We start from the raw sequence: 228,050 nt of genomic DNA on the forward strand, positions 1-228,050 counted from the left end.
CATGAAATCGGATTTGTCATATCCCTTACCGGGCAGGACCTCGCCCATCAGGGCGCTGTTGTAATAGGCGGCGGCGGCCGGGCCGTGCAGCACGCGGATCTGATCCAGTTCGACATCCAGTTCTTCGGCGATCAGCGCGGCCCAGGTGGTCTTGACCCCTTGGCCCATCTCGGCACGCGGGGCAAACAGGGTGACGCCTTGCTGATCAATCAGCACAAAGGGATTGAGCGCGGCTTCGCCCTCGGCGGGTTTCAATGGGTTGGGGGCGGGACGCGACACATAGTAGGCACCAAAGGCCACGCCACCGACGATGGCGGCAGAGCCGATCAGAAATGTGCGGCGGGCGATTTTACCGATGCTTGCCATGATTCACGCCTCCTTCATCTTGCCGGCGGCGTCGTGAATCGCGGCGCGGATACGGGGGTAGGTGCCACATCTGCACAGGTTGCCCTGCATCGCGTCGTCGATATCGGTATCGGTGGGGGCCGTGTTTTCGGCGAGCAATGCGGCGGCCTGCATGATCTGGCCGGACTGGCAATATCCGCATTGTGCCACCTGATGTTCGACCCAGGCCTGCTGGATCGCGGCCATCGCGTCGGGCGTGCCGACACCTTCGATGGTCGTGACATCGCCCCAGACATCAGAGAGCGGCACCTGACAACTGCGCACCGCTTCGCCGTCGATATGGACCGTGCAGGCGCCGCAGGCGGCGACGCCACAGCCAAACTTGGTCCCTGTAAGGCCGATTTCATCGCGCAGAACCCAAAGCAGCGGCACTTCGTCGGGGAGTTCCACCTGATGCGATTTGCCGTTAATGGTGAGTTGTGTCGACATGGCTGGCCCTCGATTACGGTGGTTGCTCTGACGTTTTGACATATAGATTAAAATATGTCAGAACGTCAATAGTAGGACGACAGGAAGATCAAGACTTTTGCCATGACAAGCGACTCAAACGATTCCAGGCAGACATCCATATTGCGGGCAGCATCCTCTGCCTTTGCGGCCTATGGGTTTCGCAAGACCTCGATGAACGACATTGCGGACGGCGCGGGTATGTCGCGTCCGGCGGTCTATCTGCACTACAAGAATAAGAACGACATCTATCGCAGCCTCATTCAGTTGTATTACAATCAGGCGGCTGACGGTCTGAAAACAGTCTTTGATGCGGGGAAGCCGGTGGCAGAAACCCTGCGCAATGCGTTTGACGCACAGTTTGGCGATATGCTCGAAGATGTACTGGCGTCAGCTCACGGAATGGAGTTGCTCGACACCGCAGAAAAGACAGCCGCCGACGTCAAAGAGGCGGGCGAGGCGCGGCTGCATGATCTTTACTCAGACTGGCTGCGCCACGAGGCCGAGCAGGGCCGCATATTGCTGCCCGAAACTGCCGAACAGATCGCAGAAGTCATTTTGGTTGGCCTGAAGGCACTCAAGACAACGGTCAGCAGCGTCCCGGAACTGCGGACAAAGCTCGCGGCCTACGCATCCCTGATCGGGCGCGGGCTGGAGGCTGCCTAAGCCGCGAACGCCTCAGAGATCGGTCCGCAAGTGCCAGAGCTCGGGGAACAGTTCGACCTCAAGCATCCGTTTGAGATAGCTGATGCCGCCTGTTCCACCAGTGCCGCGTTTGAACCCTATGACGCGTTCCACCGTGGTCACGTGATTAAACCGCCATCGACGAAAGTAATCCTCAAGATCGACCAGTTTCTCTGCGAGTTCATAGAGTTCCCAGTGCGTTTGCGGCTCACGATAGACATTGCTCCACGCGGCGGCCACGGCCTCGCTCTCGGCGTGTGGTTCTTCAAGCGCCCGGTTGAAAACCTCGTCTGGCAAGGGAAAGCTTTGGCTTAAGGCACGCAAAGCCACGTCATACAGCGAGGGCTGCGCCAGCTCCTTTGTCAGCAGCGCCGTGATGCCGGGGCGGTGGACATGTGGTTTCAGCAGGGCGGTGTTGCGGTTGCCCAACATGAACTCGATCTGGCGGTACTGATGCGACTGGAACCCGGAAGATTGCCCAAGTGCCTCGCGAAACGTGGTGTAATCGCTCGGTGTCATGGTCCGCAGCACGTCCCAGGCATTGTTCAATTGCTCAAAGATCCGGGACACGCGGGCCAGCATCTTGAACGCTGGGCGACGATCGGAACTCTGCAGGGTTGCGCGCGCAGCGGTCAATTCGTGGATAGCCAGCCGCATCCAAAGTTCTGACGTCTGGTGCTGAATGATGAACAGCATCTCGTCATGGGCATCCGACAGTGGATGCTGCGCGTCTAGAACCTTGGGCAGATTCAGATAGTCACCATAGGACATGCGCCCGTCAAAGGACATCTGCGCACCCTCGCGCGCCGGATCATAGGGGTCGGTCATTCTGTCGGCTCCAGTTTCAAGTCCATGCGAAACCGTTCCAGCGGCACGCCATCGCGCATCACTGTTTCCGCTTCGATCTCGCGCCAGCCCTGACGCGCGAAAAACTTGCGCGCCAAGTGGCTGGCTTCGGTTGTCATTTGGTAAAGGTGCATCTTGCGTGCGGATTGCAGCACGTTGTCATGCAGCGCAGCAGCCACCCCGCGCTGCATATAGGCGGGCGCGACAAAGGCCATATCCAGATGGCCATCGGCTTCCATCGACATAAAACCGACAATGGTAGAACCGACATGCGCGACAAACGTGGTTGCATCACTCAGGCGGGCGCAATTCGCAGGGGTCGGTTCGGGCACGTGGGCGCACCACGCATCCCGTTGCGTCTGATCATAATGATCCGTTGTCCCGCCCCGAACCGCATCAAAGAAAACTTGCCAACAGCCGGCACAATCCTGCGCCGCATAGGGGCGTACCGTCCATGTCATGTTACCGCCGAACGAGCCTTGTACTCTGCCCGATCCCACAACCGGTTCTTCATCACATCCTGAATGATCGCAACGGCGGCCCGGACGTCGTCGGCATCAATGTAGAGCGGTGTAAAGCCGAACCGCATGATGTCGGGCGCGCGGAAATCGCCGATCACGCCACGGGCAATAAGCGCCTGCATGGCGGCATAGCCGTCTTCAAAGCGGAAAGAAACCTGGCTGCCGCGCCGGGCCGCATCGCGCGGGCTGGCGAGGGTCAGCATGGGACATGCGGCCTCGATCTCGGCGATGAAAAGCTCGCACAGGTCAATGGAGGTTGCCCGGACATCGGCCATATCGGCCATATCCCAGATATCGAGCGCGGTTTCCAATGCGGTCATCTGGATGATCGGTGGTGTGCCGACCCGCATCCGTTCGACCCCGCTGCCCGGACGATAGCTTTTCTCGAAGGCAAAAGGCGCGTCATGACCCAACCAGCCCGACAGGGCAGGGACCGCGCGATTGGCGTGGCGCGGTGCGACATAGATGAACGCAGGCGCGCCGGGGCCGCCATTGAGGTATTTATAGGTGCAGCCGACGGCAAAATCTGCACCGGCCCCCGCGACGTCCACGGGCACCGCGCCCGCCGTATGCGCCAGATCCCAAACCGTCACCACACCTGCGTCATGCGCGCGTTTGGTCAGCGCTGCCATGTCATGCAGCCGACCGGTGCCATAGTCGACTTCGGTCAGCATCAGCACCGCGACCTCATCAGTGATCGCATCTGCCACCTCGTCCGGTGCGACGATACGCAGTTCGTGACCCCTGTTCAGGCTGCTCAGCAACCCTTCGGCCATGTAAAGATCGGATGGAAAATTGCCGCTGTCGGTCAGGACCACGCGGCGGTCCGGGTTCATATCGAGCGCGGCGGCAAGCGCCTGATAGACCTTAATGGACAGGGTATCGCCCAGAACCACATGCCCCGGTTCTGCCCCGATCAATTTGCCGACCCGATCGCCCAAGGCCATCGGCATCGCCATCCAACCGGCCTTGTTCCAGCCAGTGATCAGCATCTCACCCCATTCCTGGGTCAGCATTTCCGCGACCCGTGCGGGCGCGGCCTTGGGCAACGGGCCAAGTGAATTGCCGTCCAGATAGAGCACACCCTCGGGGATCTCGAACATTGCCTTTGTGGCTGCAAAATCGGTCATCGTACTTCCTTGTTGTCAATTGATCGCGGCATCATGGCCTGACCGTCGTGCTTTAGGGTCCGTCCGATCACATCTGGCCTCCGGCGATCTCGATAACCTGACCGTTCACGCTCTCGGATCCAGGGCGCACCAGCCACATTGCTGCTGCGGCGATCTCTTCGGGGGCGATCAGGCGCTTGTGGCGGTTGGCGTTCACCATCACCGCACGCGCGTCGTCTTCGCTGATTCCGGCGCGTTTTGCGATGTTATCGGTGTTTCGTTCAACAATGGGGGTGTCGACATAGGCAGGACAGATTGCGTTGAACGTCATCGGTTTGCCCATGTAATCCTCGCTCAGGGCGCGGGTCAGGCCGATCAACCCGTGCTTGGACGCGGTGTAACAGGCCGCGCCGGGCAGGCCTTTGACACCGGCGATCGAGGCCATGGTGATGACGCGGCCCCAATCGGTCTGGCGCATGCTGTGCAGGCATTCGCGGATGGTCAGGAATGCGCCATCCAGATTGGTCGCCATCATGTTGCGCCAGAATTCCATGCTGGTCTTGTGCACGGCGCGTCCTTCGGCAATGCCGGCATTGGCCACACAGATTTGGATTGGGCCGCGTGCCTCGACCGCGGCGGCGATTTTGGCGACGACATCATCCTCGTCACGGACATCCATGGCCATGCCAAAGATCCCGTCGCCAGCGACCTCGTCCAGCACCTCTTGGCGCCGCCCGGTAATCGTGACCTGTGCGCCTTCTGCCGCCAGTGCGCGCGCAATCGCCAGACCGATACCGGTGCCGCCACCGGTGACGAGCGCGTGCTTACCCTGAAGTGTCATCATGTTCCTCCGTTGCTTGCTGCGCACCCTATCCGGTCGCACGTCAGAGGCAAGCCGCCCTGTGGCAAGGGTGCGTCGATGCGTACACATGCGCAGGGTGGAAACAATCCGCGAATCCGGTGCACAATTCCAAAACGCATATGGGGCTGAGAAATTATAATGTGGGCAGCGGTGATCCGATGAAATGGCTTGATGTCCCCCCGGTCTGGTTGTCGCTGTTCGTTGTGCTGGCTTGGCTCCAGTCCAGATATTTCTCTTACGGACTGGACTTTGGCGCTGGCTGGGCGGACCTGCTGGGTGGCATGTTGATCGGTGGTGGCCTCTTGCTGATGGTATTGGCCGTGTCCGAATTCCGCCGTCACGCCACAACGATCAACCCACATGGCACGCCCCAACGGTTGATCCAGTCAGGAATTTTCAGCCGTTCGCGCAACCCGATCTATGTCGGCGACACACTGGTTTTGGCCGGGCTTATCCTGCGCTTTGATGCGGTGCTCGCATTGCCCTTGGTGCCGGTTTTCGTCTGGGTGATCGAAAGACGTTTTATCCTGCCGGAAGAAGACCGGTTGCGAAGAACGTTCCGCACAGATTTCGCAAGGTACGAAAGAAAAGTGCGCAGATGGGTGTAAAGAAGTAAGATATTTGTCGCGCGTCCCTCTGCCGCGCTTGCGCACGAATGTTGCGCAAGGTAGTGAGGCGTGCAGAAATTAAGCCATTTTGCGCCCGCAATGGGCAAAATCAGGGGGACTTGGATTGAAGATAGGAACGCCGAAGGAAATTCACGACGGGGAACGTCGTGTCGCGATGACACCTGAAAGCGCACTCCAGCTTCAGAAGCTGGGCCATGAATGCCTGATCGAGACCGGAGCCGGCCTCGAAGCCGGATTCTCGGATGCTGTCTATGAGGCGGCGGGCGTCGAGGTTGTCAAAACCGCAGCTGCGCTGTTCAAAGCGGCGGATGTCGTTGCCAAGGTGCGCCCGCCCACGGATACCGAGGTCAAACGGCTGCGCAAGGATCAGACGCTGATTTCATTCTTCTACCCCGGTTCCAACGAGGAACTAATGGGGAAGGCGGCCGAAAAGGGTGCGACGGTCGTAGCCATGGACATGGTGCCGCGCATCAGCCGTGCGCAAAAGATGGACGCGCTATCTTCAATGGCCAATATCGCGGGCTATCGCGCGGTGATTGAGGCCGGCAACAACTTTGGCCGCTTCTTTACCGGTCAGGTGACTGCGGCGGGCAAGGTGCCTCCGGCCAAGGTGCTGGTGGTTGGTGCCGGTGTGGCCGGGCTGGCCTCGATCGGCACGGCGACCTCGCTGGGTGCGATCACCTATGCCTTTGACGTGCGCCCCGAAGTGGCGGAACAGATCGAATCCATGGGTGCGGAGTTCGTCTTTCTTGAATTCGAGGAATCAGAGCTTCCCGATGGTGCGGCGACCGGTGGTTATGCACCTCCGTCGAGCCCGGAGTTTCAGGCCAAGCAGCTTGAGAAATTCCGCGAAATCGCGCCGGACATGGACATTGTCATCACCACGGCCCTGATCCCGAACCGGCCGGCACCCGTGTTGTGGACCAAGGACATGGTCGAGGCGATGAAGCCGGGCAGCGTGATCGTCGACCTTGCGGCCGAGCGTGGCGGCAACTGCGAGCTGACTGTGATGGACGAGAAAATCGTGACCGACAATGGGGTTACGATTATCGGTTATACCGATTTCCCGTCGCGCATGGCGGCTCAGAGTTCGACGCTCTATGCCAACAACATCCGTCACATGATGACTGACCTCACGCCTGAAAAGGACGGGGTGATCAATCATGACATGGAAGACGATGTCATCCGTGGCTCGACCATCACCCATGCAAAAGAGGTTACATTCCCGCCTCCGCCGCCAAAGGTGCAGGCCATTGCGGCGAAGCCCAAGGAAAAGCCCAAGGAACTGACGCCCGAAGAGAAACGCGCCGCAGAAGTGGCCGAGTTCAAGGCGCAGACCAAGCAGCAAGTAACCTTGCTCGCAGTGGGCGCTGTGGTTCTGCTGGCGGTTGGTCTGGTTGCTCCGGCCAGCTTCATGCAGCATTTCATTGTCTTTGTTCTGGCGGTCTTTGTCGGCTTCCAGGTGATCTGGAACGTCAGCCACTCGCTGCACACTCCGTTGATGGCGGTAACCAACGCGATCAGCTCGATCATCATTCTGGGCGCATTGATGCAAATCGGCTCTGGTAGCTTCCTGGTGATCCTACTGGCAGCGCTGTCGATTTTCATGGCCGGGATCAACATTTTCGGCGGTTTCCTCGTCACGCGGCGCATGCTTGCCATGTTCCAGAAATCCTAAGGAGGCCGGGTAATGGAATTCGGATTCACAACGGCGGCCTATGTGGTCGCGGCTGTTCTCTTCATCCTGTCGCTTGGCGGTCTGTCCGGTCAGGAAAGCGCCAAGCGCGCTGTCTGGTATGGCATCGTGGGTATGGCACTGGCCGTCGTGGCCACGCTGATCGGGCCCGGTTCGGGTCTGTGGCTGTTGTCACTCCTGTTGATCGCGGGCGGTGGTACAATCGGCTATGTGGTCGCGCAGCGGGTCCAGATGACCGAGATGCCACAGCTTGTGGCGGCGATGCACTCGCTGGTCGGTCTGGCGGCGGTCTTTGTCGGCCTGAACGCGCATATCGAACTGGGCAACGTCATGGCGATGGGCCACGACGAACGCGAGGCGCTTGAAGGGTTTGCGGCGCTGCTCGCCCACAAATCCGGGGTGGAAATCTCTATCCTGCGGGTCGAACTGTTCCTCGGCATCTTTATTGGTGCGATTACCTTTACCGGGTCGGTCATTGCCTATGGCAAGCTGGCGGGCAAGGTGAACACGACGGCGACAAAACTGCCGGGTGGCCACGCGCTCAATGCCGGTGCTGCGGCGCTGTCGCTGATCTGCCTGATCTGGTATTTCAACACCGGTGGTTTCCTGCCGCTGGCATTGATGACCTTGGCGGCATTATTCATCGGATATCACCTGATCATGGGCATCGGCGGTGCCGACATGCCGGTGGTTGTCTCGATGCTGAACAGCTATTCGGGCTGGGCGGCGGCTGCGATTGGTTTCTCGCTGGGCAACGATCTTCTGATCGTGGTTGGCGCGTTGGTCGGCTCGTCCGGTGCGATTCTGTCCTACATCATGTGCAAGGCGATGAACCGTCACTTTGTCAGCGTGATTCTGGGCGGATTTGGCGGCACGTCGGGCCCGCAGATGGAAGTCGAAGGCGAACAGGTTGCCATCGAGGCAGACGGTGTTGCCGCTGCTCTGAACGATGCGGATAGTGTCATCATCATTCCGGGATACGGGATGGCGGTGGCTCAGGCGCAGCAATCGGTCAGCGAGTTGGTGCGCAAACTGCGTGCCAAGGGCAAGAACGTACGTTTCGCGATCCATCCGGTTGCCGGTCGTCTGCCCGGACACATGAACGTGCTGCTGGCTGAGGCCAAAGTGCCTTATGACATCGTGCTGGAAATGGACGAGATCAACGATGACTTCCCCGATACGGACGTCGCCATCGTGATCGGGTCCAACGACATCGTTAACCCCGCCGCACAGGAAGATCCCAACAGCCCCATCGCCGGGATGCCGGTTCTGGAATGCTGGAAGGCCAAGCAGGTCTTTGTCTCCAAGCGCGGGCAGGGCACAGGCTATTCCGGTATAGAGAACCCGCTGTTCTTCAAAGAGAACACGCGCATGTTCTATGGCGATGCCAAGGCGAGTTTGGACAAGCTTTTGCCGATGATCGAGTAATCGGACTAACCGCGACGTTGACAAAGCCCCTGCCGGTTTACCGGTGGGGGCTTTTTCATTTCAGACGCGCTGTGTGGTCAGACGAATTCGAAATCGGTGATCGCCAGATCTGCGATATTGTCGAGCGAGGTCATGTGATGGACGGTCGCCGTTCCTGCATCAAAGTCTTCCACGCTCGCATAGTGAACATAGAACAGCTCTGATCCGGTATAGGCAAAACCCGATGCATTTGCGGTGTTCAGGCCCAGATCGGCAATATCGTCGGTGTTGACGACCGAGCCGGAGAAGGCCGCAACTTTGAACTGCAGCACATCCGTCCCTGACACAAAATCAGTAATCGTGTCGGCATCACTTCCTGAATAGGCGACAAGCGGGTCAGCGGCGTCTTGTGTTTGCCCGACATGATCCTCCAGTTTTACAAAGCTAAAGGTATCGTCGCCTTCGCCGCCACTCAGGGTGTCTGCTCCGGCCCCACCCACGAGCTTGTCGGATCCGGCGCGTCCCATCAACAAGTCATCACCATCAAGACCGCGCAAGCGGTTCGACAGCAGATTGCCCTCGATCACGTCGTCGAACTGCGACCCATCGATATTGTGGATCCAGCTGAGGGTATCGCCCTCAGCATCGCCGCCTCGGTAGGTCATGTTTTCCAAGGAAATTTGTACCGCGGCGGGAGAGCTGCGATAAATCGCGGTGTCAATGCCCGGACCACCGTGGATAAAGTCACGACCAGCACCACCGATCAGTTTGTCATTGCCATTGCCGCCATCGAGAAAGTCGTTGCCGCCCCTTCCGACAATGCGGCTCGGCCCGTCGCCCAAAATCAGGCTGTCACCCAGATCGGTCCCAACAAGCCCCTCGATGGAAATAAGCGTGTCGCCGCGCGCGGCACTCAACATCTGTCCATTGCGCGTATTGACCGAGACATTGTCAGTCTCACCGGCGTAGGAAACGGTATCAAATCCGGCACCTCCATCCATAATATCGCCACCCGGTCCGCCGATCAGTCGGTCGTCGCCATCACCACCCTGCAAGGTATCATCGCCACGTCCTCCGCGAAGAATGTTGTCTTGCGATGTGCCGGTCAGAACATCTGCATGATCCGAACCGAAAAGATTCTCAAATCCGGAAATGATATCGCCCTGCGCATGACCGTTTGCGGCGAGACCGGCGCCCAAATCCACGGTGACGCCTGAGTCTGATTGCCGGTACAAAAGCCAATCGTCGCCGTCTCCTCCGGACAGCGTGTCCGCGCCGCGGCCACCAGAGATTTGGTCGTCGCCGTCATTGCCGAAAATCTCGTCATCGCCTTCGCGACCCAAAAGCCGGTTGTCCAGATTATCGCCGATCAGACGATCGCCAAAGATCGAGCCGATCAAGCCTTCAATTGAATCATAGGTGTCTCCCTCGGCGTCTTCGCCCGTACCGATGCCTGCCAAGAGATCGGCGATGATCATGGTTTGCGCGTTGATGCCGAGGTACTTCGCAAAGTCGCGTCCGGTGCCGCCCAACAGACTGTCGGCCCCCAGTCCACCGATCAGCCGGTCATTCCCGGCGCGACCGATCAGAATGTCATCCGTGTCGGCACCGACCAGAATATTACCTTGTCCGGTCCCCTCAAAAATTGCCATTTCTATCCCCAAACACACGATTTAAAATAGCGGGAGGTTAGCAGAGTATCCGAAGAATCCATAGTTTTTGCGAGGCAGGCGGAAACGCTCAATATTCACGCACCCGCCCGTGAACCATCGAAGTATACAAATGTATTCCTTTAACCGTTTGAATTTGTATGGTTTAGGCGAGTCGCGCGTCGTTTTCGGTATCGCGCTGACAGGACGTTCCAATGCCGCCCATTGAAGATCATCCGCTGCGCTATCGACTGGCCAATGAACTGCACGCGCGCCCGTTTCCCGAAATCGGGCCCAGCAGCAGTGTCGTGTTCATGGCGATCAAGCAGCCAACCGAAGCCGTCAGCCGCGACCGGGGGGCGGATCTTGCTCACCTGACAGCGTTGCTGGATCGCTATGGTGCGCCCCATCCGCAGCCCGGTGCCACGCATTACACCAACCGGATTGGGCAGCATGTGCTGAAATGGGAGCAGCACACGGAATTTGTGAGCTATACGGCCTATCGCTATGGTGTGTCACACCGCCCATTTGATCCCGCTGATTTTGAGGTATTCCCCGAAGACTGGCTGGAGACTGCACCAGGGCAGAGGATCACCTCGGCAATGATCAGGGTCGAGCCGCGCCCCACGGATGAGGACATCGCCCGAAAGCTGTCGGACTGGTTCGTGCCGGAAAGCACGGCCATCGCGAATGTGCTGGATGACTCTGCGATCATGTCAGGTGATTTTCGCATCGATCCCGCCGGGCATCTGCGCTTTGCCGTGTTTGTCGGGCCGCAGACGGTCGAGGCGCGCATCGGGCGTCTCGTACAGCGCATATGCGAGATCGAAACCTATAAATCCATGTCGATGCTGGGCTTTTCGCGGTCCAGAGAGATGTCCGGCCAGATCGCGGATCTGGACAATAACCTCGCGGCACTGATGCTTGAGATGACGCAGGGGACCACACCGCCAGACGTCATTTTGCCCGACCTGCTGTCGATCTCGTCACAACTTGAAACACTGGCGGCCAGTTCGTCGTTCCGATTTGGCGCAACCGAGGCCTATGAGGCGCTCGTCAATCAACGCATCCGGGTACTGCGCGAAACCCGGTATCAGGGGCGGCAAACCTTTGGCGAGTTCATGATGCGCCGCTATGCGCCTGCGATGCGCACGGTCAAATCGACGGAAACCCGGCTTCAGGCGCTTGCGGACCGGGCCATCCGCGCCGGTGATCTGCTGCGAACCCGCGTTGATGTTGAGCGCAGCGCGCAGAACCAGGCATTGCTTGAGAGCATGGATCGCCGCGCGGATCTGCAACTGCGTTTGCAACACACGGTCGAAGGGCTGTCGGTCGTGGCTATCAGTTACTATGCCGTGTCGCTCGCCGGTTACCTGCTCTATCCGCTGACCGAGGCCACCGGCCTCAGCAAAGGCATGCTGACCGCGATGGTAACCCTGCCGGTGATCGCGCTGGTCTTTTGGATGGTCAGGCGCATCCGACGCAAGATGGAGTGACATTTACGGCTTGTCTTGGCAGGGTAGGGGTTCGCGACATGAGTCCCCTATATGGATGCAGGACAGGTGAAAGCGCCAGAGATCGAAGAAAGCCACAGCTATTCAGATTGGCACTTGCTTGCCGAGAGCCGTTTGGGCGAGACATGGCGGGCGCGAAATGCGGTATCCGGACAGAAGTGCGTTCTAAAGATCAGACGCGACGATGTCGCCAATCCCGGTGCGGCAGCGCGGCGATGGGAACAGGCCGCAACACTCGTCAGCCCACATCTGCAACGGCTCTTGCATTTCAGCGCGCAAGCGGACGGCCGTTTTGTCATTGTCCACGAATACGTTCCGGGACCGTCGCTGCGCGAGCGGATTGCGCAGGGCCCGATACCGGTTGCCCAGGCTTTGAGGCATACGCGAGACCTCTTCAGCGGGCTGATGGTGTTGCATCAAAAGGGAATGGTTCACCGCGACGTCAGCCCTGAAAACATAATCCTGTCTGCCTACGGGGCCGTTCTGATCGACTTTGATGCGGTTGGTATGCTGACCGAAGACAGCGGAATTGGCAAAACGACGCTGGCCGGTGATTTCGCAGGCAAATTGCGCTATATGTCGCCCGAGCAGATCGTCGCTGCGCCGCAAAGTGCTTCGGTTGATATCTGGGCCGTTGGGACCGTTCTCTACGAGGCGCTCACGGGCGCGCCACTGCAATCAGCCCAAAGCGTGATGGACCTTTCCCGGTCTCTTGGCGCGCCGCCCAATCTGGCGGCCGCACCTCAATCGGTACGGCCCTTTCTGGCGTCATTGCTTGCCCCGGACCCGCTGGGGCGGCCGGATGCGCAAAAGGCCATCAAATGGATCGACAGCCTGCTTGTATCGAAGGCCTCTGACAATGAACCTGGCGTCGTCGAAGATGTTGGGGCAGATGCGTTTGCTCTGCCGGTTGAGCAGGGCGAAGTCTCTGGATCAGACGGGAGGCCCGGATCAGATGACGTTGCTGCGCACCCTGCGGATGATCCCTTTGCCGAGTTTCCGCCGCAAGCGGAACCTGCCAGACCTGCGGCCTTGCCGCGTCCCAGAGCCGCGACCAAATCCGGCGGCTTAGGAGTGGGCTTCGCGATGCTCGTCATTCTTAGTGCGCTTGGGGTGCTGGTTGCCTGGGCCTTGGGATATATCGGTCAATCTAATTCAAACGTAGACTCGGTGGCCCCTGCGCAAGGGCGGTCTCCAACGCTGATGAATCCATGGAATCTCGCGCTGTTGTGTGGCGGTATTCTTCTGGTTGGCAGCAGCTTTTTCGTTGCTCGGCTGTTGAGGGCAAGCAGTGCCCGTGCCGAGGTCGCGCTGCCATACCGCGCACTGGAACTGATCAACGCACCCGACGCCCGTGATCGTCTGGCCGAAACGATCTGTCTGCGGATCGACGCTTACCGCGAAATTGCCGGGCGCGCGGCAGAGGATATGCTGACAGTGACGATGGTGGCGCTGGCCAAGGAATACGCCGAGGCGGAGAGCGCGGATGAACGATTTCGCGCATTGCAGATGTTGAATGAACTGCACGCCAAAGTGTCTGACACGCTCAAGCCTTGGTGGCTGCAATATGAGAACCTGATCGCCCGCGCGTTGTCGGCGACAACGCTTGTTGCTGGCATCGTCGCTGCGATCGAAGGGGTGCGCGGTCTCTTCTGAAATCGCCGTTATACACTATCTGCCGCGAATGCGCGGGTCCAATGCGTCGCGCAGCCCGTCACCCAGATAGTTGACGCTGAGCACGGTCAACGAAATCGCAACGCCCGGCCAGATCACCCGTTCGGGATAGTCCTGCAGATAGTCGGTGCCATCAAACAACAGCCGCCCCCATGTTGGGAAATCTGGGGGAAACCCCAACCCGAGAAACGACAGGCTGCTTTCGGTGATGATCGCCGTGGCGATCCCGAGCGTTGCCGACACCATGATCGGGCTGAGCACGTTGGGCAGAATGTGGCGCGTGATCATCTTGGTATTGGTGGTGCCGATACTGCGGGCGGCCAATACGAACTCTCGCTCTTTTAAGGCCAGCACATCGCCGCGCACGATACGGGCGGTGGGCATCCAGCTGGTGATGCCGATGGCACAGACGATCAGAATGAAAATGCCTTGTTCCGGCCCAAACGCGGCACTTAGTGGTTCGCGAAAGAGCAGCATCATCACCAGAAGGAGCGGCAGCAAGGGCAGGGCAAGAAACAAGTCGGTCAGCCGCATGAGCGGGCCGTCCAGTTTGCGAAAATAGCCGGCAATGACGCCGACAAACGAGCCAAGGAACAGCGCCAGCAGCATCGCGGTCATACCGACGGAGACCGAGGTTTGCCCCCCTGACATCATCCGTGACAGAATATCCCGTCCAAGCTGATCGGTGCCAAAAGGATGCCCCAGGCTTGGACCCTGATTGCGGGCGCGAATGTCGATCTGGGTTGGTTCGATGGTCCAGATGTACGGCCCAAGATAGACGGTGAGGATAATCAGCAGGAACAAAATACCGCCCCACAGCGCGCCCTTGTGGGTCTTGAACTGATCCCAGACATCCAGCCATTGGCTGCGGGGCGGGCGATCCGGGATCGGTCCGCTGGCGACGGCTGCCGCGGGATCATGGGCGGCCAAGGACGCCACTTCGTCCATCGGATCAGTAGACTTGTCGTGACGCGATTCAGTCATAGCGGATCCTCGGGTCAAGAATGCCGTAAAGAACGTCTGCAATCAGGTTGAACAGGACAATCAGAACGGCAAAGATAAAGGCCAGTGTCTGCACCATCGGCAGATCGTTCGCCTGAATTGCCCCGATCAACAATTGGCCAATGCCGTTCACCTTGAACACCTGTTCGGTGATGATCGCGCCGCCAAAGATCGCCGGAACGCCAAGGGCGATCACTGTCACCACCGGGATCATCGAGTTGCGCAGCACATGCACCATGACGACGTAATATTCGTTGATCCCCTTGGCGCGGGCCGTGCGTACATAATCCTGGTTCAGATTGTCCAGCATCGAGGCGCGCATAAAGCGGCTGATCTGGGCGGTGATCTGCAAGGCCAGAACCATGACGGGCATGATCATCTGCCTGAGCTGTACGACAAAGCTGTCCCAGTCAGTGACCCTGTGGGTGGTGTCATAGATCGACGGAAACCAACCGAGGTGGACGGAAAAGATCACGATCACGAGCACACCGGAAAAGAACGGCGGCACGGAAAAGCCAATCATCGAAACGAATGTCCCGGTCTGATCGAACCACGAATATTGCCGGTAGGCCGAATAGATGCCGATCGGCAGGGCGATCAGGATGCCCACGATATAAGCAGTACCCACGACCCAGAGCGTCTGGGGAATGCGCTGCGCGACGATATCCATGACCGGAGAGCGGGTCTGCCAGCTCAGGATACGCAGTTTCCCGTCCGCAAAATGGGTGCCGAATATGTTGTCGATCAGGACCTGCGGTTCGATCCAGAAGAACTGAACGATCCATTTCCAGAACCGGATCGGAATGGGCTCTCCCAGTCCAAGCGCCTTGCGCATCTCTTCCTTCACTTCCGCTGGGACTGTCAGCGGCACCTGTGACATCGGATCGCCCGGTGCCAGTTCAAGCAAAAGAAAGATGATCAGGCTGATGAAAAGGAGCGTCGGGACTGCAAGAACCAAACGTCGGATCGTAAAGGTCAGCATTCATTTGGCCTTTGCAGCTTGTTCTTTGTGCGACCGTGCCGCGCCCCGGAGCCAGTCCGGAGCGCGGCGATTCCTACCAAAGCCTTACGAACCTTGCTTGCGGTGCCAGTCGGCGACATTCCACAATTCGGAATCCCACACGTTCATGACAACACCACCGAGCGAGTTGGAGTGTGCTGAATTGCGACCCCGGTGGGTCAGCGGGATCATCACATACTCTTGCATCAGGATGTCGTTCAGCTCCTTGGCGAGGCGCGCGCGCTCGTTCAGATCGCCGGTCACGGACATCTCGGCAACTAGGGCGTCATACTCTTCCGAGCAGAAACGCATCATGTTGTTGCCCTGCCACTGGGTCTCGGGGCGGGGAAATTCATCGCAGATCCAGTTGGCCATATAAGCTTCGGGATCGGTGCCATCAAAGTTGTTAGTGAACATCTCGATATCGGCAAAGAACTTCTGGAAGGTATCCGGAGAGCCGGGATCAGATCCGAAGAACACCGATGCATCGATGCTGCGCAACTCTGTTTCGACACCGATCTGCGACCACCAGTCCTTGATCAGCGCCTGATAATCCTGACGCACGGCGTTGACCGAGGTCTGGAACAGAACCGACAGACGTACACCGTCCTTGGCCCTGATGCCATCGGCACCGGGAACCCACCCTGCATCATCCAACAGCTTGTTGGCACCCTCGATGTCCTGCACCAAGCATCCGTCATTGGCTGTCGAGGCATAGATCGCAGGGGCAGGCAGTACGTTGCAGGTCAGCTTGCCAAAATCACCATAGCCGATCTCGGTCAGCAGGGCGTTGTCGATGGCCATCGACAAGGCTTGCCGCACAGCTTTGTCGGTCAGGAACGGATGCGGATGCTTTGCTGTGCCACGCTCATCACCGAGATCGGGGTTCACATCGGTCAGGTTCACGTGGATGCGTTCAACCTGTGTGCCGAAATCGACGATGTTCGACCCTTTGCCAGCCTCTTCCATCCGCTTGAGAACATCCGGTGCCAGTTGCAGGTTCCAGGCATAGTCATATTCACCTGTTTCCATGACCGCACGACCCGCAGCCGCGGCATCACCGCCCCCCTTCAGGGTCATTGTCGCAAACGCTGGTTTGTCCGGGTCACGATAATTTTCGTTGGCAGCCAGCGTGACAACGTCATTGGGGCGGAATTCGGTCACTGTGAACGGGCCGGTTCCGATTGGGTTAAAGTTGGCCTCGGTGCATTCCGGAGCCTTGGGGCCAAGGCAGTCCTGAAACTGCGCCTTTTGGATGATCGGGGCCTGCGCGCCGACGAACGGGCCATAGGGGAAAGGCTTGGCCACTCCGAAATGCACCACGACCGTCTGTTCGTCGGGGGTATCAATCGACGTCACATCGCCAAATTTTTCGGACTGGGCACAGCCACCGCCCTCGGCAGTACAGTATTCCCAAGTGAATTTCACATCTTCAGATGTGACCGGGGTGCCGTCCGACCACAACAGACCGTCCTTGAGCTTCCATGTGATCGACTTGAGGTCTTCGCTGACGCCGCCGTTGGCAACCGTCGGCACATCCTGCGCCAACCACGCGACCATGTTGCCGTCTTGGTCATATCGGGCGAGAGGTTCGATCACCAGCGAAGCGGCTTCCAGATCTTTGGTGCCGCCTGAGAGGTAAGGGGTCATGATCGACGGCGCTTGCCAGTAGATCACCTTTACCTCGCCGTCCGATCCGCGTTCGGCCATCGCTGCGGGGGCAAATGCCGTCCCTGCGATCGCGCCGAGCAATAGGGCTCTGATTGTCATCTCTTACTCCTTGTTGGACACTTGCGCGTCTTGTCTTGCCGCATGGTTCTGCGAGCATTGCTTTTGGTTGCCTAGGGATACGCAGGTGACACGGGTGACGGGTTACGAAACAGCCTTGTTGGTGCGACATCCCTCGCAACACTTATCTGCTCATCGAAACAGAGTTTCTGAAAAATGCAAGAGTTGCCGTGGCGAAATTCAACCTCGGGGTTTGACAGTGATGGCTTTTGCGCCGTAGCGTTTGTGCTTGTAATGACTGAGGGATGCCCGTGCTGGACCAACCGATTGCACAGATCAGAGGGCTCAAAGTCGAGTTCCAGACCAAGGACGGACCGGTGGTCGGGGTCGAGGATGTGTCGTTCGATGTCAACCCGGGCGAGACCGTCTGCATTGTCGGTGAGTCCGGTTCCGGCAAGTCTGTAACATCGCTGTCGCTGATGCGCCTTGTCGAATTCGGCGGTGGCGAAATCGGCGCGGGCCGGTTGATATTTGATCGCCGCGACGGGCAGGAACTGGACGTGGTGCAGGCCGATCAGGACCTGATGCGCCAGATTCGCGGCAATGAAATCGGGATGATCTTTCAAGAGCCGATGACCGCCCTGAACCCGGTGTTCACAGTCGGGCGGCAACTGACCGAAGGTCTGCGGGTCCACAAGGGCCTGTCAAAAGCCGAGGCCGAGAAACGTGCACTTGTGCTGTTGCGCGAGGTGCGCATTCCTGAACCCGAACGACGTCTGAAGCAATATCCGCATGAATTGTCCGGTGGCATGCGCCAACGGGTTGTGATTGCCATGGCGATGGCCTGCGAACCCCGCCTGTTGATCGCGGATGAACCGACAACCGCGCTGGATGTGACGATTCAAGCGGAAATTCTGGCGTTGATGGATCGGCTGAAACGCGAGACCGGCACTGCCGTGATGTTCATCACTCATGACATGGCCGTGGTCGCTCAGATGGCCGACCGGGTCGTGGTCATGTTCCGGGGTCACAAGGTCGAGGAAGGCACCGTCGAGGAAATTTTCGAGGCTCCACAACACGATTACACCAAGGCGTTGCTGGCCGCTGTGCCCAAGCTGGGCGAGATGCGAGGCAAGGTCGCGCCGGAACCGATGAAGCTGCTCGGCGTCGAAGGGCAAAAGATTGAACCGATCCTGGGCACTGACGAAGTGCTGCTCACCGTGCGCAACATGACCACGCGCTTTCCGGTTAAGGGAGGCTTTTTCAGGCGCACGGTCGCCAATGTTCACGCGGTCGAGGATGTGTCCTTTACCATCAATCGTGGCCAGACCCTCAGCCTTGTTGGGGAATCAGGTTGTGGCAAATCCACCGCCGGTCGGTCGATCCTGCGTCTCGTCGAGCCAATGTCGGGTGAGATCAATCTGGATGGGGTCGACATTGTCAAACTGGACGGGCGTGGCCTGCGCGAAGCCCGGCTGGATATGCAGATGATCTTTCAGGATCCGTTTGCGTCGCTGAATCCGCAGATGCAGTTGGTGGATCAGGTTGCCGAACCGCTGCGCAACTATGGCACCAACTCGGCGGCGACGATACGCGACCGGGTGGCGATGCTGTTTGAGCGGGTGGAACTGCCGCGCAGCTTCATGCGCCGCTATCCCCACGAACTTTCCGGTGGTCAGCGTCAGCGCGTGGCCATCGCGCGCGCACTTGCCTTGAACCCCAAGCTGATCATCGCGGATGAGGCCGTCAGCGCGCTGGATGTGTCAGTGCAGGCGCAGGTTTTGAACCTGATGATGGAACTGCAATCCGAATTGGGGCTGTCCTTTCTATTCATCAGTCACGACATGGCGGTGGTCGAACGTGTCAGCCATCAGGTCGGTGTGATGTACTTGGGACGGATCGTCGAAATGGGCCCTCGCGCCCGGGTGTTCGAGAACCCGCAACACCCTTATACGCAGGCCTTGATGAAGGCGGTCCCGATTGCCGATCCGCGCCGTCGCAAGTCGGAAAAGGATCTCAATTTCAAACCGATCCCCTCGCCGATTCACGGTGTCGACTATCAACCCGCCCCCTCGGTCTATGACGAGGTCGAGCCGGGGCATTACGTGCTGACCACCGACAGCGGATATTGATGGAACCCCGGCTAAACCAGATTACCCCGTTTGTGCCGTGTACGTCACCGCAGACACAAATAGAGTTCTACCGGGATATGCTGGGATTTACCGTTGGGTTTCAGGCCGAGAACTACGCGTTCCTGCGTTGGGATTCCGTGGCGATCCGTCTTGTAGAAGTGGACGCGTCGATTGATCTGCACAGCCCCGAGCGGGAAGGGTCCTTCTACATTGATGTCGCCGGCATCGATGCTTTTTACGAACAGCTCCGCCCAAAGCTGGATACCTTGCCCTCCGGTCGCGTGCGCGCGCCATTTAATCAAGAGTATGGCCAGCGAGAGTTCCATGTCGCGGACGAAGACTGCACATTGGTGTTCTTCGGAGAAGCCGTGCAATCGTGACCACCCCGGCCATTGACCGATTAAGAGGACCTGATGCCTAAACGCCTTTCACCGCTCGAACTGATGACAAAGCTCATCAGCTTTCCAACTGTCAGCCGTGATACCAACCTGCCGCTGATTGATTGGGTGGAGGACTACCTGAACAGTCACGGCATCACCGCGCACCGCTATTATCACCCGGATCAGCCCAAGGCCGCGCTCTTTGCTCACGTCGGGCCGTGGGAGGAAGGCGCGGTGGTTCTCTCAGGGCACACCGATGTTGTCCCCGTCGATGGCCAGCCCTGGGACACTGATCCGTTCACTGTGGTCGAGAAAGACGGGCGTTATTACGGGCGCGGCACCTGCGACATGAAAGGGTTTGACGCCATTGCCATCTGGGCGATGGTCGAGGCACAAGCGCGCGGCTTGAAACGGCCGCTGCAACTGGCGCTCAGCTTTGATGAAGAGATCGGGTGCACAGGTGCGCCGCCGATGATCGAAGCGATGCAGCCTGTTCTGCCCAAGGGTAGCGCCGTCATCGTGGGCGAGCCTTCGATGATGAAAGCGGTAACCGGTCACAAGGGCGGGCAGGGGTATTCCGTGCATGTTCGTGGGTTTGAGGTGCATAGCTCGCTCTTGCCGTCCGGTGTCAGCGCAATTCTCGAGGCGGGGCGGATATTGGAATGGGTCAACGCCACCAATGCCGAGATACAGACGGCCGAGCCGACCCCCGTGGCGGCGATGTTCGTGCCACCCTTCACCACACTTCATGTCGGCAATATCCAGGGCGGAACGGCGCGCAACATTACCGCCAAGGATTGTCGGCTTGATTTTGAAACGCGGGTGGTACCGGGTGAGGATTCAGAGGCGTGGAAACAGCGATTTGTCGATCATGTGCGCGAGGTCGAGGCGCGCATGCAGAGTGTCCGCCCGGAAACCGGCATTGATCTTGAGCCTTTGTTTGACGTTCCGGGCCTGCGCCCCGAAGAAGATGGCGAGGCCGAGGCGATGGTGCGGGCAATCACAGGTGATAATGCCGCGCATGTGGTCAGCTATGGGACCGAAGCCGGGCAGTTTCAGGACGCAGGCTATTCCGCTGTGGTCTGCGGACCCGGCGACATTGAGCAGGCACACCAGCCCAACGAATTCATAGAGATCGCCCAGTTCAATGCGGGCGTTGATTTCATGGGTCGGCTGCTCTCCCGGTTATAGGAGGGGTAGAGGGCTTTGCCATGGTCCGCTGTACGGCGCGACACCTGCATTGACGAAAACACGCCGACGGGCTGTCTCTGCCTTGCTGAACTGGTTGAGCGGCGGATGCCAGAGGCGTAGAACCTACACAACAGCATCCACACATTTTGCAAGAATCAGGAGATACCACCATGCCCGTCAAGAATCGCTTTGCAGAATTGCAGGATGAAATCACCACCTGGCGCCGCGATATCCACGAGAACCCGGAAATCCTGTTCGAAACGCATCGCACCAGCGCGCTTGTCGCCGAAAAGCTCAAGGCATTTGGGTGTGACGAAGTGGTGACCGGCATCGGGCGCACCGGGGTTTTGGGTGTGATCAAGGGCAAATCCGACAGTCAGGGTAAGGTGATCGGGCTGCGCGCCGACATGGATGCACTGCCTATCCACGAGACAACCGGGCTCGATTATGCCAGCAAGACCGATGGTGCGATGCACGCCTGCGGACATGACGGGCACACCGCGATGCTGCTGGGCGCGACCAAGTACCTGTCAGAGACTCGAAATTTCGACGGCACGGTCGTCGTGATCTTTCAGCCCGCCGAAGAAGGCGGCGGCGGCGGTCGTGAAATGTGCGAAGACGGCATGATGGAACGGTGGGGCATTCAAGAGGTTTACGGGATGCACAACTGGCCGGGCCGGCCGGTCGGCAGCTTTGCCATTCGCCCCGGTGCGTTCTTTGCGGCGACCGACCAGTTTGACATCACGCTGAAAGGGCGCGGCGGTCACGCGGCCAAACCGCAGGAAACCATTGATACCACGGTGATGGCGTCGCAGGTCGTGATGACCTTGCAGACCATTGCCAGCCGCAATGCCGATCCTGTGGATCAGGTCGTGGTGTCGGTGACTTCGTTTGAAACTTCGTCAAAGGCGTTCAACGTGATCCCGCAAGAAGTTCATCTTAAAGGCACCGTGCGCACGATGAGCGCGGCCATGCGTGACCTCGCGGAGCAACGGATCAAGGATATCTGCAACGGCGTTGCCGCGACATTCGGGGGCAGCGCGGATGTCACCTATTATCGTGGCTATCCGGTGATGGTGAACCATGACGAACAGACCGCCTTTGCCGCCGATGTTGCGCGCAAGGTCTCGGGCGACTGCGATGATGCGCCACTGGTCATGGGGGGCGAGGATTTTGCCTTTATGCTTGAAGAGCGCCCCGGCGCCTATATCCTCGTTGGCAATGGCGATACCGCGCCTGTGCATCATCCGGACTACAATTTCTCTGACGAGGCGATTCCGGCCGGATGCAGCTGGTGGGCCGAGATTGTGGAACAACGGATGCCGGCCGCCTGAGCGGAAGGTTTCCAAGGACTGCAATTTCAACGGGTTCCAGCAATTTGTTTCGCGCGCGAAACAGGTTAACCCGTATTAAGGATCAGGTATTTGATGCGGGCTTGTCTCAGCTGCCCCGCCAAAGTTCTTGATAGACAGCCTCAATCCCCTTGGCTTCCCCGGCGGCGCTAAAGGCGGTGCTTGCCACGTCGCGGGCTGCGACGGACATGGTGTCGTGCCGATCCTTGTCCGCAAGAATCCCAAGTGCGGCCTCGGCGGCCTGATCCGGATCGTCCTGATCCACGATAACGCCGGCGCGCTCCTGTGCGGAGAATGCCCGGTAATATCCGGCGTCGCTGCCGACAAACGGCACCCCGCTGGCAATGCCTTCGAGTGGCACCATGCCGTAACCTTCGTATCGGGGGAGCTGCACGACCAGCGACAGAGTGCGCAACAACGCGGGCAATTCAGCCGCAGGAATCTCGCCGGGAAACAGAATCCGGTCAGACAGGCCCGCCGCGCTGATCTGATCCATTAATCCCTGTTGAAACCCCTGATGTTCCCGTGTCGCACGCCCCAGCACCAGCGCGACCGCACCGGGCAGTCGGGGCAACAGGCGCAGCATGGTGGCGACAAACTGGTCTGTGCCTTTTTCCGGGCGGACGCGGCCGAGCGTGGCGATGCCCATGGTGCCGCCAAAGCCAAGCGCGGCCCAGTCCGACGCGCGGTCCTGCGCCGGAGCGAACAGATCCGTATCGACGCCATGCGGAACCACGGCGCGCACGTGGGGGACATAGTCCGCCGCCGTTTCTGTCGTGGCGATGACCGCATCCATACGGCTGATAAGCCAACGGGGGTAAGCCGAATGCCGACGCTGCGCCGCAGAGGTGAACACGATCCGGATGGGCAGGCGCAGAACGTCGCGCGCCCAGATCGCCGCGCGCATTTCCGGATTGCGGCGGACATGCCAGATCGAAAATGGGCGATCTCCGGGTGGGGTCCGTGACAACGCACGAGCCTCTGCCACCGTGATCGGATCGGGGCAACCGGGCAACGGATGGCCCACAAGGCGCAGATCGTGGGATTTGGCCTGTTGGCGAATGACGTTGGCGGCAGTCGCGGACACGCCGGTAAAGCGCGGATTCAGGTTGGTTACGAACAGATCAGGCACGAGGCGCGAGCCCGAGTGCGGTGCAGAGTGTGTCGACCAGCCCGGCGAGTTTATTCTGCTGCTGCGCAACGAAATCGGCGGCGGCGGCGCGGGTCTCGGCCAGAACCTTGGGCGCGTCCAACCAAAGATTCATTCCAGTGGCCAGCTCTGCAGCATCAGCCACTTCAACCGCACCGCCCATTTCGATCAGCGGTGCATAGGTTTCGGCGAAATTTGTGACATGGGGTCCGGTCATCACGGCGGCCCCGGCCTGCGCGACCTCGTAAGGGTTGTGTCCACCAATGGGGAGGAGCGAGCCACCCAGAAACACCAGCGGACTAAGTGCATACCACGTCCCGGTCTCGCCCAGGGTATCCGCCATGTAGACCTGTGTGTCGGCGGTGATCGGATCTTGTGCGGTGCGCCTCGCCATGCGCAACCCGGCCTCATGTACCAATGCGGCAACCTCATCGCCGCGTTCGGGGTGGCGTGGAACCAACAGCAGGCAAAGATCTGGGTGATCTTTCACCAAGTGTTGATGGGCCTCCAGAACGATCTGTTCCTCGCCCGGATGTGTGGAGCTGGCAACCCAGATGGGCCGTCGACCAAGCGCACTTTGCAAATGCGCCAGAGTGTCGTGATCGACCGGCAAGGGGGCCGAGGTCGCCTTGAGATTGCTGCCCACTTCAACGCGTTCGGGATTGGCCCCGATCGAAAGCAGACGGTCGGCGATCTCGGCATTCTGGGTCAGCATCAGGGCGAAATGATCCAGAACGAAGCGGGCGGTGTCCGGGACCTTTTGCCAGGTTCTGGCCGATTTTTCAGACAGCCGGGCGTTCAGAAGGGCAAGCGGCACGCCGCGTTTTTGGCCTTCGGTCAGGATCACGGGCCAAAGCTCGCTCTCGACAAAGATGCCCGCGTCGGGTCGCCAGTGGTCATAAAATCGTGTGACCGGGCCGGGCGCGTCCAAGGGCACAAATTGATGCCGGGTGCGCGGGGGCAGGCGGCGCGCGATCAGGGCGGCGGATGTGGCGGTGCCGCTGGTGATCAGGAACTCGGCGTCGGTCAGATAGTCGCCCATATGGGTGATCAGGGTCAGGACCGACAGGCTTTCCCCGACGCTTGCCGCGTGAAACCAGATCAGCCGTCCGGCGGGGCGACGCTCGCTGGCGTTGCCAAGGCGTTCGTGCATCCGGCGCGGGCTGACATCGTGACGGCGCAACTTGCGCGAAACAACCGAATAGGCCAGCGGCGATAGCACCCTTGCAGCCCCGCGATAAAAGCGAAACAGAGCCGTCGGCGCGGCGACGGGGCGGGTCATCAGCCGCCCGTGTGGCTCATATGACGTGACATCTGCCCGTCGGGTCGCTGGCGAGAATAGTCGAAATCGTGACCTTTGGGCTTATGCGAAATGGCGGCGCGGATGGCGTCGCGCAGCGGCGCATCACTGTCCGGGTGATCGCGCAGCGGTGCGCGCAGATCGGCGTTGTCCTCCTGACCCAAGCACATGAACAGTTCCCCTGTGCAGGTCAGGCGCACACGGTTGCAGCTTTCGCAGAAGTTATGGGTGAGCGGCGTGATAAAGCCGATCTTTTGCCCGGTTTCTTCAAGCCGAACATAACGCGCGGGTCCGCCCGTACGTTCCGCCAGATCAGTGACGGTATAATGTTCGGCATAAGTGCGGCGCACATCCTTGAGCGACCAATATTGATCAATGCGGTTCTCGTTGCCGATATCGCCCATCGGCATGACTTCAATCCAGGTCAGGTCCATGTCCCGTTCAGCACACCATTTGGTGATGGTCGGCAATTCCTCTTCGTTGAACCCCTTAAGCGCGACGGCGTTCAGCTTGACCCGCAATCCGGCGCGCTGTGCGGCGTCGATGCCACGAATGACCTGGGGCAGGCGGCCCCAGCGGGTGATGTCGGCGAATTTGCCCTCGTCCAGCGTGTCGAGCGAAATGTTCACCCGGCGCACGCCAGCGGCGTAAAGATCGTCGGCAAAACGCTCAAGTTGGCTGCCATTGGAGGTGAGGGTCAGTTCCTTGAGTGCGCCGCTGTCCAGATGGCGGGTCATGGCATCAAAGAATGTCATGATACCTTTGCGGACCAACGGCTCACCGCCCGTGATGCGCAGCTTTTCCACCCCCAGACCGACAAATGTCGAACACATGCGGTCGAGTTCTTCGAGTGTCAGAAGCTCTTTCTTGGGCAGAAAGGTCATGTTCTCGGACATGCAATAGACACAGCGGAAATCGCACCGGTCGGTGACGGAAACGCGCAGATAGGTGATGGCGCGGGCAAAGGGGTCAATTAAAGGTGCTGTCATGCCTTATAGGTAAAGCGGCGGTTGCGACGCGGCAAGGGGCATATAGGTCGGTACCCTGAGATTGCGTCGGTTGCCCGGTGAAATTTACCGCGCTAGGGTTTCGTCATTCGGGGAGGAACGCCATGGACACGGAAACATACTCGCCGGAAATGGTGTTGGAATTCTGGTTTCCCGACAACGGACATGAAAATGCGCCCGAGAGCCACGCGGCGTTCTGGGACGAACGGATGCAAGGCGGTATGGACGCTGAGATCATTGCGCGTTTTGCCGGGCTGACACGTGCGGCGGCGACGGGCGCACTGGACCATTGGGCGGGCACACCGCGCGGGCGGTTGGCCTTGCTGATCGCGCTGGACCAGTTTCCCCGATCCTTGTGGCGCGACACGCCGGCAGCCTTTGCGCAGGACATCAAAGCGGCGCGGCTGGCACGGGCGGGCATCGACAATGGGGATTTTGATGCATTGGAGCCCTGGGGGCAGACGTTTTTTGTGATCGCGATCTCGCATTGTGAGGGGCCGGGTCATCTGGAAAGGATGCGCCTGCTTGATGACGTCGTGGATGGCATAGCATCGCGCCTGCCAGAGCCGATCGTGGTCGCCGGAGACATGCTCAGAGGGCAGCACGCCCGCGTTTCCGCGAACATTGAACGGTTCGGGCGCCATCCGCATCGCAATGCCGTCTTGGGCCGGCTGTCGACGCCGCAGGAGGATGCCTATATCGCCGAAGGTGACTTTCCGCATTTGCGGAACGTAAAATCCGAAGTCGGTTAGGGCCTTGGCAGGTATTTTCCCGCTTCCTTGCGGGCAAAGGGTTTCATCGCGTCGCCATGTTCCGCGAGAAAGGCCTGTACACGCGGCGCGTCATGTTTGGACAGATCGCGCAGCCACCATGCGACAGCCTTTTGGATGAACCAGTTGCGGTCGGGGACATAGCTTGCCGCCCATCCCAATATACGGTCGCGGTGGGCCAACTCCTCGGGTTTTGGATGATTCTGCTTTGTCCAAGGCAGGGTGATCACAAGTGCCGCGCGCCGGGTCCACATATGATCGGACCGGGTCCAACCCTCGACTGTATCAAGTCGCGTGGGATCTGCGACAAGACGTTTTTGCCCCGCCATGCAGACATGGTCGGCGATGGCCCAGGCGTCACAATCGGGCACCCAACTCTGAATCAAGGACCAAACGTCTTCATCCGGGCGAATCCGGGCTTGGGTGAACAGCTTTGCCGCGAGGATGCGGATTTCATGGACATCGGTGGCCCAGAGGTCGCGGGCCAGTGCAATGCGCGCATCCAGCGACAGGTCCTGCCGCAGATCGCGGGCAAGGTCGTTCAGGATCGGGTTGCCGACGCCCAGATACCGGCGGTTTGCCTTGTGATAACGCGCCATCTGCGACGCCTTTGCGGCGTCGCCCTGTTGCGCAAGAGTTATCAAGAGGTCGTCGCTGTTCATTCCGGCAGGATGCCGGTGGGCAGACCGTCAATCGTCTCGCGGTTTCGTTCATCCCAATAAGCGGAAATGCCGTGTGGCCCACGGTCATCAGCCCACTTGTCGAGCGTATCGCGATCTCGTTCAAACGCCATGAAAGGCACCTGATACCCGCATGAGGTCTGAACCATTTCGATGCTCATGTCATAAACCTGTCTTGCACCGATATGGGGCGGAAAGTGGCCGTCCAGTTCGTCCCAATCTTCGTCGCGAGGGTGAACGGTGCGCGCCTGCCCGTAGGCGCGCAGGATCAGCGGGCGTTTCTCAAAACTGCACCACATCGCGGTCATGCGGTTGACCCGCGCGAGATGCCCTGCGGTTTCGTTTCCCGAACCCGTTAGATTGCGCCAGACGAGCCGGGTGGGTGATAGAACACGCAAGGCATCGCCGCCCTTGGGAGACAGATTTATCCGCCCACCTTCGTCGGCCGTCGCGACAAAGAAAAGATGCTGCTCTGCGATAAATTCCTGATGCTTGGCGTCGAGACTCGTAAACTGTTTTGCCATCTATTCCACCGTTACCGACTTCGCCAGATTGCGTGGTTGATCCACGTCGGTGCCTTTGGCGACGGCAGTGTGATAGGCCAGTAACTGCGCGGGAACGGCATAGAGGATCGGCGCGAGCGAGGTGTGAATATGCGGCATTCGGATCGTGTCCCAGACACCATCGCTCGCCTCAGAGATTCCGCGATCATCGGAGACCAGAATGACCTTGCCGCGACGCGCCATGACTTCCTGCATGTTCGAAACCGTCTTGTCGAATAAACTATCACGCGGCGCCATCACCACCACAGGCATATGCTTGTCGATAAGCGCAATGGGACCGTGTTTTAGCTCACCTGACGCATAAGCTTCGGCGTGTATATAACTGATTTCTTTTAGCTTCAGCGCGCCTTCCAGCGCAAGAGGGTACATCTGCCCACGCCCGAGGAACAGCACGTCCCGCGCCTCGCTCAGACGTTGGGCGGCGGTCTTGATCGTGTCGTTCTGGTCCAGCGCCACGTTCAGGATCGCGGGCAAGCCCCGCAAGGCTGCGATGTGATCGGCGACGGTTTCGGCATCCAATTCGCCTCGGTCCGCTGCCGCCTTGATCGCGAGCATCAGGAGCACGGTAAGCTGACAGGTAAAGGCCTTGGTTGAGGCAACGCCAATCTCTACTCCTGCGAGGATCGGCAGGGCCAGATCGCTTTCACGGGCAATCGAGCTTTCGGGGACATTGATCACGGAAACGATCTTGTCCGCCTTGTCGCGGCAATAGCGCAGCGCGGCCAGCGTGTCGGCGGTTTCGCCGGATTGGCTGACAAACAGGGCCAGCGTACCTTCGGTGATCGGAGGCTCGCGATAGCGAAATTCCGACGCGACATCGACCTCGACCGGCAGGCGCGCGATTTGCTCGAACCAGTACTTCGCGGTCAGGCAGGCGTAATAGGCTGTGCCGCAGGCCACCATCGTAAGCCGTTGGACCTTGGTGAAATCAATGCCATCGCCGGGCAGGTTAACCATGTCATCGCCACTGGGCAAGTAGTGGCGGATGGCGTCGCCGATCACTTCGGGCTGTTCGGCGATTTCCTTGGCCATGAAATGCTTGTGGCCCGCCTTGTCGACGCTGGCGCTCTCGCGTTTGATCTTTTTGATCGCACGGTTGGCGAGTTTGCCGTTGGCGTCATGAATGGTGACGCCCTGGCGGGTGACAACCGCACGATCGCCTTCTTCCAGATAGGTGATGCGGTCGGTCAGGGGGGCAAGCGCGATCGCGTCGCTGCCCACGAACATCTCGCCATCCCCATGCCCGATGGCGAGCGGAGACCCCTTGCGCGCGGCAATGATGAGATCGTCGTTGCCGTCAAAGAGGAAGGCGAGGGCAAAGGCGCCCTCGAGCCGTGCAAGTGTCTTGTAGGCGGCCGCAATTGGATCATTGCCTTGCGATATATACAGTTCTGTCAGCAGGGCGACGGTTTCCGTATCGGTATCCGTGGTGAACTGAATGCCCTCATCAGCCAGTTCCGCGCGCAATTCGCGATAGTTCTCGATGATGCCGTTGTGAACCACGGCAACGCCCCCGGCGCGATGCGGGTGGGCGTTCTTGACCGAGGGCGCACCATGTGTGGCCCAGCGGGTATGGCCGATGCCGGACTTGCCAGCCAGCGGTTCGTGGACCAGCAGATCGCTGAGATTGACAAGTTTGCCAACCGCACGACGCCGATTCAGAACCCCGTCATTCAGCGTGGCGATCCCGGCGCTGTCATAGCCGCGATATTCAAGTCGCTTGAGCGCCTCAACCAGTATCGGAGCCACTTCATGGCTGCCCAGAACCCCTACAATACCACACATGATTACCGTTCCTTATCGCGTCTGGCCTTTTTGGCCTTTAACATTTCAAACAGCTTCCGGGCACGTCCCGGCTTGTTTTCCTGCTTGGTTCGGGAAATTGCCATCGCTTCGTCATCGACATTCCGGGTGATCACCGATCCGGTCGCGGTCATCGCGTGATTGCCGACGGATACCGGCGCAACCAACATGGTGTTTGACCCGATAAAGGCATCGGCTCCAATATTGGTCTGGTGCTTCATCACCCCGTCATAGTTGCAGGTGATGGTGCCTGCGCCGATATTCGCTCGGGCACCGACCGACGCATCGCCGATATAGGACAGGTGATTGACCTTGGCGCCTTCGTCGATGAGGGCGTTCTTGATTTCGACAAAATTTCCGACACGCGCGCCTTCGGCCAGTTCGGCGCCGGGGCGCAGGCGGGCATATGGGCCAATCACGGCACCTCGGCTGACATGGCAGCCTTCCAGATGTGAAAACGCGCGGATGGTTGCTCCGGATTCCACCGTGACGCCGGGGCCAAAGACCACGTTGGGTTCGATCACCGTGTCGCGGCCGATCACCGTGTCCTGCGCGAGATAGACGGTTTCAGGGGCCATCAGAGTGACGCCAAGCGCCAGAAGGTCCGCGCGGGCGCGCGCCTGAAAAACACCGTCTGCCGCAGCCAGTTCCGCGCGGGAATTCACCCCAAGCGTTTCGGTTTCCTCACAGGTCACCGCCGTCGCGGACAGGCCCCGCTGGTTCGCCAGTGCGACAATATCGGTAAGATAGTATTCGCCCGCCGCGTTGTCGTTGCCCACGGCAGCTATCAAATCGAACAACGTTTTGGCATCACACGCGACAAGCCCGCTGTTGCAGAGCGTGATTGCGCGCTCTGCCTCGGTCGCGTCCTTGAATTCAACGATGCGTTGCAGGTGTTCGCCTTCGGTCACCAACCGCCCATAGCGTCCGGGGTCGGCGGCGTGAAACCCCAGAATGACCAAATCATGATCGGTTCGCGCGGCCACCATCCGTTCCAGCGTTTCAGGCTGCACAAACGGCGTATCGCCATAGAGGACAACCACGTCGCCCTTGAAATCAGCCAATGCCTCGCGAGCCTGATCAACGGCGTGGGCGGTGCCCTGTTGTTCGGTCTGCAGCACGATCCGGGCGTTTTCGTTTTCGGCCTGTGCCGTCTTGGTGACCAGATCGGCACCGTGTCCTGCGACGATCACCACCTCGTCGGGCTCAAGCGCAGCACCGGCCCGCATCGCATGCACAAGCATTGGCACCTGTGCGATCGGGTGCAGAACCTTGGGCAGATCGGATTCCATCCGTGTTCCCTTGCCCGCGGCCAGAATGACCAATGCTATACTCATATGAATTCTCTTTGTGTTTTTGTTCCGACCGTTTTATCCGCTGGGCACCGCATGGCAAGGCTTGCGGCAATCAAACAAGGTTGCGGTATGCAACAGAGGCGGGCGAAATGCCGCCAGTTCGGCAAACGGGGTAGATGATGCGCACAGTGATTTTCGATCTGGATGGAACGCTGGCCGACACGTCGGGCGACTTACTGGCAGCGGCGAATGCCTGTTTTCGGGAACTGGGCCATGGTGATGTTCTGGTGCCCGGGCAGGATGCCGGGATCGCCCTACGCGGGGGCAAGATGATGCTGCGCCACGGCTTGGAGCGGTTGGGTTTGTATGATGTGACGACTGTCGAGGCACAGTATCCCGTGCTGCTTGATGCCTATCGTGGTGCAATCGACACCCATACTGTGTTGTATCCCGGTGCGATGGATGCCGTCGAGGCGCTGAAGAGTGCCGGATATGGAGTCGGGATCTGCACCAACAAACCCGAGGCGTTGGCGGAACTTTTGCTCCGCCAACTTGGGGTGCGCGATGCCTTTGCTTCGATGGTGGGGGCCGACACGTTACCCGTACGCAAGCCCGACCCCGAACCGCTGCGCGAAGCGGCACGGCGGGCCGGTGGCGACCCGGCGCATTGCGTACTGATCGGTGATTCCGATACCGACCGCAACACCGCGCGGGCCGCCGGGGTGCCGTCAGTGCTGGTCACGTTCGGGCCGTCTGGGGCCGACATGGCGGCATTGGAGCCAGAAGCGCTGTTGCGTCAGTTTGCGGATTTGCCCGCGATTGTTGCGGACCTGATCGGCTGAAGCGATCCGCTTGGCGGACCGGATCGACTGAATGACCTCATTGGAATGGCCCGATCAGCCTCGGTCTGGCGCTTGAGTCCTTGAAGAGCGTGACCCAAAATGGCCAATGACAGAGCGTCTTTTACTTTGCTTTCGCCAGCAATAACCCACCCTCGAAGCCGGTATTGAGGTTGCGTCGCGCGTTATGCGGGGCGGGCTGTGCACCGATACAACCTCACGCCCGACGAGGTGGGCGAATCAGCGCTGCTTCGACAGACAACCTGTGCCGTCTCGGCAATCCAGTTGGGGCTGCTCGACTGCACCGACCATGGCAGTTGACCGACTCGGATCTGGCTGCTAAGGGTTTATTGAACACTTGTTCATTAAACGGGAGGAGACCGCGATGTTCAACGCTTCAATGCAGTTTGACCTGGGTGAGGATGTCAATGCACTTAGGGATATGGTGCATCGCTGGGCGCAGGACCGGGTCAAGCCACTGGCCGCAGAGATCGACAGCAGCAACACATTTCCGGCGCCTCTCTGGAAGGAGATGGGTGAACTGGGTTTGCTGGGTATTACCGTCCCCGAAGAGTTCGGCGGTGCCGGGATGTCGTATCTGGCGCATGTCATTGCGGTTGAAGAAATCGCTCGGGCCAGCGCGTCGGTCTCACTTTCCTACGGTGCGCATTCCAATCTCTGTGTGAACCAGATCAAGCTGAACGGCACAGACGAGCAGAGGCAGAAATACCTGCCGGGGCTGGTGTCGGGCGAGCATGTCGGTGCGTTGGCGATGTCCGAAGCGGGGGCAGGTTCCGACGTCGTTTCGATGAAGCTGCGCGCGGAAAAGCGCAATGACCGCTTTGTCCTGAACGGCACCAAATACTGGATCACCAATGGCCCCGATGCGGATACGCTGGTGGTCTACGCCAAGACTGACCCCGAAGCGGGCAGCAAAGGGATCACCGCATTCCTGATTGAAAAGAGCATGACAGGGTTCAGCACCAGTCCGCATTTCGACAAGCTCGGCATGCGTGGGTCAAATACGGCTGAGCTGATCTTTGAAGACTGTGAAGTTCCATTCGAAAACATCCTTGGTGAAGAAGGGCGCGGTGTTGCGGTCCTGATGTCGGGTCTCGACTATGAACGTGTGGTTCTGGCCGGGATTGGCACCGGCATCATGGCGGCCTGTCTGGACGAGATCATGCCGTATATGGCCGAGCGCAAACAATTCGGGAAACCCATCGGCAGCTTTCAGTTGATGCAGGGCAAGATGGCCGACATGTACACGGCGATGAACAGCGCCCGTGCCTATGTCTACGAGGTCGCCAAGGCCTGTGACCGGGGGGACGTGACCCGTCAGGATGCCGCCGCCTGTTGTCTCTATGCCTCGGAACAGGCGATGGTTCAGGCGCATCAGGCGGTGCAGGCGATGGGTGGTGCCGGATACCTGTCCGACAACCCGGTTGGCCGCATTTTTCGCGATGCCAAGCTGATGGAAATCGGCGCGGGCACCAGCGAAATCCGCCGGATGCTGGTGGGCCGCGAGATGCTGGGAACAATGAGCTAAGCCATGTCGCGCCCTGCAGGATCGCGGTTCTCAGGGGAAAGCGCAGGGGCAATTCTGATGGGAGTGCCACGCGTTGACAGGCTTTGTGTTTGCGTTGAGCATCACCTTGCAACACCTGCGTGCCGAGGAAGAACTGATTTTCTGATGGATTGCGGTTGACCGTCGCCCGGATGGTGGCCCGCTTCGACAATTATCGTCGCGCAGCGGCGGAACAGGAGGCTGAACAGTGAGACTGACATCAAGCGCTCTCCCGTCTTCGGACGGTTTCAAACAGAACCGCGCCGCGCATCTAGAGGCGCTAGAGACCATCCGTACCGCCACCGGGGCTGCCCGGCTCGGCGGGGGCGAGAAATCCCGTGCCCGTCACGAAAGCCGGGGCAAGATGTTGCCGCGCCGACGGGTTGCGAACCTGCTGGATGCGGGCTCGCCCTTTCTTGAGATCGGCGCAACGGCGGCACATGACATGTATGATGGTGCAGCCCCCTGTGCAGGCGTGATAGCCGGGATCGGGCGGGTGCAGGGACAAGAGGTCATGGTTGTCTGTAATGACGCCACCGTAAAGGGCGGCACCTATTACCCGATGACCGTCAAGAAACACCTGCGCGCTCAGGAAATCGCCGAAGAAAACCATCTGCCCTGTATCTATCTGGTCGATAGTGGCGGGGCGAACCTGCCGAACCAGGACGAGGTGTTTCCGGACCGCGACCATTTCGGGCGCATCTTTTACAATCAGGCCCGGATGAGCAGCAAGGGTATCCCGCAGATTGCCGTGGTGATGGGGTCCTGCACCGCTGGTGGCGCCTATGTGCCTGCGATGTCGGATGTCACCATTATCGTGCGCGAGCAGGGGACAATTTTCCTTGCCGGTCCACCACTGGTCAAGGCGGCGACAGGCGAGGTTGTCAGCGCCGAGGACCTGGGCGGTGGCGATGTACATACCCGCCTGTCGGGGGTGGCGGATTACCTGGCCGAAGACGACGCGCATGCGCTGGCGCTCGCCCGGCGTGCCGTTGGGTCGCTGAACCGGGGCAAACCTACGACCGTCCAATGGGAAACACCGGAAGAGCCGGCCTATGACCCGGAAGAGCTTTTGGGCGTCGTGCCTGCGGATTTGCGCACGCCTTACGATATTCGCGAAGTGATCATACGTCTTGTCGATGGCAGCCGGTTTGATGAATTCAAGCCGCGCTTTGGCGAGACCTTGGTGACTGGGTTTGCCCATCTCAGAGGCTGTCCGATTGGGATCATTGCCAATAATGGCGTGCTGTTTTCAGAGGCCGCCCAGAAAGGCGCGCATTTTGTCGAACTGTGTTCACAGCGCAAAATTCCGCTGGTCTTTTTGCAGAACATCACCGGCTTTATGGTCGGGCGGAAATACGAGAACGAAGGCATCGCGCGTCACGGGGCCAAGCTGGTCACAGCCGTTGCCTCGACCAATGTGCCCAAAATCACCATGCTGGTCGGCGGCTCGTTTGGGGCCGGGAACTACGGCATGGCCGGTCGGGCCTATCAGCCGCGCTTTTTGTGGACATGGCCCAACAGCCGCATTTCTGTGATGGGCGGCGAACAGGCCGCCGGGGTTCTGGCGACGGTCAAACGCGATGCAATCGAGCGCGGCGGCGGTGAATGGTCATCCGAGGAAGAGGCAGAGTTCAAGCGTCCCACAATCGAGATGTTCGAGCACCAGTCCCATCCGCTTTATGCGAGCGCGAGGCTGTGGGACGACGGCATCATCGACCCTCGAAAATCGCGTGATGTGCTGGCATTGAGCCTGTCCGCCGCTCTGAATGCACCGATCGAGGATACACGCTTTGGCGTGTTCCGGATGTGAGGTGATATCATGATTTCGGGTTTGAAAATGCTGCGACTGAATGAGGAAGGCCAACACGATGTTTGACACGATCCTGATTGCCAATCGCGGCGAAATTGCCTGCCGCATCATGGAAACCACACAAAAGATGGGCGTGCGCTGTGTCGCGGTCTATTCGGATGCGGATGCCGGTGCCAAACATGTGCAGATGGCCGATATGGCGGTGCATATTGGCGGACCGGCCCCGGCAGACAGCTATCTGAAGGGCGAGCGGATTATTCAGGCGGCACATGATACTGGTGCGCAGGCGATTCACCCGGGCTATGGCTTTTTGTCCGAAAACCCCGATTTTGTTGATCAGGTCGAGGCGGCCGGGCTGACATTTATCGGACCATCGGGCGACGCAATTCGCAAGATGGGTCTGAAAGACGCGGCCAAGGCGCTGATGGAAGAGGCCGGTGTGCCGGTGGTGCCGGGCTATCATGGCAACAATCAGGAACCCGATCATCTGGCGACAGAGGCGGATGCCATCGGTTATCCCGTGCTGATCAAGGCAGTTGCGGGCGGTGGCGGCAAAGGCATGCGGCTGGTCGAGAAACCGGCAGATTTCGCCGCCGCGCTGGACAGCGCACGGGGCGAAGCGAAAACCGCGTTTGGCAATGACGCCGTATTGGTTGAAAAATTCGTCGCCAAACCGCGGCATATCGAGGTGCAGATTTTCGGTGACGGCACAAATGCCGTGCATCTGTTTGAGCGGGACTGTTCCTTGCAGCGCCGCCACCAGAAGGTGATCGAAGAGGCGCCGGCCCCCGGTATGACTGAAGACATGCGGGCAGCGATGGGGCAGGCCGGTGTGCGAGCCGCCGAAACCATCGGTTACTCAGGTGCCGGTACGGTCGAGTTCATCGTCGATGCCAGCGACGGGCTGCGTCCGGATCGGTTCTGGTTCATGGAAATGAATACGCGGCTGCAGGTCGAACACCCCGTGACCGAAGCGATCACCGGCGTCGATCTGGTTGAATGGCAATTGCGTGTCGCCTCAGGCGAGGCATTGCCCGCCGCACAGGGCGATCTGTCGATCAACGGGCATGCGTTTGAGGCGAGGCTTTATGCCGAGGACGTGCCAAAGGGCTTTCTGCCTGCAACCGGCACGCTGACACATCTGTCATTCCCCGACGGCTGTCGTGCAGATAGCGGCGTGCGGTCAGGAGATGTGATATCGCCGTGGTATGACCCGATGATCTCTAAGGTCACGGTTCATGGGCCGACCCGTTCGGTTGCGCTGGCCCGGCTTGATCGGGCGTTGGCAGAGACGCAGGTGGCGGGGACAGTGACCAACCTCGCGTTTCTGGGCGCATTGACCCGGCATAAAGGTTTTGCCTCGGGTGACGTCGATACAGGATTGATCGGTCGCGATATCGATACGCTTGTCGTTGCGTCAGAGCCTGATCCACGCCACTGGGCGGCGGCGGGGATGGTCGCACTGGATGTCACGGGGGGCGATTGGGCGACAGGTTTTACCCTGTGGGACCCCTTGGTGCGCGCAGTCACGCTGGCGTGGCAGGACGAACCGACCGAATTGCAGATGCGGGCGGACGGGCCGGGTCGGCAGTCCTGGACCGTGGGCGAGGACGAGGTCATCGCGCAGCAGATCGGCGGACGCTGGCAGATCGGTGGCGACCCCATGCCCAAAACAGCGAGCGCCGACGGTGTCGTCACGGTGTTTGACGCCTATGGTCTCGCCTTTGACATCATTGACCCGCTTGAACGGGCGACGGGCGCAGCAGGGGATGGCAACCTGATCGAGGCGCCGATGCCCGGACTGGTCAAGTCGGTGTTTGCCGAGGTCGGACAGGCGGTTGCCGCAGGCGACAGGCTTGCAGTGCTCGAAGCGATGAAGATGGAACACGCTTTGCTCGCCGCGCGCGATGGTGTCGTGGCCGAAGTGTTGACGACAGCGGGTGCGCAGGTCGAGGCCGGTGCCGCGCTTGTGCGGCTTGAACCCGAAGAAGACTGATCGACGCGCCAAAATACGGTGCTAGGGTCGTGCAGGCCAAACTGCGTTGGGAGAGACGATGAGCGATTCTGTTGAGATATTCGAGGTTGGACCGCGTGACGGTCTGCAGAACGAAAAGCGCGAGATACCAGTCGAAGAAAAGATCGCGCTGGTCGATTGCCTGAGCGGTGCCGGGTTTACGCGCATCGAGATGGCAAGTTTTGTTTCACCGAAATGGGTTCCGCAGATGGCCGGCAGCGGCGATGTGCTGGCAGGGATCAACCGCGCACCTGGCGTGCGCTATGCGGCGCTGACGCCGAACATGCGCGGATATGATGATGCGCGCACCGCCGGGGCTGACGAGATTGCGGTGTTTGCATCTGCCAGCGAAGGGTTTTCAAAGGCGAATGTGAACGCGACGATTGCCGAAACGATCGAGCGTTTCAAACCGATTCTTGAGGCAGCGCGGCATGTGGACATGCCGGTGCGGGCCTATATCTCCTGCGTGACGGATTGTCCGTTTGATGGCAAGACGGACCCTGCCAAGGTGGCGGAACTAGCCGATACGCTGTTTGCGCACGGCTGCTATGAAATCTCATTGGGCGATACCATCGGACAGGCGACGCCGGACAGTATCGCGCGCATGTTGATCGCGGTGCGCGACCATGTGCCGGTGTCGCGGCTGGCCGGGCATTATCACGACACAGCGGGACGGGCGCTTGCGAATATCGACGCCTCACTGTCGTTGGGCGTGCGTGTCTTTGATGCTGCCGTCGGTGGTCTGGGCGGCTGCCCCTATGCACCCGGTGCAAGCGGCAATGTTGCGACCGAGGCTGTGGCGGATCATCTTCAGCGGCTCGGCTATGAAACCGGGCTTGATATGGATGTGTTGCGCAAGGCGGCGGACATGGCGCAGGCCATGCGCGGCGGAGACGCATGATGTATCAGACGATCGAAATCGTCACCGATGACAGGGGTGTGGCAACTCTGACGCTGATCCGTGTGGACAAGCACAACGCCATGTCAGCCCAGATGATTGCCGAATTGACCGAGGCTGCGGCACAGTTGTCCGCAGACGATGCCGTGCGTGTGGTCGTTCTGGCGGCGCAAGGAAAATCCTTCTGCGCAGGTGGCGATCTTGGCTGGATGCAGGCGCAGATGGCGGCGGATAGTGAGACCCGTTTTCGCGAGGCGCGCAAGTTGGCCGAGATGCTGGGCGCGCTGAATACGCTGCCCAAACCAGTGATCGGGGCGGTGCAGGGCAATGCCTTTGGCGGCGGGCTGGGTCTGATGAGCGTCTGTGATGTTGCGATCGGGGCGGATCATATCAAGATGGGGCTAACCGAAACCCGGCTGGGTCTGATCCCGGCGACCATCGGGCCTTATGTTGTGGCGCGAATGGGCGAAGCACGAGCGCGTCGCGTGTTCATGTCGGCGCGGCTGTTCGGGGCTGCCGAAGGGATTGATCTGGGCCTCTTGGCGCGCATCGTACCAGCAGATGATCTGGCCGAGGCGGTCGAGCGCGAGGTGATGCCTTATCTCTCCTGCGCGCCGGGTGCGGTGGCGTCAGCCAAGCAACTGGTGCGCGATCTGGCGCCGCAGATCGACGATGCCGCGATCGACATGACCATCCGGGCGTTGGTCGATCGTTGGGAGACCGAAGAGGCCGCCGAGGGAATCGGCGCGTTCTTTGACAAGCGCAAGGCCAGATGGATGTCCTGAGCGTGCTCAGCCGAACTGTGACAGCGTTTCGTCCCACAAGCGGGTGATGATGCGCTCTGCGGGCTCGTCGGATGCGCGGGCCGCAGATTGCCCGGCCCAGGCCTGCATCGCATCAATGTTGCCGTCTTTCGCCGCCTTGGATCGCATCGGCCCGGTCAGCGACCGCTGAATAGGGTAGGGCGCGGGGGCGGGACCATCAGAGGTGGCATAGGCATTTCGCACGGATCGGCCCAAGCGTCCTGAAAACGCGGTTGTCGCAATTGTATCCTCTGGCGCCGTCCGGGCCAGAGCCGCAGCCCATGTCGGATTGGTCTGGGCCTCGGGTGCGCGCAAAAAACCGGTTCCGATCTGCACCGCCGATGCGCCGAGTACCAGCGCCGCGGCAATGCCCCGTGCATCCGCGATGCCCCCGGTTGCGACCACGGGGACATCCACGGCGTCAGCCACGGCGGGCAACAGGGCAAACAGCCCCACCAAAGCACTGGCAGCCTGATCCGCGTCAAATGCACCGCGATGACCGCCAGCCTCCATCCCTTGTGCGACGATGACATCTGCCCCGGCCTCGGCAGCGGCGCGCGCCTCGGCAACCGTGGTGACGGTGGCGAACCACTTGATGCCGCGCGCTTTCATCTCGGCCACGATATCCGGCGGATACAGCCCCATGATCGAGGACATTGCCGACGGCGACGCCGCGAGCATCGCGCGACATTGTTCGTCGAAATCCAGTAATGGCGTCTCTGCCGCGTCTTCAGGTACGGCAGGGCCCCACTTCGCAAGATGATCGCGCAGATGTGCTTCGTGCTGTGCATCTCGGCGGGGGGTGGGGTCCGGGATCCAGATGTTCATCTGAAAGCTGCCGTTTGATGTTTCTCGCATGTCGCGAGCCCAGCCGTTGATCTGCTCCGGAGTCATCAGCAATGCCCCGCAGGCGCCCATGCCGCCCCCCGCCGCGACTGCCGCCGAGAGCGAGACGGGACAGGCCCCCGCCATCGGCGCAAGCAGAATGGGGCAGCTTATTCCCAACTCTTGGGCAAAATCGCTGGCGCGTGTCAGTGCCGGGTGCATCATTTTCTCCGCTCTTGTCCGGGTGCTCTTGAACATGAACACATGGCAACATGCGCAGGTCAAGCCGTGCAAATGCAGGGTCGGGCAGCGTGAGTCGGCTCTGCGCTGCGGCGATAACGCCTGTTCGCAAGGTGTTCCCTTGGTTGACCACCCGGATCGGCAAGAGTAGACAAATCCTTAGTCAGCGCCATGTGATACCGTGCGCAGCAAGAATGGAGACGCTCATGGAAGAGATGTTGCGGGAATACCTCCCGATCCTGGTGTTTCTGGTCGTCGCGGTGGGACTCGGAATCGTTCTGATCCTGGCAGCGGTGATCTTGGCTGTGCGCAATCCTGACCCTGAAAAGGTCAGCGCCTATGAATGTGGGTTCAACGCGTTCGACGATGCGCGCATGAAATTCGATGTCAGATTCTACCTCGTCTCGATCCTCTTCATCATCTTTGATCTCGAAATTGCGTTCCTGTTTCCATGGGCCGTCGGGTTCAAGGATCTGAGTGATACGGCGTTCTGGTCGATGATGGTGTTTCTCGGCGTGCTGACGCTCGGGTTCGCCTATGAATGGAAGAAGGGGGCGATGGAATGGGAGTAGGTGAGACTGCACGGCAGACGAACCGGAATACTGCCGGCGTTGACAGGGACGTTGCCACCCAAGCGCTGAATGCCGAACTGCAGGACAAGGGCTTTCTGCTGACCTCGACCGAAGACATCATCAACTGGGCCCGCACCGGCAGCCTGCATTGGATGACATTCGGATTGGCCTGCTGCGCCGTGGAAATGATGCATACATCGATGCCGCGCTATGATGCGGAACGGTTTGGCATCGCCCCGCGCGCCTCGCCGCGCCAGTCGGATGTGATGATTGTTGCCGGGACACTGACCAACAAGATGGCGCCCGCGCTGCGCAAGGTCTATGACCAGATGCCCGAGCCGCGCTATGTGATTTCTATGGGCTCCTGCGCCAATGGCGGCGGTTATTACCACTATAGCTATTCGGTGGTGCGCGGATGCGACCGCATCGTTCCGGTCGATATCTATGTGCCGGGCTGCCCGCCCACCGCAGAGGCGTTACTGTATGGGCTGATGCAGCTTCAGCGCAAGATCCGCCGCACAGGGACGATCGTACGATGAGCGCCGCACTAGAGGAACTGGGAACTCATATCGAGCTCAAGCGCCCGGAATGTGTGCTGGCTTGGGATGTCACCCATGGGGAGCTCAACGTGAATGTGACGCCGGCCTCGCTGGTGCCGTTTGTCGAGTTCCTGAAGTCGGATGCGACCTGCCGGTTTTCGTCGCTGGTCGATATCACGGCGGTCGATTATCCCGAACGGGCAAAGCGCTTTGACGTCGTCTATCATTTCCTGTCGATGTACCAGAACCACCGCATTCGCCTGCGTGTCGGCGTGCGGGAAGATGAAATGTTGCCGTCGATCATCGAGGTACACCCCTCGGCCAACTGGTTTGAGCGCGAAGTCTTTGACATGTTCGGCATCCTGTTTACCGGCCACCCGGACCTGCGGCGTATCCTGACGGACTACGGCTTTCGCGGGCATCCGCTGCGTAAGGATTTCCCGACCACGGGCTATACCGAGGTTCGCTACGACGAGGCGGAAAAGCGCGTGGTCTACGAACCCGTGTCGCTGGTGCAGGAGTACCGGCAGTTCGACTTCATGAGCCCCTGGGAAGGGGCCGAATACATCCTGCCAGGGGATGAGAAACCGGAGGCGAAGTAATGGACGGTTTGTGGTGGCTTATCCTGTCGGCATTGACGGCGATCCCGATGCTCAAGCTGTTGCCGTTCTTCGGCATCAACAAATACTGGGCTGCGGCCTGCCTGATTCCATTTGGCACTATCGCGCTGCTGTGGTGGATGGGGATCAAGCTGCAAGAGCTGGAGAAACGATAGATGGACGGCTCGAAATTTGACGACGGATCGACCGATGCCCTGACCGGCGAACAGAAGATTCGCAACTTCAACATCAACTTTGGCCCCCAACACCCGGCGGCGCACGGCGTGCTGCGGCTGGTGCTGGAGCTTGACGGCGAAATCGTCGAGCGTTGTGACCCGCATATCGGTCTCTTGCATCGCGGCACCGAAAAGCTGATGGAAAGCCGGACCTACCTGCAGAATCTGCCCTATTTCGACCGCCTCGATTATGTCGCGCCGATGAATCAGGAACATGCCTGGTGTCTGGCCATCGAAAAACTGACCGGGGTCGAGGTGCCGCGCCGCGCCAGCCTGATCCGGGTGCTTTATTCCGAGATCGGCCGCATCCTCAACCATCTGCTGAACGTGACGACACAGGCGATGGACGTTGGCGCGCTGACGCCTCCGCTCTGGGGGTTTGAAGAGCGCGAAAAGCTGATGGTGTTCTATGAACGTGCCTGCGGCGCGCGGCTGCACGCCGCCTATTTCCGGCCCGGTGGAGTACATCAGGATCTGCCCGACGATCTCATCGACGATATCGAAACATGGGCCGCTGATTTCCCCCGTGTGATGGCCGATATCGACGGGCTATTGACCGAAAACCGTATCTTCAAACAACGCAACGCCGATATCGGTGTCGTGTCCGAGCAGGACATCCTCGATTACGGCTTCTCCGGCGTCATGGTGCGCGGCTCGGGTCTTGCCTGGGATTTGCGCCGCTCGCAGCCCTATGAATGCTATGATGAGTTCGAGTTTCAGATCCCGGTCGGCAAAAACGGCGATTGCTACGACCGCTATCTCGTCCGCATGGAAGAGATGCGCCAGTCGCTGCACATCATCAATCAGGCGATTACAAAGCTGCGCGCCCCCGAAGGCAAGGGTGATATCCTGGCCCGTGGCAAGATCACCCCGCCGTCGCGCAGTGACATGAAGACCTCGATGGAAAGCCTGATCCATCACTTCAAGCTTTATACCGAAGGGTTCCACGTCCCAGCTGGCGAAGTCTATGCCGCCGTCGAGGCCCCCAAGGGCGAATTCGGCGTCTATCTTGTGGCCGATGGCAGCAACAAACCCTACCGCGCCAAGATCCGCGCCCCGGGTTTCCTGCACCTGCAGGCGATGGATTATGTAGCGGGCGGGCACCAATTGGCCGACGTCGCGGCGATCATCGGAACCATGGATGTCGTGTTCGGGGAGATCGATCGCTGATGCTGCTTCGCCCCCTTCATCTTTGCCAAAATACTCCCGCCGGAGGCGTCCCACGTCTCAGCGTGAACAGAAAGACGTTCTAATGCTCCGCCGTCTGCACCCCGAACAACCCAAAACATTCGCTTTCACCGATGCCAATATGGCTTGGGCCGAGGCGCAGGTCACCAAGTACCCCGAGGGCAGGCAGGCCAGCGCGATCATTCCGCTGTTGTGGCGTGCGCAAGAGCAGGAAGGCTGGCTGACGCGACCGGCAATCGAAGCTGTGGCTGACATGCTGGGCATGGCCTATATTCGCGCGCTTGAAGTCGCCAGTTTCTACTTCATGTTCCAGCTTCAACCGGTGGGCAGCGTTGCTCATTTCCAGATTTGCGGCACGACCTCCTGCATGATCTGCGGAGCAGAGGATCTGATGGCGGTCTGTCAGGACAAGATCGCTGCAAAGCCGCACATGCTGTCGGCTGATGGCAAATTCAGCTGGGAAGAGGTTGAATGCCTCGGCTCTTGTGCGAATGCGCCGATGGTACAGATTGGCAAGGATTATTACGAAGACCTGACCGCCGATCGGTTCGGCGAGATCATCGACGAACTGGCGTCGGGCAAGGTGCCGGTGCCGGGCCCGCAGAATGGGCGCTATGCATCCGAACCGCTGAGCGGTCTGACCAGCCTCAAGGAATTTGACAGCGGCCATACCAAGTACAATGCCAGCGTGCAGTTGGCCGTTGATATCGGCGACACTGTTAAACGCATTGATGGCACCGAGGTTCCGTTACTGACGCCTTGGCGCAAGGACGCGGCAAACAGTGCCGAGAAACCCAAAGCGGCTGTGCCCAAGGCAAAGGAACCTACCAAACCAGCGGCAGGGACTGCCGATGGCACGGGTTTGGTGAAACCCTCCAGTGCTTTGCCGGGCCAGACCGAACTGGCGACGCGCAAGGGTGCGTGGAAATACGAGGCCGGTGGAACGCCTGAAACGAAGACCGACAAGACCGAAGTGCCGACAGAAGTTGTCGCCGGAGAAAAGCCGGTGTTTCTTGATGCGGCGCGGGATGGTACGCCTGACGATCTGAAACTGATCAAAGGCGTCGGCCCTAAACTGGAAAGCGCGCTGAACAGCATCGGTGTGTATCATTTTGATCAGGTTGCGAGTTGGAGCCCGGCGGAAGTGGCTTGGGTTGATCAGAACCTGATCGGCTTCAAGGGCCGGGTCAGCCGTGATGACTGGGTCGAACAAGCAAAGAAACTGGCCGCAGGGGAAGAGACAGAGTTCGCCGCACGGGCCAAACAGGACGGGATTTACGACACCTAAGGGAAACGACAAGGCGAGGGGATAGAGTCATGAGCACATCATCAAATAACACGGGGCGGAGCTGGGTTGCCGCAGCAATAGGCGGGGGCATCGTCGGAATCTTGCTGCTCGTTGTCGGGTCCGGTGTGGTCATCGCTCTGGTTGTAGCTCTGGTGATTTTTGCGGCGGGCCTCATGTTGTTGCCTCGGGGAAAGGCATCCGTAACCGAGGAGACCCGCGAGGTCAGCAGCCCCGCAGCCCCGGTCCAAGCGGCGAGCCCAACCCCGCCTGCACCGGAACTCGCCGTCGCCGAAACACAACCTGAGCCTGAGCCTGTTGCCACCAAAGTGGAACCTGCGCCGGAACCAAAGGTATCCGAAACGGAGCAGCCGGGCCTTACCGCGAGCACCTTGATCAAGACATCCAAGGCGCTTCCGGGGCAGGTGGAACTCGCCGCTCGCAAGGGCACATGGCGCTTTGAAAACAACTCCGCCTCGGCATGAGGCACCCGACTGACGAACCGAAGTGAATGAACGACGAACGCAATCTCGCCATCGCCCGCAAGGGACGACATATCGCCCTGGTGATCGCCGGGACGACATTGCTTTGGCTTGCGGTTACTCTTTTCATCGGACCGGCCGTCGGACTGCCGGGACGCTACGCTCTGCTCTTCGATTTCATTGCCCTGGCTGGATTTGTCTATGCAGGCATCAACACGTATCAACTCTGGCGCATGCGTCAGGATAGTCAAAGGTAGGCAGCCATGCTGAAAGACCAGGATCGGATATTTACCAACCTGTACGGGATGCATGACCGCACTCTGGCCGGTGCCAAGGCGCGTGGCCATTGGGACGGGACGGCAGGGCTGATCCAGAAGGGGCGCGACTGGATCGTGCAACAGATGAAGGACTCCGGGTTGCGCGGTCGCGGCGGCGCAGGCTTTCCAACGGGGCTCAAATGGTCGTTCATGCCCAAGGAAAGCGATGGGCGTCCCGCCTATCTGGTGGTGAATGCGGATGAGTCCGAACCGGGCACCTGCAAGGACCGCGAGATCATGCGCCATGATCCGCATACGCTGATCGAAGGTTGCCTGATCGCGTCCTTCGCGATGAACGCCAATGCCTGCTATATCTACATCCGTGGCGAGTACATCCGCGAGAAAGAGGCGCTGCAAAATGCCATTGACGAGGCCTATGACGCGGGTCTGTTGGGCAAGAACGCCGCCGGGTCAGGTTGGGATTTTGATCTCTACCTGCATCACGGCGCAGGCGCCTATATCTGCGGTGAGGAAACCGCCCTGCTGGAAAGCCTTGAAGGCAAAAAGGGCATGCCCCGTATGAAGCCGCCATTTCCGGCGGGCGCGGGGCTTTATGGCTGCCCGACGACCGTGAACAATGTCGAATCCATCGCTGTGGTACCAACGATCTTGCGGCGCGGTCCTGACTGGTTCGCAGGCTTTGGCCGGGCCAACAATGCAGGCACCAAGCTGTTTGCGATCAGCGGTCACGTGAACGCACCCTGTGTTGTCGAAGAGGCGATGAGCATCAGTTTTGAAGAACTGATCGACCGCCATTGCGGTGGCATTCGTGGCGGTTGGGATAACCTCAAGGCGGTCATTCCGGGCGGATCATCGGTGCCTTGCCTGCCCGGCAAAATCATGAAGGAAGACTGCATCATGGATTTCGACTGGCTGCGCGAGCAGCGGTCGGGTCTGGGAACCGCGGCGGTGATCGTGATGGACAATGACACCGATATCATCAAGGCGATCTGGCGGCTGAGCAAATTCTACAAGCATGAAAGCTGTGGGCAATGCACGCCCTGCCGCGAAGGCACCGGCTGGATGATGCGCGTGATGGACCGTTTGGTGACAGGCGATGCAGAGGTCGAGGAAATTGACATGCTGCTCGATGTGACCAAGCAGGTCGAAGGCCATACAATCTGCGCATTGGGTGATGCGGCCGCATGGCCGATTCAGGGGCTCATCCGGAATTTCCGGGATGAAATTGAGGATCGGATCAAGCACAAGCGGACAGGGCGCGTGAGCGCGGTCGCTGCGGAGTAGATATGGACTCTTTTGCAGCATATGCGCCAGCGTTGGCATCCGTCGCGATCTTTGCGGTGGTCGTGATGCTGTTTTCTCCGCTCTCGGCGATTCAAAAGGGCAAGCAGGGGCTTGCTCCGGGTGCTGAACCGGCGGCCGATTACTCTGATCTCGCCTACAGGCTGCACAGAGTGTTCGAAAACGGAACCGATACCATGTCTTTTTTTGTTGCAACTGCGGGAGTTGCCATTCTGGCTGGCGCCAGCCCATTCTGGATCAATCTTTTGGCCGGGCTTACGCTGGCGAGCCGCCTGATCATGATCTTCTTGCATGTTGCGGCCGTCGGGAACCCTCATAATGGGCCGCGCAGCTTTGCCTATGTCGGTGGCTGGTTCTGCATGTTGGTGATGGCGATCCTCGGACTGGTGGCTCTGCTATGACGGAACGGCAGACATATCACCTGGCAGAGCTGAATGTCGGACGTCTGGTTGCACCGACCGACGATCCGCGCGTTGCTGAGTTCATGGAAAACCTCGACCGGATCAATGGGCTGGGCAAACGGATGCCCGGGTTCGTCTGGATGATGGAAGGCTCTGGTGAGCCCGGCACTGGAAACACCGAGAACAGCATCGGCGATGATCCGCAATTTGTTGCCAACCTGACGGTGTGGGAGGACGCGGCGGCGCTGGAGAAATTTGTCTGGGGCACCGTGCACAAACAGTTTTACGACAAACGCCACGACTGGTTCGACATCCTGTCCGATCAGCATTTTGTCATGTGGTGGGTTCCAGTCGGGCACCGTCCGACGCTGGACGAGGCGATGAAGCGTCTGGAGCATTTGCGCGAACATGGGCCTGACGAAACCGCATTTGGCTGGGCGCAGCTTGATCAGGCCGGTATGTGGCGCGACAAACGCTGTACCCATGTGGCGGCGGAATAGGGTAAGAGTATGAACACAATGATGAGTTTCCCCCTGCGGATTTCAGAAAGCAAGCTAGCATGAGACGCTTCCGCTTTGACGAAGATGGCGATGTAGCCGCAGATATCCGTGAAAAATACGGATATGACGGTGATCTGTTGCCGGTGTTCGCCGGCAATACCGGCGTCGTGGTTCACAAGTGGCACCACTATATTCCAATTTACGATCGCTATTTTTCGCGGTTCCGCGGAACCAAGGTGCGGTTTCTGGAAATCGGCATCAACAAGGGCGGTAGCCTGCAGATGTGGCGCAACTATCTTGGCGAAGATGCGGTGATCTACGGAATCGACATCAACAAGGACTGTGCCAAGTTCGACGGTCAGGCCGCACAGGTCCGCATCGGCAGTCAGGCTGACCCCGAGTTCCTGAATGCGCTCGTTGATGAGATGGGTGGCGTCGATGTGGTTCTGGACGATGGCAGCCACCGCATGCCGCATGTGCGGGCCTCGTTTGAGGCGTTGTATCCGCGGATGGAAGAGCATGGCGTCTACATGATCGAGGATCTGCACACCGCCTATATCGAGAAATATGGCGGCGGGTATCGCAGCAATCAGAACTTTTTCCGGTTTGCGCGTGAGCTGGTCGACGATATGCACCGCTGGTATCACAAGAAGGGCATGCGCCATCCCGAGCTAGGCAGGGTCATTTCCGGATTGCACATTCACGATTCCATTGCCGTCATCGAAAAAGAACCGGTCTTTCGGCCCGTTCACTCGCGGGTGGGCTAGAATGAAAGTGTCTGCGAAAACAGTTCTGGTTTTGATGGCTACGACACTGACGGTTCCTGTCGCCTGCGGACGGGACAACCCGAATCTCGTGCCGTTTGACGGTGTGGTTTTCAAATCCAAGACCAAACCCGTCGACAAAAAGGTATCGCGCGCGGATTTCACCTCGACCATCTACAAGGTGTCACAGTCGCTGGATGGCGCGCGCGAAGCTGCGCGCTATCAGGGAACGATCTATTGCGTGACCAACTATGGCACGTCTGACATCGCATGGACGGTCGGGCCGGATACCGAGGCGGGGCGACTGTCGGTCGTCGACAACAACATCACCTTCCGTGGGAGATGCGATACATGACCAGCTTTGCCGCGATAACAGGTGATAACGCCCCGATGATATTGCATATCACGGGCGGGCTGAGTGCAGTCGATCTTCCACAATGGAGGATATTGACATGACCGGTCTGAAAACCTGTGCCGTGGCACTTGCGATCTGTACGGCTGTTTCGGCGCAGGCCAAACCACCGCTGAGCGATGTGCCGGAAATCGATGGTACGTTGTTTGTTGTTGCCTTGGCCAACGAAGTCGGACGCAAATGCGATGACATCAGCGCGCGGCGGTTAAAGGGCTATAACATGCTGTTCCAACTGCGCAGCCGCGCAAATGAGCTGGGCTATACTGATGCCGAGATCCGGGCCTTTGTCGAATCCGACGCCGAGAAGGCCAAGATGCGCTCAAGAGGCGAAAAGTACCTTGAATCCAAGGGTGTCAATATCGACCAACCCGATACGTACTGTGCGTTCGGTCGCACGGAAATAGCAAATTCCAGCGCGATCGGCGCGCTTTTGAAGGCGAGATAGATCATGTCTGACCTGCGCAAGATCAACATTGACGGAACCGAGATCGAAGTCGACGGGGCGATGACCTTGATCCAGGCCTGCGAAGTGGCTGGCGTGGAAATCCCGCGATTCTGCTATCACGAGCGTTTGTCGATCGCGGGCAACTGCCGCATGTGTCTGGTCGAGGTTGTGGGCGGCCCGCCAAAACCGGCGGCCTCCTGCGCGATGCAGGTCAAGGATCTGCGCCCCGGTCCCGAAGGTCAGGCCCCGGTGGTCAAGACCAACTCGCCAATGGTTAAGAAAGCGCGCGAAGGGGTGATGGAGTTCCTGCTCATCAACCACCCGCTGGACTGCCCGATCTGCGATCAGGGCGGGGAATGCGATCTGCAGGATCAGGCGATGGCCTATGGTGTCGATTTCTCGCGTTTCCGCGAAGCCAAGCGGGCGTCCGAGGATCTTGACCTCGGTCCGCTGGTCGAAACGCACATGACCCGCTGTATTTCCTGCACCCGCTGTGTGCGGTTTACCACCGAGGTCGCCGGGATCACCCAGATGGGCCAGACGGGGCGTGGAGAGGATGCCGAGATCACCAGCTACCTCGGTGAAACGCTCGATTCCAACTTGCAGGGCAATATCATCGACCTTTGCCCGGTTGGCGCGCTGGTCTCCAAACCCTATGCGTTTACGGCGCGCCCTTGGGAGTTGACCAAGACCGAAAGCATCGACGTGATGGACGCCCTAGGGTCAAACATCCGGGTTGATACCAAAGGGCGCGAAGTCATGCGGTTTTTGCCGCGCAACCACGATGGCGTGAACGAGGAATGGATTTCGGACAAGACACGGTTTGTGTGGGACGGATTGCGCCGTCAGCGGCTGGATCAGCCCTATATCCGCGAAAACGGCAAGCTGCGCCCGGCAAACTGGGACGAAGCGCTTGCTGCGGCATCGGGCGCATTGAAAGCGGCCAAGGCGCCGGCGGGTGTTGTTGGTGAACTCGCCCCTGTAGAGGCCGCATTCGCGCTCAAGCAGTTGATTGAAGGGCAGGGCGGCGTCGTTGAATGCCGCACTGACGGGGCCAAGCTGCCTGCCGGCAATCGTGGCGCCTATGCCGGTACAGCGAGAATCGAAGACATCGATTCAGCCGAGCGCATCCTGTTGATCGGCACAAACCCGCGCCTTGAGGCGCCGGTATTGAACTCGCGCATTCGGCGGGCATGGGCGCGCGGTGCCGACATTGCTTTGGTCGGCCAAGCCGCTGATCTGACTTATGAATACGCGCACGTTGGTGACGATCGCGCGGCGCTGCAACAGGTCGTCGACATGGGCGGCGATGACGAAATCCGCAACCGGGCGTCGCTGGTCATCGTGGGCCAAGGCGCGTTGCAGGAGGCTGACGGCGCGGCCGTGCTGGCCGCCGCACAGAAGGTTGCCGAGGCCACAGCCAGTGGTCTGTTGATCCTGCACACGGCTGCTGGTCGGGTCGGTGCGATGGACGCCGGCTGTACCAACGAGCGTGGCATGGACGCGGTCAACGACGCAGACGTAATCTATAACCTTGGTGCGGACGAAATCGACATCGCCGACGGGGCCTTTGTGATCTACCAGGGCAGCCACGGGGATCGGGGTGCGCATTGTGCCGACGTGATCCTTCCTGGCGCGGCCTATACCGAGGAGCCGGGGCTGTTCGTCAACACCGAAGGCCGCCCGCAACTTGCGCTGCGTGCCGGGTTTGCGCCGGGGCAGGCCAAGGAAAACTGGGCGATCCTGCGGGCTTTGAGTGCGGAGATGGGGGCGACCCTGCCGTATGACTCGCTGGCACAGTTGCGTAAGGCGCTGGTCACCGCTGTGCCGCATCTTGCACAGATCGATGATGTTCCCGAAAACGACGTTCAACCGCTGCAGGCTGCACCGCTGGGCAAAGCCAGCTTCCGCCCCGCGATCAGCGATTTCTATCTGACCAACCCGATTGCACGTGCCAGCGCCCTGATGGCCGAACTCTCTGCGGCCACAAAGGCACGCGGGCAGGACCAGATCGCAGCGGAATGAGAGCGTCGAAACACATAGCGCCGCACCCGGCACGGCCTGCCATGGCGGCAGGTCGATGGCACTGTCGGCCAACGTTTCGGGCGCGTCAATTGCGCACAAAAACCAAGGAAGAGGCTGGTATGTGGCCTGCAGATGCTGTTAACAGCAACTTGTCATCATTGCCATGCGGGCTGGACTCTCTGGGCGCCTGTCTCGTGGTCGCCAAGCGCGCAAAACAACGGAATACCGACGGTGTGAGGACCTATGGCTGATTTCTTTTCCACTCCGGGCGGCATTGCGGTGCTGATTGTTGCACAAGTGCTCGCCGTTGTTGCGTTTGTCATGATCTCGCTTTTGTTCCTCGTCTACGGTGATCGCAAGATCTGGGCCGCTGTTCAGATGCGGCGGGGCCCCAACGTCGTTGGCGTCTTTGGTTTGCTGCAATCGGTGGCCGATGCGCTGAAATACGTGGTGAAGGAAGTCGTGATCCCGGCCGGGTCGGACCGCACCGTATTCCTTCTCGCGCCGCTGACAAGCTTTGTTCTGGCGATGATCGCCTGGGCGGTGATCCCGTTCAACGATGGCTGGGTGCTGTCGGACATCAATGTCGCAATCCTCTATGTTTTCGCGGTGTCGAGCCTTGAGGTTTACGGCGTGATCATGGGGGGGTGGGCCTCAAACTCGAAATACCCGTTCCTCGGCTCACTGCGCTCTGCCGCTCAGATGATCTCGTACGAGGTGTCCATCGGTCTGATCATCATCGGCATCATCATCTCGACCGGTTCGCTGAACTTTTCAGATATCGTACGGGCGCAGGATGGGGCCTATGGGTTCTTCAGCTGGTACTGGCTGCCGCATTTCCCGATGGTTTTCCTGTTCTTCATCTCGGCACTCGCTGAAACCAACCGCCCGCCATTTGACTTGCCGGAGGCGGAAAGCGAACTGGTGGCCGGGTATCAGGTGGAATATTCGGCGACACCGTTCCTGTTGTTCATGGCCGGTGAATACATCGCCATCTTCTTGATGTGCGCGCTGACCTCGCTCTTGTTCTTTGGGGGTTGGCTATCGCCGATCCCAGGCCTGCCGGATGGCGTGCTTTGGATGGTCGGCAAGATGGCGTTCTTCTTCTTTCTCTTCGCGATGGTCAAGGCGATCACGCCGCGTTACCGCTATGACCAACTGATGCGTCTGGGCTGGAAAGTGTTCCTGCCGTTCAGCCTTGGCTGGGTGGTGTTCGTATCATTTGCGGCAAAATTCGATTGGTTCTGGGGGGCATTCGCCCGCTGGAGCACGGGGGGCTGATCATGGCGAATATCGACTATACGCGCGCGGCCAAATACTTCCTGCTCTGGGATTTCATGGTTGGCATGAAGCTGGGGCTAAAGTATTTCTTTGCGCCCAAGGCGACGCTGAACTATCCGCATGAAAAGGGCCCACTCAGCCCGCGATTCCGCGGCGAGCATGCGCTGCGGCGCTATCCCAATGGCGAAGAACGCTGTATCGCCTGCAAACTCTGCGAAGCGATTTGCCCGGCACAGGCGATCACGATTGATGCCGAGCCGCGCGAAGACGGCAGCCGCCGCACCACGCGGTATGATATCGATATGACCAAATGCATCTATTGCGGTTTCTGCCAAGAGGCATGCCCGGTGGATGCAATTGTTGAAGGTCCGAACTTTGAGTTCGCCACCGAAACCCGCGAAGAGCTGTTCTATGACAAGGACAAGCTCTTGGCGAATGGCGAAATGTGGGAAGCTGAAATTGCCCGTAACCTAGAGCTGGATGCGCCGTATCGATGAACACCGCAGTCACCGAACAAAGCAGCTATGAGCGCGGCAGTGAATTGGCCGAAAAGGTCAACCCGGGCATGGAAGCTGTGCTGGCCGGGCGTTACGACGCGTTGGTTCCGGGGCTGTCGCGAACGATTGTCGATGTCGCGTATGGGCAGTTCTACACGCGCGAAGGGCTGGACGAGAAAACCCGGTTGCTTGCGACGGTCGCAGCGCTGACCGCATTGGGCGGGCAGACTCGCCCGCAGCTAAAGGTGAACATCGCCAGCGCCCGTAAGGTTGGGGCGACACAGCGCGAAATCGGTGAAGTGATTTTTCAGATGGCGCTCTATGGTGGATTGCCAGCAGTGATCAACGCGATGAACGCTGCACTGGAAGTCTTTGATGAAGAGGTCGAGAACGATGAGTGATCCGCAGAACCCGTTCGAAGCCATGATGGCGCAGGCCCAGGACATGGCCAAGGCACTGAACCCCGCGCTTGAGAGCTTTTCGCCCAAAGGGTTTGAGGCGTTGTGGCCAACGATGCCGAAAGAGGCGATGGAAATGATGTTCGGCAATGCGGTCAACAAGGACGGGCTTGATGCCAAGACCCGGCTCTTGATCACGCTGGCCGGGCTGACGATGCAGGGCGCGCAGTCAGATACGGCCGTTCGCCAAACTGTGCGCCACGCCATAGAGGCCGGCGCGCGCAAACAGGAAATCGTGGAAACCATCGGCCAAATGTCAGTCTTTGCCGGCATTCCCGCCATGACCCGTGCGTTGGATCTGGCGAAAGAGGCGATGGGCGACCCGGAGGATGACAAAGCATGAGCGTTTTTGCTTTTTACCTCTTTTCAATCAGCGTCATTACCGGTGGCCTGTTCACCGTGATTAGCCGCCAACCGGTTCATTCGGTCCTGTGGCTGATCCTCTCCTTCATCTCGGCGGCAGGGCTCTTTGTTCTGCTGGGCGCTGAATTCGTCGCGATGTTGCTTGTCATTGTCTACGTGGGCGCGGTGGCGGTTCTGTTCCTGTTTGTCGTGATGATGCTGGACGTGGATTTTGCCGAGCTCAAGGCCGAGATGGCCCGGTACATGCCGCTGGCCTTGCTGATCGGCCTCGTGATCCTGATGCAATTCGTCATGGCCTTTGGCGCATGGGAAAGCAGTCACGCGGCAAGTGATCTACGCGCGCAGGTGGTGCCGTTGGACCGGCACAATACCGAGGCGCTCGGGATGATCCTGTATGACCAGTACTTCCTGCTGTTTCAGCTTGCAGGTCTGATCCTGCTGGTTGCGATGGTGGGCGCGATTGTGCTGACCCTGCGCCATCGCACCGACATCAAACGCCAGAATATCGTTGCGCAGATGATGCGCGATCCGGCGACGGCAATGGAACTGAAAGACGTGAAACCGGGGCAGGGGCTGTAAACAATGCTGCATATCGTATCCAGAAAACGCTTTTTCGCCACGGTCGCGAGCGGAGGCCTGTTGTTGTTGGCAAGCGCCGCGGTGGCAGAAAGCCCGATCACCACGCGCCATGAGATCGACAAGGATTATGACGTGGCCAGCAAGGATTTTGGCGACGGGTTCGTTCAGCTTCATTCGCGCAAGGAGAACGCGGACGGGGTATCCCATTCGGTTCACAGTATTGACTGCGCAAACAAGGCTTATGCCCCGGTCTATTCGGGCGAGGCCCCGCCTGACGAATTTCCCCTGAACTCGCTCGGCTTCACGCTCAGCCCGATCGATGTAACTTCCGACGTTGCCCCGCTGGCACAACACGCATGCAAAAAGCACGGTTATCCGTTGCTGGAATGGTAAAACATGATCGGACTTGAACATTACCTCACAGTCGCTGCGACGCTGTTCGTCATCGGTATTTTCGGACTGTTTCTGAACCGCAAGAACGTGATCATCCTGTTGATGAGCATCGAACTGATGCTGCTGGCAGTGAACATTAACCTTGTCGCGTTCTCCAGCTTTCTGGGCGATCTGGTGGGCCAGGTGTTCACGCTGTTCGTTCTGACAGTTGCCGCTGCCGAAGCTGCGATCGGGCTGGCCATTCTGGTCTGCTTCTTCCGCAATCGTGGCACCATCGCGGTTGAAGACGTCAACATGATGAAGGGCTGAGAGAACTATGGAAACCATCATCCTCTTTGCCCCCCTTGTCGGGTCGCTGATCTGCGGGTTCGGCTGGAAGTTCATTGGCGAGACTGCGGCGCTTTGGGTGGCAACCGGGTTGTTGTTCCTGGCCTGTCTGCTGTCGTGGGTCGTGTTCTTTTCGTTTGACGGTGTGACAACGCAAATACCGGTCCTGCGTTACATCGAGAGCGGGACGCTGGCGACCGAATGGGCGATCCGGCTGGACCGTCTGACGGCGATTATGCTGATCGTGGTGACCACGGTTTCTGCCCTCGTCCATCTTTACAGCTTTGGGTACATGGACAAGGATCCACAGTGGAAAGAAGGCGAAAGCTATAAGCCGCGCTTCTTCGCCTATCTGTCGTTCTTTACCTTTGCCATGCTGATGCTGGTGACATCCGACAATTTGGTTCAGATGTTCTTTGGCTGGGAAGGTGTGGGCGTCGCCTCGTATCTGCTGATCGGGTTCTATTATCGCAAGCCATCGGCCAATGCCGCCGCCATCAAGGCGTTTGTGGTCAACCGGGTCGGCGACTTTGGTTTTGCCCTTGGCATCTTTGCGCTGTTCTTTCTGGTCGACAGCATCAAGATGGACGACATCTTTGCTTATGCCCCAACCCTTGCAGAAACCCAGCTCAGTTTTCTCTGGACCGAATGGAATGCCGCGAACCTGATCGCCTTTCTGTTGTTCATCGGCGCAATGGGTAAATCGGCGCAGTTGTTCCTGCACACTTGGTTGCCGGATGCGATGGAAGGCCCCACACCTGTGTCGGCATTGATTCACGCCGCGACCATGGTGACAGCAGGCGTGTTCCTGGTCTGCCGGATGTCACCGTTGATGGAATTTGCACCGCAAGCGATGGCTTTTGTTACCGTGATCGGTGCGACGACGGCCTTTTTCGCCGCGACGGTGGGGCTGGTTCAGACGGACATCAAACGCGTGATCGCCTATTCGACCTGCTCACAGTTGGGCTATATGTTCGTTGCCGCCGGTGTCGGCATGTATTCCGCCGCAATGTTCCACCTGCTCACACACGCGTTCTTCAAGGCGCTGTTGTTCCTCGGAGCAGGGTCGGTCATCAACGCGATGCACCACGAGCAGGACATGACCAACTATGGCAACCTGCGTAAAAAGATCCCCTATACTTACTGGGCGATGGTGATCGGAACGCTTGCGATCACCGGTGTTGGCATTCCGCTGACCTCGATCGGTTTTGCCGGATTCCTGTCCAAGGATGCGATCATCGAAAGTGCCTTTGCCGGTGGATCATCCTATGGCTTCTGGATGCTGGTGATTGCTGCTGCGTTCACGAGTTTTTACAGCTGGCGGCTGATTTTCCTGACCTTCTTCGGCGAGGAGCGCGGCGACAAACATACACATGAACACGCGCATGAAAGCCCGCTGACCATGTTGATCCCGTTGGGTGTGCTCAGCTTTGGCGCGGTGTTCGCAGGGATGATCTGGTACGGGAGCTTTTTTGGTCACGCCGATCAAGTGGGCAAGTTCTATGGTATTCCGGTTGCCGAAGCATCGGCGCATGGCGAAGACGCCCCCCATGGCGAGGCCGAAGCCGACAGCCACGATACGGCAACCGACGATGCCCATGCTGACGAAGGGCACGGCGCAGAAGGTGAGCATCACTATGTTTTCGTCGGCAAACCGGGCGAGGGCGCGATCTATTTCGGGCCTGACAACCATGTGCTGGACGATGCCCATGCGGCACCTGTCTGGGTTAAGGTGTCTCCATTCGTTGCAATGGTGCTTGGTCTCGCGGTTGCGATCTGGTTCTACCTCGTCAACCCGTCCCTCCCGGCGCGTCTGGCCGAAAGCCAGCGCCCGCTGTACCTGTTTCTCAAGAACAAATGGTACTTTGACGAACTTTACGACGTGATCTTTATCAAACCTGCACTGGGGATCGGCCGCCTGTTCTGGAAACGCGGCGATGGCAATGTCATTGACGGGTTCCTCAATGCCGTGGCGATGGGCATCATTCCGTTCTTTACCCGCCTCGCAGGGCGCGCGCAGTCAGGCTTTATCTTTACCTATGTCTTCTGGATGGTGCTTGGCATCGCGGCTCTCGTCACTTGGATGACGATCGGCGGAGGAGCGCACTGATGGACAATATCCTTTCCATTGTCACCTTTGTTCCCGCCCTCGCGGCGCTGATCCTGGTGGTATTCCTGCGCGGAAGCGACGAGGCGGCACAGCGCAACTCCAAGTATGTGGCGCTGTTTGCGACCAGCGTGACGTTCCTTGTCTCGCTCGGCATCTATTTCGAGTTTGATCCTTCCAACACCGGTTTCCAGTTCGTCGAACAGTCCGAGTGGCTGTTGGGCCTGCAGTACAAGATGGGCGTTGATGGGATCAGCGTCCTGTTTGTCATGCTGACCACCTTCATCATGCCGCTGACCATTCTGGCCAGTTGGAACGTGACGGACCGGGTCAAGGAATACATGGTCGCCTTCCTGCTCTTGGAAACGCTGATGTTAGGCGTGTTCACAGCATTGGATCTGGTGCTGTTCTACCTGTTCTTTGAGGCTGGCCTGATCCCGATGTTCCTGATCATCGGCATCTGGGGTGGCAAAGAACGCATCTATGCCAGCTTCAAGTTCTTTCTCTATACCTTCCTCGGTTCGGTGCTGATGCTGGTTGCAATGGTCGCCATGTTTGCGGACGCGGGAACCACGGATATAGAGGTTCTGCTGGCCCACGAATTTGCCAGCGAAACCTTTAGCCTGATGGGGATGCAGATTGTCGGTGGCATGCAGACGCTGCTGTTCCTGGCCTTTTTTGCGAGCTTTGCGGTCAAGATGCCGATGTGGCCGGTTCACACATGGTTGCCGGACGCGCACGTACAGGCTCCGACGGCCGGATCCGTCGTGCTGGCGGCGATCCTGCTCAAGATGGGCGGTTATGGGTTCCTGCGTTTCAGCCTGCCGATGTTCCCAGTTGGGGCGGATGTGATGGCGTCGGTGGTCCTGTGGATGAGCGCGATTGCCATTGTCTATACCTCACTGGTGGCGCTGGTGCAGGAAGACATGAAAAAGCTGATCGCCTATTCCTCGGTGGCGCATATGGGTTTTGTCACCATGGGCATCTTTGCCGCCAATCAGCAGGGCATCGATGGTGCGATTTTCCAAATGCTGAGCCACGGGTTCATTTCCGCCGCCCTCTTTCTGTGTGTCGGCGTGATCTATGACCGGATGCACACCCGCAATATCGACGCTTACGGAGGTCTGGTGATCCGGATGCCGGCCTATGCGCTGGTGTTCATGTTCTTCACCATGGGCAACGTGGGCCTGCCGGGCACGTCCGGCTTTGTGGGCGAATTCCTGACCATGATGGGGGCCTTTCAGGTCAACACCTGGGTGACAGCGGTTGCCGCGACCGGGGTGATCTTCAGCGCGGGGTATGCGCTGTGGCTGTATCGCCGCGTTGTGTTCGGCGATCTGATCAAGGAAAGCCTGCGCACCATTCAGGACATGTCCACCCGCGAGCGCGTAATCTTTGCGCCCTTGGTGGCGATGACCCTTTTGCTGGGCATCTATCCATCGCTGGTGACCGACATCATCGGGCCATCGACGACGGCTCTGATTTCCACATATGACACTGCGCTGGCAGCGGCCGAGGCCGCGACCCAGCACGCATCGAATTGAGGGGGCCGGGCGCATGATCCAGGCTGATCTGAGCGTAATCCTTCCGGAAATCGTGCTGGCGGTGTTCGCCATGCTGGCCTTGCTCGGGGCGGCCTATACCGGCAAGGATCGCCTTGGGCCTGCGTTGGTCTGGGCGACGTCGGCGCTGATGCTGATCCTCGCGTTCTTTATCGCCACCCGTGGCGGGGGAACCCATGTCGCCTTTGGCGGGATGTTCGTGGATGATGGCTTTGCCCGTTTTGCCAAGGTCGTCATTCTGGCTTCCGCTGCCGCCGTTCTGTTGATGAGCCAGGATTACATGGAGCGCCGTGGCTTGCTTCGGTTTGAATATCCACTGTTGGTGGCGCTCGCCTCAGTCGGCATGATGATGATGGTCAGCGCCGGTGATCTGATGTCACTTTACATGGGGCTGGAGTTGCAATCTCTGGCACTCTACGTGGTTGCCGCATTGCGCCGCGATAGCGTGAAATCGACCGAAGCCGGGCTGAAGTATTTTGTACTCGGCGCGCTCAGCTCTGGCCTGCTGCTCTATGGTGCATCGCTGGTTTATGGCTTTGCCGGAACCACGCTGTTTTCGGGCATCATTCAAACCGCGCAGCATGGTGAGGTTTCTCTTGGTTTGCTCTTTGGTCTGATTTTCGTGATCTCGGGGCTGGCGTTCAAGGTCAGCGCAGTGCCGTTCCACATGTGGACACCTGACGTTTACGAAGGTTCGCCCACCCCGGTGACTGCATTCTTTGCCACTGCCCCCAAAATGGCTGCGATGGGCCTGTTTGCGCGGGTGTTGCATGATGCGTTCGGCCATGCCGTTGCCGACTGGCAGCAGGTGATTGCCCTGCTTGCAGTTCTGTCTATGTTCCTTGGTGCAGTGGCGGCGATCGGGCAGCGTGATATCAAACGGCTGATGGCCTATTCCTCAATTTCGCATATGGGATTTGCGTTGATGGGGCTGGCGGCTGGCACTGAATTTGGGGTGCAGGCGATGCTGATCTACATGGCGATCTATGTCACCATGAATGTCGGTACCTTTGCGTTTATCCTGATGATGGAAAAGGACGGACGGCCCGTCACCGACATCACATCTCTCAACCTCTATGCCCGGCGCGAACCCGGACGGGCCTTGGCGATGCTGGTCCTGTTGTTCTCGCTTGCCGGGGTGCCACCGATGCTCGGGTTCTTTGGCAAGTTCTACGTGCTGCGGGCGGCCTATGATGGTGGTCTGGCATGGCTGGCTGTCGCGGGTGTGATCGCTTCGGTCATCGGGGCGTTCTACTACCTGCGGATCGTCTATTACATGTACTTCGGAGAGGAGGGCGCGGAACTTGAAACCAATTCTTCTCCGGTGCTCTGGGGTTTTCTGATGGCATCTGCGGCCGTTATGCTGCTGGGGGTCATCAACATGTTTGGCGTCGAAGGTGCGGCGGCGGCTGCGGCCGCAACGCTGCTGAAGTGATCCTGTTTGAACTCACCCGACTATGTGTGATGCGGACGTCCCTGAAATGATGCGCCCATGACCCAGTGGCCAGACGGCTATGGCAGGCGCGTGCTGGACGAGGTGGACTCCACTCTGAACGAGGCTGCTCGGATTGCGCCTGACCTGTCTGGTCCGGAATGGATCATGGCGCACCGTCAGACTGCGGCGCGAGGGCGACGGGGACGGGCCTGGGCCAACCCCAAAGGCAATCTGGCAGCAACGCTGGTCTTGTTTCCGCAGGAAGCACCAGGTGTGGCGGCGCTTCGGTCCTTTGTGGCATCCTTGGCCCTGTTTGATGCGTGTGTCGCGGTCTGCGGCCGGAACGAAGGGTTCGCGCTGAAATGGCCCAATGACGTTCTACTGAATGGTGGAAAGCTGGCGGGCATCTTGCTGGAGAGCTCGGGGCAAGGCACGCGGATGGCCTATCTGGCGATCGGGATCGGTGTGAACCTGTCTGATGCCCCGTCTTCAGAGGTGGTCGAAACTGGGGCGGTCCCTCCGGTCTCGCTTTTTTCAGCGACGGGGGCTGAGGTGGATGCCGAAACCTTCCTGACCTTTCTCGCCGCTGCCTATGCGCGCCATGAAACGACTTTTGCGACGTATGGCTTTGAACCGATCCGGACCGCTTGGCTGAGCCGTGCGGCACGATTGGGCGAGGTGATCACCGCGCGCACGGCGAACAGTGAAACCACCGGTACATTTCAGACGGTGGACGCACAGGGCAACCTTGTCCTAAACACCAGCAAAGGCCGCGTCATGATACCGGCGGCTGACGTCTATTTCTGAGGGAGACGCGTATGCTTCTGGCCATAGATTGCGGCAACACGAATACCGTCTTCTCGATTTGGGACGGCGAAAAATTCCTGTGTACGCTGCGCACATCGACCCATCATGCCCGCACTGCGGATGCCTATTTCACATGGTATTCGACCCTGGTGAAACACTATGGGATCGAGGCGGACATTGGCGAAGTCATCATTTCGTCCACCGTTCCGCGCGTGGTCTACAACCTTCGGGTCTTTGCGGACCGATTCTTTGGCTGCCGACCGATTGTGGTGGGCAAGGCCGACTGCCTGCTGCCAAACGAACCACGGGTGGATTTTGGCACGCAGGTCGGGCCTGACCGCCTGGTCAACGCTGCTGGCGCCTTTGATCGGCATGGTGGTGATCTGATTGTCGTCGATTTCGGCACTGCGACCACTTTTGATGTTGTGGCCAAAGACGGAGCCTATATTGGTGGCGTGATCGCGCCCGGCGTGAATCTGAGCCTCGAGGCGTTGCATATGGCCGCTGCTGCCTTGCCCCACGTGGATATCAGCAATCCGCAAAAGGTGATCGGAACCAATACTGTCGGCTGTATCCAATCGGGCATCTTCTGGGGATATGTCGGATTGGTTCGCGAAATATGTACCCGCGTCAAGGCCGAGCGCGACCGCGAGATGCGGGTGATTGCAACCGGTGGACTGGCCCCTCTGTTTCAACAGAGCGCGGACCTTTTTGACGTAATGGAAGATGATCTGACGATGCACGGTCTGACCGTCATCCACCAATATAACAAGGACTACGGTTAAGCTTATGGCAAGCAAAAGACTGGTTTATCTGCCACTCGGCGGAGCAGGCGAAATTGGCATGAACGCCTATCTTTACGGATATGGCGCGCCGGACAAGGAGCGTTTTATCCTTGTCGATCTGGGTGTCACCTTTCCTGACATGGATGGATCACCCGGTGTCGATCTGATCCTGCCTGATATCACATGGCTGAAAGAACGGGCCGACAGGCTTGATGCGATCTTTGTCACCCACGCACATGAAGATCATGTGGGGGCTGTTGCACATTTTTATGACGATCTTGGCGCGCCGGTCTATGCCCGTGCCTTTACCGCGAATATCGCCCGTCGCAAGATGGCGGATCTTGGTCATCCTGATGACGCGGTTCAGACGGTATCCGCATGGCCCGAACAGGTGACCGCAGGGCCGTTCAAGGTTGGGTTCCTGCCGATCTCGCATTCGATTCCGGAAAGCGGTGCGCTGGTCATCGACTCGCCGGACGGGCGGGTGATCCATAGTGGCGACTTCAAACTCGACCCGACACCCGTTGTGGGCGAAGCCTTTGATCCCGATCTCTGGGCCGAGGTTTGCAAAGGCGGCGTGCGTGCCTTGGTGTGCGATTCCACAAATGTGTTCTCGCCTGATCCAGGCCGTTCGGAACTTGGTCTTGGCCCAGCGATCGAAGAGCTGGTTGTTGGTGCCAAGGGCATGGTTGTTGCTACTACCTTCGCCAGCAACGTGGCGCGAGTTAAAACCCTTGCCGAGGCAGGGCATCGCGCAGGGCGCTCTATCGTCTTGTTGGGCCGCGCCATGGAGCGGATGGTTGAGGCCGCGAAAGAGACCGGCGTTCTTCACGGGTTTCCCACAACGATCAGCGTAGAAGCTGCGCTTGAAGTGCCGCGCGAGAATCTCATGTTGTTGGTCACCGGCAGCCAGGGCGAACGCCGCGCGGCCAGCGCGCAACTGGCGCGTGGCAAGTATCGCGGGATCCAGATGAAAGAGGGCGATATGTTCCTGTTTTCCTCCAAGACGATCCCCGGCAACGAACGTGGCGTGATCCGGGTGATGAACCAGTTCAGCGAAATGGGTGTGGATGTTGTTGACGACAACAACGGCAAGTATCACGTTTCGGGTCACGCAAACCGGCCCGATATCGAACGGCTTCACGACATTGTACGCCCGCAAATGGTGATTCCGATGCATGGCGAACACCGCCATCTGCGCGAGCATGCAAAGCTGGCGATCGCACGGGGGTATCAGGGCGCCGTTGTTGTCAACGGGATGATGATGGACCTGTCCGGCAATGCGCCAAGTGTCGCGGAATATATCGAGACCGGACGCACCTATCTGGATGGCTCGGTCAAGATCGGGGCGATGGACGGGGTCGTGCGCGACCGTATCCGCATGGCGCTGAACGGGCATATCACCGTCACGGTCATTCTCGATGAACAGGACGAACCGCTGGGCGAGCCGTGGTGCGATACCACCGGGCTGGCGGAAACCGGGCGTTCAAATGCCTTGCTTGTCGAAGTTCTGGAAGAAGATTTGAGCCAACTCCTCGGGCGCTCAGGTAACAAGACCCTCCGCGACGATGACAAGCTGGAAGAAGCCTTGCGGCGTGCTGCGCGTCAGACCGCGCAGACAGAGATTGGCAAGAAGCCCGAAGTGACGGTGGTTATCAGCCGGATGCGGTAATCCGCTCCGGCCTGATCGTCGATTAGGTCAGCGACCGGGCGGGTTATCCGGCCCGGCGCTCTTCAAAGCTCAGCGCGATAAAGCTGGGCATGTGATCGCCCATACCAACAACCTTGTTGCCACCGGACTCGCGGTTGGATGCCCGGCCGCGAGACGGAGATTTATACTCGTTTTGCGGCTTTTCTTCAGCGGCTGACTCAGCGGGTACAGGGGCCGGTTTCTTGGGGGCGCGGCTGCGCTTTTCGGGTTTTGCAACCGTCTCTTCTTTTTCCGGTTCCGGCGTGGCCTTTGGCGGTTCGGATTTCAGCGGGTTCTCAAGGCGCGGGATCTCCCGTTGCACCAACCGCTCGATATCGCCTAGATTCTTCTCGTCGCGCGGCACACAGATCATCATCGCGGTTCCGTCACGACCGGCGCGACCTGTGCGCCCGATCCGGTGAACATAGTCCTCGGCGTGGCCGGGAACGTCAAAGTTGAACACATGGCTGACCGATGGCACGTCCAGCCCACGGGCTGCAACGTCTGACGCCACCAGAAAGCGCAGCGAACCATCGCGGAATCCGTCCAAGGTGCGCGTGCGCTGGCTCTGGTCCAGATCGCCGTGGATCGGGGCCGCGTCATAGCCGTATTTCTTGAGCGATTTGGCGACGATATCAACATCTGTCTTGCGGTTGCAAAAGATGATCGCGTTGGTGCATTTTTCGCCTTCGGCGTCGATCAAACCGCGCAGAACCTTGCGTTTCTCGCTGGATTCGCGGTCCTTGCGACTGCCTTTGAACATCACAACGGATTGTTTGATGTTTTCACCGGTCGTTGCCTGACGCGCGACTTCAATCCGTGTCGGGGCCGACAGGAACGTGTTGGTGATCCGTTCGATTTCAGGCGCCATGGTCGCCGAAAAGAAAAGGGTCTGCCGCGTAAAGGGTGTCAGCGAAAAGATGCGTTCGATGTCCGGGATAAAGCCCATGTCGAGCATCCGGTCAGCCTCGTCGACCACCATGATCTGAACGCCTGTCAGCAGCAGCTTGCCACGTTCGAAATGGTCCAATAGCCGCCCCGGTGTTGCGATCAGAACGTCGACACCTTTGTCGATCAACTTGTCCTGCTCGCCAAAGCTGACACCACCGATCAGAAGCGCCTTGGTCAGTTTCACGTGCTTGGCGTATGTGTCAAAATTCTCGGCCACCTGCGCGGCCAGTTCCCGCGTCGGGCACAGCACAAGGCTGCGCGGCATGCGCGCGCGGGCGCGGCCACGTGCAAGCATGGTGATCATCGGCAAAGTAAAGCTGGCGGTCTTGCCGGTGCCGGTCTGGGCGATGCCGAGAACGTCTTTGCCTTCGAGGGCGGGGGGAATCGCGCCTTCCTGAATCGGGGTGGGAGATTCGTACCCAGCCTCGTCAATGGCTTTGAGCACCTTGGGATTCAGGTTCAGTTCAGAAAATTTTGTCATTTGTGTCCGTGTGTTGCGGACACTGTTTCGGCCCGCCGTCATGTCAGAGCCGGACCACAGCGGTCCTGCGCTTGTGCGCATACTGGCTCGTCCGCGTGCATTAACAAAAAGCGGCGCAGCGGTCAAACTCGGCGGTCAAATTCGCGTGCATTTTGCTGATTGTTTCCAGATCGGTGGAATGTCATCCGAAATTTGGAAACTGTTTCCGGCGCGACACTGCCAAATTCAGGTCGCGAACATGCAGCAGCCCTTCGTTCGCAAGACGTTGGCGATGCTCGGGCGTGTCCGCCACGAGTTCGTCGTAGAAGAATCGCAGACCCGTCTCACCGTGTTCGTCTTCGATCGACCGGAGAAGCTCGTTGAGCGTTAGTCCACCTTCCAGCGCGGGGCGCATCGGTGCGAGATCGGCGCGGTATGAGCCGCGCTCAAGCCGGAAACGATAGGCGGCGATGAACGCGTTCCAGCTCTGCGCGTGACAGTGGCAAAGGACCGTCTGCTCAAGCGGTACCTCGCCGGGGTTTTGGGTCTCGCCCTGAAACACGTTGTGGATGCGCAAGGTCACATCCGAAAGCCCTGTTCTGATGAATAGTTTGCCTTCCACATGGCTGAGGAACCCGCCATCGAGATAGCGACCGTAGGTCGTGTACAAGCGTTCAGCGGTTGCGGCGCGGTCTTGGCGAAACCTGTTGGTGCGCTTGAACGCGGTCCCGTCCCCCGCGAGCGCTTCGGCGGGGTAGAGCCGGGCACAATGGGTGGTGGCAGGCAAAGCAGCCAACTGATCGATGATCGGGGCATCCGAGGACAGAAATTCATCAACGTCGATATGGGCAAGCCAATCCACCTCCGCCCGCCTATAGGCATGTGTGGCATTGGTCGACTGTCGGACCTGATGTTTTTTCGGGCGTCTTGGATGTTTCGACCAATAGATGTCGTCGCACTTGGTTACCCGCACCTTTGGGTGGGATTTGAGCAAGGCAAATGTCGACGGGTCCGGTTCGTCCAGATAGACGTATATTCGATGCGCGCCCAACTCGAGATGATGGGCGACAAAGTTCAGGGTTTCGGTGGTCGTTGCCTTGATTGTCGCGACAAGTCCCCAGTGCATCAGGTCTTGTCCTGAAATTGCTGGCGCATGAGTTTAAGGCGTCGAAAGATGTTGGCCGGATCGCGGTTCAGTTCCTGCATCAAATGGTCAGCCAATGGCCCGATCACCGGGTCGGTCAGGGCCAGTTCCCAGACCGGGGCGAAGATATTGACATCGAGGCCGCCCTTGCGGATCGAAAAATCTTCCATCTCCAGCGGCAGCGCGGTGTGCAGACGTTGTTTGACCGGATAGGGCTGATTGGGGGCAACCCCGCTGAAAAGCCGCTCGAATTCATACAGTTTCATCATCGAGAACAGCATTCGCAGCGCCTGTCCGACCTGCCGTTGCACGTCCGATCCGCCGTGATCGGCAAAGGTCATCACAGAGGAGACCTTCCAACGCAGATCCAGTTGTTCGATCAGATGTTCATGCTGTTCACGCCAGAGCCTGTGAAACAGCGCGGGGGCATGATCCGGGGCGCTGTATTTCCGCAGGTTCGAGATGAGCAGCGCATTTAGCAGCGCCAGCTGCGACTTACCCGAGAACTCCTTTGCGATCCGTGCCTTTTTGCGCGCCCATCGCGTGGGTACCTGAACGTTCAGATCGACCTCGGTGACGATCTGCGCCGCAAGCGCGTCAAGGTCGGCATCCAGCGGCGGCAGGGCGACGGCGACAGGATTATAGGGCTTGCGGCGGGCATTGTACCGCTCAAGCATGGCCGCAAGGCCACCGTCATAGGTCGGGTCGCGTTGATCCATATCTGTGCTTACACCGGGCGTGGCGCAGAGAAAATCCCTAACGGGTCAGACCATCATTTCCTTGGTCGCCGTCAGCCGCACGTCGGGATAATCCCGTTCGATCCGGTCGATGTCCCATTGCAGGCGCGTCAGATAGACGATGTCGCCATCATGGTCGTGCGCGATGTGCTGCTTGTTGGCATTCACAAACTTATCAACGGCTTGCCTGTCACCGCTCACCCAACGGGCCGAGGTGAACTGAGACGCGTCAAACCGCACGGGCAGCCCGTATTCAAGCTCGATCCGGCTGGCCAGAACCTCAAATTGCAGGGCACCGACAACGCCAACGACGAAGCCGGAACCGATGGCGGGTTTGAAGACCTTCGCGGCCCCTTCCTCGGCGAACTGCATCAAGGCCTTTTCCAGATGCTTGGCCTTCATCGGATCACCCGCGCGCACCCCTTGCAGCAACTCAGGCGCAAACGACGGGATACCCGACACGCGCAGCGCTTCGCCTTCGGTCAGCGTATCGCCGATGCGCAGCTGGCCATGGTTGGGTATGCCGATGATATCGCCAGCCCAGGCCTCTTCTGCGAGTTCGCGGTCAGAGGCGAGAAACAGCACCGGGTTGGTGATTGCCATCGGTTTCTTCGACCGCACGTGGGTCAGTTTCATGCCGCGTTTGAAATGCCCGGACGCCATGCGTACAAAGGCGACGCGGTCGCGGTGCTTTGGGTCCATGTTGGCCTGCACCTTAAAGACAAAGCCTGAAACCTTGGTTTCTTCGGGCGAAATCTGGCGGGGCAAAGCAGATTGAATCTGCGGTTCAGGGCCATAGGTGCCGATGCCGTCCATCAGTTCCTTGACCCCGAAAGAGTTGATCGCCGAGCCGAACCAGATCGGGGTCATGTGACCTTCCAGAACCGCCTGCGGATCAAGCTTGGGCAGCAATTCGCGCGCCATCTCGACCTCTTCGCGCAGTTGCTCCAGAAGCTGCGCCGGAACATGTTCGGCGAGCGCGGGGTCATCAAGGCCCTTGATCTCAATGCTCTCTGCGACTTTGTTTCGGTCGGCCCGGTCCATCAGTTCCAGCCGGTCGCGCAGGATATCGTAACAGCCGACAAAGTCGCGCCCTTGCCCAATGGGCCAGCTGGCCGGCGTCACGTCGATGGCAAGGTTTTCCTGAATCTCGTCGATAATTTCAAAAACATCCCGGCTTTCGCGATCCATCTTGTTACAGAAGGTCAGGATCGGCAGATCGCGCAGGCGGCAAACTTCGAAGAGCTTCTGAGTCTGGCTTTCGACACCTTTGGCGCCATCAATCACCATCACTGCCGCATCCACCGCCGTGAGCGTGCGATAGGTGTCTTCGGAGAAATCCGAGTGGCCGGGAGTGTCGACCAGATTGAACCGGAAGCTGTTGTAGTCAAACGACATGGCAGAAGCCGAGACCGAAATGCCGCGATCCTTTTCCATCTGCATGAAGTCCGACCGTGTCCGCCGCGCTTCGCCCTTTGCCCGGACCTGACCGGCCATCTGGATCGCGCCACCATAGAGCAGGAATTTCTCGGTCAGCGTCGTCTTGCCCGCATCAGGATGCGAGATGATCGCAAAGGTGCGGCGACGCGCGATTTCCGGCGGCAATTCGGGGCGATTTGATGCGGTGTCCAACATGAGGCGCGTATAGGTAAGGAACACGGCAAGCGCAAGAAAATCGAAGGCCGCCGTTGGGTGCTTGCGGCATTCGCTGGCATCGCTGATAGCTCCGATGCTATGCGAGAGGCAGAAACCAATCGGGAGATCAGAGATGGATTTGGGAATCGCCGGCAAGCGGGCGCTGGTTTGCGCGAGCAGCAAGGGGCTGGGGCTGGGCTGTGCCGAAGCGTTGGCCGAGGCCGGAGTCAACCTCGTGATGAATGCACGCGGGTCCGAGGCGCTGGAAGCCTCTGCGCAAGCCATCCGCGATGCCCACGGGGTTGAGGTTGTCACCGTGGCCGCCGATGTCGCGACCGCCGAGGGGCAGGCCAAGGTGATCGAAGCGGCTGCAGGCGCCGACATTCTTGTCAACAACGCGGGGGGGCCGCCTCCGGGTATGTGGTCTGACTGGGATCGGGATGATTTCATCAAGGCGCTGGATGCCAATATGCTGGCCCCGATTGCGTTGATGAAGGCGCTGATGCCGGAGATGATCGACCGGGGCTGGGGCCGGGTGGTCAACATCACCAGCCAGTCGGTGCGCGCGCCAATTGCAGTGCTGGGGCTGTCTAATTCCGCCCGGACCGGGTTGACCGGCTATGTCGCCGGAACGGCGCGGCAGGTGGCCGGAAGCGGTGTAAACATCAACAACCTGCTGCCCGGTATTCACGCGACCGACCGTGCCGCGTCGCTGGATGGTGGTGTCGCCAAGGCGCAGGGCGTGTCGCTTGACGAGGCACAGGCGCAGCGGGCGGCGACGATCCCTGCCGGGCGCTATGGCACGCGGCAGGAATTCGGCGCGGCCTGTGCGTTCCTGTGCAGCCAACATGCCGGTTTCATCGTGGGACAGAACATTCTGCTCGATGGCGGCGCGACCAATCTGACCATGTAACATGGCACAAGGATTCTCGCTGAAGGATCAGTTGTTCAACATTGAAAAGGTCCGCTATCTGGCGGGCCTTTTCGCCGACGCAGACGCGGCGTTTGATGCCGAGGTGTTTGAACGGCAAGTCATGGAACAGCTGCTTGATCTGGAGTTGAAGCAGCGGATCAACTGGATTGCGGACTGTCTAGGCGCGCAGTTGACTGGCCCGGTGGCGGACTTCGGGCCAGTGCTGCGTGCGGCCTTGCCGTCACCGCTGGATCCAAATCTGACAGACGATGATTTCGGCGATTTCATCTTTGCTCCGCTGGGTGAACTGGTTGTCATGCGGGGGCTTGAGACGCCGGAACCGTCACTGGATCTGATCGAAGAGATCACCCAACGGTTTTCGATGGAATGGGCGATCCGGCCGTTTCTGAACCGGTGGCCGGATCTGGTGCTCGCGCGGATGCAGCACTGGACGACGCATCCCAGCTATCACGTGCGCCGGTTGGTGAGCGAGGGCAGCCGCCCGCGTTTGCCTTGGGGGCAATCGGTTGATCTGGACATCGCCGCACCGCTGCCTTTGCTGGATGCCTTACAGGGGGACAGCACACGTTATGTCACCCGATCTGTGGCCAATCATCTAAACGACATCAGCAAGAAGCACCCCGAACTGGTCATGGACCGCCTCGACCAGTGGGGCGCACAGGGATCACAGAGCCGGGCTGAACTGGATTGGATGACGCGTCACGCCATGCGCGGGCTGGTCAAGGTCGGCAATGCGCGGGCGTTGTCGATGCTGGGGTACAGTGCCGATGCCGACATCGAGGTGTTGCGCTTTGATGTGCCGGAGCAGGTGGCAATCGGCGATGTGCTGCCTCTGTCTGTCGCGTTGCAATCGGCGACGGGCGCAAGGGCCTTGATTGACTATGTGTTCTGGCGGCGTAAGGCGAATGGCGATCTGACGCCCAAGGTGTTCAAGCTTAAGCAGGTTGAATTGCCTGCGGGCAAGGTGGTTGATTTGCGGAAAACACACAGGCTTAAGGGTGACGCCACCACGTTCAGGCTTTATCCGGGGCAACATCGGGTTGAGCTTCAGATCAATGGCCGTGTGTTGGCCGAGGCGATGTTTGAACTGACGGTGGAATAGAAAGCGGCATGGCAAAGCAGAAACTGACCAACGAGCGGCTGCGCGGCATTGTCTCTGACATTGCCGAAGAGATGGCGGCCGAAACCGAGCGTGGCAAGGTCGCGGATTACATCCCGCCGTTGGCGCGCATCGATCCGAACCAATTCGCGCTGAGCATCATCACCCGCGATGGCGAGTTGATATCAGCTGGCGATGCCCAAACGCGGTTTTCGATCCAGAGCGTATCCAAGGTCTTCACGCTGGCGGTTGGTCTTGGGCGATTGGGCGAACGCCTGTGGTCAAGGGTCGGGCGTGAACCGTCGGGCGATCCATTCAATTCCATCGTGCAGTTGGAGTATGAAAAAGGCCTGCCGCGCAATCCTTTCATCAACGCCGGTGCGATTGCCGTTACTGACAGTATTCTTGGTGGTTTTGCCCCCAAGGAGGCCCTGGGCGAGATATTGGAATTTGTGCGGTTCCTCGCAAGCGATGAGGATATTGCCATCGATCCGGACGTGGCGCGATCTGAACTGGCCACTGGATATCGGAACGTGGCGCTGGCCAACTTCATGCGCAGCTTTGGAACAGTCACCAGCCCGCCGGAAATGACGCTGGGTGTGTATTTTCACCACTGCGCGATTGCGATGACCACCGAGCAACTCGCGGCGGCGGGGCGGTTCCTTGCCTTTGACGGCCGGCTGTCTCCCGGAGGGCCGCGGGCGATCTCTGCGCGCATGGCGCGGCAGATCAACACGCTGATGCTAACCTGTGGGCATTACGACGGGTCGGGCGAATTCGCTTTTCGGGTTGGTCTGCCGGGCAAAAGCGGGGTCGGCGGCGGGATCATGGCAGTGGTGCCGGGGCAGGCCTCGATCGGTTGCTGGTCACCCGGGTTGAATGCGGTGGGCAATTCGCACCTGGCCTCGCGTGCGCTGGAACAAATGGCGCAGCGCACCGGGTGGTCGATCTTTGGCCCGCACTAGGTTGCACAGCGCGATTGGGGTTGCTATCTGCGCTGAAACCCGATGGTTTTGATCGGAAAGGCCGCGAGGATACCGGTGGAGCACGTCATCACAGCGCAACCTGCACCAATGCGGTCCGCGCCCCGGTTGGAAATCCGCAATCTGACGCGGAAATTCCACGGGCGCACGGTGGTTGATGACGTGTCGCTGTCGATTGAGCCGGGGCAGGTAACATGCCTGCTCGGCCCATCCGGTTGCGGCAAATCCACGACTTTGCGGATGGTCGCCGGGGTCGAGATGCAGGACAGCGGCGAGATCTGGGTCGACGGCAAACTGATCTGTGACACGGTGTTTCGCGTCCCGCCCGAGCGGCGTGAAATTGGCCTGATGTTTCAGGATTTTGCCCTGTTTCCGCATCTGAGCGTCGCGGGTAATGTCGCCTATGGTCTGAGCGGCAGCCGGGATGAAAAACGCTCGCGGGTTGAAGAACTGCTGCGCCGGGTAGACCTGTTGCAGTTTATCGACGGCTATCCGCATCAGTTGTCAGGTGGCGAACAGCAACGGGTTGCGTTGGCGCGGGCGCTGGCCCCTCGGCCCCGGATCATGTTGATGGATGAACCGTTTTCGGGCCTCGACAACCGGCTGCGCGACGGGATCCGCGACGAGACGCTGACCTTGCTCAAGGAAGAGGACACTGCCGTTCTTCTGGTCACACACGAGCCCGAAGAGGCCATGCGCATGGCTGACGAGATTGCGCTGATGCGCGACGGTCGGATTGTGCAGCAGGGCGCCCCCTATAACGTCTATACTCGTCCGGTTGATCGTGCCTCGGTGTTGTTCTTTAGCGATGCCAATGTGCTGCGCGCACAGGTGAACGGGGCGCTGGCGCAGACACCATTTGGCCAGTTCCTTGCTCCGGGGATTCCCGACGGCACCGATGTCGATATCGTATTCCGCCCCCAACACGTGCGTATTGATTTTGACAGGGCCGGGTCCGGTCCATTGCCGACGCCGACCGATGGCGTTGCGGCGCGCGGCGTGGTCGAACGGGCGCGGTTCATGGGGCACGAAAGCCTTGTCGAATTCCGCATGTCGCATGATGGGTCGATGATCAAGGTAACGGTCCCCAATGTGTTCTTGCCTGCAACCGGTAAGGTCATGTGGCTGACAATCCGGCGCAATCGCTGCTTTGTTTTCCCCGCTTAAGGCGCCTGCCTCTGCCTGCGATAGCAAAACCTAAGCTGGCCGATCCACCAGCCGCTTGCCGGGTTCGTCGGTGAACAGTTCGGGCAGCGGCATTGCAGCCTCAATCAGATCAAGGCGAAAGTCGCGAAAATCGCCGCAGGTTTCGCACCAGGCAGTCAGCAGCCAGACCCGGCCCCAGCTTTCTAGCCTTATGGGGCGGATGGTTCGATGACTGAGGTCGCTATTGGGTTCGCGATAGGACAGACGCAGCTTTTGGCGTCCGGCAATGGCGCTGCGCAGGCTGGTCATATGCGACAGCCCACGTGCAGCATCCGCCATTGGGGACAGTGCGGTCTTCCATGCGTCGGCCTCTGCAATAGTTTCCGTCGGCAACGCTTGGTCAATCTTGTGTGCAAGCGCCTGCGCGGCTGCTTGCAGGTCCGGGTCCGCGGCCTCTGATACGATGGCGATCCCAAGGTGCAGGGCGTCGAGTTCCGCAGGCGCGAGGTGCAACGGGGGCAGGGCGATTGTGTCGGCCATCCGGTATCCGGTTCCGGGCGTTCCCTGCACAGGTACGCCGGACGCGAACAGACGATCCATATCGCGATAGATCGTTCGCACCGACACATCCAGACGGGTCGCGAGATCCTGCGCCCGGTGCAGCGCCCCGTCGCGTAGTAGGTTGATCAAGGTGACAAGTCGGTCAGTGCGGGTCATTCCGCTTGCTGCCACGAGGATCATGCGCTGTCCATCAAAACTGACAAAAACATGTCAGGAATGGTTCAGGTGAGGGATTCCCCGCAGAGGAAATTGCTGGCGTGCAACAAATCTAACGCAAAGTCGCTTTCGCGTTGACGGCGGGATGCGTAGAAAACGGCTGAAATCTGCAGTGCGGCCCGGAATCGAGGTCTGCGCGAATCTGAGGAGACGGACATGTTGAACAATATTGGCCTTCCCGGCATTTTGCTGATCGCGATTGTGGTCCTGGTGCTGTTTGGCCGTGGCAAGATCAGTTCGCTGATGGGCGAAGTGGGCAAAGGCATCACATCGTTCAAGAAGGGTATCAATGATGGCCAGAAGGAACTGGAAGAAGAAGACCCTTCGGAAATGGCCAAGGACGTGACCCCGGAAACCGACAAGGACAAGGTGTAACACCCGATGTTCGATCTGGGTTGGACCGAGCTGCTGGTCATTGGTATCGTGGCGCTGATCGTGGTTGGCCCCAAGGATTTGCCCGTGCTGTTCCGCAATGTCGGGCGCTTTGTGGGCAAGGCCAAGGGCATGGCGCGCGAATTTTCCAGCGCAATGCATGATGCCGCCGACGAATCCGGCATTCACGACGTGGCCAAAGGTATGAAGGCCGCAACCAACCCAATGTCGAGCGTCATGGACGGGGTCAAGGACGCGACCCGCGACCTGACCGACAGCATCAATCCGACCAAGCTCGACCCCAAGAAATACGATCCTGACAGCGAAACCGGCAAGCTCGCCGAAGAACGCGCTGAAAAGGCCAAGAAAATTCAGGCCGCAACCGCGCGCGCCGCTGCAGATCGTTTGAAGCGGGAAGCGGTCGAAGCGCAGGCGCGGGCCGATGCGGCCGAGGCCGCGTTGACGGACGTACCAGAAAGCAAGACATGAGCCAGACAGACGAGATTGACGACAGCAGCGCGCCGCTGATCGAGCATCTGGCGGAGCTGCGCAATCGCCTGATCCATTCGGTCGTGGCGTTTGTCATCGGCATGGTGATCTGTTTCACCGTGGCGACGCCGATCTTTAACTTTCTGACCGCGCCACTGTGTCAGGTGCTGGCTGATCGGGGGCAGGATTGCGATCTGATCTTTATCAGCCCGCAAGAAGGGTTCTTTGTCGCAATCAAGGTGTCGCTGCTCGGGGGCTTCCTGCTGGCGTTCCCCTATATCGGCTTGCAGATGTGGCGGTTCGTTGCGCCGGGTCTCTACAAGACGGAAAAAGGCGCGTTCCTGCCGTTTCTGATCGCCTCGCCCTTTATGTTCATTCTGGGCGCGTCCTTTGCGTTTTACGTGGTCACCCCGCTGGCCTATGACTTTTTCCTTGGCTTCCAGCAATTCGGGGCAGAGGGCGAAGCAGTGGTCGAAGAAACCGCACCGCTGAGCGTCGTGTTTCAGGGTAGTGCGCAGGAATATCTGAACCTGACGATCAAGTTCATCGTCGCCTTTGGCCTGTGTTTCCAGTTGCCGGTTCTGCTCACCCTGATGGGCAAGGCCGGGTTGGTCAGTGCCGAAGGGCTGGGCAATGTGCGCAAATATGCCGTGGTCGGCATACTGGTGCTGGCCGCGCTGGTGACGCCGCCGGACGTGATTACGCAGGTCATTCTGTTCGTGGTGGTCTATGGCCTCTACGAAGTGTCGATCTTTCTTGTGCGACGGGTAGAGACCAAGCGCGAAGAAAAGTTGCGCGCTGAGGGTTATTATGACGACGAAGATCTGGCTGACGCTGAAATGGCGGAGTTTGATGAGGAAGACGACAAGTGATTGATGACCCGATGGACCGGATTGCGGCGGCGCTGGAACGGATGTCGCCGGCCCCCATGCCCGCGCCCGAATTCGATGGTGCCACTGCCTTTGTCTGGCAGGTAGAACCGGACCGCCTAGAGCCGGTGCCGCGTGTAAATCGTGTGGGGTTGGATCTGTTGGTGGGCATCGATCGCTCCCGCGATACGTTGCTGGACAATACCCGCCGCTTTGCGGGTGGGTATGCTGCCAACAACGCCCTGTTGTGGGGCGCGCGTGGGATGGGGAAATCAAGCCTCGTAAAAGCGATACATGCGGAGGTTCTTGCGGATCATCCAGACTTGAAACTGGTGGAACTACAGCGCGAAGACCTGCCAAGCGTGGGGCGGTTACTGAACCACCTGCGCGGGGCGCCTTATCGGTTCCTGCTGTTCTGTGACGACCTGTCTTTTTCCCACGACGATCAACACTACAAGAGCCTCAAGGCGGTGCTGGATGGTGGCATCGAGGGGCGGCCAGAGAATGTTGCGTTCTATGCCACCAGCAATCGCCGCCACCTGATGCCACGCGACATGATCGAGAACGAACGGTCAAACGCCATAAACCCATCCGAGGCGGTCGAAGAAAAAGTGTCGCTCAGTGATCGGTTCGGATTGTGGCTGGGGTTCCATCCCTGCACGCAGGACGAATACCTGTCGATGATCGATCGCTACTGTACAGAGTACGACATCAAGATCGCCCCGGAGACCCTGCGGGCAGAGGCGATTGAATGGCAGGCCACACGCGGTGCGCGGTCAGGCCGGGTGGCGTGGCAGTTCTTTACCGATCTGGCCGGACGCAACGGGGTCAGGCTGAGCTAAGACGTCAGCGTGAACCTATTCTTCGGCGCGTACCTGCAAGCGAAGGTTGACACCTTCGCCCATGAAGTTGACGAAATTCCCGCGCTGCCCAAGCGTGGCTGTCACCCCATTGATATCCGCGACCCAACCATCTTCTTCGTCGGTCAAGGCAAAGGTCTGAGGGACATCCTGAGCCTGAATGCCGGTATTGCCCGAGGATTCAAAATTCATCTCGGTACAGGCTTCATTGACTGAGAAGCGCGCTTGGAAGCTGCCTTCCTCGCCACTGTAGGTCCCGCCGGACCAATGGCAGTCCTGAGCCATGGCGGAAACGGGGAGAGCGATGAGTGCAAGGGCGAACAGAGTTTTCTTCATGTGATTTCCTTTCAATGACGCACGGATGACCGGAGGAGCGGCGATCCGTGCAAGAAGGCGATTATCGAACATCGCCCGACTGCCTTGGGCGCGACTGCAACTGGCTGCAAGGGCGCGGTTTGTCATTCCCTAAGACGGGGAGCCACGTTAGTCGGGCTCTTACATCGGGCGCATTTGCAGGCGGACGTCAATGCCTTCGCCGAAGAAGGTCACAAAATCGCCGTCCTTGGCGAATGTCGCGTTGACGCCGTTTACATCCGCAACCCAGCCATGTCTGCCATCGGTCAGCGGAAAGGTCTGCGCGACATCCGTTGGTTGGATTCCGTCACTCCCCGAAGATTTCATGGTCATTTCGGTGCAGTCTGGATTGACCTCGATCTGCGTTTCAAAGGGCATTTCTTGACCACGGTAAGAGCCGCCTGCCCATCGGCAATCCTGTGCCGCAGAGGCGATCGGGAGCGTTATGACTGTGAGGGCGAGAGCAATAGAATACTTTATCATGTATTTTCCTCTGTGCTAACAACACCCATAGTGATGCTGGTCAGCCCAAGGTCAAGCGCTGTTTGGGCGGATCGTACAGCTATTCCAGATAGGGCATCGGGTCGACGCTCTCAAAACCGTTGCGCACTTCGAAATGCACATAGGAGTTATCTCCGCTGCGCAGCTGGGCCAGTTTTTGCCCGCGCTTAATGGTGTCGCCCTTCTTGACAGCGATCTTGTCGACATTGGCATAGACCGTAAGCAGGTTGTCAGGGTGGCGCACGACGACGATTGGCACCTGATCCGCATCCTGGGTGATTGCGGCCACCGTTCCGTTTGCGGCGGCGGTAACTGCGGTGCCGGGGCTGCCTGAAATGTCGATCCCGTCATTGCGCCCTTTGGAATAGGTGCGGATAATCTTGCCCTGCAGCGGAAACGCCATTGCGGCGCTGCTGGTTCTTGTCGGCTGGCCGACATCGGTCTTTGGCGGTTCCGGTGTTTTGGCGGCGACTTTCTCGTCAGGGAGCGGTGCGGTGGCACTGGGGGGCGTAGGCGTCGGTGATCCGCTCCCGGGTTCGGTGACGGTTGTGGCCGCGGCGGCGCTCTTGGCGGGTGCGCTGGCACCGGCGACTGGAATGAGCAGATATTGCCCTTCACGGATGGCAAAATCAGAGCCGAGTCCGTTCCATTCGCCAAGCGATTTGACCGACACGTTGTAAAGACGCGAGATGGTATAGGCGGTTTCTCCGCGCACCACCTTGTGCTGCAGGGGTTCGGCCTTTGGTGCAGGTGTTATGATGGGCTTGCTGGCCGGGGGCAGGGTGCTGGTCTGAACCTGTGAGGTATCCGGAGCCGCGTCGATCGCATCGCCGGCAAGCGTGGCGATATCCACGGTGCCGGCGGGTTCTGCAACGCGCCGGGGCAGGGCGATGATTTCACCTTCGCGCAAAGGCACGGTTGCGTCGATCCCGTTGTATTTGGCGAGTTCAGCGGCGGGCAGGCCGACCCGTGTCGCAACGTCGGTGACCGTATCGCCGCGCCGCGCGACTGCGACTTGGTAGTTTGGATAGGAAATGATCCCGCGTGAGTCCGGCTTGGGCCGGACGGCGGTGATGTTCTTTGCGGCATTGGTCGTGCTGAAGCCGCCGATCTGGCCGCGCAGATCATAGTCTAGTGGTTCGTTACACCCTGCCAACAACGCAGCGGTGGCCACCGCGCCGAAAAACCGGGCTGAAGTCAGTCCAAAAGGATTTACCATCTCGTTGTCCTCAAAATACTCCCCCTGTCTGATCGCGGGGGTTTAGGCGTGCGGGTCGTTGTATTCGTCCTGTCTAGCCGTCCTTGCCCAAGCCTTCGAGCAGGGGCACGAACCGGACGGGTCTGATTTCTTCATAGTCATAACCGGCCTCGGTGCGGTGAACCCGGATCAGGGTTTGAACCGCATCCGACTGGCCAACCGGCACCACCATGATACCGTCGATCTTAAGCTGCGCCAAGAGCGGGCCGGGCGGGTCTTCGGCGGCGGCGGTGACGATAATGCGGTCAAACGGGGCCTGTTCGGGCAAGCCAAACGATCCGTCCGCCGTCATCGCGGTGATATTGGTCAGATTGAGTGTCGAGAACGCCTCGTTGGCCTCGCGGACCAGACGGGCGTGTCGGTCCACCGTATAGACCCGGCGCACGAGCCGAGAGAGGATCGCGGCCTGATAGCCTGACCCAGTGCCGACCTCGAGCACCTTGTCGCGCGGGCTGAGTTGCAGGGCCTGCGTCATCAGGCCAACTACCGAAGGCTGGCTGATCGTCTGGCCGCAGGCGATTGGCAGCGGCATGTCTTCATATGACCGATTGGAAAAAATACCGCGCACGAACACGCCGCGATCAATCTCTTCCATCGCTTGCAACACGCGCTTGTCGGTCACGCCGCGCGAGCGGAGGGCAAACAGGAACTGCATTTTGGTTTCGGGTTCCGGGCCGGTCATTCGATGGCTTTCATCGCCGACAATGCATCGTGCGCCGTCAGGTCCGCGCGCATGGGCGTGACCGAGATATAGCCATCCAGATTTGCGTGGGCGTCGGTTCCCGGTTCCGTGCGGATCTGCTGGTTTCCGCCCTTGATCCAAAGAAAACGTCGCCCCGATGGTGAATTATGCGGTTCGACGCCGAAATGTGTGCCGCGGCGATAGCCCTGAGCGGTGACGCGGGTTCCAAGCACTTCGCTTGCGGGCACCGGTGGAAAGTTCACGTTGAAGAACAGCCGGTAGTCGTCGCCGTTATCTGGGTTTGTCGCCAGGATCTTGCGAACCACATCGGCCCCGTGAACGGCGGCGGCTTCGAACGGATTATCGATGCTAACGTTGCGTGGGCCGTAATATTGCGACATCGCAATCGCCGGCAATCCCTGCAGCGCCGCTTCCATCGCGCCGCCGAGTGTTCCGGAATAGAGCGCGTTTTCTGCCGAGTTGTTGCCCCGGTTCACTCCGGACAGCACCAGATCGGGTGGCGCATCCTTCATTACCTCGTGCAGACCGGCCATCACGCAATCCGCCGGGCTGCCTTCAGCGGCAAAGCTGCGTTCGCCCATCTGGGCGATCATCATCGGATGGGTATAGCTGATGCAATGCGCCACGCCGGATTGTTCAAAGGCCGGGGCGACTGTCCAGACTTCACCTTCGGGCCCGGCGAGCTTCGCCGCGATCGCCGAGAGAATCTCCAGACCCGGCGCATTGATGCCGTCATCGTTCGTGATCAGAATACGCATATTTGCCTGCCCCTTTACGCTCTTGATAGACGCAGCATCCACATGCGGCAAGCAAGCGTGCCTTGCTGTGTTGCGATTAACCTCGTCTGCGGCAAGATCGCTGCGCTCACAGCTCTGCCAGCAGCCGCGCGGCCTCTGTTGCGGGTGGGGTCAGCGCATCGCGATCCTCGCCGGGAAAAAAGCGCGCCCGGACGGCGGTGGGCATTGGTCTGGGCGACAGGATATCTACTTTGGGGCCGGTCTTTACCGTTTCAGCCGCCCAGCTTCGTGCAAGCGACATCTGCGCGGCCTTGGTTGCACCATACGCGCCAAAGAATTTTTCTCCGGCGCGCGGATCGTCAAAGAACACTGCGCGTCCCTCGGTTCCCAAAAGCGGAGCGACATAGGGGATCAGTAATGATGTGGCGGTGGCGTTCACCGCGACGGATTTTTCCCAGTCCTTCGCATCGACGAACGTGGCGGGCGTGAGTGGCGCGGCGTGGATGGCGGTGTGCAGCCAGAGGTCCAGTTTGCCCCAGCGGTCATAGATGCCGCGACAGAGGGTCTGCATCGCCGCCGCCTCGGTGATATCCATCGGCGCAAGCGTGGCGCTGCCGCCCGAGGCCTGGATGTGATCGTCCAGTTCCTCAAGCGCGCCGGATGTCCGTGCCACGGCAACAATGTGATGTGTTGGCGCAAGGGCCTGTGCGAGTGCCGCGCCAAGTCCGCGCGACGCGCCGGTAATCAATGCAATCTGTGTCATGCGCGCGCTTTGAACCGTGAAAACGCGGTGGTCAAGCCCGGATCAACTCGCAGGCAGTGTCAGACGCCGGTTGTGACCGTTCTTTGAGACCATGATGCCTTTATCATCGATCGCCACGATGCGTCCGATGCTGAGGGTCTCACCAATCTCGACGCGCTTGATTGATCCTCTCGGCGTTCGGATCAGGGCCGACATCTGGTTTTGTGGTCCGAACAGACCAATCAGGTCGGTTTTGCCACGCGCGAGCGCGTGATCTGTTGTGGCCATGTTGGCCACATTGTCAGGCGTTTTTTCCGCCTTGGTACTGCTTGCCATGATTTGCCTCTAAGACCGTGATGGTCATTTATGCTGCGCTGCAGCAATTCAGAGGAAAGCGGCTATCATGGGTGTGGGATGAGAGAAAGAGGGTGCGCGTCACGATGCCTGCGCGATCGGCAGAGAACTGCCCATCAACGCGCAGGGCAGCTATTCGGCGGCAGGTTTAAGCTGAAAGCCCTGTTCAAGCATGTCCGCAGGTTCGACCGGGTATTCGCCCGAGAAGCAGGCATCGCAATATTGCGGGTTCTCGCTGTCTCGACCGTTTGCCTGACCAACCGCCCGGTAAAGACCGTCCAGAGAAATGAACTTCAGGCTGTCCACGGCAAGATGCGTGCACATTTCTTCTTCGGTCATCGTCGCGGCCAGTAGTTTTTCGCGCTGTGGCGTGTCGACACCATAGAAACAGGGCCAGGCAGTCGGCGGCGACGCGATGCGAAAATGCACCTCCTTGGCGCCGGCGTCGAGGATCATTTCCTTGATCTTACGGCTGGTGGTTCCGCGCACGACGGAATCATCCACCAGGATAACCCGCTTGTTCCGGATCAACGCCCGGTTCACGTTCAGCTTAAGCCGCACGCCCATGTTGCGGATCTGTTCGGTCGGTTCGATAAAGGTTCGGCCCATGTACTGGTTACGGATAATGCCCATCGCATAGGGAATGCCGCTTTCCAGTGAAAAGCCGATGGCAGCTGGCGTGCCGCTGTCGGGCACCGGACAGACCAGATCGGCATCGACCGGGCTTTCCTTGGCCAGTTCGCGGCCGATGTTTTCACGGGTCTCATAGACGCTTCGCCCGCCCAGAATGCTGTCGGGGCGGCTGAAATACACATGTTCAAAAATGCAGAAGCGGGATTTGCGAGGACGGAACGGAAACCGGCTCTCGACACCGTCGTCATCGATTACGACCATCTCGCCGGGCTCGATCTCGCGCACATACTCTGCACCGATGATATCCAGCGCACAGGTCTCTGAACTCAGTGCCCAACCATCGCCGATCTTGCCCAGCACCAATGGCCGCACACCCAGCGGGTCGCGTACACCAATCAGCTTGGTCTGTGTCATGGCGACAACCGAAAACGCACCTTCGACACGACGCAGGGCGTCTTCCATCCGCTCAGGGATGTTGCGTTGCAGCGAGCGGGCCATCAGATGGATGATACATTCGCTGTCGGACGAGCTTTGAAAGATCGAACCGCGTTCGATCAACTCGCGGCGCAGTGCATTGGCGTTGGTGATATTGCCGTTGTGAGCAATCGCAGCGCCGCCCATCGAGAACTCACCGAAGAACGGCTGCACGTCGCGGAGCGCGGTCTGTCCCTTGCTGCCCGATGTCGAATAGCGGACGTGTCCGATGGAAATCGGGCCGGGCAGGGTTTCCATGATCTTCTGGCTGGTGAAACTATCGCGCACATAGCCAAAGCGGCGGGCCTGGTTGAACCCGAGCAGCGGATCATGCGAGACGATGCCGCCTGCTTCCTGGCCGCGATGCTGGAGCGCGTGAAGCCCGAGAGCCACGAAGGTCGAGGCGTCTTGAACGCCTACGACTCCGAAGACTCCGCATTCTTCACGTAGTTTGTCATCATCAAAGGGATGCGACGGCGGCATGGAATTCATCGACAAAGCTGGCAGCTCCGAATCCGTTTGCGGTATCTGTCTCTCACATAGTGTGTCGGGCTGCACATGTCACCCATGCTGTCATGAAACCGTTGCATCTCTGCACTGCGGCATAACGCGCATGGGGTCGTTGCAACTTAGGCGGTGCCCAGTAACAAATGCCGTGCTTACAGCGTGTGCGCAGGGCCGGAATTGCTGGGTGTCATCGCGAGGGGCGCACAAATTCATTTTAGAGAATGGGCGAGAACATGCGCTGGTTGCTCTCTTGATCCGTTGTCTGATTGGCGCTTATCCGACACAACCGGGTGAATTGAGTCGGATTTGGGGACATAAGCGCCCGAATCATTACTCCAGACGGCATTACCCGAAACAACGTGGTCGAGGCTTACTGGCTGCAGGAGCTGACGAGGTTCTCGTATTGCTGAGTGACCCAGCCAAGCGCCTGTTCCGGGTTCTTTTCTTCTATGGTGCCCGTCAGCTTGGCGAACACCTGTGCAGACCGGCTTTCATCGACCATGGTAAAGGTCTGGCCGGTGATCACGGTCTCATAGACAAAGAACGCGATGGCGATCAGCAGAATGCCCCGCGCCACACCGAAAAAGAAGCCCAGCCCCTGATCGACGCCGCCAAGCGCCGAACGCTGAACGAGCGAAGAAAACAAGGGCGTAAAGAAAGACACGATGATCAGGGCAACCGCAAACACCGCAGCAAATGCAGCAATCATGCTAAGTTCGCAGCTGTCGGCGACAAATTCTCCGAGAACCGGGATTTCCTTGACCAGCGGTTGAACCTTGGGCGCAAAGAGAAAGCCAAGGATGGCGGCAGCAATCCAGCCCGCGATGGCCATCGCCTCGCGCACAAAGCCGCGCGAATAGGCCAATAGCGCCGAGACAACGATGATCAGGGCGACAAGCCCGTCGATGATGGTGAAACCGTCCATTCGTCTCTGCCCGTCCTGTTGCTGTCTGCTCTGGCTGCGAGACCTTACCCGGCCCCAAATACTTCGCCAACAAATCCTGTCAAATCGGTCGCTCGCGTCACTGCAAGGCCGGCAACTGTGCCGGATTTGCCACCTGCCGGGGCGATGGCGGCGGTAAAACCAAGTTTTTGCGCCTCTTTCAACCTGTTTTCTGTCTGAGGGGCCGGGCGCAAGGCGCCAGAAAGGCTGATTTCGCCAAAAACAACGGTATCTGCAGGCAGGGCGGCGTCTTCGCGGGCAGAAAGCAACGCAGCGGCAACCGCCAGATCGGCGGCAGGTTCCGAGATTTTCATGCCGCCCGCGACGTTCAGATAGACATCAAGCCCTGCAAACGGGATGCCACAGCGCGCTTCGAGCACGGCGAGGATCATCGCCAGCCGGCCACCATCCCAGCCGACAACCGTGCGGCGGGGTTGCGAATGTGGTGACGGGGCGACCAACGCCTGCAGTTCGACCAGCACCGGGCGCGTGCCCTCAATTCCGGCAAAGACCGCAGAGCCGGGTGTGGGTTTGCCGCGCTCGCTGAGAAACAGGGCGGAGGGGTTGGTAACCTCGGCCAAACCACGACCTGTCATTTCAAATACGCCGATCTCGTCGGCGGGGCCAAAGCGGTTCTTGACCGCGCGCAGGATGCGGAATTGGTGGCCGCGCTCGCCTTCGAAATAGAGCACGGTGTCGACCATATGCTCGACCACACGCGGCCCTGCGATCTGGCCTTCCTTGGTGACATGTCCAACCAGCACCACCGACAGCCCGCGTCGCTTGGCAAAGGTGGTCAACTCGTGCGCGGCGGCACGCACCTGGCTGACCGAGCCGGGGGCGCTGTCGACAGAGTCGGCCCACATGGTCTGGATCGAGTCGATGATCGCAAGCTGCGGGCGTTCGGTTTCGAGCGTCGTCAGAATATCGCGCAGATTGGTTTCGGCGGCGAGCTTGACCGGCGCATCTGCCAGCCCAAGCCGCTGTGCGCGCATCCGCACCTGTGCGCTGGCCTCTTCGCCGCTGACATAGATGGTTTTCAGCCCGTTTCTTGCGAACCTCGCGGCCGCCTGCAGTAGCAACGTGGATTTGCCGATACCGGGGTCGCCGCCAACGAGTATTGCAGAGGCCGGTACCAATCCACCACCCAGAACCCGGTCAAGCTCGGCCACGCCCGACAGGGTGCGCGGAGGAGGCGTTTCCTCGGTTGAAAGGTCCGTCAGGGTGATTGCGGTGCCGCGTTTTGCACCCAGCGACTTGGACGCAGGACCGGCAGAAAGCGGTTTCTCTTCGGCAATAGTGTTCCAGTCGCCGCAGGCTTCGCAACGGCCCGACCATTTGGAGAACGACGCACCGCAGGCCGAACAGGTGAAGGATTTGGTTTTTGCCATGACGCGTTCATGACCTCTTAGCGTTTGGCGGTCAAATGGCTAATCGCGATCGAGGCCAGAACACAGCCGGTAAAGAGATAAAGACCCCAGGCGGTCTCCACCGTGGCGAGGCCAATCCCTTTGACCAGAACGACGTAGAGCGCGATCAGGAATACGTCTGCCATCGCGAGCTTGCCCAGAATCTCCAGAACCGGCAGAACCTTGCGCCGCATCATTCCGAAATGGATCAAGGCCAGCCCGATGGTCTTGAGATAGGGCGCAAAGATCGCAAGGAATGTCACCAGCAATGCCAGTGCCACATCGCTGTCCCACAAACTTTGCAGCCCGGTGACGACCGAGATTTCGCTGAGTCCGAAAACCGGCAGCAGACCGGCGCGCATAAGCGGCGCAAACCACGCCACGGGATAAAGGATCAGCAGGGCAAGATTGGCGAGGCGCAGCGGCACAGAGATAAATCCTTGCATTGTCGGGCGGATGACATGCGCCAACTCCATCCGGCATGTGGCCATGATTGGCGCAACAAGCAAGGGGGAGCACTCGTTTGCGCGAGCTGGGTCTGTTTAGTGGCGTCAAGAATCGGAACAGCCCAGGGTCAGTTATCGATCCGGTCACCGTCACGACAACCGGGGGAACTGCCAAATTGTGGGCAGTAATTTGGTGCATTACTGAATATCGAATGATCGGTTCCTGTCTCTTGAGGAGCAGCCTTGGGGGCAGGAGTGGGAGCAGCGGCTGTGTGGGCCGAAGGCGTCGCCCGTTTTTTGACGGTCGGTTTTCGGACAATGACAACCTCGGGACAACGCGCATCGTCGATGACAACCAGTGCGTCGATCAGATCCATCAACTGTTCAGTTGCGGACGTTCGGCTCATGTTTAGCCTACTGCCGGATTCGCGAGAGAGGGCCGCAAGCCCTGCCGCAGTCTGCCGACCATAGAGTCCGTCAAGCCGCCCGCCATAGCAGTTGCGTGCCTTCAGAAGGCGTTGAATCTCCAGAATGGCATCCGCGCGACTCAGTTCGGGGACCGGAGGGGCCGGGGCATTCGGCGTGGGGGGCGTGGCAGCAAGCGATTCCGCAGGATCGCCGACCGACGCGCGCGGCTGTGGCAAAGCAGCAAGGGTGCGATCCGCTCGTTTAAGGTCGCGATTGCGGCGTGCCAGAATATAGAGCGTGTGATCCGATTGCGCGGCATATGTGGCAAGAAACGCGTCCCAGATGGCGACCGAATCCGCAAGTTCGGCAGTCGCATAGTCAGACAGCATGGCATTGGCATCGGGCTTTGCGATCGGCCGTGGGGGTGGAGCTTGTTCGGGCTTGGGGTTGATGACATAGGCTCCACCGCCAAGCGAGGAATAGACAAACGGTGCCGCACCGGGCACCGAGCGGCGCAACTCATCCCGGACCGACCCGAGCAGCAGGCGGACATCAACCGAAGGTCCCTCCATCGCGTTCAGAAAGGCACTGGTAAAAGGCGAATTGCCTCCTTCTGCACCATCAGGGGTAATCTCGCCCGCAGCAGCGGCATAGGCAATCAGCGTATCAGCCCCCGCATTTTCAACCAGCGCGAGGCCGCGCCCGACATTGCGACCGGTGTCGGCGCGCTTCATGCCTGCCACAAACGGGTTGTCGCGGCAGGCATCCAGAACCACAGTCTTCATGCGTTTTGCCCCGGACATCTGAGACATGACATCCTGCAACTCGATCATTTCGAGCCGCGCGTCGCGTTCATCGGTGATCCGGGCATCGACCGGGATAAGATAGTTGCGGCCTCCGATCTCCATGCCATGACCGGCGTAGTAGACCATCGCGATATCAGCGCGGTCCGCTGCATCGCGAAAGTCGCGTAGGATGTTGAGCATGTCAGCGCGGGTCAGATCATTGGCGAGGGTCACGTCAAACCCGTGCGCACGCAGGGCCGCCGCGACGGCGCTGGCGTCATTGACCGGGTTCGGCAGTGTTTCGACCGAGCGATAGCTTGAGTTCCCGATCACAAGCGCCACGTTGGCGGCCCAGCCCAGACCCGGCAGCCAAACCAACAGAAGGGCAAGGATGATGGAACGCATCAGATCACCTCATTTCCCCTTCAGCCTGTCACGATTTGCATGTTTTTTCAACGTGACGTGGGGGGCAGGGCATGGCGCGACAGGGTGATCAGTCAGCTTGGGTCATGTCGATGGACTTGCGCAGCGCGCCACTTGCACGGTCATAGATCAGCAGGCGATCATCCTGGGTGATCACCGCGTACCAGCCTGCGGTCATGGTAAAGGCCTCGGCCTTTGCGCCGTCGGGTAATGTGATGCTATCAGGCAATGGAATCGGGGTCGGCGTGCGGTCTGACGAGAAACGGATGACAAGCAGGGCAACGATCACTAAAAGCCCGCCAATCATCACCGCAGTCAGCACAGTTACAAGCCGACGCAGAAATCGCAGGTTGGCCGGTTCTTGCACCGGTTCGGAAGGTTCAGTCATGGTCACGCGCCAAATCAAGTTCACCATTGCGGCGGATCCGCCGCCGCGCCTTGATAAGGCGCTTTCCCGCGATGTACCAGACGAGGCTGCGCTGTCGCGTACACGGCTCGCGCGGATGATCGCGGATGGGGCTGTTGCGATAGATGGGGTTGCGGCCACGGATGCCAAGGCGCGCGTGGGCGAGGGGGCAGAAGTGGTCCTGACAGTTGACGCGCCCGAAGAGAGCCATATCGGCCCCGAAGACATCCCTCTGGATGTGGTGCATGAAGATGACGACCTGATCGTGATCAACAAACCGGCGGGCATGGTTGTGCATCCCGCACCGGGGACGCCTTCGGGCACCTTGGTCAACGCTTTGCTGCATCATTGTGGTGACGATCTGTCGGGTGTTGGTGGCGTCAAGCGACCGGGGATCGTGCATCGGATCGACAAGGATACCAGTGGCCTGTTGGTCGTGGCAAAATCGGATGTCGCACATCAGGGATTGGCCGCGCAGTTCGAAGCACACAGCGTTGAGCGGTATTATCGCGCAGTTTGCTATGGTGTTCCAGATGCCAATGATCCGCGCCTGCGCGGGATCAAGGGCGCGGCGTTTGAGCCTGGGAACATTCTGCGTCTGACCACCCAACTTGCCCGGCACAAGACGGATCGCCAAAAACAAGCGGTGCTGTTTCAGGGTGGGCGACACGCGATAACGCGCGTGCGGATCGTCGAACCGTTTGGATCGCCCTCAGTCGCGGCGCTGGTCGAATGCTGGCTGGAAACCGGGCGCACACATCAGATCCGGGTGCATCTGGCGCATGCCGGTCATGGGCTGATCGGAGACCCTGTCTATGGCGGTCGGCGCAAACTGCCTGCGCGGGCGATTTCAGCCGAGGCCGCCGAGGCGGTCCGCGCCTTTTCCCGGCAGGCGCTGCATGCGGCTGTTCTGGGTTTTGTCCATCCGGTTAGCGGGGAATCGGTGAGGTTTGAGGCAGACGTGCCTGCAGATATGTCGTCGCTGATCAATGCGTTGCGCGTTCAAACCGGCTGAGAATGCATATCCCGAATTGCTACGGCCAGTTCACGCGAATGTCAGATCGCGGCAGGTGAACCGTGCAGTATCGGCAAGAGTTATGTCATGAACAGCACATGCGCGTGAATGCACCCTTTTCTGCTCAAACTCGACGCTGATTCAGGTCATTATGCGAGGGGTCTCACTTGAATGGAACGATTTCGCCACCATATCTATGTTAAGACAATAAACATTAAGGGACATGACAATGGCCAACTATGCAAATTTGCCGGCACCAACCCCAGAGGGTGGTCTCAACCGGTACATGCAGGAAATCCGTAAGTTCCCGCTGCTTGAGCCAGAAGAGGAATACATGCTGGCCAAACGTTGGGTCGAGGAACAGGATACTGAAGCTGCCCACAAGATGGTCACCAGCCACCTGCGTCTGGCGGCCAAGATTGCAATGGGATACCGCGGCTATGGCCTGCCGCAGGCCGAAGTGATTTCCGAAGCGAATGTGGGCCTCATGCAGGCGGTCAAGCGGTTTGACCCGGAAAAAGGGTTTCGTCTGGCGACCTATGCGATGTGGTGGATCCGCGCCAGCATTCAGGAATACATCCTGCGGTCTTGGTCGTTGGTAAAACTGGGAACGACGTCGGCACAGAAAAAGCTGTTTTTCAACCTGCGCAAGGCCAAGGCCAAGATCGGCGCATTGGAAGAGGGTGATCTGCGCCCCGAGAACGTCAAACGGATCGCGACCGATCTGGGCGTGACAGAAGCTGAAGTCATCAGCATGAACCGCCGCATGAGTGGGGGCGATGCGTCGCTGAACGCCACGGTCGGCTCTGAAGGCGAAGGGACGATGCAATGGCAGGATTGGCTCGAGGATGAAGATGCCGATCAGGCGGGCGACTACGAAGCACGTGACGAGCTTGAAGCGCGACGCGAATTGCTGGCGCAGGCTCTGGATGTGTTGAACGACCGTGAGAAAGACATCCTGACGCAGCGTCGGTTGTCAGACAGCACCGTGACGCTGGAGGAATTGAGCGGCCAGTACGATGTCAGCCGCGAACGTATTCGCCAGATCGAAGTGCGCGCTTTTGAGAAGCTGCAAAAGAAGATGCGCGATCTCGCCCGCGAGAAAGGGATGCTGGCCTCAGCCTGAGCATGCCTGTAACAATTTGACAGAGACAAAGGGGCGCGCTGCGCCCCTTTGTTGTTTGGGCCCTCGCACGGCAGGAATAGTGCGCAGTCCTCCCGACCAAGTGTTGCGTTGTGATCCCGACTGCGCTCCAAAATGTAGTGGGCGTGCTGGCGGAGCTGATCTATAATCGGGCGCAACCAAGGAGCGATAAATGTCAGAGCCAATGCGATGGGGTATCCTGGGAGCATCCAATTTTGCGAGTAAGCATATGGGGCCGGCCATTCACGCGGCGCGTGGTGCCAAACTGGCCGGTCTTGCCACGTCCAACCCGGACAAGGCCGCTGGGTTTCTTGAATTCTGCCCGGATCTGCAGGTCTTTGACAGCTATGACGCATTGCTGGCCGATCCGGCGATCGACGCGGTTTATGTTCCGCTGCCCAATCACATGCACGTGGAGTGGAGCCTGAAGGCGCTGGATGCCGGCAAGCATGTGCTGTGTGAAAAGCCAATGACGATGCAGGCGGACGAATTTGACCAGTTGATCGCAAAACGCGATGACACCGGGCTGATGGCGGCAGAGGCCTATATGATCGTGCATCACCCGCAATGGCAACGGGTGCGGCAGATGGTGCAGGACGGTGCCATTGGCAAGCTGGTGCATGTGGGTGGGCGGTTCAGCTTTACCAATCGCGACGCCAGCAATATTCGCAATCGGGCCGAGGTTGGCGGCGGCGGGCTGCGCGACATTGGTGTCTATGTCTTTGGCGCGGCGCGGTTTGTCACCGGTGCCGAGCCGGACGAGATCGCCGCACGGGTGCGATGGGAAAACGGTGTCGATGTTTTTGCGGATGTTCAGGCCGAGTTTCCCGACTGCACCTATTCCGCCTATGTGAGCACGCGAATGCATCCCTATCAGGAAATGCTGTTTCACGGCGAAGCCGGAGTCATTCGTTTGACCGCGCCGTTCAATGCACAGGTCTTTGGCGAAGCGCGGATCGAGTTGCATCAACCTGATCTGGGCGTGCGGGTTGAACGTTTCCCGGCGGATAACCACTATGTATTGCAGGTGGAAGCGTTCGGAAGATCCGTGCGGGAGGGGGTTGAATATCCCTGTCCGCTCGAGATCTCGAAAGGGACGCAGGTGATGATCGACAGGGTGTTCGACGTGGCGCGGACGTTGTGAGGCACCCGTTGCGAACAGGAGAAAACTGATGGCGGGTGGATGGGCGCGCGATGGCGCGGTGAGCGAACAGATCGAAGCCTCGATCAATGACGAGTTGGCCCGTCTCAAGACGCGACGCGGGCCAGAAGGCGAGAGCCGGACACATTGCGCGGAATGCGAAGAACCGATCCCCGAAGCGCGGCGCAACGCGATCCCCGGTATCAAACTGTGCATTGATTGCATGCAGGAGCGCGACAGCGCCTTTCAGGCGCGGGCGGGTATCAATCGACGGGGCAGCAAAGACAGCCAGTTGAAATAGCACTGCTTGCGGAACGGTTTCGGTAAAGCAAACCTATTCCGCGAACAGACCAGAGGGTCAGTCGATGTAACTGTCTGCGCGTTGACCGGCACGTTCCAAGTGGATGGGCAGGGTCCGGCCGTAAAGTTGTCTGGTCCGCTCCGGGCTGCCAACCATTCCGGGTTCTTCCACATAGGAAAAGATTGCCACATAGCGCGGGCGATTGCCTTTGAGTGGAGCAACTCGGTGCAGGGAATACCGTCCGCAAAAAAGCTGCAAATCGCCCGGCTCCAGATGCAGCACACGCACCTTGTCTGATGTACCGTTCAGGACACGTCTGACTTCGGTAAAGTTCTCATCATGCTGGCGGATCTTCGGGGCGTATTCGAACGCGCCACCTGCCTCGGCATTCTGGATCGCAAGCGTGACGGTGAAATTGTTGGTGTCGAAATGCCAGGGAAACCCATTGCCCTCGGAGGCCATATTTACGATCACATCCGCGAGGGGATCTGCATAGCGATGGAATTTCTCTTCCTGCAGGCAATCTTGGATGAATCGATCAAACCCTTGGAAATCATGTACTGTGCGCAGCGGGCCTTGACTGGCAAAGTTATCCGCCGGGATGAATGCATTTGATCGGTCATAGAACTGCCGGCGCGGATCGTCAGGAGGCAGGCCGGGATCGTCTTGCGTAAAGTAGGCGTTTGTTTTGCTAAAGGACTGGTGCCCCTTGTCCGCCACGCTATCCGCTTCTGCTGTCAGGGCGGCAACACCTGCGGGCGTCAAAAACCCTTTCAGAACAGCGCAACCGTCACGTTCCAGGTCTTTGCGAACCCGCGCCAGAACGGCACCACGTTTGGGGCCGTTCTGATGGATCGGGTACGCTGCGAGGTTGATAAGTTCAGCGTCACATTCTTGCATTTGCACCTCCGTCTCTGGTTCAGGAGAGTGCAGATTTTGCAAGGCGTCTCGTCAAATGACGACACCAAAGCGCCGCAAACTGGCTTGAGCCGGTAATTGCGACGCTGGAAATGCTCGGTCGGCAAGGGCACGGAGTGGCCATCTGCCAAGGACGATGAAGGGGTGTTACTCCTCCATCGCCTCCAACTCGTCGATCATTCCTGATATCATCGACAGGCCCTTGTCCCAGAACGCCGGGTCGGATGCGTCAAGGTCGAATGGGGCCAGAAGCTCTTTGTGGTGCTTTGACCCACCTGCTTTCAGCATGTCGAAATATTTCTCTTCGAACCCCGGATCTCCCTCGGCATAGACGGAGTAGAGCGCGTTCACGAGGCCATCGCCAAAGGCATAGGCATAGACGTAGAACGGCGAATGGACGAAATGCGGGATGTAGGCCCAGAAGGTTTCATAACCATCCATGAATTCAAACGCGGGGCCGAGGCTTTCGGCCTGAACACTCATCCAGAGGGCATTGATGTCGTCTGGGGTCAATTCGCCAGCACGCCGGGCGTCATGCAGTTTGCATTCAAAATCGTAGAAGGCGATCTGGCGCACGACCGTGTTGATCATGTCTTCGACCTTGCCGGCGAGCAGAATTCTGCGCTGCTCCTTGGTTTCGGCGGTGTCGAGCATTTTGCGGAAGGTCAGCATTTCGCCGAATACGCTGGCGGTTTCGGCCAGCGTCAGCGGGGTAGAGGACAGCATTTCGCCCTGACCAGCCGCCAGAACCTGATGCACGCCATGGCCAAGTTCGTGGGCGAGGGTCATCACGTCGCGTGGTTTGCCGAGGTAGTTCAGCATGACATAGGGGTGCACCTCGGTCACGGTGGGGTGGGCAAAGGCGCCGGGGGCTTTGCCCGGCTTTACCGCCGCATCGATCCAACCTTTGGAAAAGAACGGCGCCGCGATTTCGCCCATGCGGGGATCAAACGCGTTGTAGGCGTCCATCACTGTTTGCTCGGCGCTGGACCAGTCAACGATGCGGGTGTCTTCCATCGGCAGGGGGGCATTACGATCCCACACCTGCATGGTGTCCAGACCCAGCCATTTGCGTTTCAGCTCGTAATATCGGTGGCTAAGCTTGGGATAGGCTTTGACCACGGCTTCGCGCAGGGCCTCGACCACTTCGGGTTCCACGTCGTTGGACAGGTGGCGACCGGTCTGGGGCGTGGGCATGCCGCGCCAGCGGTCGACGACTTCCTTTTCCTTGGCTTGGGTGTTGTGAACCCGCGCGAACGTCTTGATGTTGTCGGCAAAGACGTCGGCCAGTTCGCGGGCCGCCGCCTCGCGGGTGCTGCGGTCCTGCTCGGTCAACAGGTTCAGCGTGCCCTCGATATTCAGGGTTTCGCCGTTTACGTCGAATTCCAGCCCGGCGATGGTTTCATCAAACAGCTTTTCCCAGGCATCACCGACGACGCCCAGATCATGCAGGAATTTCTCAAGCTCGTCAGACAGCTGATAGGGCTTCATTGCGCGAATGCGATCAAACACCGGCTTGTACCGCGCGAGATCAGCATTGGCAGCGAAATGGGTGTCGAGTATGCCGTCCTCCAGCCGGTTGAGTTCGAGCGTGAAGAACACCAGCGGTGTGGTGAAGTTGGTGATCTTTTCCTGCATGTCGGACATGAACTTTGCCCGCTCTGCATCTGTGGTCAGCTGATAATACCGCAGCCCTGCAAAGGACATGATGCGACCGGCCACCGAATTGATCCGTTCATTGCGCAGCACACAGTCGAGCAGCCCGGCGGCATCAAGATCGGCCAGCTTTCCTTCGTAGTCAGCGGCAAAGGACGCGCAGGCCGTTTCAAGCCAATCGAGATCGCGTTTCAGTTCGGGCGCGTCCTGTGATGTGTAGAGATCGCTGAGGTCCCATTCGGGCAGATTGCCCAGATCCTTGCCGCCTGCCGAGGCGTTGGCATCAAAATTCGGTTTGATCGTCATCACGCAATCCTTCTGCTTTGCCCTCGAAGTAGTGTGCGACCTTGGGCAGATGCAAGTGTTCAGCAGAAATGCCGTTAAATAATCCGCCAAACCGCTTGCGAGATTGAGTGTTTTTCTGGTGTTCTCAGGGGGGCATTCGTGCGTCGCGCCCGGATAGCCGGGCGCCGCGCGGGTCAGGCGGATACGGCGTTGTCTTGGCTGCCTGTATCTGAGCTGGTGAAAAGCGCCTCGAGCTGATCAAACACGTCTGCACGTATCTGTGGCGTCTCCATCAGAACTTCGTGGCGCGCACCCTGCACGATTTCGAGCCGTCCGCGCGGCCAGCGATCCATGCGCTGGCGCACATCGTCGCAATCAATGATCTGTTCGCCAGAGCCGAGGAAGGTCACACAGGGCAAATCGGGCGAGGGGCGCTGCGCCAGCGCACGGCATTCCATCAGGCTCTCGCGCAGCCAGACCAGCGTCGGCCCGCCAATACCCAGTTCGGGATGCGCGGCAATCTGGTCCTGCATCATCTTGTACATGCTTGGTTCGGTCGTCAGGGCATTGCCGTCAAACGCATGCGCGGTGACATATCCTTCGTGACGGGTGCTTGGGGGCAGGCGGGTGCCCATGCCCACCATTGGCGCCATATGTGACAGCGCCCAGCCGAACGGTTTAACCATCGGTGACATATAGATGCCCCACATCGGCCCGGTGAAGGCACAGCTTTGCACCGGCAAACCTTCCATCACTGCACGCAGCCCGATGCCGCCGCCCATCGAATGTCCGATCAGGTGGAATGGCGTCGGCAGTTCGATCTGGCGGGCCAGTTTCATCGCTGCCGCGAGATCCAGCTGATAGTCGGTAAAGACGTTCACATGCCCCAGCCGCTTGTCATCAAGCAGTCGATCGGCAAGGCCCTGACCACGCCAGTCGATGACCAACGTCGCAAAACCGCGACGAGCCAGTTCACCCGCGGTATCGCCGTATTTTTCGATGTACTCCGTCCGGCCCGGCAACATCAAAACGGTGCCTCGCGCCTCTCCCTCAGGCCGCCAGACGCCGACACGGATGCGGATTCCGTCCGACGTTTGCAACCAATAGGCCTGCCCGCCCTGGGGCACACCAACCATATCGTCGTGGAGAGGCGCAGAGATCAGGTCCATCAGGCCAGAACCGCAGCCAGTTTCATTGCCATACCCATATCGCCATCCACGGACAGCTTGCCGGTCATAAAGGCGGAGGTCGGGTTCATGTCACCCTCAAAGATCGCCTGAAAGGTCTCGGCATCAGCGCTGAGAGTCACTTCGGCCTCTTCGTCCGCAACGCGGGCGCCTTCGCTGTCCATCATGATCGCACCTTCACCGGCGATGTCGAATTTGGCTGTGCCGTCAAAGTCGGACGCGGCAAGTTTGGTGTTGAGTTCGGCCGCAGCCTTTTCAAGGAAGTCGCTCATTTTTACTCTCAAGATATTTGGTGCATGGATCTCTGGATATTCCCATGCAGCGCGTTACATTGAACAACGTTATGAGCGTTATCCATCCCATCTTCAAAACTACCGTCGCGGCAATTGCGGCCATAGTAATGTATTCCATACCTTTGATCGCGCAATCTGCCGATTCTGAGGATGAACAAGCCTTGCTGACTGCACTTGCCGAGGCAGATGCAGACGAGGCACGAGGCCTGGACCGGCAATTGCAGCGGCTCTGGTCCAAGAGCGGATCGGCATCGATGGACCTGCTGCTTCAACGCGGGCGCGATGCGCTTGAGGAAGACGACGCGGCCGCCGCAATCGAGCATCTGACGGCGCTGACGGATCATGCGCCGGAGTTTGCGCAAGGCTGGAGCGCGCGTGCGCTCGCTTATTTTCATGCGGAACTCTATGGACCAGCATTGGCGGACCTTGAACGGGCGCTGGCGCTGAATCCCAACGATTACAATGCGATAATCGGGCTAGGGGCGTTGCTCGAAGAGTTCGGCGACGAGGCCCGTGCCTATCAGGCGTTTGAACGCGCAAAGGCTATACATCCCAACCATGAAGAAGTAACCAAAGCGCTGGACCGTCTACGCCCCGGAATCGAGGGCGAGGCACTTTAGGCCCTGACGGGCAGGGGGCGACAGGTGACCGGGTCATCGCGAATCGTGGCCGTTCTGGGCCCGACCAACACTGGCAAGACGCATTACGCGATTGAACGTATGCTGGGGCATCGCACCGGGGTCATGGGTTTGCCACTGCGTCTTTTGGCGCGCGAGGTCTATGACCGGATCGTGGCGATCCGTGGCCCGTCGGTGGTGGCGCTGGTCACTGGCGAAGAGCGCATTGTGCCGCCCCGTACGCAATATTGGGTCTGCACGGTCGAGGCGATGCCCGAGGGCATGGGATGTGATTTCCTAGCGGTCGACGAAATCCAGTTGTGCGCCGATCCCGAGCGGGGCCATGTGTTTACCGACCGGTTGTTGCGCGCGCGTGGGCAGCTTGAAACGTTGTTTCTGGGCAGCGACACGATGCGCGGGCCGATCCGGGCGTTGGTACCGGACGCACAGTTTCAGGGCCGCGAGCGCATGTCGCAACTGGTTTATTCCGGTGCCAAGAAAATCAGCCGTATGCCTGCACGCAGCGCCATTGTCGGGTTTTCGGTCGATGGGGTTTATGCCATCGCGGAACTGCTGCGCCGCCAAAAAGGCGGCGCTGCGGTGGTGATGGGAGCGTTGTCGCCGCGCACGCGCAACGCGCAGGTTGAATTGTATCAGAACGGCGACGTGGATTTTCTGGTGGCAACAGATGCCATTGGCATGGGCCTGAACCTTGATATTGATCACGTTGCCTTTTCGGCACTGACCAAGTTTGACGGTCGCCGCATGCGTCCGCTTGCCCCCAATGAACTGGCACAGATTGCCGGTCGCGCCGGTCGCGGGATGTCGCATGGCACCTTTGGTGTCACCGGCGAGGCGCGCCCTTTGGACGAGCCGGTGGCGCAGGCCATCATGGAGCATCGCTTCACGCCGCTGAAAAAGCTGAACTGGCGCAGTGCCGCGCTGGAATTTGGCACGATCGACCGGTTGATCGGCACTCTTGAAAGGCCGCCGACAGACGAAAACCTGATCCGCGCACTTGAGGCTGATGATCTCGGGGCATTGAAATCGCTGGCGCAGGTGGACGAAGTGTTTGCCCGGGCATCCGATCCGGCGTCAGTCCGGTTGCTGTGGGACGTGTGCCGAATTCCCGATTTCCGGGGAATCAGTCACGCCGAACATTCAGCGCTGCTGGAAATGATCTTTGGTTATCTCCACGAAAGCGGGGTTGTGCCCGACGATTGGCTCGCCCGTCAGATCAAACGGATTGATCGAACCGACGGCGATATCGACACGCTAAGCAAACGATTGGCATTTATCCGCACATGGACGTATGTGGCGCAACGCAAGGGTTGGACACGCGACGAAAGCCATTGGCGCGGGCTGACACGCGCTGTAGAAGACAGGGTGTCAGATGCGCTGCACGAGCGTTTGACCCAGAGATTTGTGGACCGGCGCACATCCGTGCTCTTGCGCCGGCTCAAGCAAAAGGAGGCCCTTTTGGCCGAAGTGAACGATAAGGGTGAAGTGACCGTCGAAGGCGAATTTGTCGGTCGGTTGGAAGGTTTTCGATTCTCTGCGGATAAATCCGCAGCGGCCGGAGCCGAGGAAAAGGTCGTTAAAGCCGCGTCATTGCAGGCGCTGGCCCCGCAGTTCCATCTGCGAGCTGACCGGTTCTACAATGCTCCGGATACCGAGATCGACTATACCGAACAGGGTGGTCTGATGTGGGGTGAGCACGCCGTTGGCAAGCTTGTCGCTGGGTCGGAGCCGTTGAAACCGCAGGTCGAAGTGTTTGTTGACGAAGCTGCCGGTCCGGATGTCGCTCAAAAGGTTGAGCGCCGCTTGCAACACTTCATCGACCGCAAGGTTGCCTCGCTGTTTGAGCCGCTTTTGACGCTGCAGCGCGATGAGGAGTTGTCTGGGCTGGCCCGTGGATTTGGCTTTCGGATGATCGAGGCGTTCGGCATCCTGCCCCGTGCGGAAGTCGTACAAGAGGTTAAAGACCTAGATCAGGATGCGCGCGGCGCGTTGCGCAAACACGGTATCCGCTTCGGTCAGTTCACGATCTTCATGCCTTTGCTGCTAAAGCCTGCACCAACGCGGTTGCGGCTGGTGCTGTGGTCACTGGCAAAAGGTTTGCAGGAGTTTCCAGAATCTCCGCCGCCGGGTCTGGTGACTGTGCCGACAGTCAAGGACGCGCCGGACGGCTATCATACCATGTGCGGCTATCGCGCGGCGGGTGAGCGCGCGGTGCGAATCGACATGCTGGAACGGCTCGCCGATATGTTGCGCGCCGAAGACAGCCGGGGTGGATTTGAGGCGAAGCCGGACATGTTGTCGATCACCGGCACCACGCTGGATCAGTTCGCTGATCTCATGCAGGGGCTGGGGTACAAGGGTGAGCGTGGTGAGCGCACCAAGGTCAAGCCAGCGCCAGTGGAGCCCGTTGCGGAGCCGGGCGCGGAAACAACGCCCACCGCAGAAACCAAGGAACCAGCTGAAGAGCCGGTTTCAGAGGTCGAAACACCGGCACCTGTGAGCGAAGCTTCGGAAGAACCTACGCCGGCTGAACCTGCTATCGAGGACGCTGTCACTGCTGAAGAATCTGCGCCCGCAGAGCCGGAGATGGAAGTCTTTTATACCTTCACCTGGTCAAGACCGCGGCGGGATCATCAGGGACCACGTGGCAAGGCTGGCCAGAAAGACCGGCAGGGCGCCAAGCCTCAAGGCAAAGGCCGGCCGCGTGGCAAGGGTGGTGACAAGGGAGGCCGTCAGGACAAGGGGGCGAAATCCTTCTCGTCACGTCCGCCACGCCCGGAGAAAAAGATTGATCCAGACAACCCGTTTGCCGCGGCCCTCATGGGGCTGAAGGACAACAGCTAGACCGGTGAGCGCGACGCAGCCAGACAAGCTGAGACTGGACAAATGGTTGTGGCATGCCCGGTTCTTCAAGACTCGCACGCTCGCCGCGAAACAGATCAGCGGCGGCCACGTTCGGGTCAACGGAGAACGGACGATCAAACCGGCGTGTGGCATCACGCCGGGGGACGTTCTCACTTTTGCGCAGGCGCGTCAGGCGCGGGTCATCAAGATCGTCGAGCTTGGTGCCCGACGTGGTCCGGCCAGCGAGGCGCAGGCCCTGTATGAAGATCTTGCGCCGCCAGGACCGCGTGAACCTGCGCCTGAAAGGGTTGGCGAGCGTCCGACCAAGAAAGATCGCAGGGCAATGGACGCGCTGCGTGGCGGTGGTGACGGCGATTTCTGATCCAAATTTCGCCGTGATCGTGGAACCTGCGCCCAGCAACGGCCATTCGGCGGAACACGGGTTGGCCAATTCGCCCGAAACGCCGGATTTCAGCCCTGTGGGCGCCGTCATGGTCGGATTGCTGACTTGAAGTACCGGCGGTGCTGAATTAGCTAGTCCGCCAAGACGCGAACCGGAAAGCCCATCATGACCTATATCGTCAACGACGCCTGCATCGCCTGCAAATACACCGACTGTGTCGAGGTGTGCCCCGTGGATTGTTTCTATGAGGGCGAGAACATGCTGGTCATCCATCCGGATGAATGCATCGATTGTGGCGTGTGTGAACCGGAATGTCCGGCTGACGCGATCCGTCCGGATACTGAACCGGACATGGACAGGTGGGTCGAGTTCAACCGCAAGTATTCCGAGATGTGGCCGGTGATCATCACCAAGAAAGACCCGTTGCCCGAAGCCGAAGCGCGGGATGGCGAGTCTGGCAAGTTGGAGAAGTACTTTTCCGAGACCCCCGGCGAAGGTGGCTGAGCGATTCGGCGCGAAAATTCGAGCACAGCGGTCGTTCGCCCGCAAATAAGTACCTGAAAACAGACAAGTTGCAGAGAGTTGACGCTACGTCCGCTTCCGGATGGGCGGATTTTGTGATATGATCAAATTACAAATGGTATCAATGTCTGGAAAATCGCCCTCCATCGAACTCACCTGGAGTGGCTCAGTCAAGTAAATGAACGCCGTCAGACGGGGCATTGTTGTGCGCCGCTGCGGGTTTTTTGTCGTCTGAACCAGCCGCAAGCAAGGACTAACTGAATGAGCAAATCGAAAAAGCTTGATTTCCGCCCCAACGAATACGTCGTCTATCCCGCGCATGGCGTTGGACAGATTGTATCGGTCGAGGAGCAGGAAGTTGCCGGCATCTCGCTGGAGCTGTTCGTGATTTCCTTTGAAAAGGACAAGATGACGTTGCGGGTTCCGACTCACAAGGCCACCGAAATCGGCATGCGTTCGCTGAGCTCGCCTGACGTGATTACCAAGGCAATGACGACGCTTAAGGGCAAGGCCAAGGTCAAGCGGGCCATGTGGTCGCGCCGGGCGCAGGAATACGAACAAAAGATCAACTCGGGTGATCTGATTGCAATTGCCGAAGTCGTGCGCGACCTGCACCGTAACGACGATCAGCGCGAACAGAGTTATTCCGAGCGCCAGCTGTATGAAGCCGCGCTCGAACGGCTGACCCGCGAAGTGGCGGCTGTTGGTGATGGTGATGAAGGTGTAGCGGCCAAGCAGGTCGGGGATGTCCTGATGTCGCGCGTCGCGGCCTAAGCGCAAACCCACTGCAAGTTTTGAAACCGCGCCTGTTGGGCGCGGTTTTTCGTTTCCAGGGCAATCGACAATGCCGATCTCTTGACTTACCAGACTGGAGCAGGGCAAACGGGCAGGGACCAATAGATATGGCCGCAACAGACAGCGCTGGCTGGTTTGACCGTGTGTTTGTTGATCTCGGGCGACAGATGCGATGGTCGTTCCTGCCGCCCTTGATGATCTATTTCTCTTACGGTGTTTCTGGACTGACGGCGATTGTCGGTACGTTCTTCGTCAAGGATTACCTTGGGCTGTCGGCTGCGTTTCTGTCAGGTCTCGCTTTTTGGGCGGGGATACCCTGGGCACTCAAGATGCCGTTGGGCCATCTTGTGGACCTGATCTGGCGGTTCAAGGGATGGCTGGTTTACCTTGGTGCTGCACTGATCGCGACGAGCCTCGCGATCATGTATTTCCTGATCACCGATCCCGAGGGTATGGCGCATCTGCTGCCCGTCAGCGGGTGGTACGTGATCAGCGTGCTTCTTGCGCCCTGCGGATATGTGATTCAGGACGCTGTGGCGGATGCCATGTCTGTCGAGGCGGTGCCACGGTTCGACACAGATGGCGAACCGATCCCCGCGGAACAATCGCGGGCGATGCACACCACGATGCAGACGCTCGGTCGGTTTGCCCTGATCAGCGGCACGGTGGCGGTGGCGCTGTTGAACATCGTGATGTTTTCAGGGGCCGAAGACCTGCCGCAGGCAGAGAAGGCCGGGATATATGCGCAGATCTATCTGATCGCGATGATCATCCCGGTGCTTTCGGTTTCCGGCGTGGTGCTGGCGGCGTTTCAGCGTTGGCAAGAGCGTCGCCGGCTTGAGCATCTGGGCAAGACCGCATCCGAAATCAACTCGGCCCTCGGCCGCGAGGACGACGAGGTCGCACCGAACCACTGGTACTTTACCGGTGGGTTGATCTTTGTGGTGCTGACGCTGGTGATTGGCCTGTCCAACATTCCTTACGCGCAAGAAATCGTGTTTGTCGGTTCGATGAGCATTGTGTTGTTCCTGATGCGCCAACTGATCGCAGTGCTGGAACCGGCCAAGGCCAGAATGCTCGTGGGCACCGCGATCATCATATTTGTGTTCCGCGCCGTACCGCTTCCGGGGCCGGGACAGACATGGTTTGAAATTGATGTGCTGGGCTTTGATGAACAGTTTCTCTCGGTTCTCTATCTCATCACATCTGTACTGACGTTGGTCGGGATCATCCTCCTGCGGCCGATGATGGCGAACCGCCCGATCACCAGCATAATCATACTGTTGACTGTTGTTGCGGCTATACTGTCGCTGCCTAATATCGGTCTGTACTATGGGCTGCAGAACTGGACGGCGGCGCATACCGGCGGGATCGTGGATGCACGGTTCATCGCGATCCTTGATACGGCGGTGGAATCGCCGCTGGGGCAAGTGGCGATGATTCCCATGTTGGCCTGGATTGCGCGCAATGCACCCTCGAACCTAAAGGCGACTTTTTTTGCGGTCATGGCCTCGTTTACCAACCTGGCACTCTCGGCCAGCGCGTTGGCGACCAAGTATCTGAATGAGGTGTTCCTGGTCACTCGCGAGGTGCGCGATCGGGTGACCGAAGTGATCGAGATTCCGGCAGATTATGGACAGTTGGGCTGGCTTTTGATCACGGTGGCGGTGCTGGGGCTGGTCCTGCCGCTGATCACGATCCTCTTCGTCCAGATGTCGCGGCTCCGAACTTCCGATTGATCAGGGCACTACAAGGGCGAGCAACGTCAAAAGCACTGCGATTTCGCCGAGTTGTTCGGCCGCGCCAAGGATGTCGCCGGTCTGTCCGCCAATCCGGGACCTTGCCAACAGGGCAAGAGCAAGGACCAGAACGGCGGCGACGAGCCATGCGCCGACAATGATGGGGCCAACGGCGAACCAGCCAACCGCAAGGCCGAGTATCAGTGACACCGCAACAGGGCCGCGCGTCGGCGCGCCAACACTGCGGGACAATCCATTGTCACGAGCATGGGGCAGTCCGGCCATCAACGGCGGTAGCAGGCTGCGCGACAGGGTTGCGGCGGCAACCACGGGCCATATGCCAAAGGGGAGCAACGCGGCGAGGGCCATCCAGCGCAGGCCAACCGACAGGATCAGCGCCAGAACGCCATAGGTGCCGATGACACTGTCTTTCATGATCTCAAGCCGCCGCTCCCGCGTCCAGGCGCCCCATAATCCGTCGGCGGTATCGGCAAGGCCGTCTTCGTGCATCGCGCCAGTCAGGCCAATCTGAACTGCGAGGACCAAGCCGGCGGCAACCGTTGCGGGCAGGCCAAGCGCGAGGGTGAAAACACCGATCGACCCTGCCAAACCTCCGACAACGAGGCCGACCATGGGAAAGGCCCAGACCGCGTTGGCCTGCCGGTCAAAGGCAGAGTTTGGCAAACGGGGCAGAGGCACGCGCGTCAATAGGGCAAATGCCGTCGCTGCGTTCAGGCACCATGCGCAGAGAATGTCGGTTTTGCGCATACGCTTGCCTTTTCGAGTGTTGTGGCGGGTCAATCAATGGTTAAACACGGGGTCGAAACCCAATGCAACGAGGCTTTGAATGCGACCTGACCTGACCGATCTGAATGTTCTGCGCGCCACCCTTGCCGATGCGCCGAAAGAAGACGCCTTGGCACGGCAAGCGGCGGCAGAACGGAACAGTCAGTTGACCAAGCCACCGGGCGCGTTGGGGCGGCTTGAGGATTTGGCGTTGTGGTATGCGGGGTGGCGCGGCGATGCGCGCCCGCTGATTGCGTCACCGCAGGTCATCGTTTTTGCGGGCAATCATGGGGTTACCGCGCAAGGCGTGTCCGCATTTCCCGCCGAAGTCACGGTTCAGATGGTGGCGAATTTTGAACACGGTGGTGCCGCGATCAATCAACTGGCCAATGCGGCAGGGGCGTCGATGACTGTGCACGCGCTGGATCTGGATCGTCCGACGGCCGATTTCACCCAAGCCCCTGCGATGACCGAGGATGACTTCCTTGCCGCGCTCAAGACCGGTTGGGATGCAGTTGATCCAGAGGCTGATCTTTTGGTCGTCGGGGAAATGGGGATTGGCAACACCACATCGGCGGCAGCGATCTGCCATGCCTTGTTCGGTGGCACCGCATCAGACTGGACGGGCCGGGGCACGGGCGTTGACGACGCCGGGTTGTCCAACAAGGTGCGCGTCGTGTCCGAGGGTGCCGCATTGCACGGAAATAGGGACGGGTTCGAAGTGTTGCGTCGGCTTGGCGGGCGCGAAGTTGCGGCAATGGCGGGCGCAATTGCTGCGGCGCGGGCGTTGCGAATTCCGGTGGTTCTCGACGGGTTCATCTGCTGCGCTGCTGCGGCCTGTCTGCACGCGGTCGATGCTGGTGCGCTCGATCACACGGTTGCGGGGCATATGAGTGGCGAGGGCGCGCATGGTGCTTTGCTGGAAAAGCTGGGCAAAGAGCCGCTGTTGTCTCTGGGTTTGCGCCTTGGCGAAGGATCGGGCGGCGCGCTGGCGATCAACATCGTCAAATGCGCGCTTGCCTGTCACAGCGGAATGGCGACCTTTGCCGAGGCCGGGGTTGCCGCCGGATAGGCGGCCTCGGCTCAGGCTGACTTTTGTTCTTCGGCACTGGTCTGGTTGGTCAGCGCAAGCTCCAGTTCTTTTTCGAGCTCCTGCGCACGCTTGATGTAGGCTGCGTTTTCAGTTGGGGCGATGTTCGGATCCCAGACCTCGGCCAATTGCTGAACGGCATAGCGGTCGTGGTCATAGAACGTGCGTTTGGCGGCGTCAGCTTCAAATTCGCTGAGGCCGACATTCTCGAGAACATAGCGACCGGCGCGCAGGCTGGCGTCAAAGGTCTCGCGCACGATGTCGTCGGCGCCCGCGCGGTATAGCTCGTAGACATGATTGCGATCATGGGCGCGGGCAACAATATGCAAGTCAGGCCGCTCGCGCCGCGCATAGGCGACCAGCTGCGTCACAGCCGATTTGTCATTCATCGCTGCCACCAGCACACGTGCCTTACCAAGTCCCGCCGCCTTGAGCAGTTCCGGGCGTGTCGGATCGCCAAGGAAACCCTTGTATCCGAATCGACGCATCAACTGGATGGTTTCCATGTTGTTGTCCAGAACGATGGTCTTGAACCCGCTGGCCTGCACCAAACGATTGACGATTTGCCCAAATCGACCGATCCCGGCAATGATCACCGGACCCTGTTCGTTGATCTCGTCGGCTTCTTCGCTGCTGACCTTTTCAGTCATTTGGTTCGAAATGAAATCATAGGTAATGAACAGCAGCGGTGTGATCAGCATCGACAGCGCGATGATCAGCAACAGCTTTTCCGAAACCGATGTCGGAATGACATTTTGCTGGACTGAAAACGCAACGAGGACAAAGCCGAATTCACCGGCCTGCGCGAGACTGAGGGTAAAGAGCCACCGGTCGCGACCCTTGAGACCAAAGGTCCGCCCGAGGACATAAAGAACGACGCCCTTGGCGAGGATAACCAGCAGAGCGAGACCGATCAGATCTCCGGGTTCCGCAAAAAACAGGCTGAAATTGATCCCCGCACCAACAGTAATGAAAAACAGACCCAGCAGCAGGCCCTTGAACGGTTCAAGGTCGCTTTCAAGTTCGTGGCGGAATTCACTGTTGGCCAGAACCACGCCGGCCAGAAACGCACCAAGAGCGGGGGACAGACCCACCAGTGTCATCAGGAACGAGATCCCCACGACAATGCCTAGGGCGAGCGCTGTGTACATTTCGCGCAGACGCGAAAGGTGGATATATCGAAATACCGGGCGAGTCAGGTAAATGCCTGCCAGAACCACCGCAGCAACCGCAGCGATCGTGACCAGCGTGACGCCCCAACCGGGCAGACCTTCGACCAAAGACAGGTCCGCTCCATGACCATGGCCGCCCTCGCCAGCACGCTCGATCGAACCGTCGGAGTTGATCAACATGATCGGAGCGCTGGCGAGCAAAGGTAGCAATGCCAGGATCGGGATGACCGCGATATCCTGCGTCAGCAACACAGAAAACGCTGAACGGCCGCCGCCGGTTCGCATCAGGCCCTTTTCCGACAGGGTTTGCAGGACGATGGCTGTGGATGAAAGCGAAAGGGCAAGGCCAATCGCCAGCGCCACCGACCATGTCTGCCCCGCGGCCATGGCAGCGGCCATCAAGGCCAGCGTACTGACCGTGATCTGAAGCCCGCCCAGCCCGATGAGGCGATGCCGCATATCCCAAAGCGCTCTTGGTTCAAGCTCCAGCCCGATGAGGAAAAGCATCATGACAACGCCAAACTCGGCGAAATGCTGCAATTCCTGGGTTTCGCTGCCGACGAGCCCAAGTAATGGGCCGATGATGATGCCCGCCGCCAGATAGCCAAGCACTGACCCAAGCCCCAAGCGGGCCGCGAAAGGTACCGCAATCACGGCCGCGCCCAAATAGATGGTGGCCTGATACAGGAAATTCTCCATGAATATGTGGCCCCTTTCCGGGTCAGGTAGGCAGTGGCGCGTCGCGTTTCAATTGATCCATCACGATCTGGCTCTGGACCCGCGCAACAGCAGGGTGTGGCAAAAGCACTTCGTGGATCAACGCGTTGAGCGCGGGTAAATCATCACAATACACCCTCAGCAGATAATCCGCATCGCCGGTCATTGTCCATGCGCTGGTGATTTCTGGGCGGGTCTGAACCAATCTTGCGAATCCCTTGGATTGCTCAGGCCCGTGTGTCCCCAGTTGGACCTGAACAAAGCCTTGCACGGTCAAACCCAGGCGCAATGGATCAAGCCGCGCCGAGTAACCCTGGATGTAGCCAATGCTTTCCAACCTTTGGCGGCGACGCCCGGCCTGGCTGGGCGACAGGTTCAGCATCTCTCCGAGTTGCTGCGCCGTGAGATGCGCATCCTTTTGAAGCGCTGCCAGAAGGCGGGTATCCGTGGTGTCGAGCATGTGCGGCAAATCCTCGATTCTACTAAAGCATCGCGCGGTATTCACGCATGATTGAAGGTTCTGATGTCCAACTTTGCGCAGAATCCGCGTTTGATCTGTTCTATATGTATCAAAGCGAACGGCATCAGCAACAGGAGACATTCAGGATGGGCCCATTTCCGCATAATGCCCCGAAATCTGTCATCAGTGACGAAAACCCGGCGGGGACGGACGGATTTGAATTCGTCGAATTCGCCCACCCGGAACCCGAGGAACTGCGCGCATTGTTCGCCCGCATGGGCTATGCGCTGGTGGGGCGGCACAAATCCAAAGATATCGAGCTTTGGCAACAGGGCGATATCACCTATGTTCTGAACGCCGAGCCGGGCAGTTTTGCAGCACGCTTTGTCGAAGAACATGGGCCTTGCGCCCCGGCGATGGGCTGGCGTGTAGTGGATGCGCAGCATGCATTTGATCATGCCGTGTCCAAAGGCGCTGAACCTTACGAAGGTGACGACAAGACCATGGATGTGCCTGCGATTAAGGGCATTGGCGGCAGCCTGATCTATTTCATCGATCAGTATTACGAAACCAGCCCCTATAACGAAGAGTTTGAGTGGCTGGCCCAGTCCAAGCCGCGCGGCGTCGGCTTCTTTTATCTCGATCACCTGACCCACAATGTGTTCAAGGGCAACATGGACAAGTGGTTCCATTTCTACGGCGACCTGTTCAATTTCAAGGAAATCCGCTTCTTTGACATCGAGGGAAAGTTCACCGGCCTTTTCAGCCGCGCGCTGACATCGCCCTGTGGGCGTATCCGTATTCCGATCAACGAAGATCGCGGCGAAACCGGTCAGATCGTCGCCTATCTCAAGAAATACAATGGCGAAGGCATTCAACACATCGCGGTCGGGTCTGACGATATCTATGAGAGCACGGATGCGATTTCCGAATTGGGTGTCAAGTTTATGCCGGGCCCACCGCAAACCTACTATGCGCTGAGCAAGGAGCGCGTGGTGGATCATCAGGAACCGCTGGACCGGATGATGAAGCATGGCATCCTGATTGACGGAGAAGGCGTCGTCGATGGCGGCGAAACGCGGATCCTGCTGCAGATCTTCAGCAAGACCGTGATCGGGCCAATCTTTTTCGAGTTCATCCAGCGCAAGGGTGACGATGGATTTGGCGAAGGCAACTTCAAGGCGCTGTTCGAAAGCATTGAGCAAGAGCAGATCGACAGCGGTGAACTGACCGGCTAGTAGGCTCGCAATTCAGTCAGGGCAGGGCGCAGCGACGCTCTGCTCAAACGCCGCAGGCTCTGTCGGGTCTGCGGCGTTTTGCGTTCGGTTGACGCGGTTCGTTCAACGTGACCGGGGTTAGCCGCGTGGCATTTTGAGAGTCACGTTGCGGCCGCTTTTCTGGTACCGCAGTTCGCTGTCGCCGATGGCCACGATCTTGCCGCCATCCACACGATCACCGACCTTGACCTTCTTGTACCGACCGCTTGGCAGCCGGATCAGAGCACGTCGGTTGGACGGCGTGCCGTAGACGCCAATCAGGTTGACCCGGCGCAGGTTGATTGCGTTGTCCAGTGTTGCCCGACGCGCCACTGATGCCGATGACGGAATCCTCGGCGAAACCGTTTGCGGCGCGACCGGTTTCGGCGCGACGGTGGCGGCGGCGACCTGTGAAGAGGGGCCTGCAGTCTGTTTGCGCGCCGTTTCAACCTTGGCGCCAAAGTTTCGCGGACGGGCCTTGGGGGTTTTGGAGAGGACGACGGCCTGAGCGGTTGGTGTTTCGTCGCGCTCGGCCTCTTGCTTTTGCGTACGGGGCCGCGATTTGGGGCGAACCTCGCCTAACTCTTCGCGCGTCAGCCCGCCAAGCTGCGTGCGTTCGTTCTGTTCCACCAAATCCGTAGGCCGCAATTTGGGGCGCAGGCCGGCGAGCCTGTCGAGACCGGCATTAAGGTCAGGCTCGACTTCAAACCGGGTTGGGGTGGGTGGCGGCGTAATCGGCGGCCTGCCTTGATAGACACGCACGCCTTCAGGGGTCAGGCTGCCTTCACGGCTTGGGATCACCAGCCCCTCTGCATCCAGTGCAAAGGTGGTTCCGGCGGCGGCGGGCGCTGTCACGACGTCAAGTGGCTGATCGGTATCAAGTTCGCTGAGCAACGGCAGGGCAACCGCATCCTGTGCCAGATCGGTCCGGTCGATGGACACCTCGTAAAGGTTGTTCAGATCGACGATCTCTGGCGTTCCGGGAACAGTCGGAGCGCGTTGCCAGACGCCGGTCTCAGCATAGTGCGCTTCGTTCTGTTGCGGCGTTTGCGGATCCTCTGCGCCGGGGGCGACAGTTGGATCAGGCGTCGTGGTTTCTGCCTCTGTGATGCTTTCCGTATCGGTTGTTTCCGGATCGATTCGGGCGGTTTCCACATCATCGTCGGCGGTGGCGGGGGCCGTGGATCGGGCCGTTGGCGCGGTGATTAGAACATCGGGTGCCGAAGGGATTGTCTCCACAACCTGTTCTGTCTCTGCCGGTGAGCCATTGAACAGACCGGCCAGCCCGTCCTCCATAAACAGGGCTGCCCAGGCGGCGACACCTGCGAGGAACACCAAGAGTGCGGCCATCAGGATCAGGCCGAGATGTCGCGGCTTGCCCCCTACCTGCGCCCGTTCGCGCGCGCCGAACACTGTCAACCTTTCGGCTTCGTCCTTCGGTTTTAGCTCTGGTTGCGCCGATGTGTTAACTGGCGCAGGCGCGTCGGTATTGGCGGGCTGCGCCGGGCGGATTATGACAGGTTTTGGTGTTGTTTCGGGCGGCGTCTCCGGTGTCTCGGAATCCTCTATGGCAGTTTCGGTTTCTACCTTGTCAGGGTCCACTACGTCGGCGGGTTCCTCAGTGTTTGAAACCTCCACGACCGAAGGCGCAGGCTTCGCTGGTTGCTCATCGGCAGTGTTTCTTCGCGTGGCGCCTGCCAATGGCGGTGCCGTGGACGGTTCGTCAACCTTGCTCCGGCGGCTTGTGAATGGCGTCGGATCCGTGGCCTCTTCTTCAGCCGGTTCTGGAACGGTGGGCTCTTCCGGCTCGTCTATTTCGATTGCAGTTTCAGCGGGCGGGGCTGGCTCAAGCGCCATGCCGATGACGGATACCGGTTCATCGTCCCGCTCAACCGAATCTGGGTCGGCAACATGGCTCGCGGTACCAAAGTAAGGCTCGCCATCAAACTCCATTTCTTCCGGTATCGCGACAAAGCTGAGCGGTTCAAAGCCATGTTCGGTGGCAAATTGTTCCGCTTCTGCGAGCGTTGCGCGGGCAACCGCTGCGACTTGTGTATGCGTTGCGCCATAGTTCAGGTCAAAGACCAGATCATCCAGCGCATAGGGCGTCGCAGTTGCCAGCGCAGCAAGGGCCAGTTCGCGGTCCCCATCGTCATCGGGTGCGGTCGCCGCCACGCTGAGATAGCGGATTTGGTCATTCGGGATGATGAGTTTGCAAATTGGCCCGCGCGGATCGATTTCAATCGCACGCTGGCGCAGGTCCTGCAAAGTGTCCGTCAGGTCTGGCGCATCAAGGCTGACATCACCAACCACACGCCAACCGTCCGCTGCCCTGTGCAGCAGAGCGATGCCCTCAAGCGATAGGGAAAGCGCGAAACCCGGTTTCATTCAACAATTAATCCTTAAGAGCCATCCCACAGACGCCACGCGCCCGCGACCGGAGTTTAATGCAGGAGTTGGCCGAGTGAAAGAGAAAGGCAGACACGCCCCTTGCTTCGACGGCGGGTAGATGCCCATGTGAAAGGTAACGGTAACGGAGGACTACGATGAAACGACAGAAGTTTGGTTTGATAACTCTCGCGGTTGTGATCGCAACGGCGCTGGTCGCGCCTGCCATGGCGCAGGAACAGACACGGCAAATCGCGGTCTCTGGTGTGGGCCAGATCGAAACGGCGCCGGACATGGCCACCATAACTTTGGGCGTCACGAATGAGGCGCGCGAGGCAAAAGCGGCGATGGCGGCAACCTCTGCGGCGGTCGGGAAAATGCTTGAACGCCTCACATCTCTGGGGATCGAGTCACGGGACGTTCAGACCCAGCGTATTTCCCTAAACCCGGTCTGGTCTGGTCGCGGCAGTTCCGGCACTTATCCGGCCAAGATCACCGGATTCACCGCCAGCAATACGGTTCTGGTGCGCATCCGTGATCTCGATAGCCTCGGTGAAACACTGGATGCGGTCATCGACGACGGTGCCAACGATTTCAACGGTTTGCAGTTTGGTGTTCAAGAGCCGCGGCCGCTTCAGGATGCGGCGCGTGAGGCGGCGGTCAAGGATGCAATTGCCAAGGCGCAGTTGCTGGCAGGGGCCGCAGGTGTGTCCCTTGGTCCGATCATCTCGATCAGTGAACAGGGCGGCGGTGGGCCGCGCCCGATGATGATGCAGCGCGCGGCGATGGAAGACTCGGGCGTCCCGATCGCGGCAGGCGAGGTCAGCCTGTCCGCGTCGGTTTCGATGATCTTTGCAATCGGGGAATAGCAGGAAGGGGCCGCACGGGCGGCCCCACCTATGACTTCTAGTTTCTCGCTTAAAACCGTGCCCATCATCTAACGCGTTGAAATATATGCTCTCAGGCCACGTTAGATGATGCAGGTCTAAGTCGATTGCGTCAGCTTGTGGCCTTTGACAGGGCCTGATCGAGATCCGCAATCAGATCCTCGGTGTTCTCAATCCCAATCGAAATGCGCACGACGTTGGGTTGTGCACCGGCGGCTTCCTGCTGTTCGGCGGTCAGTTGCCGGTGGGTTGTGCTGGCCGAATGAATGACCAGCGATCTTGTGTCGCCCAGGTTGGCCACATGGCTGAAAATTTCCAGCGCGTCGACCAACTTGATACAGGCGTCATAGCCGCCCTTGACCGCAAAGGTGAACAATCCGCCTGCGCCTTTCGGACAGATGGATTTGACCCGATCAAAATAGGGCGAGGATTCGAGCCCGGCATAGGTGACATATTCGACCCGCGGATCATCCTCGAGCCATTTGGCGACCTTTTCGGCGTTCTCGACATGACGCTGCATGCGCAGGCTGAGGGTTTCGATGCCCATCAGCGTGTAGTGCGCGGCTTGTGGGTTCATGGTCATGCCAAGATCCCGCAGCCCAATTGCGATGCCGTGAAACGTATAGGCGAGCGGGCCAAAGGTCTCGTGAAACTTCAGGCCGTGATAGGCTGATTCCGGCTGGCTGAGCGAGGGGAATTTGTCGTTTGCCGACCAATCAAACTTGCCGGAATCCACGATGCACCCACCGGTAACGGTGCCGTTGCCAGTCAGGTACTTGGTGGTCGAATGAACAACCAGAGTCGCGCCATGATCAATCGGGCGGCAGAGATAAGGTGTCGCACTTGTGTTGTCGGCGATCAGCGGGATACCGGCCTCGTCAGTGATTGCGGAAATCGCGTCCAGATCGGTGATGTAGCCACCCGGGTTGGCAATCGACTCGCAGAAAACCGCCCGCGTGTTGTCGTCGATCGCGGCCTTAACGGCATCAAGATCGTCAAAATCGACAAAGGTGGCGGACCAGCCAAAGCGTTTGATGGTGTTGTTGAACTGGGTAACCGTGCCGCCGTAGAGCCGCGTGGATGCAACGATATTGCAGCCCGGCTGCATCAGCGGGAACAACGCCATGATCTGCGCAGCGTGCCCTGAGGAACAGCAGACCGCGCCAACGCCGCCTTCAAGAGTCGCGATGCGCTCCTGTAAAACCGCAACCGTCGGGTTGGTCAGGCGGGAATAGATGTATCCAACCTCTTGCAGGTTGAACAATGCGGCGGCGTGCTCGGCATCGCGAAACACATAGGCGGTCGTCTGATAGATCGGCGTCTGCCGCGCGCCGGTGGCGGGGTCGGGGCGTGCGCCCGCGTGGATCTGAAGCGTATCAAAGCCATAGGTTGGGCCGTCGGTCATGGTGTTCTCCCTGATAGATAATTGGGCAAAGACCTATGACATCGACCAAGGCATGACAACTGCAGCTGGCGGCAGAATGCGTCATCCGACGTTACCAGTTCCAACAGCGAGCTTTGCTTCACGTCCAAATGTGCGGCCGGATTGATACCGTCGGGGGAAAAAGCCTGAATCAATCGCCCGCCACCTGAAGGTGGCGGGCGATCTTGTCGGTTAGGTGATGCTAGATGCCGGCATCCAGATCGTCAGCGTCGAGGCCGCCAGCGAGGTCTGCGCCAAAGGCATCATCCGATCCGTCCGCCTGTCCGGCTGAACCGGCATCGACTGCGCAGGCATCCGTGCCGCAGGCATCGGTTTCGTCCGCGCCGCCGTCTGCGCCGCAGGCATAGCCGCCGCAAGAGCCGTCCGCATCCGGGGCTGCAGCCGCCGCAGGTACGGGTTCGTCTCCCTCGTTGCCTTCGTCGGCCTCATCACCTTCGTTGTCCTCATTGCCTTCGTCATTCTCGTCGTTCTCGTTGCCTTCGTTGTTCTCGTTGCCTTCGTTGTTTTCGTCGCTCTCGTCGCCTTCGTTGTTCTCGTTGCCTTCGTTGTTTTCATTGCCTTCGTCATTCTCGTCGTCTTCGTTGTCTTCGTTTCCTTCATTGTATTCATCGCCTTCGTCGCCTTCATCACCCTCGCTGCCGCTGTCGGGTTCGCCTTCGTCGCCTTCGTTGTTCTCGTCACCTTCGTCGCTGTTGTTGTCTTCGTTGCCTTCATCGCCCTCGTTGCCTTCGTCGTTCTCGTCGCCTTCGTTACCCTCGTTGCTTTCGTTGCCCTCGTCGCCTTCGTCGCCTTCGTCGTTCTCGTCACCTTCGTCTGTCTCGTCGCCTTCGTTGCCTTCGTCGCCCTCGTCGCCTTCGTTGTCCTCGTTGCCTTCTATGCCTTCGTTGCCTTCATCTCCCTCGTCGTATTCGTTGTTTTCGTTGCCTTCGTTGTTTTCATCGCCGGTATCGCCGGGAATGAACTCATCGCCTTCATTGCCTTCATCAGCCTCGTCGTTCTCGTTGTCCTCATCGCCTTCGTTGTTCTCGTTGTGCTCGTCGCCTTCGTCGGCTTCGTTGTCCTCGTCGGCCTCGTATCCTTCGTTGCCTTCGTCTCCTTCATCGCCTTCGTTGTCCTCGTCGACCTCGTTTCCTTCGTCGTTTTCGTCGCCTTCGTCGTTTTCGTTGTGCTCGTCGCCTTCGTCACCCTCGTCGCCTTCGTCTGCCTCGTCGCCTTCGCTGCCCTCGTTACCTTCGTTTCCTTCGTCACCTTCGTCATTCTCGTTATCTTCGTTGTCTTCGTTGTTCTCGTCGCCTTCGTTGCCTTCATCGCCTTCGTTGTTATTGCCGGTTTCGTCGCCTTCGTTGCCTTCGTCATCCTCGTTGCCTTCGTTGCCCTCGTTTCCTTCATTACCCTCGTTGTCTTCGTTGGCTTCCTGCGCGTAGGCCGCGTCGTCTTCGTCGCCCTCGTTGGCTTCGTCGTTCTCGTCGCCCTCGTCGCCTTCGGTGCCCTCGTTGCCTTCGTTACCTTCGTTGCCCTCGTCGTTTTCGTTGCCTTCGTTGGCTTCGTCGTTCTCGTCGCCTTCGTCACCCTCGTCGTTTTCGTCGTCCTCGTCGCCTTCGTCGTTTTCGTTGCCTTCGTCGTCTTCGTCGCCTTCTACACCCTCGTCGCCTTCATTGCTCTCGTCGCCTTCGTCGTTCTCGTTGTTCTCATTACCTTCGTCACCGGCATCACCGGGTACGTATTCGTTGTTCTCATTTCCTTCATCGCTCTCGTCGCCTTCGTCGCCTTCGTTGGCCTCATCGCCTTCGTTTGCTTCGTCGCCTTCATCGCCTTCATCATCTTCGTCTAGTTCGTCGCTCTCATTGCCTTCGTCGTTTTCGTCGCCTTCATTGTCTTCGTCGGCTTCGTTGTTCTCGTCGTTCTCGTCGTTTTCGTCATCCTCGTCGTCTTCGTCACCTTCGTCGGACTCGTTGCCCTCGTCGTACTGGTAGTCGAGCGTCGACTGCACATCACCTTCTTCGCTGCCTTCGTCGCCTTCGTTGCCTTCGTTGTTTTCGTTGTGTTCGTCGTTCTCGTCCTGTTCGTTATCCTCGTTGCCTTCGTTGCCCTCATTCCCCTCGTCGGTTTCGTCGCCTTCATTGTCCTCGTTGGCTTCGTTTCCTTCGTTCGCTTCGTCGCCTTCGTCGTTCTCGTTGTCCTCGTCTAGTTCGTCGCCCTCGTTGCCCTCGTCGTATTCGTCGCCCTCGTCATCTTCGTTGGCCTCGTCGCCTTCCTCAGCCTCGTCACCTTCGTCATATTCGTTGTGTTCGTCGTTCTCGTCCTGGTTTTCGTTGCCTTCATCGTCCTCATCAAGTTCGTCGCCTTCATCGCCCTCGTTATCTTCGTCGAGTTCATCGCCCTCGTTGCCCTCGTCGTTCTCGTCGCCTTCGTTGTTCTCGTTGTTTTCGTCACCGTCGTCGTCCGGCGTATCTTCGTTGCCTTCGTTCCCTTCGTCCTGACCGGGATCTATTCCTTCGTTACCTTCGTCGCCTTCATTGTGTTCGTTGCCTTCGTCGACGCCGGTCTCGTTGCCCTCGTCGCCTTCGTCGTCCTCGTTGCCCTCGTTCCCTTCATCAACGCCGCCTTCGTTCCCCTCATCGTTCTCGTTGCCTTCGTTCCCTTCGTTGCCCTCGTCCTGACCGGCAGCGATGCCTTCGTCGCCCTCGTTTCCTTCATTTCCTTCGTTGCCCTCGTCGTCGGGGCTGCCGTCTTCGTTGCCTTCATTGCCTTCGTCGAGGCCACCTTCGTTGCCCTCGTCGTTTTCGTTTCCTTCGTTGCCCTCGTTGCCTTCGTCCTGGCCGGCACCAATACCCTCGTCGCCTTCGTTGCCTTCGTTGTTTTCATTTCCTTCGTCGGCGCCGGGCTCATTGCCTTCGTCGTCTTCGTCGCCTTCGTTGCTCTCGTTGCCTTCGTCTAGGCCCGCTTCGTTGCCTTCGTCGTCTTCGTTGCCTTCATTATCCTCGTTACCCTCGTCGTCCGGCGTGACCTCATTGCCCTCGTCGCCCTGGTCGTTGCCCTCATCGCCTTCGTCGCTTTCGTTGCCCTCGTCGTCTTCGTTGCCTTCGTCGTTCTCGTCGCCTTCGTCATCTTCGTTGTTCTCGTTGGCTTCATCTTGAACTTCATTGCCTTCATCGGCCTCGTCGTTCTCATCGCCTTCGTTGTACTCGTTGCCTTCGTTGTCCTCGTTTGCTTCGTCGCCTTCGTCGCCCTCGTCGTCTTCATCATACTCGTTGTCTTCGTCGGCCTCGTCGCCTTCGTTGCCTTCGTCGGCCTCGTCGTCCTCGTTGTCTTCGTTGGCTTCGTCGCCTTCGTCGCCTTCATCACCCTCGTCGCCTTCGGCGTCCTCGTTGCCTTCGTCGCCCTCGTTGCCTTCGTCGCCCTCGGCGTTCAGGCCGCCTTCATCTCCTTCGTCGCCTTCGTTGTCTTCGTTGTCTTCATCGCCCTCGTTGTTTTCATCCCCTTCATCGGATTCATCTCCTTCGTCGGCCTCATCACCTTCGTCGTATTCGTCGCCTTCGTTGTTCTCGTCATCCTCGTCCAGTTCATTGCCTTCGTCGTTTTCATCGCCTTCGTCGTCTTCATTACCTTCATTGGCTTCATCGCCCTCATCGCCGTCATCGGCATTGTGGGCCGGGTCGGGTGCAGGCATGCCGCCGCGGATGGTCGTGGCCTCGGCAGTGCTGATCGGAAGGATAGCGCTTTCAAGTTCGTCTTGAGCGTTGCGAATGTCGGAAACGGTGGTGCGCAGAAAGGAAAAGAGGGTCATGATGTCGGTCTCCAAAAGATAAAATTCATAAGCTGCCCCGGTACGGAACGGCATTCAGAAACGGCTGAGGGCAGTATGATTGCTGCATGGAACCGCGAAATTGGGAGAGACAGGCCGCGCCACATGGCGGCTAGTCCGTGAGAGGCGGATCAGCCGTCTGGGCTGATCAGAGTCGAGAGGGGCAACGCAACGGGTCAAAGCGCCAACTGGCGGGCCGTGCATCGCAAACAGGACATGCGGGTTAAGAACCTGACCCGCATCCATGAGTTCAGAATAGGGAGGGAGCGTGGAGGGGAAAATCTGCGATATTCGTCCCATCATCCTCCGGCACCACGGCCGTAACGTTGATGAAATGCGTTCAAATACCGCGAAACCTAATACCACTACACTGACGCCTCCCGAGCGTACAGAAATGCAAAAGCCGGTACAAACCGTCGCAAATTCCGCGACCCCGGCAGTTCTCAAATCTTCTCCGGTCAAATCGTCGATAAACGATCTACCGGTTTGAATAATCGACGCCTGTGCAAGCGTCGAAAAGGTCTTTGGGTGTCAGGGTGATCAGGGAGCGAAAACAGTGCTGCCGAGCCTGACACGTAAGCAAAAGGTTAACCGGCGCGATCTTTGCTTTCAAGAAAAAGCGGACGCACCTGTTCTGCGAAAAGGTGATGTATGGCTGGTTCCTTAAGTCCGGAAAGGTGCGCAATCATCTGAAGGCTCGGTCGAACGGCGCTCTGACCGCCTGACGTGGTTTCGGCTCAAGCTCGTGGGCCGTCTGAAAACTGTTGGGCGCGCGCCCAAAAAATGGGCTTCAGGGCATCCAATTCAAAAGGTCGGCGGTGTGCAGGCGCTGATGATGATGCAATCTGTCTCGCCAATATTTCGGAACCGATGAGGCAGGCGGCTGTCAAAGAGGTAGCCATCCCAAGGGTTTAGAACGCGGACCTGTTCTTCGACGGTAATTTCGATCAGACCCGCCACCACGATCCCGGCTTCTTCGCCCTCGTGGCTCAGCAGATCGGGGCCGGTATCGGCGCCGGGCGGATAGACCTCGTGCAGCATCTGCAACGCGTGCCGCGATGCATCGCCAACTTGCCGGAGCGACACGCGCGCGGCGGCAGTTCCCAACCCCATGTCTTGTGGCGACAATTCGATCAATTCATCGGAATTGTAGAAGTACTTTGGCGAATCGTTCCCTTCGAATTCAGAGAAGAATTCGGACATGGTCATCGGGATCGCATCAAGCAGACGTTTGAGTGATGCAACCGAAGGGCTGCTCTTATTTTGCTCTATCAGCGAAATTGCCCCGTTGGTCAGGCCCGCGCGCCCGGCCAGATCGCGCTGAGTCATGCCGCGAGTCTCTCGTACTGACCTGAGTTTGCCGCCAATATCCACGCGTATCGCCCCACCTTGATCGAGTTGCTTGAAATATTAATCGTTACCTCGCTCGCTAGTCAATTACCTTATTGTCTGAAAAATATAGATAAATTGTAAAAGCCCAATTGTTACGCATCCGACGAACGGAACGCTTGCTCCAGATTGAAAATAATATTAAGCACAATATGATGATTTTGATCAGCTGTTCAGATGGAGAGCGAGATGACAACTGCAACCAAAGCACAACCCAAAAAGGCAGCCGCGTCCAAGCCACGGACACGTCGCGCCACAACCAAGACTGCTGCGGCAAAGACCACGACAACTCCTGCTGCCAAGCCGCAGGCCAAAGTGGTAGAAACCACAAACAGCAACGCCGCGCTTCTGCAACGCCGTGAAGCCGCTGTGGCCCGTGGTGTTGCCTCGGCTGCGCCGGTCTTTGCCGCCCGTGCCGAAAACGCCGAGCTTTGGGATGTCGAAGGCAACCGCTATGTTGATTTCGCAGGCGGGATCGCGGTTCTGAACACAGGCCACCGTCACCCCAAGGTGATCGAAGCGGCCAAGGCGCAGGAAGATCTGTACACCCACACCAGCTTTCAGGTGATCCAGTACGAACCTTACATTGCCCTCGCCGAAAAACTGAATGAACTGGCGCCAGGTGATTTTGCAAAGAAATCCCTGCTGGTCACAACCGGTGCCGAGGCCGTTGAAAATGCGATCAAGATCGCGCGCGCTTCGACCGGTCGCCCCGGTGTGATCGCGTTCTCGGGTGGCTATCATGGCCGCACCATGCTGACGCTCGGAATGACGGGCAAGGTGTCGCCGTATAAAAAGGATTTTGGTCCGTTCCCCGGTGATATCTTCCGCGCGCCGTTCCCGGATTCCCGCCATGGCGTGACCGTCGAGGATGCGCTGAACGCGCTGCAGACACTGTTCCTCACCGATGCCGATCCATCGCGTGTTGCGGCGATCATTCTGGAGCCGGTTCTGGGCGAGGGCGGCTATCATCCGGTTCCGACCGAGATGTGGCAGGCATTGCGCGCGATCTGCGACACGCATGGCATCCTGCTGATTGCCGACGAGATTCAGTCGGGCTTTGGCCGGACCGGCAAGTGGTTTGCCATTGAGCACAGCGGTGTTGCACCTGACCTGATCACGGTCGCGAAATCGATGGCCGGCGGCTATCCGATCGCGGGTGTTGTTGGCCGCGCCGAAGTCATGGATGCGGCACAGCCCGGTGGATTGGGCGGCACCTATGGTGGCAACCCGGTTGCTTGTGCCGCCGCGCTGGCCGCGATTGAGGCGATCGAATCCGAGGGGCTTCTGGATCGGTCTATCGCTCTGGGTGAAACCTTCCGCGCCCGTTTTGCCGATATCGGTGCCCGCACCGCACCCTACCGGATGTGGGACATTCGTGGTCTGGGCGGCATGCTTGCGGTCGAATTCGCCACTGACTTTGAAACCGCAGCACCCGATGCGGCCTTGACCAAATCGGTCATTGCCCATGCGCTCAAGCGGGGTCTGATTCTGCTGGCCTGCGGCATGCATGGAAACGCGCTGCGCATCATGGTGCCATTGACCGCTTCCGATGCGATCATCGAAGAAGGCCTGGCGATCTTTGAAGCCGCCCTTGCGGATGCGATGGCCGCATAAGGCAAAGCGCCCGTCATCAGCAATCTTGCATGGCGGGCGATTGACGATAGGTTGGCACAAACAGGCCGGATCCCTTGCCGGGGTCCGGCCTGACTTGCCTCAGACCCAAGGGACCGACCGATGTCACACGTATTTCCCCGCCATTCCAAGCTGAACCCGCCCACGGCCGTTGCGGGCGAGGGATGCTATCTGATTGATAGTAATGGCAAACGGTATCTGGACGGGTCGGGCGGTGCGGCGGTGTCATGTCTGGGCCATGGTGATGCCGAGGTTGCGGCGGCGATCAAGGCCCAGCTGGATCAACTCGCCTTTGCGCATACCGGCTTTTTCACCTCAGAACCCGCCGAAGCGCTTGCGGATCTTTTGATTGCCAACGCCCCTGGTGATCTGGACCGGGTCTACCTTGTTTCTGGCGGGTCCGAGGCGACCGAAGCAGCGATCAAACTCGCGCGGCAATATTGGGTCGAAAAGGGCGAGCCACAGCGGGGCCATCTGATCGCTCGCAAACAAAGCTATCATGGCAACACCATCGGGGCTTTGTCAGCCGGGGGCAACGAGTGGCGCAGGGCACAGTTTGCGCCGCTTCTGCTGGATGTCAGCCATATTGAACCGTGCTATGAATACCGCCTGCGTCAGGACGGTGAGAGCGCCGAGGGCTATGGCCTACGCGCGGCCAATGCGCTGGAAGAAGAATTGCTGCGCGTCGGGCCGGAAACGGTCATGGCCTTCATGGCCGAACCGGTTGTCGGCGCGACGGCGGGCGCTTTGGCCCCGGCGCCGGGTTACTTCAAACGCATCCGCGAAATTTGCGACAAATATGGCGTGCTGCTGATCCTTGACGAGGTGATGTGTGGCATGGGCCGAACCGGGACGCTGTTTGCCTGCGAACAGGATGATGTTGCGCCCGATATCGCCTGTATCGCCAAGGGGCTCGGGGCTGGCTATCAGCCGATTGGCGCGATGCTCTGTACTGCAGACATCTACGATACGATTGCCAGCGGCACAGGGTTCTTTCAGCACGGCCATACCTATATCGGCCATCCGACTGCTGCAGCAGGGGGGCTGGCCGTGGTTTCGGCGATCCTGAACCGGGGTCTGCTGGCGCGTGTGCAGGAACAAGGCGACAAGTTACACCAGCGGCTGGTGGATCGGTTTGGTCAACATCCCCATATCGGCGATCTGCGCGGGCGCGGGCTGTTTCGTGGAATCGAGATTGTCGAGAACCGCGAGACCAAGACTCCCTTTGATCCAGCTCGGGGAGTTGCGGGCAAGATCAAAAGGGCCGCGTTCGAGGCGGGACTGGTTTGTTATCCGATGTCCGGCACCATTGACGGGCGCCAAGGGGATCACATACTGCTGGCACCGCCATTTATCATCAATGACGACCAACTTGACGAGCTGACCGACAAGGTCGAACAGGCGATTACAGCGGTCATCTGACCGAAAACGGAGGCGGATTGATGAGGTTCTTGGTATTTGCAGGTATGGCCGTCTTGGCTGTCCTTTCGCTGGTTGGCGTGATCTTCAGCTGGTGGTTCCTGCTTCCTTTTGTGTTGTTTGCGTATCTCACGGGGCTGGGCGTCTATGATGTTATCCAGCAGCGGCATTCGATTTTGCGCAACTACCCGGTTATCGGGCATATGCGCTTTCTGTTCGAAGGCATCCGGCCCGAGATCCGCCAGTATCTGATCGAAAGCGATCAGGACGAAGAGCCGTTTTCCCGCGACAAGCGATCGATCATCTATCAGCGCGCCAAAGGGGTTGAGGACAAACGCCCGTTTGGGACCCGTCAACGGGTCTACGATTCAGGCTATGAATGGCTGACGCATTCGGTGGTGCCCATCCACATCGAAGATACGGATTTTCGGGTCCGGATCGGTGGAGAGAACTGTGAGAAGCCTTATGAAGCCTCGATTTACAACATTTCCGCGATGAGTTTCGGCGCCCTGTCCGCCAATGCGATCCATGCCTTGAACATAGGAGCGAAAAAAGGCGGTTTTGCCCATGACACCGGTGAGGGCGGCATCAGCCGGTATCACAAGGAGGGCGGCGGCGATCTGATTTATGAAATTGGGTCGGGATACTTTGGCTGTCGCACGCCGGATGGCCGTTTTGACGTGGAAAAGTTCCGTGAACAGGCGGCCAATCCGCAGGTGAAGCTGATTGAACTGAAGCTGAGCCAGGGGGCAAAACCCGGTCATGGAGGTATGTTGCCTGCCTCGAAAATCTCCGAGGAGATTGCCGAGGCGCGCGGTATTCCGATGGGGCAGGATTGCGTGTCACCAGCGGCGCATCCCGAATTCAGCACTCCGCTGGAAATGATGGAGTTCATCGGGAAACTGCGTGAAAACGGTGATGGCAAACCGGTGGGTTTCAAGCTGTGTATCGGACACCGTCGGGAATTCATGTGCATCGTCAAAGCGATGCTTGAAACCGGGATCGTACCTGATTTCATCGTCATCGACGGCAAGGAAGGCGGCACCGGTGCGGCACCGCTCGAATTTGCCAACCATATGGGGATGCCCTTGGTCGAAGGGCTGACCTTTGCCCATAACACGCTGCGCGGGGCAGGGTTGCGTGAGAAGATCAGGATCGGAGCATCTGGCAAGGTTGTGACGGCCTTTGACATGGCCAAGGTGCTGTCACTTGGTGCTGACTGGGCCAATTCGGCGCGGGGTTTCATGTTCTCGGTCGGCTGCATTCAGGCGCAGGCTTGCCATACCAATCACTGCCCGGTCGGCGTGGCGACACAGAACCCACTGCGACAACGGGCGCTGGACGTAACGCGCAAGTCAGCGCGAGTGTATCGTTTTCACCAAAATACGTTGAAGGCGTTGGGGGAAATGACCGGGGCCGCCGGATTGGATCACCCGGGCAAGTTCCTGCCGCATCACCTTTTGATGCGGGAATCCGACCGGGACATGGTCACTGGCCAACAGGTCTATCCTTATCTGCCCGAGGGCTTTCTTTTGCGCGAAGAAGAAGACGAGTTCGGCTATCTCTTGCGCTGGCGGCGTGCCAAGGCGGACAGTTTCAAGCCGGTTGATACGTCCTACGTTTGACCCTGGGCATCTGCGTCGAGTGGGAAATGACAGGCTGCTGCGTGGGCGCCGCCTTCAAGCGGTGGTCGCTGTTCGCGGCAAATGTCCTGCACCTGCCAGCATCGCGGCGCAAACGGGCAGCCCGGCAGGTTCGCCATCGGCGAGGGCAGTTCGCCCGTCAGCTTGATCCGCTCCTTGTTCCCGCCGGGATCGGCGCGCGGCGTCGCTGACAACAACGCCTTGGTATAAGGATGGCGCGGCGCGGCGAACACCGCCTCTTTTGATCCTGTCTCGACCGCCTGTCCCAGATACATGACGATGATGTCGTCGGCGACATGGCGCACAACGCTCAGGTCATGGGAAATGAACAGATAGGCAAGGCCAAGACGGTCCTGCAAATCGACCAGCAGGTTCAGGATCGCCGACTGGATCGACACATCCAGTGCGGAAACAGGCTCGTCCAATACCAGAACCTTGGGATCAAGCATCAATGCCCGCGCCACCGCGATCCGCTGACGCTGGCCGCCCGAGAACATGTGCGGATAGCGGTCGTAATGTTCAGGTCGCAAACCGACCAGCCTGAGGATATCGCGCGCCTTTTCGTCCCGTTCCGCAGCGCTCAGGTCCGGGCGATTGATCACCAAGGGTTCCTGAAGAATGGTGCCGATCCGCTGACGCGGGTTCAGCGACCCGTAGGGATCCTGAAACACGATTTGAACAGAGGTCCGCAGGTCGGGCCAGCGTGATCGAACCACCGGTTGCCCATCGAGCATCAACTGACCGGCGGTGGGCTCCTCGATCATCGTGACCATGCGGGCGAGGGTGGATTTGCCACAGCCGGATTCACCTACCACCGCCAAGGTCTTGCCGGGGTAGAGGTTGAAATCGACCTTTTGTACCGCCCGCAGGGTCTGTGGCTTAGCGAAAAATCCGCCGCCCACTTCGTAGTGGCGGGCAAGGTCGGTCGCAGTCATCACCGGTTCCGTCATGACGCGGCCCTTTCATCGGTATTCAGCGGATAGTGACAGCGCGCGCGGCCTAAATCCGTATGTTGCGGCACGGGTGGCTCTGCCTTGCACCGGGCATCGGCAAATTCGCAGCGCGGTGAAAACAGGCAGCCTGCAGGGCGGTCAAACTGCCCCGGAACGACCCCCGGAATTGTTGGCAGGTGTTTCTGCGTCGCGCGTTCGGGCAGCGCGTTGAGCAGGGCTGCGGTATAGGGATGGTGCGGCGCGGCAAAGAGATCGGCGACCGGCTGTTCCTCGATCTTTTGTCCGGCATATTGCACACTGACCCGCTCGGCCGTTTCCGCAACCACGCCCATGTCATGGGTGATCAGCACCAGCCCCATGCCGGTGTCATCCCGCAGCGAAATCAATAGGTCGAGAATTTGCGCCTGAATGGTCACGTCCAGCGCCGTCGTGGGTTCATCTGCAATCAGCAGCTTAGGGCCGCAGGCGATGGCCATGGCGATCATGACACGCTGGTTCATGCCGCCCGACATCTGGTGTGGAAAGGCCGACAGACGCTTTTCCGGGGCAGGGATGCCGACCTGCTCAAACAGTTCGATGGCGCGGGCGTGGCGGGCTGCACGGTCCAGCCCGAGATGAAAGCGCAGCGCTTCCTTGATCTGCCAGCCCACGGTGAAACAGGGGTTGAGCGACGACATCGGTTCCTGAAAGATCATCGCCAGATCCTTGCCAACGATCCGGCGTCGGGCGCTCGCCGAGATCGAGCGTAGATCATGGCCGTCAAACGTCATTTCGTCTGCGGAGATTGTCGCGGTCCAGGGGAGCAGTCCCATCAGCGCCAGCATCGACACCGATTTTCCCGATCCGGATTCGCCGACGATGGCGAGGATATCGCCGGTATCGACATCGACATCCACGGCATCTACCGCGCGAAATGCGCCTGAGGCGGTCGAGAAATCAACAGATAGATTGCGTATGCGCAGCAGGCTCATTTCTCAGCTCCGCTTCAGTTTGGGATCGAGCGCGTCCCGCAGACCGTCGCCCATCAGGTTGATCGCCAGCACCGTGACGAGAATGGCAAGGCCGGGGAAGGTCACCACCCACCAGGCACGCAGGATGAATTCGCGCGCCTCGGCGAGCATGGTGCCCCATTCCGGCGTCGGAGGTTGCGCCCCCATCCCCAGAAAGCCGAGCGCCGCGGCATCAAGGATCGCGGTCGAGAAGGACAGCGCACCCTGCACGATGATCGGCGCAAGGCAGTTGGGCAGCACTGTTACGAACATCAGTCGCAGCAGCCCGGCCCCGGCAACGCGGGCAGAGGTGACGTAATCCTTCTGCTTTTCCGACAGCACGCTTGCCCGCGTCAGACGCACGTAGTGGGGTTGCAGGACAATCGCGATGGCGATCATCGCGTTGGTCAGGCTGGGCCCGAGGATCGCGACCAGTACCAGTGCCAGCAGCAGTGATGGAAAGGCGAGGATCACATCCATGATCCGCATGATGATGCTGTCCAGCCATTGCGGTGCGAACCCGGCAATCATGCCGATCAGGATACCGCCGCTGGCGGCAACCGTGACGACGATTACGCCGACAAAGAACGAATACCGTGCGCCTTCGATCAGTCTGGACAGCATGTCCCGACCCAAGGGGTCTGTGCCCAGAGGAAAGGCCCAGCTTCCGCCTTCTTGCCAGGCGGGGGGCAACAGCGCGAATTCGCGGAACTGTTCCGTTGCATCATAGGGGGCAAGCCAAGGGCCGAGGGCGGCGCAGATCACGAAGGCGACAAAGACCCAGAGGCCAAAGACCGCGCCGCGGTTTTCGCGGAAATAGAACCAGAACTCGCGGAGGCGACCGGGGCGGGCGACGTCGGTGGATGCGGTGGCGTCAGTCATCTCAGCGCTTCCTGATCTTTGGGTTGATGACGCCATACAGCACGTCGACAGTCAGGTTCACGATCATGACCATGACCGCGATCAACAGCAGACCACCCTGCACGACCGGGTAATCCCGCCGGAAAATACTGTCGAGCATCCACTTGCCGATGCCGGGCCAACTAAAGATCGTTTCGGTCAGGATCGCGCCGCCTAACAGGGTTCCGACCGACAGGCCGATCACGGTGATCACCGGGATCAAGGCGTTGCGCAGGGCGTGGATGCCATTGATCCGCCCCGGCGCCATTCCTTTGGCGCGGGCGGTGCGGATGTAATCTTCGCCCAGCACCTCAAGCATTGCGGACCGGGTTTGGCGCGCGATCACCGCCAGCGGGATGGTGCCCAGGACGATGGTCGGCAGAATGAGGTGCCGCACCGCCGACGCAAACGCGCCTTTCTGGCCTGATGCCAGACTGTCGATCAGCATAAAGCCGGTGGCATTGGGGAAATAGTAGGTCAGATCGATCCGCCCCGAGACCGGAGTCCAGCCAAGATTGCCGGAAAACACGATGATCAAGAGCAGCGCCCACCAGAAGATCGGCATCGAATAGCCCACCAGCGCCGAACTCATCAGCGCCCGATCAAAGAACTTGCCCCGGTTTACGGCGGCGATGACTCCTGCCGGCAGGCCCAGCATCACCGCGAATGCCATTGCGCAGATCGCCAGTTCCAGTGTCGCGGGGAACAGCGCAAAGAATTCGTCCCAGACCGGTCTCTTGGTGACAAAGGAATTGCCGAGATCGCCCTGCAGGACGCCGGTGAAGTAATCCCAGAACTGCACATAGACCGGGCGGTCAAAACCGAATTGCTCGGTCAGCTCCTGATAGCGTTCCTCGGTCAACCCGCGTTCGCCCGCCATCACGATGATCGGATCGCCCGGCAGAACCCTGATGAAGGCGAAGGAAATCAGCGTGACCCCCAGAAAGGTCGGGATGAAGGTCAACAGACGAGAGCTCAGATATTTCAGCATGGCAGCACCGTCAGCTCCTTGGGAAAGCGGGTCAATGAGGTACAGCCGGTCTCGGTGATCAGTACGTCATCTTCGATACGCACGCCGAAATTGCCGATGTCATAAAGGCCGGGCTCGTTGGTAAACACTGTACCGGCGGGCAGGGGCATGTGATTTCCGCGCATGATATAGGGCGCTTCGTGTACGTCGCGACCCAGACCGTGGCCGGTCTTGGTGCGGATGCGGTCGGCAAAGGCCGAGGCTTCGAGCACTCCGGTTACGGCGTCGTCGATTTCGTGGGCCGTGACACCCGCGCGGGCCACCTCGTGACCACGCAGGTTTGCGCGCAGAACCGTGTCATAGACCTCATGCGCCTCGTCGCTGGCATGGCGCAGAAACACGGTGCGGGTGATGTCGGCGGCAAACCCATGCTTGCGCGCGCCAAAATCAAAGAGCAGCGCATCACCTGCCTTGACCGCGTAATCGGCGCGGGCATGGGCGTGAGGGCGGGCGGAATTGTCACCGGCGGCGACAATCGGCGTAAACGCCAGATCGTCAGCGCCTTCGGCAAACAAGGCCTGTATCAGCGCTTGTTCGATATCCGTTTCGCTCTGGCCCAGCCGGACGTTGCCCAAGACGTGATCCAGAGCACGTTCGGAAATGTCGATGGCGGCTTGCAGTGCGGCGATGTCTTGCGGTGTCTTGATCATGCGCAGGCCCGAAATGGCCTTTTCACCGTCAACAATGCGCAGATCGGGCTGTGCAGTTTTCAGCGCGTGATGGACAAAGACCCGCATGACCTGACCTTCGACAGCCATTGAGGAAATATTGAGATGCGTGCACAGCGCGGCAAAGGCGGCGTCGTACCCATCCTGATCGCGCCAATCGAATACTGCACCGGGAAAGCCGACAAGATCCCAGCTGCGCAGTTCCAGATTGGGCACCAGCGCGGCGGCGGGCACATTGGCCGGTATCACCAGCAGGAACGGCCGTTCGTGGCTCATGAAAGATTGGCTCAGCGCGCGGGTAAAGTTTGGTCCCGGCACCAATGCAACGGCGTCAACGCCCAGATTGGCAGCAACGGCGGCATAGTCGGATAATCTATCGGTAAGTGTCTGTGTCACGGTGGCGGCGGCTTTCGGATTCACAGGGAAATCGGGGCGGCCCGCATGGGGCCGCCCCGGAACGTATCAGTTGGACAGGCCAACCTGATTGAAGATGTGGCCACCCAGCGGGTGAACGACATAGCCATCAACCTCGGGCCGCATCGGCATATAGACGACCGAATGCGCGATGGTTGCCCAAGGCGCTTGCTCCTTAAAGATCACCTGCGCCTCTTCATAGAGCGGCTGGCGCTCTTCCTGAGTCGGCAGCACCTTGGCTTGCTGGATCACTTCCTCGAACGGCTCATAGCACCAGTTGGCCCGGTTCGAATTCTCCAGACCGTCACAGCCCAGCAGCACGGCGAGGAAGTTATCCGGATCGCCATTGTCACCGGTCCAGCCGAGCAGTACCGCGCCATCACGGTCCAACTCACGGCTACGCGACAGGTACTCGCCCCATTCATAGGACACAATTTCCACTTCGACACCGATCTTGGCGAAATCCGCCTGCATCAGTTCGGCCATGCGTCGCGCATTGGGGTTATAGGGCCTCTGCACCGGCATCGCCCAGATTTTCATCTTCAGATCCGTTACACCCTCGGCCTCCAGCATCGCCTTGGCGGCTTCGGGATCAAAAGCATCGTCCTCAATGGCGTCGTTATACGACCACATGGTCGGTGGCAGTGGGTTCTTGGCGATCTCACCTGAGCCCTGGAACACCACATCGATGATCGACTGTTTGTCGATCGCCATGTTCAATGCCTTGCGTACCTTCGGGTTGTCATAGGGCGGAACCAGCGTGTTATAGGCTAGGTAGCCGACGTTCAGGCCTTCCTGCTCCATCACTACGATGTCTTCGTTGGCTTGCATGTCTGCGATGTCGGCAGGGTTCGGATATGCCATTACGTGACATTCACCGGCCTGCACCTTTTGATATCGCACGCTGGCATCAGGCGTGATCGCAAAGATCAGTGCTTCTACCTTGGCCGGGTCACCCCAGTAGTCGTCATTGCGCAGGTAACGGATGACCGCGTCTTTCTGATAGGCTTGGAAGGTGAACGGGCCGGTGCCGATGGGCGCTTGGTTGACCATTTCGGGCGTCCCCGCTTCCATCATCGCGTCGGCATATTCGGCCGATACGATTGACGCGAAATCCATTGCCATGTTGGCAATGATCGGCGCTTCGGGACGGGTCAGGTTGAATTGGACCGTATAGTCGTCGACTTTCTCGATTGACTCGATCAAATCGGGCATCGACATACTGCCGTAATATTCCCATGTGCCGCCGGAAACCATGTGATAGGCGTTCTCTTCATTGCCCTGACGGTCGAACGAAAAGATCACATCATCCGCATTGAAATCGCGAGTCGGTGTGAAGTTGTCGTTGCTGTGGAATTTGACACCCTGACGCAGTTTGAACGTCACCGTCATGCCGTCGTCGGACACTTCCCAGCTTTCAGCAAGGCCTGGAATGACTTCGGTGGTGCCGACCTTGAACTCGACCAGACGGTTGTAGATCGGGTGGCTTGAAGCGTCAAAGGTTGTCCCGGCGGTATAGAGTGCGGGGTCGAATCCTTCTGGCGAGCCTTCAGAGCAATAGACCAGCGCCTGTGCCGAGACCGACCCGGCACTCAGCGCCAGCGCTGTCGCACCGGCCGCCAAGTAAGATTTGAGTGTCATGAAATTCTCCCAATTTCAGTGTTTTTGTCGTCGGCGCCATGCGCCAAGCGGCTCTGCGGCCACTACGTAGCGGGCAGCCTGCCACCGAATGCAGCATATGAAAAGGGTCGACCAAAGGTCAGCACGAGAATTCTTGCGATCCGCCCGCGTTTGCAGTTGGTCGCGCGAAACCGCGGTTGGCACATGTGATTTCGGCTCGACCCTTCTTCGCAGCCTGATAGAAGAACGATCAGATCAACGGGAGGAAAGTCATGATCAATCTCAAATTGCCGCTGGTTACAGCCGCGGTCGTTGCCAGTCTCGCATTGCCTGCGCTGGCCGAAACGCGCGTGACCTATAAATCTGCGAAAACTGCGTCATCCTATTATCAGATGGGCGTTCAGATCGCCGAGGCGATGAAGGCAGGCTCGGATGGGGACATCATCGTCACCGTCGAGGAAAGCCAAGGGTCCGTTCAAAACGTGATGGAAGTGCGTGCGCGCGGTGGCGACTATGTCTTTACCACGCCGCCGGTTTTGGTGGAGCTCGCCCAAGGTGGCAAGGCGATGTTCGAGGGCAAGGGCGACCCTGCATTCGACGAGATTCGCGCGCTGTTCCCAATCCCCTCGCTGACGATGCATTTTGTTATGTCAGAAGACTCTGGCGTTACGGATTTCGCGGGCATGGAAGGCAAGACCATCCTGCTTGGCAAAGGCTCTTTTGGCGCGCGGGAAGGGGAAAAGTATCTCGGGCTGTTCGGGCTTGAGGGCAAGGTTGAAATCGCGGACGTGGAACTTTCCGGTGCGGTGCCTGCCTTGAAGAACGGCCAGATCGACGGATTTGTGACCGCAGGGTCCTGGCCCGCACCCAACGTGATCGAGGCGGCAGCGTCGACCGGGGTACGCGTACTGTCGCTGTCCGATGAGGAGATCGCCGCGACCAAACGTGCCAAGCTGGTGATCCCGGCGGGTGCCTATACCGGACAGACCGAGGATATCACCACCACATCGCTGCCGGTTGCGGCATTCACCACAACCAAGATGGATGACGATACCGCCTATGCGCTGACCAAGACATTTTGGGAGAGCAAGGCCAAGATGGGTGCAGACGCGGCGTGGTGGAACGGTGTCGATCAGGCGCTGATGGCCAACATCACTGGTAAAATCCATCCCGGAGCACAGCGGTACTATGCCGAGGCCGGGATTGAACTGACCGACGCGCAGAAATAGTCGTTTGTTGCGCAACCGGCCGGGCAGGACTGCCCGGTCTTTCAAGAGGGTGAGACATGACCGATACCGCAGACGCACCGCTGCTGAGCTCTTTCTGGCTGACGCTTGCGGCGGCGATGGTGGCGTTTCATCTCGGGCTGATCTTTTGGGGGCTGGTGCCCAATCTGGTCAGCCGTCCTTTGCATCTCGCCTTTGTGCTGCCCTGGGTGTTTGTCTTTGGCGCAAAGACGAAATTCCAATCGGTTAGCGGGTTGATCCTTGCCGCATTTGGCGTCTCGGCGGCGTTGTGGATCGCAGTCAACCACGAGACGCTTGGCGATCAATACGGGTTTCTCGAAAACAATTTTCAGGTCGCGGTCGCTGTCGTTCTTCTGACCTGCGTGGTCGAGGCCGCGCGCCGTGCCATCGGTTGGCCCTTGCCGCTGGTTGCGGTGCTGGCGCTCGCCTATGCGTTGCTGGGCCAATACATTCCCGGCGAGTTCGGCCATTCCGGCACGCCGCTCTACAGTTTCCTCGGGACCATGACCATTGCCGAAGGTGGCATCTGGGGCAGCCTCACTGCCGTGTCCGTCGGCGTGGTGTCTATCTTTGTCATCTTTGGCGCGGTGCTGAACGCAGGCGAGGCAGGGCAGGGTTTCATGAACGTCGCCTCGGCCGCCGCCGGTCGGCTCAAAGGCGGTGCGGCCAAGGTCTCGGTGATCTCCTCGGCCTTGTTTGGATCGATCTCGGGGTCTGCCTCGGCGAATGTGGCCTCGACCGGTGCAATCACGCTGCCTGCAATGACCCGGCTGGGCTATCCCAAGCGACTTGCGGCGGCGGTTGAGGCGGTGGCCAGTTCCGGCGGGCAGATCATGCCACCCCTCATGGGGGCGGGGGCGTTTGTCATGGTTGAACTGACTGGCATTCCCTATACTGGCATCATGGCCGCCGCGATTCTGCCCGCGCTGCTCTATTTCTTTGCGGTCTGGGTTGGGATCAACGCCTATGCCGGGCGCTTTGATCTGCGCAGCATCGACAAGGCGGACCAACCGGGGCGGCGCGATGTGCTGATCACCTCGGCGTTCTTTTTGGTGCCGTTCTCGGTGCTGCTCTGGGGCATGTTCGGGGCTGGTTTCACCCCGCAATACGCCGCTTGCCTGTCGATACTGGCGGGTGCAATCCTGCTGTTCTTCAATCGCACCGGCCGGTTTGACGGGGCGCTGGTGGCCGAGCGGATGTCGTCAGCCTTGCTGAACGCCGCGCGCCAGATTGCGATGATTGCATCGATCATCTTTTGCGCCTCGATCATCATCGGGGTGCTGTCGATCACAGGGCTTGGGGTCAAGATCACCTCGCTGATCCTGTCTGCGTCGGGTGGGATTCTGTGGCCGTCGCTCCTGCTGACTGCGCTGGCCTGTCTGGTGCTCGGAATGGAGGTGCCGACAACGGCGGCCTATGTGATCTGTGTTTCCGTGGCTGGCCCCGCACTGATCCAACAGGGGCTCGAGCCACTGCAGGCGCATCTTTTCGTGTTCTGGTTCGCGCTGCTCTCGACCATCACGCCGCCGGTCTGCGGTGCGGTGTTCATCGCTGCGGGGATGATTGGGGAGAGCTGGGTCAAGGTGGCGCTGACGGCGATGGCACTTGGCGTCGGATTGTATGTGATCCCGCTGGCGATGATCGCCAACCCGAACCTCTTGCGCATCGCCGATGCCCCGCTGTTGGCGCTGTTTGCTTTGTGTCGTGTCGCGATCGGTTTGGGATTGCTCAGCTATGGTCTGATCGGCGCGCGAGGATTCCTGAGCAAAGGCGCGTTGGGAGTGACGGGGCTCGCAATTGCCATGTCAGGTGTCGTGATCTGAACGCCAGCGGCACCAGAGAATACGCCTTTGGTCCCGGTTTTGTGACACTCGTGGATGCGGCAGGATCGCTGCGCGAACCACGTGCGGCTGGTTGCAAGAAACGGCGTGGCTGTTTCGATAGAGGTATCGGGGGAATAGGATGAATTTTTTCAGATGGTTTGGTGGCGCCTTTGCGTTGTGCTGGGCGGTTCTTGGCACTGCCCTGTCAGCGCAAGAGATGCCCGTCGTCCGGGTTGCGGTTCTGCAAATTGGGACGGTCAATTGGGAACTCGACACCATCCAGGGCAACGGGTTCGACATTGCCAACGGGTTCGAGCTTGCAGCCTTGCCCTATGCGGATAACGGCGCCACGCGGGTGGCGTTTGAGGGGGGCGATGCGGATGTTGCCGTGGTCGATTGGATCTGGGCCGCGCGGCAACGGGCGGCTGGCAAGGAGTACGTGTTCATTCCCTATTCCAAGGCGGTCGGCGGGTTGGTTGTGCCCGGAGATAGCTCGGCGCAAAGCCTGACAGATTTGGCAGGTGGCAAGATCGGTATTGCTGGCGGACCTCTGGATAAAAGCTGGCTGATCCTGCAAGCCTATGCCGAGCAGGAATTCGGCATGGATCTGACGGAAGACACCGAGCAGGTCTATGGTGCGCCGCCGTTGATCTATAAAACCGCGCTGGCTGGGGATATGGCGGGCGCGATCAATTTCTGGCATTTTCTGGCCAAGATGAAAGCCGCCGGAATGCGCGAACTGCTCTCGGTTGCCGAGGCCTCACAGGCGCTTGGTCTGGACCCGGATGTGCCGTTGCTCGGCTATGTGATGAAAGAGAGCTATTTGGCCGAGCATCCGGATATGGCGAAATCATTCTATGCCGCGACACGTGCCTCCAAGGCTTTGCTGGCCGGGGACGATGATGCGTGGGAGCCGTTGCGCGAGCGGATGAACGTGCGTTCCCAGGCGGAGTTTCATACGCTGCGCGATGATTTCCGTGCGGGTATTCCGTCAGATGGCCCGATCAACGAGGCCAGCGCCGACAAGCTTCTGCAGTTGATGGCAGAACTGGGTGGCGAAAAGCTGGTGGGCAAGGCCACGACCCTGCCGCCGGGGCTGTTCGTGGAGTTCCAATGACACCGTGATCGTCCGCCTTTCGTCTTTGCTCGGTCTGCTGGCCCTTTGGATCATCGCCGCATGGTTGGGCAATGATCCCGAAGTGCTGCCGATGCCAGGCGCGCTGCTGGCCCCGTTTTGGACGGAACTGACATCCGGTCCGCTCCTCTATCATCTGGCGATGACGCTGATCCGGGTGATCTGGGCCTTTGTGCTGGCGATGTCCGTTGGGTTGGTTCTTGGCCTTGTCATGGGGATCTTTCCCAAGGTCGACAAATGGCTGGACCCGTGGTTGGTGGTCTTCCTGAACCTGCCTGCGCTGGTCCTGATCGTGCTGTGTTACCTTTGGATCGGCTTGAACGAAACCGCCGCGATCCTTGCCGTTACACTCAACAAGATTCCCAACGTGACCACGATCATCCGCGAAGGCGCGCGGGCGCTGGACCCTGATCTGAGGGCGATGGCGCAGGTCTACAGGATGCCTCGGCGCAGCTATTTGCAGCATGTAGTGCTGCCACAGCTTGCGCCGTTCATTGCGGCGGCTGCGCGGTCCGGTGTGGCGGTGATCTGGAAGATTGTTCTGGTCGCGGAGTTTCTTGGCCGGTCCAGCGGCATCGGGTTTCAAATACACCTGTATTTCCAACTGTTCGACGTGACGCATGTGCTGATCTATGCGCTGTCGTTCATCGCGGTAATGCTGGCGGTCGAATGGCTGCTGTTGCAACCGTGGGAGCGCCGGGCCCGTCGCTGGAGGGACGCATGATTGAGGTGGAGCTACAGTCCAAACGGTTCGGCGACACCGAAGTGCTGCGCGACATTCGCTTTGCTGTTGAGGCCGGGGAGACCGTGGCGTTGCAGGGGCCGTCGGGTATTGGCAAGACGACCCTCTTGCGGCTGATTGCGGGGATCGACGATGCGTTCGACGGGCGTATCGCCCGGCCCGACCGACTGGCGATGGTGTTTCAGGAACCAACGCTGCTGCCGTGGCGCAGCGTGATCCAGAACATTATGCTGGTACATCCCGATCTGGGAGAAGACTCAGCGCGCGCGGCGCTGGATCGGGTTGGCATCAGTGCAAAGGCGGATCTGTTTCCCGGGCAGATGTCATTGGGCCAGCAACGCCGCCTTGCATTGGCACGGGCCTTTGCAGCGCAGCCAAAGGCGCTGATACTGGACGAACCGTTTGTGTCGCTGGATCCCGAGCTCGCGCAAGAGATGCTGGAACTGGCGCGCAGCCTGATCCACGAGGTCAGACCTGCCACGATATTCGTAACCCATTCCCGTGAAGAGGCTGCGAGCCTGAGTGATCGGGTATTAAAGCTGGGCGGTCAGCCCGCGACGTTAGTCGCGAACCCCTGAAAATCGCGCTTCCCATTCTTCGCGTTGTTCATCGGTGATCTTGGCGAACAGAACCTCGGGCACGGTAAAGGCGTGACCACCCGGCAGGGCTGACAGGGCGGCGGCTACATCGTCCGGCCAAGTGTCATCCTCGGTTAGCATCGCCGCCAGCATCCGGGCGCTGGTATCCGGGATGAACGGGGCGCTGAGCACCGCGTAGAGACGGACCAGGTTCAGCCCCAAACGAACTTGTGCGGCGGCGCGGTCTGGATCGGTCTTGAACACGGTCCAAGGGGCATTGTTCTGCAGGTATTCGTTCCCGGCAACCCAGATCGCGCGCAGTTCCTGCGCAGATTTGCGAACCTCCATCGCCTCCATGTGGCCTTCATAGGCACGGACGCGCGTGGTCAGGTCTGCAATCAGGGTTTCTTCGTCCGGGCCATAGCTGCCAGCCTCGGGCACAGCTTCGCCGAATTTGCTGCGGCAGAATTTGGTGATGCGGCTGACAAAGTTGCCCAGAACATCGGCGAGATCCTTGTTCGCCGACTGCTGGAAGTTTTCCCAACTGAATTCGCTGTCGCTGCTTTCGGGTGCATGGCTCAACAGCCACCAGCGCCAGTAGTCTGCGGGCAGCAGTTGGAGCGCTTGATCCATGAACACGCCACGCCCTTGCGAGGTCGAGAACTGGCCACCTTCGTAGTTCAGGTAGTTGAAGGATTTCAGGTGGTCGACCATTTTCCATGGCTCGCCCGACCCAAGGATCGTGGCCGGAAAGCTGAGGGTGTGAAACGGTACGTTGTCCTTGCCCATGAACTGGACGTACTGGACATCGTCCGCGCCTTTGTCGGTGCGCCACCAGCGTTCCCAATCTGCGTCGGTCTTGCCATTGGCCTCGGCCCATTCGGCGGCGCAGGCGATGTATTCGATGGGGGCGTCAAACCAGACGTAGAACACCTTGCCTTCCATCCCCGGCCAGTCCGCATCGCCGTTTTTGACCGGAATGCCCCAGTCCAGATCGCGGGTGATCCCCCGGTCCTTGAGGCCATCGCCATCATGCAGCCATTTCTTGGCAATCGAGGTGGTCAGGATCGGCCAGTCGGTCTTGCTGTCGATCCATTTGTCCAGATCGTCCTTAAGCTTGGATTGGCACAGATACAGATGCTTTGTCTCGCGCACCTCAAGATCGGTCGAACCGGACACCGCACTGCGCGGATCAATCAGGTCGGTTGGGTCAAGCTGTTTGGTGCAGTTCTCACATTGATCGCCGCGCGCCTTGTCATACCCGCAATTGGGGCAGGTGCCTTCGATATAGCGATCGGGCAAAAAGCGGCCATCGGCGTTGGAGTAGACCTGTTTTTCCGATACTTCGCGGATCAGACCGTTTTCGGCCAGCTTTCCTGCAAAATGCTGGGTGAGCCTGTGGTTCTGCGGGCTGGATGACCGTCCGAAATGATCAAAGCTGAGGCCGAAGTTCTCGGCGATCCCGGCCTGTATCCCGTGCATCTCGGCGCAATACTCGGCGACCGGCTTTCCGGCCTTGGCAGCGGCCAGTTCGGCAGGGGTTCCGTGTTCATCCGTGGCGCAGAGAAACATCACTTCGTTGCCCCGACAGCGCATGTAGCGAGCATAGAGATCTGCGGGCAGCTGGCTGCCGATCAGGTTGCCCAGATGTTTGATCCCGTTGATGTAGGGAATCGCCGAGGTGATGAGTATGCGTGCCATTTTTCCGTCCGCGCTGTGTTGCGCGCTGTGTAGCGCAGGGTAGCGTGGGCGTCACCCCGTCTTTTGCGCAGGGATGAGCATCAGCGCCGGTCTCGCTGGCGGCGGAACAACCGGCCGACGGTAAACGACGTGCGCGGCATGTAGACATAGGGGGTCTTGGTCTCGCTCGTCGGGCGCATCCGCATCCGTGTCAGGCCAAACACGACAAGGATGACATGGCCGACCGCGATCATGGTGAACATCGCATGCGGCCCGTACAGCCCAATCAAGAGCGAAGCCACAGAAGGTGCGGCGATCGCCCCAAGCGCAAAAAAGAACATCAGCGCGGCGGACAGTTCGACACGTTGTTCGCTTTTGGCAAAGTCATGGGCGTGGGCGGCGGCGACCGAATAGATCGGAAAGGTTGTCGCGCCAAAGATAAAGGCGCTGACCATCACACCGGTCTGCCCAAACCCTGGTGCGCCCATCGTCAGACCGGAACTGACAATTGCGGCAACCGACAACCAGATAAGCACCCACCGACGATCGAACCGGTCAGCAAGCCAGCCTACGGGGTATTGGGCAAGCGCGCCGCCCAGCACGAAGGTCGCAAGGAACCAGCCGATCTGTCCCGCAGACAACCCCACTTCCTGACCGTAGACAGGCCCGATCATGCGAAAGCTGGCCGAGGACAGCGCAGCCACAACCACACCCGCTGCCGCAAGCGGGGACATCTGGATGGCGAGCATCGGGCGCAGACGCGGTGCTTTTGGTGTTTCGGGCTGTCTCGCAGTTGTGAGCGTCAGTGGCAGCAAGGCGGCACAACAGAGAATTGCCAAGATGTTGTAGCTGACATAGCTGGCCGGGCTGAGCACCCCGATCATGAGTTGCGCGATGAGCGAGCCGCTCATGTCGACGACGCGGTAAATGCCCATGGTGCGCCCGCGGCTTTCGTTGGTGACCTTGGCCTGCAGCCATGCCTCGATGACCGTGTAACAGCCTGCAACGCACAGCCCTGACATCACCCGCATCACGCTCCAAGCGTAGGGGTTTATGATCAGCATATGGGCGAGCAACCCGATGGCTCCGGCGGCGGTAAAGGCGGCAAAGGCCCGCGAGTGGCCGACGCTGCCCATAAGGCGAGGCGCCCACCAGCACCCGATGAAAAAGCCCAGGAAATGCGCCGAGCCAAGCAGGCCGATTTCCGTTGTCGAAAAGGCAAGCTGAATGCCTGACAACGCATCCAGCGGTCCCACGCCGCCCGAAGACATCTGAAGCAGGAGAACAGAGAGAAACAGGGCGGCAAAGGAAATTAACAGGCGCATGATGGGATCAATCTGACTGGATGGGCAATCGGGGCTTGGCTTTTCTCGACAAGACGATGTCGCTTTTGCGAGGTGTCGGCCCTTGGCTATGCTTTGGCTGCAACGACCGCAAGTATGTCAAGCTCAACGATGTCGGCGACAAGGTCCGCAAACCCCGTTGCGCCAAACGCCGCGCGGCTGACCGCGCCGTCAAGCCGCACGGTCAGATTGCTGAGATCATCCACAGCACTTCCCGGTGCACGCAACACATTTGCGTTCAGCGTGATCGGTCGGGTTATTCCTCGTAGGGTAAGCAGACCAGCTATGCTAGCCCCGTCTGACAGCCTGCCATCGCTGGCCAGCGTAATGGCTTGCGAGACAAAGCGGATGGTCGGAAACTGTTTCGCATCAAGAACCTCGGTGCTGACCAGCGCGTCGGTTGCGAAGAACAAAGCGGTTTTGGCCTTGGCCACATTCAACGTCACATCGACCTGCGACGCCGCCAGATTAGCCGGATCGATGATGATTTGCGCGGCTTGCACAGGCATGGAGCCTTGTATCGGAACCCCGCTCAGCAAAAATCGGAACCCGACATTGGAGTCCTTTTCGCTCAGGGTGTAACCGGTCGGCGCTGCATGTGCCGGGGACAGGCCAAGGCCAAGGCACCCCAAGCCGATCAGCACGCTCCTTCGGGTCGGGTCAAACATATGCGTCTCCTGATCCGACCATAGGGGCATACGATCTTGAAGCGAGTGAAGAAATGGAGTCTCTGCGGATCGTGAACAGGCCGGGAACTGATTTGCCAATCGTGGGTCAATCGTTAGGTTGCGGTACAACCAAGCAAGGAAATTCACAATGAAAATGAATCCCCTGGGCCGCACCGGTCTGACCGTCTCCGAGCTTTGTCTTGGTACAATGACCTTCGGCACACAGACCGACGAGGCCGAGTCGCACGCCCAGATCGACAGTGCGCTTGCGGCGGGCATCAATTTCATCGACACCGCCGAGATGTATCCGGTCAATCCTGTGCGTGCCGAAACCGTGGGGCGGACCGAAGAGATCATCGGCAACTGGATTGCGGCCAACCCAGCACGGCGCTCAGAGTTCGTTCTAGCAACCAAGCACTCGGGCGAGGGGCTGGGTCATGTCCGCGAGGGGGCTCCGATATCGTCGAAGACGATCCCTGCCACCATCGAAGGCAACCTGCGACGGTTGCAGACCGACTATATCGATCTTTACCAGTTTCACTGGCCCAACCGGGGCAGCTATATGTTCCGCAAGAACTGGACCTATGACCCATCCGGGCAGAACCGCACGGAGACGCTTGCGAATATCGAGGATTGCCTCGAAGCCCTGCAGCAGCAGGTCGACAAGGGGAACATCCGGCATTTCGGGCTGAGCAACGAAAGCGCCTGGGGCACGGCCCAATGGCTGCGCGTGTCCGAAGAGCGGGGCTGGCCCCGTGTCGCGTCGATCCAGAACGAATATTCTTTGCTGTGTCGTCTGTACGATACCGATCTGGCGGAGTTGAGCGTGAACGAAGATGTCGGTCTGCTGTCGTTTTCACCTCTGGCGGCCGGGCTATTGACCGGAAAATACGCGGATGGTTTGGTGCCGGAGGGATCGCGCAAATCTTTGGTCTCAAATTTGGGCGGGCGGGATACGCCGCGCGCGCACCAAGCGGTGGCTGCCTATCTGGCGATTGCAGAGCGTCACGGGTTGGACCCGGTACATATGGCGCTGGCATGGTGCCGGACGCGACCGTTCATGACCTCGGCGATCTTTGGCGCGACTCATCTTGATCAGCTCGACCATATCTACGGTTCGATTGATGTAACGCTGAGTGACGAAGTGTTGGACGAAATCGACAGCGCGCACCGGGCGCATCCGATGCCCTATTGATCCGGTTGCATTGAACCGCGGAACGGATCAGGCACCGTTTCGTTGCACCCGCCGGATGGCGCGGGCGGATTGGCCATGTGCCAGCTGAAAGGCGCGGGCAAAAGCAGCGGCTGATCCAAACCCGGTCGCAAGGGCCACATCCAGCAGGGGCATATCCGTATCACGCACCAGCCGCATCGCTTCGGCAAGACGCAATGACAGGTAGTGCGCCTTTGGCGTGGTATTCAGGCGTGCGCGAAACAGCGTCTGCAATGTGCGCGGGCTGGTGCCTGTCTGGCGCGCCAGTTCCGGGATCGTCAGCGGCGTATCCAGCGTTTGCTCCATCAGCGCGCTGACCCGCGCGGTCAGGGCGGTATGCCCGGGATTGCCGCTCCGGCTCTGGGTACGGGAGGGGTCGGGCGCGCTGTCGTAGATGAAGGCGCCGGCAACGCGCGCCGCGAGTGCATCACCATAGCGGCATTTGATCAGGTGCAGCATCATGTCGATCGCGGGCGTCGCGCCGCCACTTGTCATGCGGGTGCGATCAACGTGAAACCTGTTTCGTACCGTGGTTATGTCGGGAAAGCGCGAGGCAAATGTTTCTAAATCTTCCCAGTGGGTTGTGGCGGTGAAATGATCCAGAACTCCAGCTTCTGCCATAAGCCATGGACCCCCATCAATTCCGGCCAACGTCGCCCCGGTGGCGGCAATCCGACGTAATCCGGCCCGCAAGGCGGGCGTGTCATGGGTGTGCAGCCTGAACCCGGCGATTACGATGAGAAGATCACAACGCTGAAGCCGGCTGAGCGCTTGGCCCGGCACGGCCAGCCCGCTGGTCAGCAGCGCCGAGTCGCCAGTGGCTGTGACATACTGCCAGTCAAACAGACGCCGCCCGGACATCCTGTTGGCGGCGCGCATCGGGTCAACACCCGCTGCAAAGCTGAGTGTGTTGCTGTCATCCAGTACCAGCACGGCAACGTTCAGAGGACGTGACGATGCCTCAAATATGTTTTTCGCGGATTTCATCAAGAATATTACATAAATAGTAAACTCTACTCTGCCAAGTCGCGTCATGTTCGGGCCAGCAAACAGGAGGATCAGCCGATGCCGTTGGACATGAACAAAGAGGTGTTCATCACCTGTGCCGTGACCGGCTCGGGCGGGACCCAGGATCGCAGCCCGCATGTGCCGCGCAGCCCCAAACAGATCGCCGAAAGCGCGATTGCCGCGGCAAAGGCAGGCGCCGCGATCGTGCATTGCCATGTACGTGACCCTGACAGCGGCGCGCCGAGCCGGGATCTCGCCTATTACCGGGAGGTGACAGAGCGTATTCGCGAGGCCGAGGTCGATGTCGTTCTGAACCTGACTGCTGGCATGGGCGGAGACATGGTGTTCGGCCCGACCGAAAGCCCATTGCCGTTGCAAGAGGCAGGCACCGACATGATAGGCGCCGCCGAGAGGGTGCAGCATGTCGCCGAATGCCTGCCAGAAATCTGCACGCTGGATTGCGGCACGATGAACTTTGCCGAATCCGATTACGTGATGACCAACACGCCGGGCATGTTGCAGGCGATGGGGCGCATGATGACGGCGCTTGGCGTCAAACCCGAGGTCGAGGCCTTTGACACCGGGCATTTGTGGTACGCCAAGCAGCTGGTTAAGGACGGTGTTCTTGACAGCCCGGCGCTGGTGCAGCTTTGCATGGGCGTGCCTTGGGGCGCGCCCGATGATCTGAACACGTTCATGGCGATGGTCAACAATGTGCCTGATGACTGGACCTTTTCGGCCTTTGCGCTTGGTCGCAACCAAATGGCCTATGTCGCTGCCGCCGTTCTGGCTGGAGGCAATGTGCGTGTCGGTCTGGAAGACAATCTGTGGCTGGACAAGGGCGTTCTGGCCGAAAACTGGCAACTGGTTGAACGGGCAGGGACGATCATCGAAAACATGGGCGCGCGCGTGATCGGTGCGGCAGAGGTCCGGGAGAAGCTGGGGCTGGTGAAACGGGCACCGGCGTGAACTCAGCATCCTTCCAATCGGCTGGTCATGGCGCTGCGTCCCGCAAGGTCGGGCGCCGTCTCGCTGTCGTCCTCGCAATTGTCGCGGGGCTGGCCGGGTGCGATACGACCGCCAGCTTTCGCGACACGTCAGCGCGCATATCCGCAACAACACGTTTTGACCCCGTCGAGATGCAAGGGCGTTGGGTTGTACGCGAGCGGGCCGCAGAAGCGCAGGACCCCCAGGCCACCGCCCCGGAGAGCTTTGAGTTTGGTGCCGTCGATGGCAGCCAGATCGCGGTGATCTGGTCGCATAGGGTCTGTGATGCCGCGAATTGCGTTGATTTGCGTACGCCCCTGACGGCGAAGGTTACCGGCCCCGGTCGTTTCGTGATGCCACGCGGCGAGGGGCCGCCGGTCGGACATTGGGTTCTGTGGACCGATGCGGATTATCGCGTTGCGGCCATTGGCACGCCTTCGGGTTCATTCGGATGGATCATGACAAAGGGCGAGGCACGTGCCGATCTGATGCAGGCGGCGCGGGAAATAATGGACTGGAGCGGGTATGACATAGCGCACCTTCAGGCGGTTCAAAAATGATGGGTCCTCTGTTGGTTGTCGCCTCAGCGGTGTGCTCTGTGGTCTGGCTGTTCATGATTTTCACCGGAAAGCAGCAGAGTGCGGTTTTCTCGGTTAGGTATGAAATATGGATGCTTGGCAGCCTGGGATTTGCAGCGTTGGCAGCAGTTTTTCTGAGAATAGGATTTTAAGATGAAAGCAGCGGCAATCATCGGTGGTGGTGTGATCGGCGGCGGATGGGCTGCGCGGTTCTTGCTCAATGGGTGGGACGTGCGAGTTTTCGATCCGGACCCGGAGGCAGAACGCAAAATCAACGAGGTACTGGCCAATGCGCGCCGCTCGCTACCGGGGTTGAGCGACGCGCCGCTGCCCGAGGAAGGACGCCTGACATTTCACGCGGATATGGCCGGTGCGGTTGCGGGCGCGGACTGGATACAGGAAAGCGTGCCCGAGCGGCTGGAGATCAAGCACAAGGTGTTTGCCGAGTTGCAGGCGGCCTGTGATCCCGGCGCGGTCATCGGTTCTTCTACCTCGGGCTTCAAGCCGAGCGAGTTGCAGGAGGGCGCCACGCGTCCCGGGCAGATCGTGGTGACGCATCCGTTCAACCCGGTCTACCTGTTGCCACTGATCGAACTGGTCACGACGCCAGTGAATGACGCAACGCTGGTGGCACGCGCCTCGGAAACCCTGACCGAGCTGGGCATGTACCCGTTGCATGTCAAAAAGGAGATCGACGCGCATATCGCCGACCGCTTCCTTGAGGCCGTGTGGCGCGAGGCGCTATGGTTGGTCAAGGATGGCATCGCCACCACCGAGGAGATCGACGAGGCGATCCGTATGGGGTTTGGCATCCGCTGGGCGCAGATGGGGCTGTTCGAGACCTATCGCGTGGCTGGAGGCGAGGCGGGTATGAAGCATTTCATGGCGCAGTTCGGACCTTGTTTGAAGTGGCCTTGGACCAAGCTGATGGATGTGCCGGAATTCACCGACGAGCTGGTCGATCTGATCGCCGATCAGTCGGACGCGCAATCGGGCGCTCATTCGATCCGCGAGCTCGAACGGATTCGGGATAACAATCTGGTGGCCATGATGCGGGCGCTGAAAGGGCAGGACTGGGGCGCAGGGGCGCTGTTGAACAAGCAGGATGCCCGCTTGCGCGCTGGCGGCCCGCTGACCGGTGGCGTGGACCAGATCGGCGACCTGTCGCAACCGATCCTGACCCTGTCACGGGCGGTGCCGCTGGACTGGACCGATTACAACGGTCACATGAATGAGGCCAAGTATCTTGAAGCCTTTGCCGCGTCCACGGACCGGTTCATGGAATTGATCGGCTGTGACGCGGACTATATCGCAACTGGTGGCAGCTATTTTACCGCAGAGACGCATATCCGCCACCTTGCGGAAGTGCACGCCGGCGCGCGCATTGCGGTCCGCACGCAGATGTTGGTGGGAGAAGGCAAGAAATTGCACCTGTTTCACAGCATGTATGAGGGGGATCAGCTGTTGGCGACGGGCGAGAGCTTTATGCTGCATGTCGATCTGAAAACCCGGCGCCCGTCACCGCCGGCGCCCGAAATCGAGGCGGCGATGCAACGGATCAGGTTTGCACAATCCGGTATGCCGTATCCGGAAGGTGCCGGGTTATCGATTCGCCGTCCTGGGTGATGAGTGGCTCGTGCGCTAGACGCCGCTGATATTCTGGCTAGGCAAACCGGTGCCCTGAGGGGGCTCTGCCCCCGCCGCCCTTGGGGCGGCTCCCCCGGAGTATTTTTACAAAGCTGAAATTGGGTGGGGGTCAGCTGATAGTCTGGCGCAGGTCTTGCAAGTGGCTGGACAGTTCGCGCGCTGACAGGGTTGCCTCGCGGACCAGCGTGTCGAAATGGCGTGTAAAGGTTTCGATCCGGTCGCGATCACGAAACGCGATATAGTGCCCGCCCGCATAAAACACGCAGAGCAGCGGGCCGAAAATTGTCAGTGGAGCGCTGTAGAGACGTTGTGCGTCAAAGAGATACAGGCGCAGGCGCGGGTAGAGTTGATCGCACAATTCGATAAAGCGATCCAGTTGGGCGAGGCGCAGATCAAGTGGCAATCCGGCGTAGTAACCGGTCCCCTCGACAAAGCTCTCGATTTCAAAACGGGGCATCGCGATTTCATAGTCAGATTGTGCGCTGCGCATCCATTTTAACCGGTCCTCGGACGCTCCGATGGCCTGGTCGGCTGTTCGCCCTAAATGTGGTGCGTATTCCCATTCAAGCAACGCGCGGGTCTTCAGCATATCGGGCAATGCAGCGGGTACGTGCCGGATCTTGTAGCCTGCGGCCTCGCGGTGCCAGTCAAAGATCCGTTGATCGACCAGTGCGCGCGGCGCCTCGCTGAGGCTCAAGCTGTTGGCAAGCAAATCTGCAGCGCTTTCGGGTCGGTCCGAAAGAGAAAGCAGCCAGTCCGCCGATACTCCAAGCGCTGCAGCGCACGCGCCGACGACATGGCCGTTGGGCAATCTGGCGCCTTCATCGGTCAGAAGTTGCGAGATGGTCGAGCGATCGACGCCGATATCGCGGGCCAGGGCGCTCTGACTTGTGTTGGTATCCCGCATCGCACGCGAGAGACGGGTCCGAAAGTGATCGGCGCGCAGGCGTTTGTCCATTTTTATCGTCATATGGTGAATAATATCACGATCGCTGATTAATGTTAATCAAATACAGAATTCTCACATAGTGGTCTGTGAACTACCAAAAACGTATCGATCGAGGAAAGGGAATATATGGAAACGCGGCGACGTTCGATCTTGAAGGCGGTGATCTGGAATTTGATGGGTCTGTCCGTGATGGCTATCGTGGGATTTGTCGTGACGGGATCCTTTGCTACGGGCGGAAGCATGGCCGTCGCGAACACGTTGATCGGCCTGACGATGTATGTGGTCTACGAGAGGTTCTGGGCCAGAATCCAATGGGGCCGTCATGTCTGATCAGGACCTGTCGCCGGGCCGGGTGGAATGGGTTACGCTGCTGCTGATCCTGCTGTGCTATGGGGCTTGGCTTGTCGCGCTGTTCTGGCTGCCGTTAGGAATAGGAGTGCTGACCGCGGGCGTGTTGATCGCGTTGCATGGCTCGCTGACGCATGAAGTTCTCCATGGTCACCCCTTTCGGTCCCGAGTTGCCAACGAACTCCTGATGGCGCTGCCGCTCAACCTGAGCATTCCATTCAATCGTTTCCGCGATCTGCATCTGGCGCATCACAGGGATTCGAACCTGACTGATCCCTATGATGATCCTGAAAGCAACTATCTTGACCCCACGGTCTGGAACACGCTGCCGCGGTGGCAGCAACTCGCCTGTCGCATGAACAACACGCTGTTGGGGCGGATCGTGATAGGGCCGGTGATCGGTCAAGCGATATTCATGCATGATGAGGTTCAGGGGGCCCTGCGCGGGGATCGGGCGATCTGGCTGGCATGGGGGCTGCACCTGATTGGCGCGATCGTCGTATTGTTAATCGTGGCAGCCTCGCCGATGCCGATTTGGGCCTATCTGATCTCGGCCTATCTGGGACTTGGCCTGCTTCGAATCCGCACCTTTCTCGAGCATCGGGCGCATGAACAGGTGCGAAGCCGCACGGTGATCGTCGAAGATCGTGGCATATTGGCGTTTCTATTTTTGAACAATAACCTACACGTCGTTCATCACATAAATCCAAAAGCTCCGTGGTATCGCCTCCCCGCGCTCTATCGTGATGGAAGGGAACGATACCTGACGATCAATGACGGGTATGTGTACCGCTCCTATGGCGAGGTGTTCTGCCGATATTTGTGGCGCGCCAAGGATCCGGTGGCACATCCGCTATGGCCCAACGACTGAAAACGCGTCAGTAGGGGGCATGAGCCTCTGGATTCCCGTCACACTTGCCGCCGCGGTATTTCAAACGCTGCGCTTCATGCTGCAAAAGAGCCTGAGCACAACGCAGTTGTCGCCGGCAGGCGCTACATTCGCCAGATTTGCGTATTCCGCACCGCTGATCCTTGCGCTGCTTGCAGTGTATCTAGTCGCTACCGGCCGCAGCCTACCAGCCTTGACGGTGAGCTTCTGGATATTCTCGGTCGTTGGCGGTATCGCGCAGATTCTCGCGACGATCTGCGTTGTGGCATTGTTCAAGCAACGTAACTTTGCGGTTGGAATTACCTTCAAGAAAACTGAGGTGATCCAGACCGCTCTTGTGGGCTTCATCGTGCTGGGCGAGGGTGTCAGCATGGGAGGGTTTGCAGCGATCCTGATCGGATTGCTTGCCGTACTCCTGCTGTCGCGGACGCCAGGGATCGAAGGCTCGTGGTTGCAGCATTTGACCAACCGTGCCTCTGTCCTCGGGCTGGGCTCTGGCGTTCTCTTTGCGTTTTCGGCGGTCACCTATCGTGGAGCGTCGTTGCAGTTGGGAGAGATTGAACCGGCGCTCAGAGCCGCGATCACGTTGGCCTGCGTTGTTTCGATCCAGACAGTGGTCATGGCAGTCTGGTTGGGACTCCGTGATCGGGATGAACTTCGTGCGGTCTGGTCCACAAGACGGGTGGCGGTTTGGGTCGGTGTCTTCAGCATGGCTGGGTCGTTCTGCTGGTTTCTGGCGTTCACGCTGCAAAACGCGGCCTACGTCAAGGCGCTCGGACAGATTGAATTGATCCTGAGCTTGCTTGCCTCAGTGCTGTTCTTTCGGGAAAAGATCAGCGGTCGCGAAATCGGAGGAATGGCACTTCTAGGCCTGTCGATCATCCTGCTTGTTCTAGCAATTTGAACCCGAGACAATCAGGGAAGCATAGCTGGCGCTGAGCCTCAACGGAGACTGGCACACCCTAAGAAACCATGGCCGTAGTGCGCCCAGCCCCACTTTCATCTTTGCAAGAATACTCCGGGGGAGTCGCCCTTGGGTGGCGGGGGCAGCGCCCCCTAGTGCTTCATACGTTCAGTCATGCTCCGGCATCGCATGGCCACGCAATCGCAGGAACAGGCTGGCTTCGTCGTTGTTGCGAAAATAGGGGACGCTGATGGGGGGCGTCGGATCGGTGACGCGGCCCTCGACCTCGGCCAGCACGACTTCGGTGATGAAAGGGAGGTCAAAGCTGCGCGCTTTGCTCAGCTTGATCCATTGCAGATGCGAAAGCTCGTCACAGGCATGGGTGAAATCGTCGAGATCACCCTGTATCTCGGTCGCGTCGACCAGAAAGAAGCGGGCATCGAACCGTCGTGGTCGGCCCGGTGGGGTCAGGGCGCGAAACACGAATTGCAGCGCGCCAGCGGCAGGGAGATGACTCGTGGCCGCAAAGGTTTGCCAATCGTCCGGTACGTCATCCGTCCACGATCCGGGGGTGCCCAGAACCAATCCGGTCTCTTCCCAAAGTTCCCGGATGGCGGCAGCGGCGAGGGCCTGCTGAAGCCCCTGTGGTGCGTTTTCGCAAAGGCGATCATGGCAAAGTTCAGGCAGGGGCGTCGCGAGCGGAACCGAGCCGTCCTCAGCATCCACAGCACCGCCTGGGAAAACGAACTTGTTTGGCATGAACGCCGCGTTGGCGCCGCGTTGACCCATCAGAATTGACGGGTCGTCCTCACGGTCGCGCAGAACGATCACCGTGGCGGCGTTGCGGATCGCGGATTTGTCGATGGTCATGTTCTCTCCTGCCGGTGCAGGGCGGGCCAACCCCTAGAACCCGTGCATGTGCCGGGCCCATTGGAAGCCGACAATTGCCCCTTTCAGTCGAGGCAGAAGATAGAGCGACAGCCCGACGCAGCCAACCGCAAATATGGTGAACAGTGTTAGCGGCTCTGGCCGCCACATCGTAAAGGTGAACAGCAACATTGGGGCCATGATATGCCCGACGATCAAGATCGTCAGATAGGCGGGACCATCGTCCGCCTGATGATGGTAGAGTTCTTCCCGACAGACCGTGCAGGTATCGTTAACCTTGAGGTAGCTGTGCAGCAGAGGTCCGCTGCCGCATTTCGGGCATTTGCCGCGCCATCCGCGCGCCAAGGCCGGCCACAGGTCGCGGTCGGATGTGTGTATGGCATCGGGTGCCATGTGTTGCGAATCTTCAGTCATTGATCTTTGATCTCCCACCGCCAAGATGGGCCTGAACGGCCGTCGGGAAAAGGGCACATGATACAGTTGCGTCGGGATGTCGCGACAGCCGCCAACGGGTGACGCCAGCGCGAGAAATCAGAAAATCCAAAAAAAATTTCAACATCAGCGACGGAATGCGCAACGTGCTGCGTTTTGAATGTATGGTTGACGGCACAACGCCGTCGCAATGAAGGAAGAAACAGATGAAACATACAGGCTTTATTGTTGCGATCGTTGCCAGCAGCATCGCATTGACCGCAGGCGCTGCATTGGCTCAAAAGCCCGGCGGCATGCAACGCGCTCCGATCTCGTTTGAGCAAGCGGATCAGGACGGCAACGGCGAAATCTCCAAAGAAGAATTTGCGTCGCGTCACGAGGCGCGCTTTAGCGAAACGGATGCCAACAGCGATGGTTCGCTCGATCGTGACGAATTGATGCTTTCCGGCGAGAAACGCCTCGAAGAACGCGTTGACGCCATGATCGAACGCTTTGATAAGAACGATGATGGGGTCCTGTCGCAGGACGAGATGCCAAAACCACGCGACTCCAAACGCGCTGACAAGTTCTTTGACCGGGCGGATCAGGATGACAACGGCAGCATCTCGAAGGCCGAGTTTGACGAGGCAGAGGAGCACATGGGCAAGCACCGTAAGAACAAGTCACACAAGAACTGAGTGAGTGCCCGAAGGCCGCTTCATATCGGGGGATCAGCGTAGGTCATCTGCGGTGACCCCCACCAGCGCCGCGCCATCGGATGACGCGCTGCTGACCCTGTTCGCCAATGGCGAACAGGCAGCGGCGCGTGAGCTGACCAATCGTCTGGCACCCCGTGCCTTTGGTGTGGCGATGCGCGTGCTTGCGGATCGAGCCGAGGCCGAAGATGTCGCCCAAGAGGCGATGGTGCGTTTGTGGCGCATGGCACCCGACTGGCAGCCGGGCACGGCCAAGGTCAGCACATGGCTCTATCGAGTGACGCTGAATCTGTGTCTGGATATCAAGCGCCGCCGGCGCGGGGGCATGGCGCGACTGGATGATGTGCCCGAGCCACCCGATCCGAGCGAGAGCGCCGCCGAGCATTTGCAGCAGGCCGCGCGCGTGGATGCGCTGCAATCAGCGTTGGCCACGCTTCCTGATCGGCAGCGCGAGGCTGTTGTACTTCGGCATCTCGAAGGGTTGTCGAATCCGGAGATCGCCGAGGTCATGGACATCAGCACAGAAGCGGTCGAGAGCCTGACCGCCCGTGGAAAACGAGCATTGAGCCGAGCCCTGGCAGGGCGACGAGATGAACTGGGGTATAGCGATGAATGACACAGACAAGGACCTGATTGATCTGGAGTTGTACTTTGACGCCGCCCGGCGTGAAGTGACCGACTTGCCCGACGGTTTGGCCGACAGGATCGTGGCGGATGCAATTGAAGTGCAAGACGGCTGGCAGACGCCAAAGCCGATCGCTCGACCGGGCGTCCTGCGTCAACTCTACGACATGCTCGGGGGTTGGCCGGCTTTGAGTGGGCTTGCGTCGGCCTGCGCAGCAGGTGTCTGGATTGGGTTTTCACCGCCATCGATCCTGCCTGATCCCGCGCAGTACATCATGGCCGACAGCACGTATTTTGATGATGACAGCTTGGTCGATGCGATGGCCGAGGAAGGATAGATGAGCATGGAACAGAACACTCCCGCCCCACGGCGCGGGTTGTCGCTTCGCCTCTTGCTGGGGGCGTCGCTTGCGCTCAACCTGTTGGTTGTTGGTCTGGCGATCGGGGCGGCACTGCGCTTTGGCGGACCAGAAGGCGCGCGACGCCCCTCACCGGTGCTGGGGGCGACGATGTACAGGGAATTGCCACGCGAGGATCGCCGGGCCGTTCGTGAGGCGATGCGAGATACGCCGCAGGATCGCGGACCAGATCGCAAGGCGACAACGCGAGAGGTCGCACAACTTTTGCGCGCAACGCCGTTTGACGCCGCGGCGCTCGAAACGTTGTTGCAGGAACATGCAGTGCGCCGCAGTGATTGGCAGTCTCTGGCGAACGCGGCGCTTCTTGAGCAGTTGGGCCAGATGAGCGAAGCGGAGCGAGCGGCATACGCAGATCGCATTGAGGACTCCCTTAGCCGAAAACGGAACACTGAAAAGACGCACAGCGAGAAGCGTGATTGAGTGGGGTCATTCTCCTGGGTGAGACCATAAAACGACCTAAAGAGTGGATGATCTGAGGCCGCGGAGGTTTAGATTCAGGACCCATCAGTCGGCTTGATACTGAGTTGTTCTCATGAATCGCGAACCCAAGCGAGTTGGGGTACTATGAGTAGTCTAATTTGGCTGAGAGAGCCGCAGACGACGCGCCTTCGCTTTCGAGAGCCCGCGTTTGCGCAGGAACTCCTGCCGGTCCTCGTCGGTCAGCGCGACGATCTTCTCGCGCACTGCGCGGATGCCGTCGATGAAAGGTGCGGGCGAGGACTAGGCGAAATGACTCAACGCCCCAGGGATTGCGGTTTGGCAGACCGCCCTAATTCAGAAGCTGGTGATGCCGAGCGTCTTCGCCCCAACCTCGGAATTCCAGCAGTAGAACCCCTGGAAATAGAGGTCAGGCAAGCTGACGGGCAGCCGCCTCGCCTCGATCGGGTTGAGGTCATCGACGAGGAACAAGAACACGTCACGGTCTGACGGCTATAGCGGCGTCGTTTCCTTCGCCACGTCCACGCGCGCGGTACAGTTGCCGGTGGACCAGTCAAGTACGCCCGACACCTTCCAGCGCGTGTCGCCAATGCCGGTGCCAGCGATGCGGTGGACTGCGGAGACGAGTTCGTGGTCGTAGGTGCGCCCATATTCAGGTCCTGTAACGGCGCGCAGTTCGGTGCGGCCATATTGCAGGTTTATCCCCGCCAGCGGCGCCGATAGGTCGCAGGTGTGCCGACGAGGCTATAGAGTCGGCCCAAAGACCAATGCGTCGGTGCAGTGGGTTCGACCGTGTCGGGCAGGATCCGCCCAAACTTCTTGGGGTCGTCCCAATGTGCCTCGAGCCGGATCGCGATACTTTCCACTGTGTGTGAGCGGCTTTGCTCAGCGCGACCTTTGACGGATGCGAAGAGATCGTCCAGCGACAGGTACCGCTCGTCACCCGGCCGCTAAAACCACTCGGACGACACACGATCCACATTCTCAGCGCGCGCCAGTTCTAGAGAGTGTCTTGCTACATGCTGTGGTAAAGCGTTCGCCGCCTAGTATAAATTACGTAGGTAGTACATGAGGCGAAAATGAAAAAAACTGGTTAAGAAAATTGGCGACGAGCCAATTGGCTTCTTGGATCTCTTTGTAGCGGTTATTGCGCTGGTGCCGAGCTATCTTTCCTTGATTGCCGATCAAAACTACCAGTTTTCGTTCCGCTGCACAGAAATCGGTTCAGAAGCGGAAGCCATCATCGTTGATGGTGGGGTACACAAGGGATTCGTGGCCGGTGCGACTTCAGCAATTTGGATGATCAAACCATTTCCATCAAGTCGTCCCATGCTTTCGCTAGCTTTGAGAACTTCTCTGATATTGCAATCGAGTTCCCGCGCCCTTTTGAAGCAGTGCCAATGGATGCGCAATTTCGCGTGCTCGCTAGAAATCAAGCATATGCTGTCGCGGCCGGTGAAACTCTGCTTTTTGACGAGTTCTACATGATTCCAATTGATCCGGATTGGGCCGAGAACCTGACGTTATGCCAGGATGTGGAATACAACACCGTTTCCACTTTCCAAGAACTCGCCAATTGCGTGCCTGATCTGAGAAGCGAGTGTTTTGACAGCTATTTGAGCGGTATGAATTTTTGGGCGGGTGCCGGTGGTCAGACACCCTATCGCGCTCTAGCGATAAGGTTGACACTCGGTGACAACACTTATGCTCGCGCTCCGTTGGAAACGGTTTGGTATTGGAGACCTCTACCAGATAGCAGTTTTGACGGATCGAACTGTCGGAATCCTGACAAAGCAAATTAGTCGACTTGTTGAGTTTGCCGCTTGAGCGGGATACGTGTCAGATCAACCGGTTCCGAAGAGATATCCAGTCCGTGCAAGGCCATTGCGTGCATTATGATCATCTTGATGAAGCCTGTTCAGGAGCCAAGCGGTATGGGACCGGAAATTTTTTTTTGGCGCGTTTGCGACCATGATCGATCAGCGTCGCAGGATCGATATGCCCTATCCGCTCGCTACCTAGGTCGTTCTTCAAAGTGGCCAGGGTCGCGGCCTTACTGCGGCGAGGTGGTTTTCCAACGGCGCACATGTCGTCTATACGCAGCGCGACGAGATCGCCAAACGTCGCAAGGCGGGCGGCGGAGGACTTGTTCGGTGACAGGCCCTGATCGACACGTGTCTCCGCCTTACGGGCCCATTTGTGGGCGTCGTCACGACGGTGAAAGGTCTTGCGGGCGTAGCGGCCTTTGCGTCTGATCTGGACCCGGTATCCACCGAAGGGAAGCTTGCTTATAGTGGCCATATCGTGTGCGTTTAGCATGCAATGAGTCGTCGAAAAGGGGCAAATCGGGGCGTATTCCTGCATCTAAAAATTGCCCCGCAACAGTTTGAATGTACAAAAGAATGAAAATAAGTCAGCATGCTAAGCTTTCTGTTGCCCCAATGATGGATTGGACGGACCAACATTGTCGGTATTTCCATCGGCTGCTTAGCCGCGATGCATTGCTTTTCACCGAAATGGTGACTGCTCCGGCCTTGGTGCGGGGGGGGGCATTGCATTTGTTGGAGTATAGCCCTGAGGAACATCCGGTGGCGCTTCAGCTTGGTGGATCGGACCCGACGGAACTCGCTCAGGCGGCTCGGCTGGGTGCGCAGGCAGGGTACGATGAGATCAACCTGAATGTCGGCTGCCCTTCGGATCGGGTGCAGTCGGGGGTGTTTGGGGCGGTGCTCATGTTGCAACCGGGTTTGGTGGCAGATTGCGTTGCCGCCATGCAAGACGCGGTGGATGTCGAGGTCACGGTGAAATGCCGCATCGGTGTGGACGATCAGGTTGTGGAAGACACGTTGCCGGCGTTTCTGGAGCGTATCCGCGATGCTGGCTGTCGCCGGGTGACGATCCATGCGCGTAAGGCGTGGCTGCAGGGACTCAGCCCAAAGGAGAACCGCGATATTCCGCCACTTGACTACGATCTTGTGCTGCGCATGAAACGGGACTCTCCCGATCTGCACATATCGATCAATGGCGGTATCACGACGCTGGATCAGGCGCGCACATTTCTGGATGCCGGGTTGGATGGTGTGATGATCGGGCGTGCGGCTTATCACGATCCAGCGACTGTTCTCGCTGCTGCGGACCCGGTCATTTTTGGCACCGGCACCCGTCGTGACCCTGCCGAGGTCGTTCATCTGATGATCCCCTATATTGAGGCGCATCTTTCGCAAGGCGGAAGATTGCACCAGATCAGCCGTCATATGCTGGGTCTGTTTTCCGGGCGTCCCGGCGCTCGGGCTTGGCGCAGGATGCTTTCCGAGGGCGCACACCGACCCAGAGCGGGGCCGGACTTGGTCCTCGCGGCGCTGGCGCAGGTGCCACAGGACGAGATCAGTCAGGCAGGGTAGGGCATGTTGGCCAGCGATCGTCAGCGACAGACATTTGAGGCGCGTGGCTGGTTGGTTTTTGACACGGATCCGCAGGTTGTTGATTGGGTGGACCATGCACATCCGGCGGCCCAAGTCGCTGTGCGGAACCCGGATCTGGCACGATGGCTCGATTGCGACGGCACATGGTTTGTTGGTGTCGATGCCTTGCCCAATGATGAGCAGGGCAGGGTTGGAAACTCAGCACCGCTGGCGGGTCGTGCCGTCGATTTCATAACCGACCACATGGGGGGATTGCCGCCTCTGCATGCTGCGCAAGTCTCGGTTGTCTATCCCGGGTATCCCCGTCCGCGCCATGGAGAGAGTGATGGAGCAGCGCGTTATCGACGAAAGCGCGATGCCGCCCATGTGGACGGCTTGCGCGCAATCGGGCCCGAACGCCGTCGGTACCTGCGCGAACCGCATGGGTTCATTCTAGGGCTACCGCTGACGGTTGCCGCGCCGTCGGCCGCACCTCTGGTCGTGTGGGAAGGGAGCCACATCGCGATGCGCGAGGCTTTCGCCACGGCGTTTGCCAGACATGCGCCAAAGGACTGGCGGGATATTGACGTCACTGACATCTATGTTGCCGCGCGCAAACGGGTGTTTGAGACCTGCCGTCGCGTCCCGCTGCCTGCCAAACCGGGGCAGGCTGTATTGTTGCACCGGATGGCGCTGCATGGTGTGGCGCCTTGGCCTGCCGGTGCAAAGGCTGATCCCGATGGTCGAATGGTCGCCTATTTCCGCCCGGAAATTCCCGGTGGCAATTACGCTTGGCTAACAGCTCAGCCCTGATTGCGCCGTGCCCGCCCGCCACGCCGCTTTTTCAAACGCGGTGCGCGGCTTGGCAGTTCATCCATGATCGCCGCGCGTTCCGATGCACTCATTCGAGACCAGCTGGCAATTTCGTCAATGCTGCGTAGGCAGCCAATACACAGCCGTTCTTCGCGGTGGATGACGCAAACCTGCACGCAGGGTGACTCGATCTCGTCTCGTACCCAGACATCCCGGCTCATCGTGCGGCCTCATTCTTGATGTGGCGCATCCTGTCGAGCGCCCCCTGCAGAATATAGCTTGCCGCCACGTGATCGATCACCTCGGCGCGACGTTTCCGTGTCGTATCCGCCTCTAGTAGCGCGCGTTCGGCGGCTACCGTGCTCAGCCGTTCATCCCAAAAACCGATGGGCAGGTCGGTAAGACGACTCAGGTTGCGGGCAAAGGCGCGGGTCGATTGGCACCGGGGCCCCTCGCTGCCGTCCATGTTGCGTGGCAAACCGAGCAGGATGGCGCCGACGTCGCGATCAGTCACGATCCGCAAGAGCCGTTCTGCGTCCAGCGTGAATTTGCGCCGTTTGATGGTCTCGACCGGAGTCGCGGTCGCGCCAAGGCGATCCGACAGAGCAATGCCGATGGTCTTGTCGCCCAGATCCAGCCCAACCAGCGCGCGCATCGGTGGGCAGGCAGCAGCGAATTCGGTGAAGTCATCGCAGATCATTGGCCAAGCCCCGCCTGACCAGCGGCCTGCTCGATCAGAGACAGCGCTTCGTCATCCCCGGCAAAGACCTGCTGGGCATTGGCATAGATCGCCTGTGCCTGTTCGGTCTCTCCCAAAACGCCCAAGGCGCCGATCAGCCGGGCCCATTCAGGCGGCGTGCCGCCCTCGGTTGCCAGACGGTCCGACAACCCTTGCACCATGCCACGGATCATCTCAGTGCGGTCAGCTTCGTTCATATCGCTTGCCGCGGCGACGTCGGCGGCACTGGGGCCGGGCAGGGATGGCAGCATGAATTCCACGCCTGCACGGCGCGCCGTATCCTCGATCTGTGCCCGCACCGGCCCGATCCACGGCGCGTCGGGCGGCCCATCCCGCAACAAGGCGTTCCAGATGCGAAATGCCAGATCCGGGCGTCCGGTCTGTGCCATCATCAACCCTGAATAATACCGCGCAGGGCCGTTTTCGGGGTCCTCTGCGAGAATGCGGTTCAGAACCTGCTCGGCCTCGGGCGAGACATACCCACCAGCGGCCAGCACCAACATGGTTGCATATTCCGCGTAATCCGCCGCCGTCGCTGTTTGACCCTTCAGCCGCAATACATCGACCTGCGCGGTCGCTGCCGCCTGAAAGTTGCCCATCGCGGCCTCGTTGCGGGCCAACAGCATCTGACCTTTCAGGTCTTCGGGGCGATCCTTGACGGTTTCGCGCAGGCGCTCCATCAGGGTTCGGTATTCGTCGCTGATCTCTTGCTGGTTTGGCGATGCGGGCATACTGGCCACGGCCTCGGCCTGACTGGGCCGGCTTTCGTGCATAACTTCGGCGAGTTCTATCCGCCGCTCAAGCCCGAGATCACCATACCCCGGTGCGCCAAGCGACCGATACAGCATCAGCGATCCACCGATCAGTGTGACCCCTAACACCACCGCCATGGCGAGCGATACCGGACCCGATTGTCCGCCACCAGATCGCGCCGCCTGCATCTGGGTGTCAGCGGCAAGAATGCGCCGCGAAATCTCGGTTCGGACCCGATTGGCATCTGCGGCATCAATCACACCACGCTCCAGATCCCGTTCAACATCCTTGAGTTGGTCGCGATAGACCTGCATGTCAAAGGCCGCTGCGGGGCTTGCCGTGGCCCGCGTGCGCAGCAAAACCAGCGCCAGTGTCGCTGCGATGACCAGCGCCATGGCAGATGTGATGATCCAGAACGTCATTGGGCCTCCTGCTCTGACCCTTCATGTAGCTTTCCATGTGTCGGGAAAAAAGGGACAAAGCGGGATAACCAGTCGGTTAGGCGCGGCAAATTCGACCTATGTCGCAATTCGGTCTGGAAATGCCGCGTCGGGTATCCTCTTTTTGGCGTCGTCCCTCAGAAGCACTAGTATGGTGGGCACAGCCCGAATCCTTGTCTGCCGCGTGCCCCGGAGATCCCGATGAAACGATATTCTGCCTTTGCCATCGCCCGCGAAGCCCTGCGCAACCACACCGGATGGGACCGGGCGTGGCGCTCGCCCGAACCAAAAAAGCAATACGACGTCATCATCGTTGGTGCCGGTGGTCATGGGCTGGCAACGGCTTATTATCTTGGCAAGAACTTTGGCATCACCAACGTCGCTGTTCTGGAAAAGGGCTGGTTGGGGGGCGGCAATACCGGGCGCAACACCACCATCATCCGCTCCAACTATCTGCAGGATCCGTCTGCTGCGATCTATGAAAAGGCGCGGAGCCTCTACGAGACGCTTAGTCAGGATTTGAACTATAACGTCATGTTCTCGCCGCGCGGCGTGATCATGTTGGCGCAGACACAGCACGAAGTGCGCGGCTATTTGCGCACAGCCGAAGCCAATGCGCTGCAAGGGGTAAAGACCAAATTCATCAGCCCCAAGCGGGTCAAGGACCTGCTGCCGATTATCAATCTCGATGGTCCACGCTATCCGGTTCTGGGCGGGCTCTTGCAGGAGCGCGGCGGCACCGCCCGCCACGACGCGGTGGCCTGGGGCTATGCGCGGGCCTGCTCGGACATGGGCATGGACATCATCCAGAAATGCGAAGTCACCGGCATCCGGCAGGACGGTGGCAAGGTCACCGGCGTCGACACCACACGCGGGTCCATCGACTGTCGCAAGCTGGGCGTCGTGGTTGCGGGCCATTCCGGGGTGCTCGCCGATATGGCCGGGTTCCGCCTGCCCATCGAATCCGTGGCGCTTCAGGCGCTGGTTTCCGAGCCGATCAAACCCTGCATGGATGTGGTCGTGATGGCCAACACGGTGCATGGCTATATGAGCCAATCCGACAAGGGCGAAATGGTCATCGGCGGCGGCGCGGATGGCTACAACAACTATACCCAGCGGGGCAGTTTCCACCATATCGAGGAAACCGTGCGCGCGCTGATCGAAACCTTCCCGATGATCTCGCGCCTCAAGATGTTGCGGCAATGGGGCGGGATCGTTGACATGACCGGAGACCGATCACCGATCCTGTCCAAGACCCCTGTCGATGGGATGTTCGTCAACTGCGGCTGGGGCACCGGTGGCTTCAAGGCGATCCCCGGCTCGGGCTGGGGCATGGCGGAATTGATGGCCAAGGGGCACTCACCGCTGACCGAGGCGTTTGGATTGGACCGTTTCCGAGAAGGGCGGTTTATCGACGAAAGCGTTGCAGCCGGGGTTGCGCATTGATGACGTTGGTTTACGCCGGATATCAAAAGAGCGGGGCAGTTCGCTGTGACCTACGTTCTTTTGAATGGTTACCCCTAGGCGGTGGTTCAGGGTTCCCAGCCGCTTTTCACAAGTTCGAGAGGTTGGCAGAAGCTGGCTTATCTGCAGCGCAGAAACCCGCTGCATTTGGCGCAAAAGACCGGGTGTTTGTCAGGAGCGCTGACAAGCAGATCATGACGATTCTAACCTTTTCTCATGAAAAGGAGGAACTACCATGTCCGACTTTAGTCATCATGACTTCAAGAAACCAACCAACTACGAGCTTCAGGGCCGAGAGATGCGCGACAGCGGTTGGGGCGGTTACATCTTTGCTGCCGCTGCAGTTGCCGTTGTGCTGGCGCTCATCGTCGCGTTTGGCTCGGGCGGCACAGGGACGACGGTATTGCATCCGGGTGAAGCGGGAGCTCCGGCCGTTGCTGTACCAACCCCGTCAGGAACGGATGATCCGGTCGCGCCGTCAATGGAGCGCTAACCAGTCCAAATTTTTAGACTCGGGCGGGTGCCGTGAGGCGTCCGCCCTTCTCATGCGCGCCGCACCGTCGTCAGGACCGGAGCGCCATTGATGTCCTATTCCGAACCCATGGCCGAAACCATGCGTGCCGATCTCGGCGTGGAGCCGGGCTTGTCCGAGAAAAAGATGTTCGGCGGCCTGTGTTTTCTGCTGCACGGTCACATGGTGTGTGGCGTCATGAAGCACGGCGCGATGTATCGTCCGGGCAAGAACCGCGAGGCCGCGGCCTTGGACGCAGGGGCCAGTCCGCTGTCGTTCACCGGCCGTTCCATGGGCGGTCTGGTTGAACTTGACGAAGGCGGGTTCGACGACGACACGCTGCGCGCCACACTTACCGAAATGTCGCTGGCCAATGCCGCCAGCCTGCCACCAAAAGGATGAGACAATGCTGACCCTCACCTGTCCCTATTGCGGGGTGAAAGCCGATGAAACCGAACTGTCCCCCGGCGGCGAAGCGCATCTGAAACGCTTTGGTCCGGGCGCATCGGAAGATGACTTTCATGACTATCTGTTCTCGCGCAAGAACCCGCGCGGTCTGCATTTCGAACGCTGGCGGCATTCTTATGGCTGCGGCAAGTGGTTTCATGCGGCGCGTGATACGATGACGCTGCAGGTTTTTGGCACCTATCCTGCGCAAAGCTATGCGCCGCCAAAGGATATCGTGAAGGCCATCAAGAAATCGCATCCCGACTGGACATGGGAGGCTTCGGAATGATCCTGCGAAATTCCCGTTCTGAAATGCCAATCGAGGATCGGCCATGAGCAAGAGACTGAACACCCACGGTCGTCTGATCGACCGGTCCAAGCGGATCGGCTTTTCCTTCAACGGCAAACCGCTAGCGGGGCATCCCGGCGATACGCTGGCCTCGGCGCTGCTGGCCAATGACCAGATGATGGTAGGTCGATCGTTCAAGTATCACCGTCCGCGCGGAGTTGTGGCCTCGGGCGCGGAAGAGCCCAATGCGCTTGTGAACATGGGACAGGGCGCAACTTTTGAACCAAACCAGCGCGCCACCACGACCGAGCTGTTTGACGGGCTGACCGCGCGCAGCCAGAACCACTGGCCATCGCTTGAATTCGACATTGGCGGCATCAACAAGCACCTGTCGCGGCTGTTGCCGGCCGGGTTCTATTACAAGATGTTCATGTATCCCCGCGCCTTTTGGAAAAGCGTGTATGAGCCGTTTATCAGGCAGTCCGCCGGTCTGGGGCAGGCCCCCAAGGATCGGGATGCAGACACTTACGAGCATTTCTATACTTTCACCGATGTTCTGGTGATCGGCGGCGGCATCGCGGGCCTGATGGCAGCAAAGACCGCAGCTGCAAGTGGTGCGCGGGTGCTGCTGTTAGAACAGACCGCGTTCTGGGGGGGACGTTCTCCTGTTGATGGCGGCACGGTCGATGGTGAGCCTGTTGAGCAGTTCATCGAAAAAATCGTTGCCGAGCTTGAGGCGATGGAAAACGTCACCCTGCGCACCCGTTGCATGGGGGCCGGGGTTTATGATCACGGCTATGCCTTGGGCTATGAACGGCTGACCGATCATCTGCCTTTGGTGCAGGGGCCGCGTCACCGTCTGTGGCGGATCCGGGCGGCGCAGATCATCACGGCAACCGGGGCGATTGAACGGCCTTTGTCCTTCGCAGGTAACGATGTTCCCGGCGTTATGCTGGCCTCGGCGATGCGGGATTATGTGGTCAATTTTGGCGTGACACCCGGCGAGCGTGTCGTCCTCGCCACCAACAATGACGATGGGTACCGCACGGCGATCTGTCTGAAAGAGGCGGGGGTGAATGTGATCCGCGTTCTGGATGCCCGCAGTGCGGGTGGCGGCACATTGATGGAAGAGGCGCGGGCGCTGGGCATCCGCATCGATCCGGGCCGCGCGATTGGCAAGGTTGCTGGCGGCAAGCGGGTGAAAACCGTCCAGATTTGTGCGCAGGACGGCATCGGTGGTGCGCTGGAAGAGGTCAAATGCGACGCGGTCGCGATGTCGGGCGGTTGGTCGCCTGTCGTGCATCTGTGGTCCCACTGCGGCGGTAAGTTGCTGTGGGATGAGGCGCAGGCATGTTTCCGTCCCGATCCCGAACGCCCGCCCTTGGGCGCGGATGGAACTGGGTTTGTGCTGGCAGCGGGCGCGTCCAATGGAGAACTTGGCCTTGGCGCAGCGCTCAAAGATGCTGCGGCGGCTGGCAAAGCTGCGGCCAAGGCGGCCGGGTTCAAACCGAAGAATGCCAAGTTGCCGGTGGGCGAAACCACTACGGAATTACCATTGGAACCTGTCTGGCTGATGCCACGCGATGCGCATGTGGATTTGCGGTCGAAATCCTGGTTGGATTTCCAGAACGACGTCAAGGTGTCTGATGTGCAACTGGCCGCGCGCGAAGGGTTCGAGAGCGTCGAACATACCAAGCGTTATACCACTTTGGGTATGGCGACAGATCAGGGCAAGCTGAGCAATATCAATGGTCTCGCGATCCTGTCAGATGCCCTGGGTCAGCCGATTCCGGCTACTGGTACAACCACGTTCCGCCCGCCCTATACGCCGATTTCAATGGGCGCGATTGCGGGCGAAGCGCGTGGCGATGTGTTTCAGCCGATCCGCCGCACGCCGATGCACGACTGGCACGCGGCACATGGTGCCGACTGGGAACCGGTTGGTCAGTGGCGGCGGCCCTATGCCTTTGTGCGGGGGGCTGAGTCTGTCCATGACGCCGTGGTGCGCGAGGTCAAGAACACGCGCGAAGCCCTTGGTTTGCTGGATGCGTCGACGTTGGGCAAGCTGATCGTTAAGGGGCCGGATGCGGGCCGGTTCCTCGACATGCTCTACACCAACATGATGTCGACGCTGAAACCGGGGCGCTGCCGTTATGGCCTGATGTGCAACGAGAACGGCTTCCTCATGGATGATGGCGTGGTCGCGCGCATCGATGAGGATACCTTCCTGTGTCATACCACCACCGGCGGGGCAGAACATATCCACGCGCACATGGAAGAATGGCTGCAGACCGAATGGTGGGATTGGCAGGTCTATGTCGCCAATGTCACCGAACAATACGCCCAGATTGGCGTTGTCGGGCCAAATGCGCGCAAGCTGCTGGAAAAACTTGGCGGCATGGATGTCAGTGCCGAGACGCTGCCGTTCATGGCTTGGGCTGACGGGCAGATCGGGGGCTTTGACGCGCGGGCTTATCGTATCTCGTTCTCGGGCGAGCTGAGTTATGAAATTGCGGTTCCGGCGTCGCAGGGGCTGGCCTTCTGGACCGCGCTGATCGAGGCGGGGCAGGACTTCGGTATCATGCCATACGGCACCGAGGCGCTGCACATCATGCGGGCTGAAAAGGGCTTTATCATGATCGGTGATGAAACCGATGGCACCGTCATCCCGCAGGACCTTGGGCTGGATTGGGCGATCTCCAAGAAAAAGGACGACTATTTAGGCAAGCGGGCGCAGGCCCGAAGCCATATGACCGATCCCGACCGGTGGAAGCTGGTGGGGCTGGAAACGACTGACGGATCGGTGCTGCCAGACGGTGCCTATGCCGTGGGCGAAGGTGTGAATGCCAACGGGCAGCGGATAACGCAGGGGCGGGTGACGTCGACCTATTATTCGCCCACGCTTGACCGTGGCATTGCGATGGGCCTCGTGCTGAATGGCCCGAGCCGGATGGGCGAGGAACTCGCATTCCCATGCGCGGATGGCAAGACCTATGCCGCCCGGATTGTGGACCAGGTTTTCTATGACAAGGACGGGGAGAAGCAGAATGTCTGAACCAGTCAGTGCCCTGAACAACGCTAGCTTTGACGGCATCGCTAGCATCGCAGAATATGGGCTGCAAGGGATGATCACCCTGCGTGGTGACCTCTCTGCCAAAGCGCTAAAAACGGCAGCCCGCGCGGTGGCTGGTGTCGATCTACCGGACACCGGACGCATTGCCGGAAACAGGGCAGGTGGCCTGTGCTGGATGTCTCCGGACGAGTTGCTGTTGCTCTGCCCACATGCCGACGTCAGCGCGAATGTCGAGACCCTGCAACGAGCTCTGGCCCAGAGCCATGCATTGGTGGCTCACGTGTCAGATGCGCGGGCGCTGTTTCGCGTTTCCGGCCCCGCCGCGCGTGAGGTCATGGCCAAGCTGTGCCCGGTCGACTTTTCGCCCACAGCGTTTGAGCCGGGAGCATTCCGCCGCACCCGCATGGCGCAGGTGCCGGCGGCGATCTGGATGACGGATGATGAAACGTTCCAGATCATCTGTTTCCGGTCTGTCGCTGAATATGTGTTTTCGCTGTTCAAAGTCGCTGCGCAGCCCAAGTCTCGGGTCGGAGTTTTCTGATAGAGAAACTTTGAATTCCGGACTCAACAATAACCATAGATTCCTGTACGATACTGAAATTCATTTTTGTGTATTTCTGAGAGGACGGGATGAAAAAGCTATTTGCTATCGTGACAATTTGTTTCGCAATGCCCGCAGCTGCGCAACAATCCCTTAAATGCGACCTTCAAGCGAATTCACCTTATGGTTGGATCCCCAGCGAACTCTTTGTTGAAATCGACAAGAACGAGAAACAGGCAACAGTGTATGCTGGTTTCATCAAGAAATACGTTGGAAAACCAATTACGACAGAACTTTCTGGCGAGAACTCAAAATACTACAAGATCAATTGGTTTGTGCCGAACATTGAGCTCACCAACACCCGCCGTTCGGTCAATGTCGATTATTCCGCTCGTCTGAACAAAGCGACCGGAAAGATGAACGTGACTGCATACCTGAATGGTGGCTCAGACATGCCGCCGCCACGGGGAAGCGGCACGTGCAAACCCCGCTAGAGATCATCCTTGGCGCAATGAGCTGATTATCACGATGCGCCGTTTTGTCATAGGAGTGGGGGCCAAACTATGAATTGTGGCTTTCGGGTTTCAACCCGGCCTTTCTAATTCAAATCCTCAAGCAGGCGTCCATGTCTGCGGGTTTCGGCGATCACGTCGCCAAAGGTCTTCATTCCGCGTGCTTCCAACATCGGGAGCATCGCACAGAGAACCTCGGCGGTGGCTTGTGCGTCGCCGAGTGCTGTGTGACGCAGTGCTTCGGGAATGGTCACCCCGAGCCGGTCGCAGAGCGCATCCAAAGTGTGGGTTTCCGATGCGCCGAATATCACGGCCGAGAGCAGTACCGTATCGAGGATCGGATGATCCCAATCCACGCCCATGCTCGCCGCATGACGACGTAGAAACGCCATATCAAACGGGGCGTTATGGGCGACGATCACGGCGTCAGTGGCAAACTTGTGAAAGCTTCGCCCAGCCTCGGAGATTTTCGGAGCACCGGCCACCATCGCGTTGGACACCTTGTGGACCTTGGTCGACGCGGCGGGGATCGGAATGCCTGGGTCGACCAGAGTATTCAGCACTTCGCCTTCGACAATGCGCCCGCGCAGAACACGCACCGCACCAATTTGTACGACCTCGTCCTTGTGCGGCAGCAGGCCGGTGGTTTCAGTGTCAAACACCACAAAGCACAAATCAGACAGGGTGCGGTTTTCAAACGCGTCATCGCCGGGTGTATCGAGAAGGTCAAAGTCATAGACCAGTGGTCGCGCCTCGTCCGGGGCAATCTGCGCAGCACTGGTGTCGAGTGTCAGCAGATACCCATGGGCGCTGCCCAGTGGTTTCATTCGTAAGTCGAAACTCTGTTTTCCGGTAACGCTCTGGGCGGTAAATCCGACCTCCTTGCCGGTTTTGGCAAGTTTGCGGAAGGCGGCCTCGACCGGCTTCTGCTGAAGATAGTCAAACAGCGAAGCCTGAAGACGCGGATGTGCGATCTGGGCGAGCACGCCTGCCGCCTGGCCATCATATAGCACGATCCGGTGGCACGGATTCACGATTATCATCGCCACCGGAATTTCGGTCAGGAGCGCGGTCAGCCATTCTTTGTCCGCCGCGAGGCGTGCCGTTTCCGATGCTACCCTTTCGGCCGTCGACGCGGCATTGTCCGTCAGCTTGTCGGTCACGGCCTCGGCAGCAGGTGCGAGATCGCCAAGATAGCGGGCAGCTTGCATATTCATCGAACCGACGACTCCCGCATGGGCGCGCGCGCGCATGTCAGAGGCGATGCGTTCAATGGGTTTCGCGATGTTCTCGTCAAACAGCAGCCAGATCGCGGCAATCAGCGCTACCAGCAAGAACACCGAGACGATGCCGGCGAACACAAATGCATCCAGCGTCTCTGGCAGTCCGGCACGGCCATAGCCAATCATGAGCGAGATGACCGTTATAGCGACGCTGCCGCCGGCCAGCAGGCAGAAGAACAGGAATATCCGCAGGCGCAGGCTGAGCTTGGTGAACATCACGACACCTTGCAGGCTGCGTTCAGGACCTCGGCGTCTTCTCCGACATCGCGCCAGTCGGCATTCACAATGTCACCGTTGCCGCCAAATTGCGTGTCACTGCTCAGCACCGCGCTGCGGCTGGCAGCGCAGTCAAATGCGACCGGCATCTTGCGCAAGGGGGACCAGCGGCCAAAGAAATAGAGATCGACAATCCGCTGATCGGGGCGATCCGGGTGGCGTTTGACAGAGGCTGCGTCGACGGCGACAAATCGGTTCACATAGGGAACGACATAGGTCCAAGGCTGATAGAGACTCTTTTTCTCGACCGTTTCCGCGACTTCGACATCCTCGGGCAGGCTGGCGATCGTGCGGCTGTACCAACTGTATTCCATCGAAATGGTCATGGCGATCATCGCAAAGCCTGCCGCAACAGGGGCGGCCCAACGCGGCAGGCGCCCACCGATCACACGGTTGAGCAGCATGAACAAACCCGCTGCAGCGATGCCAGCGAATACCGTCCCGATCAGTTCCAGAAACATTCCGTGTCCTCCTCAGGCGATGCCAATACATCACCTGTTTCCCTCATTCAAACCGGCCAACAGCATCCTCCGTTGCCGCCGGCGGCGATCAACTCAACATGCCACGTCCTTGGCCCACAGACGACTGCATTGTCTTTATCACCACGAACGCATCCCGCAGATGACTTCGCTCAAAGTCTGAAAGAGTCGTGGGGGGCATAAAGTTGTCCGGCGCGTCGCCTGCGTTGATACGAACAAGCTGATGGTTCAGCCGGGTTTCCGCAATCAGATCATAGGCATCAATCAGGTCGCGCCCGCCTGAGGCTGACAGCACCCCTGCGGCCTCGGCGGCTCGCAGACGGGCGCGCGTGTTCACCTCGGTCAATTTGCCCTGCAGCGCGTAGATGCGACCGAGATCGACAACCGGCACCACGCCGTTCAGCTTCAGATCAATCGTGTTGCGGTGTTCGCCCGACCGAATCGTGGCAAACCCCCGCAACAGGCCAAGCGGCGGCGTGTGCTTGAGCGAGTTGGAAACCATATGCGCCACAAAAATCGAATTGCGGTTGGCGGCCTGAAGCGTATCCGTATGCAGACCGTCAAACAGAGATTTGTCGCCGCCGATGGGGCGCAGGTCGAACATGACGCTGGCGAGCATTTGCGCCTCTGGATCGGGCTTGGCGATCCATCCCTGAAAGTACTGCCGCCAAACGCGCACAGGCTGACACCAGCGCGGATTGGTGGCCATCATGTCACCGGGGCAATAGAAGTAGCCGCAGGTATCCAATCCGTCGGAAACGAATTTGGCCAGCTTGGCGAAATAGGGCATCTGCTGGTCAGTGACCGCGTCATCAAGGATCAGGCAATTGTCCTGATCCGAAACGCCGGTCTGTTCCTGCCGACCCTGCGACCCGCAGGCGAGCCAAAGATAGGGAACCGGGGGCGGGCCCAATGTCGCTTCGGCCAGTTTCAGCAGGCGACGGGTGGCCGTATCGGCGATATCGGTGATCAGCCGGGTCACAACCTCGTGCCGGTTGCCACCCGCGACCAACTGCACCAAGAGGCGCGGAATCTCGGCTGTTACGCGGGCCATTTCCACTGCGGTATCGGCGCGGGCGATGGCGCTGACCAACTCGGCAGAGCTGACCGCCTGAAACCGCGTAAGGTCGGTCTGGGTGACAATCCCGACAAGCTTGCCCGCCTCGACGATCGGAATGTGGCCAATTCGGTGCTCCATCATCGCGTGCAACACGTCCGAGCCGATGGCAGAAGGCGACAGTGTCAAAGGATCATGGGCCATTACCTGTTCGACAGGGGTGGTGCACGGCAGGCCGGGGGCCAGCACTTTGCCGGTCAGATCGCGGGTGGTGACAATCCCGGCCAGCCTGTCGTCGTTCACGATGCAAAGTGACGAGATATGCTTGTCGTGCATCAATCGCGCCGCCTGCTGTACACTGGTTTGCAGAGGGCAAGTCACCGGTGTCTTTGCCATGAAGGTCTGCACGCGGCTGGTGGCGAGGTCGCTTCCTCGGCGGACGTCGTTGCGGCGGCGATCAAAGAATTTGGCGAATGTCGGCTCGGTCGTCATCAAAGTGTCGAAATCGGCGCGTGGCAACATCAACAACACGCTGTCGGCTGCGGCACGGGTCGAAGTCACGGCCTTGTTGTCGCGGATCAACCCGCGTTCTCCGAACGAATTGCGTGGGCCAAGCAGCGAGACCGGGCTGCCATTTCCGTCGCGGACTTCGACTTCACCATCATGCAGCAGGTAGAGACCCGCCATTGGTTCGCCAAAGGTATAAATCGGTTGACCCTTGTCGATGTTCAACACCTGAAAGCGCTGCGCAATGCCGTCAAGCGTGTCGGCGGCGAGGCTGTCATAAGGGTGGACCGATCTGAGAAAACGCAGAATTTCATCGACGGGTAGGGTCATGGTTCACCGGGGTCTGAAAACAGATGTGGTCCCGCCCGAAGTGCAACGGGCGGGACCGGGGAGGGCGGGCGTATCCGGGGGAATACGCCCGCTCCAAACTTTTTAGTGGTCTGCTGACGCAGCGCCTGCACCACGTGGCACCCGGACGCTTTCGACAAGCTCGACGATGTCCTGCGGAACCGGCTTGGTCATGCCCGATACGATGTAGGCAACCGCAAAGTTGATCATCGCACCAACCGCACCAAACGAGGTCGATTGGATCGTTCCCAGCAGAGGATCAGTATCCGCGAAGCTGGCAGTGCCGGCGACAAAGAACCATCCCTTGTGCAGGAAGATGTAGATCAACGTTGTGCCTAGACCAGCCAGCATACCCGCCACGGCACCGGTGTTGTTCACCTTCTTGGAGAAGATGCCCATCATCAGGGCTGGGAAGATCGATGCTGCCGCGAGACCAAAGGCCAAGGCCACCGTCTGCGCCGCAAAGCCCGGAGGGTTGAGACCCAGATAGGTCGCGACCACGATGGCAACCGCCATGGCGATCCGTGCAGACATCAACTCGCCTTTTTCCGAAATCTCGGGTGCAAAGCGACCCTTGATCAGGTCATGGCTGACCGCAGACGAAATCGCCAGAAGCAGACCCGCAGCGGTAGAGAGAGCAGCCGCAAGACCGCCCGCGGCCACCAGGCCGATGACCCAGCTGGGTAGGTTGGCGATTTCCGGGTTGGCCAGAACCAGGATGTCCCGGTTGAAGTTGGTCAACTCGTTGCCTTTCCAGCCTTTTTCTGCGGCTTTTGCCTGCATGACTTCGGATTTGTCATTGTAGTACTGGATCTTGCCGTCGTGGTTCTTGTCTTCCCAGCCGAGCAGCCCGGTTTTTTTCCAGGTGGCCATCCAGTCGTACCGCGGATCAGTATTGATCTCTTCGACCGACACGGCTTCGGCATTGGTGCCATTGGGCCAGAACATGTCAGTGATGTTCAGACGGGCCATGGCGCCAACGGCAGGAGCCGTCAGGTAGAGCAGAGCAATAAAGACCAGCGCCCAGCCAGCCGACCAGCGTGCATCAGCAACGCGCGGCACAGTGAAGAAGCGCATGATGACGTGGGGCAGACCCGCAGTACCGATCATCAGCGACAGGGTGAAGAGCACCATGTTCAACGTATCACCATTGTGGGCGGTGTATTCGTTGAAACCAAGCTCGGTCACGATCGCATCCAGCTTGGCCAGCAGCGGCTCGCCCGTCGGGGCATAGTCGCCAAACAGACCCAAAGCCGGGACCGGGTTGCCGGTCAGTTGCAGGCTGATGAACACGGCGGGAATGGTATAGGCCATGATCAGAACGCAGTATTGTGCGACCTGCGTATAGGTCACGCCTTTCATACCGCCGAACACCGCATAGGCGAAGACGACACAGGCACCGATGAGCAGACCCGCAGTATTGGAGATCTCAAGGAACCGACCAAAGGCCACGCCAACACCAGTCATCTGGCCGATCACGTATGTGGTCGACGCCACGATCAGACAGATCACGGCCACGAGGCGGGCGGTGGGGCTGTAGAAACGGTCACCGATGAATTCCGACACGGTGAACTTGCCGAATTTGCGCAGGTAAGGCGCAAGCAGCAGTGCCAGCAGCACATAGCCACCAGTCCAGCCCATCAGATAAGAACTGTTGTCATAGCCGGTAAAGGCGATGAGGCCAGCCATCGAAATGAACGACGCGGCCGACATCCAGTCAGCAGCCGTTGCCATCCCGTTGGTGACCGGGTGAACGCCGCGACCGGCGGCGTAAAACTCGGATGTGGAACCCGCACGGGCCCAGATCGCAATGCCGATGTAGATCGCAAAGGATGCGCCCACAAACAGCAGGTTAATCGTAAACTGATCCATAAATCCTGCTCCCTTATTCTTCTTCGACGCCGAATTCCGCGTCGAGCCGGTTCATGCGGAATGCGTAGAAAAAGATCAGCGCCAGAAACACCAGGATCGATCCCTGTTGTGCAAACCAGAACCCGAGATCCGTTCCTCCGACGGCAATGCCCGACAGCATCGGACGCAGCAGAATGCCGAATCCGAAAGAAACCAGCGCCCAGATGACGAGGCTGATCAGAATGATGCGCACGTTTGCAGCCCAATAGCCCTTGTCGGACTCAGCGGTGCTCGTGGCATGGGTGGGTTGTTCCGCCATGGCGGTTCCTCCTTCTTCCTCCAAAAGATGATGGTCATCGCGGTATTGGCGCGATGACCCGGTCTTGTCAGGCCGTGGCCTGTTTCACGATCGCTGCCAAATCTGTGGCGATCGTGTCGATATCACCCATCGCGTCGATGGATTTCAGAACGTCCCTGGCCTTGTAATAGGCAATCAGAGGTGCGGTCTGTTCGTGATAAGCAACCAGACGACTGGCGACGGTTTCGGCGTTGTCATCCGCCCGCCGCTTCATGTTGGTGCTGCCGCATTTGTCGCAGGTCCCCGCAACCTTGGGGGCCTTGAACTTATCATGATAGCCTTCGCCGCAATCACCGCAGGTAAAGCGACCGGAAATGCGGGTCACCATCGCCGCATCGTCAACCTCAAGGCTGACCGCGGCATTGATGCCCTGCCCGGATTCAGCAAGCAGCGCATCCAGTGCCTCTGCCTGCACCGTTGTCCGGGGAAAACCGTCGAGGATCACGCCCTTGGCGCAGTCAGGCTCTGCCAGACGGTCACGCAGGATGTTGATCACGATCTCGTCGCTGACCAGTTCTCCGGCTTCCATAACGGTCTTGGCGGCTTTGCCGGCGTCGGTGCCTGCGGCGACAGCTGCACGCAGCAGATCACCAGTGGACAGTTGCACCAGCCCGAATTTCTCTTCGAGCATCCGGGCCTGTGTGCCCTTGCCGGCCCCCGGAGGGCCCAGCAGGATCAGAACGGCGGGTTTGGTCATGGTATTGGCGTCCATTTCCCTTACCCCGCGCGGTTTGCGATCAGATCATCGACAACCGACGGATCGGCCAGTGTCGAGGTATCGCCAAGCGAGCCATAATCGTTCTCGGCGATCTTGCGCAGAATACGGCGCATGATCTTGCCAGAGCGGGTCTTGGGCAGGCCGGGGGCCCACTGAATGACATCGGGCGATGCAATCGGACCGATTTCGGTCCGCACCCAGGTGCGCAGCTCCTTGGTCAATTCGTCGCTGGATTCAACACCGTTCATCAGGGTGACATAGCAGTAGATGCCTTGGCCCTTGATGTCGTGCGGATAGCCAACAACAGCGGCTTCGGCGACCTTGGGGTGTGCGACCAGCGCGCTTTCGACTTCGGCGGTGCCCATCCGGTGGCCGGACACGTTGATCACGTCATCCACACGGCCAGTGATCCAGTAGTCACCGTCCGCGTCGCGACGGCAGCCATCGCCCGAAAAGTAATAGCCTTTGTAGTCAGAGAAATAGGTCTTCTCGAACCGGTCGTGGTCGCCCCAGATGGTACGCATCTGGCCGGGCCAGCTGTCCTTAATCGCCAGCACGCCTTCGACGGCGTTGCCTTCGATCTCTTCTCCGGACTGCGGATCAAGAACCACCGGCTGAACCCCAAAGAACGGTTTTTGTGCCGAACCGGGCTTGAGCGCATGGGCGCCGGGCAGAGGGGTCATCATGTGACCGCCGGTCTCGGTCTGCCACCAGGTATCGACGATCGGGCATTTGCCCTTGCCGATGATATCATTGTACCAGTTCCAGGCCTCAGGGTTGATCGGCTCGCCAACCGTCCCCAGAATGCGCAGGCTGGACAGATCACATTTCTCGACCCATTCATTGCCCTGTCCCATCAGAGCCCGCAGCGCTGTAGGTGCGGTGTAAAACTGGTTGACCTTGTGCTTTTCGCAGACCTGCCAGAAACGGCTGGCATCCGGATAGGTCGGCACACCTTCGAACATCAGCGTGGTGGCGCCATTGGCGAGCGGACCATAGACGATATAGCTGTGCCCGGTGACCCAGCCCACGTCGGCGGTACACCAGTAGATATCGCCATCGTGGTAATCAAACACCACTTCGTGGGTCAACGCAGCATAGACCAGATAGCCACCTGTGCTGTGAACAACGCCCTTGGGCTGACCGGTGGATCCGGAGGTGTAGAGTACAAACAGCGGATCCTCGGCGTTCATCTCGGCCGGCTTGCAGTAATCATCCGCCTCAAGCGCCATTTCGTTATAGTCGAAATCGCGGTCGTTAACCCATGTGGTCTGCCCGCCAGTGCGTTTGACCACCAGACATTTGACGCTGTCCTTGCAGTGCAGCAGCGCGGCATCGGCGTTTGATTTCAGTGCTGTCTTGCGGCCGCCCCGAGGGGCTTCGTCTGCGGTGATGACAACCTTGGCGTCCGATCCGTTCACGCGTGCCGCCAGCGCATCGGGGGAGAAGCCCGCGAAGACGATGGAGTGGATCGCGCCAATGCGGGCACAAGCGAGCATGGCATAAGCGGCTTCAGGGATCATGGGGAGATAGATGATGACCCGATCGCCTTTGCGCACACCAAGTGTCTCAAGGATGTTGGCCATCCGGCAGGTGCGACGGTGCAGTTCGGAATAGCTGATGTGCTGGGCGTTTTCGTTCGGATCGTCCGGTTCAAAGATGATCGCAGTCTGGTCGCCACGGGTATCGAGGTGACGGTCGATGCAGTTGGCCGACACGTTCAGGGTGCCATCGGCGAACCAGTTGATCTTGACATTGCCGAGATCGAAATTGACGTCTTTCACTTGGGTATAGGGCTTGATCCAATCGATCCGCTTGCCTTGCTCACCCCAGAAACCATCTGGATCGTTGACGGATGCGGCATACATTTCGTCATATTTCGCCGCATTTACGTGGGCATTGGCGATGACCTCTGCCGAAGGGGCATAGGATTTTGGCGTGGCCGCTTCTGATGGTGCTGTCGTGCTCATACGAGGCTCCTCCCTCTGACTGTGATGCAAGGCTATTTTTCAAGCCGGCGCCGGAAAAATAGACCCGGACACCTGTCCCGACAAATAGTAACGGTATGTGAAAATAATGAAATAACTTACCGAAACAAAACGATTAGTTTGTAAAGTTTTTGCGAGATGGGAGGGAAATCTGTAAATTAATCCCATCATTTCACATTTTCTTGTGCATGTGCAATGCATTGACTGTTAACTGATCGTGGACAGTCCTTTGCGGGCAGGTAACTGTGTTGGTTGCCGCAAGGTAATCGAACGAATAGATCGGGTGTGACATATTGTTCAGCAAGAATGTTTCTGCCGCGATGCGGCATCTTTGCGGCAATTACAAGGCAATCCGTTCATACGATGGCTGCGAATCGACAAGAGCCCGTCTTGCCGCCTGATTAATAAGCGGGGGCTTGGCTTCACGAGGCCGCCGCGCTAGCGTTTATGCCAAGCGGTCTGGTGAATGGACCGCAGTATGGGAGATTACCTTATGAACAAGATGTTGACCGGGGCCGTTGCTACGGCGATTTCCGTATCTTTTGTCGCCGAGGCTTCGGCCACCGAATGGAATGTGTCCGTCTGGGGCAAGCGCCGCGCCTTTACCGAGCATGTCGAAAAGCTCGCCGAGCTTGTCAGCGAAAAAACCAACGGCGAATTCACCATGAACGTCAGCTATGGCGGCCTGTCCAAGAACCGCGAGAACCTTGACGGGATATCCATCGGTGCATTCGAAATGGCGCAGTTCTGTGCGGGCTATCACCCGGACAAGAATCGCCTGATCACGGTGCTGGAACTGCCGTTCCTCGGCGTGTCCAATTTGGACGAGGAAGTCGCGGTCAGCCATGCTGTTTACGCGCATCCGGCCGTGCAGGAAGAAATGGCGCAATGGAATGCCAAGCTGCTGATGACCTCGCCAATGCCGCAATACAACATCGTCGGCACCGGTGATCCTCGCGATGAACTCGGCGAATTCGAAGGTATGCGCGTGCGCGCGACCGGTGGGCTGGGTAAGGCGTTCGAAGCCGTTGGCGCGGTTCCCACATCGGTCACTGCGACCGAAGCTTATCAGGCGATGGAATCCGGTGTTGTCGATACCGTGGCCTTTGCGCAGCACGCGCATCTGTCGTTCGGCACCATCAATCAGGCCGACTGGTGGACTGCGAACCTCAATCCCGGCACGGTGAATTGCCCGGTTGTGGTCAACATTGATGCCTATGACAGCCTGACTGATGCAGAGCGCGAGGCGCTGGACAGTTCGGTCGAGGAAGCGATTGCACATTATCTCGCCAACTATGGTGAACTGCTGAAAAAGTGGGACGCTGTATTGGAAGAAAAGGGTGTCACCAAAGTTGAAATCAGTGATGCCGAGCTGGACGCGTTCCGGGCCACTGCCGCCGATCCGATCCGTGCTGCCTGGATTGCGGATATCGAAGAGCAGGGCCTGCCGGGTCAGGAACTGTATGATCTGGTCGAGTCGACACTGGCAGACGCCAAGGGCACCAACTGATCAGATAGCGATCAGTATTGCGGGGGCGCGCAAGCTGCGCGACCCCGTCTTCAAATAATGAGGTGAGCACATGGCGGGTTCTGCCGCGGTTCTGGAAGATTCCAGCCTGCTGAGCCGACTGGACCGGGCCTTGTTGCCGGTCGAGCGGTTCTGCGCGCTGCTGAGCGGATTGGCGATTTTCTCGCTGATGTTTCTCGCGGCCTATTCGGTCATCGGGCGCAAATTCTTTGGGTCGCCTCTCTTGGGGTATGTCGACTATATCGAAGCGGCGATGCCGATCATTGCCATCATGGGCATTTCCTATGTTCAACGGGACGGTACGCATATTCGCATGGATATGCTGGTCGGTTCGTTGAAAGGGCGCATCCTGTGGCTGTTCGAGCTGATCTCGATCCTGTTGATACTGGTGTTGATCACGGCGCTGGCCTGGGGCGCATGGGAACATTTCGCGCGGTCATTTGATTGCGCGCGACCGTGGTGCAGCCGGGACAGCTCGATAGATATCGGCCTGCCAACCTGGCCCTCCAAACTGGTCGTGCCGGTGGCGTTCGGCGTCCTTGTGCTGCGGTTGATCCTGCAGGCGGTGGGCTATGGGCGGGCACTGGTGCTCGGCCTTGAAAATCCGGTAGCGGTACCTTTGAATTTGAGCGTGGCCGATCAGGCCAAGGCCGAAGCCAGCCAGCTTGCGGGGCACGACTGATGGAACCTATTGCAATCGGATTGTGGACCAGCGCTGGATTGTTGGTAATGGTGCTCTTGGGGATGCGGGTGGCGTTTGCCGCCGGTATGGCGGGGTTTGTCGGGCTGGTCTGGCTGCGTTGGAACGGCTTTGACTATGATCCGGAACGCTTTGGCAAGGCGCTGGAAATCAGCGTGCGCATCGCCGGGCTGACACCGCATTCCAAGGTCAGCGCGCAGGTTCTGAGCCTGATCCCTGTGTTTATCCTGATCGGCTATATGGCCTATTACGCGAACCTGACCACTGCGTTGTTTGAGGCCGCGAAACGCTGGATCGCATGGGTGCCGGGTGGGCTGGCGGTCTCGACGGTCTTTGCGACCGCAGGCTTTGCTGCCGTCTCCGGTGCGTCGGTTGCCACCGCAGCGGTGTTTGCCCGCATCGCGATTCCGGAGATGTTGAAGATCGGGTACAACAAGCAATTCGCCGCCGGGGTGGTGGCGGCAGGGGGCACACTTGCCTCGCTGATCCCGCCCTCGGCCATTCTGGTGATCTATGCCATCATCGTTGAACAGGACGTTGGCAAGCTGCTGCTCGCCGGGTTCATTCCGGGGGCGTTCTCGGCAATCGTCTACGCAATCCTGATCATAAGCATCGCGTTGACGTTCAAGAGCGTCGGTCCGCCTGTACGTGGGTTTACTTGGGGTCAGAGGTTCGCGTCACTGCCCCCGGCGCTGCCCATTGTGGCGGTCGTCGTGATCATCATCTTCTTTGTCTACAACCCATTTGGCGATGCCTGGGGCACGCCAACTGAGGGCGGCGCAATCGGCGCATTCATCGTGTTTCTGATGGCGCTCTATCGTGGAATGCGCTGGACCGAGCTGAAATCTGCCTTGCTGGACACCGCCAAGCTGACCGTGATGATCTTTACGATCATCTGGGGCGTTCTGATCTACGTGCGCTTTCTCGGTTTTGCCGAATTGCCAGCGGCCTTTGCCGACTGGATCACATCGCTAGAGATGTCACCGATGGTGATTCTGGTCTGTATCCTGCTCGCCTATGCGGTGCTGGGTATGTTCATGGATGCGATCGGGATGCTGCTTTTGACGTTGCCGGTGGTCTATCCGGCGGTCATGGCGCTGAACGGCGGAGAAACCGTGGCTGCAGCCGATAGTGCCTTTGGCATGTCGGGTCCCATGTGCGCGATCTGGTTCGGGATTCTGGTGGTCAAGATGGCTGAGTTCTGTCTGATCACGCCGCCTATCGGGCTGAACTGCTTTGTGGTGGCAGGCGTGCGGGATGACCTGACGGTTCAGGACGTCTTTAAGGGCGTGATGCCGTTCTTTATTGCCGATGCCGTGACCATTGCGTTGCTGGTCGCGTTCCCGGCCATCGTGCTTTATCTGCCGAGTCTGGCAAGCTAGCGGGACTCGCACGCTCGCTGGATCAGGGTGTGCTGCCTGACAGGAACCGTTGCAGGCGGTCCGTATCGATGGGTTTGTGCAGTAGCGGCAGCCCGAGTTCTCTGCATTGCAGCTCTAACTCGACGCTGCGGTTGGCCGAAATGATACAGGCGGGGGCAGGGCCAAAGGCTTTGGTGATGTCGGCAATGGCATCCAGACCGGATTTGCCCTCATCAAGCTGATAGTCGGCGACAATCACGTCCGGGGCCATGTCGATATCGGTCAACAGAGCCTGCGCCGCCGACCCGTTTTCACAGGGGAGCACATCCAGCCCCCAGTTTTCCATCGTCAGGGTCAGGGCGTTGCGCAGTTCGTCGTCGTTCTCAATCAAGAGCACGATGCGATGTTGCAGATTGTCCGGGCTTGGTTCGGGCAGTGTTGCATCTGGCGCAACCGGTGAGCGATCCCGCGGGGCAAGCGGAAGTTCAACCGAAAACACAGTGCCACGCCCAACCTGAGAGCGCAGCTGCAGCGGATGGCTCAGCAGGGCACAGGCACGCTCGACGATGGCAAGGCCTAGCCCCATCCCATCGGCGGCGCTGGCGGTGGCATTCAGGCGCTGGAATTCACCAAAGATCAGCTCCTGTTCCTCTTCGGCAATGCCCGGGCCGGTGTCCCATACCTCGACCCGGACAGCATTGCGTAGCCGCCTTGCACCGACCAGAATGCGGCCTTGGTTTGTATAGCGAACGGCGTTGCTCATGAGGTTCTGCAATATACGGCGCAAATAGGTCGCATCACTCTGAACATCTGCACCTGTGCGCAACACCCGCAGGTCCAAACCACTGGCGGCAGCCGTTGGAGCCAGTTCGTCACGCAGTTGTAGCAACAACCGGTCCAGCGATACGGTCGACAGGTGCAGGTTGGCCTGCCCAGAGTCGAGTTTGGAAATATCGAGCAGGGCAGACAGGATGTTTTCCACACTCTGCAAGGCGCTCGCGGCCTTGGTGGCGCTTTGTCGTGATTGCGGATCAAGGGCATCGCCATCCAGCGAGGCCACATAGAGCTTGGCAGCGGACAGAGGTTGCAACAGATCATGGCTGGCGGCGGCAACAAAGCGGGACTTGGAGGCATTGGCCCGCTCGGCTTCGGACAGGGCATCCTCAAGATCAAGCGTGCGCTCCATGACCCGCAGTTCGAGCATTTCGTTGGCTTCGGAAATGGCGCGAATGGCGGTGCGTTCAGGCGTCACATCGGTAAAGCTGATGACAAAGCCACGGTCGGGCATTTCCTGCATGAACACCGCAAGTGCACGGTTTGAGCGATGTTCGATCTCAAACGACAGCGATCCACTGCGGCGTGTGCCGAGCGCCCAATCTTCGATTTCGCCATGGGTCAATTCGTCAGAGATCGATACCTCGCGGCGGAACTGTTCATAAATGGTCTGAAAGCTGCTGCCGATCGAGAACCGACCGATGGGGATCGACAGCAATTCACCGACCCTGCGGTTCCAGCCGACCAGCCGCCCAAGCTGATCAAAGATGCACACGCCCTGTCGCAAATGTTCCAGCGTGGCGCGGATCAATAATGCCTGATCATCGAGGATCCGGTCTCGTTCCTGTCGTTCCAACCGCATGATATCGGTCACGTCGGTTTGCAGGATTACGGTGCCGCCATCAGGGGTGCGATGTTCGCTGACCTGCACCCACCTGTCACGCGACATGCGGACGTTGAAGATGACACTGACATCCTTGTGCCGCTCAAGCCGTTGCTCGGCCCAAATTTGCGTGGTTTCCCGTTCGGGAAGCGCGAGATTGCTACTGCTACTGACGATGCGCACATACTCGCTAAAGCTCAGCCCGGGCTGCAGTTGCCGTCGAATGTCGGGCATGTGCATGCCAAACCGGCTGTTGCACATGACCAGTTCGTCCGCCGCATTGAAGAGGGCAAACCCCTCTTGCACAGTCTCGATCGCATTCGCGAGGTTTGCTCGGGCCGCTTCTGTTTCGCTGTTTGCAACGCCAAGGCGGGCGTTGGATTCATTGAGCAGATCGAGCGCACGTTCCAGATCGCGGGTGCGGGCACGCACCTCTTCTTCAAGCAAGGCAGCGCGTTGAAACTGAGCATAGGCGGCACCTGCGGCATCGACACTTTGTTCGACCCGCTGCATCAGCGCGCTTGCGATGACCCGGAGCTTTTCATTCTGTCGTTCGATGGAATCAAGCGGGTTGATCAGCGAGTCAGCCATGGCCTTAGTCCTCGTCAGGCGGATAGATCGCAACGCCGGTCAGGGTCTGGTTCACGTGCATCGAATTGAACTGTTCGCCATAGGTCGAGAACCCGACCACCCGATTGCGCGACAGGATGTCCGAAAGTGCGCCGGTCATCTGTTTTTCCTGCGCTTCAAGCCTGCGCAACACGCAGTCGCACGCGAGGATTGCATCTGGTTCGCGCTGCGCGGACAGCTGGCCGATCTCGCGCTCAAGATGCGTGGCCATGTTTTCCGGCTCGGCGAGGGTCAGGACAAGTCCGGTGTCGATTGCGGAAAAGAAATTCAGGTTTCCGTCTGCGTTCAGCTGCTGAATCGCACGCACATGATGCTGCCCATCAATGCGCACCACGACCGGATGGGCGGCAAAGGTAAACGTAGTGAGCTGTTCGGGGTCCTTGTTAAGCAATCGGGCATATTCGCGCGCGGCAGGTTCGGCGTTGATCTCATAGACGATCCGTCGATCCGGGTCAGCTTGGGTGACCACCATGCGTTGATCGGTGGGGATTAGATGATCGGTCTTAAATACCTTGATCGGGCATCGCGTGCGAACTTGAAGCAGGGCCGCGGCGCTATCGTGTGCAACGCCGTCATTCAGAACATAGGTCGTACCAAAATCCATTCCGTCACCGGCAGACCCGCCAAACAACGGAACCGGCCCCAGACCAATCGACAACTCGGACACAAAGGTGTCTTCGCGTGTCGACATCCCGTCGATCATCAAAAATGTGAACTCATAGCCCCAGTCGGGTTCATCCCTGATCATCTCGTTTCGATTGCGGATCATCTGGTCGATCACCGATTGCGCGTCATAGGATTTCAGGTCCGCAACCAGCAACGTCCGGGTGATGAAATGGCTGCGTGGCAACCCGATTGCCAGGATTTCACCCTCGGCATAGCCTTGGCTCGAGATCTCGCCTGCTGTGGTACAGCCGACAACAGGGGCGGGGGCAAACACCGCCTTTGCGCGCGCGATGGTTTCGGCAACATCGGCCTCGGGTGTCACAAAGAGCACGACGGCGGCCAGATCAGACGGATCAAGCGCCTTGGCTAGGTCGCCAATCGCATCCGGCGCATCGTGATGGGCAAACGCCGACCGCACGATACCCGACATGCGTGACAATGCACCGGACAGACCATTGGTCTGCTCCATAGCCGCTCCTCCCTGTTTGGCAGGCTGATGCTATGCAGATCAGATGCGGTCTGACAAGACGCTGCCGAAACTGGTTTCCTTGGCGATCAGCACGGCTTGGGTACGGCTTTGCACGCCCAGCTTGCGCATGATCGCGGTGACATGCGCCTTGACGGTGGTTTCGGCGATCGACAGGTCATAGGCAATCTGTTTGTTCAGCTTGCCTTCGCAGATCAGTTGCAGGATGCGGGCCTGCTGATTGGTCAGGCTCGCGAGGCGATTGACCGCATCGTTGCGCGGCACCGACTCGTCGCTCTCGAGCAGGTCATAGCCGGGCGGTACAAAAACTTGTCCCTGAGCGAGGGTCTCGAAGGCTGAACGGAAAACGGCGCGCTGGCTGTGCTTTGGAACAAAGCCAGCAGCCCCGGCATGGATCACCGAACTGATGACCCGGTTGTCGGCCATCGACGACACCACGACAATCGGCGCGTTGGCCGCATTGTGCATCCGTATCACCCCTTCGAGCCCGTTCACGTCGGGCAGGTTCAGGTCCAGGACGATCACATCAGGTGCGTCATGGTCGTGCAACCATTGCATCGCCTCTTGCAGCGTTGCAGCGCTGTCGATCTTGCCGATCCCGGCAACAGTCTGCAGGGTCATCGACAGCGCGTCACAAAATAGCGGGTGATCATCCACGATCAAGGCGGACTGAAACGTGACGGGCGTGTTGCGGTTATTCATCATGTTCACGGGAAACCTATCGCGTTGCTTACCCAAAGGCTAGCAAAGAGGCGCGAAAGGCGCACTTGTCGAAAAGTCGTAGAAACGGAAAACGCGCGCCAGTCAGGCGCGCGTTCTTTTGAGATAGCTGGTAACTCAGTTAGAGGCGAACTGCCGGGGCAGCTTGAACGTCCAGAGCATACCGCCTTGGTTCAGGTAATTGACCTTCTTGGCCACTTCGCCACCCCAGAGCGGAACCGCGCCACCCCAACCGGAAATTAGCGAGACATATTGTTCGCCATCCAGTTCGTATGTGACAGGCTGACCGACGATGCCGGAACCAGTGTTGAACGACCACAGTTTTTCACCGGTTTCGTCATCAAACGCGATGATTTCGCCCTCGGGGTTGCCGGTGAACACAAGGCCACCCGCTGTGGTCATCACGCCGGCCCAGAGGGGCGCGTCGTTCTTGTATTCCCACTTGATTTCACCGGTGTCAGGATCAATCGCCTTGAGGCTGCCGATATGGTCTTCGTAGTTCGGCTTGATGGTGAACCCGGCACCAAGATAGGCGGCACCTTTCTTGTAGCTGATCGGCTCGTTCCAAATGTCCATGCCCCATTCGTTGGAAGGGACGTAGAAATTGCCGGTATTCTGGCTGAACGCCATCGGCATCCAGTTCTTGCCACCAAGGAAGCCCGGCGAGGCAAAGACCACATCGCCTTTCTTGCCATCCACGGCGTCCGATGGGTTGCCCGGGCGGTTGTCCTCGACAAAGATCGGGCGGCCGGTGTCGTCGATGCCTTCAGCCCAGGTTATATCCTTGACGAAAGGCGTGGCGCTGACAAAGGCACCGTCTTCGCGGTTCAGGACATAGAAGAACCCGTTGCGATCGGCGGTGGCATAGCGCTTGTTGCCCTCGCGGTCGGTATAGGCGACGACTTCGTTCACGCCATCATAATCCCAGCCTTCGCGCGGGGTGGTCTGATAGTGCCACTTGATGTCGCCGGTCGCAGGGTCGATGCCGATACGGCTGGCGGCATAGAGGTTGTCGCCGGTATTGCCCTCGGTCGGTGTGCCTGCATCGCGCAGGTGACTGTTCCACGGCGCGGGATTGCCTGCGCCAAAGACCAGCGTGTCGGTTTCGATGTCATACGAACCACCAAGCCATGTGGCACCACCGCCGGTTTTCCACATGTCGCCAGGCCAGGTCGCGTTCAGCGTGCCGGTCATGGTGGACTCTTCGCCGTTCAGCGTACCCATGTGGCCTTCGATCACCGGGCGTGTCCAGACCAGATCACCTGTGTCGGCGTCGCGGGCTTGTACTTCTCCGACGACACCAAATTCGCCGCCTGAGTTGCCGGTAATAACCAGACCGTTCACGATCAGAGGCGCAGCAGTATAGGAGTACCCGGCCTTGTAATCAGCGATCTTCTTGCGCCAGGCCACGTCACCGGTTTTCAGGTCAAGCGCAACGATGCGCGCGTCCAGCGTACCGAAAAAGATTTTGTCGCCATAGATCGCGCCGCCACGGTTGACCACGTCACAGCAGGGCAGAATGCCTTCGGGCAGGCGGGCGTCATATTGCCAGATTTCCTTGCCGGTCGCGAGGTCGATTGCATAGAGGCGGCTGTACGAACCGGTGATATACATCACACCGTCATAGATCAGCGGCTGGGTTTCCTGTCCGCGCTGTTTCTCGCCGCCAAGGGAAAATGCCCACGCAGGTACGAGGTTCTGGACGTTGTCCTTGTTCAGGGTGTCCAGCGGGCTGTAGCGCTGTAGATGACGCCCCATGCCGTTGGTAACAATCTGGGTGGTGATTGACTGATCGTTTTTCAGATCGTCCTCTGTGACTTGGGCCTGAGCAACGCCTGTTGCAAGAAAGCCTGCGGTAACCACCGCGATGAACCGGTTCATGGGTATCCTCCCCCTTGGTGTCGAATTGCATAGCCTCTACACCAGTTGGGCCTGGCTGTTTGGCTGGTCGTATTATCAGAGGCAAGTCGGCATCGCGAAATTGCACCATGGTCGTATGAAAAGGCCGGGTTACCGGCGACCAAGGCGTTTCGCGTCGTTGGTCGGGGCCAGAACGTGATCTGACCCCGGTTTGCTTTGATTGTGGAGCTGTAGATGCGGAGAACCTAGGGGCGTGTCGCAGCACCCCACGGGAAGCGCCCGACCTTGATCGTCTTGATCGCCTCACGATTGGCCACGTCAATTACGGTCACATCGCCGGAAACACCGTTGGTCGTGAACAGTTGCGATTTGTCTGGCGAAAACGCCATGTGCCACACACGACGGCCGACAAGAACATAGTCTTCGACTTCGTAGGTTCCTGCATTCACCACCGCGACATGATTGGATGGGCCAAGGGCGACAAAGACGGTTTTCCCGTCCTCGGTAAATTCAAAACCCACCGGCTGTACCCGATCCGGATGTACCCCCTGAATGGCAAACTCGATTCGTGCCTTCTGGGCTTGATCTGCGGCATCAAACACCGTCACGGTGCCGCCGATTTCGGAACTGACCCAAAGTTCATTGCCATCATGGGTGAACTCTGCGTGCCGCGGACGCGCATCTACCAGCGTGTTGGCGTAAATCTCGCGCGCCTCTGTGTCGATCCAATGCGCCATATTGGTGGTTTCAGATGTGGTGATTACGGTCTTGCCATCAGGGCTGACGGCCATGCCTTCGGGTTCGATCCCAACGTTGATCTGCGCGACCACCTCGTGGGTTTCGGTATCCACCACCGTCGTGACGGCGTCATCCTCGTTGGCGATATAGAGATCACGGTCATTGGGATGGAGCACAAACTGCTCCGGGTCCTCGCCAGAAGGCAAGTCATGCAAAATCTCGCCAGTGTCCGGATCCATCACCTGCACCGTGTCGCTGTCGGAGGCGCAGATATAGACGCGGCTGAAATCCTGTGAAAACGTGATGCCGCGCGGGCGCTCGCCAGTTGCATAGGTCTGGATCACACTCAACGTATCGACATCGATCACGCTGACGGTGTTGTCCTTTTCGTTGGTGACCCAGATTTCGCCAGCCCAAACAGGGCTTGCTAGGATCATCGTCGTGCAGAGAAGTAGTCGTTTCATTCAAAAGCCTCGCATTCGCTTTCGGGCTGGTCCAGCCCAAGGGAATCCATTTCGTTGAACTGATGCAGGAAACCGGGCAGTGGGGCCTGAATGACCAACGCCCGATCCGTGACCAGCGGGATTGGCTGGCGCAATTGTCCGTTCCAGTGCCGAAAGTTCAGGGCGCGCCCTTTGAACCCGGCCAGTTCGAACTTGTCCGACAGGATATAGGCCTTAAGCGTGGCCACATCATCGGCATTCGTGCGGGTCACGGCCTCGCCCAGAACCCGCATCGCGGCCCAGGCCGCGTAGTCGTGCGGGGTCATGTCACGGCCCGCGAGGTCGTGAAAGCGGCTTTGCAACTGCGCCGCCCCCCATTGCTCGACGACCCGATCCCAAGCCACGGGACGCAGACCGTCCGAGCCTGCAACTGGACGCGGTGTCCAGGTGTTGTAGGCTAGGTAACGGCCGAAATCATCAAGCTCGTCGGCAATCAGCAGCATGTCAAAATCGCCGAACTCTTGCGTGAACAAGGGTACTTCCTGCGCCGCGCTCCGGCGCATGTCGGCATCAAAGGTCCATGTCTTTTCTGCGATCACGCCCAGCCCGTATTTCGTCGCGCTGTTCTTGAGCGCAGTGGCAAAGGCGACGTCTTGCGGATGCGTGCCAGCCACCATCGCCAGCTTGTCCCAGCGTTTGAACAGGGCAAACTGCATCAGGGCATCGGCCCGCATCGCATCTGACGGGATCGTGTGCAGCAAGTTGGCACGGCACCCGGCGTCGCGCAGACTCACATCGCGCGCACCCGTGTTAAACAGCAATGCTTCGGCCGCCTCGGGCAGATCGGCGATCATTTGTGCCTGTGTCGCTGGTACATTCAGAACAAGATATGGAGAGCGTGCCAAAGCGGCGCGCGCGGCCTCGGCCAGATCATCATCCGGGCCAACCTGCACGACCTCTAGCGTATAGCTCTGGTTCAGGAATTGACCGGTCGTATTATTTTCAAGCTCGCCAAGCTGTGCTCCGGCGATCCCTAGATTATCGGGTATCGGGTCAAGGTTGGATAGTACCGGCGGGCGCGGCGGAATCTGTTGCAAAAACGTGATCGGCAGGTTCAGATCCGCGAGCGCCGGCGCGGCACCGCACAACATCAACCCAAGGCCAAATATGGTCTGTCTGAACATGGCTCCCCCCGTGAATGCCGACACTTTGGGTGATGCGAATGGGCTCCACCATTAGACCTTGGTCGGAGGAATCGCCCTGTTTGGGCAGGTCTATAACCAAGGTCGAATACCGCAGCGCAGCATCCACAGGCTAAAAGGCCGGTGACACGCAATGTGAGGGAGATGGAGACATGTTGAGATTGCCGATTTCGGTGCTTGGTCTGAGTTTGGTTGCAAGTATGACGCTTGCGCATGGCGATGTGGCACCACAGGCTGTCGATACCGATGCTCTTCCCGATGTGGGCGAGGAATGGCTGATCGAGAACCCGTATCGCGATGCCGGTCCCGAGGTTTGGGCCAAAGCGATTGAGATTGGGGATAGCGGCTATAATCAAAACTGTGCCCGCTGCCACGGTCTGGGTGTTGTATCCGGTGGGCTGGCCCCCGATTTGCGGTATCTGGAGGCCGAGGAATATGGCGATGAGTGGTTCGTCGAGCGATTTCAGACCGGCTATACCCAGAATGGAATCACCAAGATGCCGGCCTTTGGCGAGCTTTTGGGGCAAAAGGCCGCTTGGGCGATCCGGACCTATGTCGAGACCAGACCCGATGACGGGGCGTTGGATGACTACACAGTGAGGCTAAAGGAAATCCGGGATTCGCTGGCTGGGATGTCCGGCGGTGAAGACGCCAGCGCGCTGCAAGCGGAACTGGCCGAGATTGCCGCCGAGATCGAGACCGGCTCCGGTGCACCGGTTGCTGACAGCCCGGCGTATCGTGCGGCAAATCTGATCTCGGGTGATACGCCGAATTTCAAGGCCGCGTCCGAGGCGTTGACAATCGGTCTGTCCGCCGCACACTGATCCGACCGAAACGAAGATGTTGCACCTGGCGCACTTCCCGTGCCGGGTCGGTGAGGACCAGATGATAAGAACCTTCCATAACGCTCTGCTCGGGCTGACAATCGGGTGCTTTGCGGCGAGCAGCGGCTGGGCGCGATGTGCAGATCACGTGCCACAACCTAAACCGCAGAATACCGCGCGGGACGTGGTGGGGACCGATCTGGACACGATTCAGGAGCGTGGTTTCATCACCTTTGCCGCCTATGAGGATTTTCCGCCCTGGTCCTATGAGCAGGATGGCAAGGCGGTTGGCGTTGATATCGATCTTGGCCGCCTGATCGCAGAGGATCTCGGGGTTGAAGCGCGTTTCAAACTGGTTGCGGCGGGCGAAACGCTTGAGGCTGATCTGCGCAACTGGGTCTGGAAAGGGCCGGTGGTCAGCGGCAGCGTTGCCAATGTCATGCTGCATGTACCCTATGACAGCGCCTTTGCCTGCCGGGTCGAGCAGGTTGTGTTCACCGGGCAATACCATGTCGAGGATATCGCCATTGCCTACCGCAAGGCCGCCTATCCCGAGGACCCGCCTGTGCCTGCCTATTTCCGGTTTGATACCGTTGCTGTAGAGAACGACTCGATATCCGATTTCTATCTCTCGGCCTTTCCCGGCGGGCAACTGGCCGGCAATGTAAGGCGTTATCCGGCGATGGCGGATGCAATGATCGCACTTGCGCAGGGCGAAACCAAGGCCGCGATGGGAACACGGGCGCAGCTTGAACATGGGCTGACTCCGGACCTGGGGCTGCATGCGCCGCCACTGCCGGGCTTTGCGGCCGGGAATTGGACCGCCGGTGTCGCGGTGCATTTTGCCTATCGTCCCTTGGCCTATGCGGTGGATGACGCAATTGTCGCTGCAATCGGGGACGGGCGGCTTGAACAAATTTTTGCTGATCACGGGCTAACCTTTCGCGCACCCGAGTTGCGCTGACTTAACCCATGGTCGCATTGCCGGGCCGCGTATTGGCCCATAGTGTAAATGAATAAAGCTGGAGGACCCAAGCCATGCAAATGAATGATTCCATAGAAATAGCCGCCCCACGGGACGTGGTCTGGGAGGCGCTGCTCACTCCCGAGGTGCTCAAGGAATGCGTGCCTGGCTGTCAGGAGATGAGCGGTTCTGCAGAGGAAGGGTTCGAGGCGACTGTCGTGCAAAAGGTCGGGCCGGTCAAGGCGACCTTCAAAGGGGCCGTGACCATTTCGGATGTCGTCCAGGGCGAAAGCCTGACCCTGAGTGGCGAAGGCAAAGGCGGCGCGGCCGGTTTTGCCAAAGGCGGCGCAAAGGTGGTTCTGTCCGAGAGCGGCGAGGGAACATTGCTGACTTACGATGTCGATGCCAAGGTGGGCGGCAAGCTGGCACAATTGGGCAGTCGTATCATCGACGGTTTTGCCAAGAAAATGGCCGCGCAGTTCTTCACCCGTTTTCAAGAGGTCGTGCAAGGGCCCGCAGAGGGTGATGCCGCCGAAGACGGCGACGGCGAGCCCAACAAGAAAGGCTGGCTCAAGCGGATGATCTCAAGCTGATCTGGGATTACGAATTGGAGATTGAAACAGACGGCGACCGCATTGGTCGCCGTTTTCGTATCTGGTTCTTGCCTCTATGACAGCGAGAGAACCCGGCCATCTGTTGTCACCAGTGTTGCGTCCGGCGCACCGGGCAGGTGTATCAGGGCGTCCTTGATCGCATTCACCGGCATCAAGCAAAACGCGGTCGACGCGGCATCGGCAATCGCGGCTCTTTCGGCCGATACGCTGACAGTGGACCAGAGCGGTTTCTGCCCCATGGGGCCAAGTATGTGCTGCTGCCCGTTTCCGAACTCCAGCGCCGCCGGGCTGGAAGTGGCGATGGCGCGGTTGGTCAGCGTGCGGGTCGCCACCATCCCGTGCGCGGGGTCGGAGATGCCCAGATGCCAGGGGCCGCCAAGCCCGCTGAATTCACCGATGTTGATCAGAACCCTGTCAAACCCGCGTGCCCGCAGGGCATCCGCAACCAGATCGGTGGCATAGCCCTGTGCAATGCCGTTCAACGTCAGTGCCTGGCCCGGTTCAATCGAAATCCGGTGTGCCGTTCGTCGGACGCGATCCCACCCGATCAGGCTTCGGGCTTGTTCTACATCTTCTCGACGCGATACGGCCTGCCACAGGGGCTGGATTGTCGGGTCAAAGGCCCCCCCGGTAACGCAGTGGATGTGATCCGCGATCGAAAGAAGCTCGACGAACTTGGGTGCCGGATCCACCATATACCCGCTTTGGTTCAGCGCGACGAGCCGGGATGCGGGATCAAACAGACTGAACAACGCTTCAACACGTCGCAACAGAGTGCGGACCTCGCGCAGCGCAAGGTCCGCCTGTGCTGGCGTCGCATGGATCGTGAGCGAGGCATCGGCACCAAGCGCCACGCCTTTCCACTGCACCGGTGCGGCAGTTGCGGGGGTCGCGATCGCCGCAGCGGCTATCGACAGAAAACGGCGACGAGAGATCATTCTGCGGCCTCGCGGCGTTTGCCATTGCGGCGTGACAGCACAAGTGGAACGCAGCGGGCCGTGTCGTTGTGGATGCTCACGCAATCAAGGCATTGGAAGCACTCGGAATATTGAATTTCACCGGTCTTTTTGATTGCGCCATAGTTGCATTTGACCTTGCAAAGTTGACAAGGGCTGCCGCATTCGGCGCGGCGGTCAATCCAGTCGCGGCCACGCAGCAAACCGCCAATCGCCATGATGGCGCCGAGCGGACAGACATAGCGGCAGAACCCTTTGAACAGGACCATTCCGGAAATCAGCCAGAACGCGGCATAGGCGACGTAATACCACTCGCGCACAAAGAACGTCGTCACGGCGGTCTTGAAGGGTTCGATTTCAGCCACCAGATCGGTTTGATCGGGAGCTACAAAGACGGTGGCAATCAACCCAGCCAGCAAGACGTACTTCACCATCTTCAACCGCGCGTCCCAGCGGGGCGATGGCTCTATCCGGGGCAAGCGGAAGAGGCGGCCCAGGTGGTGTGCAAACTCCTGCATTGCGCCAAACGGGCATAGCCATCCGCAGAACAGACCGCGCCCCCAGAGGACAAAACCGACGATCGTCACCGCCCAGATCAAAAGTGAAAACGGATCGTAAAGCAGGAAGGCAAAGCTGCCATTGTCAAAGAGCGCCCGCAGGCTGCCAAGGACCGTGACAATCGACAGCTGTCCCTGACCCCACCAGCCAACAAATCCGATTACGATTGCCAGTATCCCCAGACGGATCGGCGTGAATGCTCGGCTATCGGCCAGCCGATTCATGCGGAAAAAGAGCAGCCAAACCAGCAGGGCGAGGAAACCTGCGAGCAGGATCATATCGGTCATCCTGTTCTGCAGAGCCGACAGCCACGGCGGCGCGGGGGTGATCACTTCGGGGCGATCAAAGAACCGCGCGTCGGTCTTGTGGTTAACCGAGAGCGTGACGCCGCCGGTCTGCGGTTGAAAAATACCGTGTTCGCGGACCGCCTGAACATTCAGGGTCCAGTCGCTGACCGGGTCAAAGCCAAGTCGGCGATCCGTGCGCAGTATCATCGCGTGCCCATCCGGGACGCCGTTGGCGAGGTCAAAGAACAGGTCTGCATCACGGAGCGCGACCGGAAAACCGTTCTGCTCGGCAGAAATCCAGTTGGGCGCCGTGTTGCGTACAAAGTCGGGGCTGACCAACCCGTGGCGGGCGGTCTCGATCAACAGGATCGGTTCATCGTCACCGGAGATTTCGAGAAACCCCTGAAGCTCCTTGAGTCCGCTGTCGTCCAGCACTGCGCGGGCAATCGAAGGCGGGCCGATATCGATGATCCAGAGATCCAGATAGGGGTCTTCCGGATTGTCCGTGGCCTCGGGATCGTCGTCTTCCCAGAGGGTGCCGACATAGGCTTGGTCAATCTCGGCGTTGGTGACCAGAAGGCGCGTGGCCAGCCCTTGCTCAACGAGGGTGTCCCAATCAAGTGGTTCGGAATAGTCTGGATCGGGGAAGGCCGGCGGGACCGTGCTGATCCCCTGCATTTTCTCCCGAGCAACGGAGAGGGCAGCCCCCATGATCGATTCATGCGCGATACGCACCGACGCGGTCGCCTTGGTCACGCCATCCAGATAGACAAGTGAGCTGCCGCCGCTGCCGCTGCCATAAGGGGAGCCGACCACCAGAGACGAAGTGATCGAATGCCCGGCATATTGCTCAAGAAACGCGCGAAACGGCGCTTCGCCAAGACCCGAGACAAAGATCGGTTCGTTCTGTTCGATCAAGCGCACGTCGAGGAACTTGCCGTCATGATCCAACAGCACCAGCAGGTTGATAGGGGCGCCCGAAAAGCCGGGAAGGGGTGCAAGCGGTTCTGTTTCAAAGACAAACCCGGCATCTGCGCGGCTGATATCAATCAGCTGATAAACACCGTCATCGCCAATCGGATCGCCTAGGGAATAGGGCTGTGGCACATGCACCGCGATCTCTTCGCGCGACAGGGGCTCGGCGACCGAATTCGAGCAAAGCAGGCAGACACTGAGGGTCAGGAACAATTGGCAGAGGAACGCGCGCATGCGGGCAAGCTAGATTGCGGACCTTCGCGGGAAAATGCGACCTTGGTCCAAGAGGGCGAACCTCTACGACCAAAGGATCATTTGTAGGGTGCAAAGGCCCGGCTAGAGTGATTGAATACAGAATTCTTGGGAGGATACCGAATGGCCTGGAAGACACCAAAACTCACGGAAGTGAACTGTGGCATGGAGATCAATATGTATTCTCCCGCCGAAGACGACAGCCGCGACCACGAACCAGACCTGTTCTGAACGGATCAGATGTTTCGGGCGCTGCCACCATATTGTTGATGGCAACAGGCGCCACCAAGTAGCGGTGCGCACCAAAAAGACCGCTCCTGCGGAACGATACACAAGAAACCCGCGTCAGTGAAAACTGGCGCGGGTTTTCTGCGCTTGGTACTTGGGAAAAAGCTGGTCAACTCCCACTGGTGTTTCCAGTTGGCGCGTGTAACGTGACCGCACGAATACGGCAGCAGGGACATCATGAAAGACATATATCTGGAAAACGACGCCACGGCGTTGGCGGCATTGGTTGCAAGCGGCGAGATCACACCCGATGCCTTGCTGGACTGCGCGCTAGAGCGTGTGGAGTCTATAAATCCTGCGTTGAATGCGGTGGTGATGTTGCAAGAAGACGTGGCGCGCAACGCGATACGTGCGGGCCTTCCGGATGGCCCATTCAAGGGGGTTCCTTTCCTGCTCAAGGATCTGGGGGCCGAGGCAATCGATTTCCCTACCAACAACGGATCGGCCCTGATGCGAAACAGTGTGCATCGCTATGACAGCGAGTTGTATCTGCGATTGCGCGCCGCTGGTCTTGTGAGCTTTGGGCGCACGGCCTCGCCTGAGCTGGGCGTTGGCCCGGTGACCGAGGCGCAGGTCTATGGTGGCCCGACGCGCAACCCCTGGAATACCGATCACACGTCGGGCGGTTCGTCAGGCGGCGCGGGCGCGGCCGTGGCGGCGGGCATCGTTCCCGTCGCCCATGGCAGCGATGGTGGCGGTTCGGTGCGCATTCCGGCGTCGTCCTGTGGTTTGGTCGGGTTCAAGCCCACCCGCGCACGCCTGCCCGAAGGGCCGGGTTCAGGCGAAGGGTGGGGCGGTATGGCGATTGATGGTTTCCTGACCCGCAGCCTGCGCGATACCGCCGCATTGCTGGACGCGGTCAATGGCCCGGATCTGGGGGCGCCTTATTTCCCGCCACCGATGAAGGGCAGCTTTGTGCAGGCGCTTGCGGCCGCGCCCGGGAAACTGCGGGTCGCCCTGTGTCCGATGACGTTAAGCGGCGAGCCCGTGCATGCGGACTGTGTCGCGGCGGTCGAGGCAACTGGGCATCTGCTTGAAAGCCTTGGTCACAGCGTCGAACCGGTTCAGCTGCCTCCCGATCTCGATGTCGAGGCGATGATGGTCGCATGGACCAAGATTGTCGCCTGCGGCACAGCGCTGTCGGTCCGGACTGTGCTGAATGGCCGACCGATGGATCCCGCATTGCTGGATGGGGTGACGCGCGGTGCAGTTGTCTATGCCGAGCAGATCTCGGGCGCAGATTACCTGCAGGCCATCGAGGTGGTTCACGCCTTTGGTCGCCGGATGGCGCATTTCCTGAGCCAGTGCGACGTCTTGGTCACGCCGACGCTCGCGGCTCCTCCGGCACCGGTGGGCCAGCTGAAACCCGACAACGAGGATTTTCTGGATTACCGAACCGGCCCGGGTGGCGTGTTCGAATACTCTCCGTTCACCGCCGTCTTCAATGCCAGCGGTCAGCCTGCCGTGTCGCTTCCCCTGCATTGGACCAAAGGCGATCTGCCGGTCGGCGTGCATCTGGCGATGCCGTTTGGCGCGGACGAGGCGCTGATGTCGCTGTCGGCGCAGATCGAGGCAGCTGCTCCTTGGTGGGGCAAGCAGCAGGAACTGGTGAACAGGTTGCGCTGAGGCGGCATAAGGCAAGGACAATATCATGACGGTCGCGGATATCATTATCGAGAACGGTAGGCTGATCACCTTTGGTGGCGGAACCGGGCGGGCCGAGGCGATTGCACTCGCAGAGGGGCATATCCTCGCTGTGGGAACCAACGCCGCTGTTCGCGAAACCAAGGGGCCCGACACGCGGGTGATCGACGCGCAGGGCAAAACGGTTCTGCCGGGGTTCATCGAAAGCCATATTCACTTGTTCTCGGGTGGTTTGGAGCTGGCAATGCTGGACCTGTCCACCAGCCATGATGCAGAAACCGTCGCGTCCCGCGTGCGGGAGTATTCGGCGCAGCAACCCGATGCGCCGGTGCTTTACGCGATCGGGGCGCATTATGATTTGTTGGGGGCAGGTCGACCGATCGACCGGCATGGTCTGGATCGGGTGATGCCAGATCGGCCCTTCGCTGTGATGGCAGCAGATCATCACACGCTTTGGGCCAACACGCCTGCGCTTGAATTGGCTGGAATCCTGCATGGCGCGACCGTGCCGGAGGGAAGCGAGATCGTGATGGGGGCAGACGGGCTTGCAACTGGTGAGTTGCTCGAAGCCGGCGCCTATGAATATGTACTGGCCACGACCGCATCGGGTGGGCGCGACCTGCTGGGAATGACCACCGGCAACGATCCGGTCCCGTCGGCAACCCCGGAACAGCGCGCGGCGGACAAGGCGATCCTGCGCGCTGGTTTGCGGCATCTGGCAAAAACCGGTGTCACCACGTTTCACAACATGGACGGAAATTTCTACCAACTGGAACTGCTTTCCGAGATCGAGGCCGAAGGTGACTTGCTGTGCCGGGGGCAAGTGCCGTTCCATTTCAAGAACTATGATCCCATTGATCGGCTGGATGAGGCGGCTGAAATGCAACGCCGCTATAACAGTGACTGGCTCTGGTCTGGGCGGCTGAAACTGTTTCACGATGGGGTTGTGGAATCCGGCACCGCCGCCATGTTGCGTCCTTATCCCAATTGGCCCGACAGCACCGGAGCGCCGTTGTTCACGCCGGAACAGTTCAACGAAATCTGCGTGCGCGCCGATGAGATGGGATTGCAGATCAGCGTTCATGCCATCGGTGACGCGGCCGTTCGCGGGACATTGGATGGCTATGCGGCGGCGCGCGCAGCGAACGGTGCACGCGACAGCCGCCACCGGATCGAACATATCGAAGTGCTGCATCCCGACGATCTGCCCAGATTGCGGGAGCTGGACGTGGTTGCGTCGATGCAGCCTCTGCATGCCCCATGGGGAGGGTTGTTTGCGCCTTCGGATGAAGGGCAGATCCTACACGAGGACCAAAAGCCCTTGGCCTATGCCTGTCAGACCATTCGTGAAACCGGAGTGCCTATGATTTTCTCCAGCGACTGGCCCGTGGTCCCGGTCGAGGTTTTGCCGTCTATCGGGGCAGCAGTTGCCCCCAAACACCTTGGCGGCAACTGGACGGATCAACGACAGAACCTGCGCGATGCACTGGAAAGCTATACGGCCATGGGGGCCTATGCCGAATTCAACGAAAGCAAGAAGGGGCGTCTGGTCCCCGGAATGTTTGCCGATCTGGTGATTTTGTCGGATGATCTGGACAGTGTCGCTCTAAAAGACGTCGGCAAAGCCTCGGTGCAACTTACGATCTGTGGCGGGCGCGTGACCTATGATGCTGGTGTTGCCTAGCGCCCGCGCCGCGGTCTTTAGCGTTTGCGGACACCAGAGGATCGAGAGACGGCGCAATTGCAGAGGAGACGGTCATGGATGAACCGCATGTTCTGATCGCCGGGGGCGGTATCGGCGGGTTGGCATTGGCCTTGACCCTGCATCAGATCGGGGTGAAGGCGACGGTCTTTGAGGCCGTGCGCGACATGCGACCCTTGGGCGTCGGTATCAATCTGCAACCGAATGCAGTGCGCGAGTTGTTGGTTCTCGGGATCACAACCGATGATCTCGACAGGGTGGGTCTGCCTGCACGCGAGTGGGCGCTAGTGGGGCTGAATGGCAAGGAAATCTATGCCGAACCGCGCGGGATTGAGGCTGGGTATCACTGGCCGCAATACGCCATGCATCGCGGACAGTTCCACATGCTGCTGTTTGAAACCGTGGTGAACCGGTTGGGCGTGGATGCGGTGCGCATGGGGCAGCGTGTCACCGGGTACGAACAGATGCTGGACGGGCGTGTTACGGTTCAGAGCGAAAATGCCGATGGTGGTATTTCACAGGTTACCGGCACGCTGCTGATCGGGGCGGATGGCATTCACTCGACAATCCGGGCGCAGATGCATCCCGCGCAACCGCCGATTCATTGGGGTGGGGCGCTCATGTGGCGCGGCACGACCAGAATGCGCCCGATCCGCACGGGGTCGTCCTTTGTCGGGTTGGGGACACATCGGCACCGGATGGTGATCTACCCGATTTCACATCCCGACAGCGAAGGTTTCGTCACCGTCAACTGGATCGCCGAACAGACCGTCGATGCCTCCCACGGGTGGGAAAAGAGTGGTTGGTTCCGACCGGTCGAAATCGACAGCTTTGTGCATGAGTTCGAAGCCTTCCGATACGATTGGCTCGACGTTCCTGCGATGCTGCGGGGCGCTGATATCGCTTATGAAAACCCGATGATTGATCGCGATCCGATCCCGACGTGGATTGACGGGCCGGTGGCGCTGATGGGGGATGCGGCGCATGCGATGTACCCCACCGGGTCCAATGGTGCGAGTCAGGCGATTGTCGATGCACGGGTTCTTGGGCAATCAATTATCGAACATGGTGTTACACCCGCAGCACTGGTGGCCTATGACGACACCCTTTGCGGCCCGGTATCCGAACTGATCCTGCGCAATCGCGGGGCAGGGCCGTTTGGGCTGCTCGATCTGGTGGACGAGCGCTGTGGCGGTGAATTCGATGACATCGACACCGTGATAACGGCTGATGAGCGGGCCGCATTCATGGCGGATTACAAGCGTGCGGCAGGGTTTGCCATAGAGCGCCTGAACGCTGCGCCGCCGATGATTGCCAAGGGGGCAAAGGTGGCGGCGTCCTGAACGCGCCGTTCACTCTGCGGCTTCGCGGTGGGTCATGCTGCTGAGCAACTCGGCGATTTCGGGGCGGCAGGACCCGCAGTTTGTCCCGGCCTGCAGCGCAGTACCAACGGCCTCGACGGTGACCAACCCGTCAGTTTCAATCGCTTCGACAATCGTGTTCACACCCACGCCAAAGCAGGCACACAGCATTGGGCCGGGGTCCGGAACATCTGCAGGGGTGCGCCCGATCAGGACGTCAGCCGCAGGCCCGCCGGGAAGGGTGGCGAGATAGTCCCGCATCACCGCGACCGGGGTGGGCGATACAAAGAGCGCCGCCAGAAGCTGTCCATCCGCCTCAAAAGCGATCCGTGCCGTGCCGCGCGCCGTGTCGGTGATAGAACTGACGGTGGCATCGGACAGGTTAAACATCTCGCGCGCCGCGGTCTCCCAGTCGGCAGTTGCTGTCATCCCGGCGAGTTCCGCGCGATGCCCGGCATTTGTGGTGGCGAGCGCCCAGTACTCCGATGTCAGCCGCATCGGTTGGCGCGAAACAGCGAACCCGTACCACGCCGCCTCGAACTTTGCGACATTCACAACACCGGCCTTGGTTTCCGGCTGCCCCGATATCGGATCGGTGACATCCGCCAGCAAGGCATCAATCCGCGCCGATGGGGCTGTCTCGCCGGTCCAGTGCATTGGGGCAAAGACCTGTCCGGGCTGCACATCTCCGGTGATCCGCACCCGCAGGATTGACCGGCCCACGGGGCTGGTGACAGTGACCAGATCAGCGGCGGACAGGGCGAGGCGCGTGGCGTCGGCGGGATGAATATCAAGGAACGGCTCGGCCAGATGCGCGGATAGGCGCGGGGAGAGCCCGGTCCGTGTCATCGTGTGCCACTGGTCACGTACCCGTCCGGTGTTCAGACGAAACGGAAAACGTGGTTCGGTTTTTGCAGCAGGCGGCCTATGCGTGACCGGGATCATCTGCGCCTTGCCATCGCGATGAAAAAACTGCCCGTCGGCGAAAAAGCGACCTCCAGTTCGGTTCTTGGTGACCGGCCAATGGGTTGGTGGCAAGGCATCATAGTCAGGATCGTCGATATCCGTGAAAGCAGAGATGTCAAAGTCGAGGCCAAAGCGCCCCGCGATGCCCGAGAGCGCCGCATATTCGCGGAAGATCTCTGATGTGGTCTGGTAATCGAACTGCCGTTTCCAGCCCATGCGCCGACCCACCTCGGCCAGTTGCGCCCAGTCAGGGCGCGTAAGACCCGGCGCAGGCAGTGCAATGCGTTGGCGGCTGATGGTGCGGTCCGAATTGGTGACAGTCCCTTCCTTTTCGGCCCACGCAGTCGCAGGCAGCAGCACGTCAGCCAGCCGGGCTGTATCGGTGGCTGCGGTGATATCGCTGACCACGGTGAACGGGCAGTCAGCGATGGCTTGCCGCACACGATCGCTGTCGGGCAGGGACACGGCCGGGTTGGTGTGCATCACCCAAAGCGCCTTGATCCGCCCGTCGCCCACCGCGCGGAACATATCGACCGCCTTCAGTCCGGGTTTCTCTGGAATGGTCGCTGCCTCCCAAAACGTGCGCACAGCGGATCGGTGATCGGGGTTGTTCAGCTCCATGTGACAGGCAAGCATATTCGCCAAGCCGCCGACCTCGCGCCCGCCCATGGCATTGGGTTGCCCGGTGACCGAAAACGGTCCGCAGCCGGGTTTCCCAATGCGCCCGGTGGCAAGGTGGCAGTTCAGGATGGCGTTGACCTTGTCGGTGCCGCTGGAAGACTGATTCACCCCCTGACTAAAGATGGTGACGACCCTTTCGGTGCCCATCCACATACGGCAGAACCGGGTGATATCGGCGTCACTCAGCCCGGTGACTTGGGAACGGCTGCCATAGGCTTCGCGCAATGTGTCGTTAAAACCGTTGGTATGCGCCAGAAACGCTTTGTCCAGCGCGCCGCCTTCGTAAATCTGCGTGAACAGGTGATTGAACAGCGCAACATCGCTGCCGGGTTCTAGTGCGAGGTGCAGGTCGGCCCCGTCGCAACTGGCGGTGCGGCGAGGGTCAATCACGATGAGCTTGGTGCCGCGGGCCTTGCGGGCAGCCAGAGCGCGTTGGTGCAAGACCGGATGGCACCATGCGAGGTTAGAGCCGACCAGCACGATCAGATCGGCCTCGTCGAGATCCTCGTAGGTGCCGGGAACCGTGTCGGTCCCGAATGCTCGCTTGTGTCCGGCTACGGTCGACGCCATGCAGAGGCGGGAATTGGTGTCGATGTTGGCTGAGCCGATAAAGCCCTTCATCAGCTTATTGGCGACATAATAATCTTCGTTCAGCAATTGGCCCGAGACGTAGAAGGCGACGCTGTCCGGTCCATGCCGCGCAATCGTGTCAGAAAACCGGGTTGCCACCAGATCAAGGGCGCTGTCCCACGACGTGTCGGCGCCATTCACCTGCGGGGCAAGCAGGCGTTGCATGAGCCCAACGGTTTCGCCGAGGGCCGAGCCTTTGGAACAGAGCCGCCCGTTGTTGGCAGGGTGGTCCGGGTCGCCCCGCACATCAAGCCCGCCTAGACCATCCGGTTGCAGCAGCACGCCACACCCGACCCCGCAATAGGGACAGGTGCTGCGGATTGCGGGCGAACTGCCGCCGTCCATCAGGCCGCGCTCCGCGCGCCGATGGCGGCCCCGTCGATCATGATGCGACCGTTCTCCAGCAACTTCAGCGGATAGGTGTCGATGTGGCCGTCGTCAGCCCCCTGTGCCTCGCCGGTGTTCAGATCAAACACCCAGTTGTGCAGTGGGCAGGTGACGTTCTGCCCATGCACAATGCCGTCGCTCAGCGGCCCACCCTTGTGCGGACAGGTGTTGGACGCCGCAAAGACTTCGGCCTCGTCCGTGCGAAACACCGCAACGCAGCCCGCCGGGGTTTTCAAAACACGCGCACCGCGCAGGGGCACGTCGTCGATATGTCCAATGTCGATCCAGCTCATTCTGCGGCCTCCAGGGTTAGATTGGCGAGGGGGATATAGGTTTCTGCGCGCTCGGTGACGTGCTCGGCCCACGGGTCTTTGCGGTAGATCGACTGCGACAGCTCAAAGGCCTCTACCAGCCTTTTGCGTTCGGCCAGATCGTCGACGACACGCTCTTTCACCCAGTCGAGCCCAACCTTGGAAACCCACTTATAAGCCCGGTCGAGGTACTTGGCGTTTTCGCGATAGAGCTGGATAAACGCGATGGTCAGATCGATCGCTTCCTGCTCTGTCGGGGCATCGGCCAGCCGTTCGGTTTCCTTAAGGTCCATGCCTGCCGCGCCACCAACGCTCACCTGATAACCGCTGTCGACACAGATGATCCCGACATCCTTGCAAGTCGCCTCGGCACAGTTGCGCGGACAGCCAGACACCGCCAGCTTGACCTTGTGCGGGGTCCACGACCCCCACAGGATCTGTTCAAGCTGGATGCCCAAACCGGTGCTGTCCTGGGTGCCAAACCGACAATGATCCGTGCCGACACAGGTTTTAACCGTGCGCAGACCCTTGGAGTAGGCATGACCCGAGACCAGCCCCGCATTGTTCAGATCGGCCCAGATTGACGGCAGGTCCTCGCCTTTGACGCCGAGCAGGTCGATCCGCTGCCCGCCGGTTACCTTGACTGTCGGCACGTCATATTTTTCGGCCGCGTCGGCAATCGCGCGCAATTCGTTCGGGTTGGTAATGCCGCCCCACATCCGGGGAACAACGCTGAATGTGCCGTCTTTCTGGATGTTGGCGTGTTTGCGTTCGTTGACAAAGCGGCTTTGCGGATCGTCCTGATACTCCAGCGGCCAGTCGGCGAGCAGATAATAGTTGATCGCCGGACGGCAGACATGACAGCCATTGGGCGTGGACCACCCCAGTTCCTGCCAGACGGCGGCCTGCGATTTCAGTTCTTTGGCCTTGATCAACCGCCGTACATCTTCGTGGGACAGGTCGGTGCAACCACAGACCGATTGTGCGGCTGGCATTTCGAAATCATCGCCCAGCGTGACCTGCAGCAGTTGTTCCACCAACCCGGTGCAGGTGCCGCAGGACGCGCTGGCCTTGGTGCTGGCGCGAATGGCGCCCAGATCGGTGGCACCGCCCGCGATCGCGCTTACGATATTGCTTTTGCATACGCCGTTACACCCACAGATTTCCGCATCATCCGGCAAGGCTGCAACGGCTGAGAGAGGGTCCGATGCGGCACCTCCCTGATAGGCCGGTCCAAAGATCAACGTCTCGCGCATTTCGGTGAGATCGGTGCCGTCCTTGATTAGCCCAAAGAACCAGTTTCCGTCCGCCGTGTCGCCATACATTACGGCACCGACAAGCTGGTCATCCTGCAGCACCAGCCGCTTGTAGATGCCCCGCGCAGGATCGCGGTACACGATGTCCTCGCGGCCCGGACCCTCGGCGAAATCGCCGGCGCTGAAGAGATCACAGCCGGTGACTTTGAGCTTGGTTGATAGTTCCTTGGGCACAAACGCGCCGGGTTGATCCAACAGCGATGCGGCGACAATCTTGGCCTGATCGTACAGAGGTGCCACCAGACCAAAAAGCTGACCGTCGAACTCGACACATTCGCCAATCGCGTAAATGTCCGGGTCCGAGGTCTGCATCTGTGCGTTCACCTCGATCCCGCGTGCCACGTCGATATGGGCGTCGTTGGCGAGGCGGGTTTCAGGGCGGATGCCCACGGCCATCACCACCAGATCTGCGGGCAGGGTTTCGCCGCTTTCCAGTAACACGGCTTCGGCGCGGTCTTCGCCAAGAATCGCCTTGGTTGATGCCTGGGTTTTCACGGTAATGCCACGCCGCTCCAGATCCGCGCGCAAGAGATACCCTGCAGCTTCGTCCAGTTGCCGTTCCATCAGGTGGCCGTTCAGATGCAGCACGGTCACATCCATGCCCCGCAGCCGCAAACCCGCTGCTGCCTCCAGCCCCAACAGACCACCACCGATCACGACGGCGCTGCCACCCTTGCCAGATGCTTCCACCATCGCGTTGGTGTCATCCAGATCGCGATAGGTGATGACCCCGGGCAGTTCCTTGCCCTGCACCGGGATGATAAAGGGCGCAGACCCGGTGCCGATCAGCAGCTTGTCATAAGGAACCTCGCCGTTCTGGCCGATGACCACCTTGCGGTCCCGGTCAATGCCGATGACATGCTCGCCAAAGCGACAGGTAACACCGTTTTCTTCGTACCAAATCGCATCGTGGGTGACGATTTCTTCATAGGATTTTTCGCCCGACAGCACCGGCGACAGCATGATCCGGTTATAGTTTCCGCGTGGCTCTGCGTTGAACAGCGTGACGTCGTAGGCGTCCGGTTGGGATTCAAACAGATGTTCCAGCGCCCGGCCCGTGGCCATCCCTGCGCCTATGACTACAAGTTTTTTCATGTCCATATCCTCAGCAATACCAAGCGACGATGTGTGAGAGTTCACCAGCACGATAGATCGGCAGGCCGACCGCTCCGGCATAGCCAGCGGTGGTTGGCGACGGTCCTGTTTCCAGTGCAGGCAATCCTGTGCCAAGCACCTTGCCGATCAGCCCGTGCCATGGTTCAACACGGCGGGTTTTTTCGTCATCCCACAACGCTCCGTCGCGGGCGCAGATGCCATCCAGCATCACGGCCGCCAGTTCTTTTCCGACCTTGGCACTGCGTGCATCCCAGATTTCAAACCGGCGGGCGATGGGTGTTCCGAGGGCCGACAGCAGTGTCAAAACATAGGAATCACCGCTCGGCACCGGCACAGGCAGGCCAAGCCCAGTGGTCAGCCCTGCCTTTCCGGCGCTTTCGGCCCGAATGAACCGATAGCCAGATCCAAGATCACGCATCAGGATGGGTGTTCTGGCGGACCAGACCCCACCGGGAAGACCCTGACCGCGCGGGAACTGAGTATGCTGCGACACCCATTCGAAATGTTTGGCCGCGCCGTAATAGCCATCATCCAGCGTCAGAACGCCGCCACCTTCGGACCATACCTCGATCGCGCCGGTGCGTTTGTCATCATCCGCGCAGAGCACGACCAGAACCGCCTTGAGCGTTTTGCCATTGAAGACCGGGATCGCGACGGCAGCCGTCAGACCTGCGGCGCTCGCGGCTGCGGTACGCTTGAAATATGAGCCGTCAAATTGCTTGAGCACGACCGGGCGTTCTTCGGCCCAGGCCTTGCCCGGCAGACCTTCGCCCTTGGTGAAACTCTCCTTGCCAGAGGCGGCGGCAAAGGCGTCAAGCGCGCCATAGCTGCCTGATCCGAGAACAAGCTTGTCGCCTTTCGGAACCCAGACTTCGGCGACTTCGACAAAAGTGCGGGTGGGGGCATCGAGTACTGTATCCATCAGGCGGCGTCCTTCTCAGCGGGCAGTTCTGGCGCTTTGGCTTTCGGTTTTCCGGCTTTCCCGTGCTCGTATTCTTCGAGGAAACTGAGGACCTGTTCGCGGTAATTGTAGTAATCCGGGTGCTCCAACAGCGCCTTGCGACTGCGCGGGCGCGGCAGGTCGACTTCTGTGATCTTGCCAATGGTGGCTTGTGGACCGTTGGTCATCATCACCACGCGGTCGGCCAGCAGGATCGCCTCGTCTACGTCGTGGGTGACACAGACAGCGGTCACCTTGGTGCGCGACCAGACCTCCATCAGAACGTCCTGCAATTCCCACCGGGTCAGACTGTCGAGCATGCCAAAAGGTTCGTCCAGCAGCAGCAGCTTGGGCGACAGCGCAAAGGCCCGCGCGATGCCGACTCGTTGCCGCATACCGTTGGAAAGATCCGCGGCCTGTTTGTCCATTGAATCCGCAAGCCCGACACGTTCCAGATAATACTCGACAACGTCCTGCCGTTCCGCACGGCTGGCGCGGGGATAGACTTTGTCTACGCCAATCGACACGTTTTCGCGCGCGTTGAGCCAAGGGAACAGGGACGGAGATTGAAACACCACCGCACGCTCGGGATCAGCACCTTCGACGTGGCGTCCATCCAGTTTGATCGCGCCCTTGGAGATCGAATTGAGTCCGGCCGCCATGGTCAGGACCGTGGATTTGCCACAGCCCGAATGCCCGATCAGCGAGATGAATTCGCCCCGGTTGACCTTGAGATTAAAGTCCTCGACCACGGTCAGCGGACCCTTTGGTGTGGGGTAGATCTTGTGCAACTGGCTAAAGTCGAGAAAGCGCTCTTCGATCAAACCGCTTTGCGCCTCCTTGACGGCGGCGGGAACACCGTGAATTGGTGTCACATCCGGCAAGATGCGACTGCCCTCGGTATTCGCCTCGATGCCGACATCCATCAGGTATCCGGTCACCTGCGCGCGCAGTTTTTTGAACACGGGATCGTGGTTCATTTCGCCACGGTCGCGCGGGCGGGGGATGGTGACAGGGATCGGATCGGCCAGCGTGCCATCGGGGTTCAGCGGCACGATGCGGTCGGCCAGCAGGATCGCTTCGTCCACGTCATTGGTGATCAGGATGCAGGTTTTCTTGTCCGCCTCCCAGATGCGTTCGATCTCATCCGCGAGATTGGCGCGGGTCAATGCGTCAAGTGCTGAAAGCGGTTCGTCCAGCAACAGCATCTCGGGGTCCATTGCCAGTGCGCGCGCCACTGAAACCCGTTGACGCATACCGCCTGAAAGCTCTGCAGGCTTGCGGTCAATCGCGTGTGGCAGGCCGACCATGTCGACGTAATGGGCGATTTTCTTGGCGCGTTCAGCCTTGGACAACTTGGGGAACACCGCATCCACGGCCAGCCCGACATTGCCACCAACCGACAGCCACGGCATCAGACTGTAGCTCTGAAACACCAGTCCACGTTCCGGTCCGGGGCCGTCGATGGGCGTGCTTTTGAACAGAACCTCGCCCTTGTCCGGGGTTTCAAGCCCGGCAATCAGGTTCATCAGGGTCGACTTTCCTGTGCCGGAAAATCCGAGGATCGCGAGGAACTCGCCTTCTGCAACAGCCAGCGAGATGTTCTTGAGAACTTCGGCGCGGTTAGCCCCTGTGCCAAAGCCTTTGGAGACGTTTTTGAATTCAAGAATGCTCATGCCGCTCACCGATTGTTGGAGAATGTGAACATCGACTGGATCGCGAACATCAGCCGGTCCAGCAGAAAGCCGATGATGCCGATGGTCAGGACAGCGACCATGATCCGGGCCAGCGATTGCGACGATCCGTTCTGGAACTCGTCCCAGACGAATTTGCCAAGACCCGGGTTCTGCGCCAGCATTTCGGCGGCGATCAGAACCATCCAACCGACCCCGAGTGAGAGCCGCAGGCCGGTAAAGATCAAAGGCAGGGCCGAGGGCAGAACCAGTTTCTGGATTTTGGACCAGGTCGACATCTTGAGAACCTTGGAGACGTTGATCAGGTCCTTGTCGATGGCGCTTACACCTAGTGAGGTGTTGATCAGGGTCGGCCATAGGGAACACAGGGTCACGGTGATTGCTGACACCAGAAACGACTTGGAAAACATCCCGTCATTGGTGGCGTAGACCGCTGACACGATCATCGTGACGATGGGCAACCACGCAAGCGGGGAGACGGGTTTGAATATTTGGATGATCGGGTTCAGTGCTGCGTTGGCAATCGGGGAAAGCCCCGCCATCACGCCCATCGGGATCGCCACAGCCGAGGCGATCAAAAAGCCAAAAAACACGGTTTTGATCGACGTCCAGATCTGGTCGTAATAGCTGGGTGCGCCGGTATAGGCGATGTGCTTGACCTTGTCGGCCTGACCTGCGGCAATCAGCTTTTCGTTGCGCAAATCGAGCCGTTCGTAGAACTGGTCCTCTTTCGCGGCCTTTGCTTGCGCATCGTGATGCAGGTTGACGGCCTGATCCCACACCTGGGCCGGTCCGGGGATTGCGCCAAGCGAAGTTTGCACCGTGGGTGCCAATGCGGCCCACAAGCCGAGGAAGGCCACGATTGCCAGCAGCGGTACACCCAGCAGTCGCCAGATTTCTGACACCTGCGCTTTGGGGTTGTCGCCGGCGATGGCCTTGAGGATGGGCGTCATCCAGGGCAGGCCAAGCACCTGAAACCATTTGTCGGCAGAGTTAATACGGGTGAAACGACGTTCGCGTCTGGCTTCGCGGGCTTCGTCGACCGAAAGGCTGTCGTGATCTATGGCGGTCATTGTGAGTTGCCTTCTTGGCTGTGCGGGTGCGATGGGCGAATGCCTCATCGCGTGTATCGGGATTGGCGAATGTTCCTCGCGCCGTGATGGGTGGCGCGAGGAAAAGGGTTCAGCCCTGAATGTCAGTGCCGTTGATGACCTGTTCACCTTTCAAGCCGATTGGCAGGCTTTCCAGATAGGCATTGGGGGTGCGACCGTCATAGACAACGCCGTCGATGATATCCGCGGCCGGTGTCGGTGCCTTGTACCCATCGCTGTCCCACGGGAAGTCGGCTTCGTTTGCCAGCCCGTCATCGACAAGGGCGCGTGCGGCTTCCAGATAGATGTCCGGACGATAGACGGATTTCGCAACGTCGTCATACCAGCTGTCGGCTTTGAACTCGGCAATCTGACCCCAGCGGCGCATCTGTGTCAGATACCAGACGGCGTCGGAGTAAAACGGGTAGGTGGCGTTGTAGCGGAAGAATACGTTGAAATCGGGAACATCGCGCACGTCGCCCTTTTCATATTCGAACGTACCGGTCATCGAGTTGGCAATGACTTCAGCATCTGCCCCGACATATTCGGGCTGCGACAGTATTTGCACCGCTTCAAGACGGTTGGCATTGTCATTCTCGTCCAACCAGATCGCCGCGCGGATCAACGCCTTGGTAAGGGCGCGGGTGGTGTTGGGATTGGTCTCGGCAAACTCGGCAGTGATGCCGAATACCTTTTCCGGGTTGTTCTTCCAAAGTTCGTAGTCGGTGATGACCGGTACACCGATCCCTTTGAACACAGCCTGCTGGTTCCATGGCTCGCCAACGCAATAGCCATAGATTGTCCCCGCTTCGAGCGTTGCTGGCATCTGCGGTGGAGGGGTCACCGACAGGAACACGTCGGCATTGATCTGACCGGTTACGTTTTCGGGGCTGTAATACCCGGGATGCAGTCCACCCGCCGCGAGCCAATAGCGCAGCTCGTAGTTATGTGTGGACACCGGGAACACCATCCCCATGTTGAACGCTTTGCCTTCGGACCTGTATTTCTCAACGACCGGGGCCAGCGCCTCGGCGCTGATCGGGTGCTGGGGGCGGCCGTCATCCATGGTTGGAATGTTGGGTTTCATTTCTTCCCAGACCGCGTTGGAAACGGTTATGCCGTTGCCGTTCAGATCCATGGAGAACGGTGTCACGATATGGGCCTTGGTGCCAAAGCCGATGGTTGCGGCCAGCGGCTGACCAGCCAGCATATGCGCGCCCTGCAATGTGCCGTCGATAACGCCGTCCAGCAGGACCTTCCAGTTTGCTTGGGCTTCGAGTGTCACGAACAGACCCTCGTCCAGAAAATACCCCTGTTCATAAGCAACGGCGAGCGGCGCCATGTCGGTCAGTTTGATAAAGCCAAAGGTCAGCTCATCAAGTTCGAGGTCCTGTGCGAACAATGGTCCGGGGAGAGCGGTGAGAGTGGCAAACGTGTAGAGCAGGTGTCTCATGGGTGATCCTTTGAGGCGTTCGGTCATTGCAGTTGACCGGAAAAACAAAAAAAGCCGCTGACGCGCCCCGTCAAATGACGGAGGGTCGAGCGGCTTTGCTCAGCATTCCCTATCGGTGGGAGAATTGGATACGGAGACGCCATTGCCTCTGTGCAACCTTAGGATGCTGAGCCGTGGCGTATCGGTCAAGAAAGGCGGTCGAAGAAAAGTGATTTTGCGCTGCAATGCGGCAATCGACATGCTGCGGTGCCGAAAAAATGGGCGTTACTTTTTCAATGGATCAAAAATCTGGCCATCAAAAAAGCCATCGGGCAGCAGAATCAGACGGCCAGATGCAGATGCTACAGCCGTCGGATCCTTCACCGCACCTTCGAGCTTTTCTGATGCGCCGGGCATTTCAGCCCCGGTTGATTGCAACGCCTGACGATAGAGATCAGTCCGAAAGACGTCAGCGGCAGTCTCCATCGCGGCAAGCGGGTCAAGCCCGCTGCGGGTCGCTATGCGGCTTGCGATCCACTTGGCCTGACTGCGCCAGGGAAAGTTCGCCGCGCCGTGGTGAAACTCGACAAATCGGTCCACCACACGCTGTTCTCCCTTGTGAGAGATCGTGAGACGGCCAGACAAGGCGCGATCGATCACTTCGGATGGCAGATCGAGATAGCGCGTACGCGACAGGATCTCCGAGGCTGTCGTGTGGCTCTCCGGTTGGGCGAGCCAGCGGCCGGATTTCCAGACAGCGCGCATCAGACGACCCAAAAGATGCGGTTCCGTGTCTGCCCAATCCGTGCGTGTGGCCAGAACCTTTTCCGGGGCAAACGACCAGATTGCGGTGCCCGGCAACAACAGGGCACCGACACCCGCCTCGACTGCGGTCGACCCCCAGGGTTCGCCGACGCAAAACGCATCGATTTCGCCAGAGGTCAGGGCGTCGGCCATCAGCGGGGGAGGGACCGTTCGGATTTCAATGGCGTTTTCGCTCAGCCCGGTGGCGTTGAACCAATAGCGCAACAATTCCACGTGCATGGAAAATGGAAACGGCACACCAATCGTCAGCTTCCCATCCAGAACAGAGCCGAGTGCCTTGCTGGCGGCGCGGGCGTCGTGAAAATCAAAGCCATAGCCGCTGGCGCGCAGGCGGTCCTCAAGCCGTTTGCCAACCCCAACGACTTCGCCATTCATTGACAACACCGACACCGCCGAGAGTGCGGTTGCAACACCGCCCAATCCCAATGCCATCGCCACCGGGATCGAAGACAGCAAATGCGCCGCATCGACGCGACCGAATGCCAGCATGTCCCGGACCGATGACCACGACGGGGCGGGGATCAGATCCAGCGACAAACCTTCTGCTGCCGCAAAACCCATCTCTTCGGCGACGATCAGTGGGGCGGCATCGACCAGCGGCATATAGGCGGCAGAGAGCTGTACGCGCTTCACGACAGCAACCCTGCGGCTGTCACCAGCGCCTCTGCGACATCGGCGACCCGGCGTCCCTGATCCATCGCGGCGCGGCGCAGGATCGAATAAGCCTCGCCTTCGTCAATGCTGCGGGCTTTCATCAACAGCCCTTTGGCGCGGTCGATTACCTTACGCTCTTCCAGCGCGCGCCGGGTTTCCGCCAACTCGCTGCGCATCTGGCGGGCGATCTGGAAACGGGCGATGGCCGCATCCATTATTGGTTTCAGACGCTCTGGTTTCAGACCGTCCGCCACATAGGCCGACAACCCAGCCTCGATTGCTGTCCGCGCGAGCCCACCGGCGGCGGGGGAGACGAACATGGCGACGGGCCGCTCCAGCGGACCGGAGGCGAGTGTGAGTTCCTCGAGCATGTCGCGGGTTGGGTTATCAATATCGATCAGCACGACATCTGGCGCATGGGCGCTGATCTTGCGCGCCAGCCCTGATGCGTTGCCAATCACGAACACATCATAGTCGCCGGACTCTTTGAGAGCGTCGACAATCGCAATCGCGCGATCGCGGTCTTCTTCGACAACAACGATGGTCAGCGTTTCCGGCATTCCCCTTGTTTGAGGCAGGTCGGGGGAACTGGCAACATGCGCCTCAGAACGGAGGATCGAACGGCCTGCATTGGCCGCGCCCTAGGTCTTGGTTTGCTAAAGGTTTGGGCGTTTGTGGCCGGTTGAGGCGCATTGTTGTGCGGTTTGAGGTTAAGGGAATGTTCGCGTCTCCCGCAAACGCGATTGGCTGACCAGCATGAGACCTGCGAAAAGGGGTTGAATGTCTTTAAATTTTGATTATTCACGAAATATGGAAATAGAAACTGTCTCCCGACTTTCTGCCCTGGCTCACCCGCAGCGCCTCGCGCTGTTCCGCCTGCTGATGCGACGCTTTCCTGATCGTGTGCCGGCGGGTGAACTGGCGCAGGCGCTCGACCTGAAATCCAGTACGCTGTCGGCCTATCTCGCGACGCTGGTTCAATCGGGTCTGCTTACGCAGGAGCGGGCGGGGACATCATTGCTCTACGCCATCAACATGACCGGTGTGCAACAGACCTTTGAAAACCTGTTTCTGGACTGCTGCCGCGGTCGCCCTGAACTTTGTCCACCCTTGGCCTTTCCCTCAAATTCAGGAACCAAACCCATGCCTGATACCAAATATAGTGTACTCTTTATCTGCACCGGGAATTCTGCCCGTTCGATCCTCGCCGAGTCCGTGCTGCGCCACGAAGCCGGTGATCTGTTTGAAGCCTATTCCGCCGGGACCAAACCTTATTCTGAACTTAATCCGTTCGCGGTTGAGGTCCTGAAATCGAAAGGTCATGACACGTCGCCACTGCGTGCAAAGAATGTCAGCGAATTTCAGGCACCAGATGCCCCGCAGTTTGATTTTGTCTTTACCGTTTGTGATCGCGCCGCAAACGAAGACTGCCCGGCATGGCCCGGTCAGCCGATCAGCGCCCATTGGGGCATGCCTGATCCGGTCAAGATAGCAGGAACGGAGGCCGAAAAGAGCCTCGCGTTTCAGCAAGCCTATGGGGAACTGAGGCGCCGTATCAGTGCCTTTGCCGCATTGCCGATTACCTCGCTTGATCGCGTTTCGCTGCAACGCGCGGTGGATGGTATCGCCAATGCGGAATCCGAGGTGCCAGCATGACCGTCTACGCAATCAATGGCCTTGGCCGCATGGGTAAACTGGCGCTGCGCCCGTTGTTGGAGCGCGGGGCCGAGATTGCCTGGATCAATGATGCGGTGGGCGATGCCGCGATGCACGCCCATCTGCTTGAATTTGATACCGTACATGGCCGCTGGCCTGCGAATTTTGAGTCTGACGCCGACAGTGTGACGATTGATGGAACCCGGTTGCCCTTTGTTGGCACGACGGACCTTGCGGCACTGCCACTTGCGGGCGTCGATGTGGTGATCGACTGTACCGGCAAATTCAAGACCGAGGCCGCGCTTGCCCCGTATTTTGCCGCCGGTGTCAAAAAGGTTGTCGTGTCGGCCCCAGTCAAGGACGGACCAACCGCCAATATCGTTTATGGCGTCAACGACGACAGCTTTGAGCCCGTTAAGCATCAGATCATAACGGCGGCCAGTTGTACCACCAACTGCATCGCGCCTGTGGTCAAGGTCGTCCACGAATCCATCGGCATCCGTCACGGTTCATTCACTACGATCCACGACGTAACCAACACCCAGACCATTGTGGATCGCCCCGCCAAGGACCTGCGCCGAGCCCGGTCGGCGCTGAATTCGCTGATCCCGACCACGACGGGGAGCGCGTCGGCGATCATGTTGATCTATCCGGAATTGCAGGGACGTCTGAACGGCCATGCGGTGCGTGTGCCCCTGCTGAATGCGTCGTTGACTGATTGCGTGTTCGAGGTTGAGCGGGAGGTTTCGGTCGAGGAAGTGAACGCACTGTTCAAGACCGCTTCAGACGGCGCTCTGAAAGGTATTCTGGGGTATGAGGAACGCCCGCTGGTCTCGGCTGACTATACCAACGACACTCGCTCTACGATCATCGATGCGCCGTCGACGATGGTAGTCAATGGCACACAGATCAAACTCTATGCCTGGTATGACAATGAAATGGGTTATGCCCATCGGTTGGTGGATGTGGCGCTGATGGTCGGGGCGTCGCTGTGACACCCCGACCGCAAGGCATGTCGGCCTATATCGCGGTGACGGCCGCCTATTGGGCCTTTATGCTGACCGACGGTGCGCTGCGGATGTTGGTGCTGCTGCATTTCCATACGTTGGGGTTCTCGCCCGTACAGCTTGCCTATCTCTTTGTGCTTTACGAAATCGCGGGCATGGTGACCAACCTGTCGGCGGCTTGGATCGCGGCGCGGTTTGGGCTGACCACGACGCTCTATGCCGGGTTGGCGGTGCAGGTTGTTGCATTGCTGGCGTTGGCACAGCTTGATCCCGGTTGGGCCATTGGGGCATCGGTTGCTTATGTGATGATGGTTCAGGGCGCTTCGGGAGTCGCGAAGGATCTGGCCAAGATGTCATCAAAATCGGCGGTCAAATTGCTGGCGCCGACCGAGGACGGCGGGCTGTTTCGATGGGTGGCGTTGTTGACCGGGTCCAAGAACGCGGTCAAAGGCGTGGGCTTTCTACTCGGCACGGTCCTGCTGGCGACGCTGGGCTTTGTCTGGTCGCTATACGCGATGGCGATGGTGCTGGCTGCGATCCTGCTGGCGGTCCTGATCGCGATGCCACCGGGCCTGCCCAAGGGCCGCAAGGGCGCAAAATTCACCGAGGTGTTCTCAAGATCGGCCAATGTGAACTGGTTGTCTGCGGCGCGGGTGTTCCTGTTTGGAGCGCGCGATGTGTGGTTCGTTGTCGGTATTCCGATCTATTTCCACGCAGTGCTGTCGGATGGTACCGAAGAGGGCGCCCGCATGGCGTTTTTTGTGATCGGGACCTTCATGGCCGTCTGGATCATCCTCTACGGCGCCATACAGGCCGCAGCCCCGCGTATTCTGGATGCCACCAACCGGAGCGAGGCCGACCTGATCGGGGCCGCACGTCAATGGGCGCTGATGCTCTGCGTCGTGCCGGCGACGCTTGCAGCATTGGTGGTGCTGGCGGGTGAACCTGCCGTCTGGCTGACCGTTGCGCTGATTGCGGGGCTATTGATCTTTGGGGCGCTCTTTGCGGTGAACTCCTCACTTCACTCCTATCTGATCCTCGCGTTCACGCGGTCCGAGCGGGTGACGATGGATGTCGGATTCTACTATATGGCCAATGCGGGCGGGCGTCTGATCGGCACCATTCTATCTGGCCTGACCTATCAATTGGGCGGCTTGTCTCTTTGCCTCGGAACGGCGGCGGTCATGGTTGCGCTCAGCGCGATGGCCGCAGGAAAACTCAACCCACAATCGACGGAAAGCGCAGTTGCATGAGCATTTTTGAAAGATACCTGAGCGTTTGGATCGCGCTCGCCATTCTCGCCGGCATCGCTCTGGGCAGCGTTGCGCCGGGTCTTGTCGATCTTGTCGCCGGTGCTGAGTTTGCACAGGTCAATCTGGTGGTTGCTGTGCTGATCTGGGCGATGGTTTATCCGATGATGGTGGGTGTCGATCCCGCGTCACTCAAGGATGCGGTGCGCCAGCCAAAAGGGTTGGCGATCACGCTGGTGGTCAATTGGTTGATCAAGCCATTCACCATGGCGCTGCTGGCGGTGTTGTTCTTTGACTATGTATTCGCGGATTTTCTGACACCCGAAGACGCAATGCAATATACGGCGGGCCTGATCCTGCTGGGTGCGGCCCCCTGCACGGCAATGGTATTTGTCTGGTCGCAACTGACCAAGGGCGACGAAGGTTATACGCTGGTGCAGGTCACGGTGAACGATGTGATCATGGTGTTTGCCTTTGCACCGCTGGTGGCGGTTTTGTTGGGCGTCACGGATATCGAAGTGCCGTGGAGTACTCTTGTTCTCTCGGCGCTGCTGTTTGTCGCTCTGCCGCTGGCGGCAGGCCTCATCACACGCCGTGTCTTGGGATCGCCTGAACGCATTGATGCGTTCCGAGATCGGATCAAACCGTTTTCGATCATTGGTCTGATCGCGACCGTGGTGATCCTGTTCGGGCTGCAAGGTCAGGTCATTCTCGACCGACCGCTTGTGATCGTGCTGATTGCTGTGCCGATCCTGATCCAAAGCTATGGCATCTTTGCATTGGCCTATGCGGCAGCGTTCGCGATGAAGGTTCCGCACCGGATCGCCGCCCCCTGCGCGTTGATCGGCACATCGAACTTTTTTGAGCTTGCCGTCGCGGTGGCGATCTCGCTCTTTGGCCTCAACTCGGGTGCGGCCTTGGCGACCGTGGTGGGTGTGCTGGTCGAGGTGCCGGTGATGCTATCACTGGTGGCATTTGCCAACCGGACGCGCGCGAGGTTTGCCGAGGGGTGATCTTGCAGGGGACTCTCTAACTGCCGCGCGGGTCCAGCAGTTTTGCCAGCACGCTGTCGCCGCTGATCTGGCCGATGATTTCGCCATCCACCATCACGCCGACGGGCCGTCCGGTTTCGATAACCTGGGTCATCACGTCTTGAATCATCATGTCCGGCTCCACGCTGTCGATGGGGGCAGGGTGCCCCACCGGCTCCATCACGTCCCGCGCGCACAGCACCCCAAGCGGGTTCATATGAGCAACGAAATCGGCGACGTAGTCATTGGCAGGGGCCGAGAAAATCTCTTGCGGGGTGCCACATTGCACGATGCGCCCCCCTTCCATGATGGCGATGCGATTGCCCAACTTGAAGGCCTCGTCAAGATCATGGCTGACAAAGATGATGGTGCGGCGCAGTTCTTTTTGCAGGTCAAGCAGCTCGTCCTGAAGTCTTGTCCGGATCAGCGGGTCGAGTGCAGAAAACGGTTCATCCATCAACAGGATCGGTGCGTCGGTGGCAAAGGCGCGGGCCAGCCCGACACGCTGCTGCATACCACCTGACAATTCGCCAACCTTGCGGTCGGCCCAGTCTGACAGACCGACCAGCGCAAGTTGCTGATCGACCTTGGACGCCCGTTCGGAGCGGGGCAGGCCCGAAAGTTCGAGACCAAGACCAACATTCTCTTGCACCGTGCGCCAGGGCAGCAGGCCAAACTGCTGAAACACCATGGCGATCTGGTTCTGGCGGATGCGGCGCAGCGTTGCGGGATCGGCGGCGGTGACGTTGACCATCGCCGCGCCATCATTGACGCTGACCGATCCCCGCACCACCGGGTTCAACCCGTTGATCGCGCGCAGTAACGTCGATTTTCCCGAACCAGACAGGCCCATCAGGACAAGGATTTCACCCTCATTAACGGTCAGTGTGCAATCATGGACGCCCAGAACCTGCCCGGTGGCGGATTGGATTTCGCCGCGTTCCTGCAGTGCGTCCATCAGGGGCAGGGCCTGTTCCGGGTTGTCGCCAAACACGATCGATACGTTGTCGATGGCGACGGCGGGTTGATCAACCATGCTCTAACGCTCCATCCGCAGCATCCGGTCCAGCATGATTGCCAGTACCACGATGATGAATCCGCTCTCAAAGCCGAGCGCAATGTTCACGGTGTTGATCGCCCGCAGGACCGGAACACCCAGCCCGTCCGCGCCGACAAGGGCCGCGATGACAACCATCGACAGCGACAGCATGATGGTCTGGTTCAGTCCGGCCATGATCTGTGGCAAGGCATAGGGCAGTTCGACCTTGATCAAAGTCTGCCGGTTGGTCGCGCCAAACGACTGTGCCGCTTCGAGCAATGTTTGCGGTGTCGAAGAGACTCCGAGGTGGGTCAGCCGGATTGGTGCTGGCAAAACAAAGATCACCGTGGCGATCAGGCCGGGGACCATGCCGATACCAAAGAACACGATGGCCGGGATCAGGTATACGAAGGTCGGTAATGTCTGCATCAGGTCAAGCACCGGTCGCATGGCGCGATACAGCTTGGGCCGGTGCGCCGCCGCGATCCCGAGCGGGACACCAAGCGCCATGCAGAACACACAGGCCGACAGAACCAGTGTCAGGCTTTCGGTGGTTTCTTCCCAATAGCCTTGGTTGAGGATGAACAGGAACCCGACCGCCACGAACAGACAGGTTTTCCAACTGCGCTGAAACACCCAAGTCAGGCCGACAAAAACCGCGATCACCACCAACGGGTGCGGGGTTTGCAGCACCCAGAGAATGCCGTCGATCAGCGCCTCCATCAGCGCCGAAAGCGCGTCAAAAAACCAAGCAAAATTGTCCTGTAGCCAGAGAAAGAAAGCCTCGGCCCCGTCGCCGATGGGGATCTTGGTGTTGGTCAACCAATCCATGGATGCTCCGTATCAGTTGCTGGGGCCGGGCACCGTATCAGTTCAAGAGGACCTTGCTGGCCTGTTCAAAGGCATCATCGTCGCCCTCAACATCCTTGACGCCAACCAGCCAGGTTTTCAGAGTATCTGGGTTCTTTTCGATCCACTCCGCCGCAGCCTCTGCCGGATCCTTTCCATCGTCAAGGATCGCGCCCATGATTTCGTTTTCCATGGCCAGTGTGAATTCGAGGTTCATCAACAGTTTGCCGACATTCGGACATTCCTCGACATATCCGGCACGTGTATTGGTAAAGACCGTCGCGCCGCCCAAATTGGGACCAAAGAATTCATCACCGCCCGTCAGGTAGGTCAGATCGAAATTGGCGTTCATCGGGTGCGGTTCCCAGCCAAGAAAAACGATCGGCTCGTCCCGGCGATCGGCACGGGCGACCTGCGCCAGCATACCCTGTTCCGAGCTTTCCTTGACCTCGAAATCAGCGAGTCCAAAGGCACCCTGTTCGATCATGTCGAGGATAAGTCGGTTCCCGTCATTGCCCGGCTCAATGCCATAGATTGTGTTGTCCAGCGCCTCGCCCTGTGCAGCAATTGTATCGAACGAGGTGATGCCCAGGTCGGCCCCGACCTTGTTGGTGGTCAGCGTGTATTTCGCGCCTTCCAGATTGGCGCGTACGGTGTCGACGGTGCCAGCCTCGCGATAGGCGGCGATATCGCCTTCCATCGTGGGCATCCAGTTGCCGAGGAACACGTCGATATCGCCAGCGGCCATCGATGTATAGGTCACAGGTACCGACAGCACCTTTATGTCGGTATCGTATCCAAGCGCATCCAGCACCACGGTTGTGGCGGCTGTGGTGGCCGTAATGTCGGTCCAGCCAACATCTGAAAAGGTGACTGAGGTGCATTCAGCGGATGCGGTGGTTGCGGCAGCGGCAAGCGCGATCGCGGAAACAAATGTCTTGTTCATGTTGTAACGTCTCCCTGTTTTTTCCGATTGATGCGCTTTGGCGGTCCAAATTGCAACCACACAGCAGGTTTAGCGCTGTTTGGCGTAACGCTGTTCTTCTTCAAAATAGGCGTCGAATCCGATCCGCGTTTTCAGTTCGTCAAAGGGCATAAGCGTGTCGGGTGCAGGGGTGCCGGTCTTGAACGCCTCAAGCGTCTGCATCATCGCCTGCATGGCCGCAGACATCAGGGTGAGCGGGTAGGCAGCGATCTTGAACCCGATCGCTTCAAGTTCGGAAGGGTGCAGGGCCGGGGTCATGCCGCCTTCGACGATGTTTGCCATTTTCGGCCCGTCAAGCTCGTCGCAGACACGCCGCATCTCGTCCTCGTCGCGCGGGGCTTCGACAAACAGGATATCGGCGCCAAGGCGGCGGAATTCGCGGGCGCGCTCAATGGCTTCGTCAAGACCATGATCGTGGCGGGCATCGGTGCGGGCGAGGATCAGGATATCGTTCCCTTCGGCGCGGGCGTCAGCCGCTGCGCGTATACGTTCATAGGCGTCATCGCGCGAAACCACGCTCTTACCCGCAGTATGGCCGCAGCGTTTAGGGGCAACCTGATCTTCGATCATGACAGCGGCAAATCCGGCCTGAGAGAAACCCGCGACTGTGCGTTTGACGTTGAGAGCATTTCCATAGCCGGTATCGCCGTCGCCAATAATTGGTATCGTTGCCGCGTTGCAGATGTTGCGCCCCTGATCCAGCACCTCGGCGTAGGACATGAGGCCAGTATCCGGCATGCCAAGTCTGGCGGCAGCGGTGGCGAACCCCGACATGAACGAGAGCGGAAAGCCCGCCTGTTCAATGAGTTTGGCTGAAAGCGGATCAAAACAGCAAGGCATGGTGATGAGACCGGGTTCGGCCAGCAGCGCGCGCAGTTTGTCGGGTTGGGATTGGAGCATGTCAGACATCACAATTTGAAGGGAATATAGAGAGCAAGATCGGGCCAGAGATAGAGCAGTGCCACCATCAGCAGCATCAGCGCCAGAAACGGCAGGGTGCCGCGCGACACGTCAGTCAGGCTGGACCGGGTGACAGATTGGATCACGTAAAGGTTCAGACCAACCGGCGGCGTGATCAGGGCGCATTCAACCATGATCACCATATAAATCCCGAACCAGATCGGATCGAACCCCATCCCCATGGCGGCGGGCAGCAGCACCGGGGTCATGATCAGCACCATCGACAGCGCCTCAAACACCAACCCCATGCACAGCAGCACCACAGATACGAGCAGGATCAGCCCGACCGGCGTGGCGATGTTATCGGAAATCATCACCGAGATTTCCTGCGGGATGCGATAAAGCGTAATGGCTTTGCCAAAGATTTTCGCCCCAGCAATAATCAGCAGGATCGCAACCGTGGTGGCCATCGAGGCCATCATCGCCTCCCACAGCTTGGCCCAACTGAGCGAGCGCAGGATGACCCCGGTGATCAGAAGCGACATGGCAAACCCGATGGCTGCGGCCTCGGTCGGAGTGAATGCTCCCGAATAGATGCCGCCAAGGATGACCGTGGCCAGCGCGATAGAGGGCAGGGCGCGCAATGAGGCATTGCGCCGTTCGTTCCAACTTGCGGCGGGAACAGGGGTATAATCCTGCAGGAAGCGAGCGGAGAGGATTGAATAGACAATGAACAGCGCGATCAAGCCAAGACCGGGCCCGATGCCTGCCATGAAAAGCGCAATTACCGATTCTTCGGTGACAAAACCATAGATGATTAAGGGGATCGAAGGCGGGATCAGGATGCCAAGCGTCCCACCGGCGGCGAGCAGGCCATAGACAAACCGCTTGTTGTAGCCGCGTGCGATCATTTCCGGCGCGGCGACTGTGCCGATGGTGGCGGCTGTTGCGACCGAACTGCCCGAGATTGCCGCGAAGATGCCGCAGGACAAGATGGTCGCGACAGCGAGCCCGCCAGGCCAATGCCCGACCCAGGCCTGAACGGCGGCAAAGAGATCGCGCCCGACTCCGCCTTTGAGCAATACGTTGGACATCAAGAGAAACAGCGGCACCGCCAGCAGGATGAAACCGTCCATGGTGGACAGGATCGCCTGTGGTGCCATCAGTGGTGAAAAGCCGCCGAGGACGAGCATGGCAAGCCCAAGTGAACCGAGCGCATAGGCCACGGGCACCCCGACGAGCAGCAGGCCGAAAAGGGCCGCGAGGATCAGGGCAACGGTCATTCCTCTGCCCCGCCCGCAGAGGTCATGTCACCCTGCAACGACCGCCAGAGACAGGTCAGGCAGGACAGGATCAGCAGCAGAAAACCAACAGGCACCGACGCTTCGGGCAACCAGGCAGGCAGGTCCAGCATGGTGCCGGTCGTGCGGCCGCGCTCAAAGCTGTCGAAAAAGATGTCATAGCCATAGATCAGGACAAAGACCGAAAAACACAGGATGACCAACAGCGACAGAATTTCGGCCAGCTGCCGCAGGTGCGCTGGCATCTGCGCGGTCAAAGCGGTGACACGGATATGCCGACCATTGCTGAGCGCCCAGCCCATGGCGACCGGGCAGGCCCAGATCAGGCAAAGCTGGCTGAGTTCTGCGGCCCAGATCGTCGGGGCATTAAAGAAATAGCGTGCGACCACCTCGTAGGTCAGCAGAAGGCCGGTCAGGGTCAGAAGCCCCGCCGCCAGCCACGCCATGACGGTTTCGGTCGCATTGACGATGCGCATGAAAATATTGTCCTTGAGAAAAAATCGCCCTGCGGTGACCGCAGGGCGGGGAGCGCTCAGAAGTTCTGGGCGGCGTCCAGCATTGCCTTTCCGGCATCGCCGGTCTTGGCGATGAAGGCGTCATAGACGGGCTGCGAGACCTCTTGCCACTGCGCCAGTTCCTCGGCGGTCGGGGTATAGATTGTCATCCCGTTTTCCTCGGCGGCGGCATAGGCGCTGGCCTCGATCGAGGCCATTTCATCACGCACGGCGTTCTCGGCGTTGACGGCTGCGGCCGCAATGATGTCGCGGTGTTCTGCCGGAAGGCCATTCCACCAGTCGGTGTTGGTCACGACAACAAATTCGATATCCGCGTGGTTTGTTACGGTGATCGTGTCCATCACTTCCCAGAGCGAACGCGACTGCACGCCCGAAACACCGGTCATGCCGATATCAACCGTGCCGCGCTGATAGGCGAGATACTGTTCTGAGCCCGAAATAATTGTGGGCGCACCGCCAGCGGCCTCGGTGAAATCACCGAGTGTCTTGCCAAAGACGCGGACCTTCTTGCCTTCCATGTCGGCAGGGGTCGCAATCGGACCACCGTTGGAGAGCATGATTGCGCCGCCATAGGCCTGCCACCACAAGAGCGTCGATCCGGTGTCCTTGATCGCTTCGTCAATCGGGCCGCGCACCGGGCTGTCGGGGGCGACGGCCTTGCGCACCTTGTCTTCGGTGTCAAAGAGGAACGGCTGGTAAAAGATGTCCACCATCGGGATGTCGCCGACATAGCGGGTCAGCGAGGCAACGCCAGCCTCGATTGCGCCGGAACCAACCGCCTGCGGGACTTCCTTGTCCTTGTAGAGCTGGGCGCTGTCATAGATTTCGACGGTGATATCGCCGTTCGACTTGGCCTCGACCTCTTCTTTGAACATCAGCACGTTCTGGCCCAAATGGCTCTTGAGCGGCAGTTGCAGCGAGATGCGCATGGTGGTTTCTTCAGCGTGCAGCGCGAGTGAGCTGGACGCAAGCAAGGCTGCCGAGGCAAGCCCGGTTACAAGTTTATTCATGGTTTCCTCCCTAGATCGTGCGACAGTTTTTGCGGAATAGAGACCGGATTACAAGCACTTTGCAGCCAACGTTCACCGCGGCTGAGCACGTTTGCTTGCGCCACCTGTTTCTGACTCTGGACGGCGTGGATCAGAGGGCTTTCGGCTTTGTGGTTGGGGCGGTTACTTGTGATCATCCACGGGCAGAAGGCGCCCGATTTGAAGCAAACTGGCGGCTGTTATGCTCAATTATTGGGCGTGCCGATAGGTTTTTCCGCAAATTCCGCGGGATTCGCCGCAATTTTCGTCCCTCCGCCCGCGCGCTGGATTAGCATGTCAGAATGGATGACGAGCAAATATTTGATGAGATGTGGGGCAGAACCGACGAGACCCGGTCTCCCTACCAGCAGTTCAAACATTGGTTTGACGACGAAGACCCAAGCCAACTGAGGGCCAAGCAGCGCGAGGCCGACGAATTGTTTCGCCTCACCGGGATCACCTTTAATGTCTACGGTCGTGCCGAGGCAGAAGAGCGGCTGATCCCATTTGATATCATTCCGCGCATCATCTCGGGCCGCGAATGGCAAAAGCTGTCGCGCGGGATTGAACAGCGGGTGCGGGCGATCAACGCCTTTCTGTACGATATCTATCACAAACAGGAAATCGTGAAGGCGGGCCGGTTGCCGGAAAAGATGATCAGCCGCAACGAGGCGTTCCTGCCGGAAATGATCGGAGTGGACCCGCCGGGCGGAGTGTATACGCATATCGTCGGCATCGATCTGGTGCGGACGGGTGACGACGAGTTCTATGTTCTGGAGGACAATGCCAGAACCCCGTCAGGCGTCAGCTATATGCTGGAAAACCGCGAGACGATGTTCCAGATGTTCCCCGAACTGTTCACGCAGAACCGGGTGCAATCGGTGCAGAACTATCCGAGGTCGCTGCGCCGGTCATTGGCTGCGTCTGCTCCGGCCTCCTCTGGGGATCATCCGACGGTGGCGGTATTGACGCCCGGCATCTTCAACTCAGCCTATTTCGAACACGCGTTTCTGGCCGATCAGATGGGCGTCGAACTGGTCGAGGGTCATGATCTGCGCGTGGTGGATGGGCGTGTCGCGATGCGCACGACCCGCGGGTACAAACCGATTGACGTGCTTTATCGCCGGGTGGATGACGAGTATCTTGATCCGCTGAACTTTCGCCCCGACAGCCAGTTGGGCGTGCCGGGCATCATGGATGTGTACCGTGCAGGCGGCGTCACCATCGCGAATGCGCCGGGCACTGGGATTGCCGATGACAAGGCGATCTACAGCTATATGCCCGAAATCGTCGAATTCTATACCGGCGAGCGTCCGATCCTTGAAAACGTACCGACATGGCGCTGTTCCAGTGCGGACTCGTTGGCTTATGTTCTCGACAATCTCGAGGAACTGGTGGTCAAGGAGGTGCACGGATCGGGCGGCTATGGCATGCTGATCGGGCCCACTGCGTCCAAGAAAGAGATCGCGGCGTTCCGCAGGAAGCTTAAGGCGCGACCCGCCAACTATATCGCACAACCTACGTTGTCGTTGTCGACCGTTCCGATCTTTACCCGCGCGGGGCTGGCACCGCGCCACGTGGACCTGCGCCCCTTTGTTCTGGTCAGTCCGCAAAAGATCGAGATTACACCCGGAGGGCTGACGCGGGTGGCGATGAAAAAGGGGTCGCTGGTGGTGAACTCTTCACAAGGTGGCGGCACCAAGGACACCTGGGTGTTGGAGGACTGATGCTCGGAAAAACAGCAAATGGCCTGTACTGGATGTTCCGCTATCTGGAGCGGTCCGAAAACACGGCACGGTTGGTTGAGACCGGACAACGCCTTGCGCTCTCTCAGTCCGGGGGGCGGGACAGCGAGTGGCGCTCGATTGTCGAGACCGCCGGGGTGTCGGCGGGATTTGATGCGCTGCATGACGCTGCGACCAAAGAGACCGCTGTCGATTGGATGCTGAGGTCAAAGGAAAACTCCTCATCGATCTTGTCGTGCATAATCGCAGCGCGGATGAATGCACGGACCGTTCGGGCGGCGCTCACCCATGAGGTCTGGGAGAGCGTCAACAGCGCCTATATGACTGCGACGAGCATTCTGGCCCGCAAGGTGACCGAGCGGGATCTGCCCAAGGCGCTTGGGACGATCCGGCGCTGTACTGCCTTGGTGCGTGGTGCGACGCATGGCACGATGATGCGCAACGACATCTACAACTTTGCGCGGATCGGGACGTTTCTGGAGCGGGCAGACAACACGGCGCGGATTCTGGACATAAAGTACTATGTGCTGCTGCCCTCGGTTTCATTTGTGGGCAGCCCGGTGGACAATGTGCAGTGGGAAACGATCCTGCGATCAGTGTCGGGATATGGTGGGTATCGTCTGGCCTATGGCAACAATCCCAATCCCCGGGATATTGCCCAGTTTCTGATCCTTGATCGGCGGTTCCCGCGCAGCATCGCGTTCTGCACGCACAAGTTGCGCGACAATCTGGAACATCTGGCGCTAGACTATGACGGCCGCATGCCGTCGCTGGAGCAGATCGAGCAGTACGAGGAAAAGAACCGCGCGCAGACGATTGAGGGCGTGTTTGAATATGGGCTTCATGAGTTCATCCAGAAGGTGCTCAACCAAATTTCGGGCCTGAGTGGGCAAATTGAAATCGACTATCGATTCTATGAGTGAGCCATGAAACTTCGCATTCGCCACGTGACCCGCTACCAGTTTGACGATCCGGTCAAATATGGGCTTCAGCAAGTGCGCAAGACGCCCAAGTCGAGCCATCAGCAAAATGTGCTGAGCTGGTCAACTGACGTAAAGGGCGGGCGCAAGGAACTGGCCTATGAGGATCATCACAACAATACGGTCGAATTGCTAAGCATTGATAAGAATGCCGAATTGCTGCTGGTGACAAGCGAGGGCGAGGTCGACATTACCCAGACCGACGGCGTCATCGGGCGCCATCTGGGGCCTTCGCCGCTGTGGCTGTATAAACGTGGGACCGAATATACCAAGGCAGGGGCAGGGGTGCGGGCCCTTGTGCACGAGACCGACCCAAAGGCACCGGATCTGCAACGGTTGCACGAATTGATGGCGCAAATCCGAAAGGCCGTTGCCTATCAAACCGGGTCGTCTGATCCGGCATGGGGTGCCGAAGAGGTGATTAATCATGGCCGGGGGGTCTGTCAGGATCATGCGCATGTGGCGCTCTCCTGTACGCGCGAGATGGGGTATCCGGCGCGCTATGTGTCGGGCTATCTGATGTTGAACGAAACAATCGAGCAAGACGCGATGCACGCCTGGGTCGAGGTCCATGTTCACGGGCTTGGCTGGGTCGGATTCGACGTCTCTAACGGCATCTCGCCCGACGAACGCTATGTCCGGGTTGCGACAGGGCTGGACTATGGCGATGCTGCGCCTGTAACTGGCAGCCGAGTCGGGGGTGCCGGAGAGGCATTGTCCGTCCAGATAGAAGTTGCACAACAGTAGAAGGCCCCTGATGACCTATTGCGTTGGAATGATGCTCGATCGCGGGCTGGTCTTCATGTCGGACACGCGCACGAATGCCGGGCTCGACAATATCTCGACCTTCCGCAAGATGCAGATCTGGGAGAAGCCGGGTGAGCGCGTCATCACCATGATGACGGCAGGTAATCTGGCGACGACACAGGCTGTGGTGAGCCTGCTGGACGAGCGCAGCAAAGCCCCCGAGGACCGTGAGCCATCGATTCTGGCGGTGCCGTCGATGTTTCAGGCCGCGCAGTTGATTGCGGATACGCTACGCGAAGTGATCGCCAGCCATGCCCAGACCGGACAGCGGGCCGACAGTTCGTTCAATGCGACGGTCCTTATTGGTGGCCAGATCGGCAATTCGGAACCCCGAATGTTCCTGATCTACCCGGAGGGGAACTTCATCGAGGCGGGTGCGGACACGCCGTTCTTTCAGATCGGTGAAATGAAATATGGCCGCCCGATCCTGGTGCGCGCCTACGACAGCGCGATGAGCTTTGAAGAGGCGATGAAGCTGTTGCTGGTCAGCTTTGACTCGACACTCAAAGCCAACCTGACAGTGGGCGCGCCGTTTGATTTCCACCTATATGAACGCGACACCTTAGAAACCGGTCATACCGGTCGGATAGAACTGGATAATCCGTACTTTGAAGCTGTGTCAAAAGGGTGGGGCGAGGCGTTGAAGAATGCACTGGACAGCCTGCCCGGGTTCCGCCTCTAGCGCAGGCGGCGCTGCTCTGCCGCATCATCTGGTTTTGCTCGGGCTGAAAACGTCTTAGACTGACGTTGAGAGGATGCACCATGCGCGACACCCCATTGGACGTCGACACGCTGATTGCCTGTCCGGTATGTGATGCGCTGCATCATGTGACGGACGTGCCTAACAACACACGCGCGCGCTGCCATCGGTGCGGCGAAGTGCTGTTTGCGCCAAAACCCGATGCGATGACGCGGGTGGTAATGCTCGCCGGGACGGCTTTGATCCTGATGGTCACCGCAGTGTTCTTTCCGTTTCTCGATCTCAGCGCTGGCGGGTTTGAACAACATAGTTCGGTGATGGATGCGATTACCGCGTTTTCGGATGGATTGCTGTTACCGTTGTCATTTGCCGTCGCGGCGCTGATCGTGGTGCTGCCGGCAATGCGGTTGATTGCAATCCTGTATGCGGTTGGGCCGATGATGATCGGACACGCGCCGGTGCGGCATGCGACAGTCGCTTTTCGTTTTGCCCAGATGCTCAGGCCATGGTCGATGGCGGAGATATTCATCGTCGGGGTTGCAGTTGCCCTGGTCAAGGTCGGGGGGCTGGCGACGGTCGCGGTGGGTCCGGCATTCTGGGCCTTTGTCGCCTTGGTCCTTGTGACGACGCTGAATGATACGGTTATGTGCAGGTTGACGATTTGGAAAACGCTCGAAGACCGATCGCGGTTCTGACCGCGCGCCAGGCAGGTCTTGTGGCCTGCACCACCTGTTGCAAGGTGCATAAACCCGCGGATGTCCGATGCCGGCGCTGCGGGACCGTGCTGCACAGTCGCGATGAAACCAGCCTTCAACGGGTCTGGGCATGGTGGATTGCCGGGCTGATCATGTATATCCCGGCGAATGTCTACCCGATGCTGCGCACGTCAACGCTGGGCCACGAAACCCAGAGCACGATTGTTGGCGGGGTGATAGAACTGATCGCGTACCAATCCTATGGTGTTGCCCTGATCGTCTTTGTCGCTTCGGTCATCATTCCGGTTGGCAAGTTCTTTGCGATTGCCTTTCTCGCTCTCAGCATCAAGCGCGCCTCGATCTTATCTGCGCATTCGCGCCTGCATCTTTACGAAGTCGTCGAGTTCATTGGTCGCTGGTCGATGCTGGATGTATTTGTTGTTGCCATCCTGTCTGCCCTTGTGCAGTTCAAATTTGTAGCCAATGTGCATCCGGGGATCGCTGCGGTATCATTTGCCTTGTCAGTTGCATTCACGATGCTTTCTGCGCAAGGCTTCGATCCCCGACTGATTTGGGACGCGGATGAGGCCGATCCATCATGAATGACGAACCATCGCCTGCCGATATGGATGTGAGCCCGCCCTCGCGGTCGCCTTGGCGCAACCTATCGGTGGTATGGCTGGTGCCGGTTCTGGCATTGGTTGTATCTCTGTTGGTGGCGTGGAAGGCCTATTCCGATCGCGGCGTTCTGATCGAGATCAGTTTCGAGAATGCCGCCGGCGTCAAGGCCCGTGAGACCACGCTGCGGTATCGTGAAGTGACCATTGGTTTGGTCGAGAAAGTCGGTTTTTCGCCTGATCTGAAAACGGTCGAGGTTTCTGTGAGGGTGCAAAAAGAGGTTGCCCCCTTTATGAACAAGACCGCGCAATTCTGGGTCGTCCGCCCCGAGGTCTCTGCCGAGGGGGTGTCGGGACTGTCGACGGTCCTGAGCGGCGTCTATATCGACAGCAGTTGGGAAAACATCGACGGACCCGAGGTCAGATCTTTTATCGGGCTCGAGAGCCGGCCGCTGATCGACGTAAACGAAAAGGGCACCCAGATAACTCTGCGAGTGTCGGACGGCAAAGTAATTTCCGGTGGGGTGCCGGTGTTCTATCGGGGCATTCGGGTGGGTCGTACCGAGACTCCGCGCCTCGACAGTACGGGGTCGGTTGTGCTGGTCGACGCGATGATCGAGGCCCCGTATGACAGGTACCTGACTACCGCCACCCGGTTCTGGGATACTTCGGGATTTGCTGTTTCGCTCGGTGCATCCGGGCTGAAACTGGATGTGGGAAGCTTTGCGACACTCATCAGCGGCGGCGTTTCATTTAACACGTTCTTTTCCGGTGGCCAGCCTATCGATGCAGGCCAGGTCTATGAGCTTTACGCGGATCAAGATGTCGCCCGCGAGAACGCATTCTCGCGTGTTTCGAGCCGGTCCATCATGGTGGCGACAATCTTTGAGGAAGGCGTTTCGGGCCTCTCACCGGGCGCACCGCTGAACTTCAAGGGGCTAAAGATCGGTGAGGTCGCGACCTTGTCTGCATTTGTCAGCGAGGACGATGAAACCCCGCAGGTGCGCCAACTGGTGACCCTCAAGGTCGATCCGGACCTGATGGGCCTGCCAGAAGGGGCGACATCAGAAGAGGCGCTCGACTTTCTCGGCCTCGCTGTTGAGAGCGGTGTTAGGGCGCGGCTGAACACGGCCAGTCTTTTGACCTCGTCGCTGATGGTGGAACTCGAAGAGATCGAAGATGCAGCGCCTGCTGTCTTTGATCGTGACGCAAAGCCCTATCCGATGCTTCCAAGCGTTGAAACCGATCTGCCCGATCTGAACGCCACCATGGAAGGCGTGATGAAACGGATCAACGGGCTGAAGATCGAAGAGCTGATCGAACGGGCGACCAGCATGATGGCGAGCATCGAGGCGATTGCGGCAAGCGACAAGGTGCGTGCGGCACCGGGCGAGATCGTTGGTCTGGTCGAGGACGCCCGTGCGCTGGTATCCGGCGAGGCGATGCAGGCGTTGCCCGGTGATTTGCGTGAGACGATCACGGATTTGCGCACGACCATTGCCAAGGCCAATGCGGAAAACCTGGTTGAGCAACTGGTAAAGACACTCAAACGGGCAGAAGAGGCCGCAGACAGCCTGTATACTGCGGCTGATGATGTGCCCGCGGTCGTCGAGGAATTGCGCAAGGTTACCGCCAAGGTTGCGAACTTGAAGGCCGAAGAATTGTTGGATGCGGCAACCGGCCTCATGAACAGCGCCAATGCCTTGATCGACACGGAAGGCGCACGCGAATTGCCTCCGGCTCTGACCGGGGCGCTGGACGAGATACGCGCCACGCTCGGCGATCTGCGTCAAGGTGAGGCAGTTGCCAACGTCAACGCCGCGCTCCTATCAGCCAAGGACGCCGCAGGGTCAGTCGAGACGGCAGTTGCCGGGCTGCCCGATGTTGTCAAACGGCTCGAAGGGATTGTCATACAGGCTGAGGGTCTTATGGCGGCCTATGGTTCCCGGTCGGATTTCAACGCCGAAACACTGGCGATGCTACGCGAAGTGCGCACGACGGCGCGCAGTATTGCGGCGCTTGTGCGCACGCTTGAGCGCAGCCCAAACTCAATTCTATTTGGAAAGTGATGCCATGACCGTAGTCAGCCGTTTGGTATTCTGTCTGGCGATGACCCCGCTGTTGGGGGGCTGTGGTGAAAGTGCCGCGCGCTACCTGCTCGATGCGCCCCTACCGGCGCAGAAGGTCGGGGTCAGGGTCAGGACGATTGAAATCAGGGACGTGGCGCTGCCCGACTATGCATCAGCCTCGGAAATCATGGCGCAGGACGAAGCAGGCGCGCTGCTTCCGGTGCCCAACGCAGTCTGGGCGGATGATCCTGTGCGGGGCATTTCGCTGGCGCTGGCACGCAATCTCGACGCGGCCTCTACCGCCACGGCGATGACCGAGCCTTGGCCGCTGGATCAACCCCCGGACGTGCGGGTCGATGTGCGGGTTGAACGGATGGTGTCTCAGTTTGACGGCCAGTTCCGCCTGAGCGGGCAATATGCCATCGCCTCACGGGATCTGATCGTGCGCGAGCGTATCGAACGGTTTGATATCTTGCGACCTATGGCGGATCAGTCTCCCGCTGCTGTTGCGGCTGCGACCAGCGCGGCGGTGCTGACCTTATCGGAACAGATTGCCGCAAAGTTGCGGTAGGGGATTCAATCGTTTTAAGGCGCAGGCACGGCGGTAAGACCGCCGTGCCCGTTTTCAGTTGCTGACTCAGCTCAGATCAAAGCGGTCCGCGTTCATCACCTTGGTCCAGGCCGCTGCGAAATCCTTGACGAATTTCGACTGGTTGTCGTCCTGGGCGTAGACTTCGGCGTAGGACCGCAGGATCGAGTTGGACCCGAATACGAGATCCATCCGTGTCGCAGTCCATCTGACAGCACCGGTCTTGCGGTCGCGGATTTCGTAGATGCCGTCATCGACAGGGGCCCACTGATAGGCCATGTCAGTCAGGTTCTCAAAGAAATCAGTCGTGAGCGCACCCGGGCGGTTGGTGAATACGCCGTGCTTGGTTCCGCCATGATTGGTGTCCATGGCCCGCATACCGCCGACCAGAACCGTCATCTCCTTGGCGGTCAGGCCCATCAGTTGCGTGCGATCAAGCATCAGCTCTTCCGGGCTGACAACGTAGTCAGACTTTTGCCAGTTACGATAGCCATCGGCCAGTGGTTCGAGCGGCTCAAAGCTCTCGGCATCGGTCATTTCGTCGGTGGCGTCACCGCGACCCGGAGCAAACGGCACCGAAATGTCGTGGCCTGCAGCCTTTGCCGCCTGTTCGACGCCGAGACTGCCGGCCAGCACGATGACATCAGCGACCGAGGCGCCACTTTGAGCGGCGATCGGCTCCAGTACCGACAGAACACGCGCCAGGCGGTCAGGCTCGTTACCGGCCCAGTCCTTTTGCGGCGCCAGACGAATGCGGGCACCATTGGCACCGCCACGCATGTCGGACGCGCGGTATGTCCGTGCACTGTCCCATGCGGTCGCAACCATATCAGACAGGCTCAGGCCGCTTTCGGCGATCTTGGCTTTGACTGCATTGACGTCGTAGTCCGTTGATCCTGCGGGGACCGGGTCCATCCAGACCAGCTCTTCTTGTGGAACGTCGGGTCCGATGTAACGTGCCTTGGGGCCCATATCGCGGTGGGTCAGCTTGAACCAGGCGCGCGCAAAAGTATCGGAGAAGTAATCCGGGTCGGCGCGGAACTTCTGGCAGATCTCATTATAGATGGGATCAACCTTCATCGCCATGTCCGCATCGGTCATCATGGGCATGCAGCGGATCGAGGGGTCTTCCACATCGACCGGCATATCGGCTTCGTCGATCTCCACGGGTTCCCACTGCCAGGCACCTGCCGGGCTCTTCTTGAGCTCCCATTCGTGACCGAACAGCATGTCGAACCAGCCCATGTCCCATTGGGTCGGGTTAGCGGTCCATGCACCTTCGATTCCCGAAACCACGGTGTCGCGACCAATGCCACGGCCCTTGGTGTTCATCCAGCCAACACCCTGGAATTCAGGTCCGGCGGATTCGGGATCGGGGCTGAGGTTATCAGCGGAACCGTTACCGTGGCTCTTGCCGATGGTGTGGCCACCGGCGGTCAGCGCGGCGGTTTCCTCGTCGTTCATTGCCATACGCTTGAAGGTCTCGCGGATTTGTTCCGCAGTCTTCGCCGGGTCCGGTTGGCCGTTCACGCCCTCGGGGTTCACATAGATCAGGCCCATCTGGACAGCCGCCAGCGGGTTTTCCATGGTTGCCGGGTCTTCGACGTTTCCATAGCGCGAGTCGCTGGGGGCCAGCCATTCCTTTTCCGCGCCCCAGTAGACATCGTTTTCGGGATGCCAGATGTCTTCGCGACCGAATGCGAAACCAAAGGTCTTCAAGCCGGCCACTTCATAAGCCACGGTGCCTGACAGTATGATCAGGTCGGCCCAGGAAATCTTGTTGCCGTACTTCTTCTTGATCGGCCAGAGCAGGCGACGCCCCTTGTCGGTGTTGACGTTGTCAGGCCAGGAGTTCAGCGGGGCGAACCGCTGGTTGCCGGTGCCACCGCCACCGCGGCCATCTGCCAGACGATAGGAACCGGCCGCATGCCATGCGACGCGGGCAAACATGCCGACATAGCTGCCCCAGTCTGCGGGCCACCAGTCCTGGCTCTCGGTCATCAGCGCACGCAGATCGGCTTTGAGCGCTTCGACATCAAGGGCTTTGACCTCTTCGCGATAGTTGAAGTCCGGACCCATCGGGTTGGTCTTGGTATCGTGCTGATGCAGGATGTCGAGGTTCAGCGCATTCGGCCACCAATCCATCACCGACTTGCTGCTTTCGGTGTTGCTACCGTGCAGGATCGGGCATTTTCCCGAAGTGTCGATATCGTTTCCGTCCATGTCTTAGCTCCCGTTTTGGCTATTCTAACTGGCGTTTCGAAACAGGCGTATGTCGGTTCGCTGACCGTGGTGCCAAAGCGCCGGGGTCCTGTCCGGTCGAAGATTCTGCGCGGCTGTGCGTGTGGCTCGCAGAAGATCGGACATGGGAACCGGTGACTCCCCCTGTTTTCTAGAATCGTTATAACAAGGCTTTGCTATTTCTATAAGTTGTATTTTTTCATAGTTGCGATAAATATTTCTTATGAAAAACGTCACGCTCAAACAATTGCGATACTTCGAGGCACTGGCCCGTCATGGACACTTTGGACGCGCCGCGGAATCCTGTTCGA

General features: G+C 59.3%; 215 protein-coding genes and 1 pseudogene (2 of these 216 running past the window's edge). 119 read left to right on the top strand and 97 right to left on the bottom strand.

Features of this window, described 5'->3' with window-relative positions; all coding sequences use genetic code 11:
* Nucleotides 1-366 carry the 5' end (the start) of a molybdopterin cofactor-binding domain-containing protein gene (locus ABJO75_RS08970; RefSeq protein WP_348135398.1) on the bottom strand. The gene continues 1,872 nt to the left of window position 1, outside the view, so only the first 366 of its 2,238 coding nucleotides appear in the window; the start codon lies at nt 364-366; its stop codon lies beyond the left edge, outside the window.
* Nucleotides 367-369: 3 nt separating this feature from the next.
* Entirely contained in the window at nt 370-834 is a 465-nt protein-coding gene (locus tag ABJO75_RS08975; RefSeq protein ID WP_348135400.1) for a (2Fe-2S)-binding protein, read from the bottom strand.
* Between the two features lie 102 nt (nt 835-936).
* On the opposite strand from ABJO75_RS08975, the gene ABJO75_RS08980 reads away from it, so the two are divergent.
* Nucleotides 937-1,518, top strand: coding sequence for a TetR/AcrR family transcriptional regulator (locus ABJO75_RS08980; RefSeq protein WP_348135402.1), 582 nt, complete (start codon nt 937-939; stop codon nt 1,516-1,518).
* A gap of 12 nt (nt 1,519-1,530) precedes the next feature.
* Here the strand turns inward: ABJO75_RS08980 and kynA are convergent, their stop codons facing one another.
* The 4 genes from kynA to ABJO75_RS09000 all read right to left on the bottom strand — a co-directional run bounded on the left by kynA (nt 1,531) and on the right by ABJO75_RS09000 (nt 4,853).
* Nucleotides 1,531-2,364 carry a tryptophan 2,3-dioxygenase gene (kynA, locus tag ABJO75_RS08985; protein ID WP_348135404.1) on the bottom strand — a complete coding sequence of 278 codons (834 nt, stop codon included), beginning with the start codon at nt 2,362-2,364 and terminating at the stop codon, nt 1,531-1,533.
* Nucleotides 2,361-2,843, bottom strand: a complete 483-nt coding sequence (locus ABJO75_RS08990; protein ID WP_348135406.1) for a GNAT family N-acetyltransferase — start codon at nt 2,841-2,843, stop codon at nt 2,361-2,363. Before ABJO75_RS08990 ends, kynA begins: the two co-directional genes overlap by 4 nt.
* Nucleotides 2,840-4,033, bottom strand: coding sequence for a kynureninase (gene kynU, locus ABJO75_RS08995; RefSeq protein WP_348135408.1), 1,194 nt, complete (start codon nt 4,031-4,033; stop codon nt 2,840-2,842). Before kynU ends, ABJO75_RS08990 begins: the two co-directional genes overlap by 4 nt.
* Before the next feature lie 67 nt (nt 4,034-4,100).
* A complete protein-coding gene (locus tag ABJO75_RS09000; RefSeq protein ID WP_348135410.1) occupies nt 4,101-4,853 on the bottom strand; it encodes an SDR family NAD(P)-dependent oxidoreductase in 753 nt (250 codons plus the stop codon).
* A 179-nt stretch (nt 4,854-5,032) separates the two neighbouring features.
* On the opposite strand from ABJO75_RS09000, the gene ABJO75_RS09005 reads away from it, so the two are divergent.
* From ABJO75_RS09005 to ABJO75_RS09015, 3 genes are all read left to right on the top strand, one after another.
* Nucleotides 5,033-5,482 (top strand): methyltransferase, encoded by a 450-nt coding sequence (locus ABJO75_RS09005; RefSeq protein WP_348135412.1) that lies wholly within the window; start codon nt 5,033-5,035, stop codon nt 5,480-5,482.
* Between the two features lie 124 nt (nt 5,483-5,606).
* Nucleotides 5,607-7,181 (top strand): Re/Si-specific NAD(P)(+) transhydrogenase subunit alpha, encoded by a 1,575-nt coding sequence (locus ABJO75_RS09010; protein WP_348135414.1) that lies wholly within the window; start codon nt 5,607-5,609, stop codon nt 7,179-7,181.
* A 12-nt stretch (nt 7,182-7,193) separates the two neighbouring features.
* Nucleotides 7,194-8,627, top strand: coding sequence for an NAD(P)(+) transhydrogenase (Re/Si-specific) subunit beta (locus tag ABJO75_RS09015; protein WP_348135416.1), 1,434 nt, complete (start codon nt 7,194-7,196; stop codon nt 8,625-8,627).
* 77 nt (nt 8,628-8,704) lie between these two features.
* On the opposite strand, the gene ABJO75_RS09020 is transcribed toward ABJO75_RS09015, so the two are convergent.
* On the bottom strand, nt 8,705-10,258 hold the full coding sequence (locus tag ABJO75_RS09020; RefSeq protein WP_348135418.1) for a calcium-binding protein: 1,554 nt from the start codon (nt 10,256-10,258) through the stop codon (nt 8,705-8,707).
* A gap of 212 nt (nt 10,259-10,470) precedes the next feature.
* Here ABJO75_RS09020 and ABJO75_RS09025 point away from each other — a divergent pair, with 212 nt between their 5' ends.
* Together ABJO75_RS09025 and ABJO75_RS09030 are read left to right on the top strand one after the other, a co-directional pair.
* Nucleotides 10,471-11,751, top strand: a complete 1,281-nt coding sequence (locus ABJO75_RS09025; protein ID WP_348135421.1) for a DUF3422 domain-containing protein — start codon at nt 10,471-10,473, stop codon at nt 11,749-11,751.
* 51 nt (nt 11,752-11,802) lie between these two features.
* Nucleotides 11,803-13,425, top strand: a complete 1,623-nt coding sequence (locus ABJO75_RS09030) for a serine/threonine-protein kinase (RefSeq protein ID WP_348135423.1) — start codon at nt 11,803-11,805, stop codon at nt 13,423-13,425.
* A 15-nt stretch (nt 13,426-13,440) separates the two neighbouring features.
* Here the strand turns inward: ABJO75_RS09030 and ABJO75_RS09035 are convergent, their stop codons facing one another.
* From ABJO75_RS09035 to ABJO75_RS09045, 3 genes are all read right to left on the bottom strand, one after another.
* The gene (locus ABJO75_RS09035) at nt 13,441-14,391 is read right to left on the bottom strand and encodes an ABC transporter permease (RefSeq protein WP_348135590.1); all 951 of its coding nucleotides are present in this window, start codon (nt 14,389-14,391) and stop codon (nt 13,441-13,443) included.
* Between the two features lie 28 nt (nt 14,392-14,419).
* Nucleotides 14,420-15,427, bottom strand: coding sequence for an ABC transporter permease (locus ABJO75_RS09040; RefSeq protein WP_348135425.1), 1,008 nt, complete (start codon nt 15,425-15,427; stop codon nt 14,420-14,422).
* Nucleotides 15,428-15,511: 84 nt separating this feature from the next.
* Nucleotides 15,512-17,215 (bottom strand): peptide ABC transporter substrate-binding protein, encoded by a 1,704-nt coding sequence (locus ABJO75_RS09045; protein WP_348135427.1) that lies wholly within the window; start codon nt 17,213-17,215, stop codon nt 15,512-15,514.
* 269 nt (nt 17,216-17,484) lie between these two features.
* Here ABJO75_RS09045 and ABJO75_RS09050 point away from each other — a divergent pair, with 269 nt between their 5' ends.
* The 4 genes from ABJO75_RS09050 (at nt 17,485) to ABJO75_RS09065 (ending at nt 22,210) form a co-directional block, all read left to right on the top strand.
* Nucleotides 17,485-19,305: an ABC transporter ATP-binding protein gene (locus ABJO75_RS09050; protein ID WP_348135591.1), complete on the top strand. Its 1,821-nt coding sequence runs from the start codon at nt 17,485-17,487 to the stop codon at nt 19,303-19,305.
* On the top strand, nt 19,305-19,685 hold the full coding sequence (locus tag ABJO75_RS09055) for a VOC family protein (RefSeq protein WP_348135429.1): 381 nt from the start codon (nt 19,305-19,307) through the stop codon (nt 19,683-19,685). The genes ABJO75_RS09050 and ABJO75_RS09055 overlap by 1 nt, the downstream gene beginning before the upstream one ends.
* A gap of 33 nt (nt 19,686-19,718) precedes the next feature.
* Nucleotides 19,719-20,876, top strand: a complete 1,158-nt coding sequence (gene argE / locus ABJO75_RS09060) for an acetylornithine deacetylase (RefSeq protein ID WP_348135431.1) — start codon at nt 19,719-19,721, stop codon at nt 20,874-20,876.
* Between the two features lie 170 nt (nt 20,877-21,046).
* Nucleotides 21,047-22,210: a M20 aminoacylase family protein gene (locus tag ABJO75_RS09065; RefSeq protein WP_348135434.1), complete on the top strand. Its 1,164-nt coding sequence runs from the start codon at nt 21,047-21,049 to the stop codon at nt 22,208-22,210.
* Nucleotides 22,211-22,316: 106 nt separating this feature from the next.
* Here the strand turns inward: ABJO75_RS09065 and ABJO75_RS09070 are convergent, their stop codons facing one another.
* The 3 genes from ABJO75_RS09070 to moaA are packed head-to-tail and all read right to left on the bottom strand — an operon-like array spanning nt 22,317 to nt 25,667.
* Nucleotides 22,317-23,360, bottom strand: a complete 1,044-nt coding sequence (locus ABJO75_RS09070) for a glycosyltransferase family 4 protein (protein ID WP_348135436.1) — start codon at nt 23,358-23,360, stop codon at nt 22,317-22,319.
* Nucleotides 23,353-24,660 carry a 3-deoxy-D-manno-octulosonic acid transferase gene (locus ABJO75_RS09075; RefSeq protein WP_348135437.1) on the bottom strand — a complete coding sequence of 436 codons (1,308 nt, stop codon included), beginning with the start codon at nt 24,658-24,660 and terminating at the stop codon, nt 23,353-23,355. Before ABJO75_RS09075 ends, ABJO75_RS09070 begins: the two co-directional genes overlap by 8 nt.
* A complete protein-coding gene (gene moaA, locus ABJO75_RS09080) occupies nt 24,660-25,667 on the bottom strand; it encodes a GTP 3',8-cyclase MoaA (protein WP_348135440.1) in 1,008 nt (335 codons plus the stop codon). Before moaA ends, ABJO75_RS09075 begins: the two co-directional genes overlap by 1 nt.
* A 122-nt stretch (nt 25,668-25,789) precedes the next feature.
* On the opposite strand from moaA, the gene ABJO75_RS09085 reads away from it, so the two are divergent.
* On the top strand, nt 25,790-26,437 hold the full coding sequence (locus tag ABJO75_RS09085; protein ID WP_348135442.1) for a DUF924 family protein: 648 nt from the start codon (nt 25,790-25,792) through the stop codon (nt 26,435-26,437).
* Here the strand turns inward: ABJO75_RS09085 and ABJO75_RS09090 are convergent.
* Genes ABJO75_RS09090 through glmU form a run of 4 tightly spaced genes read right to left on the bottom strand, consistent with a single transcriptional unit; the run spans nt 26,434 to nt 30,838 of the window.
* The gene (locus ABJO75_RS09090) at nt 26,434-27,117 is read right to left on the bottom strand and encodes a DNA alkylation repair protein (RefSeq protein ID WP_348135444.1); all 684 of its coding nucleotides are present in this window, start codon (nt 27,115-27,117) and stop codon (nt 26,434-26,436) included. The genes ABJO75_RS09085 and ABJO75_RS09090 overlap by 4 nt on opposite strands.
* On the bottom strand, nt 27,114-27,659 hold the full coding sequence (locus ABJO75_RS09095) for a pyridoxamine 5'-phosphate oxidase family protein (protein WP_348135445.1): 546 nt from the start codon (nt 27,657-27,659) through the stop codon (nt 27,114-27,116). Before ABJO75_RS09095 ends, ABJO75_RS09090 begins: the two co-directional genes overlap by 4 nt.
* Nucleotides 27,660-29,483 carry a glutamine--fructose-6-phosphate transaminase (isomerizing) gene (gene glmS, locus ABJO75_RS09100; RefSeq protein WP_348135447.1) on the bottom strand — a complete coding sequence of 608 codons (1,824 nt, stop codon included), beginning with the start codon at nt 29,481-29,483 and terminating at the stop codon, nt 27,660-27,662.
* Nucleotides 29,484-29,485: 2 nt separating this feature from the next.
* Entirely contained in the window at nt 29,486-30,838 is a 1,353-nt protein-coding gene (gene glmU / locus ABJO75_RS09105; protein WP_348135449.1) for a bifunctional UDP-N-acetylglucosamine diphosphorylase/glucosamine-1-phosphate N-acetyltransferase GlmU, read from the bottom strand.
* A 137-nt stretch (nt 30,839-30,975) separates the two neighbouring features.
* On the opposite strand from glmU, the gene ABJO75_RS09110 reads away from it, so the two are divergent.
* The 6 genes from ABJO75_RS09110 to ABJO75_RS09135 all read left to right on the top strand — a co-directional run bounded on the left by ABJO75_RS09110 (nt 30,976) and on the right by ABJO75_RS09135 (nt 38,712).
* A complete protein-coding gene (locus ABJO75_RS09110; RefSeq protein WP_348135451.1) occupies nt 30,976-31,638 on the top strand; it encodes an HAD-IA family hydrolase in 663 nt (220 codons plus the stop codon).
* A gap of 382 nt (nt 31,639-32,020) precedes the next feature.
* Nucleotides 32,021-33,184, top strand: coding sequence for an isovaleryl-CoA dehydrogenase (locus ABJO75_RS09115; protein ID WP_348135453.1), 1,164 nt, complete (start codon nt 32,021-32,023; stop codon nt 33,182-33,184).
* A gap of 226 nt (nt 33,185-33,410) precedes the next feature.
* Nucleotides 33,411-35,015 carry a carboxyl transferase domain-containing protein gene (locus tag ABJO75_RS09120; RefSeq protein WP_348135455.1) on the top strand — a complete coding sequence of 535 codons (1,605 nt, stop codon included), beginning with the start codon at nt 33,411-33,413 and terminating at the stop codon, nt 35,013-35,015.
* A 58-nt stretch (nt 35,016-35,073) separates the two neighbouring features.
* Entirely contained in the window at nt 35,074-37,011 is a 1,938-nt protein-coding gene (locus ABJO75_RS09125; protein WP_348135457.1) for an acetyl/propionyl/methylcrotonyl-CoA carboxylase subunit alpha, read from the top strand.
* A gap of 58 nt (nt 37,012-37,069) precedes the next feature.
* Complete coding sequence (locus ABJO75_RS09130) at nt 37,070-37,930, top strand: hydroxymethylglutaryl-CoA lyase (RefSeq protein ID WP_348135459.1); 861 nt, start codon at nt 37,070-37,072, stop codon at nt 37,928-37,930.
* Entirely contained in the window at nt 37,930-38,712 is a 783-nt protein-coding gene (locus ABJO75_RS09135) for a crotonase/enoyl-CoA hydratase family protein (RefSeq protein WP_348135592.1), read from the top strand. Before ABJO75_RS09130 ends, ABJO75_RS09135 begins: the two co-directional genes overlap by 1 nt.
* A gap of 6 nt (nt 38,713-38,718) precedes the next feature.
* On the opposite strand, the gene ABJO75_RS09140 is transcribed toward ABJO75_RS09135, so the two are convergent.
* Nucleotides 38,719-39,780, bottom strand: coding sequence for a nitronate monooxygenase (locus ABJO75_RS09140; protein WP_348135461.1), 1,062 nt, complete (start codon nt 39,778-39,780; stop codon nt 38,719-38,721).
* A 221-nt stretch (nt 39,781-40,001) separates the two neighbouring features.
* On the opposite strand from ABJO75_RS09140, the gene ABJO75_RS09145 reads away from it, so the two are divergent.
* From ABJO75_RS09145 to ABJO75_RS09280, 28 genes are all read left to right on the top strand, one after another.
* Nucleotides 40,002-40,367: an NADH-quinone oxidoreductase subunit A gene (locus tag ABJO75_RS09145; protein ID WP_348135463.1), complete on the top strand. Its 366-nt coding sequence runs from the start codon at nt 40,002-40,004 to the stop codon at nt 40,365-40,367.
* The gene (locus ABJO75_RS09150; protein WP_348135466.1) at nt 40,358-40,906 is read left to right on the top strand and encodes an NADH-quinone oxidoreductase subunit B family protein; all 549 of its coding nucleotides are present in this window, start codon (nt 40,358-40,360) and stop codon (nt 40,904-40,906) included. The genes ABJO75_RS09145 and ABJO75_RS09150 overlap by 10 nt, the downstream gene beginning before the upstream one ends.
* A complete protein-coding gene (locus ABJO75_RS09155) occupies nt 40,903-41,508 on the top strand; it encodes an NADH-quinone oxidoreductase subunit C (RefSeq protein ID WP_348135468.1) in 606 nt (201 codons plus the stop codon). Before ABJO75_RS09150 ends, ABJO75_RS09155 begins: the two co-directional genes overlap by 4 nt.
* Nucleotides 41,508-41,681: a hypothetical protein gene (locus ABJO75_RS09160; RefSeq protein WP_348135470.1), complete on the top strand. Its 174-nt coding sequence runs from the start codon at nt 41,508-41,510 to the stop codon at nt 41,679-41,681. Before ABJO75_RS09155 ends, ABJO75_RS09160 begins: the two co-directional genes overlap by 1 nt.
* Complete coding sequence (locus ABJO75_RS09165) at nt 41,682-42,911, top strand: NADH-quinone oxidoreductase subunit D (RefSeq protein WP_348135472.1); 1,230 nt, start codon at nt 41,682-41,684, stop codon at nt 42,909-42,911.
* 82 nt (nt 42,912-42,993) lie between these two features.
* Nucleotides 42,994-44,217 (top strand): NADH-quinone oxidoreductase subunit E, encoded by a 1,224-nt coding sequence (locus ABJO75_RS09170; RefSeq protein ID WP_348135474.1) that lies wholly within the window; start codon nt 42,994-42,996, stop codon nt 44,215-44,217.
* 29 nt (nt 44,218-44,246) lie between these two features.
* The gene (locus ABJO75_RS09175; RefSeq protein WP_348135476.1) at nt 44,247-44,699 is read left to right on the top strand and encodes a hypothetical protein; all 453 of its coding nucleotides are present in this window, start codon (nt 44,247-44,249) and stop codon (nt 44,697-44,699) included.
* A 26-nt stretch (nt 44,700-44,725) separates the two neighbouring features.
* Nucleotides 44,726-44,953 (top strand): DUF5337 domain-containing protein, encoded by a 228-nt coding sequence (locus ABJO75_RS09180; RefSeq protein ID WP_348135477.1) that lies wholly within the window; start codon nt 44,726-44,728, stop codon nt 44,951-44,953.
* A gap of 6 nt (nt 44,954-44,959) precedes the next feature.
* Nucleotides 44,960-46,258: an NADH-quinone oxidoreductase subunit NuoF gene (gene nuoF, locus ABJO75_RS09185; RefSeq protein ID WP_348135480.1), complete on the top strand. Its 1,299-nt coding sequence runs from the start codon at nt 44,960-44,962 to the stop codon at nt 46,256-46,258.
* A 2-nt stretch (nt 46,259-46,260) separates the two neighbouring features.
* Nucleotides 46,261-46,677 carry an MAPEG family protein gene (locus tag ABJO75_RS09190; protein ID WP_348135482.1) on the top strand — a complete coding sequence of 139 codons (417 nt, stop codon included), beginning with the start codon at nt 46,261-46,263 and terminating at the stop codon, nt 46,675-46,677.
* Nucleotides 46,674-47,177 carry a DUF3291 domain-containing protein gene (locus tag ABJO75_RS09195; protein ID WP_348135485.1) on the top strand — a complete coding sequence of 168 codons (504 nt, stop codon included), beginning with the start codon at nt 46,674-46,676 and terminating at the stop codon, nt 47,175-47,177. Before ABJO75_RS09190 ends, ABJO75_RS09195 begins: the two co-directional genes overlap by 4 nt.
* A 59-nt stretch (nt 47,178-47,236) precedes the next feature.
* A complete protein-coding gene (locus ABJO75_RS09200) occupies nt 47,237-47,944 on the top strand; it encodes a class I SAM-dependent methyltransferase (protein ID WP_348135487.1) in 708 nt (235 codons plus the stop codon).
* Nucleotide 47,945: 1 nt separating this feature from the next.
* Nucleotides 47,946-48,296: a hypothetical protein gene (locus ABJO75_RS09205; protein WP_348135489.1), complete on the top strand. Its 351-nt coding sequence runs from the start codon at nt 47,946-47,948 to the stop codon at nt 48,294-48,296.
* A gap of 97 nt (nt 48,297-48,393) precedes the next feature.
* Nucleotides 48,394-48,798: a DUF5333 domain-containing protein gene (locus ABJO75_RS09210; protein WP_348135491.1), complete on the top strand. Its 405-nt coding sequence runs from the start codon at nt 48,394-48,396 to the stop codon at nt 48,796-48,798.
* Between the two features lie 3 nt (nt 48,799-48,801).
* Nucleotides 48,802-50,823, top strand: a complete 2,022-nt coding sequence (gene nuoG, locus ABJO75_RS09215; RefSeq protein WP_348135492.1) for an NADH-quinone oxidoreductase subunit NuoG — start codon at nt 48,802-48,804, stop codon at nt 50,821-50,823.
* Between the two features lie 243 nt (nt 50,824-51,066).
* Nucleotides 51,067-52,104: an NADH-quinone oxidoreductase subunit NuoH gene (gene nuoH, locus ABJO75_RS09220; protein ID WP_348135495.1), complete on the top strand. Its 1,038-nt coding sequence runs from the start codon at nt 51,067-51,069 to the stop codon at nt 52,102-52,104.
* Nucleotides 52,105-52,106: 2 nt separating this feature from the next.
* Nucleotides 52,107-52,601: an NADH-quinone oxidoreductase subunit NuoI gene (gene nuoI / locus ABJO75_RS09225; RefSeq protein WP_348135498.1), complete on the top strand. Its 495-nt coding sequence runs from the start codon at nt 52,107-52,109 to the stop codon at nt 52,599-52,601.
* Complete coding sequence (locus ABJO75_RS09230; RefSeq protein WP_348135501.1) at nt 52,598-53,002, top strand: carboxymuconolactone decarboxylase family protein; 405 nt, start codon at nt 52,598-52,600, stop codon at nt 53,000-53,002. The genes nuoI and ABJO75_RS09230 overlap by 4 nt, the downstream gene beginning before the upstream one ends.
* The gene (locus ABJO75_RS09235) at nt 52,995-53,402 is read left to right on the top strand and encodes a carboxymuconolactone decarboxylase family protein (protein ID WP_348135593.1); all 408 of its coding nucleotides are present in this window, start codon (nt 52,995-52,997) and stop codon (nt 53,400-53,402) included. Before ABJO75_RS09230 ends, ABJO75_RS09235 begins: the two co-directional genes overlap by 8 nt.
* Nucleotides 53,399-54,001 carry an NADH-quinone oxidoreductase subunit J gene (locus ABJO75_RS09240; RefSeq protein ID WP_348135503.1) on the top strand — a complete coding sequence of 201 codons (603 nt, stop codon included), beginning with the start codon at nt 53,399-53,401 and terminating at the stop codon, nt 53,999-54,001. Before ABJO75_RS09235 ends, ABJO75_RS09240 begins: the two co-directional genes overlap by 4 nt.
* Nucleotides 54,002-54,004: 3 nt before the next feature.
* Complete coding sequence (locus tag ABJO75_RS09245; RefSeq protein WP_348135505.1) at nt 54,005-54,394, top strand: hypothetical protein; 390 nt, start codon at nt 54,005-54,007, stop codon at nt 54,392-54,394.
* A 3-nt stretch (nt 54,395-54,397) separates the two neighbouring features.
* Nucleotides 54,398-54,703, top strand: a complete 306-nt coding sequence (gene nuoK, locus ABJO75_RS09250) for an NADH-quinone oxidoreductase subunit NuoK (protein WP_005984024.1) — start codon at nt 54,398-54,400, stop codon at nt 54,701-54,703.
* Nucleotides 54,704-54,710: 7 nt separating this feature from the next.
* Nucleotides 54,711-56,831, top strand: coding sequence for an NADH-quinone oxidoreductase subunit L (gene nuoL, locus ABJO75_RS09255; protein ID WP_348135508.1), 2,121 nt, complete (start codon nt 54,711-54,713; stop codon nt 56,829-56,831).
* Nucleotides 56,831-58,372: an NADH-quinone oxidoreductase subunit M gene (locus ABJO75_RS09260; protein ID WP_348135510.1), complete on the top strand. Its 1,542-nt coding sequence runs from the start codon at nt 56,831-56,833 to the stop codon at nt 58,370-58,372. Before nuoL ends, ABJO75_RS09260 begins: the two co-directional genes overlap by 1 nt.
* Before the next feature lie 13 nt (nt 58,373-58,385).
* On the top strand, nt 58,386-59,825 hold the full coding sequence (gene nuoN / locus ABJO75_RS09265; RefSeq protein WP_348135512.1) for an NADH-quinone oxidoreductase subunit NuoN: 1,440 nt from the start codon (nt 58,386-58,388) through the stop codon (nt 59,823-59,825).
* Between the two features lie 57 nt (nt 59,826-59,882).
* Complete coding sequence (locus ABJO75_RS09270; protein WP_348135514.1) at nt 59,883-60,632, top strand: biotin--[acetyl-CoA-carboxylase] ligase; 750 nt, start codon at nt 59,883-59,885, stop codon at nt 60,630-60,632.
* A gap of 11 nt (nt 60,633-60,643) precedes the next feature.
* Complete coding sequence (locus tag ABJO75_RS09275; protein WP_348135516.1) at nt 60,644-61,417, top strand: type III pantothenate kinase; 774 nt, start codon at nt 60,644-60,646, stop codon at nt 61,415-61,417.
* 4 nt (nt 61,418-61,421) lie between these two features.
* Nucleotides 61,422-63,089 (top strand): ribonuclease J, encoded by a 1,668-nt coding sequence (locus tag ABJO75_RS09280; RefSeq protein ID WP_348135518.1) that lies wholly within the window; start codon nt 61,422-61,424, stop codon nt 63,087-63,089.
* Nucleotides 63,090-63,132: 43 nt separating this feature from the next.
* On the opposite strand, the gene ABJO75_RS09285 is transcribed toward ABJO75_RS09280, so the two are convergent.
* From ABJO75_RS09285 to ABJO75_RS09300, 4 genes are all read right to left on the bottom strand, one after another.
* Nucleotides 63,133-64,539: a DEAD/DEAH box helicase gene (locus tag ABJO75_RS09285; RefSeq protein WP_348135520.1), complete on the bottom strand. Its 1,407-nt coding sequence runs from the start codon at nt 64,537-64,539 to the stop codon at nt 63,133-63,135.
* A gap of 181 nt (nt 64,540-64,720) precedes the next feature.
* A complete protein-coding gene (locus ABJO75_RS09290; RefSeq protein ID WP_348135523.1) occupies nt 64,721-65,644 on the bottom strand; it encodes a glycosyltransferase family 2 protein in 924 nt (307 codons plus the stop codon).
* Nucleotides 65,644-66,381 (bottom strand): hypothetical protein, encoded by a 738-nt coding sequence (locus tag ABJO75_RS09295; RefSeq protein ID WP_348135526.1) that lies wholly within the window; start codon nt 66,379-66,381, stop codon nt 65,644-65,646. The genes ABJO75_RS09290 and ABJO75_RS09295 overlap by 1 nt, the downstream gene beginning before the upstream one ends.
* A gap of 45 nt (nt 66,382-66,426) precedes the next feature.
* Entirely contained in the window at nt 66,427-68,034 is a 1,608-nt protein-coding gene (locus ABJO75_RS09300; protein WP_348135594.1) for a peptide chain release factor 3, read from the bottom strand.
* A 133-nt stretch (nt 68,035-68,167) separates the two neighbouring features.
* On the opposite strand from ABJO75_RS09300, the gene ABJO75_RS09305 reads away from it, so the two are divergent.
* The 4 genes from ABJO75_RS09305 to ABJO75_RS09320 all read left to right on the top strand — a co-directional run bounded on the left by ABJO75_RS09305 (nt 68,168) and on the right by ABJO75_RS09320 (nt 72,217).
* A complete protein-coding gene (locus ABJO75_RS09305; RefSeq protein ID WP_348135528.1) occupies nt 68,168-68,947 on the top strand; it encodes an SDR family oxidoreductase in 780 nt (259 codons plus the stop codon).
* 1 nt (nt 68,948) lies between these two features.
* Nucleotides 68,949-70,070, top strand: a complete 1,122-nt coding sequence (locus ABJO75_RS09310) for a hypothetical protein (protein ID WP_348135530.1) — start codon at nt 68,949-68,951, stop codon at nt 70,068-70,070.
* An 8-nt stretch (nt 70,071-70,078) separates the two neighbouring features.
* Complete coding sequence (locus ABJO75_RS09315; RefSeq protein WP_348135532.1) at nt 70,079-71,032, top strand: glutaminase; 954 nt, start codon at nt 70,079-70,081, stop codon at nt 71,030-71,032.
* A 108-nt stretch (nt 71,033-71,140) separates the two neighbouring features.
* Entirely contained in the window at nt 71,141-72,217 is a 1,077-nt protein-coding gene (locus tag ABJO75_RS09320) for an ABC transporter ATP-binding protein (protein ID WP_348135596.1), read from the top strand.
* Between the two features lie 30 nt (nt 72,218-72,247).
* Here ABJO75_RS09320 and ABJO75_RS09325 read toward each other — a convergent pair whose 3' ends face one another.
* A complete protein-coding gene (locus tag ABJO75_RS09325; RefSeq protein ID WP_348135597.1) occupies nt 72,248-72,913 on the bottom strand; it encodes a WYL domain-containing protein in 666 nt (221 codons plus the stop codon).
* 216 nt (nt 72,914-73,129) lie between these two features.
* Between ABJO75_RS09325 and ABJO75_RS09330 the strand changes: the two genes are divergently transcribed.
* From ABJO75_RS09330 to ABJO75_RS09345, 4 genes are read left to right on the top strand one after another with little or no spacing between them, the layout of a single operon-like run.
* Nucleotides 73,130-73,348, top strand: coding sequence for a twin-arginine translocase TatA/TatE family subunit (locus ABJO75_RS09330; protein WP_348135534.1), 219 nt, complete (start codon nt 73,130-73,132; stop codon nt 73,346-73,348).
* Between the two features lie 6 nt (nt 73,349-73,354).
* Nucleotides 73,355-73,834: a Sec-independent protein translocase protein TatB gene (gene tatB / locus ABJO75_RS09335; protein WP_348135537.1), complete on the top strand. Its 480-nt coding sequence runs from the start codon at nt 73,355-73,357 to the stop codon at nt 73,832-73,834.
* Nucleotides 73,831-74,706, top strand: a complete 876-nt coding sequence (tatC, locus tag ABJO75_RS09340; RefSeq protein ID WP_348135539.1) for a twin-arginine translocase subunit TatC — start codon at nt 73,831-73,833, stop codon at nt 74,704-74,706. The genes tatB and tatC overlap by 4 nt, the downstream gene beginning before the upstream one ends.
* Nucleotides 74,703-75,545 carry an ATP-binding protein gene (locus ABJO75_RS09345; RefSeq protein ID WP_348135541.1) on the top strand — a complete coding sequence of 281 codons (843 nt, stop codon included), beginning with the start codon at nt 74,703-74,705 and terminating at the stop codon, nt 75,543-75,545. Before tatC ends, ABJO75_RS09345 begins: the two co-directional genes overlap by 4 nt.
* A 15-nt stretch (nt 75,546-75,560) precedes the next feature.
* On the opposite strand, the gene ABJO75_RS09350 is transcribed toward ABJO75_RS09345, so the two are convergent.
* From ABJO75_RS09350 to ABJO75_RS09410, 13 genes are all read right to left on the bottom strand, one after another.
* Nucleotides 75,561-75,899 (bottom strand): hypothetical protein, encoded by a 339-nt coding sequence (locus tag ABJO75_RS09350; protein WP_348135543.1) that lies wholly within the window; start codon nt 75,897-75,899, stop codon nt 75,561-75,563.
* A 159-nt stretch (nt 75,900-76,058) separates the two neighbouring features.
* On the bottom strand, nt 76,059-76,400 hold the full coding sequence (locus tag ABJO75_RS09355) for a hypothetical protein (protein WP_348135546.1): 342 nt from the start codon (nt 76,398-76,400) through the stop codon (nt 76,059-76,061).
* A gap of 79 nt (nt 76,401-76,479) precedes the next feature.
* Nucleotides 76,480-77,637, bottom strand: a complete 1,158-nt coding sequence (locus tag ABJO75_RS09360; RefSeq protein WP_348135548.1) for a peptidoglycan DD-metalloendopeptidase family protein — start codon at nt 77,635-77,637, stop codon at nt 76,480-76,482.
* Nucleotides 77,638-77,710: 73 nt separating this feature from the next.
* Nucleotides 77,711-78,358, bottom strand: coding sequence for a protein-L-isoaspartate(D-aspartate) O-methyltransferase (locus ABJO75_RS09365; protein ID WP_348135550.1), 648 nt, complete (start codon nt 78,356-78,358; stop codon nt 77,711-77,713).
* Nucleotides 78,355-79,137: a 5'/3'-nucleotidase SurE gene (gene surE, locus ABJO75_RS09370; protein ID WP_348135552.1), complete on the bottom strand. Its 783-nt coding sequence runs from the start codon at nt 79,135-79,137 to the stop codon at nt 78,355-78,357. Before surE ends, ABJO75_RS09365 begins: the two co-directional genes overlap by 4 nt.
* Before the next feature lie 106 nt (nt 79,138-79,243).
* Nucleotides 79,244-79,879 (bottom strand): SDR family NAD(P)-dependent oxidoreductase, encoded by a 636-nt coding sequence (locus ABJO75_RS09375; RefSeq protein ID WP_348135554.1) that lies wholly within the window; start codon nt 79,877-79,879, stop codon nt 79,244-79,246.
* Nucleotides 79,880-79,921: 42 nt separating this feature from the next.
* The gene (locus ABJO75_RS09380; protein WP_348135556.1) at nt 79,922-80,194 is read right to left on the bottom strand and encodes a hypothetical protein; all 273 of its coding nucleotides are present in this window, start codon (nt 80,192-80,194) and stop codon (nt 79,922-79,924) included.
* 150 nt (nt 80,195-80,344) lie between these two features.
* On the bottom strand, nt 80,345-81,802 hold the full coding sequence (gene purF, locus ABJO75_RS09385; protein ID WP_348135599.1) for an amidophosphoribosyltransferase: 1,458 nt from the start codon (nt 81,800-81,802) through the stop codon (nt 80,345-80,347).
* Between the two features lie 394 nt (nt 81,803-82,196).
* Nucleotides 82,197-82,751, bottom strand: coding sequence for a CvpA family protein (locus ABJO75_RS09390; protein WP_348135559.1), 555 nt, complete (start codon nt 82,749-82,751; stop codon nt 82,197-82,199).
* Between the two features lie 44 nt (nt 82,752-82,795).
* Nucleotides 82,796-84,160 (bottom strand): DNA repair protein RadA, encoded by a 1,365-nt coding sequence (gene radA / locus ABJO75_RS09395; protein WP_348135561.1) that lies wholly within the window; start codon nt 84,158-84,160, stop codon nt 82,796-82,798.
* Between the two features lie 17 nt (nt 84,161-84,177).
* Nucleotides 84,178-84,624, bottom strand: coding sequence for a paraquat-inducible protein A (locus tag ABJO75_RS09400; RefSeq protein ID WP_348135600.1), 447 nt, complete (start codon nt 84,622-84,624; stop codon nt 84,178-84,180).
* A gap of 128 nt (nt 84,625-84,752) precedes the next feature.
* Nucleotides 84,753-86,222 carry a caspase family protein gene (locus ABJO75_RS09405; protein WP_348135562.1) on the bottom strand — a complete coding sequence of 490 codons (1,470 nt, stop codon included), beginning with the start codon at nt 86,220-86,222 and terminating at the stop codon, nt 84,753-84,755.
* Between the two features lie 88 nt (nt 86,223-86,310).
* Nucleotides 86,311-86,628 carry a DUF6476 family protein gene (locus ABJO75_RS09410; protein ID WP_348135564.1) on the bottom strand — a complete coding sequence of 106 codons (318 nt, stop codon included), beginning with the start codon at nt 86,626-86,628 and terminating at the stop codon, nt 86,311-86,313.
* Here ABJO75_RS09410 and ABJO75_RS09415 point away from each other — a divergent pair.
* From ABJO75_RS09415 to ABJO75_RS09430, 4 genes are all read left to right on the top strand, one after another.
* Nucleotides 86,627-87,661: an RluA family pseudouridine synthase gene (locus ABJO75_RS09415; RefSeq protein WP_348135565.1), complete on the top strand. Its 1,035-nt coding sequence runs from the start codon at nt 86,627-86,629 to the stop codon at nt 87,659-87,661. The genes ABJO75_RS09410 and ABJO75_RS09415 overlap by 2 nt on opposite strands.
* A 229-nt stretch (nt 87,662-87,890) precedes the next feature.
* The gene (rpoH, locus tag ABJO75_RS09420; protein WP_348135566.1) at nt 87,891-88,787 is read left to right on the top strand and encodes an RNA polymerase sigma factor RpoH; all 897 of its coding nucleotides are present in this window, start codon (nt 87,891-87,893) and stop codon (nt 88,785-88,787) included.
* A 190-nt stretch (nt 88,788-88,977) separates the two neighbouring features.
* Entirely contained in the window at nt 88,978-89,949 is a 972-nt protein-coding gene (locus ABJO75_RS09425; protein WP_348135567.1) for a Gfo/Idh/MocA family oxidoreductase, read from the top strand.
* A 28-nt stretch (nt 89,950-89,977) separates the two neighbouring features.
* Nucleotides 89,978-90,247, top strand: a complete 270-nt coding sequence (locus tag ABJO75_RS09430) for a DksA/TraR family C4-type zinc finger protein (protein WP_348135568.1) — start codon at nt 89,978-89,980, stop codon at nt 90,245-90,247.
* Between the two features lie 57 nt (nt 90,248-90,304).
* On the opposite strand, the gene ABJO75_RS09435 is transcribed toward ABJO75_RS09430, so the two are convergent.
* The 4 genes from ABJO75_RS09435 to ABJO75_RS09450 form a co-directional block, all read right to left on the bottom strand.
* The gene (locus ABJO75_RS09435; RefSeq protein WP_348135569.1) at nt 90,305-91,147 is read right to left on the bottom strand and encodes a hypothetical protein; all 843 of its coding nucleotides are present in this window, start codon (nt 91,145-91,147) and stop codon (nt 90,305-90,307) included.
* A 165-nt stretch (nt 91,148-91,312) separates the two neighbouring features.
* The gene (locus ABJO75_RS09440; protein WP_348135570.1) at nt 91,313-93,127 is read right to left on the bottom strand and encodes a M3 family oligoendopeptidase; all 1,815 of its coding nucleotides are present in this window, start codon (nt 93,125-93,127) and stop codon (nt 91,313-91,315) included.
* A gap of 173 nt (nt 93,128-93,300) precedes the next feature.
* The gene (locus ABJO75_RS09445; RefSeq protein ID WP_348135571.1) at nt 93,301-94,275 is read right to left on the bottom strand and encodes an alpha/beta hydrolase; all 975 of its coding nucleotides are present in this window, start codon (nt 94,273-94,275) and stop codon (nt 93,301-93,303) included.
* Entirely contained in the window at nt 94,275-94,565 is a 291-nt protein-coding gene (locus ABJO75_RS09450; protein ID WP_348135572.1) for an SCP2 sterol-binding domain-containing protein, read from the bottom strand. The genes ABJO75_RS09445 and ABJO75_RS09450 overlap by 1 nt, the downstream gene beginning before the upstream one ends.
* A 44-nt stretch (nt 94,566-94,609) precedes the next feature.
* Between ABJO75_RS09450 and ABJO75_RS09455 the strand changes: the two genes are divergently transcribed.
* The 7 genes from ABJO75_RS09455 (at nt 94,610) to ABJO75_RS09485 (ending at nt 101,527) form a co-directional block, all read left to right on the top strand.
* Nucleotides 94,610-95,206 carry a tetratricopeptide repeat protein gene (locus ABJO75_RS09455; RefSeq protein WP_348135573.1) on the top strand — a complete coding sequence of 199 codons (597 nt, stop codon included), beginning with the start codon at nt 94,610-94,612 and terminating at the stop codon, nt 95,204-95,206.
* 24 nt (nt 95,207-95,230) lie between these two features.
* Nucleotides 95,231-98,068 carry a helicase-related protein gene (locus ABJO75_RS09460; RefSeq protein WP_348135574.1) on the top strand — a complete coding sequence of 946 codons (2,838 nt, stop codon included), beginning with the start codon at nt 95,231-95,233 and terminating at the stop codon, nt 98,066-98,068.
* Between the two features lie 4 nt (nt 98,069-98,072).
* Nucleotides 98,073-98,450 carry an RNA-binding S4 domain-containing protein gene (locus ABJO75_RS09465; RefSeq protein WP_348135575.1) on the top strand — a complete coding sequence of 126 codons (378 nt, stop codon included), beginning with the start codon at nt 98,073-98,075 and terminating at the stop codon, nt 98,448-98,450.
* On the top strand, nt 98,425-98,580 hold the full coding sequence (locus ABJO75_RS09470) for a hypothetical protein (protein ID WP_348135576.1): 156 nt from the start codon (nt 98,425-98,427) through the stop codon (nt 98,578-98,580). The genes ABJO75_RS09465 and ABJO75_RS09470 overlap by 26 nt, the downstream gene beginning before the upstream one ends.
* Before the next feature lie 56 nt (nt 98,581-98,636).
* Nucleotides 98,637-98,975, top strand: a complete 339-nt coding sequence (fdxA, locus tag ABJO75_RS09475) for a ferredoxin FdxA (RefSeq protein WP_348135577.1) — start codon at nt 98,637-98,639, stop codon at nt 98,973-98,975.
* Nucleotides 98,976-99,254: 279 nt separating this feature from the next.
* Nucleotides 99,255-99,767: a CarD family transcriptional regulator gene (locus ABJO75_RS09480; RefSeq protein WP_348135579.1), complete on the top strand. Its 513-nt coding sequence runs from the start codon at nt 99,255-99,257 to the stop codon at nt 99,765-99,767.
* 128 nt (nt 99,768-99,895) lie between these two features.
* The gene (locus ABJO75_RS09485; protein ID WP_348135581.1) at nt 99,896-101,527 is read left to right on the top strand and encodes a hypothetical protein; all 1,632 of its coding nucleotides are present in this window, start codon (nt 99,896-99,898) and stop codon (nt 101,525-101,527) included.
* Here the strand turns inward: ABJO75_RS09485 and cobS are convergent, their stop codons facing one another.
* Nucleotides 101,528-102,295, bottom strand: coding sequence for an adenosylcobinamide-GDP ribazoletransferase (cobS, locus tag ABJO75_RS09490; RefSeq protein ID WP_348135582.1), 768 nt, complete (start codon nt 102,293-102,295; stop codon nt 101,528-101,530). It lies immediately after the preceding gene.
* A gap of 79 nt (nt 102,296-102,374) precedes the next feature.
* On the opposite strand from cobS, the gene cobT reads away from it, so the two are divergent.
* A complete protein-coding gene (gene cobT / locus ABJO75_RS09495; protein WP_348135583.1) occupies nt 102,375-103,385 on the top strand; it encodes a nicotinate-nucleotide--dimethylbenzimidazole phosphoribosyltransferase in 1,011 nt (336 codons plus the stop codon).
* A gap of 11 nt (nt 103,386-103,396) precedes the next feature.
* Here the strand turns inward: cobT and ABJO75_RS09500 are convergent, their stop codons facing one another.
* Both ABJO75_RS09500 and ABJO75_RS09505 read right to left on the bottom strand, forming a co-directional pair.
* Nucleotides 103,397-105,274 (bottom strand): monovalent cation:proton antiporter-2 (CPA2) family protein, encoded by a 1,878-nt coding sequence (locus ABJO75_RS09500; RefSeq protein WP_348135584.1) that lies wholly within the window; start codon nt 105,272-105,274, stop codon nt 103,397-103,399.
* 22 nt (nt 105,275-105,296) lie between these two features.
* Nucleotides 105,297-105,752, bottom strand: coding sequence for an Lrp/AsnC family transcriptional regulator (locus tag ABJO75_RS09505; RefSeq protein ID WP_348135585.1), 456 nt, complete (start codon nt 105,750-105,752; stop codon nt 105,297-105,299).
* A gap of 146 nt (nt 105,753-105,898) precedes the next feature.
* Between ABJO75_RS09505 and hppD the strand changes: the two genes are divergently transcribed.
* The gene (hppD, locus tag ABJO75_RS09510) at nt 105,899-106,990 is read left to right on the top strand and encodes a 4-hydroxyphenylpyruvate dioxygenase (RefSeq protein WP_348135586.1); all 1,092 of its coding nucleotides are present in this window, start codon (nt 105,899-105,901) and stop codon (nt 106,988-106,990) included.
* Nucleotides 106,991-107,107: 117 nt separating this feature from the next.
* Here hppD and ABJO75_RS09515 read toward each other — a convergent pair whose 3' ends face one another.
* Nucleotides 107,108-109,396: a hypothetical protein gene (locus tag ABJO75_RS09515; protein ID WP_348135587.1), complete on the bottom strand. Its 2,289-nt coding sequence runs from the start codon at nt 109,394-109,396 to the stop codon at nt 107,108-107,110.
* 158 nt (nt 109,397-109,554) lie between these two features.
* On the opposite strand from ABJO75_RS09515, the gene ABJO75_RS09520 reads away from it, so the two are divergent.
* On the top strand, nt 109,555-110,265 hold the full coding sequence (locus ABJO75_RS09520; RefSeq protein WP_348135588.1) for an SIMPL domain-containing protein: 711 nt from the start codon (nt 109,555-109,557) through the stop codon (nt 110,263-110,265).
* A 130-nt stretch (nt 110,266-110,395) separates the two neighbouring features.
* On the opposite strand, the gene ABJO75_RS09525 is transcribed toward ABJO75_RS09520, so the two are convergent.
* From ABJO75_RS09525 to ABJO75_RS09535, 3 genes are all read right to left on the bottom strand, one after another.
* On the bottom strand, nt 110,396-111,688 hold the full coding sequence (locus ABJO75_RS09525; RefSeq protein WP_348135589.1) for an O-acetylhomoserine aminocarboxypropyltransferase/cysteine synthase family protein: 1,293 nt from the start codon (nt 111,686-111,688) through the stop codon (nt 110,396-110,398).
* Between the two features lie 220 nt (nt 111,689-111,908).
* Nucleotides 111,909-115,514, bottom strand: coding sequence for a hypothetical protein (locus tag ABJO75_RS09530; protein ID WP_348129469.1), 3,606 nt, complete (start codon nt 115,512-115,514; stop codon nt 111,909-111,911).
* A gap of 822 nt (nt 115,515-116,336) precedes the next feature.
* Nucleotides 116,337-116,906: a cupin domain-containing protein gene (locus ABJO75_RS09535; RefSeq protein ID WP_348129472.1), complete on the bottom strand. Its 570-nt coding sequence runs from the start codon at nt 116,904-116,906 to the stop codon at nt 116,337-116,339.
* Between the two features lie 204 nt (nt 116,907-117,110).
* On the opposite strand from ABJO75_RS09535, the gene gabT reads away from it, so the two are divergent.
* The 3 genes from gabT to ABJO75_RS09550 all read left to right on the top strand — a co-directional run bounded on the left by gabT (nt 117,111) and on the right by ABJO75_RS09550 (nt 121,600).
* Nucleotides 117,111-118,538: a 4-aminobutyrate--2-oxoglutarate transaminase gene (gene gabT, locus ABJO75_RS09540; protein WP_348129475.1), complete on the top strand. Its 1,428-nt coding sequence runs from the start codon at nt 117,111-117,113 to the stop codon at nt 118,536-118,538.
* A 120-nt stretch (nt 118,539-118,658) separates the two neighbouring features.
* Nucleotides 118,659-119,978: an aspartate aminotransferase family protein gene (locus ABJO75_RS09545; RefSeq protein WP_348129478.1), complete on the top strand. Its 1,320-nt coding sequence runs from the start codon at nt 118,659-118,661 to the stop codon at nt 119,976-119,978.
* A 20-nt stretch (nt 119,979-119,998) separates the two neighbouring features.
* Entirely contained in the window at nt 119,999-121,600 is a 1,602-nt protein-coding gene (locus ABJO75_RS09550; RefSeq protein WP_348129481.1) for an FMN-binding glutamate synthase family protein, read from the top strand.
* Here ABJO75_RS09550 and ABJO75_RS09555 read toward each other — a convergent pair.
* The 6 genes from ABJO75_RS09555 to ABJO75_RS09580 form a co-directional block, all read right to left on the bottom strand.
* Complete coding sequence (locus tag ABJO75_RS09555) at nt 121,591-122,568, bottom strand: dipeptide ABC transporter ATP-binding protein (protein ID WP_348129484.1); 978 nt, start codon at nt 122,566-122,568, stop codon at nt 121,591-121,593. The genes ABJO75_RS09550 and ABJO75_RS09555 overlap by 10 nt on opposite strands.
* Nucleotides 122,565-123,542 carry an ABC transporter ATP-binding protein gene (locus ABJO75_RS09560; protein WP_348129487.1) on the bottom strand — a complete coding sequence of 326 codons (978 nt, stop codon included), beginning with the start codon at nt 123,540-123,542 and terminating at the stop codon, nt 122,565-122,567. The genes ABJO75_RS09555 and ABJO75_RS09560 overlap by 4 nt, the downstream gene beginning before the upstream one ends.
* A gap of 3 nt (nt 123,543-123,545) precedes the next feature.
* Nucleotides 123,546-124,442 carry an ABC transporter permease subunit gene (locus ABJO75_RS09565; RefSeq protein ID WP_348129490.1) on the bottom strand — a complete coding sequence of 299 codons (897 nt, stop codon included), beginning with the start codon at nt 124,440-124,442 and terminating at the stop codon, nt 123,546-123,548.
* 1 nt (nt 124,443) lies between these two features.
* Nucleotides 124,444-125,451, bottom strand: a complete 1,008-nt coding sequence (locus ABJO75_RS09570) for an ABC transporter permease subunit (protein WP_348129493.1) — start codon at nt 125,449-125,451, stop codon at nt 124,444-124,446.
* Nucleotides 125,445-126,554: a Xaa-Pro peptidase family protein gene (locus ABJO75_RS09575; RefSeq protein WP_348129496.1), complete on the bottom strand. Its 1,110-nt coding sequence runs from the start codon at nt 126,552-126,554 to the stop codon at nt 125,445-125,447. Before ABJO75_RS09575 ends, ABJO75_RS09570 begins: the two co-directional genes overlap by 7 nt.
* A gap of 66 nt (nt 126,555-126,620) precedes the next feature.
* Nucleotides 126,621-128,213: an ABC transporter substrate-binding protein gene (locus ABJO75_RS09580; RefSeq protein ID WP_348129499.1), complete on the bottom strand. Its 1,593-nt coding sequence runs from the start codon at nt 128,211-128,213 to the stop codon at nt 126,621-126,623.
* Nucleotides 128,214-128,464: 251 nt separating this feature from the next.
* On the opposite strand from ABJO75_RS09580, the gene ABJO75_RS09585 reads away from it, so the two are divergent.
* The 5 genes from ABJO75_RS09585 to ABJO75_RS09605 all read left to right on the top strand — a co-directional run bounded on the left by ABJO75_RS09585 (nt 128,465) and on the right by ABJO75_RS09605 (nt 133,717).
* A complete protein-coding gene (locus ABJO75_RS09585; protein WP_348129502.1) occupies nt 128,465-129,421 on the top strand; it encodes a TAXI family TRAP transporter solute-binding subunit in 957 nt (318 codons plus the stop codon).
* A gap of 56 nt (nt 129,422-129,477) precedes the next feature.
* Nucleotides 129,478-131,262 carry a TRAP transporter fused permease subunit gene (locus ABJO75_RS09590; RefSeq protein WP_348129505.1) on the top strand — a complete coding sequence of 595 codons (1,785 nt, stop codon included), beginning with the start codon at nt 129,478-129,480 and terminating at the stop codon, nt 131,260-131,262.
* 139 nt (nt 131,263-131,401) lie between these two features.
* Nucleotides 131,402-132,379, top strand: coding sequence for an ABC transporter substrate-binding protein (locus ABJO75_RS09595; RefSeq protein ID WP_348129508.1), 978 nt, complete (start codon nt 131,402-131,404; stop codon nt 132,377-132,379).
* A gap of 4 nt (nt 132,380-132,383) precedes the next feature.
* Complete coding sequence (locus ABJO75_RS09600; protein WP_348129511.1) at nt 132,384-133,121, top strand: ABC transporter permease; 738 nt, start codon at nt 132,384-132,386, stop codon at nt 133,119-133,121.
* Nucleotides 133,118-133,717, top strand: coding sequence for an ATP-binding cassette domain-containing protein (locus ABJO75_RS09605; protein ID WP_348129513.1), 600 nt, complete (start codon nt 133,118-133,120; stop codon nt 133,715-133,717). The genes ABJO75_RS09600 and ABJO75_RS09605 overlap by 4 nt, the downstream gene beginning before the upstream one ends.
* Here ABJO75_RS09605 and metG read toward each other — a convergent pair.
* From metG to ABJO75_RS09620, 3 genes are all read right to left on the bottom strand, one after another.
* Entirely contained in the window at nt 133,700-135,418 is a 1,719-nt protein-coding gene (gene metG, locus ABJO75_RS09610) for a methionine--tRNA ligase (RefSeq protein ID WP_348129516.1), read from the bottom strand. The genes ABJO75_RS09605 and metG overlap by 18 nt on opposite strands.
* A gap of 80 nt (nt 135,419-135,498) precedes the next feature.
* Nucleotides 135,499-136,722: an MFS transporter gene (locus ABJO75_RS09615; protein ID WP_348129519.1), complete on the bottom strand. Its 1,224-nt coding sequence runs from the start codon at nt 136,720-136,722 to the stop codon at nt 135,499-135,501.
* Between the two features lie 86 nt (nt 136,723-136,808).
* Entirely contained in the window at nt 136,809-137,408 is a 600-nt protein-coding gene (locus ABJO75_RS09620) for a YceI family protein (protein WP_348129522.1), read from the bottom strand.
* 148 nt (nt 137,409-137,556) lie between these two features.
* On the opposite strand from ABJO75_RS09620, the gene ABJO75_RS09625 reads away from it, so the two are divergent.
* The gene (locus ABJO75_RS09625; RefSeq protein WP_348129525.1) at nt 137,557-138,603 is read left to right on the top strand and encodes an aldo/keto reductase; all 1,047 of its coding nucleotides are present in this window, start codon (nt 137,557-137,559) and stop codon (nt 138,601-138,603) included.
* 27 nt (nt 138,604-138,630) lie between these two features.
* Here ABJO75_RS09625 and ABJO75_RS09630 read toward each other — a convergent pair whose 3' ends face one another.
* Nucleotides 138,631-139,608, bottom strand: a complete 978-nt coding sequence (locus ABJO75_RS09630) for a GlxA family transcriptional regulator (protein ID WP_348129528.1) — start codon at nt 139,606-139,608, stop codon at nt 138,631-138,633.
* 78 nt (nt 139,609-139,686) lie between these two features.
* Here ABJO75_RS09630 and ABJO75_RS09635 point away from each other — a divergent pair, with 78 nt between their 5' ends.
* The 3 genes from ABJO75_RS09635 to ABJO75_RS09645 all read left to right on the top strand — a co-directional run bounded on the left by ABJO75_RS09635 (nt 139,687) and on the right by ABJO75_RS09645 (nt 142,820).
* A complete protein-coding gene (locus ABJO75_RS09635; RefSeq protein WP_348129531.1) occupies nt 139,687-140,598 on the top strand; it encodes a 3-keto-5-aminohexanoate cleavage protein in 912 nt (303 codons plus the stop codon).
* Nucleotides 140,595-141,176, top strand: coding sequence for a lipocalin family protein (locus ABJO75_RS09640; protein WP_348129533.1), 582 nt, complete (start codon nt 140,595-140,597; stop codon nt 141,174-141,176). The genes ABJO75_RS09635 and ABJO75_RS09640 overlap by 4 nt, the downstream gene beginning before the upstream one ends.
* A 171-nt stretch (nt 141,177-141,347) precedes the next feature.
* A complete protein-coding gene (locus tag ABJO75_RS09645) occupies nt 141,348-142,820 on the top strand; it encodes a carnitine 3-dehydrogenase (RefSeq protein WP_348129536.1) in 1,473 nt (490 codons plus the stop codon).
* A gap of 130 nt (nt 142,821-142,950) precedes the next feature.
* Here the strand turns inward: ABJO75_RS09645 and ABJO75_RS09650 are convergent, their stop codons facing one another.
* Nucleotides 142,951-143,811 (bottom strand): helix-turn-helix transcriptional regulator, encoded by an 861-nt coding sequence (locus ABJO75_RS09650; RefSeq protein ID WP_348129539.1) that lies wholly within the window; start codon nt 143,809-143,811, stop codon nt 142,951-142,953.
* Between the two features lie 105 nt (nt 143,812-143,916).
* On the opposite strand from ABJO75_RS09650, the gene ABJO75_RS09655 reads away from it, so the two are divergent.
* The 3 genes from ABJO75_RS09655 to ABJO75_RS09665 are packed head-to-tail and all read left to right on the top strand — an operon-like array spanning nt 143,917 to nt 145,931.
* Nucleotides 143,917-144,120: a DUF2061 domain-containing protein gene (locus ABJO75_RS09655; RefSeq protein ID WP_348129542.1), complete on the top strand. Its 204-nt coding sequence runs from the start codon at nt 143,917-143,919 to the stop codon at nt 144,118-144,120.
* Nucleotides 144,113-145,009 (top strand): fatty acid desaturase, encoded by an 897-nt coding sequence (locus ABJO75_RS09660; RefSeq protein ID WP_348129545.1) that lies wholly within the window; start codon nt 144,113-144,115, stop codon nt 145,007-145,009. The genes ABJO75_RS09655 and ABJO75_RS09660 overlap by 8 nt, the downstream gene beginning before the upstream one ends.
* Before the next feature lie 19 nt (nt 145,010-145,028).
* A complete protein-coding gene (locus tag ABJO75_RS09665; protein WP_348129548.1) occupies nt 145,029-145,931 on the top strand; it encodes a DMT family transporter in 903 nt (300 codons plus the stop codon).
* A gap of 168 nt (nt 145,932-146,099) precedes the next feature.
* Here the strand turns inward: ABJO75_RS09665 and ABJO75_RS09670 are convergent, their stop codons facing one another.
* Entirely contained in the window at nt 146,100-146,801 is a 702-nt protein-coding gene (locus ABJO75_RS09670) for an NUDIX domain-containing protein (protein ID WP_348129550.1), read from the bottom strand.
* Between the two features lie 33 nt (nt 146,802-146,834).
* Nucleotides 146,835-147,233: a DUF983 domain-containing protein gene (locus ABJO75_RS09675; RefSeq protein WP_348129553.1), complete on the bottom strand. Its 399-nt coding sequence runs from the start codon at nt 147,231-147,233 to the stop codon at nt 146,835-146,837.
* Nucleotides 147,234-147,457: 224 nt separating this feature from the next.
* Here ABJO75_RS09675 and ABJO75_RS09680 point away from each other — a divergent pair, with 224 nt between their 5' ends.
* Genes ABJO75_RS09680 through ABJO75_RS09695 form a run of 4 tightly spaced genes read left to right on the top strand, consistent with a single transcriptional unit; the run spans nt 147,458 to nt 149,409 of the window.
* Nucleotides 147,458-147,928 carry an EF-hand domain-containing protein gene (locus ABJO75_RS09680; protein ID WP_348129555.1) on the top strand — a complete coding sequence of 157 codons (471 nt, stop codon included), beginning with the start codon at nt 147,458-147,460 and terminating at the stop codon, nt 147,926-147,928.
* Between the two features lie 52 nt (nt 147,929-147,980).
* Entirely contained in the window at nt 147,981-148,562 is a 582-nt protein-coding gene (locus tag ABJO75_RS09685; protein ID WP_348129558.1) for an RNA polymerase sigma factor, read from the top strand.
* Nucleotides 148,555-148,908 carry a hypothetical protein gene (locus ABJO75_RS09690; RefSeq protein WP_348129561.1) on the top strand — a complete coding sequence of 118 codons (354 nt, stop codon included), beginning with the start codon at nt 148,555-148,557 and terminating at the stop codon, nt 148,906-148,908. The genes ABJO75_RS09685 and ABJO75_RS09690 overlap by 8 nt, the downstream gene beginning before the upstream one ends.
* Nucleotides 148,909-149,409 carry a periplasmic heavy metal sensor gene (locus ABJO75_RS09695; protein WP_348129564.1) on the top strand — a complete coding sequence of 167 codons (501 nt, stop codon included), beginning with the start codon at nt 148,909-148,911 and terminating at the stop codon, nt 149,407-149,409. It begins immediately after the preceding gene.
* A gap of 174 nt (nt 149,410-149,583) precedes the next feature.
* Here the strand turns inward: ABJO75_RS09695 and ABJO75_RS09700 are convergent.
* Nucleotides 149,584-150,356: pseudogene (locus ABJO75_RS09700) on the bottom strand (DUF932 domain-containing protein); the annotation flags it as partial.
* Nucleotides 150,357-150,722: 366 nt separating this feature from the next.
* Between ABJO75_RS09700 and ABJO75_RS09705 the strand changes: the two are divergent.
* The gene (locus tag ABJO75_RS09705; protein ID WP_348129566.1) at nt 150,723-151,229 is read left to right on the top strand and encodes a hypothetical protein; all 507 of its coding nucleotides are present in this window, start codon (nt 150,723-150,725) and stop codon (nt 151,227-151,229) included.
* 97 nt (nt 151,230-151,326) lie between these two features.
* Here the strand turns inward: ABJO75_RS09705 and ABJO75_RS09710 are convergent, their stop codons facing one another.
* Nucleotides 151,327-151,728 (bottom strand): hypothetical protein, encoded by a 402-nt coding sequence (locus ABJO75_RS09710; protein WP_348129569.1) that lies wholly within the window; start codon nt 151,726-151,728, stop codon nt 151,327-151,329.
* A 101-nt stretch (nt 151,729-151,829) separates the two neighbouring features.
* Here ABJO75_RS09710 and dusA point away from each other — a divergent pair, with 101 nt between their 5' ends.
* Both dusA and ABJO75_RS09720 read left to right on the top strand, forming a co-directional pair.
* Entirely contained in the window at nt 151,830-152,828 is a 999-nt protein-coding gene (gene dusA, locus ABJO75_RS09715) for a tRNA dihydrouridine(20/20a) synthase DusA (RefSeq protein WP_348129571.1), read from the top strand.
* Between the two features lie 3 nt (nt 152,829-152,831).
* Nucleotides 152,832-153,641 carry a FeoA family protein gene (locus ABJO75_RS09720; protein WP_348129574.1) on the top strand — a complete coding sequence of 270 codons (810 nt, stop codon included), beginning with the start codon at nt 152,832-152,834 and terminating at the stop codon, nt 153,639-153,641.
* Here ABJO75_RS09720 and ABJO75_RS09725 read toward each other — a convergent pair.
* The 3 genes from ABJO75_RS09725 to ccmI are packed head-to-tail and all read right to left on the bottom strand — an operon-like array spanning nt 153,632 to nt 155,555.
* Complete coding sequence (locus tag ABJO75_RS09725; RefSeq protein ID WP_348129577.1) at nt 153,632-153,862, bottom strand: DUF1289 domain-containing protein; 231 nt, start codon at nt 153,860-153,862, stop codon at nt 153,632-153,634. The genes ABJO75_RS09720 and ABJO75_RS09725 overlap by 10 nt on opposite strands.
* Nucleotides 153,859-154,341, bottom strand: a complete 483-nt coding sequence (gene ruvX / locus ABJO75_RS09730; RefSeq protein WP_348129579.1) for a Holliday junction resolvase RuvX — start codon at nt 154,339-154,341, stop codon at nt 153,859-153,861. The genes ABJO75_RS09725 and ruvX overlap by 4 nt, the downstream gene beginning before the upstream one ends.
* Entirely contained in the window at nt 154,338-155,555 is a 1,218-nt protein-coding gene (gene ccmI / locus ABJO75_RS09735) for a c-type cytochrome biogenesis protein CcmI (RefSeq protein ID WP_348129582.1), read from the bottom strand. The genes ruvX and ccmI overlap by 4 nt, the downstream gene beginning before the upstream one ends.
* 219 nt (nt 155,556-155,774) lie before the next feature.
* On the opposite strand from ccmI, the gene ABJO75_RS09740 reads away from it, so the two are divergent.
* The 7 genes from ABJO75_RS09740 to ABJO75_RS09770 all read left to right on the top strand — a co-directional run bounded on the left by ABJO75_RS09740 (nt 155,775) and on the right by ABJO75_RS09770 (nt 162,392).
* Nucleotides 155,775-157,019, top strand: coding sequence for a sarcosine oxidase subunit beta family protein (locus ABJO75_RS09740; RefSeq protein ID WP_348129585.1), 1,245 nt, complete (start codon nt 155,775-155,777; stop codon nt 157,017-157,019).
* A 253-nt stretch (nt 157,020-157,272) separates the two neighbouring features.
* On the top strand, nt 157,273-157,530 hold the full coding sequence (locus tag ABJO75_RS09745; protein WP_348129587.1) for a hypothetical protein: 258 nt from the start codon (nt 157,273-157,275) through the stop codon (nt 157,528-157,530).
* Between the two features lie 90 nt (nt 157,531-157,620).
* A complete protein-coding gene (locus tag ABJO75_RS09750; RefSeq protein ID WP_348129590.1) occupies nt 157,621-157,950 on the top strand; it encodes a TfoX/Sxy family protein in 330 nt (109 codons plus the stop codon).
* Nucleotides 157,951-157,954: 4 nt separating this feature from the next.
* Nucleotides 157,955-158,284, top strand: a complete 330-nt coding sequence (locus tag ABJO75_RS09755) for a sarcosine oxidase subunit delta (RefSeq protein ID WP_348129593.1) — start codon at nt 157,955-157,957, stop codon at nt 158,282-158,284.
* A 43-nt stretch (nt 158,285-158,327) separates the two neighbouring features.
* Entirely contained in the window at nt 158,328-161,339 is a 3,012-nt protein-coding gene (locus ABJO75_RS09760; protein ID WP_348129596.1) for a sarcosine oxidase subunit alpha family protein, read from the top strand.
* A complete protein-coding gene (locus tag ABJO75_RS09765) occupies nt 161,332-161,898 on the top strand; it encodes a sarcosine oxidase subunit gamma family protein (protein ID WP_348129599.1) in 567 nt (188 codons plus the stop codon). Before ABJO75_RS09760 ends, ABJO75_RS09765 begins: the two co-directional genes overlap by 8 nt.
* A gap of 89 nt (nt 161,899-161,987) precedes the next feature.
* The gene (locus tag ABJO75_RS09770) at nt 161,988-162,392 is read left to right on the top strand and encodes a hypothetical protein (protein WP_348129601.1); all 405 of its coding nucleotides are present in this window, start codon (nt 161,988-161,990) and stop codon (nt 162,390-162,392) included.
* A 104-nt stretch (nt 162,393-162,496) separates the two neighbouring features.
* On the opposite strand, the gene ABJO75_RS09775 is transcribed toward ABJO75_RS09770, so the two are convergent.
* From ABJO75_RS09775 to acs, 7 genes are all read right to left on the bottom strand, one after another.
* A complete protein-coding gene (locus ABJO75_RS09775; protein ID WP_348129604.1) occupies nt 162,497-163,909 on the bottom strand; it encodes an exonuclease domain-containing protein in 1,413 nt (470 codons plus the stop codon).
* Nucleotides 163,909-164,430 (bottom strand): hypothetical protein, encoded by a 522-nt coding sequence (locus tag ABJO75_RS09780; RefSeq protein WP_348129607.1) that lies wholly within the window; start codon nt 164,428-164,430, stop codon nt 163,909-163,911. Before ABJO75_RS09780 ends, ABJO75_RS09775 begins: the two co-directional genes overlap by 1 nt.
* 88 nt (nt 164,431-164,518) lie before the next feature.
* The gene (locus ABJO75_RS09785; protein WP_348129609.1) at nt 164,519-166,342 is read right to left on the bottom strand and encodes a DUF294 nucleotidyltransferase-like domain-containing protein; all 1,824 of its coding nucleotides are present in this window, start codon (nt 166,340-166,342) and stop codon (nt 164,519-164,521) included.
* A 102-nt stretch (nt 166,343-166,444) separates the two neighbouring features.
* Complete coding sequence (locus ABJO75_RS09790; protein WP_348129612.1) at nt 166,445-168,232, bottom strand: sodium:solute symporter family protein; 1,788 nt, start codon at nt 168,230-168,232, stop codon at nt 166,445-166,447.
* 13 nt (nt 168,233-168,245) lie between these two features.
* Nucleotides 168,246-168,530, bottom strand: coding sequence for a DUF4212 domain-containing protein (locus ABJO75_RS09795; protein WP_348129615.1), 285 nt, complete (start codon nt 168,528-168,530; stop codon nt 168,246-168,248).
* A 67-nt stretch (nt 168,531-168,597) separates the two neighbouring features.
* Nucleotides 168,598-169,281, bottom strand: a complete 684-nt coding sequence (locus ABJO75_RS09800) for an adenylate kinase (RefSeq protein ID WP_348129618.1) — start codon at nt 169,279-169,281, stop codon at nt 168,598-168,600.
* Nucleotides 169,282-169,286: 5 nt separating this feature from the next.
* A complete protein-coding gene (acs, locus tag ABJO75_RS09805) occupies nt 169,287-171,257 on the bottom strand; it encodes an acetate--CoA ligase (RefSeq protein ID WP_348129621.1) in 1,971 nt (656 codons plus the stop codon).
* A gap of 511 nt (nt 171,258-171,768) precedes the next feature.
* Between acs and ABJO75_RS09810 the strand changes: the two genes are divergently transcribed.
* From ABJO75_RS09810 to ABJO75_RS09820, 3 genes are all read left to right on the top strand, one after another.
* Nucleotides 171,769-172,785 (top strand): C4-dicarboxylate TRAP transporter substrate-binding protein, encoded by a 1,017-nt coding sequence (locus tag ABJO75_RS09810; protein WP_348130454.1) that lies wholly within the window; start codon nt 171,769-171,771, stop codon nt 172,783-172,785.
* 70 nt (nt 172,786-172,855) lie between these two features.
* Nucleotides 172,856-173,485, top strand: coding sequence for a TRAP transporter small permease (locus ABJO75_RS09815; protein WP_348129624.1), 630 nt, complete (start codon nt 172,856-172,858; stop codon nt 173,483-173,485).
* Nucleotides 173,485-174,885, top strand: a complete 1,401-nt coding sequence (locus ABJO75_RS09820) for a TRAP transporter large permease (RefSeq protein WP_348129627.1) — start codon at nt 173,485-173,487, stop codon at nt 174,883-174,885. Before ABJO75_RS09815 ends, ABJO75_RS09820 begins: the two co-directional genes overlap by 1 nt.
* Nucleotides 174,886-174,907: 22 nt before the next feature.
* Here ABJO75_RS09820 and ABJO75_RS09825 read toward each other — a convergent pair whose 3' ends face one another.
* The 6 genes from ABJO75_RS09825 to ABJO75_RS09850 all read right to left on the bottom strand — a co-directional run bounded on the left by ABJO75_RS09825 (nt 174,908) and on the right by ABJO75_RS09850 (nt 183,249).
* The gene (locus tag ABJO75_RS09825; protein WP_348129630.1) at nt 174,908-177,112 is read right to left on the bottom strand and encodes a PAS-domain containing protein; all 2,205 of its coding nucleotides are present in this window, start codon (nt 177,110-177,112) and stop codon (nt 174,908-174,910) included.
* A gap of 4 nt (nt 177,113-177,116) precedes the next feature.
* The gene (locus tag ABJO75_RS09830) at nt 177,117-178,247 is read right to left on the bottom strand and encodes an FIST N-terminal domain-containing protein (protein WP_348130457.1); all 1,131 of its coding nucleotides are present in this window, start codon (nt 178,245-178,247) and stop codon (nt 177,117-177,119) included.
* Nucleotides 178,248-178,325: 78 nt separating this feature from the next.
* Nucleotides 178,326-179,009, bottom strand: coding sequence for a response regulator transcription factor (locus ABJO75_RS09835; RefSeq protein WP_348129633.1), 684 nt, complete (start codon nt 179,007-179,009; stop codon nt 178,326-178,328).
* Nucleotides 179,010-179,141: 132 nt separating this feature from the next.
* On the bottom strand, nt 179,142-180,905 hold the full coding sequence (locus ABJO75_RS09840) for a PQQ-dependent methanol/ethanol family dehydrogenase (RefSeq protein ID WP_348129635.1): 1,764 nt from the start codon (nt 180,903-180,905) through the stop codon (nt 179,142-179,144).
* 224 nt (nt 180,906-181,129) lie between these two features.
* On the bottom strand, nt 181,130-182,086 hold the full coding sequence (locus tag ABJO75_RS09845; RefSeq protein ID WP_348129637.1) for a YVTN family beta-propeller repeat protein: 957 nt from the start codon (nt 182,084-182,086) through the stop codon (nt 181,130-181,132).
* Complete coding sequence (locus ABJO75_RS09850) at nt 182,083-183,249, bottom strand: ABC transporter substrate-binding protein (protein WP_348129640.1); 1,167 nt, start codon at nt 183,247-183,249, stop codon at nt 182,083-182,085. Before ABJO75_RS09850 ends, ABJO75_RS09845 begins: the two co-directional genes overlap by 4 nt.
* A 170-nt stretch (nt 183,250-183,419) precedes the next feature.
* On the opposite strand from ABJO75_RS09850, the gene pedF reads away from it, so the two are divergent.
* The 3 genes from pedF (at nt 183,420) to ABJO75_RS09865 (ending at nt 185,648) form a co-directional block, all read left to right on the top strand.
* A complete protein-coding gene (pedF, locus tag ABJO75_RS09855; protein WP_348129643.1) occupies nt 183,420-184,091 on the top strand; it encodes a cytochrome c-550 PedF in 672 nt (223 codons plus the stop codon).
* A gap of 61 nt (nt 184,092-184,152) precedes the next feature.
* Nucleotides 184,153-185,055, top strand: a complete 903-nt coding sequence (locus ABJO75_RS09860; RefSeq protein WP_348129645.1) for a transporter substrate-binding domain-containing protein — start codon at nt 184,153-184,155, stop codon at nt 185,053-185,055.
* A gap of 74 nt (nt 185,056-185,129) precedes the next feature.
* Nucleotides 185,130-185,648, top strand: a complete 519-nt coding sequence (locus ABJO75_RS09865; RefSeq protein WP_348129647.1) for a carbon monoxide dehydrogenase subunit G — start codon at nt 185,130-185,132, stop codon at nt 185,646-185,648.
* A 74-nt stretch (nt 185,649-185,722) separates the two neighbouring features.
* Here the strand turns inward: ABJO75_RS09865 and ABJO75_RS09870 are convergent, their stop codons facing one another.
* Nucleotides 185,723-186,607, bottom strand: a complete 885-nt coding sequence (locus ABJO75_RS09870) for an FAD:protein FMN transferase (protein WP_348129650.1) — start codon at nt 186,605-186,607, stop codon at nt 185,723-185,725.
* Nucleotides 186,604-188,679 carry a 4Fe-4S binding protein gene (locus ABJO75_RS09875; RefSeq protein WP_348129653.1) on the bottom strand — a complete coding sequence of 692 codons (2,076 nt, stop codon included), beginning with the start codon at nt 188,677-188,679 and terminating at the stop codon, nt 186,604-186,606. The genes ABJO75_RS09870 and ABJO75_RS09875 overlap by 4 nt, the downstream gene beginning before the upstream one ends.
* A 141-nt stretch (nt 188,680-188,820) precedes the next feature.
* Between ABJO75_RS09875 and pqqA the strand changes: the two genes are divergently transcribed.
* The 4 genes from pqqA to ABJO75_RS09895 all read left to right on the top strand — a co-directional run bounded on the left by pqqA (nt 188,821) and on the right by ABJO75_RS09895 (nt 193,674).
* Nucleotides 188,821-188,928, top strand: a complete 108-nt coding sequence (pqqA, locus tag ABJO75_RS09880; RefSeq protein WP_348129654.1) for a pyrroloquinoline quinone precursor peptide PqqA — start codon at nt 188,821-188,823, stop codon at nt 188,926-188,928.
* Nucleotides 188,929-189,162: 234 nt separating this feature from the next.
* Entirely contained in the window at nt 189,163-190,611 is a 1,449-nt protein-coding gene (locus ABJO75_RS09885) for an amidase family protein (RefSeq protein WP_348129656.1), read from the top strand.
* A 25-nt stretch (nt 190,612-190,636) separates the two neighbouring features.
* Nucleotides 190,637-192,313: an amidohydrolase gene (locus ABJO75_RS09890; protein WP_348129658.1), complete on the top strand. Its 1,677-nt coding sequence runs from the start codon at nt 190,637-190,639 to the stop codon at nt 192,311-192,313.
* 74 nt (nt 192,314-192,387) lie between these two features.
* Complete coding sequence (locus ABJO75_RS09895; protein ID WP_348129661.1) at nt 192,388-193,674, top strand: flavin-dependent oxidoreductase; 1,287 nt, start codon at nt 192,388-192,390, stop codon at nt 193,672-193,674.
* Between the two features lie 9 nt (nt 193,675-193,683).
* On the opposite strand, the gene ABJO75_RS09900 is transcribed toward ABJO75_RS09895, so the two are convergent.
* The 9 genes from ABJO75_RS09900 to ABJO75_RS09940 all read right to left on the bottom strand — a co-directional run bounded on the left by ABJO75_RS09900 (nt 193,684) and on the right by ABJO75_RS09940 (nt 206,295).
* Nucleotides 193,684-196,314 carry a molybdopterin-dependent oxidoreductase gene (locus tag ABJO75_RS09900; RefSeq protein ID WP_348129663.1) on the bottom strand — a complete coding sequence of 877 codons (2,631 nt, stop codon included), beginning with the start codon at nt 196,312-196,314 and terminating at the stop codon, nt 193,684-193,686.
* Nucleotides 196,314-196,649 carry a nitrite reductase small subunit NirD gene (gene nirD / locus ABJO75_RS09905; RefSeq protein ID WP_348129666.1) on the bottom strand — a complete coding sequence of 112 codons (336 nt, stop codon included), beginning with the start codon at nt 196,647-196,649 and terminating at the stop codon, nt 196,314-196,316. The genes ABJO75_RS09900 and nirD overlap by 1 nt, the downstream gene beginning before the upstream one ends.
* Nucleotides 196,646-199,078: a nitrite reductase large subunit NirB gene (gene nirB, locus ABJO75_RS09910; RefSeq protein WP_348129669.1), complete on the bottom strand. Its 2,433-nt coding sequence runs from the start codon at nt 199,076-199,078 to the stop codon at nt 196,646-196,648. Before nirB ends, nirD begins: the two co-directional genes overlap by 4 nt.
* A 10-nt stretch (nt 199,079-199,088) precedes the next feature.
* Complete coding sequence (locus tag ABJO75_RS09915) at nt 199,089-200,021, bottom strand: GAF domain-containing protein (RefSeq protein WP_348129672.1); 933 nt, start codon at nt 200,019-200,021, stop codon at nt 199,089-199,091.
* Nucleotides 200,021-201,715, bottom strand: coding sequence for an ABC transporter ATP-binding protein (locus tag ABJO75_RS09920; protein ID WP_348129675.1), 1,695 nt, complete (start codon nt 201,713-201,715; stop codon nt 200,021-200,023). Before ABJO75_RS09920 ends, ABJO75_RS09915 begins: the two co-directional genes overlap by 1 nt.
* A 5-nt stretch (nt 201,716-201,720) precedes the next feature.
* On the bottom strand, nt 201,721-202,806 hold the full coding sequence (locus ABJO75_RS09925; RefSeq protein ID WP_348129677.1) for an ABC transporter permease: 1,086 nt from the start codon (nt 202,804-202,806) through the stop codon (nt 201,721-201,723).
* Between the two features lie 109 nt (nt 202,807-202,915).
* Entirely contained in the window at nt 202,916-204,277 is a 1,362-nt protein-coding gene (locus ABJO75_RS09930; protein ID WP_348129680.1) for a CmpA/NrtA family ABC transporter substrate-binding protein, read from the bottom strand.
* Nucleotides 204,278-204,541: 264 nt separating this feature from the next.
* Nucleotides 204,542-205,714 carry an ABC transporter substrate-binding protein gene (locus ABJO75_RS09935; protein WP_348129683.1) on the bottom strand — a complete coding sequence of 391 codons (1,173 nt, stop codon included), beginning with the start codon at nt 205,712-205,714 and terminating at the stop codon, nt 204,542-204,544.
* Nucleotides 205,711-206,295: an ANTAR domain-containing protein gene (locus ABJO75_RS09940; protein ID WP_348129685.1), complete on the bottom strand. Its 585-nt coding sequence runs from the start codon at nt 206,293-206,295 to the stop codon at nt 205,711-205,713. Before ABJO75_RS09940 ends, ABJO75_RS09935 begins: the two co-directional genes overlap by 4 nt.
* A gap of 220 nt (nt 206,296-206,515) precedes the next feature.
* Between ABJO75_RS09940 and ABJO75_RS09945 the strand changes: the two genes are divergently transcribed.
* Genes ABJO75_RS09945 through arsB form a run of 4 tightly spaced genes read left to right on the top strand, consistent with a single transcriptional unit; the run spans nt 206,516 to nt 210,661 of the window.
* Entirely contained in the window at nt 206,516-207,391 is an 876-nt protein-coding gene (locus tag ABJO75_RS09945) for a helix-turn-helix domain-containing protein (RefSeq protein ID WP_348129688.1), read from the top strand.
* A complete protein-coding gene (locus ABJO75_RS09950; RefSeq protein WP_348129691.1) occupies nt 207,388-208,386 on the top strand; it encodes an ArsJ-associated glyceraldehyde-3-phosphate dehydrogenase in 999 nt (332 codons plus the stop codon). The genes ABJO75_RS09945 and ABJO75_RS09950 overlap by 4 nt, the downstream gene beginning before the upstream one ends.
* On the top strand, nt 208,383-209,651 hold the full coding sequence (gene arsJ / locus ABJO75_RS09955; protein ID WP_348129694.1) for an organoarsenical effux MFS transporter ArsJ: 1,269 nt from the start codon (nt 208,383-208,385) through the stop codon (nt 209,649-209,651). Before ABJO75_RS09950 ends, arsJ begins: the two co-directional genes overlap by 4 nt.
* Nucleotides 209,648-210,661 carry an ACR3 family arsenite efflux transporter gene (gene arsB, locus ABJO75_RS09960; protein ID WP_348129696.1) on the top strand — a complete coding sequence of 338 codons (1,014 nt, stop codon included), beginning with the start codon at nt 209,648-209,650 and terminating at the stop codon, nt 210,659-210,661. The genes arsJ and arsB overlap by 4 nt, the downstream gene beginning before the upstream one ends.
* A 16-nt stretch (nt 210,662-210,677) precedes the next feature.
* Here arsB and choV read toward each other — a convergent pair whose 3' ends face one another.
* The 7 genes from choV to dctP form a co-directional block, all read right to left on the bottom strand.
* Nucleotides 210,678-211,715, bottom strand: a complete 1,038-nt coding sequence (choV, locus tag ABJO75_RS09965) for a choline ABC transporter ATP-binding protein (RefSeq protein ID WP_348129699.1) — start codon at nt 211,713-211,715, stop codon at nt 210,678-210,680.
* A gap of 3 nt (nt 211,716-211,718) precedes the next feature.
* Nucleotides 211,719-212,549, bottom strand: coding sequence for a choline ABC transporter permease subunit (gene choW / locus ABJO75_RS09970; RefSeq protein ID WP_348129702.1), 831 nt, complete (start codon nt 212,547-212,549; stop codon nt 211,719-211,721).
* A 37-nt stretch (nt 212,550-212,586) separates the two neighbouring features.
* Nucleotides 212,587-213,513: a choline ABC transporter substrate-binding protein gene (gene choX / locus ABJO75_RS09975; RefSeq protein WP_348129705.1), complete on the bottom strand. Its 927-nt coding sequence runs from the start codon at nt 213,511-213,513 to the stop codon at nt 212,587-212,589.
* Nucleotides 213,514-213,582: 69 nt separating this feature from the next.
* Nucleotides 213,583-214,452, bottom strand: coding sequence for an isocitrate lyase/PEP mutase family protein (locus ABJO75_RS09980; protein WP_348129708.1), 870 nt, complete (start codon nt 214,450-214,452; stop codon nt 213,583-213,585).
* 8 nt (nt 214,453-214,460) lie between these two features.
* On the bottom strand, nt 214,461-215,735 hold the full coding sequence (locus ABJO75_RS09985) for a TRAP transporter large permease subunit (protein ID WP_348129711.1): 1,275 nt from the start codon (nt 215,733-215,735) through the stop codon (nt 214,461-214,463).
* Nucleotides 215,732-216,229, bottom strand: a complete 498-nt coding sequence (locus ABJO75_RS09990; RefSeq protein WP_348129714.1) for a TRAP transporter small permease — start codon at nt 216,227-216,229, stop codon at nt 215,732-215,734. The genes ABJO75_RS09985 and ABJO75_RS09990 overlap by 4 nt, the downstream gene beginning before the upstream one ends.
* Before the next feature lie 56 nt (nt 216,230-216,285).
* The gene (dctP, locus tag ABJO75_RS09995; protein ID WP_348129715.1) at nt 216,286-217,278 is read right to left on the bottom strand and encodes a TRAP transporter substrate-binding protein DctP; all 993 of its coding nucleotides are present in this window, start codon (nt 217,276-217,278) and stop codon (nt 216,286-216,288) included.
* A 320-nt stretch (nt 217,279-217,598) separates the two neighbouring features.
* On the opposite strand from dctP, the gene ABJO75_RS10000 reads away from it, so the two are divergent.
* The 8 genes from ABJO75_RS10000 to ABJO75_RS10035 all read left to right on the top strand — a co-directional run bounded on the left by ABJO75_RS10000 (nt 217,599) and on the right by ABJO75_RS10035 (nt 225,480).
* Nucleotides 217,599-219,023 (top strand): circularly permuted type 2 ATP-grasp protein, encoded by a 1,425-nt coding sequence (locus ABJO75_RS10000; protein WP_348129718.1) that lies wholly within the window; start codon nt 217,599-217,601, stop codon nt 219,021-219,023.
* Nucleotides 219,023-219,964, top strand: a complete 942-nt coding sequence (locus ABJO75_RS10005; RefSeq protein ID WP_348129720.1) for an alpha-E domain-containing protein — start codon at nt 219,023-219,025, stop codon at nt 219,962-219,964. The genes ABJO75_RS10000 and ABJO75_RS10005 overlap by 1 nt, the downstream gene beginning before the upstream one ends.
* Before the next feature lie 3 nt (nt 219,965-219,967).
* Nucleotides 219,968-220,768, top strand: a complete 801-nt coding sequence (locus tag ABJO75_RS10010) for a transglutaminase family protein (RefSeq protein WP_348129722.1) — start codon at nt 219,968-219,970, stop codon at nt 220,766-220,768.
* 10 nt (nt 220,769-220,778) lie between these two features.
* Nucleotides 220,779-221,510 (top strand): proteasome-type protease, encoded by a 732-nt coding sequence (locus ABJO75_RS10015; protein ID WP_348129725.1) that lies wholly within the window; start codon nt 220,779-220,781, stop codon nt 221,508-221,510.
* 80 nt (nt 221,511-221,590) lie between these two features.
* Nucleotides 221,591-222,223: a paraquat-inducible protein A gene (locus ABJO75_RS10020; protein WP_348129728.1), complete on the top strand. Its 633-nt coding sequence runs from the start codon at nt 221,591-221,593 to the stop codon at nt 222,221-222,223.
* Nucleotides 222,190-222,825 (top strand): paraquat-inducible protein A, encoded by a 636-nt coding sequence (locus ABJO75_RS10025; protein ID WP_348130460.1) that lies wholly within the window; start codon nt 222,190-222,192, stop codon nt 222,823-222,825. Before ABJO75_RS10020 ends, ABJO75_RS10025 begins: the two co-directional genes overlap by 34 nt.
* The gene (locus tag ABJO75_RS10030) at nt 222,822-224,909 is read left to right on the top strand and encodes an MlaD family protein (protein WP_348129731.1); all 2,088 of its coding nucleotides are present in this window, start codon (nt 222,822-222,824) and stop codon (nt 224,907-224,909) included. Before ABJO75_RS10025 ends, ABJO75_RS10030 begins: the two co-directional genes overlap by 4 nt.
* Nucleotides 224,910-224,913: 4 nt before the next feature.
* Nucleotides 224,914-225,480, top strand: coding sequence for a PqiC family protein (locus ABJO75_RS10035; protein WP_348129734.1), 567 nt, complete (start codon nt 224,914-224,916; stop codon nt 225,478-225,480).
* Nucleotides 225,481-225,546: 66 nt separating this feature from the next.
* On the opposite strand, the gene katG is transcribed toward ABJO75_RS10035, so the two are convergent.
* Entirely contained in the window at nt 225,547-227,721 is a 2,175-nt protein-coding gene (gene katG, locus ABJO75_RS10040; RefSeq protein WP_348129736.1) for a catalase/peroxidase HPI, read from the bottom strand.
* A 241-nt stretch (nt 227,722-227,962) separates the two neighbouring features.
* On the opposite strand from katG, the gene ABJO75_RS10045 reads away from it, so the two are divergent.
* A protein-coding gene (locus ABJO75_RS10045) for a LysR substrate-binding domain-containing protein (RefSeq protein WP_348129739.1) crosses the window boundary here: on the top strand, nt 227,963-228,050 show its beginning. Its footprint extends 848 nt past the window's final position; the window shows 88 of its 936 coding nt (coding positions 1-88); it begins with the start codon at nt 227,963-227,965; its stop codon lies beyond the right edge, outside the window.

This window comes from Sedimentitalea sp., from assembly GCF_039973035.1.
Taxonomy (GTDB): Bacteria; Pseudomonadota; Alphaproteobacteria; order Rhodobacterales; family Rhodobacteraceae; genus Sedimentitalea.

Bases quoted from the DNA above. Each gene is read 5' to 3' on its own strand.
- ABJO75_RS09150 (WP_348135466.1), top strand. From the start codon at position 40,358: ATGGGAGTAGGTGAGACTGCACGGCAGACGAACCGGAATACTGCCGGC.
- ABJO75_RS09055 (WP_348135429.1), top strand. From the start codon at position 19,305: ATGGAACCCCGGCTAAACCAGATTACCCCGTTTGTGCCGTGTACGTCA.
- ABJO75_RS09900 (WP_348129663.1), bottom strand. From the start codon at position 196,314: ATGGACGGCGGCAGTTCGCCCGCAATCCGCAGCACCTGTCCCTATTGC.
- ABJO75_RS08990 (WP_348135406.1), bottom strand. From the start codon at position 2,843: ATGACATGGACGGTACGCCCCTATGCGGCGCAGGATTGTGCCGGCTGT.
- ABJO75_RS09860 (WP_348129645.1), top strand. From the start codon at position 184,153: ATGATAAGAACCTTCCATAACGCTCTGCTCGGGCTGACAATCGGGTGC.
- ABJO75_RS09130 (WP_348135459.1), top strand. From the start codon at position 37,070: ATGAGCGATTCTGTTGAGATATTCGAGGTTGGACCGCGTGACGGTCTG.
- surE (WP_348135552.1), bottom strand. From the start codon at position 79,137: ATGCGTATTCTGATCACGAACGATGACGGCATCAATGCGCCGGGTCTG.
- ABJO75_RS09205 (WP_348135489.1), top strand. From the start codon at position 47,946: ATGAAAGTGTCTGCGAAAACAGTTCTGGTTTTGATGGCTACGACACTG.
- ABJO75_RS09135 (WP_348135592.1), top strand. From the start codon at position 37,930: ATGTATCAGACGATCGAAATCGTCACCGATGACAGGGGTGTGGCAACT.
- ABJO75_RS09755 (WP_348129593.1), top strand. From the start codon at position 157,955: ATGCTGACCCTCACCTGTCCCTATTGCGGGGTGAAAGCCGATGAAACC.
- nuoH (WP_348135495.1), top strand. From the start codon at position 51,067: ATGGCTGATTTCTTTTCCACTCCGGGCGGCATTGCGGTGCTGATTGTT.
- ABJO75_RS09430 (WP_348135568.1), top strand. From the start codon at position 89,978: ATGGCGGGTGGATGGGCGCGCGATGGCGCGGTGAGCGAACAGATCGAA.
- ABJO75_RS09440 (WP_348135570.1), bottom strand. From the start codon at position 93,127: ATGACGATCAAACCGAATTTTGATGCCAACGCCTCGGCAGGCGGCAAG.
- ABJO75_RS09680 (WP_348129555.1), top strand. From the start codon at position 147,458: ATGAAACATACAGGCTTTATTGTTGCGATCGTTGCCAGCAGCATCGCA.
- ABJO75_RS09230 (WP_348135501.1), top strand. From the start codon at position 52,598: ATGAACACCGCAGTCACCGAACAAAGCAGCTATGAGCGCGGCAGTGAA.
- kynU (WP_348135408.1), bottom strand. From the start codon at position 4,033: ATGACCGATTTTGCAGCCACAAAGGCAATGTTCGAGATCCCCGAGGGT.
- ABJO75_RS09725 (WP_348129577.1), bottom strand. From the start codon at position 153,862: ATGAGCCGGGATGTCTGGGTACGAGACGAGATCGAGTCACCCTGCGTG.
- ABJO75_RS09695 (WP_348129564.1), top strand. From the start codon at position 148,909: ATGAGCATGGAACAGAACACTCCCGCCCCACGGCGCGGGTTGTCGCTT.
- ABJO75_RS09650 (WP_348129539.1), bottom strand. From the start codon at position 143,811: ATGACGATAAAAATGGACAAACGCCTGCGCGCCGATCACTTTCGGACC.
- ABJO75_RS09550 (WP_348129481.1), top strand. From the start codon at position 119,999: ATGAGGTTCTTGGTATTTGCAGGTATGGCCGTCTTGGCTGTCCTTTCG.
- radA (WP_348135561.1), bottom strand. From the start codon at position 84,160: ATGGCAAAAACCAAATCCTTCACCTGTTCGGCCTGCGGTGCGTCGTTC.
- ABJO75_RS09565 (WP_348129490.1), bottom strand. From the start codon at position 124,442: ATGACTGACGCCACCGCATCCACCGACGTCGCCCGCCCCGGTCGCCTC.
- choX (WP_348129705.1), bottom strand. From the start codon at position 213,513: ATGAACAAGACATTTGTTTCCGCGATCGCGCTTGCCGCTGCCGCAACC.
- ABJO75_RS09890 (WP_348129658.1), top strand. From the start codon at position 190,637: ATGACGGTCGCGGATATCATTATCGAGAACGGTAGGCTGATCACCTTT.
- ABJO75_RS09615 (WP_348129519.1), bottom strand. From the start codon at position 136,722: ATGCGCCTGTTAATTTCCTTTGCCGCCCTGTTTCTCTCTGTTCTCCTG.
- ABJO75_RS09405 (WP_348135562.1), bottom strand. From the start codon at position 86,222: ATGCGTTCCATCATCCTTGCCCTTCTGTTGGTTTGGCTGCCGGGTCTG.
- cobT (WP_348135583.1), top strand. From the start codon at position 102,375: ATGCGACCTGACCTGACCGATCTGAATGTTCTGCGCGCCACCCTTGCC.
- ABJO75_RS09645 (WP_348129536.1), top strand. From the start codon at position 141,348: ATGAAAGCAGCGGCAATCATCGGTGGTGGTGTGATCGGCGGCGGATGG.
- ABJO75_RS09710 (WP_348129569.1), bottom strand. From the start codon at position 151,728: ATGGCCACTATAAGCAAGCTTCCCTTCGGTGGATACCGGGTCCAGATC.
- ABJO75_RS09305 (WP_348135528.1), top strand. From the start codon at position 68,168: ATGGATTTGGGAATCGCCGGCAAGCGGGCGCTGGTTTGCGCGAGCAGC.
- ABJO75_RS09530 (WP_348129469.1), bottom strand. From the start codon at position 115,514: ATGACCCTCTTTTCCTTTCTGCGCACCACCGTTTCCGACATTCGCAAC.
- ABJO75_RS09425 (WP_348135567.1), top strand. From the start codon at position 88,978: ATGTCAGAGCCAATGCGATGGGGTATCCTGGGAGCATCCAATTTTGCG.
- ABJO75_RS09915 (WP_348129672.1), bottom strand. From the start codon at position 200,021: ATGGATACAGTACTCGATGCCCCCACCCGCACTTTTGTCGAAGTCGCC.
- ABJO75_RS09765 (WP_348129599.1), top strand. From the start codon at position 161,332: ATGTCTGAACCAGTCAGTGCCCTGAACAACGCTAGCTTTGACGGCATC.
- ABJO75_RS09200 (WP_348135487.1), top strand. From the start codon at position 47,237: ATGAGACGCTTCCGCTTTGACGAAGATGGCGATGTAGCCGCAGATATC.
- ABJO75_RS09885 (WP_348129656.1), top strand. From the start codon at position 189,163: ATGAAAGACATATATCTGGAAAACGACGCCACGGCGTTGGCGGCATTG.
- ABJO75_RS09630 (WP_348129528.1), bottom strand. From the start codon at position 139,608: ATGAAATCCGCGAAAAACATATTTGAGGCATCGTCACGTCCTCTGAAC.
- ABJO75_RS09350 (WP_348135543.1), bottom strand. From the start codon at position 75,899: ATGAAGAAAACTCTGTTCGCCCTTGCACTCATCGCTCTCCCCGTTTCC.
- ABJO75_RS09110 (WP_348135451.1), top strand. From the start codon at position 30,976: ATGCGCACAGTGATTTTCGATCTGGATGGAACGCTGGCCGACACGTCG.
- ABJO75_RS09155 (WP_348135468.1), top strand. From the start codon at position 40,903: ATGAGCGCCGCACTAGAGGAACTGGGAACTCATATCGAGCTCAAGCGC.
- ABJO75_RS09245 (WP_348135505.1), top strand. From the start codon at position 54,005: ATGCTGCATATCGTATCCAGAAAACGCTTTTTCGCCACGGTCGCGAGC.
- ABJO75_RS09140 (WP_348135461.1), bottom strand. From the start codon at position 39,780: ATGATGCACCCGGCACTGACACGCGCCAGCGATTTTGCCCAAGAGTTG.
- ABJO75_RS09950 (WP_348129691.1), top strand. From the start codon at position 207,388: ATGACCGTCTACGCAATCAATGGCCTTGGCCGCATGGGTAAACTGGCG.
- ABJO75_RS10035 (WP_348129734.1), top strand. From the start codon at position 224,914: ATGACCGTAGTCAGCCGTTTGGTATTCTGTCTGGCGATGACCCCGCTG.
- nirB (WP_348129669.1), bottom strand. From the start codon at position 199,078: ATGAAAAAACTTGTAGTCATAGGCGCAGGGATGGCCACGGGCCGGGCG.
- ABJO75_RS09375 (WP_348135554.1), bottom strand. From the start codon at position 79,879: ATGACACAGATTGCATTGATTACCGGCGCGTCGCGCGGACTTGGCGCG.
- ABJO75_RS09870 (WP_348129650.1), bottom strand. From the start codon at position 186,607: ATGATCTCTCGTCGCCGTTTTCTGTCGATAGCCGCTGCGGCGATCGCG.
- ABJO75_RS09095 (WP_348135445.1), bottom strand. From the start codon at position 27,659: ATGGCAAAACAGTTTACGAGTCTCGACGCCAAGCATCAGGAATTTATC.
- ABJO75_RS09285 (WP_348135520.1), bottom strand. From the start codon at position 64,539: ATGACAAAATTTTCTGAACTGAACCTGAATCCCAAGGTGCTCAAAGCC.
- ABJO75_RS09555 (WP_348129484.1), bottom strand. From the start codon at position 122,568: ATGACGGAACCGGTGATGACTGCGACCGACCTTGCCCGCCACTACGAA.
- argE (WP_348135431.1), top strand. From the start codon at position 19,719: ATGCCTAAACGCCTTTCACCGCTCGAACTGATGACAAAGCTCATCAGC.
- katG (WP_348129736.1), bottom strand. From the start codon at position 227,721: ATGGACGGAAACGATATCGACACTTCGGGAAAATGCCCGATCCTGCAC.
- tatB (WP_348135537.1), top strand. From the start codon at position 73,355: ATGTTCGATCTGGGTTGGACCGAGCTGCTGGTCATTGGTATCGTGGCG.
- ABJO75_RS10000 (WP_348129718.1), top strand. From the start codon at position 217,599: ATGGATGACGAGCAAATATTTGATGAGATGTGGGGCAGAACCGACGAG.
- ABJO75_RS09920 (WP_348129675.1), bottom strand. From the start codon at position 201,715: ATGAGCATTCTTGAATTCAAAAACGTCTCCAAAGGCTTTGGCACAGGG.
- ABJO75_RS09820 (WP_348129627.1), top strand. From the start codon at position 173,485: ATGGAACCTATTGCAATCGGATTGTGGACCAGCGCTGGATTGTTGGTA.
- ABJO75_RS09810 (WP_348130454.1), top strand. From the start codon at position 171,769: ATGAACAAGATGTTGACCGGGGCCGTTGCTACGGCGATTTCCGTATCT.
- ABJO75_RS09020 (WP_348135418.1), bottom strand. From the start codon at position 10,258: ATGGCAATTTTTGAGGGGACCGGACAAGGTAATATTCTGGTCGGTGCC.
- ABJO75_RS09990 (WP_348129714.1), bottom strand. From the start codon at position 216,229: ATGCGCATCGTCAATGCGACCGAAACCGTCATGGCGTGGCTGGCGGCG.
- ABJO75_RS09925 (WP_348129677.1), bottom strand. From the start codon at position 202,806: ATGACCGCCATAGATCACGACAGCCTTTCGGTCGACGAAGCCCGCGAA.
- ABJO75_RS09720 (WP_348129574.1), top strand. From the start codon at position 152,832: ATGTTGGCCAGCGATCGTCAGCGACAGACATTTGAGGCGCGTGGCTGG.
- ABJO75_RS09415 (WP_348135565.1), top strand. From the start codon at position 86,627: ATGGTCACGCGCCAAATCAAGTTCACCATTGCGGCGGATCCGCCGCCG.
- pedF (WP_348129643.1), top strand. From the start codon at position 183,420: ATGTTGAGATTGCCGATTTCGGTGCTTGGTCTGAGTTTGGTTGCAAGT.
- ABJO75_RS09455 (WP_348135573.1), top strand. From the start codon at position 94,610: ATGCAGCGCGTTACATTGAACAACGTTATGAGCGTTATCCATCCCATC.
- ABJO75_RS09195 (WP_348135485.1), top strand. From the start codon at position 46,674: ATGACGGAACGGCAGACATATCACCTGGCAGAGCTGAATGTCGGACGT.
- ABJO75_RS09040 (WP_348135425.1), bottom strand. From the start codon at position 15,427: ATGCTGACCTTTACGATCCGACGTTTGGTTCTTGCAGTCCCGACGCTC.
- glmU (WP_348135449.1), bottom strand. From the start codon at position 30,838: ATGAGTATAGCATTGGTCATTCTGGCCGCGGGCAAGGGAACACGGATG.
- ABJO75_RS09035 (WP_348135590.1), bottom strand. From the start codon at position 14,391: ATGGACGAAGTGGCGTCCTTGGCCGCCCATGATCCCGCGGCAGCCGTC.
- ABJO75_RS09030 (WP_348135423.1), top strand. From the start codon at position 11,803: ATGGATGCAGGACAGGTGAAAGCGCCAGAGATCGAAGAAAGCCACAGC.
- ABJO75_RS09330 (WP_348135534.1), top strand. From the start codon at position 73,130: ATGTTGAACAATATTGGCCTTCCCGGCATTTTGCTGATCGCGATTGTG.
- rpoH (WP_348135566.1), top strand. From the start codon at position 87,891: ATGGCCAACTATGCAAATTTGCCGGCACCAACCCCAGAGGGTGGTCTC.
- ABJO75_RS09115 (WP_348135453.1), top strand. From the start codon at position 32,021: ATGTTCAACGCTTCAATGCAGTTTGACCTGGGTGAGGATGTCAATGCA.
- ABJO75_RS09750 (WP_348129590.1), top strand. From the start codon at position 157,621: ATGTCCTATTCCGAACCCATGGCCGAAACCATGCGTGCCGATCTCGGC.
- ABJO75_RS09400 (WP_348135600.1), bottom strand. From the start codon at position 84,624: ATGCAAGGATTTATCTCTGTGCCGCTGCGCCTCGCCAATCTTGCCCTG.
- ABJO75_RS10010 (WP_348129722.1), top strand. From the start codon at position 219,968: ATGAAACTTCGCATTCGCCACGTGACCCGCTACCAGTTTGACGATCCG.
- ABJO75_RS09480 (WP_348135579.1), top strand. From the start codon at position 99,255: ATGAGCAAATCGAAAAAGCTTGATTTCCGCCCCAACGAATACGTCGTC.
- ABJO75_RS10020 (WP_348129728.1), top strand. From the start codon at position 221,591: ATGCGCGACACCCCATTGGACGTCGACACGCTGATTGCCTGTCCGGTA.
- ABJO75_RS09005 (WP_348135412.1), top strand. From the start codon at position 5,033: ATGAAATGGCTTGATGTCCCCCCGGTCTGGTTGTCGCTGTTCGTTGTG.
- ABJO75_RS09930 (WP_348129680.1), bottom strand. From the start codon at position 204,277: ATGAGACACCTGCTCTACACGTTTGCCACTCTCACCGCTCTCCCCGGA.
- arsB (WP_348129696.1), top strand. From the start codon at position 209,648: ATGAGCATTTTTGAAAGATACCTGAGCGTTTGGATCGCGCTCGCCATT.
- ABJO75_RS09390 (WP_348135559.1), bottom strand. From the start codon at position 82,751: ATGGACGGTTTCACCATCATCGACGGGCTTGTCGCCCTGATCATCGTT.
- choW (WP_348129702.1), bottom strand. From the start codon at position 212,549: ATGGATTGGTTGACCAACACCAAGATCCCCATCGGCGACGGGGCCGAG.
- ABJO75_RS09505 (WP_348135585.1), bottom strand. From the start codon at position 105,752: ATGCTCGACACCACGGATACCCGCCTTCTGGCAGCGCTTCAAAAGGAT.
- ABJO75_RS09740 (WP_348129585.1), top strand. From the start codon at position 155,775: ATGAAACGATATTCTGCCTTTGCCATCGCCCGCGAAGCCCTGCGCAAC.
- ABJO75_RS10030 (WP_348129731.1), top strand. From the start codon at position 222,822: ATGAATGACGAACCATCGCCTGCCGATATGGATGTGAGCCCGCCCTCG.
- ABJO75_RS10015 (WP_348129725.1), top strand. From the start codon at position 220,779: ATGACCTATTGCGTTGGAATGATGCTCGATCGCGGGCTGGTCTTCATG.
- ABJO75_RS09570 (WP_348129493.1), bottom strand. From the start codon at position 125,451: ATGCTGAAATATCTGAGCTCTCGTCTGTTGACCTTCATCCCGACCTTT.
- ABJO75_RS09835 (WP_348129633.1), bottom strand. From the start codon at position 179,009: ATGATGAATAACCGCAACACGCCCGTCACGTTTCAGTCCGCCTTGATC.
- ABJO75_RS09945 (WP_348129688.1), top strand. From the start codon at position 206,516: ATGTCTTTAAATTTTGATTATTCACGAAATATGGAAATAGAAACTGTC.
- ABJO75_RS09675 (WP_348129553.1), bottom strand. From the start codon at position 147,233: ATGACTGAAGATTCGCAACACATGGCACCCGATGCCATACACACATCC.
- ABJO75_RS09315 (WP_348135532.1), top strand. From the start codon at position 70,079: ATGGCAAAGCAGAAACTGACCAACGAGCGGCTGCGCGGCATTGTCTCT.
- ABJO75_RS08980 (WP_348135402.1), top strand. From the start codon at position 937: ATGACAAGCGACTCAAACGATTCCAGGCAGACATCCATATTGCGGGCA.
- ABJO75_RS09180 (WP_348135477.1), top strand. From the start codon at position 44,726: ATGAACGACGAACGCAATCTCGCCATCGCCCGCAAGGGACGACATATC.
- ABJO75_RS09365 (WP_348135550.1), bottom strand. From the start codon at position 78,358: ATGACCGGCCCGGAACCCGAAACCAAAATGCAGTTCCTGTTTGCCCTC.
- ABJO75_RS09815 (WP_348129624.1), top strand. From the start codon at position 172,856: ATGGCGGGTTCTGCCGCGGTTCTGGAAGATTCCAGCCTGCTGAGCCGA.
- ccmI (WP_348129582.1), bottom strand. From the start codon at position 155,555: ATGACGTTCTGGATCATCACATCTGCCATGGCGCTGGTCATCGCAGCG.
- ABJO75_RS09240 (WP_348135503.1), top strand. From the start codon at position 53,399: ATGAGCGTTTTTGCTTTTTACCTCTTTTCAATCAGCGTCATTACCGGT.
- ABJO75_RS09745 (WP_348129587.1), top strand. From the start codon at position 157,273: ATGTCCGACTTTAGTCATCATGACTTCAAGAAACCAACCAACTACGAG.
- ABJO75_RS09190 (WP_348135482.1), top strand. From the start codon at position 46,261: ATGGACTCTTTTGCAGCATATGCGCCAGCGTTGGCATCCGTCGCGATC.
- ABJO75_RS09320 (WP_348135596.1), top strand. From the start codon at position 71,141: ATGCGGTCCGCGCCCCGGTTGGAAATCCGCAATCTGACGCGGAAATTC.
- ABJO75_RS09025 (WP_348135421.1), top strand. From the start codon at position 10,471: ATGCCGCCCATTGAAGATCATCCGCTGCGCTATCGACTGGCCAATGAA.
- ABJO75_RS09655 (WP_348129542.1), top strand. From the start codon at position 143,917: ATGGAAACGCGGCGACGTTCGATCTTGAAGGCGGTGATCTGGAATTTG.
- ABJO75_RS08975 (WP_348135400.1), bottom strand. From the start codon at position 834: ATGTCGACACAACTCACCATTAACGGCAAATCGCATCAGGTGGAACTC.
- ABJO75_RS09660 (WP_348129545.1), top strand. From the start codon at position 144,113: ATGTCTGATCAGGACCTGTCGCCGGGCCGGGTGGAATGGGTTACGCTG.
- ABJO75_RS09690 (WP_348129561.1), top strand. From the start codon at position 148,555: ATGAATGACACAGACAAGGACCTGATTGATCTGGAGTTGTACTTTGAC.
- nirD (WP_348129666.1), bottom strand. From the start codon at position 196,649: ATGAGCTGGATCGACATTGGACATATCGACGACGTGCCCCTGCGCGGT.
- nuoG (WP_348135492.1), top strand. From the start codon at position 48,802: ATGTCTGACCTGCGCAAGATCAACATTGACGGAACCGAGATCGAAGTC.
- dctP (WP_348129715.1), bottom strand. From the start codon at position 217,278: ATGAATAAACTTGTAACCGGGCTTGCCTCGGCAGCCTTGCTTGCGTCC.
- ABJO75_RS09800 (WP_348129618.1), bottom strand. From the start codon at position 169,281: ATGGACGCCAATACCATGACCAAACCCGCCGTTCTGATCCTGCTGGGC.
- glmS (WP_348135447.1), bottom strand. From the start codon at position 29,483: ATGTGTGGTATTGTAGGGGTTCTGGGCAGCCATGAAGTGGCTCCGATA.
- kynA (WP_348135404.1), bottom strand. From the start codon at position 2,364: ATGACCGACCCCTATGATCCGGCGCGCGAGGGTGCGCAGATGTCCTTT.
- ABJO75_RS09075 (WP_348135437.1), bottom strand. From the start codon at position 24,660: ATGACCCGCCCCGTCGCCGCGCCGACGGCTCTGTTTCGCTTTTATCGC.
- ABJO75_RS09435 (WP_348135569.1), bottom strand. From the start codon at position 91,147: ATGCAAGAATGTGACGCTGAACTTATCAACCTCGCAGCGTACCCGATC.
- ABJO75_RS09275 (WP_348135516.1), top strand. From the start codon at position 60,644: ATGCTTCTGGCCATAGATTGCGGCAACACGAATACCGTCTTCTCGATT.
- ABJO75_RS09980 (WP_348129708.1), bottom strand. From the start codon at position 214,452: ATGCTCCAATCCCAACCCGACAAACTGCGCGCGCTGCTGGCCGAACCC.
- purF (WP_348135599.1), bottom strand. From the start codon at position 81,802: ATGCCGCCGTCGCATCCCTTTGATGATGACAAACTACGTGAAGAATGC.
- ABJO75_RS09515 (WP_348135587.1), bottom strand. From the start codon at position 109,396: ATGAAACCGGGTTTCGCGCTTTCCCTATCGCTTGAGGGCATCGCTCTG.
- moaA (WP_348135440.1), bottom strand. From the start codon at position 25,667: ATGACAGCACCTTTAATTGACCCCTTTGCCCGCGCCATCACCTATCTG.
- ABJO75_RS10005 (WP_348129720.1), top strand. From the start codon at position 219,023: ATGCTCGGAAAAACAGCAAATGGCCTGTACTGGATGTTCCGCTATCTG.
- ABJO75_RS09280 (WP_348135518.1), top strand. From the start codon at position 61,422: ATGGCAAGCAAAAGACTGGTTTATCTGCCACTCGGCGGAGCAGGCGAA.
- ABJO75_RS09590 (WP_348129505.1), top strand. From the start codon at position 129,478: ATGACCGATACCGCAGACGCACCGCTGCTGAGCTCTTTCTGGCTGACG.
- ABJO75_RS09170 (WP_348135474.1), top strand. From the start codon at position 42,994: ATGCTCCGCCGTCTGCACCCCGAACAACCCAAAACATTCGCTTTCACC.
- gabT (WP_348129475.1), top strand. From the start codon at position 117,111: ATGACAACTGCAACCAAAGCACAACCCAAAAAGGCAGCCGCGTCCAAG.
- ABJO75_RS09300 (WP_348135594.1), bottom strand. From the start codon at position 68,034: ATGTTGGACACCGCATCAAATCGCCCCGAATTGCCGCCGGAAATCGCG.
- ABJO75_RS09160 (WP_348135470.1), top strand. From the start codon at position 41,508: ATGGACGGTTTGTGGTGGCTTATCCTGTCGGCATTGACGGCGATCCCG.
- ABJO75_RS09785 (WP_348129609.1), bottom strand. From the start codon at position 166,342: ATGACCCTACCCGTCGATGAAATTCTGCGTTTTCTCAGATCGGTCCAC.
- ABJO75_RS09295 (WP_348135526.1), bottom strand. From the start codon at position 66,381: ATGGATCAACGCGACCCGACCTATGACGGTGGCCTTGCGGCCATGCTT.
- ABJO75_RS09165 (WP_348135472.1), top strand. From the start codon at position 41,682: ATGGACGGCTCGAAATTTGACGACGGATCGACCGATGCCCTGACCGGC.
- nuoN (WP_348135512.1), top strand. From the start codon at position 58,386: ATGATCCAGGCTGATCTGAGCGTAATCCTTCCGGAAATCGTGCTGGCG.
- ABJO75_RS09840 (WP_348129635.1), bottom strand. From the start codon at position 180,905: ATGAACCGGTTCATCGCGGTGGTTACCGCAGGCTTTCTTGCAACAGGC.
- ABJO75_RS09145 (WP_348135463.1), top strand. From the start codon at position 40,002: ATGGAAGAGATGTTGCGGGAATACCTCCCGATCCTGGTGTTTCTGGTC.
- ABJO75_RS09210 (WP_348135491.1), top strand. From the start codon at position 48,394: ATGACCGGTCTGAAAACCTGTGCCGTGGCACTTGCGATCTGTACGGCT.
- ABJO75_RS09410 (WP_348135564.1), bottom strand. From the start codon at position 86,628: ATGACTGAACCTTCCGAACCGGTGCAAGAACCGGCCAACCTGCGATTT.
- ABJO75_RS09085 (WP_348135442.1), top strand. From the start codon at position 25,790: ATGGACACGGAAACATACTCGCCGGAAATGGTGTTGGAATTCTGGTTT.
- ABJO75_RS09525 (WP_348135589.1), bottom strand. From the start codon at position 111,688: ATGACCGACGGCCCAACCTATGGCTTTGATACGCTTCAGATCCACGCG.
- ABJO75_RS09790 (WP_348129612.1), bottom strand. From the start codon at position 168,232: ATGGATCAGTTTACGATTAACCTGCTGTTTGTGGGCGCATCCTTTGCG.
- ABJO75_RS09360 (WP_348135548.1), bottom strand. From the start codon at position 77,637: ATGGTAAATCCTTTTGGACTGACTTCAGCCCGGTTTTTCGGCGCGGTG.
- fdxA (WP_348135577.1), top strand. From the start codon at position 98,637: ATGACCTATATCGTCAACGACGCCTGCATCGCCTGCAAATACACCGAC.
- ABJO75_RS09595 (WP_348129508.1), top strand. From the start codon at position 131,402: ATGAATTTTTTCAGATGGTTTGGTGGCGCCTTTGCGTTGTGCTGGGCG.
- ABJO75_RS09445 (WP_348135571.1), bottom strand. From the start codon at position 94,275: ATGGACCTGATCTCTGCGCCTCTCCACGACGATATGGTTGGTGTGCCC.
- ABJO75_RS09625 (WP_348129525.1), top strand. From the start codon at position 137,557: ATGAAAATGAATCCCCTGGGCCGCACCGGTCTGACCGTCTCCGAGCTT.
- ABJO75_RS09065 (WP_348135434.1), top strand. From the start codon at position 21,047: ATGCCCGTCAAGAATCGCTTTGCAGAATTGCAGGATGAAATCACCACC.
- metG (WP_348129516.1), bottom strand. From the start codon at position 135,418: ATGGCACGCATACTCATCACCTCGGCGATTCCCTACATCAACGGGATC.
- ABJO75_RS09605 (WP_348129513.1), top strand. From the start codon at position 133,118: ATGATTGAGGTGGAGCTACAGTCCAAACGGTTCGGCGACACCGAAGTG.
- ABJO75_RS09895 (WP_348129661.1), top strand. From the start codon at position 192,388: ATGGATGAACCGCATGTTCTGATCGCCGGGGGCGGTATCGGCGGGTTG.
- ABJO75_RS09015 (WP_348135416.1), top strand. From the start codon at position 7,194: ATGGAATTCGGATTCACAACGGCGGCCTATGTGGTCGCGGCTGTTCTC.
- nuoK (WP_005984024.1), top strand. From the start codon at position 54,398: ATGATCGGACTTGAACATTACCTCACAGTCGCTGCGACGCTGTTCGTC.
- ABJO75_RS09760 (WP_348129596.1), top strand. From the start codon at position 158,328: ATGAGCAAGAGACTGAACACCCACGGTCGTCTGATCGACCGGTCCAAG.
- ABJO75_RS09670 (WP_348129550.1), bottom strand. From the start codon at position 146,801: ATGACCATCGACAAATCCGCGATCCGCAACGCCGCCACGGTGATCGTT.
- hppD (WP_348135586.1), top strand. From the start codon at position 105,899: ATGGGCCCATTTCCGCATAATGCCCCGAAATCTGTCATCAGTGACGAA.
- ABJO75_RS09450 (WP_348135572.1), bottom strand. From the start codon at position 94,565: ATGAGCGACTTCCTTGAAAAGGCTGCGGCCGAACTCAACACCAAACTT.
- ABJO75_RS09620 (WP_348129522.1), bottom strand. From the start codon at position 137,408: ATGTTTGACCCGACCCGAAGGAGCGTGCTGATCGGCTTGGGGTGCCTT.
- ABJO75_RS09585 (WP_348129502.1), top strand. From the start codon at position 128,465: ATGATCAATCTCAAATTGCCGCTGGTTACAGCCGCGGTCGTTGCCAGT.
- pqqA (WP_348129654.1), top strand. From the start codon at position 188,821: ATGGCCTGGAAGACACCAAAACTCACGGAAGTGAACTGTGGCATGGAG.
- ABJO75_RS09290 (WP_348135523.1), bottom strand. From the start codon at position 65,644: ATGCACTGGGGACTTGTCGCGACAATCAAGGCAACGACCACCGAAACC.
- nuoF (WP_348135480.1), top strand. From the start codon at position 44,960: ATGCTGAAAGACCAGGATCGGATATTTACCAACCTGTACGGGATGCAT.
- ABJO75_RS09775 (WP_348129604.1), bottom strand. From the start codon at position 163,909: ATGTTCACCAAGCTCAGCCTGCGCCTGCGGATATTCCTGTTCTTCTGC.
- ruvX (WP_348129579.1), bottom strand. From the start codon at position 154,341: ATGATCTGCGATGACTTCACCGAATTCGCTGCTGCCTGCCCACCGATG.
- choV (WP_348129699.1), bottom strand. From the start codon at position 211,715: ATGGTTGATCAACCCGCCGTCGCCATCGACAACGTATCGATCGTGTTT.
- ABJO75_RS09545 (WP_348129478.1), top strand. From the start codon at position 118,659: ATGTCACACGTATTTCCCCGCCATTCCAAGCTGAACCCGCCCACGGCC.
- ABJO75_RS09000 (WP_348135410.1), bottom strand. From the start codon at position 4,853: ATGACACTTCAGGGTAAGCACGCGCTCGTCACCGGTGGCGGCACCGGT.
- ABJO75_RS09310 (WP_348135530.1), top strand. From the start codon at position 68,949: ATGGCACAAGGATTCTCGCTGAAGGATCAGTTGTTCAACATTGAAAAG.
- ABJO75_RS09940 (WP_348129685.1), bottom strand. From the start codon at position 206,295: ATGCCGGAAACGCTGACCATCGTTGTTGTCGAAGAAGACCGCGATCGC.
- ABJO75_RS09985 (WP_348129711.1), bottom strand. From the start codon at position 215,735: ATGACCGTTGCCCTGATCCTCGCGGCCCTTTTCGGCCTGCTGCTCGTC.
- ABJO75_RS09825 (WP_348129630.1), bottom strand. From the start codon at position 177,112: ATGGCTGACTCGCTGATCAACCCGCTTGATTCCATCGAACGACAGAAT.
- ABJO75_RS09560 (WP_348129487.1), bottom strand. From the start codon at position 123,542: ATGAGCCTGCTGCGCATACGCAATCTATCTGTTGATTTCTCGACCGCC.
- ABJO75_RS09325 (WP_348135597.1), bottom strand. From the start codon at position 72,913: ATGACCCGCACTGACCGACTTGTCACCTTGATCAACCTACTACGCGAC.
- ABJO75_RS09520 (WP_348135588.1), top strand. From the start codon at position 109,555: ATGAAACGACAGAAGTTTGGTTTGATAACTCTCGCGGTTGTGATCGCA.
- ABJO75_RS09665 (WP_348129548.1), top strand. From the start codon at position 145,029: ATGAGCCTCTGGATTCCCGTCACACTTGCCGCCGCGGTATTTCAAACG.
- tatC (WP_348135539.1), top strand. From the start codon at position 73,831: ATGAGCCAGACAGACGAGATTGACGACAGCAGCGCGCCGCTGATCGAG.
- ABJO75_RS09260 (WP_348135510.1), top strand. From the start codon at position 56,831: ATGGACAATATCCTTTCCATTGTCACCTTTGTTCCCGCCCTCGCGGCG.
- ABJO75_RS09045 (WP_348135427.1), bottom strand. From the start codon at position 17,215: ATGACAATCAGAGCCCTATTGCTCGGCGCGATCGCAGGGACGGCATTT.
- ABJO75_RS09795 (WP_348129615.1), bottom strand. From the start codon at position 168,530: ATGGCGGAACAACCCACCCATGCCACGAGCACCGCTGAGTCCGACAAG.
- ABJO75_RS09090 (WP_348135444.1), bottom strand. From the start codon at position 27,117: ATGAACAGCGACGACCTCTTGATAACTCTTGCGCAACAGGGCGACGCC.
- ABJO75_RS09485 (WP_348135581.1), top strand. From the start codon at position 99,896: ATGGCCGCAACAGACAGCGCTGGCTGGTTTGACCGTGTGTTTGTTGAT.
- ABJO75_RS09830 (WP_348130457.1), bottom strand. From the start codon at position 178,247: ATGTCGGGTATCGTGCGGTCGGCGTTTGCCCATCACGATGCGCCGGAT.
- nuoL (WP_348135508.1), top strand. From the start codon at position 54,711: ATGGAAACCATCATCCTCTTTGCCCCCCTTGTCGGGTCGCTGATCTGC.
- acs (WP_348129621.1), bottom strand. From the start codon at position 171,257: ATGAGCACGACAGCACCATCAGAAGCGGCCACGCCAAAATCCTATGCC.
- ABJO75_RS09125 (WP_348135457.1), top strand. From the start codon at position 35,074: ATGTTTGACACGATCCTGATTGCCAATCGCGGCGAAATTGCCTGCCGC.
- ABJO75_RS09845 (WP_348129637.1), bottom strand. From the start codon at position 182,086: ATGAAACGACTACTTCTCTGCACGACGATGATCCTAGCAAGCCCTGTT.
- ABJO75_RS09865 (WP_348129647.1), top strand. From the start codon at position 185,130: ATGCAAATGAATGATTCCATAGAAATAGCCGCCCCACGGGACGTGGTC.
- ABJO75_RS09780 (WP_348129607.1), bottom strand. From the start codon at position 164,430: ATGTTTCTGGAACTGATCGGGACGGTATTCGCTGGCATCGCTGCAGCG.
- ABJO75_RS09380 (WP_348135556.1), bottom strand. From the start codon at position 80,194: ATGGCAAGCAGTACCAAGGCGGAAAAAACGCCTGACAATGTGGCCAAC.
- ABJO75_RS09270 (WP_348135514.1), top strand. From the start codon at position 59,883: ATGACCCAGTGGCCAGACGGCTATGGCAGGCGCGTGCTGGACGAGGTG.
- ABJO75_RS09770 (WP_348129601.1), top strand. From the start codon at position 161,988: ATGAAAAAGCTATTTGCTATCGTGACAATTTGTTTCGCAATGCCCGCA.
- ABJO75_RS09175 (WP_348135476.1), top strand. From the start codon at position 44,247: ATGAGCACATCATCAAATAACACGGGGCGGAGCTGGGTTGCCGCAGCA.
- ABJO75_RS09235 (WP_348135593.1), top strand. From the start codon at position 52,995: ATGAGTGATCCGCAGAACCCGTTCGAAGCCATGATGGCGCAGGCCCAG.
- cobS (WP_348135582.1), bottom strand. From the start codon at position 102,295: ATGCGCAAAACCGACATTCTCTGCGCATGGTGCCTGAACGCAGCGACG.
- ABJO75_RS09635 (WP_348129531.1), top strand. From the start codon at position 139,687: ATGCCGTTGGACATGAACAAAGAGGTGTTCATCACCTGTGCCGTGACC.
- dusA (WP_348129571.1), top strand. From the start codon at position 151,830: ATGAAAATAAGTCAGCATGCTAAGCTTTCTGTTGCCCCAATGATGGAT.
- ABJO75_RS09355 (WP_348135546.1), bottom strand. From the start codon at position 76,400: ATGATAAAGTATTCTATTGCTCTCGCCCTCACAGTCATAACGCTCCCG.
- ABJO75_RS09500 (WP_348135584.1), bottom strand. From the start codon at position 105,274: ATGGAGAATTTCCTGTATCAGGCCACCATCTATTTGGGCGCGGCCGTG.
- ABJO75_RS09875 (WP_348129653.1), bottom strand. From the start codon at position 188,679: ATGCGCGCGTTCCTCTGCCAATTGTTCCTGACCCTCAGTGTCTGCCTG.
- nuoI (WP_348135498.1), top strand. From the start codon at position 52,107: ATGGCGAATATCGACTATACGCGCGCGGCCAAATACTTCCTGCTCTGG.
- ABJO75_RS09850 (WP_348129640.1), bottom strand. From the start codon at position 183,249: ATGTTCAGACAGACCATATTTGGCCTTGGGTTGATGTTGTGCGGTGCC.
- ABJO75_RS09580 (WP_348129499.1), bottom strand. From the start codon at position 128,213: ATGACACTCAAATCTTACTTGGCGGCCGGTGCGACAGCGCTGGCGCTG.